Source organism: Flavobacterium sp. 1355 (genome assembly GCF_017833415.1).
In the GTDB taxonomy this organism is placed as follows: Bacteria; Bacteroidota; Bacteroidia; order Flavobacteriales; family Flavobacteriaceae; genus Flavobacterium.
In genome coordinates this window covers 57,672-287,089 of the sequence record NZ_JAFICC010000008.1, presented here as the reverse complement: position 1 = coordinate 287,089, position 229,418 = coordinate 57,672, and the positions used below count along the sequence as shown (strand labels likewise).

Here is a 229,418-nt window from a genome sequence, read left to right as displayed (position 1 = left end):
GTTCTGAGGTTCTGAGGTTCTGAGGTTCTGAGGTTCTGAGGTTCTGAGGTTCTGAGGTTCTGAGGTTCTGAGGTTCTGAGGTTCTGAGGTTCTGAATAGATACAATAAAAAAAGGATGAGTTTTACTCATCCTTTTTTTATATTGTAGATTTTAGAAGGCAACCTTAGTACCTTTGCACCTCAGAACCTTAGTACCTTTTATTAGTCATTCATAGAAATCAAAAACTCTTCATTATTTTTGGTTTTCTTGAAACGGTCGTTTACAAAATCCATTGATTCTACCGGGTTCATATCAGAAAGATATTTACGCATGATCCACATTCTCTGAAGTGTTTTTTCGTCTAATAACAAGTCATCACGACGTGTACTTGATGAAGTAAGATCAATTGCAGGGAAAATACGTTTGTTTGCGATTTTACGGTCTAATTGCAGCTCCATGTTACCGGTACCTTTAAATTCTTCAAAGATAACCTCATCCATTTTAGAACCTGTTTCTGTTAATGCCGTTGCGATAATACTTAATGAACCTCCGTTTTCTACATTTCTGGCAGCTCCAAAGAAACGTTTTGGTTTTTGTAATGCATTTGCATCAACACCTCCACTTAAAACTTTTCCAGATGCTGGCTGTACTGTATTGTAAGCTCTTGCCAAACGTGTAATTGAGTCTAATAAAATCACAACATCGTGCCCGCATTCTACTAAACGTTTTGCTTTTTCAAGAACAATATTAGCAATTTTTACGTGTTCCTGTGGTTCTCTGTCAAAAGTAGAAGCGATAACTTCTCCACGTACACTGCGCTGCATGTCTGTAACCTCTTCAGGACGTTCATCAATTAAAAGTACGATAAGATAAACTTCAGGATGATTGGCTGCAATCGCATTGGCAATGTCTTTTAGCAACATTGTTTTTCCGGTTTTCGGTTGTGCGACTATCATACCACGCTGTCCTTTTCCGATTGGAGAAAATAAATCAATAATACGGGTTGATATTGAACTGCCTTTTTCGGCTAATTTGAATTTTTCCGAAGGAAAAACCGGGGTAAGATGTTCGAAAGAAACTCTGTCACGAACTACTTGAGGATCATGACCATTAATTTTTAATACACGAACTAAAGGGAAAAATTTCTCGCCTTCTTTTGGTGGGCGAACCACACCTTTTACAGTGTCTCCGGTTTTTAAACCAAATAATCTGATTTGTGAAGTTGATAAATAAATATCATCTGGTGAGGCTAAATAATTATAATCTGATGAACGTAAGAATCCGTATCCGTCAGGCATCATTTCAAGAACACCTTCACTTTCTATAATTCCGTCAAATTCAAAGTCTGAATCTCTGAAATTATTGCTCTTTTTGTTTTTATGATTTGGATTCTGGGTGTTATTGTTTGTGTTTCCGTTTGCATTGCCATTTCCGCTTTGATTCGTGTTCGGATTCGTGTTTTGATTTGGGTTTGGGTTCTGGCTCTGGTTTGGATTTTGGATTTTATTCTGATTTGGATTAATCTTTTTTGCAGGTGCAATTGCCGGTTTATCCTTTTTTTGTTCTGAAACTATCGGCTCTGCATTTTCCTCTGCAGTGACTTCTTTCACTTCTTCTTTTTCCTTTTTTAAGGCAACTTTCTTCTCGTAAGCCGACTTATTAAATTTTACAATTTTAGGTCCATCCTTTTCTGTTGAATCATTTTCTGCAGCTTCCGAATTTTGAACTTCTTCAGTTTGAATATTAGCGGGAGCTGGTTCATTGTCTGGCTGAATTTCCTCTATATTATCAAACTCTAAAACCGGTGTACTTTTTGCATTTGCTGCTTTTTTTACAGGCGAAATTCTGGTTCTTTTAGCCTTATCGTCTTTAGCTTCTGGTACCACAGCAGTTTTTGACTCCTCAGCAGTTGAGCTGGCAGCCTGATGTGCTAAAATCTGACTAATCAAAGCCTCTTTTTTAACACCAGTAATCTTTATTGTTTTAGCTAACTTAGCTATTTCTTGAAGCTCAGCAAGCTTCATTTCTTTTAATGCAGAAATATCAAACATGAATGTTCTATGAATTTAATTATTTTAAAGGAAAACTGTAAAAAGAATAGGTAGATATATATTTTCAATTGACCGCAGTATGAAGTGCTTACGGTATTATGATGCAATAATACGAATAAAATTTTATCATACAATAGTATTTATAAAAAAGAAAATATATTTTTGTAAAACAATTTTAGACAATGATACAACGAATTCAGACCGTATATTTAATTCTTACCTTTTTAATAACTGGGGTATTGATGTTTTTTGTTCCGCTTTGGACATTAAACACAGGGAAAGCATTCTATTTTATGCAGGATCAGGTTTACACTGTTTTATTAGGTTTAAGTACAATGCTTACCATTATCAGTATCATTTCATATAAGAAAAGACAAAACCAGTTTGTTATGGGCAGACTGAATATAATATTAAACTTAATTTTATTAGGATTGTTTGTATATCGATCACTAAATCTATCTGGAGAAACAGTTAACGCTGTTTCAGAGAAAGGTATTGGGATGTTTCTACCAATTGTTGCTATCGTGTTATTAGTTTTAGCTAATAAGGCCATCAAAAAGGATGAAGATCTCGTAAAATCTGTAGATCGTTTGAGATAAACCTATAAACTTAATTTATTTGTGTGAAGAAACCCGGAATTTATCCGGGTTTTTTTGTGAGCAAAATTTGACATAATCTTAACTCTCCATTCAAAATTAGCGCTAAACCTTAATTTGTAAGATATTTTACATAAATTTGAATACCGATTTGAGGATAAAAATGACACAGAAAATAAAGATACATCTTGCCGATGATCATCAGGTATTAATTGACGGACTTACTAATTTATTACGTACTGTTACTGATTTTGAAGTAGTGGGTAATTCATTGGATGGGACAACTATTTATGATGACGTGATAAACAATGAGGCTGCTATCTTATTACTGGACATAAGCATGCCAAAAAAAGACGGAATCGAGGTATTAAAAGAATTTAATCAAAAAGGCTTTCCCTGTAAGGTAATTATACTTTCGAGCTATGATGATCTGAAAATCATAAAAGAAGTAATGAAATTGGGCGCAAGAGGCTATCTCACAAAAAAAAGCGCCGGAGAAAATATTATCAAGGCAATCAGAACTGTCAATCTTGGCGAAGAATATTTTGATGATTATGTACGTGAAAAAATCTTTTCGAGTTTTACTCAAAATAATCCAAAACTAAACAGAAGTTCTTTTTCTGAAAATCAAATATTAAGTGCAAGAGAACTAGAAATCATCACTTTAATATCACTTGAGTACAGCGGTAAAGAGATTAGCGAGCAGCTTTTTATAAGCCTAAATACGGTCGAGACACACCGCAAAAATATCATGAAAAAATTGAAAACAAAAAACGTGATCGGCCTTGTAAAATATGCTTTAAAAAATAATTTAATAAAGCCATAATGGTATGCTTATTAATCGAATCATAACTGTTCTTATTTTTTTCTTAACGCTGAACTGCAATATTATTTATAGTCAGCCAAAAGCTCCGCAAGCAGAAATAAAACAGGAAGCCAGTGAAATACAATCAAAAAAAGATCAAACAACTGAAAAAGAAATAGTCAGTCTGGTTATTATTCTTGTAATTATGCTGATGGTTCTGTTTTACTTTTATTATCAGAATAATGAATTAAAAAGAAAGAATAAACAAAAAACAATTCAGCAAAAAATACAGTTCAACATTATCAATTCCAGCATTGACGGACAGGAAAACGAGCGAAAAAAAATAGCATTATTTTTACACGATAATATTAATTCACTGCTCTCTTCAGTCGGATTACATCTGAATACATTTTCAGCGTTAAACAATATAGAATCAGATGAAATTACAAAGGCAAAAGCCATCTTAGCCGAAGCACATGACCGCTTACGGGATATGTCACATGAATTGATCCCTACCCTTTTGGTACGTTTTGGATTAATTTATGCTTTGGAGGATTTATGTGAAAAAAATTCAAATTCAAATATTCATTTCCAATTTACGAGTTCGGTATCAAATGATAAAAGATATAGTGAAAGATTTGAAATGAAAATTTATTTTATTGTATCTGAACTATTTAGCAATATCATAAACCACAGCAAAGCCACAGAAGCCCAAATTTCGCTGCATGAAAAAAAAAATCGGCTAACCATTATTTTACACGATAACGGAATAGGTTTTAATGCTCATAAACTTCAGGAAATGGAAGGTTTTGGTTTAAACAGGATAAGAGCACGGATCAAGAAACTGAAAGGCAGTTTTAGTATAATTTCGAGAGCGAATGAGAATACAGGCTGTTCGGTACGACTAAAAGTGCCGATTTCTTAAGTTTACTTTTTTCCGATTTCTATAATTTCTAAATCTTTTATTTTATCACCGTCAATCACAAATCGCAACATGGTTCGCATTTGATGAAATCCACTTTTTCCTGCGGCTCCGGGATTCATGTGTAATAAGTTATTTTTTTTATCAAACATGACCTTCAAAATATGAGAATGCCCGCAGATAAATAACTTTGGCGGGTTTAAGGCCATTTCTTCTCTAATGTTTGGATTATATTTTCCCGGATAACCCCCAATATGTGTAATCCATACAGAAACGTCTTCGCATACAAAACGGTTATGCAGCGGAAATTCTAAACGTGCTTTTGCATCATCAATGTTTCCATAAACGCATCGTAACGGTTTTAGCTTTTTTATGGTATCTGTAACATGAAGATCGCCTATATCTCCGGCATGCCATACTTCATCGGCCTGATTGACATATTTTAAAATTGTATCGTCGATATGACTGTGCGTGTCTGAAAGAAGTAGGATTTTGGTCATTCTAAGATGCTAAGATTCTAAGCCGCTAAGATACTTAGATTTTTCTGCAGAGATAAACAAACAGCGCAAAAAAACTTATGATCTATGCAACTTAGAATCTTAGCATCTTCAAAAAAACCTTTGTACCTTTGCCATTCAGAACCTTTGCACCTTTACCTTGAGATATTTTATTCATTTTGCTTATAACGGAACTCATTATCATGGCTGGCAGATTCAGCCAAACGCTTCTTCTGTTCAGGAAACTTTAAACAAGTCACTTTCGGTTTTATTGAATTCTCCGATAAACATAATGGGTGCGGGACGAACGGATACTGGTGTTCATGCACAGGAAATGTATGCTCATTTTGATTTTGAAACTCCGATAGATGTTCCTGTTTTGGTTCACAAACTAAATTCTTATTTACCAAAAGATATTGCGATTTTTGATTTGATTTTAGTTCACGATGATGCGCATTGCCGTTTTGATGCTACCAGACGAACTTATGAATACCACATCAATAGTGTTAAAAATCCATTTTTGCAGGAACTGAGCTGGTATTTTAATCAAAAATTAGACGTAGATTTGATGAATGAGGCGGCTAAAATTCTGCTAAAACATACAGATTTTCAGTGTTTTTCTAAAGTAAATACAGATGTAAATACTTTTGACTGCACGATTTTTGAGGCGTATTGGAGGAATGAAAACAAAAAGCTTGTTTTTACGATTTCGGCGAATCGTTTTTTGAGAAACATGGTTCGGTCAATTGTGGGTACTTTAATCAATATTGGCCTGAGAAAAATTTCTCTTACCGATTTTGAAAATATTATCGCCAGTAAAAGCAGAGAAAAAGCCGGATTTTCTGTTCCGGCACACGGATTATATTTAACCGATATATCGTATGATTATATCAAGAAATAGCCCCGATTGCAGTGAAAAGCTTTTTTGAAAAAAATTATCGTTTTTGTGTTTTTATAAAGCGACCGGAGGAAGCTCTTATAAAAACGGACAAAAACATATTTTTGAGAAAAACTTGAAACGAAAAGCGGGAATAGCTCCTAAAAAATAATGAAAGCAAAAGCATTTGATACGCGTTTATTCAAACGAATTTTAAAATATACAAAACCTTATAAATGGCGCTATTATGGCGTTATTGTCTTCGCTGTTTCACTTTCTGTTTTTGCGGCACTTCGCCCCTATTTATTAAAGCAGACTGTTGATGGTTATATCAAGACGCATGATAAGCATGGTTTATTGATGTACATTATATTGATGGGAATTGTTCTTCTGATGGAGGTTTTCTCTCAGTTTTATTTTGTGTACTGGGCGAACTGGCTTGGTCAGGATATTGTAAAAGATATTCGTACGAAACTTTTTAAACATATTCTAAGCTTCAGAATGAAGTATTTTGATTTGGTTCCGGTTGGCCAACTGGTTACGCGGGCTGTTTCTGACATTGAATCTATTGCCAGGATTTTCAGTCAGGGATTGTTTATGATTATCAGTGACCTGATGAAAATGCTTGTTGTACTTATTTTTATGTTTTACATGAACTGGAAGCTGACCTGGATTGTGGTAGTTGCTATGCCAATTCTGGTTTATATTACAAGAATCTTTCAACGCAAAATGCAGGTTGCTTTTGAGGAGGTTCGTACGCAAATTGCGAATATGAATTCTTTTGTGCAGGAACGCGTAACGGGAATGAAGATTGTCCAGCTTTTTAACCGTGAAGTCATTGAGGCAGAAAATTTTAAAGAAATCAATAATAAACACAAGGTTGCCTGGATAAAAACGATTCTGTATAACTCGATATTTTTTCCGATTGCTGATATTATTTCGTCTATTACTTTGGGATTGGTTGTGGTCTATGGCGGATTTAGAATTTTAAATGGTGATCATTTTACGACTTTTGGAGATTTGTTTTCGTACACGATGTTTATCGGAATGCTGTTTAATCCGTTGCGTCAGATTGCGGATAAGTTTAACGAGATGCAATTAGGTATGATTGCGGCCAATCGTGTTTTTGACATTATTGATACACAAGATCATATTCAGGATACAGGAACTCTTGAAGCTCCGGTTTTTGAAGGAAGTATAGAATTTGAAGCCGTTCGTTTTAGTTATATTCCGGAAGAAGAAGTTATAAAAGGTATAGACTTGTCTGTAGCTTCTGGACAGACTATAGCAATTGTGGGTTCTACTGGTGCAGGAAAATCGACCATTATTAATTTGCTGAACCGATTTTATGAAATCAACAGCGGAACGATTTATATTGATGGTCACAATATTGAAAATTATACGCTGGCGTCTCTCCGTAAACAAATTGCTGTGGTTTTGCAGGATGTGTTTTTATTTGCCGATACTATATATAATAATATTACACTGAATAATCCCGAAATTAAACGGGAACAGGTTTTGGATGCTGCCAAAAAAATTGGTGTGCATGATTTTATCATGAGCCTGCCGGACAATTATGATTTTGATGTAAAAGAAAGAGGTGTTATGCTGTCATCTGGTCAACGTCAATTAATCGCTTTTTTACGATCATATGTGAGCAACCCGAGTATTTTGATTTTGGATGAAGCGACTTCTTCTATTGATACTTATTCTGAAGAATTAATTCAGCGTGCTACCGAAACTATAACTAAAGGAAGAACTTCGATTATTATTGCGCATCGACTGGCTACGATTGTTAATGCAGATAAAATTGTGGTTATGGACAAAGGTTTAATAGTTGAGCAGGGAACTCATCAGGAATTACTAAATAAAACCGATGGTTATTATAAAAACTTATACGATTCGCAATTTTCGGTTGCCAATTGAATCTAACTCCTACTATTTTCTTTGAAATTTAAATTAAAAAAAATAACATCCAGACGAGCCTTTGTAATTTATTTGATTGTCTCCATATTAATCACCGTTTCTTCTGTATTTGTACTTAGCAACCTAATTACTGATCTTACCGAAAAAGCGAATGAGGATATGGCGCAGCGTAATTTTATTAAAAAACAGGAATTTCTGTCTCAGGAATTTTCTAAACTCTTAGAACAGGAGAACAGGATAAAGCACCTTTTAAAAATAAGCAACGCGAGTAATTTATCTTCTAATCTGAAGGTTTTGTCTTCGGTCCAGTCTACTAATTTGTTGATTGTAAATAACTGGTTTAAGGTTAATGACAATAAGGTTGAATTTGGGACAGATTCTATTTCTGAAGAAGTAAAAAAAGATGTTGAAGATTTTATTCTTAAAAATAAAAAAGTCAGTCATATAAGTACTATTATCCCGCAGGGGAAAGAATGGGTGTGGCGAATTTATTTTAAAATTGTTTCAAAAGATTACACTACTCTTTATTATGGTTATGATATCAATTTAAAAAAACTTCACGATTATATCTCGACCAGTGACAAAACGGCTTCTAATTATGCTTTTGTTTTTGATAAAAACGGAAGGTGCATTTATCATCCCGAATCGGATTTTATTGGCAAAAACATATATAGTATTTCTTCTATCCAGCCGGCTGATACCATTTTTACCAAAAGTAAAGATTATGCAAAAAGGGTAACGATGTCGGAGTTTTTGAAACTGGATGTTATCCGTTTTACAAAAAAACTGGACGTAAAGGGAACACACTGGTTTGTGTGTGTTAGCATTCCAAAAATATTTGTTGATGAAAATGTCGATTTGATCCGGAAGTATTCGACCTGGATTTATTCTATTACAACTGTAATGCTGTTATTAATTTTCTATTTATTCTCGTACGCAAACCGACGTGCTTACAAAGAGAAGGGAATTGTAATTAAGGAGAAAAATAAATTATTGGTTGAGAACGAAAAAATCATAAAAGAAAAAGCATTAATCCAGCTGCAACAATTAAAGGAGCAAATCAATCCCCATTTTTTGTTTAATTCGCTAAATTCACTTTATATGTTAGTGGGCAGCGATGTAAAAACAGCTCAGAAGTTTACTTTAAACTTATCCCGCATTTACCGCTACTTAATTGACCCTCCTGAAAAAAATATTGTACCGCTAAAGGAAGAGTTATTATTTATAGAGAAATATATTTTTTTGCAGCAAACCCGTTTTAAGGAAGAACTCTTCTTTTCGATTAAAATTGAAGATGAAAGTGCTCTGGAAAAATTTGTGCCCTATCTGGCTTTCCAGATTGTAGTAGAAAATGCAATCAAACACAATATGGCAACAGGAGAAAAACCGCTGACTACTACTATTACAATAAAAGAAGATTGTGTTGTGATATCAAACAACCTGCAAAAAAAGGCAGTTGGAGAACCAAGCACCAAGTTCGGGTTAAATTACCTGAACAGCATTTATAAATACTATTCTAAAACCGATTTTACAGCCTCAGAAAAAGAGGATAATTTCGTATGTATTTTGCCTTTAATTGTCATTCACTCCTAAAAAAAAGCCATTCACTCCTTTTATTTTTTTTTTTGACCGAAAAGCAAATATTTTCGAGCCAAAATTAACCTAAAATTAACAACAAATGAGGGAAAAGGCAAGCCTGTTTAATGTAAAAGTGATCACTGTATTAGTATTAGCTTTATTTTTATTAGGCCCGATTTCTGGTTATTCTCAAAAAAAGAATAAAAGCAAAGAAAATGCTACTGAAACAGCAAAAGATACTACTGCTGCTAAAAAAGGAAAAAAATATAGTGACCTTGTAAAAAAAGGAACAGTAAAAAAAGGGCTGTTCAATATTATTCAGGTTAAAACTGATGTTTATTTTGAAATTCAGGACAGTTTATTTGGAAGAGAGTTTCTTGTAGTAAACAAATTATCACAAGTTCCTTTTCAGGTAAATGATTACGGACTTAATAAAGGAATGAATTACGAAAATAAAGTAATTAGCTTTTATAAAGATACAATTGCAAAGAAAGTTTGGGTCAAATCTTATTTACCAAAAGTTTCTTCTCCTAAAGATGACGCTATAACGGCTTCTGTAAAAGATAATTTTTCTGAATCTATTATTGAAGTTTTTGATATTGAAACTAAAAATAACGATTCTACTTCGATAGTTATTAAGGCAAATAAGATTTTTGACGGAAAACAAAAGAGTTTTAATGATATTTTTAGCAACATTGGCTTAGGAAGTTCTGTAAAATCGGACTTGTCTTATATAGAAAGTTTAAAAGCATTTCCTAAAAATGTTGTGGTAAAATCGCAGTTAACGACTTCTATTCTCGAAAACGGGATTCCAACATCTGTAACTCTTGGGGTGACAAGTAATATTGTTTTATTGGATAAAGTTCCTATGAAACCTCGTTTTTCTGATAACCGCATTGGTTATTTTACAGAACAACACTGGTATTTTTCTGATGCACAACAGGCATTACTTGAAAAAGAACTAATTATCCGTTGGAAACTTGAGCCTAAAAAAGAAGATGAAGAACGATATTTAAAAGGAGAATTGGTTGAACCAAAAAAACCAATTGTATATTATATCGATCCTTCGACTCCAAAACAATGGAGAAAATATATTATCGATGGTGTTCACGACTGGCAGGTTGCTTTTGAGAAAGCCGGTTTTAAAAATGCAATTATTGCCAAAGAGCCAACAGAGGCAGATTTGGATTTTGATATAGATGATGTACGTTATTCTGTTATTACTTATGCCGCTTCGCAAAAAGCAAATGCGATGGGCCCTTCGGTTGTTGACCCAAGAAGTGGTGAAATTATTGAAGCCGATATTATCTGGTGGCATAATGTAATGACGTATCTACAAAGCTGGATGCGTATTCAGACTGGCGCTATTGACCCAAAAGCAAGAGGAAATACTTTTAGCGATGAACATATGGGCGAGGCAATTCGATTTGTATCGTCTCATGAAGTGGGCCACACTTTTGGTCTTAAACATAATATGGGTTCTTCTTTTGCTTATGATGTTGAATCTTTGCGTTCTAAAGAGTTTACAGCAAAAATGGGCGGAACTGCTCCTTCTATCATGGATTATGCCCGTTACAATTATGTAGCACAACCAGAAGATAGTGTTACGGCTATCACTCCAAAAATTGGTGAGTATGATAAATATGCTATAGAATGGGGATACAGATGGTACGATAACAATGATAACGAGAAATTAAAACTGAATGCTCTGATTGCTTCTCACCAAAATGATCCAATTTATTTTTATGGAGAGCAACAGGACGGAAGTAATTTAATTGATCCACGTTCTCAATCTGAAGATTTAGGAAACGATGCCGTAAAAGCAAGTGAATATGGTTTGAAAAATCTGAAACGTGTAGTAAGTAATATTCTGGACTGGACATACGAAAAAGATCAGTCGTATTATGAAACTGCAAAATTATACATCGGAACTATTGGCCAGTGGCAATTATACAACCGTCACGTAATGAATAATATTGGTGGAGTTTACCTGAATGTAACAGTTCACGGAGACAACAAACAAAGCTATATTCCGGTTCCTGCTTTGATGCAAAAAAGAGCTACGGATTATTTGATTAAAAATGTTCTTACGATTCCGCAATGGTTATTTTTTAATTCTATTTTGGATAAAACAAATCCGCTTAAAGATACTCCTCTTGGACCTTATGAGTATACGCCATATACTTTGGCAAGAGAAATGCAATACGATGTTTTGTATAATTTATTAAGCGATGATCGTTTGTTAAGAATGACTGAAAATGAGTTACATCAGCGAAATGAAACCAAAGAGAAAGTATTTACCGTAAATGAATTATTTAGTAAAATACATCAGCAGGTTTTTGCTCCAACGGTTTTAAATAAATCATTATCAATTCTGGAGCGTATGACGCAAAAGAATTATGTAGATGTTCTGATTGTTTCTACTAATAAATTGTTTGAAAAAACAGATCCTAAAAAAACTATCGAATTACAACAAACACTGAGCATGCCACATTTATGTAATTATGTGCATGACGGGGAAATGATAAGAAAAATTAATCAGTCTTTTTTAAAGAGAGTTACAGAAGTTACTTCTGATAAAAAAGGAGAACTGTCAAAAGTGCTTCAATTATTAAAAACAAAAAAGAATACCGGCGATCAATCGACCCGAAATCATTATAACGATTTAATTCAACGAATCGAAAAAGCATTAAATAACACAACCTTTTAATAAACAACAACCCAAAACATGAGAAAAATTTTACATGCCTTACTGCTCCTCCTGGCCATCGCAGGATACTCGCAGGAAACCCGAACTATTACGGGAATCATTCAGGACGAAGCTGATTTGTCACCAATTCCAGGTGCATCGATTTTCGTCGAGAACAATTCTATATCGAATAAAACTTCCTATGCCGGAATTATTCAAAGTGAAGGAATCGGAACAACAACTGATTTTGATGGAAAATTTACATTAAAAATCGCTAAGAACATCACTTCTTTGAGAGTTACTTTTATGGGATACAAATCGTATACTCTTGAATTGGATGCTCAAAAATATTATACTGTTAACTTAAAATCTGAAACTGCAAAACTTCAGGAAGTAGTTGTAACAGGATATCAAAAAATTGAGAAAAGAAAACTTACTGCTGCCGTTTCCAAAATTGATATGGCTGCTATCCAGCAAACAGGGGTTTCCAGCATTGACCAATTATTGGTTGGACAAATTGCCGGAGTTGCTGTAAGCACTCCATCTGGAGCACCTGGAGCACCTGCCAGAATCAGAATCAGGGGTACTGCTTCTCTTAATGGTACACAAGATCCGTTATGGGTACTTGATGGTTTACCGCTAGAGAGCAATGAGGTTCCTAAAATTTACGATAAAGATAATATCGATGCACTTAACAATTATTCTATTGCAGGTCTAAACCCTGATGATATCAAAGATATTACTGTTCTAAAAGATGCCGCTGCAACAGCAATTTATGGTGCGCGTGCTGCAAACGGTGTAATTGTTATTACAACAAAAAAAGGTAGAGCTGGTAAAATGCTTGTTACTTTTAATACGAATACTTTTATTACGCAAAGACCAGAATTTTCTAAATTAAACTTAATGAACTCTAGTGAAAAAGTTGATTTAGAACTTGATATGGCAAGCCGTGCAGATTTAACATACAGAGACACCGGTGGTGATATTGCCCGTATCCTTAACGGATCGAATGAATTAGCGGCATACAGAGCCGGTGGATTCTCTTCTTTGAGCCCTGCTACACAACAATCTATTAATAGTTTGAGAGGTAACAACACAAACTGGGGTAACTTATTATACCAAACTGCTATCAACACGCAGCACGGTTTAAGTTTATCTGGTGGTGGAGAAAAATCTGATTACTATTTCTCTTTAGGTTACTATGATGAAAAAGGAACTACTATTGGAACTGGTTTCAAACGTTACAACTTAACTTTAAAGAATAACTACGAGATTACAGACAAATTTAAAGTTGGTATTGGAATCTTTGGTGCAGAAAACAAAACTACATCTTACTTGACTGACACTGGTTTGTTTACCAATCCTGCAAACTATTCAAGAAACGTAAATCCATATTTAACTCCATACAATACCGATGGAAGTTATAAGTATGATAAAGATATTATTGGTTTCTCAGACCGTTATGTTCCTTTCAATTTCTTAGAAGAAAGAGCAAATACATCTTACGACTTAAAAACAAGATCTATAAAAGCTTTATTAGATGCTGAATACAAACTTACAAAAGACTTAAAAGTTACTTCTCAGTTAGGTTTGCAATTGGACAATACATCTAGTGAAAAATTTGCTGATAAAGAAACTTATTATACAAGAAACCAAAAAGAAAAATCACGTTATTTCTCTAATGGGTCTTATAAGTATTTCCTTCCTGAAGGTGGTATTATTCAAAACTCAAATACCGACTTCTTCCAGTACAACCTTAAAACAATGGTTCACTACAACAAAACTTTTGGAGAGAAACATGAAGTTGAGGCTATGGCTGGTAACGAGCTAAGAAGAAACTACAATACTATGGTTTCTACGAAAGGTTTTGGTTATGACAAAAACAATTTAACTACACAGCAAATTGTTTTCCCTAACCCTGGAGATGCTACTGAATCAACTTACAAAACATATTCAAAATCTGAAACCGAAAATGCTTTTGCATCATTCTTCGCTACAGCTTCATATACTTATGATAAAAAATATAGTGTATTTGGAAGTGTTAGATACGATGGTTCTGACTTATTTGGTGTAGATCCTAAATATAAATATTTGCCACTTTGGTCAACATCTGCTTCATGGGCAGTTTCTGAAGAAGATTTCTTAAAAGAAAACTTAACACTTTCTAACTTAAGACTTCGTGCTTCTTATGGTTTACAAGGAAATATCGACAAAGGCACCTCTCCTTTTGTAGTAGGTAAAAACAGTACAGCTATTATCCTTCCTGGTCAGACAGAACAAACAATTGTTGTTGAAAGCCCGCCAAATGATAAATTACGTTGGGAAAAAACAGAAAATATCAATCTTGGTGCTGATATTGGATTATTTAACAACCGTATTAGCATTGTTACTGATTTATACGGAAGAAAAAGTACTGACTTAATTGGACTAAAGGCTCTTCCATTAGAAAATGGTTTTGAATATACCAATATGAACTGGGCACAAGTAAGTAATAAAGGGTATGAAATTACTTTGTCTACAAAAAATATCGATCGTCCGAACTTTAAATGGAATACTAGTATTAACTTCTCTCACAACAAAAGTAATATAGACCGTTTACAAGTAAGAGATAATAGCTATTTGCCAAATCAGGAAGGTTATGCAGTAAACGCTGTATTTGGATTTAAAACAAACGGAATTGACGAAAATGGATATCCATTATTTGTAAACAAAAAAGGAGAAACTGTAAATACTCAGACTTTCTTTGGTTTATTCGATCCGTATGCTGATTTCTTCCCTGGATTATTGACTCAGTCAAAATTAACTTCAGCTGAATTCAGAGACTTATTTACATACTTAGGAGACAGAGACCCGAAATATACAGGAGGTATCACAAATACATTCAAAGTAAGTAATTTTGATCTTGCAATCGCTGCTTCATTTAACATTAAACAAACTGTAGTTAGAAACCCTCCTTATAACGGAACTCAGGTTGACAGAGGACAAAACTATAGTAGAGATATCTTAAATGCATGGTCACCAACAAATACATCTTCTAACTTACCTGGAATTAATGGTCAGGATTCTGGAACAGGAGATTCATATATGGCATACCTATGGTACTCTGGAGCAAATCAAATTCCAACAATGAATTACCTGGATACATGGGTTAGTGAAATGAGTTATATGCGTTTAAGCAGTGTGCGTTTAGGTTACACAGTTCCTAAAGCGTTTACAGATCAAATCAATATTCAAAGCATTAGATTGAATGTTGAGGCAAGAAACTTATTCGTAATTAGTTCAGATTACAAAGGTTACTTTGACCCTGAAACTTTCGGAAACATTTATGCACAACCAGTTCCTAAGTCATTTACTTTAGGATGTAATGTAACTTTCTAATAAAAATTAAGATGAAAAAATTCTCAAAATATATATTACTTTTTGTTGCAGCTATTGCAGTAAGCAGCTGTGACGATTATCTGGACATTACGCCTATTGGGCGAGTTATCCCAGAAACATTAGATCAATATCGTGCAGTTTTAACACAAGGATATGTTACTTATCCGGAACACAAATCATTGACAGCAGTTCGTACAGACGAATTAACAATGAATGAGTTCAGTGATGAAATCAACGTTTACAGAGACATTTACCTTTGGAAAGATATTAATCCGGATCGTATTACCACTACTTTTCAATATCAGGATTTGTACACTGTAATTTTTTACACAAACGTTATCATTAATGAAGCGTCTCAAAAATTAGCAGAATCTCCGGAAAAAAGACAATTAGTTGGAGAAGCTTATGCTTTAAGAGCAATGGCATATTTTGATTTGATTAACCTTTTTGCAAAGCCTTACAATGTTGCAACTTCTGGTTCAGATAAAGGAGTTCCGTTGGCATTGGAAATCGATTTAGAGCAGGTTTTTGTTCCTCAAAGTGTTGAAGTAATTTACAATCAAATTATTTCTGATACAAATGAAGCTAAAAATTTAATCAATATTGATACTCAAACTAAAGGTATTAATTACCGTTTTTCTAAAGCTGCTTTATACACTTTAGAAAGCCGTGTTTACTTATATCAACAACAATGGCAAAAATCTTTAGATGCTGCCAATAAAGCTTTATCAATCAATAGCAACCTTGTTGACTTAAAAGCAACTTCTGTTTTTGCAACTAAATACGATTCAAAAGAATCTATTTTAGCTCTTGAAGACGGATATATTAATGGACTTAAAGGTGCTTCATACGCATCTCCTGATTTAATTGCAGCTTTCAGCAAAACAACTGATTTACGTTTTCCTCTTTACTTTTTAGCAAGTGGTAGCCGTTTCAGAATTCAAAAAGGTGGTAATGATGATCAGAAATGTACTTTCAGAACTTCTGAATTGTATTTAACAAAAGCTGAAACTTCATTAAAACTGAATAAACTTGCTGATGCTAAAACAACAGTTTTAGAATTCATAAAAAACAGATATACTGCAGCTGGATATACTCAGCTTGAAAGTGATATTAATGCGATGAATGCAGCAGATTTAACAAACTTCATTTTAGAAGAAAGACACCGTGAGTTTGCTGTTGAAGGGCAGCGTTGGTTTGATTTGAGAAGAACTTCTCAAAAACAAATCGTTCACACATTCGACGGTGATAATTACACTTTGATGCAAAATGATCCACGTTATACCATTGCTATACCGGCAAACGTGAGATTAAACAATCCCAATCTATAGTACCTATTGTTTTTTTTGGAAAGGGTCCAGTTGCAAAACTGGGCCCTTTTTTTGTTTATAATTTTAAAATTCGATAAAAAATATTTTTACTTTAATTAATTATTAAGCTTAACTAATATATTTGCAGAATTAAAATAAAGCTTCATCACATTGAAACTTTAGTAACTTTAGTCCAAAAAGAATGAAAATTGCCATTGTTGAAGATGAATATCTTGCTTCGAGTTATCTGAAATCTATTTTAGAACAGCAAAGCATCATATCAGTTTCTGAAATTACAGTTTTAAAATCGGTTAAAGAAGCTGTTGCTTTCTTCATAGAAAATACTGTAGACCTGGCTTTTATGGACATTCATCTCGGTGACGGAAAAAGTCTTGAAATTTTTGAAAAGACCTCTATCTCCTGCCCTGTTATTTTTGTTACAGCTTATGATTCTTATGCAATATCTGTTTTTAAACACTTTACAATAGACTATCTTCTAAAACCTTTTGAAGAACAGGAATTGTTTGATGCGCTTACAAAATTCAAAAACATAAAAGATAACTTTAATAGTGATACCACAATACAATCTCTTGTAGCGTTAGAAAATCCTGAAACCAACAAAATACAACGTCACTTTTTGGTTAATCATGGTTATAAACTTATTTCTATAAACGAAAATGATATTACTTATTTTGTAGCTTCAGGCAAGCATCTTTTTATTTATGTAAATTCAGGAAACAGTTACTTATACAATAATACACTTACCGATATTATTCACAATCTGGACCAGATACTCTTCTTTAAAGTAAACAGAAAATATATTGTGAGCCGGAGTATCATAAAAGAGGTAGTAAAACATTCAGCCCAAAAAATTGAACTAAAACTTACAGTACCTGCTGTAGAAACAGACCCAATTATTATTAGTAAAAAAGAGATAAATAACTTTAAAAACTGGCTCAATCAGTAAACCCTTTTATTTTTTATGCTGTTTGATAAATCCCTAAATTCAGTTTTATCTTCTAAAATTGAAATTTCAAATGCTAAAAAAATTCTTAAAAAAGTTAAATTAGCGTTATAGGAATCATAAAATTGCGTCTCATTACCAGTAAAATAGCTTTTCTCCAATTTGGATTTTTTATATTTGAGAATATAATCAAATGTAAAAGAATATGCCACAAATTAGATTTTATCCAAACGAAGAATTTAAAGAACTAGAAATAAACGCCTCATTGCAACTTAGATATGCCATTTCAAACAAAGGCCGATTAGTAAGTTTTACAGACGAAATAGAAAATGGCCGACTGTTAAAAGGAGGTTTGAGCGATGGTTACCCAACCTTTAGGTTTAAAATAAAAAAAGATGATAAAATTGTCAATAAATATCTGTTTTTATACAAATTAGTTGCCCAATATTTCATTCCAAAAACCTCAGAAGATCAAACATACGTACTTCATCTTGACTACAATAGAAGTAACGACGACGTCAATAATCTAAAGTGGGCTACAAAAGCCGAAATGATGGCACACAGCCGCAAAAGTCCGCGTGTGATTCAAGCAAAAAAGAATCTGGTAGAACACAACCTAAAAGCCGACGGAAGAAAACTTACCACTACAAAAGTCATGTTAATCAAGAAGATTCTTTCTAGACCGGAACAAAAAACCCGTCTTAAAATGATAGCAAAACAATTTGGTGTAAGCGAAATGCAAATCAGAAGAATTGCCAGCGGAGAAAACTGGGGACATGTAAAGGTTTAAACTGCCTTCTTAAAATGTTAAAGGTAAAATGTGAGATGTAGGATATTTAAACCAACATTTCACATTTTACCTTTTTACTTTTTACATCTTACCGTTTTTTAAAATAAATCCTTAAATTCGCAATCACAAATAACAATGCAATTGAAAATGAGTTTCGGGTTTTTATAAACATCATTTTCGGTAGTAAATACTAAAAGCAAAAAAAATGAAATACGACGTTATTGTTTTAGGAAGTGGTCCTGGCGGATATGTTACAGCAATTAGAGCTTCACAATTAGGTTTTAAAGTAGCTGTTGTTGAAAAAGAAAACTTAGGTGGTGTATGTTTAAACTGGGGATGTATCCCAACAAAAGCATTACTAAAATCTGCTCAGGTTTTTGATTATCTGAAACATGCTTCTGACTACGGATTAAAAGTTTCTGAATTTGATAAAGATTTTCCGGCAGTTGTACAACGCAGCCGTAATGTTGCAGAAGGAATGAGCAAAGGTGTTCAGTTCTTGATGAAAAAAAACAAAATTGACGTTATCGAAGGTTTTGGAAAACTTAAACCAGGAAAAAAACTTGACGTTACAGACAAAGACAATAAAGTTACCGAATATAGTGCAGATCATATTATTATTGCAACCGGAGCACGTTCACGTGAGTTACCAAACTTACCTCAGGATGGTGTAAAAGTAATTGGTTACCGTCAGGCAATGACATTACCAACACAACCAAAATCTATGATTATTGTTGGTTCCGGAGCAATTGGTGTTGAATTTGCACATTTCTACAACTCAATGGGAACTGATGTTACTATTGTAGAATTTATGCCAAATGTTGTACCGGTAGAAGATGAAGATATCTCAAAACAATTTGAAAAATCTTTGAAAAAAGCAGGTATCAAAGTTATGACTAATTCATCTGTTGAAAAATTAGACACTTCAGGAGCCGGAGTAAAAGCAACTGTAAAAACTGCTAAAGGAGAAGAAATTCTTGAGGCTGACATCGTACTTTCTGCAGTTGGTATTAAAACAAACATCGAAAATATCGGATTAGAAGAAGTTGGTATTGCTGTAGACCGTGATAAAATTTTGGTAAATGCTTACAACCAAACTAATATTCCTGGATATTATGCAATTGGAGACGTTACTCCTGGGCAGGCTTTAGCTCACGTAGCGTCAGCTGAAGGAATTAACTGTGTTGAAAAAATCAAAGGTTTACATGTAGACCCAATTGATTACGGAAACGTACCCGGATGTACTTATGCAACTCCTGAAATCGCTTCTGTTGGTTTAACAGAAAAACAAGCAAGAGAAAAAGGTTACGATTTAAAAATTGGTAAATTCCCATTCTCAGCTTCAGGAAAAGCAAAAGCTGCCGGTAATGCAGACGGATTTGTAAAAGTGATCTTCGATGCTAAATACGGAGAATGGTTAGGATGCCACATGATTGGTGCAGGAGTTACAGATATGATTGCAGAAGCAGTTGTAGCACGTAAACTTGAAACTACTGGTCATGAAATCTTAAAATCTATCCACCCTCACCCAACAATGAGCGAGGCTGTAATGGAGGCTGTTGCTGATGCTTACGGAGAAGTAATTCACTTGTAAGACATTAAATATATATTATTTTCAATTGAAATCCGATTTGTGAAAGCAAGTCGGATTTTTTTTATTAAATACTTTTTCTACACAAACATTAACTTTTTGATATTAGATTGAGGACACAATTTTAATAATAAAGTGGTATTTTTGCAGCTCCCAAAAACCAAATCTACTCATGAAAAAAATATTTTTCATTTTTGCCTTAGCCCTTTTTACGTCCAATAGTTTTGGACAAACAAAAACCGAGGCAAAAAATATCTTTGCCAACTCTTATGACAACGTAAATGACTTTGAAAATATCCTGAATCCAAATCAGGTAAAAGCTTTGAATGGAACTTTAAAGACATTTGAAACAAAAACAGGAAATAAAATTATTGTAGTCACCATATCTGCTACTCCTTCGTACAGAGACTTATCCAATTATTCTGAAGATCTGCACAGGTATTTACGTATTGGGCTCAAACTAGAACCCTCAATTTTATTTGTAATCAGTAAAGATTTAAGGCAAATACAAATTCTGGGAGATAATAAAATAAGTAATAAATTGACCAATCAGGAAATAGAAAATATTGTAAACACCTATGTAGTTCCTGAATTAAAAAAGGGCGATTATTATAAAGGTCTCGAAACAGGAAGTGCTCAGATTATAAAAAAGCTGGAATAGAAAGAATCCGATTTGTGAAAACAAGTCGGATTTTTGTTTTAAGATGGAAATCAAATTCTGAAAGTAAAAAATAATTTATTCAACTTTTCAGCATATAAATCATCATTTACTTTTTTAAAAAAACCAGCGTCTCTTCATACAATTGCTTTCGGCTGGTTTCTAAATGTGCCACATGCGTACCTGAATCAAGGATTACATATTTTGATTTTGCATTTTTAAGTGACGTAAACAATTCCCTTGCATCAGTATCATTAGGATATTTATCCCAGTTGCCTCTTATTACTAATGTTGGCGCTTTTATATTTTCGGGATTATAATAGGACTTATTGTGCAATAAATCTTCCACATCCTGATTGGGACCAGCAGGAAAACGAATATTTCCCGTATTCAGTTTTCTAAACAAAGGATCGCTTTCTTCCCAAAGTTTACCCCAATTTTCGAAAACTTCTTTTTCTAATTGACAAGACTTGTCTTTTGGCGTAAGCATTGCCATGGCATTAATTCTTTGTTTTGCAGTCATGTCAACAAAAGAATCCTTTATTTCTTCAGGCTTTGAATCTTCATTTTTGCCCGTGATTGTCGCAAACAAAACCAGCTTTTTTATTTTCTCAGGAAATTTTGATGCATAATATGCCGCTACACTTCCACCCCAGGAATGACCAATTAAATACACTTTGTTTTTGCCTGTTCTTTGCAGAATTAAATTTACAGCTCTGTCAACATCCAATGCCACTTCTTCTGCCCTTCCGATTATTCTGCCGCTTCGAGTATTATTCTCCATCTCAGGATATCGGTCTGAATTTCCGTAACCCAAAAAATCCAATGCAAAGACATTATATCCATGGTCTGATAAGTTGGTCATCCAGGATGAATTATCCATTTTAAAACCAAAAGAAAGCGCTGTCGGAAATGATGAACCATGAAGAAAAAGAACAGGATAATCATTTGTTTTTTGCCTTGCCTGCATATAATGTATTGCAACATTTAAATTGTCTATATGACTTTTGGTTTTTATAACTTCCATTTTATTTGTCTTAACTGTCGTAATTTTATTATTCTGTGAATTTGTCTGGTAGAATGCCAGGAAACAAACTGACATTATAATTTTATATTTTTTCATATCCCTGTAATTTTTGACAAAAATAAAAACTAACCATACCCAACACTTCAATCAGCACTTAAGTATAATTGTAAGCTTATTAATAATTTAGAATTAGGTAAAAACAAAATTCATTTATTGGCTCAAAAATTTCTATCTTGTAATTCATTTTAATTTTAAAAATACAAAGATGACATTAGAGGAATACAAGAAGAAATTTTCAGAAGATGACGCAGTTGGCTGGTTATCAATCGATACAGAACTTGAACGACTTTATCCAAATCAGGAACCTAAACATTTTGCTCCGGCAATAAGTTATATGCTTGGCGGAGAATATCCGCTTGACGGAGTGAGTATTTATGACAGTAAAAAACAAACAGAACACTTTCATTTTGTAACTTATGGTTTTTCTGAATTGTATTATAATGAAGAAAAAGTAAACGGAGAATTTAGTAAATGGGGATTTGAACTAACTTTTAGATTAAAACCTTTTGAAGAAGATGAAGGAAATCCTGGCTGGGCAGTTGCTCTTTTACAAAACATTGCCAAATATGTTTTTAGCAGCGGAAACTGGTTTGAAGAATTTCATTACATGCCGGCAAACGGCCCCATTCGACTTGATACCAAAACAGATATTACGGCTTTAATTTTTGTTGCTGATCCCGAAATCGAAAAAAAACAAACACCTCATGGAGAAGTTTCATTTTTACAGATAGTTGGCATAACATCTGCTGAATTTGAAGCTATTAAAGAAGGCCGGACATCGGTTGAAGAAATTGTAAATAAGTTAAAAGAAAATAATCCTTTATTAATCACAGATCTTCACAGGAAATAAACTTTGCACTTGTTTTTTATCAATCTGTAACAACTAAATTCAAAATAACATGAATCAGGATATTGAAGCATATAATAATTTGCAATCAGATACAGATAAAGAAATCTGCAATGCGCTTTACCATTTTATAAATGAAAACCTGCCAGACGCGGAAAGCAAAATCTGGCACGCGCACCCGGTTTGGTTTTTAGACGGAAATCCGATTGTGGGATACAGCAAACTAAAAAAGGATGTTCGATTGCTCTTTTGGAGCGGTCAGTCTTTTGATGAAGAAAAACTGGTGAACGAAGGATCATTTAAAGCAGCAGAAATGCATTATACAGCTATCGATCAGATTAATCAGGAAGATTTGAAACGATGGCTGGAAAAAGCAAAAAATATTCAGTGGGATTATAAAAATATCGTTAAACGAAAAGGAATTTTAATTCGACTAAAATGATTATGTAACTTTTTATAAAGTTGGCTACTAACTATTTACTATAACCAAAAAACAAATCCATGAAAAAAATTTCAAGACGTTCGTTTGTTAATAAATTCGGTGTCGGACTAGGAGCATCTGTTGTCATTACGACGCTTCCCTCCTTTTTAACAGCATCAGAAGATGAAAAAAAACCTTATACAGGAAAGAAAATGAACATTGCGCTCTGCGGCTTAGGAATCTATGCCGAATTGTTAGCCAAAGGAATTGAGGTTTCTGAATATTGCAATCTAGCCGGAATTGTTACAGGAACTCCCTCAAAGGCAGAAAAATGGAAAACCAAATATAATATTCAGGACAAAAATATCTACAACTATCAGAATTTTGACGAAATAAAAAACAATCCCGATATTGATCTTGTATATGTTGTTTTGCCAAACAGTTTACACAAAGAATTTACAATTCGTGCGGCAAAAGCAGGAAAACATGTTATCACAGAAAAACCAATGGCAATCTCTGCAAAAGACTGTGAGGAAATGATAAAAGCCTGCAATGACAACAATGTACAACTGGCAGTTGGATATCGTTTACATTATGAACCTTATCACTTAGAATTAAAAAGATTAGGACAAGAAAAAGTTTTCGGAAAAGTACGTTTTATTGAAGCTTCACTCGGTTATAAAACTTATGATACTCTAACCAAACCCGTAGTCGATAAAAATGACCGTAACGAATGGCGATTAAATAAAAAATTATCCGGTGGTGGCCCCTTAATGGATTTAGGAATTTATTGCATTCAGTTAAGCCGTTATGTTTTGGGAGAAGAACCAATTGCAGTTACTGCACAATTTGGTCATGTAAATGATAAAAACAGATTTTCTGAAACGGAAGAAAGCATATCATGGCAAATGGAGTTTCCGAGTGGAGCAAACGCCAATTGCAATACTTCATGCGGCTATAATATAGATCGGTTTTATGCAACGGCAGATGAGGGTTCTTTTGAATTAAGCCCTGCATTGAGTTATGGTCCTTATACAGGTAAAACATCCGAAAAGGAATTGAAATTTCCGGCAATAAATCAGCAAAAAACGCAAATGGACGAAATTTGCAAAGTATTATTGGAAAACAAAAAACTGCCAAATCACATAACCGGAGAAGAAGGATTAAAAGACATAAAGGTTATCAATGCTATATACAAAGCAGCAGAAACAGGAAAGAAAGTTTTTATATAGAAATTTAGTCCTGAAATAATAAAAAGATTATTCTAATTATAAGCAACCTTTCATCGTGTATGTTATCTGTAAAAAGAATACTAACCTATTAATCTGACTCCATCTCATGAAAAATTTTGCTTATATAATACTATTCGTTTTGTTTTCCTGTAGTGCCAAAATCGAACCTTCTTCAGAAAATTCATTAAACGGAAAATGGAACTGGGTAAGTTCTACTGGCGGATTTATAGGAAAAAAAATTACGCCGGAATCGGAAAACAAAACGATAACTCTTGAAATTTCTTCTTCTGTGATTAAAAGATATGAAAACGAAAATTTAATTTCTAAAAAAGCTTATTCAATACAGACACAAAATTCTATTTACGGCAATGATCGAAAAATGATTGTAATTGAAGATATGCCAAGTCAGTCTTTTGAAATAAAAGGCAATACTTTGTATTTAAATGATGAATGCCATGACTGCTATCAGTCTGAATATGTTCGTATTAAATAAAGCCAGATTATGAAAGCAATATGCATAATTGAATTTCCGTCTAATCTGGGTTTAAAAGAACTTCATCCGGGAAAAGAACCCGGAGTAAAACATTTGCCCGATTGGCTTAGAAAACACAATCTGTATACTGCCCTTAATCCTGAAACTGTCTTAAGGCTTGATGCTCCAGCATACAGCAATCAGAAAGACGTTGAAACTGGAATTCTCAACATCAGTTCCTTAATTGATTATGCGATACACCAGTCTCAATTAATTACTAAAGTATTGCAAGAGGACAAATTCCCTTTTATAGTTGGCGGAGACTGCAGCATCCTTTTGGGATCGGCAATTGCCTTGAAACAAAAAGGAAATTACGGTTTATTTTACCTGGACGGTCATACCGATTTTATGGATGTTTCTTTGTCTGAAACAGGCGGCGTTGGCGGAATGGCAGCATCAATTGTAACCGGAAACGGACACAGGAAACTAACCAATATTTTAAATCTAGCCCCCTACATCAAAGAAGAAAACCTTTGGTGCGTGGGCAATCGTGAATACGATGACGAATATGAAAATGAAATCCGTCAGTCAAAAGCAACTTATATCAGTCTGGAAATTTTAAGAAAAAAAAGAATTAAAGAATGTGCCGTATCTTTTCTGTCTGAAATTGAAAGTAAAAACCTTGATGGCTTCTGGCTTCATATTGATGTTGATGTTCTGAATGATTTGGTAATGCCCTGCGTTGACAGCCGAACTCCGGATGGGTTAACTTACGATGAATTTAATGAGCTGACTTTTATCTTATTCAAAAGTAACAAACTTGCCGGGCTAGAAATAACAATTCTCGATCCTGATTTAGACAAAACGGGAGAATACACCACTGCTTTTGTAGATAATATAACCTCTGCTTTTAATAAGGCAAATAATTAAGTCCTGGATTTTTGTTATTTTCGTTAAACAAAGAAAAAAATCCACAACCTTTCCATTAAAAACTGCCATGAATATTCTAATAGTTTACAGTCACCCAAATGAAAAATCTTATACTTTTCAGATCTTAAAGCAGTTAAAATCTTTAATTTTAAAACAAAACTGGAATCTTGAAATTTCTGATTTATATGCAATGAATTTTCAAAGTGATATGTCTGCAATTGAATATGAAAGAGAAGGATTTGCCAAAAGAGAACTTCCGATTTCTGAAGATGTTCTGACAGAACATGAGAAAATTGAAAACGCCAATTGCATTATCTTTTTATATCCTGTGTGGTGGAGTGATTGTCCGGCCAAACTAAAAGGCTGGTTTGACAGGGTTTATTCTGTAGGATATGCCTATGGACAAACTGATGAGTATAAAAAAATGAAAACCATACCGCATGGAATTGTAATCTGTACAGCCGGGCATCCAAACGAGTTTCTAAAAGAAATAGGAATTGCACAAAGCATGCAAAACATTATGCTCGATGACAGGCTCGGAAAACGATTCGAAAATAAAGAAATGCTTATTCTGGGAGGCACTTTGGAATTAGAAAAAGTGATGGAAAACCATATGCAGGAAATTGAAAATGTTGTAGAGAGAATTAAAAAGAATTTCTAAATAAATCGAAACGCATATTATAATTACAGCATTTACGGCCGTTTTGTCATTTCGACGAAGGAGAAATCACGCGCGTAACCCCCAATGCTGGAATGTTGGATGTGATTTCTCCTTCGTCGAAATGACAAAAAAAAATCTAAAATCTAAAATCTAATTATCTGTCCGAATCCACCCTTAAAATTGTCTCTTACGAGCCCTAACATATTGACTTTTAGATTGTAAATTTGTTATCTAACTTTCTAAAATCATATACAATGAGCACACAGGATTTTACCACAACACTTATAGTCAATCAATCTCCATCTGAAGTTTTTAATGCTGTGACCAATGTTCGCGGTTGGTGGTCTGAAGAAATAGAAGGAAATACAGCAAAACAAAATGATGAATTCAATTATCATTATGAAGATATACATCGCTGTAAAGTTAAGTTGACTGAAGTGATTCCGAACCAGAAGGTTGTCTGGCTGGTAGAAGATAATTATTTTAAATTTACAGAAGACGAAAAAGAATGGACAGGTACAAAACCAACTTTTGAAATCTCTGAAAAAGACGGCAAAACAGCACTTAAATTTACACATTTTGGCTTGGTTCCGGATTACGAATGTTTTGAAATCTGTAAAGATTCCTGGACCAATTACATCCAGAACAGCCTCAAAAAACTAATTACAACCGGAAAAGGGCAGCCAAACGGAAAAGACAAACCTCAGACAGAAAACGAAAAAAAATTATCTGCAAAATAATTTCTAAAACCTGTTTTCTTTTTTTAGGCTAAGACAATAGTAGATTTGGCTACAACTATTGATTTGATGTTGCACAACTTTGTATCATCAAAAAAATAGACAAATGAAAATTACAATTACGGGTTCTTTAGGGAACATAAGCAAGCCATTAGCTCAGGAGTTAGTGCAAAAAGGACATGAGATTACTATAATTTCGAGTAATCGCGAAAACCAAAAAGCAATCGAAGAATTAGGTGCAAAAGCGGCTATAGGTTCTGTAGAAGATATTGGGTTTTTAACCCAGACCTTTGCAGGCTCAGACGCTGTGTATTGCATGATTCCGAGGGCGAATTATTTTGACGCTAATCTGGATTTGGATGCTTTTACGCGCAACATCGGAAATAGTTATGGCGAAGCGATTGCAAAATCGGGTGTAAAAAAAGTGGTGTTTTTAAGCAGCATTGGGGCACATTTAGAAAAAAATTCGGGCATCATTCAGCGTTATAATGAAATCGAAGCTGTCCTGAATACACTTTCAGATGTATCGATCACTTTTATGCGTCCAACTTCTTTCTTTTACAATGTATTGGCATACATCCCGATGATCAAAAGCATTGACGCTATAGCGGTTAATTATGGGGCTGACAAAATAATTCCGTGGGTTTCACCTTTGGACATTGCTTCTGCCATTACCGAAGAAATCACAACTCCGGCTAACGGAAGAAAAATTCGTTATGTGACGAGTGAAGAGCTTACAGGACATGAAACAGCAAAAATTTTGGGAACCGCTATCGGAAAACCTGATTTAAAATGGGTCTTAACCAGCGATGAAGAATCTTTAAACGGTTTGATACAAGCAGGAATGCAGCCAAAAATTGCAACGGGTTTAATCGAAATGTACGCCGGACTTTACAATGGCTTACTGGCCGAAGATTACAATCGCAATAAACCGGCTGTTTTTGGAAAAACAAAAATGGCAGATTATGCAAAAGAATTTGCAGCAATTTATAATCAGAAATAAGTATCTTGTGCTATGTCAAATTCTCAGCCGCACCGAATAAAAAGTATCAGCCAATTCACGAGTTTCGGGACTTACCAAAACCCGAACATCCGCTTGTAAGTGTTTATAATTTTAAGGACATCAAATACTTAAACGAGAATGAGCCACAAAGCCTCATTCTCGATTTTTATTCAATTGCGCTCAAGAGAAATGCAAATGCCAAAATGCGATACGGCCAGCAGGAGTATGATTTTAAGGAAGGCGTCTTATTGTTTATTTCGCCCGGGCAGGTTTTTTCTATTGAAGGAAATGCCGAATTACAGCACACAGGCTGGTCATTATTGATTCATCCTGATTTTTTGTGGAATACTCCTCTGGCGCAGAAAATAAAACAATATGAATATTTTGGATACTCGGTTCATGAAGCATTACATCTTTCTGATAAGGAAGAAAAAATGATTATTGATATCATAACAAATATTCAGAAGGAATATCAGTCTAATATTGACAAATTCAGTCAGGATGTTATAATTGCCCAAATAGAACTGCTACTAACCTACTCTGAACGTTTTTATAACCGACAGTTTATAACACGAAAAATTAGCAGCCACGAAATTTTATCACGCTTAGAAAAACTGCTGGAAGATTATTTCAGCAGTGATTCTTTAGCAAAAAAAGGTTTACCAACCGTCTTATACATTGCCAAAACTTTAAATCTTTCTCCAAATTATTTAACTGGATTACTCAAATCACTTACGGGACAGAGTACCCAGCAGCATATACACAATAAACTGATTGAAAAAGCAAAAGAAAAACTCTCCACAACCAATTTGTCCATCAGTGAAATCGCTTTTGAGCTGGGCTTTGAGCATCATCAGTCTTTTAGTAAATTATTCAAAACAAAAACCAGTATTTCGCCCTTAGAATTCAGACAATCTTTTAATTAAAGAAATATTTTCATGTACAATAATTTCATAAATTCGTTTCAGTAAAACGAAAAATTATGAATCCCATTTTAAGAAATATCCTTGCCGTTATTGCCGGCCTTTTTATTGGAGGTGTTGTTAATAATATCCTTATTTTAATAAGCGGCTCCATAATTCCCGCACCAAATGGCGCAGATGTTTCAACACGGGAAGGGCTGGTTGCCGCCATGCCTTTTTTTGAACCAAAAAACTTCATTTTTCCTTTTTTAGCCCATGCGCTCGGCACTTTTGCGGGTTCGGCAGCTACAATAAAAATTGCGTTTAGCAACAAGACAAAACTAGCTTTTATCGTTGGTGCGTTCTTTTTATTAGCCGGCATTATCATGGTTACTATTCTTCCTTCCCCTGTATGGTATACGATCTTAGACCTTACGTTTGCTTATATTCCAATGAGTTATCTGGCAGTAAAGCTATTTCGTAAAAAAGCGCAAAAAATTTAATCTTTTGAGGATGAATCCGAAATCAACAAATACAAAACCTGCAAAATTGTGCTATGAACATATTGGCGGAAAACTGGGTCAGCTTCTTCTGGAAAATTTTGCAGACAAGGCATGGATTACCAAAAAAACTCCAACAGATAAGCATTTTTATATTACAGAATTGGGAGAAAAAGAGTTTATAAAACTAGGCATTGATATCAGCCAAATAAAGTCAGAAGATTTATAATTCTGTCGCTTTTGGGATTTTTTTACCAAAAAAGATACTGGTAAATTTCTTACCTTAGTTAGTTTTTAAAATTTAAAATCATGACTAGGAAATATATCGCCAAAGACTTTTTAAAGCTTGCCGCCCAAGGCCATTCACACGAGGCATTTCGTCTGTATGTCGGCAAAAATTTTAAGCATCATAATGTTTACTTTAAGGGAGATGCCAATACACTGATGTTAGCAATGGAAGAAGCATTCAGATTAAATCCCAACAAAGTTATCGAAATACATCATGCCATTGGAGACAAAGATTTTGTTGCCATACACTCACATGTTAAGCAAAACAAAAATGATTTGGGAGTAGCAGTTGTCCACATTTTTAGATTTGAAGAGAGTAAAATAGTTGAGCTTTGGGATTTAGGACAAGCGGTTCCGGCCAAAATAATCAACGAAAATGGAATGTTTTAAATAAACTAAAAAATATAAATTTCACAATGAATTCAATTTTCAGGCTCTCAGCTTTGGTGACCGTTCTTTTTTTATTTTCCAATTGCAATTCGTTTGCGCAAAAAAAAGCAGCCAATATTTCGGCTCAGGCAGACAGCACATTGGCTGCCGCTTCTCCCAAATTTAATGGCGCAATTTTGATTTCTCAAAAGGGAAAAACAATATACAGTAAAGCTTTGGGCTTTGCTGATTTTGAGAAAAAAACGCCTTTAAAAATCGATAGTGAATTTGAAATCATGTCAAACAGCAAACAAATTGCCGCAGTTCTGATTTTAAGGGAATATGAAAAAGGAAAAATTGATCTGCAGGCGCCTATCAAAAAATATCTTCCGTACTTAACACAAACCTGGGCAGATTCTGTAACGGTTCATCAGTTATTAAATCATACACACGGAATTACTGATTTGCAAAAACCACTCCTTTTTAAGCCTGGCAGTGATTTTAAATACGGTAATCTGAGCTTTAACCTGTTAGGCAAAATTGTGGAATATACTTCTAAAAAAAGCTATCAGGAGATGGCAGACGCCTTGTTTAAGGAATTAAAAATGAAAAATACATTTTGCTATTCTAAAGAGAAAACAAAAAATCTGGCTTCGGGATATTATATTGATAAAGAAGTCCCTAAGAAAATTGAACAGTCTCAGATAAATCAGGATAGTTATGGTGCTGACGGAATTGTTTCGACCGTAAATGATCTCGCCATCTGGAATGAAAATCTTCATAAAGGAAAAACCCTGAAACCCAAAACCTATCAACTCATGATTGATTACAATATAAAAACGCAGCATAACGTGTTCGGAAAAGAAAAAACCGGTTACGGTTACGGAATTCGGATTGTAGATAATCAAACACCAAAATATATTGGCCACACTGGTATTGGCGATGGATTTTCTTCTTTAAATTTGTATTTTCCTGATAGCGATGTGAGTTTGATTGTGTTAGAAAATCAGACATATGCAAATCCTGATTTGTTTTATAGTATGGGAATTAAAATCAAAAACCTGCTTTTGAAAAGTGATATAGTTAATCCAAATAAAACAAATGGCAAAAAATAAAACCACAGAAACCGAAAGCAGCGTTACTGATTTTATTAATGCTGTCGAGGATGTTACGAAAAGAAACGACTCATTTGAACTGGTGAAAATCATGCAGAAAGAATCTGGTTTTGAACCCAGAATGTGGGGACCCGGCATTATTGGTTTCGGGAGTTATCATTATAAATATGACAGCGGTCATGAAGGCGATGCACCGCTTGTGGCATTTTCGCCAAGAAAAGCCGCTATCTCGCTTTATTGCTACGCTACCACAGAAAACAAAGAAGAATTACTATCAAAATTAGGCAAACACAAAGCTTCTAAAGGCTGCATTTATATTAAAAAACTAACGGATATCGATACTGAAATCCTCAGAAAAATAATCTTATTTTCGATTGAAAACTTAATTAAATTATATCCACCCCAATAAATACCATGACTATAACTTTTATAATACTTATCATTTTAGCCTTTTATATTTTTCTTCAGGATCCAAGATTCGGAAAAGCACCCGCCGGAGAAAGATTAATCAAAATTCAAAAATCGCCAAATTACAAAAACGGAAAATTTGAAAACGTACATTTTACGCCACAGCTTACTGAAGGATATACAATGCCGGGAGTTTTATATGAATTTCTGTTTAAAAAAACAGCGCGCAGAGTTCCCGTTACTATAATTCCATCCATAAAAACAAATCTACTGCAGCTAGATGTCAATAAGGATATTTTGGTCTGGTTTGGGCATTCGTCTTATTATTTCCAGATCGAAGGGAAACGTTTTCTTGTCGATCCGGTTTTTAGCGGTAATGCCTCGCCTATTGCAGGAACTACAAAATCTTTTAAAGGTTCTGATATCTATACTGTTGAAGATCTTCCAGAAATTGATTATTTATTGATCACACACGATCATTATGATCATCTGGACTATAAAACCATTTTGAAGTTAAAACCAAAAACAAAACAAATTGTCTGCGGTCTTGGCGTGGGTTCACATTTTGAATCCTGGGGCTTTCCGGTTCAGAATATTATTGAAAAAGACTGGCATGAAAAAATAGAACTCGATCAGAATATTACACTTTATACGGCACCAACAAGACATTTTTCTGGTCGTGGCCTTGTCCGCAACAATACACTTTGGCTTTCGTATATTTTAGAAACCAAAGATTTTAAAATGTATCTGGGAGGAGACACCGGTTATGATACCCATTTTGCTGAAGTAGGTGCAAAATATGGCCCTTTTGATCTTGCCTTAATCGATAACGGGCAATATGATATTAAATGGAAATACATTCACAATTTGCCGGAAGATGTAATTCAGGCTGCTAAAGATGTAAAAACAAAAAGATTATTTCCTGTTCATTCTTCTAAATTTCCACTGGCTAACCATGCCTGGGATGAACCTTTGAAAAGAATTACAAAATTGAATGAAAATGAAGCAAATCCTATTCCGCTCATTACACCCATGATTGGCGAATTGGTCGAGCTAAGAAATGAAAATCAGCAATTTAAACAATGGTGGGAGGAAGTAAAGTAGCTTTTTTTTTAAGGTGCAGAGATGCAGAGGTGCAAAGCTACAGAGGTTTTTTACTGAAGCCTGAAACTTCAAACATATTAAAATTTTGAAACAAACAATATTCTTACTTACTTTTCTTTTAAGCATTCATTTGAGTGCTCAGAATACGTATGTCTTTCTTGGGTCTTACAATCGTGATGCAGCTGCCGAAGCTATTCAGGTTTATCAATTGGATACTTTAAAGGGAGAATTGACCAAAATAACTAGTGCAAAAAATATTATTAACCCTTCTTATTTAACAGTTTCTCCAAACGGAAAATATGTGTATGCCTGTACCGACACCAAAACGCCAAATGGGGGAAGCGTTAGTAGTTTTGAATTTAATTCTCAGCAAAAAAGCTTAACTTTTATAAATAAGCAATCGAGCGGTGGAGAAAATCCGGTGTATGTTTCAGTACATAAAAATGGCAAATGGCTTGTAAACGGAAATTATACAGAAGGAAGTGTCTCAGTTCATCCAATTTTAGAAAACGGACTAATTGATTCAGTTGCACAGAACTTTCAATATATGGACGGAAGTGTTCATAAGGAAAGACAAAGCCGCTCCCATGTGCATTCCGCAGTCTTTTCACCTCAATTTGATTATTTATTTTTGCCCGATTTAGGAGCCGATAAAATACGTTGTTATCAATTTGATGAAACGCAAAAACAGCCTTTGACAGAAGCAAAAATTCCATTTATAAAAACAGATCCAGAAGCCGGGCCGAGGCATTTTACTTTTCACCCAAATCAAAAATTTGGCTATTGTATAGAAGAAATGTCGGGAACAATAAGTGTTTATCAATATGAAAACGGAACATTGAAAAAAATTCAGAGAATCAATACACATCCTGATAAAATAACAACCGGTTTTGAGAGTTCTGACATTCATATTTCACCAGACGGAAAATTTTTGTACGCTACCAACAGGGGAAAAGAAAACAATATTGCCATTTTTTCTATTGATGAAAACGGGCTTTTGACAAACATTGGCTATCAATCGACTTTTGGCAAACACCCGAGAATTTTTGCAATCGATGAAAGCGGAAATTTTTTAATCGCAACAAATGTAACTACAGGAAATATTGTCGTTTTTAGACGAAATACAAAAACGGGATTACTTAAAAAAACAGGAAAACAAATCAAAATGGAAAATGTGTCCTGTGTTCAAATCAGAAAAATCTAATTTTAAAATATAAAAAATGAGTACACCACTTTTAAACTTACAGCCGGAAATACTGGAAAATGAGTCTGTAAAATTAGTTCCTTTAAAAGAAACTGATTTTGAAGCTCTTTATGAAGTGGCTTCTGATCCCTTAATCTGGGAACAGCATCCAAATAAAAATCGTTACGAAAGAGACGTTTTCTTAAACTTTTTTGAAGGCGCCATTGAAAGTAAAGGTGCGTTTCTGATTATTGATAAAAAAACAAATGAAATTGCAGGAAGCACACGTTTTTATGAATATGAGCCGGAAAACAAAAGTGTTTTTATTGGCTATACTTTTTATGGAAGAAAATACTGGGGCACCGGATTTAATCCTCAGGTAAAAAAAATGATGTTCGATTATTCTTTTAAAGCGGTTGACAAAATTAAGTTTCATATCGGAGCAGAAAATTATCGTTCGCAAAAAGCCATAGAAAAATTAGGTGCAAAGAAAATAGACGAACAAGAAGTAGCTTATTACAATGAGCCTTCACGTTATAATTTTGTTTACGAAATAGAAAAATAAAAAATGAAAAGAATTACAGTTTTTTGCGGTTCCAGTTTTGGAAATGAAGCTATTTATAAAGAGCAGGCAACGTTGTTGGGGCAAACTTTGGCAAAACATAATATAGAATTGGTGTATGGCGGGGCAAATGTAGGTTTGATGGGCGCTGTAGCAGATGGAGTCTTAAATGAAGGAGGAAAAGTAATTGGGGTTTTGCCCGATTTTCTGCGTTCTAAAGAAATCGCACATTTAGGCCTGACCGAACTGATCCTGGTAGAAAGCATGCACGAGAGAAAAACCAAAATGAATGATTTATGCGATGGCGTGATTGCACTTCCGGGTGGTTTTGGAACACTCGAAGAACTTTTTGAAATGGTAACCTGGGCGCAATTGGGTTTGCATAAAAAGCCAATTGCTATTTTAAACATCGATGGTTTTTATGATTCACTAGTAGAATTAACGAATACGATGGTTGAAAAAGGTTTCCTGAAAAATGTAAATCAGAAAATGCTTCTGGTTAGTGATAACATCGACGATTTATTAGATAAAATGAAAAACTATGTTGCTCCAACTGTTGGAAAATGGATTGATAAGAAGGAAGTGTAAAAATTCTTTTCAGACAAATAACATTGCTTTTCAAACAAATCTCTGCTAATAAATATCTCTAATTTTATCTGATACTTAAACAATTAAATTATGGACACTTTTATTATAGATACAAAAACAATTACACTACTCTTAGCTACATTATTTACAGGGCTTTTAGCCGGTGTTTTTTTCACCTGGAGCAATGCTGTAGTTCCTGGAATTGGCAGACTTGACGATATGGGCTACCTAAAAGCTTTTCAGAATATGAACCGTAGTATCCTAAATCCGTTTTTTTACTTAATTTTTATTGGTCCTTTGTTATTTGCTGGCATATCGGCCTATTTTAACCAATCAAATTCTGTGGTTTTCCGACTGATAATATGTGCTGGTATAATTTATTTTACAGGTGTTTTTCTTCTGACAATATTAGGAAACATCCCTCTCAACGAAATGCTTGACAAAGCAGATTTGTCTAATATTACATCGGAAGATGCCGTTTTTTTACGCAGCAAATTTGAAGCGAAATGGAATAATTTTCATCTTATCAGAACAATTGCGTCTGTAGTTTCCTTCATAGTTTTAATTATTAGCTGTTTTTTAAAGGTATAATTTCATTAAATTAGAGGCTTAAAAACATTTAAAGCTTTCACAATCTTACTAAGCAATGAATCTGTTTCATTTTTTATAAATGACATTTAACTATAAAAAGCATGAAAGTAGAAAACAACAAATTCGCAAAAGCTGAAATGCTGATTAGAAAACCGGTTTCTAAAGTTTTTCAGGCGTTTATAGATCCCGAAATCACAAGTAAATTCTGGTTTACCAAAGGTTCAGGAAAATTAGAAGAAGACAAATCTACAGAGTGGACCTGGGAAATGTATGGCTTTTCGCTAACGGTCACTACAAAAGTGGTAAAAGAAAATCAGAAAATTGTTGTTGAATGGGGAAACTCCGATGAAATCACTTTGGTAGAATGGGTTTTTACCCCGCTAAATGAAAATGAAACTTTTGTAAGCATTACCAATTCCGGTTTTAAGGGCGATACTGATACAATTATAGATCAGGTGAGAAATTCAACAGAAGGTTTTACATTGGTTTTAGCCGGAGCAAAAGCCTATTTAGAACATCATATCCAGCTTAATCTCGTTTTGGATCGTTTTCCCAAAGGGATTGCGTAAAAAAGCTTCGGGTTTCAGGTTTCAGGTTTTGTACAGCAAGCTGAACCTGAAACTTGAAACCTGAAACTATAAAACAAAAAAACCATGGACACAAAAAAACCCGAAAATATAGACGAATACATTGGAGGATTTCCCAATGATGTGCAGGAAATTCTGGAAAAAATCAGAATGACGATTCAGAAAGCGGCACCGGATGCAAAGGAAAAAATCAGTTATGCTATGCCGGCTTTTGACCAAAACGGAATTGTGGTTTATTTTGCCGCCTTTAAGAATCATATTGGTTTATATGCTTTGCCAACCGGGCATGCAGCTTTTGCAGCAGAACTTTCAAAATACAAATCAGGAAAAGGTTCTGTACAATTTCCTTTAAAAGATCCAATGCCTTTTGACCTGATTTCCAAAATTGTAAAATTCAGGGTCAAGGAAAATTTAGAAAAAGGAAAAAAGAAATAATCCCAATGAACTTAACCGAACATTACGATCAGCTTTATAAAAAATCTTCTGTCGAAATTTTAGCCGGAAAGTATGCTATAGATTCTGATATTAAAAACGAATCTGATTCCAGGTTCGGGATAACATTGCTTATTCGCCCGAGCGAAGAAATAAAGGCTAATATTGTCGTTTTTTTAGAGGAATTAAAAGAGGCTGACCCTACACAATATTTCTATCCTGATTCTGATATTCACATTACGGTTATGTCTATCATTTCCTGTTCGGAGAAGTTTAGTTTAGATCAGATCTCCCCAAATGATTATATCGAAACAATCTGCAAAAGTATGGTTGATGTAGACAGAATCAGAATTCGGTTTAGGGGTGTTACGGCATCTGCATCTGCTATTATGATTCAGGGATTTCCAACTGATGATACTCTTGATGATTTTAGAAATAAGCTGCGTGAGAATTTCAAAAACTCAACATTACAACAAAGTATAGACAGTCGCTACACCATTTCTACTGCGCACTCGACGGTTATGCGTTTTCAGGAAAAGCCGGAAAATCCCGAGAAACTGATAGAGGTAATACAAAAATTTCGTGATTATGATTTTGGCGAATTGACCGTAAAAAAGCTCGAGTTGGTTTACAATGACTGGTATCAGCGAAAAAGCAATACCAAAATTCTGGGAGAATTTGGCCTGAGATAATTGAGCTATTTTTTAAACGCACCAAAATGCCATAAAACACCCGAGGGGTCGTGCAAAAAACATTCCCTGCCCCACTCTAAATTACGGATTGGTGTCAATTTTACTCCCGAATATTTTTCGGAAAGATTTAAAGCCAGCAGTTCTGCATAATAGCGGTCAACATCATCAACTTCCAAAAAAATCATGGTATTTTCTATCCATTCTTTTGCATAATAATCCTGAAGATAAAATGCAATTTCATTGGTTTTGAAAACAGAAAAATTGGGTGCCAAAACCGTTTCTTCAAATCCTAAATCAGAATAAAAACTTCTCGATAATTTGAAATTTTTTGCACCAATAAATGGCCGGATTGATTTGATATTATGATCCATTTTCAGTTATTTAAAATAGTATTTCACAATTCTAATTATCAAACCCAAGTTGTTTTCTCAAATCCATGTTCAAAGCATATTGCTCATCAATCGTGATTACTTTTCTTGAACTTTTATTGATATCACTTCCTTCTGCTGTCCAAAGAAACGGATAAAAATTAAAAACTTCATCCCCTTTTATCTTCGCAACATCTTCTCTCCATTCTTTCCACCTGTTTCCGTCATAAAATTTATTCAGGTCATTATAGAAACAAAATTGCAAAAACTCCGAATAGGTAACATCAAGTGGCTCATATTCTAAATTATCTGGTGAGAAATAATAAATTTTGCCTAAGTCTTTTCCTAAACCACCGCCATTTAAAATATAAAATCCTCCAATGGCATCATCTGCAATTATCATAAATGAAGGAGTTTCGCCAAACTCTTTAAATGACTTGCCTTTATTCCAGTCCGGAAGCGTGCGGTTAAATTTTGCATTTCCTGAACCTAAAATTCTTATCCAGCCATCATCTATCAAAAGTCCGCCTGTCATAAAAACAACAGCTCCCATTGGTGAACTGGTAGTAACCTGCGTTTTGTACAATGCGTCTTTTGCTGCCACAGGATCTGCGGGCAAAATTTCTACTTTATTCTTAGCCGATTTTATCCAGTCCTGTACAAGCGTCCAGGCCGGGTCTGATTTATTTATAAGCTCATCGGCTTTTTTCATTTTATTTTGTGCTGTTACAGTGAAAGTTATAAATAGTACGAAAATTATAAAGTTCTTTTGCTTCATGAGTTAGATTACTGTTGCTTTATTTTATTGACCTTTTTTCAAAATACTTCCCAAACCTCTACCAATCTGTTCAATTGCTTCGATACTTTTAGTAAGCGGTGTTGCACTAAAATCTTCGTAAGCATCCATAGAAGTGACTTTATTATCATCCTGCGGATAAACCAGGATCAGGTTGTTTTCCGGGAATGATTTTTCGAATTTCTGTGGCAGTTTATCAAAAATGGACTGATAGGAAACAGAGCCTTTTCTGGATAAGTTAAAAGCAATTAAATCGGTTGATTTAATTTCATCAGAAATCGAATCAAAATCTTCCCAGTTCAAAATGCTTTTAAAACCTAATTTGGCGCTGAGCTTTAAATTTGCTGCAATCTGTGTGATTGTTTGGTGGCTTTTATATTCGGCATAAATTACAATCGGAATGCTTAATTCCTGCGACAAACGACATATTTTCTGAAGCAGTAACTGAAATCCAACTCCTCTTTCTGAAAATGGCGGGCAAATAAACACTAGTCTTTTTTCTTCAATAAAAGGCCTTCCGAATCGACAGATAAATAAACTTTTGTCTACGTTATTAATGATAGAATCTACGTTTTCTCCAAATATTTTATCGAGAAAACCCGTTTTTCTCGGCCAGCCTACAATCACAATATCAGACATGATTTCTTTTGAAGTTCTTGCGATTCCACTAGCCGGATTATGATCAATTCTGGCTATTGTATTAATCTTAACTTCTGATGCTGAACCCTGAATTACAAATTTATCAACTGCTTTTTTGTATTTCAGAATATTAATTTCAGCCTGATCATTATTCGGCACAATCGTTAACAACGTAATCGGATTGCCCGATTTTTTATCTTTTATCAAAAGTGCAAAATCCAGCAAAGTCGAAGTTGCCGATGTTTTTGCCAGGGGTATTAAAATATGTTCTTCTAAAATCTTTTCTTTATTGGCATCTTCATGAGAGATTTCTTCTTCGCAGATTGCAATTTTCTTAGCTGCTTTTTCTGTAGCAAAAGAAGCCACAATACACGTTATCAAAATAAGGATAATAGTTCCGTTTAAGATATTTTCGTCTAATATCTTTGCTTTAAACCCTACTAAAATTACAGCAAGAGTTGCAGCCGCGTGTGCACTGCTCAAACCAAAAATAAGCTGTCTTTCGGTTTTTGTATATTTAAAAACAATCTGGGTAAAAAACGCCGCAATCCATTTTCCAAAAATAGCTACAACACTCAGTGTTCCTGCCACAATCAATGCCGTTGGGCCACTCAGGATCACGCTTACATCCACCAGCATTCCCACAGAAATCAGAAAGAACGGGATAAACAATGAATTCCCAATAAACTCAATCCTGTTCATTAATGCAGAAGAATGCGGGATCAAAGGATTTAATGCCAGACCGGCAACGAAAGCTCCGATGATTGGCTCTACTCCTGCTACTTCGGCCAAAAACGCTGCGAAAAAAACAACAGAAAGCACAAAAATATAATGTGCATGTTTTTCACTCTCCAGTTTCTTGAAAAACCATTTTGCAATTCTTGGAATTACCAAAAACATAATCGCAGAAAAAATAGCCAGCGAAACGGTTAATTTTATCCAGAAAGCCTGATTCAGGTTTCCCTGATTACTTCCCATGATTATTGCCAGAATAATCAAAACAGCAGTATCTGTCAAAATTGTTCCTCCGACAGTTATGGCAACCGCCTGATTTTTGGCAATTCCTAATTTACTCACAATTGGGTACGCAACCAATGTATGCGTTGCAAACATACTGGCCGTTAAGAAACTGGCATTAAAATCGTAATTAAGCAAATAAAAGCAAACGGGAAAACCAATTGTAAGCGGAAATATAAAAGTGAATAATCCGAACAGTAAACTTTTGTTTCTGTTGGCTTTAAATTCATTCATATCAAGTTCAAGGCCTGCAATAAACATAATATACAGAAGCCCGATGGTCGAAAATAAATCTACTGCCGAATTTTTTGCCAGAATGTTAAGACCGTGTGGCCCAATGACAACACCCGAAATTATTAATCCTATAATACCCGGTATGTTTATTTTCTTTAATAAAATCGGAGACAGTAAAATAATGAAAAGTATAAGCGAAAAGATTAATACCGGATTATTTAATGGCAATTCGAATTCTTGTAATAAATGCTTGAAAAATTCTATCATAGTGTAATTTTATCTTCTTTGTGGTATTTTAATTTTTTTCGTAAAAGACGCATTAATTAAAATGAAATCGCAGAAGTTTTAGTTTACTGATTTCCTTAAAAGGATTTAAAAAAATCAAATTCTTTAGTGTTTTGTTCCTTGCAAAAATACCGAAAAAAAGCTCGAACTCTTTACGAAAGCCCTATATTAAGCATTTAAATTTATTTCATTGCCAAATTACTAAAATTTAATATCTTTTTTAACAAAACCGCAACATTAACAAATGAAAACAAAACTTCTTTGCATTATTCAATTATCTTTGTCTTTATAAAAATTGAACAATGGAAGAATGTATCTCTGTTTTTGATATGCTTAAAATTGGTGTTGGGCCTTCAAGTTCGCACACTCTTGGGCCGTGGCGTGCTGCGGAACGATTTTTGGAAGAGTTGAAAAATGAAGCTATTTTAGAGCAGGTCACAAGAGTAAAAGTAGATTTATACGGATCACTTTCTCTGACCGGCAAAGGTCATGCAACAGACTTAGCAGTAATGCTGGGTTTAAGCGGGCAGGATCCGGAATATATTCCGGTTGAAAATATTGCCGGAATCATCAAAAACATTGAAACCAAAAACGAGATCAATCTGGGTAATCAGCTTACAATTCCGTTTTATTTTCTTCAGGACATCGTTTTCAATAAAGACTTTCTTCCGTTTCACGCCAACGGATTAAAATTTACTGCTTATAAAGCTGATAATTCTGAATATGAATCTACTTTTTATTCTATAGGCGGAGGTTTTGTAGTAAAAGAAGAGCGTACAAATGCCAAAATAAAAGAAGAAATAAAATGTGCATTTCCTTTTCCGATTCAGAACGCGGTAGAACTTTTAAATTACACCGTTTCAGAAAACAAAATGATTTCTGAAATCGTCTATGAAAACGAAAAATCAATGCGCCCAGAAGCAGAAATTCATTCAGAGCTGATGCGTATTTGGAATACAATGCTCGAATGCATGTACATTGGCTGCCATTCTGAAGGAATTCTTCCCGGTGGCTTAAACGTACGCAGAAGAGCTTTTGACATGCATCAAAACTTAATTGGTTTATCAAATTATAATTCTCCACAAACCTGGCTTGAAGAAATCAGAAAAACAGAGGTAAAATTTCGCCAGATCCTAAAATGGGTAAGTTGTTTTGCACTTGCCGTGAATGAAGTAAATGCATCTCTTGGCCGTGTTGTTACGGCACCTACCAACGGAAGTGCCGGCGTAATCCCGGCTGTTTTGATGTATTATCTGGTCATAGAAAACCATAATGCCGGCGAAAAAGAAATCAAACAATTCCTGATGGTAGCCGGAGAAATCGGAAGTATCTTTAAAAAAGGATCTACAATTTCTGCAGCGATGGGCGGCTGTCAGGCCGAAATTGGCGTTTCGTCATCAATGGCTGCCGCAGCACTTTGCGAATTAATGGGCGGAAGCCCGGCTCAGGTTTTAATGGCTGCCGAAATTGCTATGGAACATCATCTTGGTTTAACTTGTGACCCCATTGGCGGTTTGGTTCAGATACCATGTATCGAAAGAAATACGATGGGTGCCATAAAAGCAATAAATGCAGCCGAACTGGCTTTGGAAACAGATTCTAAAAATGCAAAAGTGCCTTTGGACAAAGTAATTAATACGATGTGGCAAACGGCAAAAGACATGAATTCAAAATACAAGGAAACCTCAGAAGGCGGACTTGCTATTGCGGTAAACATGGCCGATTGCTAAACATATTCGTTTGCCACGAATCACACTAATTTTCACGAATTAATTTTTTCTCAATGCTATAAAAATTAATGCAATTCGTGTAATTCGTGGCAAAAAACAAAATCTTCTTAATGAAAAAACTCTACTTTTTTATTGCCTTGTTCTGCTCGGTTTTATTGCATTCTCAGGAACGTTATTTTCTTAATTCAGACACGAGACTTTATACTTCGCCAAATTCATCTTCAGATTTTCTGGGTTATTTTAAATATGGTGCAGAAGTTAGATTATTGTCCGAGAGTAAAAATGGCTGGTATAAAGTAAAGGCCGATAACTTTAATGAAGGATTTATTCAGGACAAATTTGTTGCAACAAGATTAAACGCTAAGGATGTTAAAGTAAAAGATCCTGAAAACCCAATACTCGAAGGCGGGGATCATTATTATGGAGGAAATCATCTTTTTGTTTTAGTTGCTAGTTTAAAAGCCAGGGCATTACCCGATAAAAATGCCAAAATCAGGGAAACCTTGTTTGCAGGAGATCCTGTTTCGATAAATTATGTTCCTCTAAACCAGGAGGAATGGGTTAATATAAATGGAAACTTTGATGAAGAATATACAAAATACACTTTACGTAAATTTATCGGGCCAAGACCTGATTTTGAAACCTTACTTAAAGATTTTGATAAATTAGACCCCAATGCACTTACAGAACGCAAAACAATAAGCGAAAGACTTGTAGAATTGGCATGGAACAGCGAATATTCAAAATTTGATCACGCTTATCAAAGATATTACGAAGTTGTCAAACAATTAAATGATCCCAAATTAATTGCCGAAACTGAACTGAATATTGCGATAACCAAAGGTTTGGCCAAACATAAACTACCGGAACAAATTATTGCTTTTGTAAAAAAAGCCGAGTTTAGTTTAAAAGGTACAAAAACCAAATCATTATATCTTTCTCAAAAAGATTTGCTGAAAGTGTTTGGCGAACCAACCAAAAAAGTCAGCATTGGCGATGAATGCGGAATTTATTTAAGTGATTTATTTTATTATTATCCTGATTTGGAGTCTTCTGTAGATGAAAATAAAAATCAGGCCGAAATTGTAAAAATTTATATCAATGAAAACAATAAATTTCTACTAAATCCGAATACAGTTTTAGACCATACGTTGTCTGAAAAAGCTTTCATTGAAAAATACGGTACTTATATTGAAGCTTCGATAAAATCACCACATAATTATTCTATCCTTATGGAAGACAGCCAGTTTAGAATAGAATTCAAAGACGGAAAGCTCTTTTCTGTCGAAATATTCTTTTACTGCTGATTCCCAATCTATAATTATTCAATACTTTTACAATATCAAAAAAAAATAAAATGTCAGTAGCAAAAAAAGATTATAAAAGAATCACAACAAAGTCATTAATCGAAATGAAAAGCAATGGAGAAAAAATCTCTATGCTTACCGCTTATGATTATACAATGGCCAAAATTGTTGATACCGCAGGAGTTGATGTGATTCTGGTCGGTGATTCTGCTTCAAATGTTATGGCAGGTCACGAAACGACTTTGCCTATTACTTTAGACCAAATGATTTATCATGCTTCATCTGTGGTACGTGCTGTTGAAAGAGCTTTGGTTGTAGTTGATTTACCTTTCGGAAGTTATCAGTCAGACCCTAAAGAGGCTTTGCGTTCGTCTATAAGAATTATGAAGGAAAGCGGCGGACACGCAGTAAAATTAGAAGGCGGAAAAGAAATTAAGGAATCTATCAGAAAAATATTAAACGCAGGAATTCCTGTTATGGGACACTTGGGTTTAACGCCACAATCAATATATAAATTCGGTACGTACAGCGTTCGTGCCAAAGAAGAACAGGAAGCAGAAAAACTAATTGAAGATGCCAAAATGCTTGAAAAAATTGGCTGTTTTGGAGTTGTTTTAGAAAAAATACCTGCTCATTTAGCAGAACAAGTTGCCAAAAGTATTTCGATCCCTGTTATCGGAATCGGAGCCGGCGGCGGTGTCGACGGACAGGTTTTGGTTATTCATGATATGTTGGGAATGAACAATGAATTCAGTCCTCGTTTTTTACGTCGTTATTTAAATTTATACGAAGAAATGACTAAAGCAATTGGTCAGTATGCTGCTGATGTCAAATCGAGTGATTTTCCTAGTGAAAAAGAACAATATTAATCTTTTAAGGTTCTAAGTTGCTAAGGCTCTAAGATTCTAAGGTTTTTTTTAGGTATAAGGTTGAAAGCAACATAGGTACAAAGGTTTAAATTAAATAGCCTTCGGCTTTGGCCGGAGGGCTTTTTTTTAGTTCATCTACAAGGCTTTAGCCCTAACTTATAATCAATCTAAAATCCGCATACTTTTCCAATGAAAATTATTTCAGATAAAAACAATCTCCAGGTATTACACGAAGACAATCACATAATCGTAGTAAATAAACGCGTTGGAGATATCGTTCAGGGTGATAAAACCGGTGACAAACCTTTATCTGACATTGTAAAAGAATACATTAAAGATAAATACAACAAACCCGGAGATGTTTTTCTGGGTGTAATTCATCGTTTGGACAGACCCACAACCGGAATTGTTGTTTTTGCCAGAACCAGCAAAGCCTTATCGCGAATGAACGAAATGTTCAGTAACCGTGAAACGCAAAAAACCTATTGGGCGGTTGTTAAAAATAAACCCGCAGAGAAAAGTGCCAAATTGGTTCATTTTTTAAAAAGAAACGAAAAGAACAATACTTCAAAAGCTCATTTAAAAGAAGTTCCCGATAGTAAAGTTGCCAGTTTGGATTATACTGTTTTTAAGGAATTACAGAATTATGTAGCGCTGGAAATTAATCTTCATACCGGCCGTCATCATCAGATTCGTGCCCAGCTGGCTGCAATTGGATCTCCGATAAAAGGAGATTTAAAATACGGTTTTGACCGAAGCAATCCCGACGGAGGAATTCATCTTCATGCCAGAAAATTAGTTTTTGTACATCCCGTTTCAAAGGAAAGCATGACCATTATTGCTCCTGTTCCGGACGAAACAATCTGGAACGCGCTTTGATTTTTATGATATAATTCTTAATTTTTTAAATTTTATAAATTAACTTGCATAGGCAAAAATTCAAGTTAATCATAAAATGGACTACAAAAACGATATCGGATACAGAAGAGAAACGCTAAAAAAGTTATTGTATAACATTCAGAAAAGCGAAGATTTAATTGTAAAAGCTTTGTACGATGATTTTAAAAAACCTGAATTCGAAGCTGTACTAACAGAAACAAATTATGTCATTTCAGAACTGAAAGACACTATAAAAAACATTAAAAAATGGTCTAAGCCAAAACGCGTTCTTCCTTCTCTGCTCAATTTCCCTTCTACTGATTATATTTACAAAGAGCCTTACGGCAAGGTTTTGGTTATTTCTCCCTGGAATTATCCGTTTCAACTTGCGTTATGCCCGCTTATATCTGCTGTTGCTGCAGGAAACAGAGTAGTGTTAAAACCATCAGAGCTTACTCCGCATACTTCTGCCGTCATTGCGAAAATTATCCAAAAAACCTTTCACGTAAATCATGTCGAGGTTGTAGAAGGCGGTCTTGAAGTTTCAACTCAGCTTTTGTCACAGCGCTGGGATTATATTTTCTTTACAGGAAGCATTGCAGTTGGTAAAATTGTAGCCAAAGCCGCTGCGGAAAACCTAACGCCTGTTACACTTGAACTTGGCGGAAAAAACCCTTGTATTATTGATGAATCTGCTGATTTAAAACTCGCTGCCAAAAGAATTGTCTGGGGAAAATTTATCAATGCAGGCCAAACCTGTATTGCCCCCGATTATATTCTGATTCAGAAAAACATGAAAATCAATTTCATCTCTTTTATGATGGAAGAAATCACAAAAGCTTACGGCAACAAAATGGAAAAATCACCTGATTTTGCCCGAATCATAAATACAAAAAACTGGTTGCGGTTAGTGAGCATGATTGATCCTGAAAGAGTAATTTTTGGCGGAGAAACTGACGCAAACAAATTATATATAGCTCCTACTCTCATAGAAGAACCCAATCTGGACAGTCCTGTTATGAAAGAAGAAATTTTTGGACCAATTTTGCCAATCCTGACTTATGAGACTGAAACTGAAATAGAAAATGTGGTTACCAGATATGAGAAACCTCTTGCATTTTATATTTTTAGTGAAAATAAAAGTTTTACAAACAAATTAATTTCAGCTTACTCTTTTGGAGGTGGCTGTATTAATGATACTGTTGTACATTTTTCTAATAAAAGACTGCCTTTTGGCGGTGTTGGCCAAAGCGGAATCGGTGCTTATCACGGCAAACTGAGCTTTGATATTTTTTCTCATCACAAAGGAGTTGTCAAAAAAGGAAACTGGTTGGATCTCCCTATGCGTTATGCACCTTACAAGGACAAATTAGCTTCCATAAAACGCTTATTAGACTGGATTTAGCTTCTCAAAACAATTTCGTAATGTTTCGTCGATTTTTATACGGAATTGATTAAAAATATTATATTTACGTCTGAATAATATTTAAAAAAAGATTATAAAACAACTTTACTTAAAAAATGAAATCTACACTAGACCAAATCGAAGACATTAGGAAAAATGGCTATACTTTAGATTTTTCAAACGTTTTTAACCATGCTTTTGAAAACTACAAAAAAATCGCACTTTATGCAGGATTGATATTATTGGTATTCGCAATTATAGCGATTTTTCTTGGTGGAGGAGTTTTTGTTGCATTATATGGGGTTGAACATTTTACTGAAGAATACTTTAAAAGTCTTCAAAATGAACAACCTGCCGGTGCCGTATTAATTATTTATACTCTGGTTATAACTTTTGTAGCTGCGCTTTTAAGTCCTTTTACAGCCGGTTTTCTTAAAATGGCAGATTGCGCTGATAAGGATCAGGAATTTAACGTTTCAACGATTTTTAGCTACTATAATTCCCGTCATTTTGCTCCGCTTTTTATCTCAACATTATTAATCTCACTAACCGGTGGTGTAATATCTGTAGTATTTAGTTATTTGGGAATTCCTGTTATTGATGCTTTTATAACTTTTATCATAACGTTCTTCACCTCATTGACAATACCATTAATCATTTTTGGAGATTTAAACGCTATCGACGCTATAAAATCAAGTGCCATTGTAGTAATCAAACAGCCTTTGGTAATTGCGCTTCTTTTTATCGTTGCAGGACTGGCCTCTACTGTTGGGCTTATCGGCTGTTGTATTGGAGTTGTGTTTACTATTCCGATAACTTATTCTGTAAAATACGCTATTTATAGCGCCATATTTAATATTAATGACGAAGATTCTATTGATTCTATTGGTCAGTCGGATTTTGAGTAATTTATAAATTTCTAAATAATCAACAAGAACCTAACCAAATCTGTATTTAGAAATTCACAAGCTATTTACTTAACAAACATAACCAGATACTATGGTACAAAACTATAGTTGTTTTAATTCATTGATTTCAGGAATTTCCATTTTTGGAAATGTCCTGAAATCAAACGGATTGAACTGGTTCGTATTTAACTCTGATATTATTATTTTTTATAACAATCCTAAACTCATCATTTTAGGATTATCCCTGTTTGGATTTCTTAGTTTACTGATTTATCAGTTTTTTAGAATTAAGGCAAAAATTGGCTATTTCATCGAAAAGAAGAAAGACGATGATACTGCCGGAAGAGAATACCAGCTCTATATTTTGTTTTTTGGAATTGCGATGATCCTGATGGAAATCATCAACGAAATCTTTAAGATCAGGCCCAAAAGTTTACTGGTTGTAAATCTGTCTATGGGATTTTCTGTCTTATTAGGTTATTTGCTAACCGATAAAATAAAATTTCTGCGAGATCGGATTCAAACAATATTCATAGCCTTTTTCTTCATTTATTTCTGTTACATTGCCCGCAATATTATTTATCTTCCCAATGATGTTGTTCCGATTATTGTATTTTTAATCTCCTTTTTCTTTTCTTATAATATTCTAAAACCGATAAAAATTTACTGGATTTTTGTTGGAATAACTTTTTCTTTTTTGATTTCAACGGTTGTTTTTCACTTAATTCCGTTAAAATCGTCGATCTTATTAATCAATTTTTCTATCCTTATTTCTATTGTCAATCAGGTAAAATATGCTGTTTTACTGAATAGCAATGATAGTTTCAGGTTTACAAATGAAATTGTCCATAAAGGAAATTCACTAACAATAGCAACCAATCAAAAAGGAGAAATATTGTTTTGCAGCGAAACTATTACTTCCGTTTTGGGTTATCTGCCGGAAGAAGTCATGGCTATGAAATTCTGGAAACTTACCGAAGACAAGGAATTTGTGAAGAAAAACCACAACAAGAAACAGATTGATGATAAGCTGTACATCCAGAAATTAAAAAGTAAAAGCGGAGAATACAAATACATTCAATGGAAAGACAAAAAATTTTCTGATGATCTGATTATCAGTATTGGGCAGGATGTTACTGAACAGATAATTGTTCAGGATCAATATAAAAACCTGATTCAGACGGCAACTGATATTATTTTTGAAATGAATGTTGACGGGTATTTTACCTTTGTAAATGAATTCGGATTTTCTATTCTGGGCTACTCTGAGGAGGAAGTTTTAATGCAGCATTACTCTAATTTTATTCATGAAGATTACATCAAAAGTGCTGTTAATTTTTATGAAAACTTAGAACAAAACGAAATAAATTATCCTACGATCGAAATTCCGGTTTTAAAGAGAAACGGAGAAGAATTATGGGTTTCGCAAAAGGTAATAATCCGGAAGAATGACCTGGGACAAACAATTGGTTTTGCAGGTATTGCGAGAGATATTACCGAAATAAAAAACATCGAAAACGAGAAAAAACGGCGTCTGGAAAAAATTGAGGCCTATAATAATTCAACCAAAAAACTATCGACAACCGATTTTAGAAATTACAGTAATTTTAAAACTGTCATAGATTATATCATTAAGGAAGCGGCAACCGTATCACGAACCAACAGAGTTAGTTTCTGGAGGTATACTGACGATATTATTACCTGCAAAAATATATTCAGCAGAGATAACCAAACGTTAAATGACAAAAATATCCTGGACAAAGAATCCTATCCAATTTACTTTGAAACCTTAAAAAATAAGGCTATTATAAATGCTCCTGATGTGTTTAATAAATTAGAAACATCAGAATTCAAAGAGGCATATTTCACTAAAAACAAAATAAAATCAATGCTTGATGTCCCAATTTTCTTAAACGGGCAGTTAGCAGGTGTTGCCTGTTTTGAAAGCACAGATGAAAAAAGAGAATGGGACAACGAAGATATAAATTATGCCAGAACGATATCTGACGTTATCTCACTTGCTATTTCGTCTCAAATGAGACTTAAGGCTGAAAAAAAACTGGAACTGAAAAGTGAATTACTCTCGGCACTGGCCCTTTGCACCGAAAAGTTCTTGATGAGTAAAAGTACCAAAGAAATGTTTGAGGAAACTTATGAGATTATAGGTGAAGCTTCAAATGTAGACCATATATTTTATTACGAAAAAGACTTTGAAACCCAGACCATCAGCCAGAAACACAAATGGTCAAAAGACGGAATAAAACATCAAATTACCAAATTACAACAGTTTACAGAAGATAATTTAAAAGAAATAATTACGCATTCACAAAACAAAAAAGTCTTTAGTACACTAACCCGGGAACTTGAAGACACATTTTTCAAAAATTTACTGGTTACCAACGAAATCAAATCAATCCTGATCCTGCCTTTGTACTCCAATAATAACTTTTCGGGTTTTATAGGGTTTGACGATTGTACCCGGGAACGAAAATGGACAGAAGACGAAATCTATATATTTCAGACACTTGCCAATAATATTTCCTCGACTTTGGAGCGAAACAGGAATCACGCAAAAATAAAAGAAAGTGAAGATGCGATAAAAGCCAAAGAACTGGCGGAAGCTGCCAATAAATCGAAATCTGATTTTCTGGCCAATATGTCGCATGAAATTCGTACGCCGCTAAATGGTATTATCGGATTTACTCATTTACTGATGAAAACGAATCTTGGAGAAATTCAGGAAAAATATATGACAACGATCAATCAGTCAGCTCATTCCTTATTAGAAATTATAAATGATATTCTTGATTTCTCTAAAATTGAAGCCGGAAAATTAGAGCTCTTTATAGATCTGTATGACATTCAGAAAATTCTGGGGCAGATCTTTGATTTAATTGTTTATGAATCGAATCAAAAAAACCTTCAATTGGAATTGAACGTAGACCCAAATGTTCCTAAATATATCTGGACAGATATTGTTCGTTTAAAACAGATTCTGATTAACCTTTTATCAAATGCCATTAAGTTTACAAATGAAGGTTCTATCAAATTAAACGTTTCTGTAATAGAGAAAAAATCAGAAGACAATTATGTAATTCGTTTTGCTGTAATTGATACTGGAATTGGTATTCTGGAGAAAAACCAAAAGAAAATTTTCAAGGCTTTTTCTCAGGAAGACAGTTCTACCACCAGAAAATTTGGAGGCACAGGTTTAGGACTTACTATATCGAATCAATTATTGGCTTTAATGGAAAGCCGTTTGCAGTTAAAAAGCAAGATCGATCACGGAAGCACATTTTATTTTGATATCAATCTTAACATCAGTCATAAAAGTATTAATGAAAAATATCAGATTGTATCAAAAACAAGAAGTAAGGAATACGATTTAGATTATTATTCCAGCCAGAAAAAAGTAAGCATTTTAATAGTTGAAGATAATAAAGTAAACATGCTTTTGCTAAAGACAATATTAAAAAACCTTAATATCAACACCATAATTTATGAATGCGAAAATGGCTATGAAGCTGTAAACCAAATCGAAACTATTAATCCTGATTTGGTTTTTATGGATATTCAGATGCCAATCATGAATGGTTATGAAGCAACAAGAGCTATCAGAAATACGCTGACAGGCAAAAATATTCCGATTATTGCCGTTACGGCAGGCGCGGAAATAGACGAAAGAAACAAATGTATTTCTGCCGGAATGAATGATTATATCTCAAAACCTATTATTCGAGGTACTGTAGAAGAGGCTTTATCCAAATGGGTAAAATAACCTAAAGTTAATTCGTTTTGTGTTGCTTTATTTTCAAAAAAATCTATAAATTCGTACAACTAAAATCATAATAATCGTTAATACAATACTATATGAAGTGGCTAGGCAGAAGACAAAGTGATAATGTTGAAGACAGAAGAGGTGTTTCTGGCGGAAAAGTAGCTCTTGGAGGCGGGGTTATCGGTATAATTATTTTGTTGCTGAATGTTTTTGGTGGTGAAACCGGCCAAACCGTAGGGAATGTATTAGAGCAGATGCAAGGCGGACAACCACAAACTGAAGCTGCTGCACCGTTAAGCAAGGAAGACCAGGAAATGGGAGACTTTGTCAGAGTTATTCTGGCTGACAACGAGGATATCTGGAGCAAAATATTTGCTGACAATGGCATGACGTATGAAAAACCAAAATTGGTACTTTTTAGAGGTTCTGTTCAGACAGCGTGCGGTGGGGCATCGTCTGCTTCGGGTCCTTTTTACTGTCCCGGCGACAGAAAAGTATATATGGACCTGGCTTTCTTTGAAGAATTAAAAACGAAATTTGGAGCCAAAGGCGGTGACTTTGCTATTGCATATGTTATTGCACATGAAATTGGTCATCATATCCAGACGTTATTAGGAACATCGACCAAAATGCGTCAGGAACAGGAAGGAAAAAGTGAAGCCGAAGCAAATAAACTCTCTGTTGCATTAGAGCTGCAGGCAGATTTCTATGCCGGTGTGTGGACACATTACAATAAAGAAAATTTAGATGTTGGTGATATCGAAGAAGCTTTGAGTGCAGCAAATGCCGTTGGAGATGATGCTATTCAGAGTAAAATGCAGGGCCATATCGTTCCGGATTCATTTACCCATGGTACATCAGAACAAAGAATGTACTGGTTCAAAAAAGGCTTCGATTCAGGTGATATAAAACAAGGAACTACTTTTGAGGAGATTAGATAATACATTAAACCAAATATAATAAACCGACTAAAAAGCATGATTTAAACATCATGCTTTTTTTTTTGGTCATGTCATCCTGACGAAGGAAGGACCACACCAGAAACTCGACAAAGATTGGCTACAAACAAACAGAATAAATATAAGGAGTTTTCTTGTGTTGCTTCGTTACAAGATGCGGACTAACTGTGTGGAGTTTCTGGTGTGGTCCTTCCTTCGTCAGGATGACAAACTTTGCGGATAAAAAGTTAATTGCACAAAAAAAGCCTTGAATTTCTTCAAGGCTTTAAATTTCTGGGTGGCTGACCGGGTTCGAACCGGCGACCCGCGGCACCACAAACCGCTACTCTAACCAACTGAGCTACAACCACCATTTTTGCTTAGCGAGTGCAAATATATAACAAAGGTTTACTTCTACAAAGAAAAAAACGAAAAAATTACACTAAATCTCCTAAGCTATTGACTGCCAAACATCTTTCAATCGTAAAACCTTCAGCAAAATCTTTCCCAACCAGCCTTCCTAAGTCCTGCGCACGATAATTTAGGCTTTCCAGGAAATTTTTACTCGTTATTGGCGTTGCAGGCTCTTTAGAATTCGGATCATAAAATTGTGTTTTATAAGCCAAAACTGCTTCTACTTTTTTCTGCTCAAAACCCGTTATGTCTACTACAAAGTCAGGTTCGAGGTTTTTCCACTGAATATAATGATAGACTATTTTTGGCCGCCATGCTTCCTGATTTACTCCGTCAATCGAAGTTTCAATTTTCATTAATCCTGACAAAAAGCAAGCATCAGATACTAACTTGCTTCCTTTTCCGTGATCAATATGGCGATCATCAACTGCATTGCATAAGACAATTTCCGGTTTGTATTTTCGGATCATTTTGATAACCTCAAACTGGTGTTTTTCATCATTCACAAAGAAGCCATCCCGCATCTTTAAATTTTCACGAACCAAAACGCCTAATATTTTTGCCGCATCGGCAGCTTCCTGATCGCGTATTTCTGCCGAACCACGTGTACCGAGTTCGCCTCGCGTTAAATCAACAATACCTACTTTTTTGCCAAGCGATACTTCTTTCAGAATAGTTCCGGCACAACCTAGTTCTACATCATCAGGATGTGCACCAAAGGCTAATATATCTAATTTCATGTGTGTTTTTATTTTTATTTGTTTCAGGTTTTCTTTGTTTCAGGTTTCAAGTTGCCAACAGAACGTGAAACCTGAAACTTGAAACTATTTCTTTAAAACTCTTTTCATCGTCATGGATTTATTGACGCTTTCCTCCCATTCTTTTTCAGGAATACTTTCTTTGGTAACGCCGCATCCCATGTACAAAATGGCTTTGTTTTCCTGTATCTGCATACTGCGTAAATTTACAAATAAATCAGAACTCGCTGTATTTCCTTCAAAACTGCTGTTTAACTCACCTAAAAATCCTGTGTAAAAAGTTCGGTCGTAATTTTCATTTTCTAAGATAAAAGCTTTTGATTTCTTTTTTGGAAGCCCGCACACCGCCGGTGTTGGGTGCAGAGTATCAATTACTTCTTCCAGAGTAGAATTATTCTTTAAAACTCCCGAAATATCTGTTTTAATATGCCATATTGATCCGGCTCTAAGACTATAAGGTTCTGAAACTACAACCGAAGCCGCAAATTCCTTCAGTCTTTTTACTATAAAATCGGTTACATATTGCTGTTCCTCTTTTTCTTTTTGCTGCCAGACAATTTCAGTTTCAAAATTATCTTTTTGCGTTCCTGCCAAAGCCATAGTTTCAAAAACATTTCCATTTGCTTTTAATAGCTTTTCGGGCGTTGCTCCCATCCAAAGCCCAATTTTTGGATGAAAAAAACAATAGCAAAAAGTAGCCGGATACAATTGTACCAAATGCTGAAATGTTTCTATAAAATCAAATTCAGCCAATTGTACATCTTCACTTCTAGACAAAACTACTTTCTTGAACTCTTCGTTTTTAATAGCCTGAATTCCCTGCGCCACTAAATATTCATATTGAAATTTGGCCTCAGGATCAAAATTCTGATCATCGGCTTCGATGGGATTAAATGATGTTGTTTCTTTTTCGGCAGTTATAATTTCCGATTCACTTTCTGGGATTAATATCAATTGTTTTTCATCAAAAGAAGCAAAAACAAATCCTTTTTCGCTATAATCTGATACGTGGTATAAAGTATTATTTTGCTGTAAAATTCCAATAAGATTCGAAGTATTGGGTTTTGAATAAAGTACAAATGGCAGGTTCTGTTCTTTATGATTTGCAATTTTTAAGAAAAATGGATTCATAACCTTATTCCCTTTTCTTTTCCAAAACCATATTCGTCAATTTGCAAAGCGAAATCAGATTCCCTTCTTCATCGGTAATTTTAATTTCCCAGAGATGGATACTTCTTCCTTTGTGAATAATTTTTGCGGTTCCAAATACAAAACCTTCACGAATACTTTTTAGGTGATTTGCCGAGATTTCAATTCCGCGGACTTCCTGTGCTTTTGGATCTATAAAAAAATGTGATGCAGCACTGCCAACACTTTCGGCCAAAGCTACTGAAGCACCTCCGTGCAGCAATCCCATTGGCTGATGAACTGAAGGGTTTACTGGCATTTTTGCAACCAAAAAGTCTTCACCAGCATCTATATATTCGATTTTCAGCGTTTCCATTAAGGTGTTTTTTGAAAAATCGTTGCAGTATGCTATAATTTGTTCTTTTGTATAATTCATTATGATAAACTTTAAAATCGTAAAATTAAAGAAAAGATGAGATACAAATCGAAAATAGATTTAAAATTAAAAATCATCTTACAAACAAATTAGTTTTTTCCTATTTTTACAAAAACATTAATTTTGATCTGTTGCAGGGAAGATTTTTTTATGCCACAGATTTCACAGATTGTTGGAGATTATTTTTTTTACGTATTATGCAAAAATAATTCTAATCTTTTAATCTGTTGCAGAGAGATTTTTTATGCCAAAGATTTCACAGATTGTCACAGATTAATTTTATGCGTTATGCGAAAATAATTCTAATCTTTTAATCTGTTGCGAAGAGATTTTTTTATGCCAAAGATTTCACAGATTGTCACAGATTATTTTTTTTACGTATTATGCAAAAATAATTCTAATCTTTTAATCTGTTGCAGAGAGATTTTTTTATGCCACAGATTTCACAGATTGTCACAGATTAATTTTTTATGCGTTATGCGAAAATAATTCTAATCTTTTAATCTGTTGCAGAGAGATTTTTTATGCCAAAGATTTCACAGATAATCGGAGATTAATTTTTTATGCATTATGCAAAAAATCATTCTAATGCTTTTAATCTGTGGCAGAGAAGATTTTTTATGCCACAGATTTCACAGATAGTCAGAGATTAATTTTTTATGCATCATGCAAAAATCATTCTAATCCTTTTAATCTGTGGCAAAACATAAACATATTCAAAATGCGCCAATACTTTGTACTCTTTATTTTTGGGATTCTTTTAGCCGTCAGTTCATGCCGTACTGATTTTGATACAGTTGCCAGTTCCGGAAATTTAAAGTTCTCAAGAGACACTGTTTATTTGGATACCGTTTTTAAAAATATTGGTTCAAGCACCTACCAGCTTAAAGTTTATAATGATAGTAAAGAAGATATTTCTATTCCCGTTATCCAGCTTAAAAAAGGATTAAATTCAAAATACCGAATGACGGTTGACGGAATGAGCGGAAACAACGGAAAAATATTCAATAATATAACGCTTCTGGCAAAAGACAGTTTGTATGTTTTTATAGAAACCACTGCCGATATCACAGACGCCGATCCTGTCGATTTTTTATATACTGATGAAATAGAATTTGACAGCGGGGCCAATCTTCAAAAAGTCGCTCTGGTTACTTTAATTCAGGATGCCGTTTTTTTATATCCAAAACAAAATCCCGACGGCACCAAAGAAAAAATTCAGATCGATGGTAAAGAAACAGATGGTTTTTATTTGGATGAAAATGATGCTGTTAACGGAAACGAACTCCTTTTTACAAATGATAAACCGTATGTTATTTACGGATTTGCAGGCGTTCCTGAAAATAAAACCGCAACATTTGAAGCCGGATCGAGAGTATTTTTTCATGCTAATTCCGGTCTTTTTGTAGATAAAAATGCTTCATTAAAAATAAACGGAGAAGTTTCTGCAACCGAAAAATTAGAAAATGAAGTTGTTTTTGAAGGCGACCGCTTAGAACCTCTTTATTCTGATATTCCGGGACAATGGAATTCTGTTATTTTGTCTGACGGAAGTGCAAATCATTCCATAAATCATCTGACTTTAAAGAATGCAAAAATCGGCTTATCTATTAAAAATCAGACTGCAACAACTATTCAAATCAAAAACACACAAATTTACAACTGTTCTCAATATGGCATTTTAGCTCAAAATTCGCGAATCAATGGAGAAAATCTCGTGATCAATTATTCAGGTTTAGCCAGCTTATCTTGCGTTTATGGTGGAGATTACAGTTTTACGCATTCTACTTTTTACAACAATTGGCCAAATAGCGAACATTTTGCCGTTAACATAAGCAACAAACTGTCAGGTGCAACTCCCGAAACCCAGGATCTGACTCAGGCTACCTTTAATAATTGTATTATTTATGGTTCCAGTACAAATGAATTTAATTTAGACAAAAGCACCAATGCTCAATTTGTATATCAGCTAAATAATTGTTTGCTGAAATTTAGCAGTTCAAGTACAAATCCCGATTATCAGTTTAAAAATGATGCGGTTCATTACAACCAAATTATTTTAAATGAAAACCCGAAATTTTATAATGTTTCTCAGAATAAATTTAATATTGATAATACTTCTGCCGCTTTCGCGAAAGGAAATCAGGCGTATCTAATTCCGACAGATATTTTAGGAATTACACGGACTTTACCTCCAGATTTGGGTGCTTATCAGAGTGCTGTTTTTCCAAAGTAAAGGTTTGTCAAAAGGCACTAAGTCGCTAAGTTTTTTTTAACGATGATTACGCATATTGTCATTTCGACGAAGGAGAAATCTTCGCAAGTTCTACACAGCAAATCACCAATCTTGTCGAGCTTCGCGAGAAGATTTCTCCTTCGTCGAATGACATAAAAAGAACAGAATACTTTTTAATATTTTAATCTCTGGCTATAATAAACTTTGTGACTTAGCGCATTCGTAGCAAAAATCTCAACCTAAAAATAATTATTTCTTAACTCCGCGTATTCATAAAAGTAGTAAATTCGATACAATTACTAAATTAAGATTCTTAAAATCAATTTAGTATGCAACCAAATCTTAAACTATTTTTATGAAAAAACTCTACTCTTTTTTCTTTTTATTCGTTATAACGGCAGGCTTTGCCCAAATTCCGAGTGGTTACTACAACACTGCAACCGGAACAGGTTATAGCTTAAAAACACAATTGTACAACATCATTAAAGATCACACCAATAATGGTTATGCAGGATTGTACACTACTTATCTAACTTCTGATGTTGATAATTTTTATGAAAATGACGGAACAATTTTAGACATGTATTCTGAAAATCCATCCGGAACAGATCCTTACACCTATACCACGGGAACAACACAGCGTTGTGGTACTTATTCTGTAGAGGGCGATTGTTATAACAGAGAGCATATTATTCCGCAATCTGTATTTAATGAGCAATCTCCAATGGTTGCCGATGCGCATTTTATAACACCAACAGACGGAAAAGTAAACGGAATCCGTTCCAATTATCCGCACGGAACTGTAAGTTCTGCAACGTATACTTCTCAAAACGGAAGCAAATTGGGATCAAGTGCTGTTTCCGGATATTCAGGAACTGTTTTTGAACCTGTAAACGCTTTTAAAGGTGATATTGCCAGAATGTATTTTTACTTTGCAACCCGTTATGAAAATACGGTTTCAGGCTATTCTTTTCCGATGTTTGATGGTTCAGCCAACAAAGTATTTACAACTGCATTCTTAAATGTTCTTTTGGCGTGGCATGCCCAGGATCCTGTAAGTGCAAGAGAAATTGCAAGAAATAATGCTATTTATGCTCGTCAAAATAACCGAAATCCATATATTGATCATCCGGAATATGTGAACCAGATTTGGGGTGGTACTTCTTCTACAGATACTCAGGCACCTACTGCTCCGGCAAGTCTGGTTTCTACAACAAAAACTTCGACATCAATTACAGTTGCCTGGAATGCTTCTACAGACAATGTTGGTGTAACAGGTTATAATGTTTATGCAAACAACGTTTTAAAAACGACAGTTTCTACATTAACAGCAACTATTACTGGTTTAACAGCTTCTACAACTTATACTATTTATGTAAAGGCAAAAGACGCTGCCGGAAATACTTCTGCTTCAGGCAATACTATTTCGGTTACCACAAACAGCGGTGGCGGCACAGGAACTGCAACAGATTTACTTTTCTCTGAGTATATTGAAGGATCCGGAAATAACAAAGCGCTGGAAATTGCAAACAACACAGGAAGTTCTGTAAGCTTATCAGGTTACACTATTAAAAAACAAACAAATGGTGCAGGTACATGGAGTACTGGTTTGGCTTTAAGCGGAACTTTAACAACCGGAAGCAAATTTGTAATTGTAAATAGTTTGATTTCATCTGCCTGTTTTTCTACAAGTGCAGCCAATATTTCGACTACAGCAACAGAATTGGCTTTTAATGGTAATGACGCTGTAGGTTTATTTAAAAACGGGGTTTTAATCGATATCATAGGGACTTTTAATGGCGGAACATCCAATTTTGCTATCGATGTTACTTTAAGAAGAAAATCGACTGTAACTTCTCCAAGTACTTCTTTTAATTTGAGTACACAATGGGATTCGTATACAAGCGATACGTGCAACAATCTGGCTAGTAAAACAGCAATAGCGGTAAAAGAAGAACTGGTTTCTGATTCTGATGAAATCATAATTTATCCAAATCCTTCTGATGGAAATTTTAATATTGAATTTGGCAATTCTGATATTCCCTATTCCATTGAAATCATTTCATTTTCCGGACAAAAAGTTTTCGAGAAACAAAATGCGGCTTCTTCTGAAGTTTCGGTTCAAAATCTTCCTTCCGGAATCTATATTATTAAAATCATAAAAGGGGAAAAAACATCGTTTAAGAAGATCATAATTAATTAAAAATTAGATTATCCAGAACTAAAAAGCGGCAAAGTGCCGCTTTTTTTTGTTTCGGTGAAAGAATTTTCACGATAATGATTTTTTTGTGTATTCCAAAGTTTCGTAAATTTTGCAGATTTGTTTTTAAGAGATGGATAAAATTATGATGTTTTGATTTTGAATTATTTTCTCTGGATTTTAATTTTTAAGTACAGATTTTCAGATGTGGCAAATCATATTACGGATGCTATTTTAATAAATCTGCGAAATTTATAATAGCCGAAAAAACCTTTGATTTTGCGTCTTTTTGGTAGAAAAAATGCAAGAAAAAAGCATCTTTATTTTTTTTTAAAAGAGATGGTTTTCAAATTTGCGCTTACTATTTATTTACACTAAATTTGCACCTCAATACAACAAACTACACAAATGATCCATTTCTTTGAAAACCAAAGCAAAACTGTTTTTGCCGTACAAACGCAAAACGAAATTTCAGCTCAAGACATTTCAAAATTAAACTGGCTTTTTGCCGACTCTAATAAGATCGAAAAATCCGCACTGACGGGTTTTTTTGTTGGCCCTCGCGCCACTATGATCACACCCTGGAGTACGAATGCTGTAGAAATCACTCAAAATATGGGTGTTCCGGGCATTATCAGAATTGAAGAATTTCACCCGGCAACGGAAGATTTCAATGATTTTGACCCGATGCTTTTCCAAAAATTTAATGAATTAGATCAGGAAATTTTTACGATCAACATTCAGCCTGAGCCAATTTTGGAAATCGATGATATTGCCACTTACAATAAAGTTGAAGGTTTGGCTTTGAGTGAAGAAGAAGTTGAATACTTAAATAATCTTGCTGTAAAACTGGGAAGAAAGTTAACTGATTCTGAAATCTTTGCTTTCTCTCAGGCAAATTCAGAACACTGCCGTCACAAAATTTTTAACGGAACTTTTGTTATTGACGGTCAGGAAAAAGAAACTTCTCTTTTCAAATTAATCAAAAAAACATCACAAGAAAATCCTAACGATATCGTGTCTGCTTACAAAGACAACGTTGCTTTTGTAAAAGGACCAAGAGTGCAGCAGTTTGCACCAAAAACTGCCGACAAGCCTGACTATTATGAGATAAAAGAATTTGATTCGGTTTTATCCCTAAAAGCAGAAACACACAATTTCCCAACAACAGTTGAACCTTTCAACGGAGCGGCAACAGGTTCAGGAGGAGAAATTCGTGACCGTTTGGCTGGTGGACAGGGTTCTTTGCCATTGGCAGGAACTGCAGTTTATATGACTTCTTACTCTCGTTTAAAATCCTTCGACTCCTCTCAGGACGATAGAAAATGGGAAAACGCTGTTGAAGAAAGAAAATGGCTGTACCAAACCCCAATGGATATTTTAATCAAAGCTTCAAACGGAGCTTCTGATTTTGGAAATAAATTCGGGCAGCCGCTTATTACAGGTTCAGTTTTAACTTTCGAACATTCAGAAAACGACCGTAAAATTGGTTACGATAAGGTAATCATGCAGGCGGGTGGAATTGGTTACGGAAAACTAGATCAGGCAATCAAAAAGAAACCACAAGAAGGCGACAAAATCGTAATCTTAGGTGGAGAAAATTATAGAATTGGAATGGGCGGTGCTGCGGTTTCCTCTGCAGATACCGGAGCTTTTGGTTCAGGAATCGAATTAAATGCCATTCAGCGTTCAAATCCAGAAATGCAAAAACGTGCTGCAAACGCCATTCGTGGTTTGGTAGAAAGCGACAATAATCCGATTGTTTCTATTCACGATCACGGTGCGGGCGGACACTTAAACTGTCTTTCTGAATTGGTGGAAGAAACCGGAGGTTTGATCGATTTGGACAAATTACCGGTTGGAGATCCAACACTTTCGGCAAAAGAAATTATTGGTAATGAATCTCAGGAAAGAATGGGATTGGTTATTGGTCAAAAAGATATTGATACATTACAAAGAATTGCCGACAGAGAGCGTTCACCAATGTATCAGGTTGGAGATGTAACGGGAGATCACCGTTTTACTTTTCAATCGCAATCAAATGGTTCAAAACCGATGGATTATGCTTTAGAGGATTTCTTCGGAAGTTCTCCAAAAACGGTTATGAACGATAAAACGATTGATAGAAAATATGCTGCTGTTTCTTATGACACAGCAAACTTCGAAAGTTATTTAAAAGATGTTTTACGTTTAGAAGCAGTTGCCTCAAAAGACTGGTTAACAAACAAAGTAGACCGTTGTGTGGGTGGTAAAGTTGCCAAACAACAATGTGCAGGACCTTTGCAATTGCCTTTGAATAATGTTGGGGTTATGGCACTGGATTATTTAGGTAAAGAAGGAATCGCAACTTCTATTGGCCACGCTCCTATTGCGGCTTTGATTGATCCGGTTGCAGGAAGCAGAAATGCTATTGCAGAATCGTTGTCAAACATTATCTGGGCGCCAATTAAAGATGGTTTAAAAGGTATTTCACTTTCTGCCAACTGGATGTGGGCTTGTAAAAACGAAGGTGAAGACGCTCGTTTGTACGCTGCTGTTGAAGGCTGTTCTGAATTTGCAATTGAATTGGGAATCAATATTCCGACAGGAAAAGATTCACTTTCGATGAAGCAAAAATATCCAAATGACGAGGTAATCGCGCCGGGAACGGTTATTATTTCGGCTGGTGGAAACTGTACAGACATTAGAAAAGTAGTTGAGCCTGTTTTACAAAGAGACGGAGATTCAATTTACTATATCAATTTGTCTCAGGATGATTTCAAATTAGGAGGTTCTTCTTTTGCACAAATCAGAAATACAATCGGAAACGAAACTTCTACTATAAAAGACGCTTCTTTCTTCAAAAATGCTTTTAATACCATTCAGGAATTAATCGGCGAAAGCCAAATTTTAGCAGGTCACGATATCGGAAGCGGTGGATTGATTACTACTTTATTAGAAATGTGTTTTGCAGATGTGAATTTGGGTGCAAAAATTGATTTCTCAGCTTTCGCAGAAAAAGATTTATTGAAAATTCTTTTCGCAGAAAACATCGGAATCGTTTTCCAGGCAAAATCTGATGCAATTGTTGAAGCGAAATTAAGTGCAAACAATATAGAATTCTTCAAAATTGGTTCAGTTCAGGAAACAGCAATTTTGGAATTTGGAGTATATAAATTGGATATTCCAACTTACAGAGATATTTGGTTTGAAACTTCTTATTTATTAGATCAAAAACAATCTAAAAACGGAACGGCAAAAGCGCGTTTTGAAAACTATAAAAATCAGGTTTTAAATTATACTTTCCCAGCTCACTTTACGGGTAAAGCTCCTGTAATTGATGCGTCTAAACCAAGACCAAAAGCAGCTATTATTCGTGAAAAAGGAAGTAATTCTGAACGTGAAATGGCAAATGCAATGTACCTTGCCGGATTTGACGTAAAAGACGTTCACATGACTGATTTAATTTCTGGTCGTGAAACACTTGAAGATATTCAGTTTATTGGTGCAGTTGGAGGATTCTCTAACTCAGATGTTTTAGGTTCTGCAAAAGGCTGGGCCGGCGCTTTCTTATACAACGAAAAAGCAAAAACAGCTTTGGATAATTTCTTTAAAAGAGAAGATACTTTATCTGTTGGAATCTGTAATGGCTGTCAATTATTTATGGAATTAGAAGTTATTAATCCGGAGCATGAAGTACACGGAAAAATGCTTCATAACGATAGTAACAAACACGAAAGTATTTTTACTTCTGTGAAAATTCAGGAAAACAATTCGGTTATGTTGTCTACTTTGGCCGGAACTACATTAGGAGTTTGGGTTTCTCACGGAGAAGGAAAATTCAACTTACCAATGGGTGAAGAAAACTACAATATTGTTTCGAAATACGCTTACGAAGGATATCCTGCAAATCCAAATGGTTCGCATTACGACGTAGCGATGATGTGCGATAAAACCGGAAGACATTTGGTTACGATGCCTCATATTGAGCGTTCGACTTTCCAATGGAACTGGGCATATTATCCAAAAGACAGAAATGACGAGTTTACACCTTGGCATGAAGCTTTTATCAACGCCAGAAAATGGATTGAGAAAAACTAATCTTAGTTTTCATTATATAAGATGCCCCGACCATAACGGCCGGGGCATTTTTTTTAATAATAGCAAACAATTAAGTGCTTGCTATTATTAAATTCTGATAAAAAAAATAACAAAAAATCTATTTTTACAAGGCATTTTTTGCCTGATATCGAAATGTTTGAAAAAAAGTTTATTCTTGTAATCCGGATTCTTTTTTTTATCAATATTTAAACTATATTCGCCATAAAGTTTATGCCACAGAACTTTTAAAACCGAAAACGCTAAATCCTACAAGAATGAAAACCTTAAAAGCATTTCTCCTTTTTGCATTATTTTTTATTGCTGCACAATCACATTCACAGTCATTAGCCCCTGAGGATATTAAAATAGATAAGATCACTTATAAAGGGCGTGAACGCTATATTACCACTACAATTCCGTATCCGATACAGGGAACTTTTCTTCCGATTGGAAAAAAAGAACCTAGCACAGTTTTAAATCCCGACGGGACCGGGGTTATCCAGGACGAAGATTTAAGCAAAAGAAAGATGAACTGGGGAGTTGAATGCAGTGAAGAAGGAGTTGCTATTTTCAAGGAAGGTTTCAATAGTGCCTCTTATACTTTTTGGTACAGAACAACCGACAGCGACGAATGGAATTACACACAGCTTTCTATACATTTTGTCAAGAAAAAAATGTTTCTGATGGGCGAAAGGGTAAAAACATACGAGGATTATAATGTACAATAGTATATTGAGGGGTAGATAATTTATAAATTTCTTGGTTTTTTGAAATTTTACTACAAAAAAGAAAACGTTTTCGTAGAATTTTGACAGTAGTTATAATTTTTCCCATAAAATTCTATAAAACTAGAAATCGTACCTAATTTTTATTTAATTTGCAATAAAATTCAATATATTAAACATGGTTTCAATCACACGCCTTTTTGATTTTCCTTATTATCAACAAGAATCTTATAATCTTCCGGTTGCTTTGGCAACTAAAAAAAACGGAGTTTGGGAAAAAACATCTAGCGAGGAATATATTGCTAAAGCAAATGCTGTTTCGAGAGCATTATTGCGCATGGGCGTTCAGAAAGATGATAAAATTGCATTAATCACTTCTACTAACCGCACAGAGTGGAATATCATGGATATTGGTATTTTGCAGACAGGCGCACAAAACGTTCCGATTTATCCAACAATTGCCGAAGAAGATTACGAATATATTTTGAACCACAGCGGCAGTATTTATTGTTTTGTTTCGGATACCGAAGTACTGCAAAAAGTAAATGCCATAAAAGCCAACGTACCTACTCTAAAAGAGGTATTTTCTTTTGATGAAATTGCAGGCTGCAAACACTGGACAGAATTATTGACTCTGGGCGCAGACGAAAGCAATCAGGCCGAAGTAGAAGCCAAAAAAGACAGTATTCACACAGATGATTTGGCTACTATAATCTATACATCCGGAACTACCGGAAAACCAAAAGGGGTTATGCTGTCTCACAAAAACATTGTTTCGAATGTTTTGGACAGTGCACCAAGAATTCCTTTTGATGCAGGAAACAGTACAGCATTGAGCTTCCTGCCTATTTGCCATATTTTTGAAAGAATGATTTTGTATATCTATCAATATTATGGTGTTTCGGTTTATTTTGGAGAATCTATCGAAAAAATTAGTGATAACTTAAAAGAAGTTCAGCCTACTGTAATTACAGCTGTGCCAAGACTTCTGGAGAAAGTTTACGATAAAATTTATGCCAAAGGCGGTGAATTAACCGGTATTAAGAAAAAACTGTTTTTCTGGGCTATTGATTTAGGTTTAAAATACGAACCTTACGGAGCCAATGGTTTCTGGTATGAATTTCAACTAAAAATTGCCCGCAAACTTATTTTCAGTAAATGGAAAGAAGGTTTGGGAGGAAAACTGGACTTGATGGTTTCAGGAAGTGCTGCTTTACAGCCACGATTAACAAGGGTTTTTGCTGCAGCAGAAATTCCGGTTATGGAAGGTTACGGTTTGTCTGAAACATCGCCGGTAATTGCCGTAAACGATCAAAGAAACAAAGGTTTTAAAATTGGAACTGTTGGAAAAGTAATTCGAAATGTCGAAGTAAAAATTGCCGAAGACGGTGAAATCCTTTGCAAAGGACCAAACGTAATGTTAGGCTACTATAAAGATGAAGAAAAGACTGCCGAAGCTCTAAAAGACGGTTATTTTCACACTGGAGATATCGGAGAAATTGACAAGGATGGTTTCTTAAAAATTACCGATCGTAAGAAAGAAATGTTCAAAACTTCGGGAGGAAAATATATTGCACCTCAGCTTATTGAAAACGCCATGAAACAATCTCGTTTTATAGAGCAGATTATGGTGATTGGTGAAGGCGAAAAAATGCCGGCTGCTTTTATTCAGCCAAATTTTGAATTTGTAAAAGAATGGGCAAAGTTGCATAACGTAACTTTAGGAAGTTCTAACGAAGAAGTTGTGAAAAACGAAGAAGTTAAAAAACGTATCGACACTGAAATTGAGGAAATCAACAAAAAATTCGGACACTGGGAACAAATCAAACGTTTTGAGTTAACTCCCGATGTTTGGTCTATAGATGGCGGACAACTTACTCCTACACTAAAACTAAAACGTAAAATCATTAAGGAAATCTACAAAGATCTTTACGCTAAAATCTATGGTCAAAATTAAATAAATCAAGATAATATAAACCACGGAAAACGGCTGTCGATTGATGGCCGTTTTTTTTATTGGTAAATTACATGATTTTAGAGCTTTAATTAAAGTAAGAAAAAGCATATATTTACTCTTTGAAAATCAATCTAAATTGTATTTTATCAAATCGACCACGTATTTTACGGATCACAATTTTTTTCATTTTTTTTAAATACCTTTGAATTATGAGCACAGCAACCAAACCAAAACATATAGGCCGAAATATCAGCCGAATGAGAGAGCTTCGCGGTATGAAACAAGAAGCACTGGCGCAGGCAATTGGTACAAACCAGCAAGCTATTTCTGGTATTGAATCGAGCGAAACTGTTGATCCCGCAAAACTTAAAGAAATTGCAAAAGCACTTGGTGTTACCGTTGAAGCAATTGAAAACTTTTCGGAAGAATCTGTTTTTAATTACTTTAATACTTTCTATGATAATAGTGCTAATAATGGTCAGGTAAATGGTCCTAATAATAATTGTACTTTCAATCCTCTTGATAAAGTTGTTGAGCTTTATGAGCGTTTGGTTTTGGTTGAAAGAGAAAAGGTTGAGTATTTGGAGAAACTGTTGGGAGGGAAATAATATTCTTATCTAGTTTATATATGAAATGCGCAAAAGTGATTTTGCGCATTTTTTTGTAAAATTAGATTAGATCTAATATACTTTCATAATTTATAATCTTGTTTATTGAATCTTGTTTGTCTATATTTTTCTCTATAAAAAAGACTTCATAAAACAAATTTTAATTTTTTGATGGCCTTTTTTTAAACTTACTTAAATCCACAATACCAACCACCTTAGGCTTAGGTAATTGTGGGAAATTACTTTTTAAAGTTTCTTTTTCAATATTAGCGTCTAATTTTATTGTGTTACTTTTTATTTTACCAGACAATTTAGAGTCATTTTGAAAAATACGATCATTTTTACTTTCCTTTGAAACTTCAATCTTCTCTTTTTCTAATCTTTTTACTGACCAAGCCTGTAATCCATCATATCTAAAGCTAACATAGAATTTAACATTTGTGGTTTCATCTTTGCCTTTCTCAAATTTTCCGACTATAGGTACAAAGAAAGCTTCTAATCCACATTTCAATTTAATTCTTCCCTTTTGTCTATCATCAATTGTTATGATTGTACCTTCCACTTCTTGAAGTTTAGAATCATCTTCAAAAAGTTTAGATCCTTCATTTTTCATTGATCCTAATTCGACATAATTTAAAATCTTTTTTGACCCAGTTCCAACCCCATACCACTCAAAATTAAATTTGTCATTCGTTGTAATTTCTTTACATTCTTGTATATATCCTATTGCTTTATTCAACTGAATTTCATTTAGCGCTTCCCCTCTTTCAATTAATGCAATTGCATTAAAAACATAATTATAGTATGTTGCTTCTAAGTGAGAAATTCTATTTTGCCCACTATTATCATACCAAATTTTTATCTTATTTATTACATCTTCCAAGCTCACAAAAACAGAATTATATCTAATGCATTGCAACCAAATCCTATAATTACTTGATACATCAGGCTGATCATGTATATTACTTTCAATGACCTTCAAAATTTCTCTTCTCTCATATTCACTAATTAAGGTCCATGCAAATTTAAGTTTTTTCATATCTCCATTAACTTTACTTGCTAAAGTTGAAGTTACAAACATCTTTCTAAAGTAGGGCCTGCTACTATTGTGGCCAGATTCCGATAATTTCTTATACTTATCAATAGATTTTGTGATGTCTCCCAATAACTTAAAAGTCTTTGCTTCTCCATCTTCAATCATATTTCTTGCTTTATTCATATGTTTTGCATTATCCATATCTGTAGACAATTCAATTATATAATTTGCTTCTTCTATTAATTCTAGAATTTTATTTAATTGATTTTCGTACCAAATATTTTCACGCGATGTCAAAAATGTATTAATAGATGCAGTTGGATATAGTTTTTCCTTTGCGAAATTTATTACTTTAATTAACATTTGAATTTCTGCTGTGTGACAATGTAAATTATCAGATCTAATTTCTTTACTACTTGTAAAGTAATTTTGCGCCTCTTCTGTTTCACTCTTTAACCAATGAAAAAAACTTTCAAAATCTGAAGTATCTAAATTATAACTATTATTCAATTTAAATTCTATAGTTTTTCTATTGCACATCCCTTTTAGATGCCAAAGGTTATAATCATTTTGCCCTAAATATATGGCTTCTGAGATTTCAACTTTTGCGAGATCTAAATCCTCTTGACTTTCTTGTTTTTCAAACAAAAATCTGCCAAAATGAGCTCTATAATGAGCTTCATTAGGGTAACTTTTAGTTAAATTTTGAAATATTAATTTTTGTTGATTAGAATCTTTAACATCATTAATAAGCTGTGAAAATTTATTATTTTGAACATTATCATCTATATTATCCAATCCAATTACATCTTCATTATTTCTTAGTAAAAACATTTTTTTAAAAGCTATTCGAACTTCGTCAATTAAAAATTCATTACTTTCTCTGCAGTCATTAATAAATTTATTACTCCATTCACTTAAAAACTCCTTCCAATTACCACTCTCGGAAGTATCAAGTGATACCCCAATAATTAATTTAGCAAACTGATTAAATCGAGGACGCCAAAACCCATTATAATCTCCACTATCATCCCTTTCTCTTATCAATAATTTATTTATTATTGCATTATAATTCAATTCTTTAGCTAAAGAATTATTTATAAATTTCTTATAAAACCAAAACTCAGATGTAGAACTTTGTGTATAATAGTAATATAAGCAAGTATATACTATAAACTCCTTTTGATTTTGTGGTATTTCATATAAATATGTTTTTATATAATCTTTAATTTTATCTTTAGAAAACTCATCTTCAAATGCTGTTAATGAAAAATCAATAACCTCACATTCAGAAGGTTGATTGTTTTTTAACAATGCTACATATTTTTCTCGAGTTGGAATATTAAGACTAAACTTATTAACAAAACGATCTCTTTCATCAATGGTAGCCATAGAATCTTTAAGATAAACTTCCGACGGCTTACTTTTAGACGTCAAGGTTTTGTTGTAATATCTTTGTAAATACAAATAAACAATATGCTTCTTTGCAGCATTATTTTCTCTTATTAGAGAATTAAGATCATTTACATTAACATTATGTGATTCAACAACAGCTAAAATAGGCTTTTTTGTTAGTTCAGATAAATTAAATAACCCTTGACTTGTTACACTCCTCTTATAACTATTTATCAATACAACAGGATATTTATCTTTTAAATTAAATGCAATCTTTCTAGAAAGTGTTGTACCGCCACTACCTGGATTATGAAACAATTCGATAATTGGTCCCTTACTACTTTGCTTATTTAAATATGTTTCCACTTTATCAAAAGCTTCTTTTTCAATATCTCTTCTAACTTCAATTTCGTTTGCTAACTCATCCCATTGAATAACGCCTCCTTTATAAAAAGATAATGAATCCTCATCATCAGTAACTAAATTATGAATTGATTTATGCAAAATTTCAATATCTTTATCTAAAAATGACAAATAATAATCTTTAATATCGATAAAAATGTCATTATCATCTTTCTTCGCTGGGATTTGAATAGATTTAATATCTAAGTTTTTTGATTCAATAGATGAATTTATTGATTGTAGAAAATTAATAATAGAAAAATTAGATATAATTATATTATCAAATTTTTCGGTAAGTGAATAAAATTTATCTTCATCATCAGTTAGAATTATAATATTTAATAATTTTTCGGGATAACGATCCGAAATTACTTCAACAATTTTTTCAATATAATGAACTTCATCATACAAAATAATTACGTTTAATTTTGATTGACTTGATTGATTAATGAACTCTTCAATGATTTGTTCTAATAATGTAATATATTTTTTAGTTCTCCATTCTTTATAATTACTGACAAGAGAAGTTGAAATATCAGAAATACCACTAGCAAAGAACCAATTTGTACTATGTTTTGATGAACTAACAATATTCTTTTGGTTAATCTGCTCAATTGTAATTGGCCTCAAGCTCCTAGTTACATTCCCTACAAATGCATTGAAAAGACCATCATTCTTAGAATTAATGTCGAAATCAAAGATGATATTCCAATTAATTTTAGATAATATAATTAATTGTTCTTGTGATAAATCTTTAAAATTGGATGGAGAAATTAAAAAATTTTGTGTAGTCGAGCTAAAATTATCACAAATATCAGTAATATAACTCCAATTATTATCTTGTATTAATGTCTCATCATTAATTTCCAAACTATCAATAACGCTAATTATACTTTGTGGAAGATCTAAGATAAGTTTTTCTTTCCAGAACCAAATCAATATTTTTTTTAAAACTACCAGACAGAATTCAATATCATGGGGATTTGTTATTGATTCTTGATATGTGTTATCATGAGAGCCTTTATTAGTATAAGCTCGTAAATCTTCAAATTTATGGTACAAATTATCATTTGATTTAATCTTACGACTAAACCATCTATGAATTTTACAAGTATCAATTAGAGTAAAAAGATCTAATGACTTTGGATTACTATTTATAGAAAAGTCTGTATTTTTAATATTACCGTTAATAATTTTAAAACCATCAATATCACCCTTTTGTTTTAAAATAATAATTTTACACATTGCTTCACATCCTTTACGAATATAAGGTAATGCACTATCATTTTGCAATTTAGCATGCTTAAATGCATTTAAAACATGTATTATTAAATCATTCGTTTTCTCTTCTATTTTTGATGCCATAATTTTTTATATTTTTTTTTAATATAGTGTTAATTCATTTCAGTAAAAAAAACTAAGTTTCAATACAATTTATTATTTTAGTTACTTTTTAAATTCAATTTTAATTACTAGCCCTATATAAACTAATAACTTTTAATCATTATTAAATAGGTGCAAATTTAAATAACACAAAAATCTTAAACCTCAGTAAAAGTACCTGATTTAAAAGTCAAATAAATAAAATATTTAAAACAATACTTAACATGTTATAGAACCTGTTAGGAAATGCTAAATTCTAAAAAAGATTTTAGCATTCCTCGTTGTTTCCTCCGCAACTACAATCCCCGAAACTCCTTTAAACTGCGCCACAGTCGCCGCAACAAAAGGCAGAAAAGCAGGTTCGCAACGGCGTTCGTGGTATTTCATCAAAAGATTATTTGGTGTGTTTTTTGGGAGCATGAAGGGTGCATCGGTTTCGATCATCATTCGGTCAACCGGTACGTATTGAATTACTTCTTTTAAATGATCAAAACGTTTGCTGTCTGAAATCGCACCGGTAAAACCGAGATAAAATCCGTTATCGAGATAGGTCTTGGCTTCGGGCAAAGTTCCGGTAAAACAATGCACAACGGCTTTTGGCAATTGTGGCAAATAGTCTTTTGTAATGCTCATAAACTTGGTAAAAGCGGCTCTTTCGTGCAAAAACAAAGGTTTTTGCACTTCTATCGCCAATTCAAGCTGGGCTTTGTAACAGGTTTCCTGAATATTTCTGGGCGAAAAATCACGATCAAAATCGAGTCCGCACTCCCCTACAGAAACTACCTGTTTTTGTTTTAATAAATTTCGCAGTTTCGAGATACTCTGTGCATCAAAACTCTTCGCATCATGCGGGTGAATTCCGGCTGTAGCATATAATATTCCGGGATATTCTTTTGCTATTCGCGATGATTCTTCGCTGTTTCTTACGCTTGTTCCGGTTAGTATCATTTGAGATACGTCGGCATCTAAAGCGTTTTGTACGACATCATCTATGTCGTTTTGGAATTGTTTATTGGTTAGGTTAATTCCTATGTCTATATATGTTTTCATTTTTTTTTAAAGTTGCAAAGGCTCAAAGGGGCAAAGGTTCAGAGGCTTTTCTCTTTGAGTCTTTATTTTTTTTGTTTTTTGCCACTAAGGCACAAAGTTTTCACGTAAAGTTTGTCATTTCGACGGAGGAGAAATCTTCGCAAGTAACTCCGCAACGAGAGTCCAATCTTTGTAGAGCTTCTTGCGAAGATTTCTCCTCCGTCGAAATGACAATATTGGGTCAAATCTTTGTAGATTTCCGAGTGCGATCCTTCTCCCGAAGCCTCGGGATCAGGATGACAAAAAATGAGGATAAATTCTTGCCTCTTTGAACCTAAAAAAAACCTAACAGGTTTTAAAAACCTGTTAGGTTTGCTTAATCCTCTCTACTCCCGTCATCCGCCATTCTCACCAATTTCGGCGTAAACTTTGCTACAACGTCAACCAAATCCTGTTGTGCTTCCATCACTTGGTTGATATCTTTGTAAGCCATTGGGGCTTCGTCAAGACCTGCACCAATAAGCGTAACGCCGTGGTGCTGCAAAATCGATTTCATTTCGTTTTTCGTGATGTTTTTTATGGCTTGGGTTCTGCTCATTTGTCTTCCTGCTCCGTGTGAAGCCGAATTGATGGCGTTCTCTTCACCTTTTCCTCTCACTAAAAATCCAGGCGCTGTCATACTTCCCGGAATGATTCCCATAACGCCTTTTCCGGCCGGAGTGGCACCTTTTCTATGCACGATCACCTCTTCGCCGTTCCAGATTTCTTTCCAGGCAAAATTATGGTGGTTTTCGACTTTGGCTAAAATTGTCGCACCCAAAGCGCGTTCCATTTTGTTATGAATAATCTCATGACAAGCCGAAGCGTAATCTCCCGCCAAATTCATCGCCATCCAATATTCCTGACCCAGTTGTGAGTTCATATCCAGATAAGCCAAATTTTTAGCGGCATCCGGAAGTTTACAAACGTCTTTGGCGATTTTTGTATAATGTCCGGCAATCGTAGCGCCCATTCCGCGCGAACCCGAATGCGTTAACAAGGCGACATACTTTCCTTTCGGAATATTCAAAACTGCATCGTCTTTTGCAAATTCCATGATTCCGAATTCCACAAAGTGATTTCCACCACCCGAAGAACCCAATTGCGACCATGCTTTATCTTTTAAATTCTTCACAAACGGAGTCATATTAAAAGCATCGTTTTCTAAAACCGCGTGATCGGCTTTGTACTGTCCGTGAAAACCGTTGCCCGCTCCAAAAACCGAATGTGCAATTAATTCTCTTTTGAATTTGGCTTCATTTTCAAAGTAAAAATCCTCCGCAATATCATAAACCGATAACGCCATTCTACACCCAATATCAACCCCAACTCCATACGGAATAATGGCATTTTTAGTCGCTAAAACTCCGCCAATTGGCAATCCGTATCCTTGGTGCGCGTCTGGCATTAACGCTCCCGCAATGGTAACCGGCAATTGCATCGCTATTTCCATTTGTTTTCTGGCACCGTCTTCGATATGTTCGGCTCCGTAAGAAGCATACGCATTTGGATTTTGGTTTAAAGCAATAAAATCTTCCGGCTTTTCATTTGCTTTTTCAATCAAAGCAATTGCGAGTTTGCTAAAAATTTTATCGTCTATATGATTTTCCGGAGTTGCAAGAACGTTTTTGAAATTAGCTATCATTTCATCACGTTTCAATCCGTGTCTTTTGCTGTTTATTTTTAAGGCAATCCCGATTATTTTTCCTTCAGGGAATCCTAATTCTAATATATCTGTACCGTTTATTTGTGTTTTCATTTGTTTTATTTTGATAGTGCAAAGGTTGTATTTAACTGCGCAGTTATTTTGCGTAGATTCTTTTTTCTCATTTTATGTCATCCTGATCCCGAGGCTTCGGGAGAAGGACCACACAAGAAGCTCGACAAAGATTGGCGCTCACTGTTGCGGAGCTTCTTGTGTGGTCCTTCGTTCCTCAGGATGACAAGCTAGGCGATTAACGTCAGTTACAACCTCTGTCCCTTTCCCCTAATCAATTAATAATTGCGTAACTGCCGCAGCATTTATCGCCCATTTTGTGTCGTAAACCTCATCGGCGTTTTGATCTTCGATAATTGTCAGACCTTGAGCTTCCGCTTTAAGCTGTAACAATTTACCAATATTCAATTTGCTGTTTAGTTTTGACAACAACGCCTGAACGCCTTTATAATCCAAACCTCCAACAACTTGTCCTCCGAAGGTCATCTCCAGCCAAATGATTTCTCTTTTGGCTACATCCAAAACTCCAAAAACCAAACCTTTCGCTACATTCTGCGTAACGCGAACCTGATGATCTACACACGACGGATCGTAGGCAACTCCGGTTTTTTCCGAAATTTTCATCGGGTATTTGCTGTTCATCCAGCCTACAACCAAATTTGGCGTAATACTTCCGTTGCTGTACGCATTGCAGGTAAAAGTTACAAATTTTGCGTTGGCTTTTGCCAATTCTTCGATGTTGATGTTGATATATTCGGCAGTTCCAATTTTATTCGGAATATGTCTGATATCACCACTATGCTGACAACCCGTTGTGGTTAATCGGCTGAAAGAACAGATATCAGCTTTATCTTCATAAGCGATATGACAGCTTAAATCCATATCTAAATGCTGTGCCTGCAAATCTTTTCCCCATTGCATAAACAATCGTACTTCGTTACCTTCAATCGGGAAACGTGTTCCCATTAAAGCAACCGGTAAATCCTGAACGGTCTCGCTTCTATCGCCAATCGAAACTGGCATGTTAAACAATTGCGGATCGATATAAATCGTTTTATTTAGGTTTGCGATTGTGGCAAATCGCTGCTTCATCGCTAAAAGACACAACGCTTCGATTTGATTTTTCATCGCTTCTAATTGTGCTTCGTCGTACAAATTCAATAATGCATTTGGCGCAATACGTTTGTTTGTTCCACCCAAAGGTTTCACGCTTCTTTGCATGTTTTTATCAAAATAATTTTGTGCATACATGTTTAAAGTAAACACCAATCTGGCCGGAACTTTATCTATAATTTCTTCAAAATGTGCCACCGTTTCGTCTGCACCAAACCAAAGCATATTCGAAAATAAAGAGCGTGCAAACAATCCCGGACGCTGTTTTAATAAGGCAAATGTTTTATCGGCATCAAATTTTAATCTTGATGTGTTTACTTTACTTTGCCAAACGTCATAAACCTGGTTGTAAAATACATCCATCAAAAAAGCTAATTTTTCAAAGCCTTTTCTTTTGCTGTATTCTGCCAAACGTAACGCTCTGATTACACGAACCCACATTCCTCTTTTTGGGTGCATGATTTCGCACATTGTTTCAACATCCATATCAAGATTTTTCAACCAGTTCGCCACCATCAAACATTCTTTTCTTGAATATTTAAGTTTCAAATCTTTTTGAGATGCAATTTTTGCCTGCGCACTTGTATCCAAAACATTATAAAAATGTTGGGCGTTTTTAGACGTTCTTTTTATGATTGTTTTTGGCTCAATTATCTGCAATAAACCGGTGTTTTTAAACCATAAATATCTTAAAATATCGGTTGGCGATTTAAAGTATTGAGATGCCTTTTCGGCCTGACCTTCTTCAATCAAAACATCAATTACCAACATTAAAGTTTCCTTCATGGCAATATCTGTTTTTGGCAAAGGCAAATATTTCAAAGCCGTTTTTAAACTTTCTACCTGCGTAGCGTCAAGAGCGGTTTTTGATTGCAATAATGATTTGTAGAAATCTTGTAATTCCTTTTCTGACCATAAATCCAATACTTTTAATTTGCTCCCCTGACCGATATTTTCCAGTTTTCCAAATTCAAACGGAGTTCCGCAAAACGGACAGCCGTTGTATTTTTCTAACGGAAAAGTATTATCCGGAATACTATGTCCGCATTGCAAAGTTGTTCCATTTTTTGTTTTAAAAGCATTTCCGAAATACGTCACAATATGATCCAAAACAGATTCTCCCGTTGGGATATTCCATTCTTTAACCAAAGGCGTCCAGTTTTTATCGTTTCCTAAAACTTCTCTTAGCACTTCTAAAACCTCCACTTTATAAGTTGGGTTTACATTGTTTAAAGCGTGTAATAACGATTCAGAAAATGTAAATCCGAGTTTTGAAACATTGGCCAATAAAACCGATGTTGTTGCTGATAAATTTTTATTATCATTCGCAATCATTTCTGATGGAATGAAAATAGCGTTTTGACGCAAACTGATTTTTAATAATGCTTTTGTTTTCATTTTTTTTAATTTTTAAAATTTAGATAATCGTGTTTCTGATTTCTACCTAAAAGATTTTGAAGTAAGAAACACTTGACCTGAAATTTGAGTGTAATGGATTAACTAAGTTTATCTGGTGGCGCTTCCGCCGAGAAGTAAGTTAATCTTGACCCTCATTTTATTAATGATGATTTTAAAACTATGTTCGGATTCGAACCGAAATTAGCCGTGTTCTGAAGTAAGTTTTAATTGACCATTAATAGTGAAGCAGATGGGATTCGAACCCACGACCCGGACATTAAAAGTGTACGAAGTAAGTTTAGATTGACCTTTTATGGATAATTTCAAAACTACCTGCTCTACCGCTGAGCTACTGCTTCATGTAAATTGAATAAAAAGGTAATGGTGTAAGTGTGTACATTGGAAAGTGTTTTCGAAGTAACTCAAACTTAACCTTTCTAACCCAATTTTTTTATTTATGAACGTTTGTTTTTATTTCCTGAGCAAAGATTTCAGAACTACTGCGCAATTATTTTGCGCAGTAAAAAAAGAATTTTATATTTGAGTAAAAAAGGATGAATCTAAAGCAAAAATTCTCTGGACTACTTGCCCCTATTGGTTTTGACGAAAATGAAATCGAACGAAATTGGCTGGATTTAGAAACCACATATTCCACCAAATCAAGACATTACCACAATCTGACACATATAAAAGATATGGTAGAATGTTTTGAAATCTATCTTGATAAACTTCAATTTCCTAATGAAGTATTATTTTCTATTTTTTATCACGATTACGTTTATAAAAGCAGTAAAAAAGATAATGAACTCAAAAGTGCTGAATATGCCGTGAAGATTCTTCCGAAAGAGACCAACCTCAACTCGCAATTAGTTTTTGATATGATTTGTGCCACGCAATTACATCAGCACAATGAAATTGAAGACATTAACTGGCTGATCGATTTTGATTTGAAAGTCCTGGCCAGAGATTGGGACGACTATAAAATCTATTTTGAACAGATTCGAAAAGAATATCGCATTTATCCTGATTTTCTCTACAAACCCGGTCGCGCAAAAGCGTTGAAACATTTTCTGGATAATGAATTTATTTTTCAAACGGAAGAATTCAGGAAATTGTATGAAGAGAAGGCACGGGTTAATATTAAAAAAGAAATTTTGCTACTAGGGTAAAAGTCCCAGTTTGTCATCCTGAGGAACGAAGGATCACACAAGGAACTCGACAAAGATTGGCGATTTCTGTGCGGAGCTTCTGGTGTGATCCTTCGTTCCTCAGGATGACAAAAATGGGTAAAAATCTTTCTAATCTTATAATCTGTGGCATTAAATAAAAAACTTAGTGTCTTACCGCCTTCATGGCAAAAAAACCAAGAAATTATGTCACAAAATAAAAACGCTTTAATTCGCTATAAAACGATAGATAAATGTCTGCAGAATCGATATAGAAAATGGACTCTGGAAGATTTGATCGAATGCTGTTCTGAAGCTTTGTTTGAATACGAAGGTCGTGAGAACCCTATTAGCAAACGAACAATTCAAATGGATATTCAGTTGATGCGGAGCGAAAAACTAGGTTACAACGCACCCATTGTCGTTTATGATAAGAAGTATTATAAATATGAAGACGAGGAATTTACGATAACCGATATTCCGCTGACGGAGAACGATATGAATGTTTTGACAGAAACGGTTTCGATGCTGAAACAGTTTAAGGATTTTTCTTTGTTTAGTGATGTATCGGATATTTTACAGCGTCTGGAAGATAAAATCTACTCTGAAAAATCGCATACAAATCCCGTAATTCATCTAGATAAAAATGAAAACCTGAAAGGATTGCATTATTTAGATGAAATATATCAGGCAATTATTAAGAAAGTGGTTTTGGTAATTACTTATAAATCATTTAAATCAAGAGAAGAAACTAAATTTCATTTTCACCCTTTAATTTTAAAGGAATTTAATAACCGCTGGTTCTTAATTGGTAAAACAAAAAGCTCGCAACCTATTACCAATTTGGCTCTCGACAGAATTATTGCTATTGATTATGATTTTAATCTTCAGTATTTAGACGAAGATTTTGATGCCGAAACTTATTATAAAGATATCATTGGTGTTACGGTTAATGCCGGTTTGAAAGCAAGACGAATCGAACTTTGGATTGATGCTGCAAACGCTCCTTATGTACTCACGAAGCCTTTGCACTCCTCTCAGCGATTGATTAAAGAAAATGAAGACAAGAGCATTATTATTCATTTGTTTGTTATTCCGAATTATGAGATGGAGCGTCTTTTATTGGGATTTGGAGATTGCATAGAAATTCTAAGACCTGAAAATCTAAGAAACCGTATGAAAAAGATACTCCAAAGAGCCGTATTACGTTATGAAACAGAAAATGAAGCTGAATTAAATACATGATTTTTTTGCATAATACAGAATTTAAGAGGAAATAATAACTAAAAAACGATTTTTACAATATCCTAAATGTTAAAATCCAAAAAAAGAATAGTATATTTCAATTCAAATAAAGCCACAAAACACTCCAAATCAGGGGATTTTTTTTATTAACCTAAAAATTATTAAAAAATTATATGCATGCATAGTATTTTTTAATTATATTTGAAATCGATATAGTTACCTATGAAAGACAAAACAATAGATTATATTTTGAGAGCTACATGGCAGGCTGTTTCAAGAATGTATAATGAAGAAGCTGCTAAATACGATGCTACCATGGCGACGGGATTTGCTCTTTTAAGTATGGATAAGGAAGAAGGAACTCCGTCAACCGCTTTGGGCCCGAGAATGGGCATGGAAGCAACCAGCTTAACGAGGACATTGAAATCTATGGAAGAAAAAGGTTTAATCGTTCGCAAAAAAAACCCAAGTGACGGTCGCGGTGTTTTAATTTACCTGACCGATTTTGGAAAAGAAAAAAGAGATTTATCTAAAAATACGGTTCTGAAATTTAATGAAACGGTTAGAAAACATGTCTCAGACGAAAAACTGAAACATTTTATCGAAGTTTCTGAAATCATAAATGAATTAATTCAGGACAAAAATATATTTAATCAAACTGAGAAGTTGGAAAATGAATAATCTTAATAAAGATCATTTCCATAAAAATAAAAACAAATAGTATCAAATATGAAACGCACAATTAAAAAAGTCGCTGTAATTGGATCCGGAATTATGGGTTCAGGAATAGCTTGCCATTTTGCCAACATTGGTGTTGAAGTTTTACTGCTTGACATCGTACCCCGCGAGTTGACAGAAGCTGAAGCTAAAAAAGGATTAACGCTTGAAAGTAAAGCTGTTCGCAACCGAGTGGTAAACGAGCACCTGGCGAATTCATTAAAATCGAAGCCCTCTCCTATTTACAGTCAGAAATTTGCAAATCGAATTACGACTGGAAATACGACCGATGATATGGCAAAAATTGCCAATGTAGACTGGATTATTGAGGTTGTTGTGGAGCGTTTGGATATCAAAAAACTGGTTTTTGAGCAAATCGAGAAATTCCGCACACCGGGAACATTGGTTACTTCAAACACTTCTGGTATTCCAATTCATTTTATGAGTGAAGGAAGAAGCGAGGATTTTCAACAACACTTCTGCGGAACTCACTTTTTTAACCCTGCGCGTTACTTAAAATTATTTGAAATTATTCCTGGTCCAAAAACTTCTACAGAAGTATTGGATTTCTTAAACGAATACGGATCTAAATTTTTAGGAAAAACTTCGGTTGTTGCTAAAGATACTCCGGCATTTATCGGAAACAGAATTGGTATTTACGGAATTCAGAGTTTATTCCATTTGGTAAAAGAAATGGGATTAACGATTGAAGAAGTTGATAAATTGACTGGTCCGGTAATTGGCCGTCCAAAATCGGCTACCTTCCGTACGGTTGACGTTGTTGGTCTGGATACTTTGGTACACGTTGCCAACGGTATTTACGAAAACTGCCCAAACGACGAACAACACGAATTGTTTAAACTTCCTGATTTCGTCAATAAAATGATGGAAAATAAATGGTTCGGAAGCAAAACCGGACAAGGTTTTTACAAAAAAGTAGATAAAGATATTCTTTCTTTAGACTTAGATACATTAGAATATCGTGCTGCTAAAAAAGCAAATTTTGCTACGCTAGAATTAACAAAAACTATTGATAAACCAATCAATCGTTTTAAAGTTTTAGTAAAAGGAACAGACAAAGCGGGTGAATTTTACCGTAAGAGTTTCGCAGGAATGTTTGCTTATGTGTCAAACAGAATTCCTGAAATTTCAGACGAGTTATATAAAATTGATGATGCCATGAAAGCTGGTTTTGGATGGGAAAATGGTCCATTCGAAATCTGGGATGCTATTGGTGTTGCCAAAGGAATCGAAATCATGAAAGCTGAAGGTTTGGAGCCAGCTGCATGGGTTACTGAAATGTTGGCTTCGGGAAGCGAAAGTTTCTACTCTGTAAAAGAGGGAGCGACTTATTTCTACAATATCCCTACAAAATCTCAGGTAAAAGTCCCTGGACAAGATTCCTTTATTATTCTGAACAATATTCGCGAAAGCAAAAAAGTTTGGAGCAATAGTGGAGCAATTATTCAAGACTTAGGAGATGGAATCTTGAACTTAGAATTCCAATCAAAAATGAATACAATTGGTGGCGATGTTTTACAAGCTATCAATAAGGCAATCGACTTATCTGAAAAAGAATATCAAGGTTTAGTTATTGGTAATCAGGCAGCGAATTTCTCTGTTGGGGCCAATATCGGAATGATTTTCATGATGGCAGTTGAGCAGGAATATGACGAATTGAATATGGCAATCAAATTGTTTCAGGACACGATGATGCGCGTTCGTTACTCTTCAATTCCAGTTGTAGTAGCGCCTCACGGAATGACTTTTGGCGGTGGATGCGAAATGAGTTTACACGCTGATAAAGTTGTTGCTGCGGCAGAAACTTATATGGGATTGGTTGAATTTGGTGTTGGTGTACTTCCAGGCGGTGGTGGATCTAAAGAAATGGCTTTGAGAGCGTCTGATTTATTCCGCAAAAATGATGTGGAATTGAATGTTCTCCAAGAATATTTCCTGACTATAGCTATGGCTAAAGTTTCTACTTCTGGTTATGAAGCTTTTGATACCGGACTTCTTCAACATGGTAAAGATATTATCGTGGTAAACAAAGACCGTCAGATTGCCGAAGCTAAAAAACATGCACTGTTAATGGCAGAAGCGGGTTATACACAACCTATAAGAAGAACGGATGTTAAGGTTTTGGGTAAACAAGCACTTGGAATGTTCTTAGTTGGAACTGACCAAATGGAAGCTGGAAAATACATTTCTGAGCACGATAAAAAAATCGCTAACAAACTGGCGTACGTAATGGCCGGAGGTGATTTATCTGAAGCAACTTTAGTATCTGAACAATATTTATTAGATATCGAAAGAGAGGCGTTTTTATCTCTTTGTACAGAAAGAAAAACGTTGGAAAGAATTCAATATATGCTTACCAAAGGTAAGCCATTAAGAAATTAAAAGCCTCGGAGAGGCAACCTGTTTGTAGAAAAACGAAATGATTTTTGATTTAGCTCCGGAGGAGCGACCTGTTTAAAACGAATTATGGCAAATACATATTCACAAATTTACATTCAAATTGTTTTTGCTGTAAAAGGCAGAGAAAATTTGATTAAAAAAGAAAACCGTGAAGAATTGCACAAATTTATTACAGGTATTATTTCAAATAGAGGACAAAAATTATTATCCATTTTCGCAATGCCAGACCACGTTCATATTTTGATTGGAATGAAACCAAACCTTTCAATATCAGATTTGGTAAGAGATATTAAAGCAGGTTCTTCGAAATTTATTAATGATAATAAATGGATTAACGGAAAATTTAATTGGCAAGAAGGATATGGAGCTTTTTCTTATTCTAAAAGTCATTTGGACAATGTGATTAAATACATTTTAAATCAGGAAGAAAACCATAAAAAACAAACGTTTAAGGAAGAATATCTTTCATTTTTAGAAAAATTTGAAATTGAATATGAAGAGAAATATTTGTTTGATTGGGTTGAATAACAAACAGGTTGCAAAAACAGGTCGCTCCTACAGAGCTTATTAACATAGCCCTTAATTAATGCTACAAACAGTATGCCTCTACGAGGCACGAGACTGATTAGCAGAAATAAAAAGGTGTATGTATTTAATATCTAAGAGGTCAACTGTTTTTAGAAAATATAATTTAAATGGCAATTAGCTCCTTGGGGAGCGACCTATAAAATATCAAAAACAATTAAGAATTATGAAAACAGCATATATAGTAAAAGCATATAGAACCGCAGTTGGAAAAGCACCAAAAGGGGTTTTTAGATTTAAAAGACCTGACGAATTAGCAGCAGAAACCATTCAGTTTATGATGGATGAACTCCCTGATTTCGACAAAAAACGTATCGATGACGTTATGGTAGGAAATGCCATGCCGGAAGCAGAACAAGGACTTAATGTTGGACGTTTGATCTCTTTAATGGGATTGAAAGTAGAAGATGTTCCCGGAGTTACAGTAAACCGTTATTGCGCATCTGGATTAGAAACTATCGGAATGGCAACTGCAAAAATCCAGTCTGGAATGGCAGATTGTATCATTGCCGGTGGTGCAGAAAGTATGAGTTTTATTCCGATGGGAGGTTACAAACCAACTCCGGATTACAAAGTTGCGGCTGCGGGTCACGAAGATTATTATTGGGGAATGGGTTTAACTGCTGAAGCGGTTGCGAATCAATACAAAATCTCCAGAGAAGATCAGGATGAGTTTGCTTACAACTCTCATATGAAAGCTTTGAAAGCTCAGGCTGAAGGGAAATTCGACAAACAAATCGTTCCGATTACTGTTGAGCAGACTTTCATCAATGAAAATGGAAAAAAAGAAACGAAATCATACGTTGTAAAACAAGACGAAGGTCCACGTGCCGGAACGTCTGTTGCAGCTTTAGCAGGTTTAAAACCGGTTTTTGCCGCAGACGGAAGCGTTACAGCAGGTAACTCATCACAAATGAGTGATGGTGCTGCTTTTGTTTTAATCATGAGTGAGGACATGGTTAAAGAATTGAATCTTGAGCCAATTGCCAGATTAGTAAATTTTGCTTCATCTGGTGTTGAGCCAAGAATTATGGGTATTGGTCCTGTAAAAGCAATTCCGAAAGCATTGAAACAAGCTGGTTTAGAATTAAAAGATATTGACTTAGTTGAATTAAACGAGGCTTTTGCTTCTCAGTCTCTGGCTGTAATTCGCGAACTAGGTTTAAACCCGGATATCGTAAACGTAAACGGTGGAGCAATCGCGTTAGGTCACCCACTGGGATGTACAGGTGCTAAACTTTCTGTTCAGTTATTCGATGAGATGAAACGCAGAGGTAGTAAATACGGAATTGTTTCGATGTGTGTGGGTACAGGGCAAGGTTCTGCGGGGATTTACGAAGTTCTTTAAGACAAATACGTCTCTTTTTGTCATTTCGACGAAGGAGAAATCACACGCGCTAAGAACGCACTGTGTTGAAATACTGGATGTGATTTCTCCTTCGTCGAAATGACAAGATTGGAGATTCGATTATAAAAATATAAAAACATACAAAAAACAAAAGCAATGGCAGATACAATCGAAAAAAACGTAACCCGTGGTGGTCAGTTTTTAGTTAAAGAAACAAAGTGTGAAGATATCTTTACACCAGAAGATTTCTCAGAAGAGCAGTTAATGATGCGTGACTCTGTAAAAGAATTTGTAGACAAAGAAATTTGGCCTAACAAAAATCGTTTTGAGAAAAAAGATTATGCTTTTACAGAAGAAAGCATGCGCAAAGCAGGTGAACTAGGACTTCTTGGAGTTGCAGTTCCTGAAGAATATGGCGGATTAGGAATGGGATTCGTGTCTACCATGTTGGTTTGCGATTACATTTCTGGTGCTACAGGATCGTTCTCAACTGCTTTTGGTGCGCATACAGGAATTGGAACTATGCCAATTACGCTTTACGGAACTGAAGAACAAAAGAAAAAATACGTTCCTAAATTGGCTTCGGGAGAATGGTTTGGCGCTTATTGTTTGACTGAGCCAGGTGCAGGATCTGATGCGAACTCTGGAAAAACAAAGGCTGTTTTATCTGAAGATGGAACGCATTATAAAATTACTGGACAAAAAATGTGGATTTCGAATGCAGGTTTCTGCAGCGTTTTCATCGTTTTTGCCCGTATTGGAGATGATAAAAACATTACAGGTTTCATCGTAGAAAATGATCCGTCTAACGGAATTTCTATGAATGAAGAAGAGCATAAATTAGGGATCCGTGCTTCTTCTACTCGTCAGGTTTTCTTTAACGAAACAAAAGTTCCGGTTGAAAACATGTTGTCTGAAAGAGGAAACGGTTTCAAAATTGCAATGAATGCTTTAAATGTTGGTCGTATTAAATTGGCTGCTGCTTGTCTTGACGCTCAAAGAAGAGTAACTTCAGGAGCGGTGAAATATGCTAACGAAAGAATTCAGTTCAATACTTCTATTTCATCTTTTGGAGCTATCCGTTCTAAATTGGCCGAAATGGCAACTAGTGCATACGCAGGAGAAAGTGCTTCTTACCGTGCTGCAAAAGATATCGAAGACAGAATTGCAGCTCGTGAAGCTGAAGGGACTTCTCACCAGGAAGCAGAATTGAAAGGTGTTGAAGAATATGCTATCGAATGTTCTATTTTGAAAGTAGCTGTTTCTGAGGATGTTCAGAATTGTGCTGACGAAGGAATCCAAATTTTTGGAGGAATGGGATTCTCTGAAGATACTCCAATGGAAAGCGCCTGGAGAGATGCGCGTATCGCTCGTATCTACGAAGGAACAAACGAAATTAACAGAATGCTTTCTGTTGGTATGTTGATCAAAAAAGCAATGAAAGGCCATGTTGACTTACTTGGACCAGCTATGAAAGTTCAGGAAGAATTAATGGGAATTCCATCTTTTGATACTCCGGATTTTTCTGAATTATTTGCTGAAGAAAAAGGAATCATTGCTAACCTTAAAAAAGTATTCTTAATGGTTGCCGGAAGCGCTGTTCAAAAATACGGACCTGATTTAGATTCACACCAACAATTGTTAATGGCTGCCTCTGATATCTTAATCGAGATCTACATCGCTGAAAGTACTATTCTTAGAACTGAAAAATTAGCCAAAAAAGAAGGTGAAGCAAAAGTTCAGGAACAAATTGCTATGGCAAAATTATACTTATACAAAGCTGTAGATATCGTAAACTCAAAAGGAAAAGAAGGAATTGCTTCTTTCTCTGAAGGAGACGAACAACGTATGATGTTAATGGGATTAAAACGTTTTACAAAATATACCAACTTGCCAAATGTTGTGGCATTAAGAGAAACAATCGCCTCTAAATTAGTTGCAGAAAATTCATACTGCTTCTAATTCAAAAATAGTTTTTAGCTTTTAATTTGTTTAAACCCGCACAAGTCCGAAACTGTGCGGGTTTATTTTTTTGTATTTAAACTGCGAGATATATTCTTACGAAACGCAATATTTTTGCAGTGGTTTGCAAAATATTCGTTAAAATCAGCTCTACATGTGTTGCGCCATAGTCAAATATTAAATGTATTGCATATATTTAACCTTCTAAAAACTAAAAAAACATAAAATGAAACAAACTACTCTAATTGGTTTATTTTTTATGTGCATAGGCATCACCAATACATTTGCGCAAAAAAATAAAAAAATGGATATTATTGCTTACTACACAGGCGATTCTAAACTAATTGATGAATACGAAGTAAGCAAACTGAACCAAATCATTTTTAGTTTCTGTCATTTAAAAGACGGAAAACTAAGTGTTGATTCGGCAAAAGATTCTATCACGATAAAACACCTGGTTGCATTAAAAGCTAAAAATCCACAATTGAAAATTATTTTATCTCTTGGTGGCTGGGGTGGCTGTGAACCTTGTTCTAGTGCATTTTCTACGGCTGAAGGACGGTTGATATTTGCAAAATCTGTAAAAGAAGTAAGTAATTATTTTAAGGTAGATGGCTTAGATCTGGATTGGGAATATCCGGCAATAGAAGGGCTTCCCGGACATTTGTTTCAACCTTCTGATAAACCAAATTTTACAGAGTTAATTAAAATATTGCGCTCAACATTGGGCAAAAAATACGAATTGAGTTTTGCTGCCGGAGGTTTTCAAAAATATTTGGACGAATCTATTGACTGGAAAGCTGTAACTCCGTTAGTTAATCGTATCAACATTATGAGCTATGATTTGGTTAATGGATATTCAAAAGTTACCGGACACCATACACCTTTATACAGCACAAATCCAAATGAAGAATCAACAGACAAAGCAGTTACTTATTTATTAAATCAGGGAGTTCCTGCTGAAAAATTAGTAATTGGAGGAGCATTTTATTCCAGAACATGGAAAAATGTAGAGAATGTAAACAATGGTCTTTATCAGGCCGGAGAGCACATTGAAGGCGTTAATTTTAAAAATTTTGCTTCAACTTATACAGAAGCAAACGGTTGGAAATATTTTTGGGATGAAAAAGCAAAAGCGCCTTACTGGTATAACGCAACTACAAAAACCTTTGCCACATCTGATGACCTTAAATCTATAAAAGCTAAAGCTGAATATGTAAAGTCTAAAAAATTAGGAGGCATCATGTTTTGGGAACTTACTTTGGATAGTCCAAAAGACGGAATGGTTAATGCTATTTACGAAGTTAAGACAGCAAAATAGTAATTGAAAAATAAAAAAATGGCAGTTATTAAATTTTAATAGCTGCCGTTTTTTATTTAAATCCAAAAATTTAGATTATAATTTCAATAATCATTATTCTGTTATTCTGAAATAAAAAAACTTAATTGCCAAATGAAGTTTTCTGTAATTAATTATTTCTTTTCATCTGTCTTAAAAGCTCTTACATTTCCGTCATAAGAAATAAAAGATCTGTTATTACTATTGATGGAAAGTGTTGTTTGCTTATTAAAAAATATTTTAAAAAAAACATCATACACATCATCTTTGCCTTTTACGGTCATTTTTACCGAATAATATTTTTTAGTTTTTTCGATCTTTAAATTTTCAGGTTTGCCTTCAAACTTTATTCCGCCGTCAGATCCGTAACCAACATTAAAGCCACGCCCGAAAAAGGGTAAGTCACAAGTGACATTATCCTGATTGAATTTTAAAAAATAAGTATTATAATCCAAAATAATCATCCTGCCTGTTTGAGGCATTAGTTTTTCGGCATCAAAAACAAAGCTTTTTGAATCTATCAGTACTTCTGTTTCTTTTTGTTTCTGAAGTTCTCTTTCTGCTTTTAATTCCTTTTTTGTTTTTTCCTGAGCATAACCCTGAATACTAAAAAAAGAAAACAGCACAGCTAAAATCGATAATTTCATTTTCATAAAGTAAAGATTAAAGGTTAAAACTTTTCGATTATGGGAAGTTATTTGAAAATCTATACGAATTTACGTAATATTTTCTGCATTCCTTGATCATCAATGCCCGTTTTTTTCATAATTAATTTTGAGTTTTTTTTAACTTTTGAATACAAACATTTCAGACATTTTATGCTAAATTTACTTATAAACTTATTTAATAGCCCGTAAAATGAAAAAAATCATCGCTTCTTTCGCTATAATTACAGCCTTAATTATTGGCTGTAAGTCAAGTACAAAATCAAACGACGCTAAAACTCTGACCGTTGCACTAGAGCCAAAAAGCAACAGTACCGTAACAGGAACTGCCACTTTTACGGAGAAAAACGGCAAGGTAACTTTTGTTGCAAAAGTAGCCGGTTTACAACCCGGAGTTCACGCAATTCACATTCACGAAAAATCTGATTGTAGTGCTGCCGACGGAAGTTCTGCAGGCGGACACTGGAACCCTACCTTTAAAAAACATGGTAAATGGGGAGTTGGAGAATATCACAAAGGTGATATAGGAAACTTTACTGCTGATGACAAAGGTTACGGAACAATCACTTTAACTACCGATGAATGGTGCATTGGCTGTGAAGATGAAACAAAAAATATTCTTGGCAAAGGTTTAATCGTACATCAGGGAACGGATGATTTTACCACTCAGCCTACCGGAAATGCAGGCGGAAGGGTTGCTTGTGCAGGTATCATCAAGTAAAAAACCAATAACCACTATTTTTCACAAAATCTAGTGGTTATTTCATTTAAAAATTAATCTAACAACAAGAAAAAGATATAGCTTTGTATCCTCAAACTAAAGTTAATGATTAACGCATCGGCATCTGGCTGGATAGATAAATTTTTTAGTGAACAAAAGTTTTCAGAAGCAATCCCTTTTGAAAACAAAGATTCTTTTTACTATAAGGTAAGAGAAACAGGATTTATCTATGGGCATATCATTGCTATTGATGCTCAGGTTCCAATTCCAATAAAAGGCTGGTTTAAAACCGAAATTTCTAAGGTCGCTTTATTAAATACTTTATACGGCGTTTTTTGTTTGGAAAAAAGAAGCTCCGAACCAAATAATTTTATTACTGAGGTTCTTAAATTTTACAAAGCAATGAATCCGGAAGGTTTTAGCTTACTAAAAATTTTACTTCCAAAAGACACTCCTTCTTTTGAACTGGAAAACATCATCGACCAGAGAGTTCAGACTAATGACAGCATTATCAGTAAAAACTTTTCACATCTGGTTACCAATGCTTTGTTGTTTATTGACGTATTAGCTTTTAGACAATATCTGGAAAAAGGTGCAATTCCTGAAAAATATCTAAAACGAATTGAAGAAACGGTTCTTGGTATTGTAGGTCTGGCTTTAAAAACCAAAACGGTAAAATCACAGCATGATGATTTACTAATCAAACTTTTTGAAGCTTCCATCAGGTATTCTAAATTCTCAAAAGTTACTGTAGATACTCTGGAAACCTTACAGCTTGATTATTTTAACGATAAGCTGGAGCAGTATTATTTAATCGATATGGCCGGAATGGCATTATGGAGTGATGGTGTTGTAGAGAATGAAGAGGCTTATTTCTTATATTCATTGGGTTCTATGATGGGAGTATCAGATTATTTCGTAACGCAAAGTATTGATACTACACATGCGTTTATAACGACTCATAAAAAGAAAATTCCATATTTCAATTATTCAAATCCTGTGAAGCATTTTTATGATCAGATGACGCATACCGTCGTTAAACTGATTATCAGAAATAAAAACAGATTGGTAAAGGAAATTATGCAAAGTAAGGAATTGGTGGTTCTTCTCGCCTATTCTACCACGAGAGATCTTGATGCAAAGGAAAAGAAGAAAGTAAAAAAACAGCTTTTGGATATTTGCAAAACGATTCCGTCACTAACTATATTTTTATTACCAGGCGGAAGTTTATTACTCCCGATTTTGATCAAGTTTATCCCAACTCTCCTGCCTTCGGCTTTTAATGAAAACCTGGATGAAAACGAATAAAAAAAATCGCCTTAAAAAGGCGATTTTTTATTTTTATAGATTGCTCAGCTGGTAAACATCATCAAGCTCATCATTAGAAGCAATGGTTACATTTAAATCGGTTACAAAACCAGAATTTAAACCGTAAACCCATCCATGAAGCATTAAGTCCTGACCATTTTTCCAGGCAGCCTGTACGATAGAAGTTTTTGCTAAGTTATAAACTTGTTCTTTTGCATTGATTTCAACAAAAGCATTAAAACGTTCTGTTTCATCCTCGATTGAATTTAGATATTTGTCATGCAAACGATACTCATCTTTAATGTGACGAATCCAGTTGTCGATGATTCCAACAGACATATTACCCATTGCAGCTTTTACACCACCACAACCGTAGTGTCCGCAAACAATAACATGTTTTACTTTCAAAACATTTACTGCATAATCCAGAACACTTAGCATATTCATATCAGAATGAACCACCATGTTGGCAATATTCCTGTGTACAAAAACTTCTCCCGGTTTTGCACCGATAATTTCGTTTGCAGGAACACGGCTGTCAGAACATCCAATCCATAATAATGGTGGAGATTGTCCTTTTGCTAAATCAGCAAAATAATTTGGGTCTTTTGCTAACGAATCTTCAACCCATTTTTTATTGTTCTCCAGTATTTGCTTATAAAACTCTTTCATTTTTTTTTTTGATTTTTTTATATTGTCAATGCCCGAGCATATCAAAAGACTTTAATGTAAAGTTATTTAAATTTTGATATCTCTCAAACCGGATCAATACCTTTATTTGTATAATTTGTTTAAAATTTATCTTTTGTTGTTTCTTTTTTAACCAATGCTCTCTTCGCAACATCATAATAATGTTCGATAGAAACGTGATTATCTTTGTCAGGAGTATTCTCTAACTCGTATGCTTTTTTAAAGCCTTTTAGTTTTACTTTAATATTTTCATCAATAGCACGAGTTTCTTTAAACTCACGAATCAAATCTAAAACATCATGCGCAATATACTCTGTATCATGTGCATTGATAATTACTTTAGAGTTTTCAGGAATATCCTTCAAAGTTTGTTTGATGGCCGCTTTATTCAAAAATGAAACTTCCTGAGCTAAATCGATATGTATAACATCTCCATCTTCGTATTCTTCTTTTTTGAAAATATAAGCTCTCTTTAAATTACCTCTCAATACAAAAATGATACTGATAATAATTCCTAATGCAACTCCTTTTAATAAATCTGTTGCAACCACAAATACTAAAGTGGCGATAAAAGGAACGAATTGATATTTTCCTTTGTGCCAAAAATGCATGAAAGTTGCCGGTTTTGCTAATTTGTATCCTACCAAAATTAAAACTGTTGCCAAAGTTGCCAACGGAATTTTATTTAAAATTGCCGGAATACTCAAAACGCTGATTAATAAAAGTACTCCATGGATAATAGCTGACATTTTAGATTTTGCACCTGCATTATTATTTGCAGATGATCTTACTACTACAGAAGTCATTGGCAAACCGCCTAATAATGAACTTAACATGTTTCCAACCCCTTGTGCTCTTAATTCAACATTAGTATCTGTATAGCGCTTTTGAGCATCCATTCTGTCAGAAGCTTCAATGCATAACAAGGTCTCAATAGAAGCTACAATAGCAATTGTAACAGCCACAACCCATACCTTTGGATTTGTTACAGCGGTAAAATCCGGTGTAATAATAATTGATTTGAATTCGTCAAAAGATTTTGGAACCGGTAAAGAAACCAAATGCTCTTTGCCAATAGCTAATGAACTTCCTGTCGAAATAAATATTTCGTTTAGAACTACACCCAGAATAACTGCAATAAGTGCTCCCGGAACTAATTTTAATTTTTTAAGAAAAGAAACTTTATCCCATGAAATTAATATCACTAAAGAAACAATAGAAATTACTACTGCTCCTAAATTGATATGATTAATAACATCAAATAAAAACGAAAACGAATTGCTTCCGTCATTTTGAATAAAAGCCTGGTCTCCTTCAAAATCAGCATCATAACCAAAAGCGTGTGGCAATTGTTTTAAAATAATGATGATCCCGATACCTGCAAGCATTCCTTCGATTACATTGGTTGGAAAATAATTTGATATACTTCCGGCTTTTAAGAACCCTAATGCCAGCTGAATTAATCCAGCAATAAAAACAGACAGTAAAAACACATCAAAAGCTCCAAAATCGGTAATAGCAGTTAATACAATTGCTGTCAAACCAGCTGCAGGACCAGATACACTAATATGTGACTGGCTTAAGTACCCAACTACGATACCTCCAATAACTCCTGCAATAATTCCAGAAAATAACGGCGCCCCAGAAGCCATTGCAATACCTAAACACAATGGAAGAGCCACCAAAAAAACCACTAAACCTGAGGCAAAGTCAGATTTAAGGTTGGCAAAAAGATTAATTTTTTTTGTCATAATACAATACTAAAAATTGAAACATTAAAGATCTCCTGCATTTGATAAAATGCAGTCGGTTTAAAAATAATCGGAAGTATTATACTAAATTGGGTGGTGGAGCAAATATGCTCGGAGAAATATTGTCAAGTTTTACAATATTTTCTGATATGATTGTTTTTTTCTGAATATAAACCGGCATTAAAACTTCGTGTTCTAAAATTACCGGATGTACAATAGATTTAAGTTCTTTATGTACTTCTTCTTCAGAAAGGCTGATAGACATAGTCGCACTGTTACATTTCTTTATCGCCTGAACGATTGTCGGGGTCGATAAAAAAACAATAAATATGAATAATAATATGCGGGCTAATACTTTCATTGAGGCAAAAATAGTGTTAAAGAAATAAAATCAAAGAAACTGGGGGAAAATTTTATAGAAATTTAACATAATAAAAAAAGCAGAATAATACCAGTGTACAATTCTGCTTTTAAACAATTCACCAACAATTAATTACAAGGTTTCTTCTAACCACGCGTTCATCATCCAGATTGTTTTTTCCTGCTCTGCAATAAAGTCACTCATCATAGAATTTGTTCCTTCATCATTAATTTCGCCGGATTTATTTAAAATTTCTCTTTCGATTTTTAGCAAGTCAGATAATGAATGAACAATTAACTGAACCGCTTTTTCGTCGTTTGAAATATTTTTTCCTACCGTCAATTTATTATTTTTTATATAATCTTCAAATGTATGCAAAGGAGTTCCTCCAATTGTTAAAACCCTTTCGGCTATCATGTCAATTTTTAGTTGTGAATCGGTGTATAATTCTTCAAATTTTACGTGCAGATCAAAGAAGCGTTTTCCGCGAATATTCCAGTGAATTCCTCTTAAGTTTTGATAATATACCTGAAAATTGGATAATAATACATTTAATTCTTTTACTAACAATTCTGATTCTTTTACAGGTAATCCTAAAATATTTGTTTTCATAATATTGATTTTTACAACTAATTTACTACAAATTTAAAGCTACTTCTTATTTTTTTATATAATTAAAAATTATATTTTCTTATTTTTGCATCACAAAATACTATCAAAATGACGATAACTCAATTACAATATGTGTTGGCTGTTGCAGAACACAAAAATTTTACACTTGCTGCCGAAAAATGTTTTGTTACTCAGCCTACATTAAGTATGCAGATTCAAAAAATTGAAGAAGAACTAAACATTTTAATTTTTGACAGGAGCAAAAAACCAATACAGCTTACAGATATAGGCCAGAAAATTGTAAATCAGGCCAAAAACATTGTTAACGAAGCAGACCGGATAAAAGATATTGTAGAACAGCAGAAAGGTTTTATCGGTGGCGAATTTCGTTTAGGAATTATTCCTACCATTATGCCTACCCTTTTACCAATGTTCTTAAGTAATTTCATCAAAAAATACCCGAAAGTAAAACTGCTTATTGAAGAGCTTAATACAGATGAAATTATTACAAAATTAAAAAACGGTCATCTCGATGCTGCAATTGCCGCTACACCTCTTGAGGATGAAAAAATTAAAGAAATCGTTTTGTATTTTGAACCTTTTGTTGCCTATATACCGGAACATCATGCAAGTTTTCAAAAAGAAGAAATTGAAGTATCTGATTTAAACCTGAATGAAATTTTACTTTTACAAGACGGCCATTGTTTCAGGGATGGAATTTTAAATCTTTGCAAGAACGGTTCTGACATTGATCAGAATAATTTTCAGATCCAGAGCGGAAGTTTTGAAACTCTTATAAAATTGGCAGACGAAGGCCTTGGCACAACATTACTTCCGTACTTGCACACTTTAGATTTAAAAGAGTCCGATAAACTGAAACTACGAAATTTTAAGGAACCAAAACCTGCTCGCGAGGTAAGTTTAATTTACCCTAAAAGCGAATTAAAAATGCAAATCATTGACGCTATTCGTTCTACTATTGCCGGAGTTGTAAAAGGGGCAATTGTTTTTCAGAATGTTCAAATCATTAGTCCGCTGCAAAAGAAATAGCAATAAAAAAGGAGCCAATTTGGCTCCTTTTTTATTATACTTTAATTAGCAGTAAACTTTGTTCTAATTCTGGTTTCTCAATAATGAAATTTAATAACCATTCTTGCAATTGCTCCATTTCGTATGGTAACAGGGTTTTGATAGCTTTCTCTAACTCTTTACAGAAAAGTACCGGGTCGAAACTTACTCTCTCAAGTATTGATTTCGTGTAATCAAACATCATTTTTGACATAATAAAATAAGATTTTTGGGGGTTATCTATATTTCTAAACTTGCAGCAAATTTAAACAAATACACTACATAAACATTAATTTTAACTTATTTTTTTAAAAACTTTAGCAACGAATACGTTTTCTTAAAACATATAAATCAATTTATAATCATTCTAAACAACTCATTTTAAGTCTTTTTAAAGGCTCGAAACATCTCTCGTTTTCCCGGTGGGCCTGCCAATTTTTCTACTGTAAATCCAACAGAAATCATACTCCTTTTAACAACTCCCCTGGCGGCATAGGTTACTAATACTCCATTTGGCTTTAAACTATTGTACATTTTCTGAAAAATTTCTGTGCTCCACAACTCCGGTTGTACCCTGTATCCGAAGGCATCAAAGTAAATCAAATCAAAAATTTCAAAATCATTGATTTCATCAAAAAATTGTTTCCTTTTGGTTAACGAGAACAGATCGCAAATTTCGATTTCCTTGTCCCATTCTGATTTATGCATTTTTTCAAAAATGTTATGAAATTCCAATGATTCCAGTTCTTCAACATAGTTCATTGCGAGCAATTCCTCTGCACTCACAGGATATGCCTCAACTCCGGTATAATTAATTTTTTGCTTTTTATTTTGCGATTCCAGAAAAGTAATAAAAGCATTGAGTCCGGTTCCAAAACCAATTTCAAGAATACTGACCGGGTTATTATCAAATAAGGCAAGTCCGTTTTTAATAAATACGTGTTTTGCTTCCTGTATGGCGCCGTGCTTAGAATGGTAACTTTCATTCCATTCGCTCAAATGTATTGTTGTTGAGCCGTCTAGCGTTTTAATTATTTCTCTTTTCACTTTTTGAAGAATTTATAATACGATTCTGTTGGTTTTCAAGCTGTTTTACGAGCCAAATTTAGTCAAAACAAATGCGTAAAGCCTGAAAAAACGATCCTTTTTTCATAAATTCTTTATAAAAACCTCCCATTTTTTTGAGTTTATTATAAGATAAATAAATCTCAGTTAAACAAGGTAATTAATGCATTTTTAGTAAGCAAATTATATATTTTTCCTTAATTTTGCATTCAATAAATCTATTATACCAAATCATTACTTTAGTATGCTATCGCAATGAAAATTACATAAAAACTTTACACTATTATGAGTACAGCTCAAACAAGCAAAATTGAAATCAGAAAAGCTACTTCGTCTAAAATAAGCGCAGTTGACTTTGAAAACTTAAGCTTTGGTTCTGTTTTTACAGACCATTTATTTGAATGTGATTTTAAAGACGGTCAGTGGCAAAACCCTGTCATTAAGCCATATGCTCCAATTTTAATGGATCCTTCTTCTAAAGTCTTTCATTATGGGCAAGCTATTTTTGAGGGAATGAAAGCTTATAAAGATGAAAATAATGATGTTTGGCTGTTCAGACCTGATGAAAATTACAAACGTTTTAATAACTCTGCAGTCCGTATGGCAATGCCGGAAGTTCCGGAAGATATTTTTATGGATGGATTGAATGAATTATTAAAAATTGATCAGGAATGGATTCAAAGAGGAAACGGAGCAAGTATGTATATCCGTCCTTTTATGATTGCTACCGGCCCTGGTGTTATTGCAAATCCTTCTGACGAATATAAATTCATGATCTTACTGTCTCCTGCAAAATCATATTATGGCGGCGAAGTAAAAGTAATAATTGCAGAACATTACAGCAGAGCTGCAAATGGCGGAATCGGAGCTGCAAAAGCTGCCGGTAATTATGCTGCACAGTTTTACCCAACTAACCTGGCAAACAAAGAAGGTTTTCAACAGGTTATCTGGACTGATGATGCAACGCATACAAAATTAGAAGAAGCGGGAACAATGAACGTTTTCTTTAGAATTAATGATACATTATTAACTGCCCCAACAAGCGAAAGAATCTTAGACGGTATTACCAGAAAAAGTTTGATTGCAATGGCAGAAAAAGAAGGACTTAATGTAGAAGTTCGTCCTGTAATTGTTTCAGAATTGGTAGATGCTGCTAAAAACGGATCTCTAAAAGAAATTTTTGGTGCCGGAACTGCTGCTGTAATCAGTGTTATCAAAGGATTCTCTTATAAAGATGAATACTATGAGATGGCACCAATCGAGAATTCTTACGCATCTTTCTTAAAAGAAAAACTAACAAATCTTCAAAACAAACTTTCTGAAGACACATACGGATGGACAGTTAAAGTTCAATAATCCAAAGTTTTAAAATAAATAAAAGCCCGACGTTTTGATTACGTCGGGCTTCTTTTTTTTATATTAATAAAATCAGGTTAGAGTAATTTCGAAAAATCAGGTTTAAAATAATTCGGACCTTTCATTACTTTTCCGTCTTCTCTATAGATTGGTTTTCCATCCTCACCCAACTTACTCATATTACTACGCTGAATTTCGTCAAAAATAGCTTCCATTTTATCCTGAAGGCCATGTTCAATAATAGTTCCACACAAAATATACATCATATCTCCAAGTGCATCAGCAATTTCAACCAGATCATTTTTCTGAACTGCATCAAGATATTCTTCATTTTCTTCTTTCATTAAATTATAACGAAGATACTTTTTGGTTTCCCCAACATCTGCAAGTGGAGTTTCACTGTGTCCTATATTAAAAGCAGTATGAAATTCTTTTACTGCATCTATTTGTTTTTTCATGATTTTATTTAATTAATTGGAATACCAAATTAGCAACTATTCGTATACAATTCTCTAAATTTGTCAAAAATAATTATCAACTATGTTTAGTCAGGGACAATTAATATTCGCAGTCTGTTTTTTTGTAGCATTTGTAATCGTAATGGTATTTGCTTACCGAAAAGATTTGTCATTGCACAAAGTATTTTATAAAGGAAATTATAAAGTATTAATTGGTTTTCTTCTCTTTATTGTAATATTGTTTGTCATCAAAATATTTTTAAAAAGATAATTATAGTTTTTTTTCATATATTTAAAAACCCAAAAACAAATCTTTAGATAAAAATATAATTAAACTGTATTGTTTTAGTTTATGCTGTTTACAAGACAAGTAATAAATTTATAACTTTACAACACCAAACAACCTACCCAATGAAGATTTTAAAATATCTGTTTCTTTTATCGTTACTAAGCTTAGTTGCTCTTACTGTTTTTGTTGCTACTCAAAAAGGGAATTTCTCTGTTGAAAGAAGCAAAGTCATTAATTCGCCAAAAAGCACAGTTTATAACTATGTAAATGATCTGAGAAATTCTGAAGATTTTGAATCCTGGGTGGCTGAAGATCCTACAATTGTAATGTCATTCCCCAATAAAACAATTGGAAACGGGGCTTCGTTTTCATGGGAAGGTACCGAAGGAAACGGAAACACCATTACCATTGATGCAAAAGATGGCGAAAACATTCATCAGAAAATAAATTATAACGGAACCGAAGCTGATGTAAACTGGACTTTTAAGGATACTTTGGCCGGGAAAACTAAAGTTACCTGGAAAGCTAAAGGAACTATGAGTTTTTTGTTTAAAATATACACCGCATTAAATGGCGGATCTGATAATGTAATTGGAACTGTATATGAAAAAAGCCTTGTAAACATTGACAAAAATCTAGATTACGAAACCAAAACGTATACTATTAAAGTTTACGGTGTTGTAAAAAAGGCCGAAACGCCTTACATCAAACAGACCTTTACAAGTGAAATTCAAAAGGTAAATAAAAATGCCCGTGTTGTAATTCCGAAACTTATAAGTTTTAGTAAAGCAAATGGCCTTCATGCCAACGGAAAACCTTTTATAATATACCATACTTACGACACGGCAAACGGCTTAGCCAAAATATCAATTTGTCTGCCTATCAATAAGGAAATTTCGATAAGTGCCGGAAGTGATATACTAGCCGGAAAATTAAATGGTTTTGAGGCTGTAAAAACAACTCTTACCGGTGATTATTCACACACCAACGAAGCCATTACAAAAACCAAAGCTTTTATTAACAACGGAAAAATTATTCCGGAACTGGCGTGGTCTCATCTTGAAATTCTGGTTCTTAGCAAGCTAGATGTAAAAAGCCCGTCAAAGCTAATGACCGAGATTTATTTTCCGGTAAAATCTAATGCAGTTATTGCTCCTGCGGTAACAGCACCGGTATATAACCAACAACCGGCAGAAGGAGAAACACCACAAACGACACAGCCAGCAGCTACTACAACAGCTAAACCAACAGTTGCCAAACCTGCAGCAACCAAGCCCGCAGCAACAAAACCGGCGGCAACAAAACCGGCAGCGACCAAACCTGAAACAACAAAACCTGCAGAAGAAGAATCTGAGTTCTAAAAAAAATAACGAAGGCATATTAAACCTTTTGTTCTAAATTCATTCTAACAAGATATAAATCATAAAGCTTGACAGACGAGAAGGAATTTATAGCACAATTATTAAATCCTAAAACGCAAAATACTGCGTTTCAAAAACTCTTGTCCGATTATCAAAGGCCACTGTATTCGCATATTCGAAATATTGTTTTGAATCATGATGACGCGGATGATGTTTTGCAGAACACTTTTGTGAAAATTTTTCAATATTTAAAAAATTTTAAAGGAGAAAGTAAACTCTTTTCCTGGATGTATCGTATTGCAACCAACGAAGCGCTTACTTTCCTTAATCAAAAGGCTAAATTAAGCGGGATTACATCAGAAGCACTGCAGAATAAAACCATCGATAATCTAAAAGCAGATGTATATTTTGATGGAGACGAAATTCAGATAAAGCTTCAAAAAGCAATAGTGACATTGCCGGAAAAACAGCAATTGGTATTTAAGATGAAATATTTTCAGGAATTAAAATATGAAGAAATTGCAGAAATTCTGGGAACTTCTGTTGGTGCACTAAAAGCGTCTTATCACCATGCGGTAAAAAAAATCGAATTATATGTTACATCAAATTAAACCTTTTGTTATAAAACATATCTTATAGACATGAAAGAATTTAAATTAGAAAACGAGTCGAAGATAACAACCGGTTTTAAAACTCCGGAAAATTATTTTAATGATTTTTCGACAAAAGTTTTAAATCAGATCAATGAAGGAGAGGTAAAAGTTATACCAATTTATAAACGTAAAAAGGTATTGGCAATGCTGGCTGCTGCAGTAGTTTTTATTGCCTTGATGATTCCTGTTGTAAATAATTACAATAACACATCAAAAGACCTTGATGCTAACACTTTAGAAACATACCTGGCTTATCAGTCTAATCTTAATCAATATGATTTGATTAACCAGCTTGATACAAAAGATATTGAATCTCTTAATAATAATGTTGCCTTAGAACAGGAAACACTCGAAGATATTCTTTCTTCTAATCCAAATATTGAAAATTTAATTTCAGAATAAATAAAAACGTACAACATGAAAATCAAAAATATACTTCCGGTACTTTTATTTTTTGTTAGTTTTTCATTCTATGCCCAAAATGACAAAACTGACGAAAAACGTGAAAAAATCAAGGCTTTTAAGGTTTCATTTTTGACTACTGAACTGGAACTGACTTCTACTGAAGCAGAGAAATTCTGGCCAATTTATAATGCTTATGATGATAAGCAATTTGAATTGCGCCATGAGAAAATGAAAACTTATTTACGCAAACTGGATGATGATAATATCAATTCGCTTTCAGAAAAAGAAGCTTGTACGCTTCTTTCACAAATAGAGAGCACCGATAAGGAATTATATCTTTTGCGGGAAAAATATATGGCGAGCCTTAAAAAGGTTCTTTCCTCTAAAAAAATATTGAAGCTAAAAAAATCAGAAGATGATTTTAACCGAAAACTGCTAAAACAATACAGAGAAAAGGCCGGCAAGAGCTAATAAAAGAAACAACAGCGATAAGGATCCTATATAATAATACTTACTTTATTATTTAGGGTTCTTATTATTTTATTTAAAATTAAGTCTGACTATTTTATTATGTCCGGCAGCAATTGCAGTATTTTTGTTGACAAAACGAAGAGTAAAAAGTTTTGTATCTGTTGATAACTGCATCCAGTTTTCTCCACCATTCTGAGAATATTGTATCCCTTCTGAACCTACACAAATAATTTCTCTTCCATTTCCTCCAGGTACATATTGCACACATGATGCATAACCAAAACCAAGGTTCTGACCGATTAATTGCCATGTTTTACCACCGTCTGTTGTAAAAGCTTTATTGTCTGATTTTTTATTCGTGTTTTCATAATCACCACCGGCAATAAATCCGTGCTTAGAATCGTAAAAATCAGCCGTAAAAATACCAGTCATTGGTTTTCCCTGAACGATAGGTGTTTCTACCACTTTCCATGTTTTTGCTTTATCAGGTGAATAAAACACGCGCGCTTTTTTTCCTCCCGAAACCAGCCATGTATCATTTCCGTTTATTACTATATTGGTATTACTGGCAGCAAAGGCAGCTTCACCAACAGCATTTGTTGGCAACTTATCCGAAAGCATTTTGGTCCATGTTTCACCTCCGTCACGGGTAATAATCATCGAGAAAGTATCTTCTGTGGGATCACCAATTGCGATTCCTTCTTTATCGTTCCAGAACTGCATACTATCGTAAAAAACTTTTGAATTTACCTCTTTGTACACTAATTTGAATTTGTGATCTTTTTTAGAAACGGAATATAGTAATGCAGGATTTCCTACACTCAATAAAAAAATATCTTTAGACGTTTGGGCAATACTCCTGAATTCTAATTTTAAGGTATCACGATAAATATGCTCTTCAAATTTTTCCTTTTTTTCTAAGTCAAAATATCCAAAACGCGAATTATCTCCACCATACCAAACTTTATTTTTATCAATTAAAATTGCTCTTATGCTTATTTTATCCTGAAATAAGGTATCGATCTTTATTGATGTAAAACCACCACTGATTACCTTTTTGGTTGTATTGTTAAATGCGCTAAATGACATCAATAAAATAAAAATACCACAAAATAAAGTTAGTTTTTTCATAGAAATTAAAATTTGTTGTTGCTAAAATACAATTATTTATAATATTTCAAATGATTATTTGCGATTTTCTGGCATAATAATTGAATTATATTTAAGACAAAATTAACAAGTAAAATATGAAAAATTTATTATTAGCCGGATTTGTAATATTGTCTATTAATTTAATTAATGCCCAAAGCAAAGTAAATGTTTACCTAAAAATTCTTACGTACAGGAAAATCTCGATTTAAATGCTGTTGCTAATATATATGAACAATCTCAGGATATTGCAGATTTTGAAAAACGACTAAATTATCCTGAATCACGTATTTCAAATCTTGATTTAAACGACGATAATAAGGTTGATTATTTAAGAGTTATTGAAAAAATCGAAAACAATATCAAAATAATAATTATTCAGTCAGAATTAAGTCCAAATGTTTATGAAGATGTAGCTTCAATCAATATCATTTTAAAAAATACAAATTATACTAATGATAGCGGAATACGTCCAAGAGATATAATAATTCCGTTTGTTTATACAATTCTTGATATTTTCTTATCAAGAAGATAAGAATACAAAAAACATTAATTCATTAAAAATCAATACCATACAAACCACAAAGTAGATTATAAATTTTGTGGCATAGTAATTGGATATTACAAGATATTAATTCTTAATATGATTTTATCATGAAAACGAAATTACTTTTATTCGCTCTAACAATAATAGGTTTCACTTCTTGCCAAGCGCAGGCTGGAGCTACAGTATATGCAAAAAATTCAGATATTAGTGATAATTTAGACCTTAGAGCGGTTGCTTCTATCTTTGGGGAATCTGCCAATCTTCAGGATTTTGAAAGAAGGCTGAATGACCCAAAATACCAAATATCAAACCTTGATTTAAATGATGATGGTCAAGTTGATTATTTACGTGTAATCGAATCTGTTGAGGACAGAACTCACGTTGTGATCATTCAGTCTGTCCTTGATCGTGATGTTTATCAGGATATTGCAACGATTGATGTTGAAAGAGATAATAGCAACAAAGTTGTGGTTCAGGTTGTAGGTAACAGCTACTTATATGGAGACAATTATATTTATGAGCCTGTTTATAGTGTGGCTCCGGTAATTTACACCTCTTTTTGGGTAACAAACTACAGACCTTATTATTCTACCTGGTATTGGGGATACTATCCATCATACTATACAGCCTGGAGACCTTACCCTGTTTACAGATATAGAAACAACATTAATGTTTACATCAATGTAAACAACCATTACAACTATGTAAATACAAGAAGAAGTTACAGAGCGCCTGCTATCTATCAATCCAGACGTACATATGGGTATGAATCAAGACGTCCTAACTACAGTTTTGCACAAAGAAATGCAAATACAAGCAACAGATATGAATTAGACCAGAGACGTGTTGCAAGCAGAGAAAGCGGCAGAAATCAGAATGTTTACAATAGTAACAGATCAAATTCAGGAAGATTTTCTTCAAATGAAAATAGAAATTCAACAGCTAACAAATCTGCTTCGGACAGAAGTTACAATTCAAACCGTGTAAATTCGGGCAGAGATAATACAGCAACTGTAAACAATCCTGTCAGAGTTGATAATACACAAAGAGCAGAAGCAAGAAGAACTGCCGGTGACAATAATTCTAATAATTCAAGAGGAAATATTGAGAACAGAACATATTCAAACAGAGGCGGTTCCACTCAACAGGCAGAATCTTCAAGAGGTAATTCTGACAACAGAGGAAACTCAAACAGAACTGCTCCGGCTCAAAGAACAGAAACTCCGAGAAGTTACTCAGAAAACAGAGGAAATTCAGAAAGCAGAGCAAGCAGTTCTAGACCGCAAGCTTCTCAGAGATCCGAAGCGCCTCAGAGATCAGAAGCTCCAAGAGCAAGCCAGCAGGAATCAAGAGGCAGTCAGCCTCAAAGAGAAAGTAGTTCACCATCAAGAGGTGGCGGACGAAGAGGTTAACTATATTTCAATTTTTTATTAAAACTAAAAGCACAATTTGGGGATTGTGCTTTTTTTTATCTTTTTGATTATAATTGCTTCTAATTTGTTTTAAAACAGTAAATTTGCAACCGTCTTTTTATAAAAACAAATATGAGCGCATCGCACAAAAACTTACATAGTAAGTTGTCTATTGGGGGGTTATTAATCACATTAGGAATTATTTATGGAGACATTGGTACTTCTCCATTATATGTAATGAAAGCCATTCTTGGGGATCACACGATTAATGCAGATATTGTCCTGGGAGGTATTTCCTGTGTTTTTTGGACATTGACATTGCAAACTACAATCAAATATGTCCTTATAACCTTAAGTGCTGATAATCATGGCGAGGGAGGAATTTTTGCTTTATATGCTTTAGTCAAAAAAACGAAAATACAGTGGCTCATCGTGCCCGCCATTATTGGAGGTAGTGCACTTCTTGCCGATGGTATCATTACCCCGCCTATCTCAATTTCATCTGCTGTTGAAGGTATCCGGGCATTTTATCCGGCGATGGAAACACAGACAATCGTATACATTGTTATTGGAATTCTATTTATTTTATTCACAATTCAACAATTTGGTACCAAACTCGTTGGGAAATTTTTTGCCCCTATGATGCTGATTTGGTTCACAATGTTAGGAACACTTGGAGTGGTACAGATTTTACATCATCCTGAAGTAATAAAAGCCATAAATCCATATTATGCCTATCATTTATTATCGATTCACCCAGATGGATTTTTTGTTCTTGGTTTTGTCTTTTTATGTACAACAGGAGCAGAAGCCTTATATTCTGACATGGGGCACTGTGGGCGAAAAAATATCAGAATAAGCTGGATTTTTGTAAAAACAACCTTAGTCCTAAACTATTTCGGACAGGCGGCTTATTTAATAACCCATGAAGGAAATACACTGCAAGAATTAGGTGGAGACAATCCTTTCTATTTAATCATGCCACACTGGTTTCTTCCTTTCGGTATTGTAGTAGCTACGCTGGCAGCAGTAATTGCTTCTCAGGCTTTAATCAGTGGTTCGTTTACATTGATAAATGAAGCGATGCGTTTGAATTTCTGGCCAAAAGTAAAAATCAAATACCCTACAGAAGTAAAAGGGCAATTATACATCCCATCAATAAACTGGTTATTATTTTTTGGCTGTGTGGGTATCGTATTGCATTTCAAAAAATCAGGAAACATGGAGCATGCTTATGGTCTTGCCATTATTTTATGCATGATCATGACAACTATATTACTAAATTACTATCTAATCATGAAACGTGTTAAACTGTATTTTATGGTACCGCTTATCACCATTTATCTGTTGATAGAATTTAGTTTTTTAATTGCAAACATTACCAAATTTGCCGAAGGCGGATATGTAACGCTTATTATTGCTATAATGCTTATTTCGGTTATGACGATTTGGTTTCTGGCTAAGAAAATCAATAAAAACTACACCAAAGTTGTCAAAATTGATGACTATAAAAAGGTCCTAATGGAGTTGAGCCAGGATTTATCAATTCCAAAATATGCAACTCATTTGGTTTATATGACCAATGCAGGACGTGTAGATGAATTAGAGCAAAAAGTAATGTATTCGATCTTGCAAAAAAGACCAAAAAGAGCAGATATTTACTGGTTTGTGCATGTAAACATCCTTACTGAGCCTTATAAAACACAATATAAAGTTACCGAAATTGCAAAAGACGATATTTACAGAATCGATTTTAATTTAGGATTTAGAGAACCTACTAAAATCAATCTGATGTTTAAGGAAGTAATTCGCGATATGGTAAAAAATGGCGAAGTAGATATTACAAGCCGTTATGAATCATTAAACAAAAACAATATTATTGGCGATTTTAAATTTGTATTATCTGAAAAATTCCTTTCGAATGACAATGATTTAAGATGGCATGAGAATATCATTATGAATTCTTATTTCTTTATTAAAAAATTAAGTTTGTCTGAAGAAAGAGCTTTTGGTTTAGACAGCAGTTCTGTAAAAATAGAGAAATTCCCGATGGTACTTCACGCGCCGGAAAATATTGGACTGACCAGAATTATAAAATAAAGTCAATTCAAAAATAAACTCAGAAAAACACTCTCTTAAAATTTAATTGAGTGTTTTTTTCTTTTAAAATGAAAGTAAAATAACAATCATAATTAAAAATTTAACTTTCAATCAATTAATAGTACCTTTGCAAATCAAATATTTAAAATGAGATTACACAGAAATTTAGTTTATACTACCATTGATTCTTTGAATGCTATCTTCAATGAAGGAGAATATGCAGACAAGGTGGTAGCAAGAGCATTAAAAAAAGACAAACGTTGGGGAAGTTCTGACAGGAAGTTTGTTGCTGAAACGATATACGAAATTGTTCGTTGGAAAAGATTATATGCAGAAATTGCCGAAGTTAAGGAACCTTTTGACAGAGACAATTTATGGAGAATGTTTGCAGTTTGGGCAGTTTTAAGAGGATACCCAATTCCGGACTGGAGACAACTGGAAGGAACTCCTGAAAGAAAAATAAAAGGACGTTTTGACGAACTTTCTAAAGTTAGAGCCCTAAAAGAATCTATTCCAGACTGGATGGATGAATTGGGAGTTAAGGAATTAGGCGAAAAAGTATGGGCTAAAGAAATTGCGGCTCAAAACCAGCCGGCAAAGGTTATTTTAAGAACAAACACACTTAAAGGTTCTAAAGAAAGCCTGAGAAATACTTTGATGGATTTAAATATTGAAACAGAATATTTAAAAGACCAGCCTGAAGCTTTAGTCTTAAAAGAAAGAGCAAATGTATTTTTGACAGATGCCTTTAAACAAGGACTTTTTGAAGTTCAGGATGCCAATTCACAATTGGTTGCAGGCTATCTGGATGTAAAACCAGGAATGCGTGTTGTCGATACCTGCGCGGGAGCAGGTGGAAAAACATTGCATATTGCTTCTTTAATGGAAAATAAAGGCCAATTGATTGCAATGGATTTGTACGAAAGCAAATTGAAGCAATTAAAATTAAGAGCAAAAAGAAACGGTGCTTTCAATATAGAATATCGTATCATTGATACAACAAAAGTCATTAAGAAATTGCACGAAAAAGCGGATCGTGTTTTAATTGATGCACCTTGCAGCGGCTTGGGAGTTTTAAAAAGAAATCCTGATGCAAAATGGAAATTACAGCCTGAATTTATTGACAATATCCGTAAAGTTCAGGCAGAAGTTTTAGAAAGTTATTCTAAAATTGTAAAACCAGGCGGAAAACTAGTTTATGCAACTTGCTCTGTTTTACCATCTGAAAATCAGGAACAGGTTGAAAAATTCTTAAAAACAGAAATTGGAAAACAATTTACGTTTGTACAAGATCGCAAAATACTGGCTTCAGAGTCTGGTTTCGACGGGTTTTATATGGCTTTGTTAGAACGCAAAGTTTAAAAATAAATTACATTTTTTTAAAAATTCCAAATTCCAGTTTTAAAATTGGGATTTGGAATTTTTTATTTTTTGGAATTTAAAGTAAACTGGGTTTTCTCAAAAGTTTGCCATTTTCATTTTCTTTGAATTTCGGTACAAAAACAATTTCTTTTGGCTTTTCAAACTTTCCTAAAACATCAAAAAAGTCAGGAGCAAAATCTTGTTTTTCTCCTTCTACAACCAAAATTAATTTTTCGCCCAAAACAGAATCAGGGATTCCGGTTACAAAAAATCTTGCGTTTATCTTATCAATCAGCTTTGCTTCTATTTGCTCCGGAATTAACTTTACCCCTCCACTATTAATAACATTATCAATTCTTCCTAAAAATTTAAATTGATTTTCTCTTATTATTTCTACCAAATCATTAGTCACAACTGGTTCATCAGAAATATAAGGAACTGTGATTACCAGACATCCGCGGTCGTCCTGTGCAATTTTTACATTTGGTAAAACTGTAAACACATTTTCGCCTGCTTTTCTCGCTGCAATATGTGTAATGGTTTCAGTCATACCATACGTTTCATAAACCTCTGTTTTTATAAGCGGCAGTACTTTTTCTTCCAGAGAAGCATCCATTTTGGCCCCTCCGACAATTATTTTTTTGACATTTTTAAGAGCTTCAATAGAATTTTGAACCTGTAAAGGAACCATTGCTACAAAATCATATTGCGTATTATTCAGGGCTAAGGGTTCTGTGCTTGGTGCAACAATATCCAAATCAAGCCCAAGAATCAAACTTCTTACCAACATCATTTTTCCTGCTATAAACTGTACCGGTAAACAAAGCAATGCCTTATTGCCGGGTTCTAACTCAAAAAAATCCCCGGTAGACAGTGCTGAATGAATCATGGCACGTTTCTGCAATTGAACTTTTTTTGGAAGTCCCGTTGTACCCGATGTTCTCATTTCTATATATTCCTTATCATCAAACCAATCCAGTAAAAACTCGCCTATCGCCTGCTCGTTTGTATCACCTTCCTTAATATAACTGTAAGCCACGCGGCACAGATCCTCGGCATTTAAGTGATATCCGTTTATTTTAAAATAATTGTGAACGTTTTTATGTGTTAACTCCAACATGATCGTTTTTTTTTTTAATTATGATTCTACAGCATCAATATTACCCGTCAATTTTTCTTTCCAGTTTTTCCAGCCATACTTTTTAGAAAAGATAAAAAGCAGAATTGGGTAAATCACCACAATCGGCAAAATGACATCAAAGCCGGCTGAAGGCTCAGACATGTCCTTAAAAATAGAATGAGTCTGAAACACAGACCAATCTGAGGTTACCAATAAAGCACCAATAAGATTATTGGCCGCATGAAATCCTAATGACAATTCCATTCCCTCATCCATAAGGGTTAGCACACCCAAAAACAACCCTGTACCTATATAATAAATCATGATTACATATCCCATTTTTAAAACTTCAGGATTAAAAACATGCAAAGAACCAAAAATAAGGGAAGTCATCAGTAATGGAAACCATCTGTTTTTACTCAAATTTGCAAATCCCTGCATCAAATAACCTCTAAAGATATATTCTTCTGTACTGGTTTGTATTGGTATTAATAAAGAGCCCAAAACAAGTAAAATTAAAAACGGGACTAGTTTAAAATTCCAGACAAAATTTTCAGGCGATTTAAGATAAAGCACAAAAAAACTTAGTATTGAAAAAATCGCCCATAAAATAAACGAAAATGCCACACGCCCGCAATCTACTTTTTTGCGTGAAGTAGTTATAGATAAAATGGTTTGATTGTGAAGATGTTTTACAACAAAATAAATACCTGCAAAAGCAAATACAAAAGATATCATCACCAGAAACAAGGTTAAGTTAGGTTCAAATATCTTGAGCGCGGCATCGTTATCTGTCGGGAAATTTTTTGAATTATATGTTTTGTAAAGGACAGCAACAGAAAAGGGAATCTGACCAATAAAGGAAGCGACAATTATACAAACAGAGCCTATAAGGTATTTCCAGAATTTATTTTCGGGTTTAATTCCTTGTTCTAAAAACATATATGTAAAAAATTAAAATTGAGAATTCAGTTTAATAAGTAAATCTTATTTTTGTTCTTGCTAAAATACCGATTTTTTTACTTTAACCCTCTTTATAATAATTAAAAAAAATAAAATGATAGAAATTTACCACAATCCAAGATGCGGAAAATCCAGAGCTTGCCTGGCATTTGTAGAAGGTTCAAAACAGGATTACAAAATCATTCCCTATCTGACAGAAACACCCTCGTTTGAGGATTTAAAATCATTGCTCACCAAAATTAACTTACAGCCTCTTCAGTTAATCAGAACAAAAGAAAAAATATGGATTGAAAATTATAAAGAACAATCACTTACTGATGATGAAGTTATTCAGGCAATGGTTGATAATCCGATTTTAATAGAACGCCCGATTGTTATAAAAGACGGGAAAGCCATCATTGGAAGAGATTTAGATCTTGTAGCTTCTTTTTTAGACTGATTATAAAAAAGCGCATTAACATTTTTTTGTGACTTTGCCGATTAAACCAAAAGCTAAATTTGGAATCTAAAAGGTAAAAGCCAAAAAAAACAATGAAAAAAATCAAATTTGCTGTAATACTTGTATTGTTGCTTACAAGTTTTTACAACTATGCACAACAGCCCCCAGCTGGAAGAGCCAAAGTAAAAGTTACCGGAAAAGTTTTTGAAAAAGTAAGCAAACAGCCTTTGGAATATGCTACAATTTCTATAACTGCTCTTAATGATACAAAAGTAATTGCGGGAGGAATTACCAACCCAAAAGGAGAATTTGAAATTGCAGTCGCTCCTGGTGTTTACGATATCAAAATAGAATTTATTTCGTTTAAACCAACTGAAATAAAACAAAGAACGATCGAAAGCGATACCAATTTAGGGAATATAAACCTCTCTGAAGACGCTGCACAATTAAATGAAGTTGTCGTGCGCGCCGAAAAATCGACAGTAGAAATAAAACTGGACAAAAAAGTCTACAATGTCGGTCAGGATATGATGGTAAAAGGCGGAACTGTGAGTGACGTTCTTGATAATGTGCCTTCTGTTTCTGTAGATACCGAAGGAAATGTAAGCTTAAGAGGAAGTGACAATATCAGGATTTTAATTGACGGAAGACCTTCAAATGCAATTAACGTTGCAGAAGCTTTACGCCAGCTGCCTGCAGATGCTATTGATAAGGTTGAAGTAATCACCAACCCGTCTGCACGTTATGATGCCGAAGGAGGTTCGGGTTTAATTAATATCATTCTGAAAAAAGGTAAAAATCAGGGTTTCAACGGAACTTTTATTGCTTCTACAGGACTTCCTGAAACTTATGGTTTAAGTGCCAACTTAAATTATAAAACAGAAAAATTAAATTACTTCACTACAGCCGGTTATAACTACAGAACAAACGAGGGTCAGGGTTTAACCAATTCTGAATATTTTAATCCGGATGGTTCTACCAAAAACTTTTTAGATGAAGATCGTGACACTAAAAGAACCAGAGAGGGTTTTAACGGAAGAGCCGGAATTGAATGGACGATTACTCCAACGACTTTTTGGACCAATGCGATCAATTATCAAAAAAATAATGGCGAAGATCGTGATTTAATTAATTATAATAATTTCGATGCCAATCGTATTTTTACAGGTTCTACTTATCGATTAAATGATGGGGATACCGGTAGCCAAAATGTCGAATATACTTCGAACTTAATCAAAAATTTTAATGATAAAGGCCATAAACTAACAGTCGATGCCTCTATTTCCAGAAATACAGATGATAGCAATAGTTTTATTTCCGGGTCACAAAATTACAACAGCACCTTAAACGATCAGGTTCAGAAACAAGTTCAGCTTCAGGCAGATTATGTTTTGCCAATAAGCGAAGGAAGCCAGTTTGAAGCCGGATACAAAGGGAGTTTTGGTGATTTAAATAATGAATATTATGTTCTGGATCCGCAAGGAGAATTGCTGACCGATTTATCTAATACGCTGGAATATAAAGAAAACATAAATGCGTTTTACACTCAGTATGGTTTCAAAGTAAACAAATTCTCTTATTTATTTGGCCTGCGCTGGGAAGACACCAATATTCAGGTAAATCTTCTGGACACCAATGAGTTTAATACCAAAAAGTACAACAACTTATTTCCAAGCGCTTTTATTAGCTACGAAATTTCAGATCAGAGTAATTTTACTGCAAGTTACAGCAAACGTTTATCACGCCCCAGGGGACGTTTTATGAATCCGGCTGTAAATTATTCTAGTAACATTAACATCTTTCAGGGAAATCCAGATTTAGACCCTTCTCTAACAGACAAATATGATATTGGTTATATCAAACGCTGGGACAAATTAACATTCAACACATCAGCTTATTTTGAAGACACAAAAGACGTTTTCAGCTTTGTACGATCTCCAAATGGTAAAAATGTAGATGGAATTCCGGTAATTGTAAGTAAGCCAATTAATTTAGGTAAAGAACAAAAATTCGGTTTTGAATTCACGTTAAACTATACCGCTTTTAAATGGTGGAAAGTAAATAGTAATTTTAATTTCTTCAACGTACAAACAACAGGAGAGAATAGTTATATAGATGCAGATGGAAATACTGTTGTTCAGGATCTTGACAATAAAGCAAATTCATGGTTTGCCAGAATCAACTCGAAGGTAACTTTACCATACAAAATTGACTGGCAGCTGACTGCAATGTATAATGGCGAACAAAAAACAGCACAAGGAAAAAACCTTGGCCAGTTTGGAATGAACACTGCCTTTAGTAAAGATATCTTAAAAGACAAAGCAACAGTTGCGTTCAATATCAGCGATGTTTTCAATTCAAGAATCATGAAATCATACACGTATCTTGAAAATCAAACCTCTTATGGTGAAATGCAATTTCGTAAACGTCAGTTCAACTTATCGTTTACCTATCGTTTTAACAAAGCTAAAAATGAAAGAGATAAAAATACAGCTCCTAAAAATGATGGCGGCGGCGAAGGCGGCGGCGAATTTCCGGGATAACCCTAGTTATTAAATTCCAATAAAAAAAATCCAAATTCCAATTAGCAAGACTTTTATTTGAGTTTTAGAAGATTGAAATTTGGATTTTTTTATTCAATTTTGAATTCTTTTGATTGGAATTTGGAATTTAAAAATTGGAATTTAATTTATATGCATAAAAAAAGGACTCGCAAAACGGGTCCTTTTTTATTGAAATCAATTTAAAAATTAAATTGACTGTTCTTGTCTTTTTTTAGCTCTTTTCTCTTTGAACATTTCCCAGCTTGCTCCCGTAACCCAATAAGATACGAAACCAACTAAGAAAAACATCAACCAAAACCCTATAGTTAGTATGGTCAAGAAAAGTAAAAAACCTAAGTACTGTGAAAATTCAAACATGTTTTCCGGAATTTTTGAATGTAAGTACAAATGTAGTTTATATATTTTTCCTTGCCAATAAAAACCAAATCAATTTTTATAAAATGACAATTATAAGTATATTTATACTCATTTTAAATAAGCTTTTTTTTCGAAGATTATTTAACTGTCTAAATTAGAATATTATGAGTGTTTTCAGGAGCTGTTTCCTGCTGTCCACTGTATCTTTTGTGGCGAACCCCGCCACAAAAGGATGCCGTTTCCATCAGGGCTAGGGCTCGTTTTCAAAAGAAATTTTAAAAACAAAAGTAAAAATCCGTTTTAATCAGTGTTTTCACGAAGTAAATCTGCGTAATCCGCGTTCAATTTACCACACCATTTACGAATAACATTTTACAACAAACTATATACAATGAAATACAGAATAGAAAAAGACACCATGGGAGAAGTTCAGGTCCCAGCCGACAAATATTGGGGTGCACAGACAGAACGTTCAAGAAATAATTTCAAAATTGGGCCATCGGCATCTATGCCTCAGGAAATTATAGAAGGATTTGCCTATCTAAAAAAAGCCGCGGCTTATGCAAATCATGATCTGGGGGTTTTGCCAATCGAAAAAAGAGATGCAATTGCCGCAGTCTGCGATGAAATCCTGGCCGGAAAACTAGACGATCAGTTTCCGCTGGTAATCTGGCAGACGGGTTCCGGAACGCAAAGTAATATGAATGTAAATGAAGTAATCGCCAACCGTGCTCAGGTTCTTAAAGGTTTTGAAATTGGTGAAGGAGAACAGTTTATAAAAGCCAATGATGATGTAAACAAATCACAGTCATCCAACGATACCTTCCCGACCGGGATGCATATTGCAGCTTATAAAATGGTTGTTGAAACGACCATTCCGGGAGTCGAAAAATTACGGGATACCTTACTGGCAAAATCAGCAGAATTTGCAGCTGTTGTAAAAATCGGACGTACCCATCTTATGGATGCTACTCCCCTTACACTTGGTCAGGAAATTTCCGGCTACGCGTCACAATTAACTTTCGGATTAAAAGCTTTAAAAAATACATTAGCACATTTATCTGAAATTGCACTTGGCGGAACTGCTGTTGGAACCGGATTGAATACTCCAAAAGGTTATGATGTAAAAGTAGCAGAATACATTGCCAAATTTACCAATCATCCTTTTGTAACTGCCGAAAATAAATTTGAGGCTTTGGCTGCGCATGATGCAATTGTAGAAACGCATGGAGCATTAAAACAATTGGCTGTATCCTTAAATAAGATTGCAAACGATATCAGAATGCTGGCTTCTGGCCCACGTTCTGGAATTGGTGAAATTCTTATACCCGAAAACGAACCGGGATCTTCAATCATGCCCGGAAAAGTAAACCCAACACAATGTGAGGCTCTAACAATGGTTTGTGCGCAGGTAATAGGAAATGACATGGCGATTGCTGTAGGCGGAATGCAGGGACATTATGAACTAAATGTTTTTAAGCCGGTTATGGCAGCTAATTTTTTACAATCAGCACGCTTACTGGGAGATGCCTGCATTTCGTTTGACGAACATTGTGCACAGGGAATTGAACCGAATCACATACGCATCAAAGAATTGGTAGATAATTCATTGATGCTTGTTACTGCATTAAATACTAAAATAGGATATTACAAAGCTGCCGAAATTGCCCAGACCGCACACAAAAACGGAACTACTCTTAAGGATGAAGCTGTACGTTTAGGTTACGTATCTGCTGAGGATTTTGATGCGTGGGTAAAACCAGAGGAAATGGTTTAAAGGTCTATTTTAAAAGTTTCAGGTTTAGTCTTGTGTGATCTAACCGCAAAGTTCGCAAGGTTTTTACGCAAGGTTCGCAAAGAAAATAACTTTGTGTACTTAGCGTAAAAACCTTGCGAACTTTGCGGTTAAATTTATGTAAAGCAGCCTGAAATCTGAAACTTGAAACTATTTCCCGTCTACATAATCTTGTAAATAACTAAATCTTGGGGTTAATTTTCCATTTTCTGTCATTTTTGAACGATTAAGAATTCCGTCTTTGTCACCGTTAAAAAAAGCAGGAATTACGTGTTCCATGAATTGTTCTCCAAAACCTTCGCTTGCATCTTTAGGAATTTCACATGGAAGATTGTCCACAGCCATTACTACAATTGCTCCCGGGTGAAAAACATCAACTTCCTTACCTTCAACTGGCCAATATCCATAAATAGGTTCTGCAATTGTAGAAGAACGTATGGTACAGGCAATTGGACCGTTTACATCACAAGAAATATCGGCAACTACTTTTATCTTATTGTTACTGGCGTTCAACATTTCGCGGGTTAAAATCATTGGAGCACCACTAGCATGAAAATGTCCTGCAAAATAAATATCTGTTACTTTTGTAAATTTTTCGAAATCAGAAACATATTCTTCCGGATGTTCTACAAAATCATTAAAATCAAGAACCTGTCCATCTATTCGTTTATTATATTCTAAAACATCCAATTGTACATAAACCGGCTGTGTATAGTTTTTTGTCAAATAATTATCAATAGTGATTTCTTTTACTTTTATAGCGTCCAGAATTTCTTTTGCTCCGCTTCCTACCTTTCCGGTTCCGGTAATAACAAATTTTAAAGGTGGCAGCGTTATACGTTTCAGATGCATAATCAGGGCATCTTTTCCGGCTAGAGTTTCTGCTTTTGGCAATTTAAATAATTCAAATTTTATTCCAAACGCACGAATTCCGTTATAGACACCAACCATTCCGGCATACTTTCCAAAACCAATCAATCTTCGCAAATGGCTGTCAACGATAGTTTCATGATCGTATAAATCAATATTTTTGGCTAAAACTGCTTGTAGCAATTTTCGGTTATAAGGCTGTTTTTTTATAGTATGTGAAAAAAAGAAATACGCTTTATTTGGAATTAAATCATCAACAGGAACTTCTTTTACCCCAAACAAAACGTCACAATCAGCAACATCGTCAGTAACCGCTATTCCCATGTTTTTATAATCATCATCCGAAAATATTCTGATATCAGAACTTTCTACTTTTACAATCGCATCATGATATAATTGTTTTAATCTGGTTAATTCACCTGGAGAAAAAACAACTCTTCTATCAGGTGGATTTTTTCTTTCTTTTATAATTCCAAACTTCATTTCTAATAGGTTTTGTTAGTTTAATATATAACTTTTTTAAAGTTATTTGTTTCAAATATAACAAATTTAGTTAAAATTTTGTTTTAAAATTGTTATTTAGAATGCTTAAAAAACATTAAAAGCTGATAAACAATGAATTAAAGTTTATCATAGTTAAAACAATGTTAAAAAGATGAGTTTTAAGCCTTAAAACTGAGAAAACAACAAAATTGAATTCGATATATTTGTTTTTAAAGAACGATGAAAATGATTTTCCTTAAAAAAACAAAGATACCACAAATACTTATTTCTTTACTGATTTTAAGTTCATGTGGCAAAGATAAAACTACACAAAAAGCTACTGTCGAGACAGTCGAAGATACATTACCCAAAATGAAGCCGTTAGGTCCTGAAAAAAAGATTTCTCAGGCTTACAAAAATTCAGTAATCGGCAGAATAAATCATTTTTATTATAAAAACTGGCCAAACAACAGTATGAACGGAAGTTTTTTGGTAGCGCGAAATGGCCAGATTATTTATGAAAAGTACAATGGTTATGCAAATAAAAACGAAGGAACAAAAATAACATCAGAAACGCCAGTACAAATTGCCTCTGTAACTAAAGTTTTGACTGCTACAGCAGTTTTAAAATTAGTAAATGCAGGTAAAATTGATTTGGACCAGAAAGTAAATACGATTTTGAAAACTTTTCCTTATGAAGAATGTACCATAAGAATGTTGTTGAGCCATCGTACGGGAATGCGCAATTATGCCTATTTTACAGACAGGGACAAATCGGTTTGGGACAGACATAATCAGTTAACCAACAAAGATATATTGGATATTTTGGCCACCAAAAATATCGGATTAGAAGCGGCCACCGGAACACGTTTTAGTTACTGCAATACCAATTATGCAATGCTGGCGCTTATTATCGAAAAAATTACGGGCCTCACATATAAAGAAGCCATGTCTGAAATGATTTTTAAACCTTTGGGAATGACGCATACCTATGTTTTTGATGATGATAAAGACAGAAAAAAAATTGTTCCTTCTTATAAAGGCAACGGTGTAGAAATAGGTTTTGATTATCTGGATAATGTGTATGGAGATAAAAACATATTCTCAACAGCAAGAGACCTTTTAAAATTTGACAGGGCCAGAAATTCACCAGACTTTCTTAAACCAGAGTTACTGAAACAAGTCTATACCGGTTATAGTAATGAGCGTAAAGGAACTAAAAATTACGGCCTTGGAATCAGAATGATTAATTGGGAAACGGGACAGAATTATTATTTTCATAATGGATGGTGGCATGGTAATACCTCTTCTTATGTTACTCTGATGAAGGAAAATGTTACGATTATCGCTTTGTCTAATAAAATGACAAGAAAGACGTATGCTGTTCGTAAACTGGCTCCTATTTTTGGAGATTACCCGTTTATTTTTAAAGACGAAGAATAAGCAAATTTTCTGAAAATTTTAATATAAAGTAATTGCAAATAGTATAAATTTGCAAACTCATTTTTGGGGTCGACTGGTTTTGACAGCAAGTCGAATTGAAAAGTAAGCACGTCGAGCATTGAGACCTTGCTCGTAAATATAAGATCTTACAATTTTACACGGCGAAAATAACTACGCTTTAGCTGCATAATCCGAATTATAGTAAGATTAGCCACGTCCCTATCAGATAGGGAAGCTGGATTCTCCTTGAAAGCCTTGGTTTGTGGCGTTCAGTATAGGGGAACCGTAAAAATAAACCTAGATTTCCATGAGCTTCGGGTGGATTTCGAAATTAAGAAGATAAGTGTTGAGTGGTTGTTCCTGACCTAGCTTAACATCGAAAATCCAATCAGGAAATAAACGCGTAGAAAGCTCTTTAGTTGCTTGTTTGGACCCGGGTTCGATTCCCGGCGACTCCACTGAACGGGATAATTTTTCAATTATCCCGTTTTTTTTGATTAGCTCATCTTTTTTCTGTCGAATTTAGTTCGAAACTTTATATTCTCCGTAAGGCCCGAAAACAAAGGAAAAACAAGATTTTTAAAGTTTTCAAAAAAGGCCTAAAAAAAGAGAAGCTGCTTCACAAATGATGTGAAACAGCCTCTTATATTTTGTAAAGACAATTCTAACTCAACTTTTAGTATAAATAATTCAGAGCTGTAACATCGTTAGCATTAAAAGCTCCTGTTACACTTGAATTGAAACATGCTAACATGTAAGAAGTAGAATCATATCCTGAAGGCGTTCCCGGAATGTGAATTGCTCCAACGCCAGCCGTTCCTTCGTTTGAATTTTGTCCACAACTTTGACGGCTAAACCAGTCTGTATGGCGTAAACCAATGCAGTGTCCGATTTCGTGAGCCGCTACGTGTGCATTTACATTTGTTGAATATGAATCTAATCCAGAATATAATGTAACTGAATTATAAGGATTTCCTCCTGAAGGGAAACCCGCTACTCCACCGGCAGATCCATTTTGTCTTCTTACAACAATGTTTGCACCTGAAGTACTTGAACTAAACGTTAGTGTAAAGTTAATTGACAATCCTAAGTTATTGTATCTGTTTATTGCCGCTTGCAATCCATTCCGCATGTTTGTACTCAAGGCTGATGAACCGGTTCCTGTTAAGCCTACGACGCGAATCGTTCTTGGAGCAGAAACTAAATTAGTAGTACGGTATTGTTCTGTAGTAATACCGCCGTGAAGATCCATTTTATCTAATTGATCTTTTGTAATAACAATATCTCCTTCTACAAGGAAGGCATCCTCAGTTGTCCCCTCTAAAGTAGTATTTTGAATAACCTGAACATCTGAAGTATTAAGTGAAAGTGATTTCATTTTACTTAGTACTTCCGGTGTTACTTTTAGAGATTCCTGATTGGTCGGAACTGCCTCATCTTCTTTATTACAAGATAATACTATTAGCGCCATAAGCGACACGGTCAAAATTGATTTAATTTTTTTCATAAGTAGTTTTTTGTGTTAAATTTAATTGATAAAAAAAGGGGTCTTTACAAAATATTGTACTATTTGTTATCAAATTTATGTAATTTTTAATCTTAAAATACTTATAAATTCAAAATTTAACATTTTTAACACTTTTTCTTACTAATTTTTATTGATCTTTTTAATAATGATTATCTTATTATTACGTCAAGCCCAGTAAAATCAATAATTGAATATAAATCAAGCAGTTATGCACTACTTTTCCATCTAAATTATTTTTTTTCTTTGGCACTGCAAAAAAAAATCACATTACAACTTTGAGAACCACCTAAGAAATAAAAAACGAAAACAGCGCAATAGTGCACGTAGCTTTTTAAAGATTTTGAAAGACTTAAAAAATAATAAAATTATTACAACTATTTTAATAACTTTGATTTACTTTCAACGGATAAATATTTCAATTAGAATTCATTACCCACAAAACTCGTCTTGTATTATCTAATTATACAGTAAATGAAGAAACAAATTACCTTTCTCCTTTTTATGATCACAACAATCAGTTTTTCGCAGAGTTCTGAAAAATGGAAACGGTACATAAAAAAAGAAAATGAAAATAAATTTGAGAAATACTTTTTTACATCTTTAGAAAATGCACATCACAATAAATACAAGATTGTAAAAAAACTGGACAGTACTTTTTGCATTGTTGAAAATGAAAATGTAAAATCGGATCAAACTTTAAAAAAAAATCTACCGGTAAATAATTTATGGAAATTACCGTCAAATTTTTCAGAACACAAAGAAGACAAGCATTATACAATAGCAACAGATACTATCGAAGCTTTAATTACAGACTTGAAATCACTGAACATTTCTGATATTAAAATATTGAATAACCATCTTGTAATTATAAAAAGTGATTCTCAAAAAATTATTGATCAAATTATAGCGCTGAACATTGTGTCTTCTATTTCGCAAGAATCGCTGCAGCCAAAAGGGGAATCTAAAATAATAGATCAAAATTTCAGCATCAATTCTATAAATAAAGCCACTACTAATTTTCCTCTTTTAACAGGCGAAAATCAAATTATAGCTATCAAGGATGATTTGTTTAATCTGGATGATATTGATTTAGTAAACAAGCACATTCCTTCCTCAACGCAATCTGCAATTGTATCGGGCCATGCAACGGCCATGGCCACTATAGTTGCAGGATTAGGAAATAGTTCTGTATTAGGAAAAGGAGTTGCCCAAAAAGCTAAAATACAATCGTCTGATTTTTTGAATATTTATCCTGATGAAGTGACAACTTTACAAGGTGCTGCTACTCAAAATCATTCCTATGGTACAGAAATTGAGAACTTTTATGGTTCACTTGCTAATGCTTATGATTCTCAATTGTTTTTAAATAGTGATTTGACTCATTGCTTTTCCTCTGGTAATAGCGGACTTGAGGGGTATAAATCTATTACAGGTAATTTTAAGCAATCTAAAAATAGTATTGTATTGGGCTGTATTGACCAAAACGAAGTAATTATGCCGTTTTCTTCAAAAGGCCCTGCTTATGACGGCAGAATAAAACCTGAGTTGGTGGCTTATAGTACACAAGGAACTTCAAATTCTACAGCATTGGCTACAGGAATTATTACACTTATGAAACAGCATTATAAAACTATAAATAATAGTTCTTTGAATAATACCCTGACAAAAGCCATTTTAATTACTAGTGCAAAAGATTTAGGTAACCCAGGTCCGGACTTTACTTATGGTTATGGTAATATCGATGCTGATAAAAGTCTAAAAACAATCAGCGAAAACAGAATTATATCAGGTAATTTACCATCAGGTCAGACAAATACACATACAATTACTGTTCCTGCAAATGCGAAAAACTTAAAAATCACATTAGTCTGGAACGATTTGCCCGCTGAAATCAACAGTAATATAAGTTTGGTAAACGATTTGGACATGGAAGTTATTTCGGCCGACAATAACACTTTTTTGCCCTGGATTCTTAACCCTGAGGTTCCTGAGCAGCAAGCGTTAAGAGGAAGAGATAAAATTAATACTATAGAACAAATCACCATTGAAAATCCTGTTTCAGGTTCAGTTTCTATCAATGTTGTAGGTTCATATGTATCGAATACATCTCAGGAATATGGTATCGCCTATGAATATGAATTGGAAAATCAATTTGAATGGAATTATCCTGTAATCAATGATAATTTTCCTTATGATGGAAAAACTATTTCCCCTTTTAAATGGAATTCGTCTTTTTCCGGTATCTCTGGAGAATTGTCTATTAGCTATAATAATGGAGAAACCTGGGAAATTATAGCAAATGATATAAATCTGGAAAATAAACAATTTACATATACGCCTAAAGAACAAAAATTCTCAATGGCCAAAGTAAAAATGACCATTAATAATACCGAATATATTTCTGACAGCTTTACGATTTCTTATGATTTAAATATCAGTACCAGTTTAGTTTGTGACGGCACAACAGAAATTAACTGGGACAAACCCGATGATGTTGCTTCATTTAATATTTATCAATTAACAGGGGACCATTTAGAATTTAAAGAACAAATAACAAACAACAGTTATACTTACACTGATGGAAAAATCCACACTGTCATTCCTGTATTTGACAATACCGAAGGAATAAAAAGTGAATCAACATTACAATACGCCGAAAACTCAAATTGTTATTTTGAGTTGACTTTGGCAGAAGTTTATGAGGAGAACAAAGTAAAAATAGATGCCAGTCTTTTCAGCTTATACAACATCAAAAGAATTGATTTAGTAAAGATAATTAATGATGTAGAAGGTGTTATTAGTACAATAAGCGATATCAATTCAAAAACATTTTCTTTTTTGGATACTGCCCCGATAAAGGGCAGTAATAAATATAAAATAAATATAATTTTAGAAAACAATAACGTAGTAAGTTCGCTAATTCTTGATACTAATTATTTAGGCGATGATTTGTTTTTTGTAAACCCCACATTATTAAGCAAAAATGAAGATTTAAATATTGAAGCCAAAAAAGAGGGAAACGCTATTTTCTATTTATATGATATTAGCGGGCAAAATACAATTACATCGCCGTTACTTTCTAAAATCAATAACATCAATCTAAAAAATACTGCCTCAGGAATTTACATTTATAAAATAATAACAAGTTTGGGCGAAATGCAAACAGGGAAAATTGCCGTTTTTTAATTTATTGTTTTCTACTTTTTTCAATACATTCCATTTTGTTTTATTCGTTTTTATTTAAATAAGGAGACTTAATGATTTTTAAGTGTTCGATTATAATCCCATAAATCCACAGAAAAGCCTGTAAACATATTGTTTACAGGCTTTTTGTTTTCGCCGGAATCCTTAAACAAAAACTCAAAAAAAGGGGATATATACCCTTTTCTCATTTTTAATAAATTAATAAATTTGAAATACAAATATTAAAGCTTATAGCGCTACAAAAAAATATTTTACTTCCTGCCTGCATTGTTTTACCTCATTTATAAGCCGAAGATTATATCGCTTATTCTTAATAATAAATTTAAAACAAACTATATGGCCACAATAGTACCACCAGACAAAAAGGAGAATTATGAAAAACTATTTGCCTCCTGCATCATAAGAGAATCTAAATATTCTGAAGTTGATCAAATAATATCAAAAATGGTTTTGAACACAGCCAGATATCAATCAGTTGGCGATCCATTGCACATTCCGTGGTTTGTCATAGCAATTATTCACTCTATGGAAGGCAGTCTGAGATTTGATACTCATTTGCATAATGGCGACCCGCTCAGCAAACGCACCGTTCAGGTTCCTGCAGGACGCCCTAAAACCGGAAATCCGCCTTTTACCTGGGAAGAGAGCGCTACAGATGCTTTAATTTTTGACAAACTAAACTTATGGACAGACTGGAGCATTGCGGGCATTCTCTACAAACTTGAATTGTATAATGGATTAGGATATTATCGCCAAGGCATAAATTCTCCTTATTTATGGAGTTATTCTAATCATTACACAAAAGGAAAATATGTGCAGGATGGCCGATATGATCCGAATGCAGTTTCTAAACAATGTGGAGCTGCAGTATTGCTTCGACGCCTTAGTGAGCAGCAGCTCATCTCCCTTTCTAATGGTCATATTGTAGAGCAAATACTGGCACAGGGTAATAAAACAAAATACTACACGGGAACAATTACCAATGAAGCTAAGGAATTGCAAATCCTGCTTAATAAAGCAGGAAGTGTACTAAGGGTAGATGGAAAAGCCGGTGAAAAAACTTCAAATGAGTATTTCAAATTTAGCAATACCTACTTACAAGGAGATCCCAGAAGGGTTTAATAATTAATTATTTCAAAAAAAATCAGGCTTCTACATCCTTAAAATATATTTTACTAATAAATATAATTAGGAAACCTCTAATTACTTAATTTTGCGCCGTGGTAGAATCTAAATACAATAAATGACTTACCCACAATTTAGCAATATTAAGTTAAGCAAAGAAGAATGAAAAATGGTCAAAATGGAGAACTTAACTGGACTATTTGCCTGAAATGCCAGGGACGTGGAAAAAGAAGCCAAAGGCTCAGCAAGAAAGTACGGCTCCAATACCAGATTGCACTCGATCTATTTGAAAAAAATAATGGCGACGGGGTGACTCCGATTCGTCCTAAGGCTCATCAATATTCCTGTCTGGACTGTTCGGGATCCGGACTAATACCTTCTGCAAATGCTCCTGTTGCAGATAACGAAAATTATCCGCATGTTGCTATTGTTGGCGGCGGCATTGGTGGTGTGGCGCTGGCTGTGGCTTGCCTGCACCGCGGAATTCCTTTTACTTTATTTGAACGTGATAATAATTTTGATGCCCGCGCCCAGGGTTACGGACTTACGCTGCAACAAGCCAGTAAAGCGATTGAGGGACTGGGCATTTTTTCATTAGAAGATGGAGTGGTTTCAACAAGACATTTAGTTCACACGACAGAAGGAAAAGTGATTGGAGAATGGGGAATTAGAAAATGGATTTCTCCTGATGCTAAAAAGTCTCCAAAACGTACCAATATTCATATTGCACGACAATCATTGCGTTTAGCTCTGCTTAAACAGCTTGGCGGACATGAGCCAGTACAATGGGGACATCAATTGTTAGATTATAAAGAATCTGAAAATGAAGGCATTAATCTAAATTTTCAGGTCAATGGTGAAATAAAAACCTATAAGGCAGATCTTGTGGTTGGCGCCGATGGTATTCGTAGTTCTTTACGCAGACAGCTAATTGGTGAAGACATCACGCCTTTGCGCTATTTGGATTGTATTGTAATACTGGGTATCTGCCCTTTGAGTGCTCTCGAAGGTATTGATAGTTCTTTGTTGGATTCGGCTACTGTTTTTCAGACTGCCAATGGCAATGAACGATCTTACATAATGCCTTATACCTCAGATTCTGTGATGTGGCAGCTTAGTTTTCCAATGACAGAAAAAGAGGCTAAGGAACTAAGTGCGCAGGGACCTCTGACCCTCAAGGAAGAAGCGCGCCTCAGAACACAGTGGCACGATCCTATTCCTCAGATTATAGCGGCAACTCTTGAAACTCAGATTTCGGGATATCCTGTTTATGACCGGGAATTACTTACACCGGAATTATTAGAAAAAGCAGGACAAATTACTTTAATTGGAGATGCAGCTCATCCTATGAGTCCTTTTAAAGGACAGGGAGCAAATCAGGCGCTTTTGGATGCGCTCTCGCTTGCCCGGGGAATTGCGAAAGGATGTAAACCCTCGTCTCAATGGAGAAAAAAAGGAATCAGAGAAAGTGTTTTAACTGAGTTTGAGTCAGAAATGCTAGAACGCAGTGCAACAAAAGTAAAAGATTCGGCAGAAGCTGCACAGTTCCTGCATTCAGAAATTGTACTTCACGAAGGTGATGAACCACGAGGAAGATGCCTGAAGAAAAAGATATGAAAAAAGCCCATTCCTTTCGGTTTGGGCTTCTGATTGTAGTCTTACAACTTTTTTTATTAAAATAACTTGTCTTAATTAATTCCAACAATTGCTTTTAATTCCACATATTTTTCAAGGTTTTTAAAGTTATGCCCTTTTTCTTTCATGGATTTTACAAAAGCAGGTGTTGCTCCTATTGCTTTGGCTCCAATTACATCTTCGAGATCCAGATCATTAAATCCAAGATCTTTGTACTGTTTGATTAAGTCACCCGTAATGTTTAGTGATTTTAAAGCAAATAAATTATCTGTTGAAATATTTTTGTAACCTGTTTTTTCAAATTCAAGAATATATTTTGGCGTAATATTTAATGATTTCAAAGCCATTAAATCACCGTTTGACAAATCATTATATCCTAATTCTTTAAACGAATCAACAAATTCTTTGTCAATATCCAATGATTTGAATGCTACAATATCCTCATCATCATTGTCAGTATTCCCTTTGGATGAATTGCGAAAATCGCTGATATATTTTCCGTTGATATTTTGGGATTTTAATGCAATAAGATTATCTGCTGTTACATTTTTATAACCCGAATTGCGTATTTCTTCAATAAAAGCAGCATCAATATTCAATGATTTTAATGGAATCAGATCTTCTAAATCGAAATCTTTTATTCCGGCTTGCTTAATTGAATTGATATAATCCTCATTAACATCTAAGGCTGCCAACGGAATCAAATCATCTTTGTCAATATCGCTGTAGCCTTTTTTCTTAAGCATTTTTACATACGACGTTTTTACATTGACCATAAAGAAAACCATAAGATCAATATCTTTTGCTACGGTAACACCTTGTTCTGCCAGCTCTTTACTAAAGTTTTTGTTGGCAACAAATTTATAAGTTCCCATTCCGTTTTTTCCTTCAAATTTTCCGGTAAAATGCATCGTTCCTGCTTCTCTTGTTAAGGTAAACTCTCCTTGTTTGTCTCTTGGCAGATTATTAAATTCACTCAACTGAAAAGTACTCGAAGAATTACTTTTCTCTCCGTTTTTAAATTGCATGTTTACCGTGTTCTCTTCAATTGTTGCAAACCAGCTTCCTTCCGTATCCATTCCGTTTTGAGTGTTTGCCTGTTCTTTAGGTTCATTTGATTTCTCTGATTTGTCATTTGAACTTAATGTCTGACTTTGCGCTGCCGGTTGATTAAAAAGGCAGGCAAATAATACCAATAAAGGCACCAGGAAAAAATATTTCCAGGTGGTGTGTACATTTGATTTTTTTGAATTCATCATGATGATTCGTTTTTTGATTAATGATTGATTATAATTAGTTGTAAGACTCAATGGAAATTGTGGTGCTGCTACTTTTAGCAGACTAAACTGATAACTTTGTTTTTCAACCGTATTTTGCTGTAGCATTTTATCATCAGTCAAAAACTCAAGATTGGTTTCGAGTGCTTTTCGCCATTGCCATGCAAAAGGATTAAACCACTGAAAAATGAGTACTAGCTCTGCAAGCAAAAGATCAACAGTGTGTTTTTGCTCAATATGAATTTTTTCGTGCAGTAAAATCTGATTGTAAGTTTCCCACTCGTATTTTTCAGGATTGATAAAAATATTGTTCACAAAGGAACACGGCGCTTTGTCTCCATTAATTTCGATAATTCGAAATTTCCCATCCTGGATTGCCGATGATGAACGGGCTCTATATAGGAGTATAACAGCCTGCATGAGAAAGTTAAAAGCAAAAATCATGACTCCAAACCAATACAAATACATCACTCCCTGCATGAGCATATCGATATTAAAGTTTTGTTTTGTTTCTTCAACCAAAACTTCCTGGACTGGTGCTGATTTTTTTACCTCTGCAGTTGGTTTTGTATGAACAGGTATTTTTGCTGAAACAGTATTGGTTACAGCATTTTCTTTTCTGAAAGATAATTCTTGTGGTATCGGAAGCAGCGGCAACGTAAAAGCCACAATCATACACCCAAGCAAAACGAATCTGTTTAAGTGAAAAAAGGTTTCTTTTTGCAAAAGCAGTTTATAAAAAAACAAACAGGCAGAAAGAATCAGGGCAGTGTATAAGATATAGGGTATCATATTTTTCCTTTTTTAATAATATTTACAATTTCATCCAGTTCGTTTTCTGTCAGCTTTTGTTCTTTTGCAAAAAAAGCAAGCATTCGTGGATATGAATTATCAAAATACTGGCTAACGACATCCTTTAATGCAAATTGCTGATACTCTTCCCTACTGATTATCGGAAAAAAACAATGCATGTTTCCTGTTGTTTCATGATCCAGAAACCCTTTTTCCTTTAAGATCTTGACTATCGTAGCGACACTGTTGTAATGTGGTTTCGGATCCGGCAGCAATGGAATGACGTCTCTGATAAAGGCTTTGTTTAAATCCCAAAATACCTGCATAATCTGTTCTTCTCTTTTCGCTAGTTTTATCATTGTTAAAATATTTTAAACAAATATAACTACTAATTAATTAGTAGCAAAACTAATTGATTAATATTTTAACTAATTTATTAGTTAATCCTGATATTTGAGAGTGAATAAACAGCAAAAAAAAAGCGCAAAGTCGTAAACTTTGCGCTGTAATATATTGAATATCTACTATAAAGATTCTTATTAATCTTTTATACTGTAAAAGATTTGTTGGAAATCATGTTTGTATTTATCTTTTTTATCCTCTGGTGCCTGACACAAAACAGTATAAAAAGTGGTATCGGTTTCTGCAATGCCAAAGAAAAAATATATTTTTTTATTACTTTCTGCCTGCAAAAAAGAAACTTCTGTCTCCATAAAACTTATGGAAGCTTTCTTTTGAGATTTTGTACTTCCAATTTGTACTTGTGGTTTATCATCTGCATATTTTTTTAATTCTGATTTAAAAAAATCATTAAGAGTCATTTCCTTTCCGGTTTCTAACTGTAAATATTGTTTATTTTGATAGGTAACAAATCCATAAATCTCATTTTCCTCATTTTGATACACTATTGAGGACTGGCTTGTATCTCCTGCATTTGTTTTTAAATAACCCGGAAAGCTTATATAAAAAACATGCCCGGCTTTGTATTCCTTAAATTTTGATTCTTCAACGTTTACGTTTAAGCCATCTGCTACTACGTCAATATCTACCGCTTCTGATACTAAAGTTTTACCATTCTCATCCATCACAAGTTGCGGAAGCCTTTGCTTACCTAACCTCGTTGCTTTGAAGGTATAGGTAACTGTGTGTTCATCCGTTTTTTGTCCGCCTTTATAAGTAGTAGAATGCTTAACGCCCGGACCACTGGTTACGTCAAAAGTATATAATTCCAGATGTTTAATCTCTAAATCATCAGAATAATATTCGTACGTAACTTTTATTTTGTCATTAATTTTAAATACTGACTGATCTATTCTTGTTTTTATTTCCTGCGCAAATGATTTAAAATTTGATATAAATAATATACAAAGTATCAGGAATATATTTTTTGCTATTCTCATATGGGTTTTATTAAAATGGCTATTATCTAAATGTTAGTTTAGTTTCTTTAATTTCATTAAGCTGTTCATATTGAACATATACATCCGTTTCACCTGTAAAATCACTGTAGAAAAACCTATAATCTTTTACCTCATCAATGCTGGATAAAGAGGCAAATTTATGTATGGAAACTTCTTTTCCGGCATTATCAAAGAATTTTTCATTCTTCCCAAGTGGGTTTTCGTAATCCTCTATTATTTCAGCCATTCTTTTTCCCGTTCCATAAAAATATTCCATTTTTTTTCGGCCTTCAGTAAATGTAATTTTTTCTGCAACTTTATTGCTCAGCGCATAATAGTAATTCCATATTCCCACCTCATTATTATCGTAGTCATAAAGCCCGGAACTTTTAATTTTTCCATTTTCAAAATACTCCGTTGCTTTTCCGTTTTTTTGACCGCTGTCGTATATTATTTCAGATTCTAAAACTCCGTTTTCATAATATGTTTTAACCAAACCATTTTTTCTTCCTAATGAATGGTTGCTTACATATTCCTTTAAATTTCCATTTTCATAAAATGATTTATAAACCCCAAATAGCCATCCTCCATTATATAAAGCTTCAATTTCTATATTTCCGTTTTCGTAGTAAGAAAGATATTTTCCATTTTTTTGTGTGCGTTCTTCTTCATCTCCATAATCTGTGCTTTCCTCAATATTTCCATTTTCATAATATTTTTTCCACGTACCTATACGATGATCCTGCCAGACAGAACGAACAGCTTTAGATTCTGTAACCTTATAATATTCAATTTTTTTAATTTTACCATTGGGATAAAAATAAGTGTGCGTACTATCTTTTAACTGAGGGTTGTCGGAGATATATTTTCCGGTAAACTTCAAAGTTCCGTCATCATAAAATGATTTCCATAAACCATTTTTAAAACCTTTTTTGTAATATCCCTGTTCGGCAATTTTTCCGTTTAAATAATGGGATTCAAAACTTCCTTCTACTCTGCCCTTTACATATTTAAAATGCTCAATTATCGAATCGCCATAAACTTTCTTGTATTCGTCATCATGCGGAAGTAATTGACGCTCTTCTGCTAATCGGCCAGAGGCAGTATATTTCTTTTGCACCCATTTGACCGAATTATCATTTACATATACATATATTTCTTCTTCTTTTATAATTCCGGTATCATGGAATCTTTTTTGCAAAACTCCATGATGGTTTTCATACACGTTACTTTCAATGACAACACCTTCACTATTAAAAGTTTGGCCAAAACCATTTCCTTTTCTGTCAATATCGCAAACTTCCAAAGCTTGTCCGTTTTTATAATAGGATCTAAGAGATATTCTTCGTCCTTTGTCATCCAGTTTTTCTGTAGACAAAAGAACACCAGTAGCATAATAGCGCTCGTGTTTTCCTACCCTTCCGTTTTTTTTAAACTCTCCTTTTGATTCTACAACACCGTTTTCAAAATAGCCGATCATCGTACCCTCGTATAAGTCATTTTTATAATTTCTTAAAATATGAACCTGACCGTTACTGAAGAATTCTTTTTCTACCCCGTTTTTTTTCCCTTCTTTGTAATTCTCTTCTTTGACAAGATTTCCTTTACTGGTATATGTTTCCCACTTGCCAATTTTCAACCCTGCTTCGTTTACATACCCGGTTCGGAGTCCGTTATAATGCGTTTTTTCTTCAACTAGTTTTTTTTGCGCAACTATTACATTTGTAATAAAAAGTAAAACGAGGATAGTTTTTAGGTTCATTGACAGGGCTTTTATTAGTACACTCTTTTTTAAGAGAAAAATTTCAACTTTTCACAGATGCGAATATAGAATTTTAAACTTATATCTTCACTTAAACTGATTTACCAAAATAAAATACTTCATCAAGTTCAATTATTGAAGTTCCGTTAGGCGCTATTTTTGGTGCTTTTGCTAATTTTTCTGCCAGAAGATCAGTTGGCAATGGCTTAAATTTCCTGAATAAACCTATAGAATTGAATGCTTTTAGCACTTTTACCATAATCTTTTCGCCCAGACGATCTGAACCTTCTCTTAAAAGAAGCCCTGGCCTGAAAATAATGTATTGTTCAAAAAGAAGTTCGGCAATTTTGTCTTCTAATTTTCCTTTTAATTGTGAATAGAAAACTTTGCTTTGCGCTGAGGCATTGTAGGAAGATAAAAGAACAAAGGAAGAAACGCTGTTTTGTTTTGCTATTCTGGCAAACGCTGCGGGAATATCAAAATCGATCTTAAACTGATTTTCCTGAGAACCGGCTGCTTTTAGCGTTGTTCCTAAACAGGAAAAAAGAACGTCACCGACTATCAAATCTTTATAACTATCAATTTTAAAAAAGTCAATAACGTGTTCGGTAAGTTTAGGATTTTGTTTTCCTGTTGGTCTTCGTACAAAAATCACAACATTTGTATAATCGTGATTTTCCAGAAGTTTGTCAACCAAAAATTCTCCTGTCGATCCTGTTGCTCCAATAACTAATGCTTTCATAATTATTATTTTGATCTTAATTAGATTAGTAAACCTTTGTTTGTCTTTCAGGTTTTTAATTCATGCAAGAATCTAAATTGCAGAGAAGGTTAAAGATAGAAAAAAACACAAAGTCTTATAATAATTCTTTTGCGCTTTCCTCATAATTTCATTTCTTATAAAAAAGCCTGTAAACTATTGCTTACAGGCTTTTTGAGATTAAAATATTTCTGATTCTTTACTATTTTAAAATTGATTTCTGCAGTTCTTCTAAGGTTTTTCCTTTGGTTTCGGGCATCATAAAAATGACAAACAGCAACTGGAAAACCATCATGACGGCAAAAATCAGAAAGACGGTTCCTGCTCCGATTGTAGAAAACAGAAACGGAATCATAGACGGAATAACTGCCGCAAGAATCCAATGAACTGAAGACCCAAAGGCCTGACCGCTTGCGCGTAAGTGATTTGGGAAAATTTCTGATATAAAAACCCATATTACAGCTCCTTGCCCAATGGCATGCGAAGCAATAAATAAGAATAAAAAAATCGGTACCTGCATTCCCTCCCATTTTAGAAAGAAGGCCACAGATACTAATCCCAAAGAAATAATGTAACCAACAGAGCCAATAAGCATTAGCACTCTTCTGCCGAGTTTATCTATAAGAAAAACTCCAAAAAGCGTAAATAACAAATTGATAAGGCCAATGCCTACGCTGCTCATTAAGGCAGCACTTTCTCCTAAACCTGCTTCTGCAAAAATCCTTGGAGCATAATATAAAAAGGCATTGATTCCTGAAAACTGGTTAAATAATGCAATAAGAAATGCCAATAGTAATGGAAACCTGTATTTCTTTAAAAATATGGTTTCTTGTTTTTGTTTTTCATTTTCGTTTTCACCAATATGAAGCTCGTGCATCAAATCCTGAATATTTACAGCCGGGTCAATTTTTAAGAGAATCATTTTTGCTTCGTCAATTCGTGATTTAGAGAGTAACCATCTTGGACTTTCGGGAATGGTAAAAACAATAACGGTATAAAAAAAGGCAGGAAAAGCCATTATTCCGATCATCCATCGCCAGGCATTTTCGCCGGCATCCCTTAATAAATAGTTTGATAAGAAAGCCATTAAAATTCCTAAGACAATATTAAACTGATACAAGGAAACCAGTCTGCCGCGATCGTTTGCCGGAGCAATCTCTGATACATAAGCAGGAGCAGCAATTGTAGACGCCCCAATACCTAACCCGCCCAGAAAACGAAAAAATGCAAATGTATAGGGATCATTTGCAAATGCTGATCCTAAGGCTGATACCAGAAATAAAACTCCTATCCAGATCAATGTTTTCTTTCTTCCCAGTTTATTGGTCGGAATTCCTCCAAAAATGGCTCCTGCAACTGTTCCCCAAAGCGCCATAGCCATAACTACTGCACCGTGAAAAAAATCTGATGTATGCCAGAGTTCCTGAAGTTTGGTATCTGCACCTGAAATAACCACAGTATCAAAACCAAATAAAAAGCCGGCCAATGCTGCGGTAATCGACCACAATAGTATTTTATTCATAATATCTCTATCTTTAAATTTCTTTTAAAATTTTAATTTTGACAATGTATTATTTGAGGCAAAATGTCTACTAATTATTGAGTAATTTTAAATGTGTATGAACCTGCCTTAAGCTGTATCACTTGATATAAACCTTCATTAATACTACTAATATCTCCTGAATCGCAAGTGAAAATGCTGTTTTTTTCTAAATAGAAACTGGCGTAAGAATTTGGCGGAACAATCACTTTATAGTTTATTTTTTTGTTTTTTCGTTCCCAGTTCGATACAATTTTCCCGTAAGGAGATATATGCTCTGATTCAAAAAAGTCAAGTCCTTTGACGAAATTTGGTTTTAATATAATATGCTTAAAACCAGGCGAGTTTTCGTCAGGAAAAATACCTCCCAATCCTTTATACATCCAGGCACTTATTTCGCCGAACATAATATGGTTTAGCGAAGCATCATTTTTTTCAACATTCAGGGGCCAGTTTTCATACAAAGTGGTCGCTCCGTTTTTTATCCAATATCCCCAAGACGGAAAATCTTCCTGCGAGGCAATTTTATAAGCAGCATCGGCATAACCATTTTCACTTAATGCATTCAGCAAAGCTTTTGTACCTAACAAACCAACATCAAGATGAAAATTGGTTTCCTGAACTTTTTTATACAAATTATCTGCTACTTTTTGTTTAAACTCTTCCGGAACCAATCCCCAATACAATGGGCCGGCAAGCTCTGTTTGTGTACCGCTGCAATACAAATAAGTTGATGTATTGAAAAACTGCTCATTGAATATCTTTTTAATTTTTTCGGCTAGTTTAAAATAGTATTCGGCATCGCTTGTTTTTCCTAATAGTTTTGCAGTTTTTGCTAAAATCAGCACATCTGTATAATAATACATTGTAGAAGTAAGTGGCTTAGAACTCACACTTTTAACCGGAACCCAGTCACCTAATCCCCAATCTGTAATACCTGTTGGATATTTTTGATCAATCAGATCTACATATTTTTTTATATTGGGATACGTTTTATTCAGCAAACTGGCATCGCCATAAAACTCGTATATTTTCCAGGGAATAATAGCAATTGAACTCGTCCAGTCGGGACCCGTGGCAAATTCATATCCAAATGCTCCGGGATTTGGAACAATATTAGAAATTCCGCCATCTGGCTGTTGTTCGTCCTGATGATCAGCGAGCCATTTTTCGTAGATCGTAATACCGTCAAAATTATATAATCCTGTTTCTACATTTGTATGTGCGTCGCCTGTCCATCCGTTCTTTTCGCGTTGCGGACAATCGGTTGGATATCCAAATAAGTTAGCCAGATAGCTGCTGTTTGTTGCTTCCCATATTTTATTAAAAACTTTATTAGAGGTTTTAATTTTTCCTACTGCGGGAACGTCACTGTGAAGTTCCAGAGCTACAAGACAATTGTCCTCCAGCTTAAAAGGCCGGCTGGATGTTATTTCTACAAATTGAAATCCCTTGTAATTAAATTTTGGAGAAAAACTTTCATTCTCATTTCCTTTGACAATAAAAATATCAGTCTGAAAAGGGTCTGTATTGTCCGTAGGCCGATAATGCAAATCGATATTAGAAAGATCAGCCCTGCCGTTTGTATATAAACGTTCTGCGTGTTTTATTCTAAAAATTGTTCCCGGAGATGCATTTTTTATTGAAAAACGCACTGTTCCTGCAATATTTTTCGGGAATGTAAATACAGTCAAAGTACCGTTAATCCTGTTAATCTTACTCGGTTTTAACTGAGCTGTAATTCGAACAGGATGCAATTGTTGTGACACCAGTTTTGATGACGGCGCTTTTACAAGTATTGCTTTTTTCCAATTACTATCATCAAAATCCTCTTTGTTCCAGTTATTAATTTGCTTACGGGCATCGTAATGCTCGCCTGTATATATGCTGTTAAAAATTACCGGACTATCCGCAGTTTTCCATGTTTCATCCGTAACAATCGTTTCGGTTGTGTTATCAGAATAGGTAATTCTAATGTTTACAAGACAACGTGGGCGATTTCTCCAGATTGCTTTATCAAACTTCCATACTGCGGTAGATTGATGGTTGTACCAGCCATTTCCTAATAAAATACCAAAAGCATTTTTTCCTGTTTGTAAATACGATGTAATGTCCAGAGTTGCATACAAATTTCGACTGTCAAATTTTGTAAACATCGGGTCCAGCATTCGGTTTCCTGCTTTTTTTCCATTAACATAAAATTCATACAATCCGCCTGCCGTAATATAGGCACGAGCTATTTTTATAGTTTTTGAAGCTGTAATTTCTTTTCTGAAATAAGGTGCCGGTTTGTAATTCATATCATGAGAGTCTGATATCCAGTTGCCTTTCCAGTCATTAGCTTGTAACATGGCGGTTTCAAAACGCGCTATTTTTGAAATTTCAATTTTGTTTTTGCTGCTCCATACTTTTACCCGCCAGAAATAAGTGGTAAAAGGCTGAAGAGATACTCCATTATAAGAAATTAAAACAGCTTCTGACAGTATCTTTTCGGTCTTCCAAACCGATCCTTTTCCCTTTGTCAAAGCAATCGAATCAGTTGCAACTTCTATTTGATATGCTGTTTGCATTACTTCTTTTCCGCTGCCGCTTAGCTGCCAGGAAAGCCTTGGCTGCAATACATCTATTCCTAATGGGTTAACAAGATTTTCGCACTTGAGATTTACAGGGATTTGCGAATATCCTGCTAAATTCACGAGCACAAAAAGGAAAAACAGATATATTATTTTACTCTTTTTTTGATTCTGCTTTATCATCATTTTTTAGATTTCTTCCAATACAGCAGCCCAGCCGCCATTTTTAACCATTTTGATTTTTACGCTGTCGGTATTGCTCACCTCAGCTGTTTTTTTCCTGTAATCCATAGCCTGATTTCCTGCATTGATACCGTCTTCAAAAGATGTTATTTTGTATTTTTTTGCCTTTAAGAAATCTAGTTTTACATCAAACAATCTTTCTTTTTCTGATCCGTTTACAATTCCGCCAATAAACCATTTATTTCCTTTTCTTTTGGCCACGATTACATATTGCCCTGCTTGGGCTTCCAGTGCTTTGGTTTCATCCCAGGTTGTCGGGACAGAAGTGATAAAATCGGTACACTCTTTTTCTCTGTAATAAAGGGTTGGATTGTCTGCCAGCATTTGTAAACTGCTTTCAAAAACCACAAACAAAGCAAGCTGATAGGCTCTGGTACCGATACTTGCAGAATTAGGTCTTTCTGAACGATAGGCTTCCGGCTGCATGCTAATCATAGCGCCCGGAGTATAATCCATTGGGCCAACAGCGTTTCGCATAAAAGGAAGGTACAAACTATTATCAGGCCTGCAGCCATCCATTTGTTCCATTCCTCTTACTCCTTCGTAAGATAACAGGTTTGGATATTTGTATTCCAGGCCTGCCGGTTTAAAGGCACCATGAAAATCTACAAATATGTGATGTTGGGCTGCTTCTTTTGCCACTTTTTCATAATAGTTGACCATCACCTGATCGCTTCGGTCCATAAAGTCAATTTTGACACCGGCGATTCCCCATTCTTTAAAGGTTTTAAAAAGCGCCATATTTTTATCCACGGTAAGCCATGTAAGCCATAATACAATGCCAACATTTTTTTCTTTGCCGTAACGAATCAGTTCATGAACATCTACATTTGGATTTGGCGAATACGGATCTGTTGTTGAGTTTGCCCAGCCTTCATCCATAATAATGTATTTGATTCCAAATTTGGAAGCAAAATCAATATAATATTTATAAGTATCCAGATTATAGCCTGATAGAAAATTGACATCGGGCCCATAAGGTGTTGCGCCGTTCCACCACTCCCAGCTGGCTTGCCCGGGTTTTATCCACGAAACATCTTTTAGTTCGCTTTTTGGTGCAAGCTTCAGGGTCATTGTGTTCTCTATAAGCTGTTTGTCATTTTTGGTAATCACAAAATAGCGCCATGGAAAACTTCTTGTTCCTGCTGTTTTTGCAATATAATTTGCTTCTTTTAGGATTTTGAGGCTTCGGTCTCCGTCGGGGCCAAAATCCAGTGGCACTTTTGGAAAAACAGCCCCAATTCCGTTTTCTGTTCTTTTTAAAAACAGGCACGGATAATCAGAAAGATCAGATTCGCTAATCAATATTTTGTATTGTTTTTTTGAATCGGCCAAAACCGGAAGTGTCGACATTTTATCAGAAGGTTTCCAGTCTTTGACAGAAGTTTGCGAATAGGGCTCTTCGTAAGAGGTTTTAAAACATCCGGGCTGTTGCAAATGAAGTATGTAATCTTCTGGAAAATTAACCGAAAAATCTTCATTCAGGATTTCGATTTCTCCTTTTTTTGCTGTTATAAAGCGATAAGCAATTCCATCATCAAAAGCACGGAATTCTACTGAATATCCGCCTTTAAAATTTAATACTAAATAATTATAAGTATTAGCAACTGATGCGTATTTTAGCGGAAGCGCAGGTTTTATTATTTCATTTATTTTTCCTGTTTTACTTCCTGCTAATTTTGGATTTGCTCCTAAAGTTTCATTCTGAAGTATTAATGCCAAATGATTTCCTGATGCCAGTATTTCATTATTAATACTGACGGAATAATAGATTTTATCATTTAATGAAATGGAAGCTTTTATTTCTCCGTTTGGTGAAATTACTTCAAACTTTTGCTGAGAATAGCTTTTAAACAATCCAAAAACAAAAAAAAGGCAGGTCAGTAATCTAATCGTTTTCATTTAAAATTGTTTTTATAAGAATAACGTCCCAAAACGGGACGTTATCTAAATTATACAATACAGCTTATTTTGTTATAACTTGTATATCACCGCCATTTTTAAACAAATCGTGCGAAATATAATAGCCGTCAATTTTAGCACCATTTACTTTTATGGTTTCCAAATCTCTTTTCCCATTCGGATTTTTGATTGTTACTTTTTTTCCGGCCGGAGTTGTCCATACAACTTCTTTAAAAATAGGCACCGTTACAATATATTCCGGATCGGCCGGTGATAGTGGATAGAGTCCCAGTGCGCCAAAAACATACCAGGAAGACATTTCGCCTGCGTCATCCATACCGCTCATTGCCAGTTTTTCAGGGCCAATTCCGTACATGGTTTCCAGAATTTCGTCGATTCTTTTTTGCGATTTCTCAGGTTTATTTATAAAATAATACGAAAAAGGTGCTTCATGATCCGGCTGATTTCCGTGGCAATACTGACCGATAAAACCAGAGATATTCCACGCAATGTAATTCGGATTCCACGGTTTTGTAAAAAACTCATCGAGTTTGTCTTCAAAAGGCTTGTCTCCCCCATAAAGTTTTACTAATCCCGGCATATCATGCGGTACAAAAAAAGAAAGCTGCCAGGCATTTGCTTCTCTGTACATGTATTCGTAATAAGGAAATTCGGGATTAAAAGGAGTTACCCATTTACCGTCTGCAAGTCTTCCTCTCATAAAAGCAGATTCCTTGTCAAAAACGTTTGCATAATTTTTTGATCGTTTTACCAAATCGTTATAATGTTCCGTATCATTCAATTCTTTGGCCAGTAAGGCAAGTGCATGATCGTCATAAGCGTATTCCAAAGTTTTGGTAACGCCTGCATTGGCTTTGGTTTCTACTACCGGATTTTTTATGTCTTGTTCAGGAACATATCCTTTTGCAATATACTCGGCAATATGAGGTCTTGTTCCGCCTTCTTTATAAGCGTTGTTTAGTAATAACCCATAGGCTTTTTTAACATCATAATTTCTAATCCCTCTCATATAAGAGCCTGCAATAAAAGAGGCTGCGTGATCTCCGTGAAAAAATGTTGGGATAAAACCTTTAATTTCTCCTTCGTTGATAATAGAACTGATAACGTCACTGGTAACTTCCGGTGAAAAAATACTTAACAAAACCAGTTTGTTTCTGTAATCATCCCATAAAGAAGGAAGTGTATAATAATGGTAATTTTCTTTGCGCACTTTTCCGGCTTCATCTGTAAATTGTCCGTTTACGTCACTTCTTAATGCTGGCCATAAAAATGATCTGTACAGCATGCTGTAGAACATTACATTTTGCTGTTCGTTTCCGCCTTTTACCTGAATTTTAGAAAGCATGTTTTCCCATTTTGTGCTTCCTTCCTCAAAAACCTTTGTCAGGTTTTTGTCTCCTACCTCAACTTTCAGGTTTTCTTTGGCATTTTCTACGCTTACAAAAGATAATGCGATCTTAACGGTTACGGGTTTTGTGTCTCCGTCTTTGATGTTTACCAAAGTATAACCACCGCTTTTGGCCATGTCTTTGGTATCCAGTTTTTCGATTGGACTGCTCAAAGTCACATAAAAGTATATTTTTTCGCCTCCGGTTCTCTGAAATCCGCTAACTGCATTAGATCCTTCCAGTTTTATTTGCCAGTCGTCTACACGATTGTTCGCTCTGCCCAGATCAAAAAGGACTTTTCTTGCTTTGTTGTTTTTAAAAGTATATTCGTGTACGCCGCAACGCAGGGTTGAAGTTAATTTTACCTGTACTTCATAGTCTTTTAAATATACTTCATAATACGCAGGACTTGCTTTTTCCTGATCGTGGCTAAAGGATGATTTGTATGGGTAGGCTGCTCCGTCTGATACTGGTAAAAGCGGAATATGGCAAAGGTTCCAGTGCCCTTTGTTGGTATGCGTAAATCCTAAGATTTCTTTGTCTTCATATTCATATCCGGCTCCGGATCTGTATTTGGTCATGGGACTTAATTGTACCATTGCGTTGGGTACTGATGAACCTGGAAAAACCAGTCCTGCCCAAACGCGCATGTCTGCCGGTGGCGTGTATCCTATTATTTTGGTGTCGAGCAGCGGTGCTGTTCCGATAAAGGGATTTACCAAGGCTGTGTATTTTCCTTTTGAAAGGTCTCCACCTGATTTTTGTGCTGCCGCATTGAAGCCAAAAATTGACATAGAAAGGGCTGCAAGAACGATATTCTTGTTAATTTTTTTCATTTTATAAAAAACTTAAAATTCGTTAAACAGTTATAGTTCCAGCAATTTTGGATTCTTCTGGTAGGTATCCCACAATAATTCTCCAAACAATGTATTGGTCCATGCAAACCATGATCTGGTGAAATTTTTAGCGTCGTCTTTGTGAAATGATTCGTGCATAAATCCTGTATCGCCGTGTGATGCTTTTAGCATTTTGATACAATTTTTTATTTCATTTGGATCTGATGTTGTATAGGCTCTCATAACCAAAGACATTGGCCAAATCATGTCCATGCCAACGTGCGGGCCTCCGATTCCTTCTGCTACTTTTCCTTTAAAGAAAAATGGATTATCTTCTGACAATACAAATTTTCTGGTGTTTTGATATGTCGGGTCATTTATATCAATGGCATCTAAATAAGGAAGGCTTAATAAACTTGGCACATTAGAATCATCCATCATTAAGTGGCCTCCAAAACCATCTACTTCAAAGGCATAAATATTTCCGTATTTAGGATGATTTACTATCCCGTAATCTTTAATTGCCTGCTCTACTTCGGCTGCCAATGCTCTTAACTCTTTGGCTGTAGCGGTATCTTTTTTAATAGTTTCCAGCATTTCTGCAGCCTGTTTCATACTGGAAACAATAAAGAAGTTTGATGGTATTAAAAAAGAAAAAACGGTTGCATCGTCACTTGGTCTAAATGCTGAGCATACTAAACCAACTGGTTTAACCGGATATCCGTAACCTTTTAGAGGTCTTGTATCTGTCGCAAATTGCGTTGTTCTCTGAAATGTATATGGGTTTTTGCCATTTTTTTGCTGTTGATCTTTAAATACCTGAAGTGTTGTTTGGATTGCTTTTACCCAATTTTCATCAAATGGGGAAACGTCTTTGGTGTTTTTCCAGTAATTATAGGCTAATCTTATTGGGTAACAAAGGGAGTCTATTTCGTATTTTCTTTCATGAACTCCGGGTTTCATATCGGTATGATCGGTTGTCCATTCTCCTTTTTTGTTGGGATCATTATAGAAAGCATTTGCATATGGATCTTTGAGGATATATTCTGTCTGCCTGTTGATGACTCCCGCAATCAGGTTTTTTAGTTTTAAATCTTTACCGGCAAAAGCCATATACGGCCAAACCTGTGCAGAACTATCACGAAGCCACATGGCATCGATATCTCCGGTGATTACGTAAGTATCCGGTCTGCCATTTTTTTGAGAATAGGTTACTGTTGTGTCCAGTGTATTTGGAAAACAGTTGTTGAATAACCATCCGAGTTCTTTGTCTTTTACGTTCTTTTGAAATTCTGCGATTGTTTTTTCTATAAATTCGCTTTCAAAATTCCTTTTGTCTTTTGGTACTCTTACGATTGGAAAATCTTTTACCATCTTAGTTCCGGCTATTATATCCATCGGATTGATCAGCGCTAATGTGCCAAATAAAGCTGTATTCTGTATAAATTTTCTTCTTTCCATTATTGTATATTTTTATAAGTAAGGTAAACCTTTTTTTTTATTCGTTTGTTAATGAGTATGGTACATCTTCTTTATGAATACCTCTTTTGAGATTGGGTGATGATGACATATCAAATTCCAGTGTTGCGCCGTTCATTAATTCAGAGTGGCTGATCCAGTTTTTGGTATGGTTTTCTCCATTAAATTTTAATTCTTTGATGTACCTGTTCTGATCGCTGTTTTCGTCGGCTTTGATTTCTATCGTTTTTCCATTTTCTAGCTGAATGGTTGCTTTCTTAAACAATGGCGCTCCGATAACATATTGATCTGAGGCTGGTGTAACCGGGTAAAAACCTAAGGAAGAAAAAACGTACCAGGCCGATGTCTGTCCGTTATCTTCATCGCCACAATAGCCGTCGGGGGTTGCGTGATACATTCTGTTCATAGTTTCGCGTACCCAATATTGTGCTTTCCAGGGTTCTCCTGCATAATTGTAAAGATAAATCATGTGCTGAATTGGCTGGTTTCCGTGTGCATATTGTCCCATATTGGCAATTTGCATTTCTCTCATTTCGTGTATGACCCCACCAGTAAAATTGGAGGTAGCAAAAATTGGAGGTGATGAAAAGACTTTGTCTAATTGCGAAACAAAGGTTTTGTTTCCTCCCATTAAATCAATTAGGCCTTGAACGTCGTGAAATACTGACCACGAATAATGCCAGCTGTTTCCTTCGGTAAATCCGTTAAACCATTGAAAAGGATCAAAAGGTTCCATAAATTTTCCGTCCACATTCTTAGGGTGCATTAAATTATATTTGGGGTCAAAAAGGTTTTTGTAGTTCAAACTTCTCTTTTTATATAAATCAATTTCAGATTGTGGCTTATTCAAGGCTTTTGCTAATTGATAGATGGCAAAATCATCATATGCGTATTCCAGTGTTCGGGCAGCACTTTCGTTTATTACATCGTGAGGAACATACCCGAGCGTATTATAAGAATCAACTCCTGCACGGCCCACAGCTTTGAGTGGTCCGGCATTATTTGCACCATGAATTACGGCTTTGTATAAATTTTCGATGTCGTATTCTTTTACTTTTCCGCTTTTTAAATATGCTTCAGAAACTATTGAGGCCGAATTATTTCCAACCATAATATCACGTAATCCGGGGCTTGACCATTCCGGCAGCCATCCGCTTTCGTTATATGCGTTCGAAAGTCCTTCCTGCATCTGGGTGTTTAATTCCGGGTACATTAAATTGAGAAAAGGATATAAGGCTCTAAAAGTATCCCAGAAACCTGTGTCAACAAACATATACCCTTTTAGTACTTTTCCGTTATACGGACTGTAATGAACTGGCTTTTTATTTTTATCGAATTCATAAAACTTTCTCGGAAAAAGAAGTGATCGGTACAAACAGGAATAAAATGTTCCCATTTGATCGGGAGTTCCGCCTTCTACTTTTATTTTACTAAGTTCTTTGTTCCAGATTTCTCTTCCTTTTTCTTTAAGCTCATCAAAATTGTCATTTCCAATTTCTTTCAGATTTCTTTCTGCTTGTTCATAGCTTATAAAAGACGAAGCAACCTGTGCGTTGACTTTTTCTCCTGTTTTTGTTTTAAAACCGATGACTGCGCCTGCATGATCTGCCTGCATTTCCAGGGCATTTCCTAAAATATCACCATTGAAAGTAGCATGTACCTGAAAATCTTTATCAAAAACAATTACAAAATAGTTTTTGAAATTTTGAGGAACTCCACCGCTGTTTTTGGTGGTATAACCGATAATTTTCCTTTCTGACGGAATTATTTTTACATAAGATCCTTTATCAAAAGCATCGACAACTATGTAGGCATTCTCTGTTTCAGGAAAAGTAAATCTAAATCTGGCTGCTCTTTCTGTTGGCGTAATTTCGGTTGTAACATCATAGTCAGCCAAATAAACGCTGTAGTAATAAGGTGTCACCTTTTCTGCCTTGTGAGAAAACCAGCTTTGTCTTTCTTCTTCCTTAAACTTTAGCGCACCGGTCACGGGCATGATTGAAAATTGTCCGTAATCATTCATCCACGGAGATGGCTGGTGCGTTTGTTTGAAGCCTTTAATCCTGGTTGATTTATAGGTGTACACCCAGCCATCACCCATACCGGCTGTTTGTGGAGTCCAGAAATTCATTCCCCATGGCATTGCTATAGCCGGATATGTATTTCCGTTTGAGATTCCATAATCAGAATCTGTTCCCACCAGAGGATTTACCCAGTCAACAGGTTCCTGAGGGGTTATTACTTGTGTGTTTTGCGAATTGACAGCAGCAGAAGCAAAAAATGCCAATAACCAAAAAATAATATTGTTTTTTGTTTTTATCAAAACCTAATTATTAATAGCGTTAATTACTTCTTTATTTGCTTTACTGACTTCAGAAAAATTCATTTTATCTACTTTACGGTCGTAAGTCATAAAACCATTTACTTCTCCTTCGACATCTGTAGTCTGGGTATATACTGCTGCAGAGAAACCTGTTTTGGAGAGTTTTTTTAACTGTTCTGCATATTCAATATATTTTGCAGTTGTTTCGTCATTATTCTTGAATTGTGTGTATCCCCAGTTTTTATCTGTCTGCCATAAATGTCCGGTTACTGGCATACCAATTCCGCCATATTCTCCCAAAACGGTAATTCTTCGCGCATCATACAATTTCATGTTAGGTTCAGGATAATGGTGGATGTCTAGCATATCTCCCGTTTGGAAATGATTCCCTCCGCTTGATGAATTAACCAATCGGCTTGGATCGTGATTTTTTGTCCATTCGGTGATTTCAACTGTTTTAAATTGTCCCCAGGCTTCATTAAACGGAACCCAGACTACAATACTTGGATAGGAGTACAAATAATCCATGATTTCTCTCCATTCTTTTTTGTACGTTTCTTCAGATTGTGCGGTTCTTTTTAATTCTGTTCCTTCAAAGTATTTGTGCATTTGCCAAATTGGTCCGTCGTCTCCGTTTGGCATATCCTGCCAAACCAGAATTCCCATTTTATCGCAATGTGTATACCATCTGGCCGGTTCTACTTTTACGTGTTTCCTGATCATGTTAAAACCTAATTCTTTTGTTTTTACAAGATCATATTGCAAAGCTTCGTCTGTTGGTGCGGTATATAATCCGTCTGGCCACCATCCCTGGTCAAGTGGTCCGAACTGAAAACAATCTTTATTATTCAGCTGAATTCTCACTATACCGTCGTTATCTCTTTTTGAAGATATTTTTCGCATGGCGAAGTAACTTTTTACTTCGTCTGTTATTTTGCCTCCACTAATAAGCTTTACTTTTATATCATATAAAAAAGGAGAATCCGGCGACCATAATTTTGGACTGCTAAGTATGATATCCAGTGGCTGGCCTGCTACTGCTTTTTCTGTTGCAATTGCTTTTTTGTTGTCAAATACCGTGACCTCAACAATATCTCCCGGAAGGCTTCCTTCTACTTCTGCAGCAATATTAATTGCATTGCGATCAATATCCGGTGTTGTTCTCAGATTAACAATATGTTTTTTGCTTACCGGTTCCAGCCATACTGTCTGCCAGATTCCCGATACTGGTGTATACCAGATGCTTTCGGGATTTTTTACCTGTTTTCCTCTTGGCTGCGTTCCGTCATTTGTCGGGTCCCAAACTTTTACAACCAGTTTTTGGGATTTACCGTTTAAGAAAGGTGTTATATTAAAGCTAAAAGGTGCGTATCCGCCGGTATGTGTTCCAATTTTTATATTATTGATCCAAACTTCAGTTTTCCAGTCTACGGCACCAAAATGCAATAAAACATCTTTGTTTTTCCAGTTACTGTCAATTGTAAAATTAGTTTCGTACCACAGTTCGTTTTCTGATCCTACTTTTTTCATTACTCCCGAAAGACTTGATTCAACAGCAAAAGGAACGAGTATTTTTCCGTCATAGCCTTTTGGCGCTGTTTGGCCTGCGGGTTGTATGGCGTAGTTCCATAAACCATTTAGATTTTTCCATTGCTCCCTTTCCATGATAGGCCGTGGATATTCGGGCAGTACATGACTGGGATCAACCTGTTCAGCCCATTTTGTTTTTATTTTATCTCCCTGAGGCTTCCACTGGGCAATGGATGTGAGGCATGCAAAAAGAAAAAGTATTGTGATTTTATTCTTCATTTTAATGTTTTTGAAATTCCGGAATTGTTCTTTTGCATGGCTTCGTAATTTATTCCTATGCTAAATAGTATCAAATAAATAGTATAATACCTGAAGGATTTTATTCTCCTCCAGGCATTACAAAAATTACTAAACAAACTACTTATTAATTAATCAAAAAATCCGTCTTTATCCAGCTTTGCAGCTGCTTCTATTAACATAACTCCGCTCAATTGCGTAGTAAGATCTACACTTGCACCAGCTGCAGGAGCAACTTTCCAGTTATTTCCTGAAAGCATTGTTGGTCTCAATATTCCTTTTCTGTAGAATGACTGTGCATTAAATTCCAGAAAATCTGTAAACTTCTCTTTATCTGTGGCATTGATTGTTGGATGTTGGGCTAGTTCTGTAAAATAACGTACCAGAATACCTTTAAACAATCCTCCGTCGCCTTGTCCTTCATCTCTAAGAAGACCTTCAGAAACTAATTTTGGACTTGTTAGAACTGTTCTTCCTGATTTTACTGCATCATCAAGATAACCTTGCTCATTGGTCGCTTTGTATAATCTTAAACCGGCACCAATCCAGGTTCCCATATTATAAGTAAAAACCCAGTCTTTGTTGGTAACCACTGTCCCGTTTACTTCTGAAATATTATCCCAAACTGCTCCCGAAACAGGGTCTACAAGATTTGCTTTTTGCCATGCATAAATTTTCTTAGCCCAAACCAAATCGTCCGGATCATTATCAATTTCATAAAGTCTTAGGGCAAGAATGGCAGCAGGCGCGTTTGATACTGCATTTTTTTGTTTTGGTGTATCCTGTTTCCAGGTAATTCCACCTCCAAAAACATTATCACTCCAGCTCAGTTTGATTCGTTCCCATAAATAGTCAGCAACATCTTTGTATTCCTGATCGTTTGTGGCACTGTAAGCACGAAGGGATGAATTGGCTAACCAAAGCATATCATCATTAAAAACGTTATTGTAGGTATTTCCGTTTTTAACTTTGATTCCCTGTAACAATGCTTTCATTTTGGTTTTGTAATTATCATCTCCGGTCCTTAAATAACCATCTACCAAAACGTCAAGAACATGTGCATTTGGCCAGTAGTTAAATGTACCGTTTCCGGCATTGTTCTGTACAAATGTACCGTTTGAACCTAAATAATTATTATAAGTTGAAAGCTGTAGAGAGTCTGCCGTTTGTGCCCATGTATATTTTAATTCAGGACCAGCCTCAGCATTTGGATCACGCAACGGAATCGGATCATCATCACATGAAACCGTCAATAACCCTAATCCTATTACAGAAAGTAACATGATTGTATAACGTGTTGAAAATAATTTTTTCATAATATATTTCATTTTAATAATGACGTCTCTCAAAAAACATCTTCGAGAGACGTCATGGGTTATTTATAGGATTGTAAAACTGTGTGTGTATGCTGTTGCAGCTGCACTAAAGTTGATTTCAGAATTTACATTTTTGCCGTCAATTTCAGATTTAAACTTGAAAGTGTAATCCCAATCACTGCCGTCTGCAGGAACCATATACCAAAATGATGCTGGAGTAGCATCAGTTGGTCTGCTGCCATTATCTTTGTTAACACTTCCAAACCACTCAAAAGATGTAGTTGTACCGTTCACCACCGTAAATCTAAATTTATAACGCTCATCAACCCAAGAGCCCTGAAATGAAATAGGCTTATTAGTTGCTTTCCAGATACCTCCGCCTGTGTATGTGTATTCAAAAGGAAATTGTTGATATACAGGATACCAAAACTCAACTTTTGTAATTTCTGTCATGGTTGTTGATCCGGCACTAAAGTCAATTACAATTCTGTATACTTTAGCATCTCCTGTGTAAGTTGTTTCACCATCTTGTTTTAATTTACCGCCATTAATATAAAAAACTTCAGGAGTACCATTTTTTGTTGTAATGAATTTGTACGTACCTGCACTCAACTTAGTGTAAATTTCAAATTTTGTTGTACCGATTTTTTTGAAAGCCTGAGCATCTGCAACAGTTGTTCCTTTTTCTGAACCTGTTCCTGTAATAAACAATTGGTCCGGAGTTGGGAAACCACTTGCTGTTAAAATTTCGATAGTATTAGAAACTGCTGATTTTTGAACGTTAATACCTTTAGATGAATGAACAGTCCATTTTAATTTTCCAACAGTTTCAGCTGGTATGCCAGCTAATGTTGCAATTTTGTTCAGCTCTGAAAAAGGAAGTGTTAACGTTTTTTGAAATCCGGCACCATCAGAAGGCATTACATACACCGGCTTAGAGAAATCTCCGTTTTCTTTATCAAACACAACGTCATAAAGTACTACTCCGTTGTCTTCTGCTTTAGCTGCTTCCCATTCAAAAACGGCAGAACTCTGTGCGTTAAGATCAAAAAACTTATTATTGGCAGGAGAATAAAGAGCATTTACTGCACTTACATTGGTATGACTCATTTCGTCATTATCACAGCTTACAAGAAATACTGCGCATAGTATTAATACTAATTTTGAATATATATTTTTCATGTTTTTATTTATTAGGTTAGTTAGTTTTACCAGTTAGGATTTTGAGATAAGTTTGTGTTAATCAAACGCTCATCTCTTGGTATTGGCCATAAATAATGCTTTTCAGGGTCAAAAGTTCTAAGATTTACTCTTAAGTAACCATTGTCTATAGATGAGATACCAAATTTGGCTCCGTGTGCATATCCGTTTAAAACGTCTTCAGCAATTTTCCATCTTCTAATATCAAAGATTCTTAAACCTTCCATAGCAAATTCTACACGACGCTCATTTCTGATAACTTCTTTTATTCCCGGCTGTCCTAAGGCGCTGTTATAAGATAAAGCCGCTGCATCTGTAAAACCTGCACGAGATCTTATTAATCTTATAGTCTGATCCCACACTGTACTGTTCATTTGACTAAGCTCATTTTTAGCTTCTGCATACATAAGTAATATATCTGCGTATCTGAACAACATCAAATTTAGTCCTGAATTTAAATCAGCTTCGTGCTGTACATCGTAATATTTACGTGTAAAATATCCCGTTGGTGTAGAAGAAGACCCCTGAACAAATTCATCAGGCCCTGCTTTATTTGGATCATTATCGGGATAAGAACCCGGTTTTATGTAAATAGTCTGTGAGGTACCATTAGCTTCTTTCCAGTTGTAACCATCATAAACAACAGTGTAGGTAAGTCTTGGGTCTCTGTTTACATAAGGATCGTTTTCGTTGTAATTTGATCCTGCTTCGTTTATTTTTTTTCCGTTAAGCATTAAATAACTGTCAACTAATTCCTGTGTTGGAGCAAGTGCATTTAGTCTTGCGCCGGCAGAGATTGGCGCCATATCTATAAATTCACCCCATCTTCTCTGTATAGGCACATATTGTATACTCAAGATATCTTCGCTGCTGAATTCGTTTGCCTGTTGAAAAAGACCTTCATAAGATGGGAACAAACTATATTGCCCATAGGTCATAGCCATAAACTTTTCTGTCACTTCTATAACTTCTGCCCATCTGCTTTCATATAAAAGAACTCTTGCTTTTAAGGCCATAGCAGCTCCCATTGTGATTTTACCTTTTTCTTTATCTTTAAGCTGCGTGTTTTTTGGCAATTGTGGAGCTATAGCATCCAGTTCATTTAGTATAAACTGAATAACTTCTGCGTGTGAGGTTCTCTCCATTGTAGTTGCTTCTGTCAAAGAAGGATCTTTCTCTAAAAGAGGAATAGCTCCAAACCAGGTTGTTAACTGAAAATGCTGAAATGCTCTTAGAAAACGCGCTTCTGCTTTCATTCTTGCAATGACGGCAGGATCTGCATTAGGCACTTTGTCAATGTTTTCTAATAATACATTACAGGATTTAATACCACCATATCTTTCGTTCCATTCACTTTTTAATCTTCCTAAAGAAGGATCATAAAGTCCGGCGCCGATAGAGGCTGCTCCTGCATTATCACCTCTTCCGTTATAAGCATTGTCAGAAAGTCCTTCATTATAAAAGAAATATTGACTGCTTTGCATTTGCGAATAAGCTGTGTTGAGCATCAATTGTGCTTTATCTACACTTGTCCAGTAATTAGAATCTGTAAATCGGTCTTCTGGCGCCTGATCCAAATCTTCACAGCTTGCCAATAGTAAAAATACCAGTGGCACTAAATTTATGTATTTAAATATATTTTTCATTTTGATTTTTTTTAAAAGCTGATATCAATACCCATCCCGTAATACACCTGCGTTGGAAAAGCTCTTCCACTGTTTGCTCCTGAATTTGACATACTGTTGTTGAACTCAGAGAGCTCCGGATCAACAAATTTAACTTTAGATAATGTCAATAGATTTTGTCCTGAAACATATACACGGAATCTGCTCATACCTAAACTTTCAGCAACATCATTTGATAATGAATATCCTAATTGTACATTTTTAAGTCTTGCGTATGCACCATCATACAAATACATATCAGAACCATTTCTAAAGTTGTTTGTATTTGATTGTGTACCATTGTTTGCCAGTCTTGGATATCTTGCATCCGGATTTTGTGGAGACCAGTAATCTAACTGATGTGTATACATTGTCATACCATAGTTGTAGTGAAACGGCTCTACAAGCTCTCCCCTGATCATCATTGTTCTTTTTCCAACTCCTTGTATAAACAAGCTTAAGTCAAAATTCTTATAATCAATATTATATGTTACACCGAAAGTATATCGTGGAAAAGGGTTACCAAAAATAAATTTATCCTTATCGTCAATTTTTCCATCTTTATTTGCATCTACATAACGGTTGTCTCCCGGCACTACTGTAATTCCTGCAGGAACAGCTGCTCCCTGAATTTCTTCTATATTCTGGAAAATACCATCTCTTCTTAAACCAACATACGAGTTAAAAGGAAGTCCTTCACGAAGAATAACCTGAAGCTCTTCGACACCTGTTAATTTTTCCTGTCCGTTATTATAGTCAAGTACCTTGTTTTTAGAATCCCCAATATTTAGCGTTAAACTTTGGTTTACAGCTTTTCCTTTATGTCTGTAAGTTGCGCTAACTTCCCATCCTCTGTTTCCTACTTTTGCAGAATTAAAATCGGGAAGTTCTGTACCAAAAACTCCCGGTACTTGTGGCGGAACAAGGATGTCTGATGTCACTTTATCAAAGAAATCAAATGATACTGATAAAGCACCTTTAAAGAAATCTGCATCAACCCCTGCATTAAAAGTTGCTGCTTTTTCCCATTGAAGATCAGCGTTAGAAAATTTAAAAAAAGTACCACTAGCCGCCTCATTTCCAAATCCGTAAACATTAGGATTAACAGTATACGTTGTTTGGTATTGGTAATTCCTAACATTTTGATTCCCTACAAGTCCGTAAGAAGATCTTAGTTTAATATTACCCACATTATTACTATAGCTTTCCATAAAAGCTTCTTTTGTCAAAGCATACCCTACAGTTGCAGACGGGAAGAATCCCCAACGAATTTCATCTCTGAATTTTGATGAACCATCATATCTGAAACTGAATTCAGCAAAATATTTTTCTTTATAATCATACGACGCACGCCCGAATAGAGAATTAAGGCTACTGGTCGGAGAAGCTGGATTCTTGTCAGGATCAGTTCCGTTAGAGTTATAAGACCCAGGCTCAATAACTGTGTCAGTACCCGGTGTACCTAAATCAGGATCTGTAAGCTTTTTATATAAAGCTACACGTCTTTCAGAATGACTTTCGTTAGAAACACCAATTAACGCACCAACATTATGATCTCCAAATATCTTATTGTATTCTACCATAAATTGTGTGTTCAGGTCCAGGCTTTTGTTGGTTTCGTCTCTGGTATTGCGTTCAGCACCATAAACTCCTTGTGGTGAGAAACGAACTTCCTTAACTCTGCCGAACATGCTTCCGTTCCATAAACGTCCTCCAAAAACTCCTTTTATTTTTAATGCATTTGTCAGTTTAAATTCTGCATTTAAAGCTCCAAAAATATCATCATTATCATATTTTCTAAAACCACCCTGCTCTAAAATCCCTAATGAGTTAAATTGCTGCAATACATCATTTGTCAGGTAGTTACCCTCTTTATCTTTTTGTGTATAATATAGTGGAACCCTGAAAGCATCCACCATTAAAGTACTGGTGTTTGATGAGTGGTCATTGATTATTTGTTTTGAATAGGCTAATGTAGTCGTCAGTTTAAATTTGCCATACTCATTAGTAAGGTTCATTCTAAAGTTGTAACGTTCCATACCTTTCGTAGGTCCGACAAATGTACTTCCCTGATTTAAATAGCCTAAGGAAACTAAGTAAGTTGAATTTTCATTACCCCCTGAAATCGAAAGGTTTTGATTTAACTGAGCCGCAGGTTTTACAATTTCTTTTGCAAACCATTCTGTATCACCTTTTGCTTTTAAATCTGCAATTTGTGCAGCTGTAAAAACGGCAGTTGTCTGACCGGAATTAAATGCAGCCTCATTTCTCAACATTGCATTTTCATACCCATGTACAGGCTGGGTAAAATATTTTGGCGTATTGAATCCCGTAAGGCTGCTGTACTGAACAGACATTGGTTTACCTTTACTTCCTTTTTTTGTAGTAATAAGAACAACTCCATTACTTGCTCTGGATCCGTAAATGGCAGAACTACCCGCATCTTTTAAAACAGATACACTCTCAATATCAGCAGGATTTAGTGCATTAATATCACCTCCTACAATACCGTCTATAACAATCAACGGACTATTATTTCCTAAAGTACTGACACCACGAATATTAAGGTTGATACCCGCTCCCGGCTCAGAGTTTGTCTGCTGAATGATTAAACTGGGTGCTTTTCCTTGTAAGGCAAGTGTTGTATTAACATTTGGTCTTCCTTTAAAAGCCTCATTATTAACCTGATCTACAGCTCCAACCACCTTTCTTTTCTTTTGCGTTCCATAACCAATTACCACAACTTCATCTAAGCTGGAAACATCCAGGTCCATAGATATATTAATGGTACTTCTGTTATTAACTTTTACTTCTACTGGCTTATAACCGATCATGGTAAATCTCAAAGTGGCATTGCCATTCTTTAGGTTTATCGTATAGCGGCCGTCAAAATCTGCATTTACCCCATTTTTTGGTTCGCTTACATCAATCACAGATACGCCTGGCAGCGATAAATTGTCTGAAGCTGAAGTAATAACTCCCGTGACCTGAACTTTTTGACTTTGGGCATCAGCATAAATACATCCGCCCAAAAAGAGAATACCTGTAAGGAAGAAGCGCATAAGAAGTATTCTTTTCCTTCTGCAATTTGATTGTTTCATAAAATTTTTTTTGGTTAGTTACTTATTGAATTAACATTGAAAACTTCAAAGACATGTTTTTTAAGCTCACAAAACAGCAATTGAATTTGGATTTAAGAAGTTAGTTTTTATGCAAAATTTAAAGTCCTGTATTACCTTAAATCATCATAGAAACCAATCAATGAATTAATTCTTAAGCAAACATACTAAAACGTTTTAGTAAAAAAAAATTTTTTTTACTAAATATAATTTTAATGTTAATTTTGTAAATTATGCATTTATTTATCCTAATATTTTAAATATAATGCAACGAAATAAAACGAAAACGTTGTATATACTGTTAAAAGAATTAACGAAATAAAAAGTTAAATGCAACTTTGGGAGTCAGGTTGTAGGAAGATTAAAGTAAAATGACAAAAAAAAATCTGAGAATCGATTAAAGTATCGGTACTCAGATTATTAAGAAATTAAAACGAATTTTAATCGTATATTTTAAAGCCCAAATTTCCTTTATTTCGGCAAGGAAGATTCGCGTATTATCAGTTCTGTTTTTAACATAATTTTATGGTTAATTTCGTGCCCATCTTTCTTTTTTAGAAGAGGCAGCATCAAATCCATCAATTTTGCACTTATTTCTTCCAATGGCTGCGAAACAGAGGTAATAGAAGGGTCGTATATTTTGAACATATCATTATCATCAAACGCAATTATCCCGAGTTCTTTTACTAATTTTGGATTGTGTTCCTTAAAAACTTCCAAACCACTTTGTGCAAGATAGTTGGTGGAAAAAAACACAGCGTCTAAATCTTTATTCTGTTCCAGGAAATTATAAATATAGTCCTTCCCTTTTCCTTTGATAATTTCATTAAATGGAATCTGTAAGGTATTCGGTTTTAAGCCCATTTCCAAAACAGCTTTTTCATATCCGGAAAGCCTGCCCTTCATCTGACTCTGATCTGAGGCAGTAGTGATAAAGCCAATATTGGTAAATTTATTATTGACCAAATGTTTTGTGGCATCAAAAGAAGCCTGAACATTGTCGATAACGACACTATTGCAATCCAGCTCTTCAAAAAACCTGTCTAAAAGTACAACAGGAATATGGTCCTGAACCAAACTTTCTATGGTATCCTTTATACCCGGCGACGGCACGATTATAAAACCATCTACCTGACGGTACTTAAACAAATTGATTAATTCGTTTGATTTTTCATCGTCATTTTCATTACTGCAGAAAATAACTTTATACCCTTTTTCATAAGCGATATCTTCAAAAATACGTGCCAGTTTAGAAAAGAAGTTATTTGAAATATCCTCCACCATAAAAACAAGAATTTTTGATTTTCCCGTTCTAAGGCTTTGTGCAATTTGGTTGGGTCTGTAGTTTATTAATTTTGCATAATCTAAAACCTTCTTTGTAAGCTCTTTAGAAATATGTTTTTCTTTTGCTTTGCCATTTAAAACAAATGATACTGTAGTAACAGATATTTTTAATTCGTCTGCAATATTCCTAATAGAAACAGGTTTTTTCTTCATTTGAGAAATTATTATACTTTAAAACCCACAATTTTTTTTCAAATATAGTAAAGTTTTATTGTTTCCAGATGAGGAACTTAAATTAGTGTATTTTAAACGTTTACAAAGTAATCTTAAAGAAAAGCTTGTTACAAAATACTAAATTGCTTGTTATCCGACGTTTAATAATCCATTAAAAATACGGAAGCTCTTCTTTGATCTTTTCCCAAAATGATTCATTAAAAAGGTAGCTGGATCCTAAAATGCTGGTTTCTTCAGTATTATCAATAATACTTACACTTATTTTGATATTTTTATTTCTAAGATTTTCTTCAAGATCGGTCAAAAACAAATGTTGTGATTTTGCAATATTTCCTCCTATAATCAACAATCCTGCATTAAAATCAATAATATAGGGTGCTAAAAAGTCTGCCAAATTAGAAGCAAAATCTTTGAAAATTTTTGCTGCCGCAGAATTCTCAAGACTGGCGATTTCCTTAACTCCGTCTGTAAGTTTCTCTCCTGTACTTTTTTCATATTGACCTAAAAACCATCGGGTCGAAAAGCAATTATCTGCAATATCGTCATGAAATTTTTTATCCCACAAACAACCGTTTTCAGGAACATCCTCTCCTTGTGTTACAGGCAATTTATTATCCAAAAATGCAGCCCCAAAACCAGTTCCCAATGTAATGGCAATCACTTTTTTATTATTTGGTTCCTGCTCCTGCATTAAAACTCCCCCAACTCCAAAACAACTGGCATCATTGAGAAATCTGAAACTTACATTTTGGGTGTTTAAATACTGTAAAAGCTCTTCTGAAACAGAAACATTATATAAGGATTCGTATTTGTCATTTCCTTCAAACATCGCAATTCCTGTTTGATACTGAAATGGGCCTGGCATAGAAAAAGCAATTCCGATATTTTCTTCAATACCAACTCCTGAATTTTTCTGAACAACATCAATCGTCTGATTAATTATTTCTGCCCATTTTTTTAAGATAACTTCTTTGGAAGCTTTACTGTTTACAGGACCACAAAAATAAGTCCCGTCAATTATTGCAAAATTATCACTATTTATTGCTGCACTGCTAATATGACTTCCACCAATATCTACACCTACTATTATTGACATCTATTCATTTTTTAGTTATTATTTTTATTTTATAATTTACTCTTTTAAATATTTCTGCAGGTTTAAAGCTAAGGTTCAAACCTAAAAAGAAACATTTATAACATTCGATACTTTATTATCAAAAAGCAATACTATTTACCAATAGCCAAAACATTTCTCAACACTTCTGTAAAAACACTGAACGATTTTTAAAGTTTTCTACGAATAAAACGATTACTTCTTTTAAACCTTAGAAATTGTTTTGTTCAAAATGGATTCCATTATCATAATATTTTAACTATAAAACAATACAAATGATAATTAAAAGGCACTAAATTTTCATTAAGTCGTTTAACTTAACATTTTGACAAATATACTAAAACGTTTTAGTATTCAAAGCATTTTGCAATTTATTTTCGGCTGTCATGCATTTATGCCTTACACTAGAGGAAAAACAGACGGAAATGAGAGATTTTATTTTATAATTATTCATTTTCATAAAAGAAATTTAAGTGACTTTTTTATAAGATTTTTACTTAACTTTAATCTGATAAAGCATCTGGAATCTTTTTTTCGTTAAGGAATACATCATCGTATAAAATTTTAAATTATAAAAACCAGGCAAATGAGTAAATTCAGTTTAATTCGGAGTTTTTTGTTGCTCTTTATGCTGTTTTGTCTTTGTGAGATAAAGGGGCAGGGAAAAGGTTTTCAGGTTCTTGTTACCACCGAAAATGATTTTTTGGCTATTAGTAATAAAGATGAAAATTATACCGGAAGTATAAAAATAGAAGCCCAATTTCCTGAGTTGATAAAATGGCTTCCGTTTTTTAAATATAAAAAACCAGAGGAATCGCTAACTATTCAGCGGTTTGGAATTGGTGGTTTGGCTTATACACCTCAAAATTTAGCAGCAACAGAACCGGTTATCGATGACAGGCCTTACGCCTCACTGATGTTTATTAATATTGGAAATACTTCGTATAACCTTATCAATGGAGCTGTATTACAGAGCGAATTTGTTATTGGTGCCATTGGTACTTCACTGCCGGGAAACGCTCAGGCTTACATACATGAACACAATTGGTTTGGATCTACTCGCGATGTGCCAATGGGCTGGGACAACCAAATTGGGTATCATGGTTCTTTTATTTTAAACTACAATGCCAGAATTGAATATCCTGTTTTTGCAGGACTGAATGCTGAACAAAAATGCAACTGGCTGCAATTGCGCCTGCGCGGAGGTGCAGAAGTAGGAAACTATACTAATAATATAAAAGGCGGGGTAAAACTAAACATCTTAAATCTCAATTCGGGCATTATGCAGGACTATTCTCCCGGGGTTCCCGGTACTTTTCTCAAAAAAGTAAAAGGGCCGTCTCCCACTATAAGAATGAATGTTTTTGTAACTCCGGAAATAAGGGTTGTTGCTTATAATGCGACTTTAGAAGGTTTACTATTTAGTGACCACAGTGTTTATAAAATCCCGCACAGCGATGTCAACCGTTTGGTTTTTGATATTAGTGCCGGGGCAAATGTATTAATCAAAGATCGTTTTTTTGTGAAATACGCCATGTACGGAAGAAGTCAGGAATATAGCGGCGGTAAAAATTTCCACTATTGGGGCGGGATTTCCTTGGGTTATTCTCCTGCGAGATGGAATCAGTAGCGATTCAGTTTATTTTTTAAAGGTTTTATTATGTATCAACAAAAACAATACACGCTGGTTCTGGAATCCAGAAACATCTTTTTTGAATATTGCCGGACAATTGGACCCGAAGATTTCATAAATCAAAATTCTTCTTTTGGGAGAGGCGGAAGTATCCGAAATTTGTTGGTGCATATCGCGAATATTTATGAGTACTGGATTGCAAACACTTCTCTGAAAAAAAATCCTGTTTACAGCCGATATGAAGCGTATGAAAATATTGAAGATGTAATAAATTTGTTTGATGCTGTAGACCAGTTTATGAATGAGTTTTTTGAATTGACCGGAAAAACAGATAACAAAATAGAATTTGAAAGAAATGGTATAAAAACAAGTGCAGAGCCTTTGACTCTATTTACTCATGTTATTACACACGAGTATCATCATAAAGGACAAATTTTGTCGCTCAGCAGACATTTAGGTTACACTCCCGTAGATACCGATATTATACGATAAACATTAACAATAGCTTTGATTTTTTATTAAAATCACAGAAAGCCACAAAAGCACTTTAACACCACTCAGCCTTATTTTTTAGTAATTTTGCAGAAACCCAAATCCTTTCTATGAAACGTTCCGGTACTGCAGATCTTCCATTACATTATGGCCATGTTCCTTTATGGCTTGCCGATCGTATGTCAAAATTGGGATTTGCGATTGTAGAAACTATTGCTTTAGAATTTTCGACGTCAGAAGTAATTTCCAAACTCAGTAATCCGTTTTGGTTTCAGAGTTTTGGTGCGGTTATGGGTATGGACTGGCATTCGTCGGGAATCACAACTTCTGTTTTGGGCGCTTTGAAGAAATCGGTAAATCCACACTCAAAAGAACTCGGAATTTATATCTGTGGCGGAAAAGGAAAACACTCTATGCAGACGCCTCAGGAACTTTTGTTTGTTGGCGAAAAAACCGGCCTTGACGGAAATGATCTTGCCAATTGCAGCAGGCTTACAGCCAAAGTCGATAATACAGCCATACAGGATGGTTTTCAATTGTACCAGCATAATTTTATAGTGGATAATAAGGGACAATGGGCCGTTATCCAGCAAGGCATGAATCCAGACTCTAAAACGGCCAGAAGGTATCATTGGCATTCCAAAGACCTTCAGTCTTTTATTAACGAGCCGCATACTTTTATATACGGAGAAAACCAGGGTTCTATTCTTAATCTTACAGCTCAGACTGCCGAAAAATCAAGAGCGGGGATTTTAGAATTATCAAAAGAATCTCCGGCCAAAATCATGAAAGAAATGCAATATCTTTCTATGCCTGCGCATCATGATGTGAGAATGGAAGATGTAAATATGAAACGTCTCGGAGCCATGTTATGGGCAACTCACGAAAATAAACCCGAAGATTTTGAAGAACTTTTACTTTTAAAAGGTATGGGACCAAGAGCTTTACAGTCATTGGCTTTGGTAAGTGAGGTGATTTACGGAACTCCTACCCGATTTGAAGATCCGGCGCGTTTTTCTTTTGCACACGGAGGAAAAGACGGACATCCGTTTCCTGTTCCGCTCAAAATATATGACGAAACGATCAATACTTTGCAAAAGGCAATCAATCGCGCTAAAATTGGCAATAATGATAAAATAGAAGCGATTAAAAAACTCTCTGAAATTTCCAGAAATGCAGAAGAAGGTTTTACTCCAAACAATAATTTTGATGCGCTGATTCAAAAAGAAAGGGACGAATCATACAAATACGGCGGCAGAACTATTTTTGGAGATGCTAAACCTCCAAAACCTAAACTTATAAATCCAAATAATCAGCTTGAGTTATTTTAATAGTCATAATTAACTAGATAACAGCAACTTAAATTTTAAAAAAAAACTTATACAAAAACATGGGAATTATGTAAATCCTCAAACAGTAAAATTATTTTAAAGATAGTTATATTTATGTTGAGTTAATTTTAACATTAAAAAATTTACATTATGAAAAACCCATTTCTAAAAAAACAGAATTTTCTTGTCTTTCTTTCTGTTTTATTTCTTGCGCTTACGCAGATATCCTGTAATAATGACGATAACAATAATGATGGTGATGATGACGATGATGATGTGCCTGTAGGAACACTTCCTCCGGTAGAAACTAAACCTGCAAACACAACTTATCTTCCTGCATTTAAAGGGCAAACCCGAATTGCCGGGATAAAAACCGAAACTGCTTATACTACTAAAGCTTTTGCTACCGGATTAAGCAGTCCGTGGGGAATGGATAATTTACCTGACGGAAGAATTATAGTAACCCAAAAAGCGGGAACAATGAGAATTGTTACTCAGTCCGGAACTGTTGGTCCTGCGATTACAGGAATTTTACCTGTAAATAGTGCTGACCAGGGAGGTTTGCTTGATGTTGCCGTTGATCCTGCATTTGTAACTAACAGAATGATTTATTGGAGTTATGCATTTCAAGGAGATGGTGGTACTGCTACAGCTGTCGCAAAAGGAAAATTGTCTGCAGATGAATCTAAAATTGAAGGTGCTGTTACCATCTATAAAGCTATTCCGGAATTTAATAGTACCAAACACTATGGCTCACGTCTGATTTGGGATGCACAAGGAAATCTTTTGGTGAGTACCGGAGAACGTTCTGAATTAGGGTCAAGACCTTTGGCTCAAAAACTAGATGCTGCTCTTGGTAAAATTGTACGTATCACGAAAAGTGGGGAACCAGCTGCCGGAAATCCTTTTATCGGACAAACGGGAGTACTACCTGAAATTTATTCTTACGGCCACAGAAATCCTCAGGGTATTGCCATTCACCCTGTTACGGGAGAACTTTGGGAATCTGAACATGGCCCGCGTGGAGGTGATGAAATTAACAGAGTTGCAGCAAGCAAAAATTACGGATGGCCAACCATTTCGTACGGTATTGAATATAGCGGTGCAAAAATTGGAGAGGGAATTACAACCAAAAGCGGAATGGAACAACCGGTTTATTATTGGGATCCTGTAATATCACCAAGCGGAATTACTTTTTATTCTGGCAGCCTGATTCCGGAATGGAAAAATAATTTATTTATTGCTGCATTGAGCGGTCAGCATGTTGTAAGACTTGTACTTAAAGACAATACTGTAGTTGCCGAAGAAAGATTACTTACTTCTGCCAACAGTCGTTTTAGAGATATATTAGAAGGAAAAGACGGTGCTTTGTATGCGGTTACAGATGGCGCAAATGCTACAATTTACAAAATTGCAAAATAAATGAGATTAATTATCAGAGATAAAAACAACATTTTTTGTCTCTGATAATGCATTATAATCAACTGAAAAGTCTGTATTTACAACTTTTCAGTTTTTTTATTTGGATATATGTATTCAACTACGTAGTTTTGTACTTATATTTAATTTCAACAAAAATGGAAATAAAACCTATCCAAAATGAATATGAAAACCAAATCGTTGATTTGATTTTAAACATTCAGCAGAAAGAATTCAATGTTCCGATTACTTTAGAAGATCAGCCTGATTTACTAAACATTAAAAATTTTTATTTCGAATCGGGAGGTTGCTTTCTGGGCGCTTTTATAGAGGGCCAGTTAGTAGGAACTATTGCTTTGGTAAAATTTAATAAGGAAGCCGGAGCGATTAGAAAAATGTTTGTGCGAAAAGAGTTCAGAGGAAAAGAATTTAATATCGCCCAGCAATTATTAGAACAATTAATAAAATATAGTGAAGAAAACGGCCTAAAAAACTTATATTTAGGAACGGTTACTATACTGAAAGCTGCATTGCGGTTTTATGAGAGAAATAATTTTATAACAATCCCAAAGGAAACACTTCCAGCTGATTTCCCTGTAATGAAACCGGATAATGTGTTTTGCCAGTTAAAACTAAACGATACAAAATGAATATAATTGATGAAATAGGTATTCTTGCCCTCTCAACCAGATTACAGCGATTAAGTGAGCAATTGCGTAAAGATGGTGCTTTGGTTTATAAATCTTTTGGTATTGATTTTGAGCCTAAATGGTTTCCGGTAATTTATACTTTGCATATAAAAGAAAAGCTGAGCGTGGTCGAAATTGCAAATGAGATTGGCTACTCCCACCCTTCGACAATTAGCTTATTGAAAGAACTTGAAAAGCTAAAAATCATCAGTTCTAAAAAAGATAAATCAGACGAACGAAAAAGATTGATTGTCCTTACCGCAAAAGGAAAAGAACTGGTTGAAAAAATGCAGCCGGTCTGGACTATTATGAAAAATACCCTGGAGGAAATTGCCAATAACCAAAACAACCTTCTAAAGGCAATTGAAGAGGCAGAACAAAAACTAGCCAAACAGGGATTTTTTCAGAGGGCTTCTAATCTGGAAAGCTAAAATTATTATTTTCCGGTTATTTTCTTTCTGTGCTTATGGCCCCAGTTTGCCAAAGAATCGATAACTTCTTTTAAAGTATGGCCATACTCTGTCAATTTATATTCTACTGTGATCGGTTGCGTATTCAAAACTGTTCGGGTTACCAATTGGTTTTCTTCAAGATTCTTAAGTTCCCTGCTTAGCATTTTTCCTGAAATTCCCTCTACTTCTCTTAACAGGTCTGTGAACCGCAACGTATTGAAGCATAACGAAGCGATAATAGAAATCTTCCATCGGCCATTTAAAATATCCATGGCATCGTGCACTGCCATTATGTGTTTATTGCATTTATGCTGATCGTGTTTCGGTTCTTTTATCATAATATGTTAGTTAGTTACCCAAATGTCACAGTTACTTTTGGTAATCATATGACAAAAATAAACTTAAAGTTTTTACTTTTGACAAATATTTACATTTAATCTAAAAAAATATGGCTCTTATAGACGAACTAAAGTGGCGTTATGCTACCAAAAAAATGAACGGACAAGTAGTTCCGCAAGAAAAAATCGATTATATCCTTGAAGCGGCAAAATTGGCCCCATCTTCATCAGGATTACAACCATACCAGATTTTTGTAGTTACAAATCAGGACTTAAAAGAAAAAATAAGAGCAGTTGCTTTCGACCAAAGCCAGATTACAGATGCCTCTCACGTATTGGTTTTCGCATCCTGGGATGGTTATTCATTAGAAAAAATTTCAGCTGTTTTTGACAGAACAATTGCCGAAAGAGGTTTGCCGGAAAATGCAATGGATGAATACAAACAAAGATTATGGGGAATGTACGAACCTCTAGGTCAGGAATGGCACGCAATTCATGCAGCAAAACAAGCTTATATTTCGTTTGGTATCGCAATGGTTGCCGCTGCTGAGCAAAAAGTAGATGCAACACCTATGGAAGGGTTTATTCCTGCTGAAGTAGATAAATTATTAGGTTTGAATGAACTTGGTCTTAAAAGTGCTGTTATCCTTACTCTTGGTTACAGAGACGAAGCAAACGACTGGCTGGTTAATCTGAAAAAGGTAAGAACTCCTCAAAGTGAATTTGTAACAGAAATCAAGTAAGAAATAGTTTTCTTCATTTAATAATAATGCCTTTGAAATAGCTAAACAAAACTATTTTCAAAGGCATTATTTATTATTTACAAAAAAATATAAATAATTATCTGACAGTATGTTTTGTTTCAACCAAATCTGAACCTGCACCAAAAATACTGTTTTGAGAAGATTCTATAATTTCATACGGAGATCCTAAAACAATTTTGCTTGCCTCATTTAAACGGTTTATTTGTTCGTCTGAAAGTGTTACGTTTAATGAGCTTAAGTTGTCCAGAAGCTGTTGCTCATTTCTTGGTCCCAAAATAGTTATGGCAGATAAAGCATTTTTGTCATTTTTCTGACGCAGCCATGCCAATGAGATTTCTAATATTTTAGCATCATTCTCTTTTGCAATTTCTTCAAGTGTGTCTATAATTTTTGTTTCTCTGTCGCTTGTTTCCCCTTTTAGTAAAGCACCGCCCCACGCCTGTTGTCTTGAATTAGAATCCTGAATTGGTGCACGGTATTTACCTGTAAGTGTACCGCCTGCCAATGGTGACCAAAAAGCAACACCAAGACCTAAAGCTTCTGCCATTGGCAATAATTCTCTGTCGGCAGTTCTTTCTATTAAGTTATATTCTGTCTGAATTCCAACCACAGGAGCCCAACCGCGCAAATCTGCCAATAAGCTTGCGTTGGCAATTCGCCAGGCCGGATAATTAGAAAAACCAGTGTATAAAATTTTACCTGAACGAACTAAATCATCCAAAGCTCTCATCATTTCTTCAATAGGCGTCTGACCGTCTGAAATGTGTGCCCAGTATAAATCGATGTAATCAGTATTTAATCTTTTTAGGCTCGCTTCTACAGAATGAATTATATTTTTTCGGCTGTTTCCTGTCGTTAATAATGTTTTTCCGCCGGTAGAAAATTTTGAAGAAAGTACTAAATCCTGTCTTTTGCCTTTTATAAATCCTCCAAGTAATTCTTCTGACTCACCAAGCTGGTAACCATCTGCTGTATCAATAAAATTTCCTCCTGCATTTATATAAGTTTCAAAAACCTGTTTTGATGTTGCTGCGTCAGAACCATGCCCCCATCTTGTTCCGAAATTTCCTGTTCCTAATGCCAATTCAGATACTCTTAATCCTGATTTTTGACCAAAAATTTTGTATTTCATTTTTTCTGTTTTTAAATTATTTAATTAGTTTTTAATTATGTACCAATCAGTACAAAATTTGATAAAAAAATTTTATTTTAATATTTCCAAGTTTAAATTTATAAGCTCTTTTAGTGTCTGATCTTCCTGATACATTCTGCGTGTAACATTTAGGCCGTTCCATAAATTAAGTAAATGATTCCCTAATAATGCTGCGCTTAAATTTGTTTTTAGCTTATTCTGATCTTTTGCTTTTTGAATGGTTGCTGTGAATATAACTTCAAGATCTTTTAATAATTTACTTACTAATTTTCTTGTGTATTCATCTTTTGCAGCCATTTCTACCAATGAATTGCCCATAAAGCATCCTTTTGCTTTAAGGATGTTTGATGAATCTGCAATTGACAGAAACAAATCTTTTAAGTATTGTATAGTATCATCGCTTTTGTCAATTTCTTTCTGAATAGTTACCAGTAAGTTATTGGCAAAATATTGAAGCGACTTCTCATATAGTTCTTTTTTACCACCTTTAAAAAAAAGATAAAAACTTCCTTTACCAATTCCCATTGCTTTTAGTAATTCTTCAGAAGAGGAAGCTTCATATCCTTTTTCCCAAAAGATATTTGCTGCCTTTGCAATTACAGTCTGTTCATCGAATATTTTAGGTCTTCCTGCCATTTTAATTACTTTTACAGGACAAAGATATAATATTGTACTGATTGGTACACAATTCAAATTAATTTTAACACAAAATTAACAATCGTAACTAGCTGTATTATAAGCCTAAACAAAAAACAGCCAAGGCTTAAAGCCAATGAACATCGGCATTAAACAAAACCAAGGCACGGATACAAAATACTGTATAACAATTAGTTAATATTAGAGTGAAAAATAATTTTACTACATTTAACCTGTTAAATTTTGAGTCTCTCGAAATTATCACTTTCCCCATAATTTAAAACTGTTTTGCAAAACCTAACAATGCCTAATCTTTAAATTATAATTATGAAAAAATTTTACGACACAGAGACCAGTTTTGCCGACGCAGGAGATCGAAAAATTGCGTATCGCTCTTATGGCAAAGGAAAACCAATCATTTTTGTAAATCGTTTTAGAGGAACTCTGGATACCTGGGACCCTTTGTTTATAAAAATGATGGCCAAAAAATTTAATGTTATCACTTTTGATTATTCAGGAATTGGCTCTTCTACAGGCAATATGGCACCTGATATTGCCATTGTTGCCAAGGATGTAAAAGATTTGGCCGATACCTTAAAACTGAACACTATTATAGTTTTGGGCTGGTCTTATGGCGGACTGGTCGCGCAGGCTGTAACCTTATTATATCCCAATCTGGTAAGCCATTCTATATTAATAGGGACAAATCCGCCGGGGAAAAATGAAGTTCCTTTTGAGCAGGTTTTTCTGGATGCGGCCTTAAAACCAATAAATGATTTTGATGATGAAGTTGTTTTGTTTTTTGAGCCCAAATCACAAATAAGCCTGGCTGCTGCAAAGGCTTCGCATGACAGGATACACAAGAAAATTGATGTAAAAAAAATACCTTCTACAATGGAGGCTTTTCAGGTTTATTTTGCCGGAGGAGATGCTTTTAAGGAAGATATACTGAACTTTAGGGAGCAGATCAAAAAAACAAAAATTCCGATCCTGATTATATCAGGGGATCATGATGTAAGTTTTGCGGTAGAAAACTGGTACGCGATTGTAAATGAGATGGTAAATACTCAAATGATCGTTTATTCTGAAACTGGTCATGCCCCTCAGCATCAATATCCGGAAATGACTTCAAAATATATTATCAATTTTGTAAAATATACGCACTAGCAAACAGCAGGAATTAAAAAGAATAAAAAAATGAGGAAGTTAACTTCCTCATTTTCTTTTAATTCACATCAAAAGTGACATGTTTGATGTATTTTCTGTTGTAGGTATATAAGACGTGGACTTTTTTGTCTGAAGTCTGGATAATAGCGGGATAGCTGAATTCTCCTTCTGGTTGATTTTCGAGGTCAAAAAGTTTTTTCCATTTCAGTCCATCATTTGAGTATTCAACATCCAAAATATTACGTCCGTTAAACCAGTCTTTTCCTTGGGGCAAAGGGTTATTCACTAATAAAAATGATTTTTTGGATAAAGTCAGTGCGTCGATTCCGGAGTTTGAGTTCACTACGTTGATAGTGTCAGTACGCTGCCATGTTTTTCCGTTATCTTTTGACCAGCTTGACACTAGTTTGTTATGTTTGCTTCTCAATAACATCTGTATTGCATTAGTATGAAGCAAAAATGCAGGCTGGATAACATCGAATTGTTTTTTGTCTTCAACCGGTATTTTTTTCCATTGACCAGTTGCTTCTGTATACATTTCTACATGTGCTCTCCAATTGTTATTTTCTACACTTTCTGTGCTGCTTCCGCATAAAATAACACCAGGAGTTACCTCAACCGGTTTATTCCTGATTGGGCCCAAAATTCCTTTGGGAAGATATTTGGGTGCACTCCAGGTTTCTCCGTTATCTTTTGAGATTATCATGGCACCAAACCATTCTCTTGGATTTTTTCCGACTTTATAAAACAAATACAATGACTGACTTTTGCTTTTAAATAAAACCGGGTTCCAGCATGGCAAAGTATCGCCTTGAATTACTGCAGGTTTTATAAGGCTCTGAGGTGCAGACCATGATTTATCTTTGTAGGTTGAAAAATAAATTCCGACATCTTTTGCTCCTTCATATTTTCCGCCAAACCACGCTGCCATAATCTGGTTTGGTTTTACTTCTGCAAGTGTTGCTGCATGACTGTTTGTGGTAATTGGTTCCTGCGCAATATAACGCTGCGTGATGTTTACTGCTTTTATTTTTTTTTGTGCTGTAGAGTTAAATGAAAAAAACAGCGTAGAAAATACAATTACGGCATGATTAAATTTTATCATTATTGCTTTATTTTCCTATTTAGTAAAATAACAAAAGGAGAGTTACCTCTCCTTTTGCCGTTATAAGTAATGGATCCCTTAAATCTTTACTTACCAAATTAATTATTTTGTATCCCACCAAATTCTTGTTCCTCCAGAATCAGGGCCTTTTAATTTTGTGATAGCATCCTGAACAGCTTCGTTGTTTGAAGAATATTCGTTGGTCACATAAATAACACGTTTCATTAAACTTTTACCCACTCCAGGCTCATTGTTGTCTGTATTGATAGGAGCATAAATTACTTTTGCATCACTTCTTCTTAAATCAGCCCAGGCTTCCCAGGATTCAGGGAAAATAGCTAAATATTTCTGAACTGCAATTTGTGTACGTTGGTTTGCTACAGAAGCATCCCAGGCTACAGGAAGAGTTACAGGAACATCACTTAAACCTAAAGTTGGATAAGCTGCTGCAACGTTTGGAACAGTTGGTGTAGAAGTTCCAGCAATATAAGCTGCAACCTGAGCATCTGTTGCACCCCATTGTTTTAATGATAATGTGATTCCCTGCTCATATAAACCTTTTGCAGTTCCGTTCATATTCCATCCATTCAAAGCACCTTCAGCTCTGCTTAAATAGTTTTCAGAAGCCATGAAGATTTCGATGTTTTTAGATTCACTAAGGTTTCCGGCTGCACCGCTTCCTAGTACGTCATTATTAAACATAGAGAATTTTGTAGTTCCAAACTGACCTTGCAAACCTCCTACCGGACGTCCTTGGTAAACACCTGTATCAATTGGAGAAAACCATTTAGCTAATCTTGGATCATTATATCCTACAAGAAGACTTTCCATAGAAGCAGTCATGTAATAACCCCAGGAATTTACAATCATATTTAAATTGTTTGGTGTGATATTACTAACTTTAAAAGTAGCACTTTGCTCATTAGTTTCGATAACACCAGCTGCAACTGCAGTTTCTGCCTGAGTTTTTGCTTTTGCAGGATCTATATCAGAAATTCTTAATGCTAAACGCAATCTCATACTGTTTCCGAATCTCTTCCAGCTTTGTACATTTCCAGAATAAACTCTGTCATTTGGCTGAAGTGTTCCAACTGTAGTTGCAGAAGTAGCGTTTAGTGTAGCGTTTGCCTCATCTAATAATTTAAAGAAATCTGCGTAGATAGATTCAACACTATCGTAAGGTACTTTTTCTTTGTTATTTCCAGCTTCTGTATAAGGAATTGGACCATAACAATCTACCATTTGATTGTACATAAATACTTTCCAGATTTTTAATACTGCCAATGCATCAGCATTTCCCTGAGATGCTTTGATCGCATTGTTTAATGCCGGTACGGCAACTGTATAAAATCTCAACCATCCACGTCCTTCATAACCATTTACAAATGCATTTCTTTCTGTACCGTATCCACAGCTAAGATAATGTGTAAAAGTCGAAGGCAAAATACCTGTTGCAATACCCCATGTTCCCTGATCATCAACTGGTGATGAGTAAGAACCATTGTGGATCCCTGCATATAATGCCGAGGCAAACGCAGGACCTGCAAGAGTCTGATCTAACTGATCTTCTGTTAGTGTATTTTTATTCGTGTTTATTTCGTCAAAATCTTGTGTACAGCTTGAAAAAACAGCGAGCATTGACATAGCAACTCCCAATGTTTTAATTTTAAAATTATTTTTCATAATATCTTCTTTTTTTTAATTAAAATCCAAACTTCACATTCACACCATATTCTCTTGTAGAAGGAATATTGAAAGACTCGATACCTTGTAAGTTTCCTGTACCTGCACCTGCTTCCGGATCAAAGTATTTTGCTTCGTTTAAGAAGAAAAATAAGTTTCTGCCCACTAATGAAAAGTCAATACTGGCAAATCCTGTATTCTGCAACATACGTTTTGGTAATGAATAACCAAAAACAAGTTCTCTTAATCTGATGTTTGTTGCATCATAAATAAATGGTTCTGCTACCGGAGTTCTTTGTCCAATTGCTGTCCAGTATTGTTCTGCTGTAATGCTTGTAGTGTTTGGCGAATAAGTTCCGTTTCCGTTATCTATAACTCCGGGAACAACAATTCCGCCTTCTCTTCCTGCAAGAGTAACATCACTTACTCCTAAACCTGCTTCTCTCGCTTGTGAGTAAGAAATAACTTCTCCACCGATTCTAAAATCAACAAGGAAACTTAATGAAAAATCTCTATATCTGAAACTATTTTTGAAACCTGCTGTCCAGTCCGGGTTAAAGTTACCTGCACGAACACTAAAATCATCTGTTGCCAAAGGTATACCAGCCGAATTTACAATAATTTCTCCATTAAGATTTCTTCTGAATCCTTTAATGTATAAATCTCCGTACTCTCCTCCTTTTACCACTTTACTTCTTACTAACCTTCCTTCACCAATAACCAATTCTTCTCTGTTATCGTAGATAGAAGTAATTTTTGATTTATAAGAAGCGTAGTTTGCTAAGATATCCCAAGAGAAATTTTCTGTCTGGATAGGTGTAGCAGTAAGCGTAAGCTCTATACCTTTATTTTCAATATCACCTCCGTTTAATACTGCTCTTGATTTAGAAGAAGATTCAGGCGTGTTGATGTAGAAAATCTGATCTGATGTTTTTGTCTGGAAATAAGTAAAATCTAATCCTAAACGGTTTTTAAAGAATCTAACATCTGCCCCAATCTCTGTAGAACTAGACATCTCTGGTTTTAGGTTCGGGTTTGCAGCTGTAGTCTGAGAATATAACATACCTCCATTACCACCTATGTATGATAATTGAGAACTTGTCTGATAAGGATCTGTATCATTACCTACCTTAGCATAAGAAGCTCTAACTTTTGCAAAACTTATAACTTCCGGTAAAGTAACCATATCAGAGATTACTGCTGAAAGTCCTGCAGAAGGATAGAAGAAAGATCTGTTTTGTGATGGCAAAGCAGAAGACCAATCGTTTCTGGCAGTTATATCAAGGAAAAGGTAATTTCTGAAACCAATTTGAGAAAATCCATATACTGAATTAACTTGTTTTTCTGACATTGCAGATGTAGACTGAACTGTAGCTACGTTGATCAAAGAAAAATAGTTTCTTTTACTTAAAACTCCGCCTGATGTTAAAGAAGAACTTGATTGTTTCAACATGTTGGCACCTGCATTAAGACCAACTGTAAAATCTCCAAATGTTTCTTTATAAGAAAGTAAAGCGTCTGTATTGAATTCTCTTACTGTTTCGTAAAACTCACTGTACTGACCTAAGTTATTGTTAAATGCCTTAGTTGCGTATCTGTTTCTAAAAGTTTCATTATTCATTTGGTCTAAACCTGTTCTTACCTGTAAGCTAATCGTATTTGTAAAATCATATTTAAGAGAGGCAAGTCCTATAAATCTGTTTCTTTTATCATCACGTGAATCATTACGCAAAGCAGACCAGTATGGATTTCCTCCTGGAGAACCAGCTTCGTCTATAAAATAGTTTTGTTGCAATTGTCCTGCAGCATCAGTATATTCAAAATCTTTGTATTCATTAAATTTAATACTACGAGGTAATAAATAAGCTGAAGTACCAATTGACTCTTCACCTGTTCTTAGCAGGTTATCAATTTTCTGAATAATATAATTTGTTTTTACATCTAATGATAATTTATCAGAAAGCTTACTTGTCAATCTTAAGTTAAGATTGTGTCTGTCTAAAGCATTTCCCTGAACAATACCTTCTGCACGAGTATTTGTATAAGAAAAATATCCTTGTGCTTTTTCGTTTCCTGTAGTGATAGACAATGTATTAGCCAGGTTATATCCTGTTTTGTAAAAGTCTATAACGTTGTTTGGCTGAGGGCTATAACTTGTAGTAGCCGGACCTGCATAATTAGGATTAGTAGCTAACTGCCATGCAGAAACCTGACGTCCGTCTAATTTTCCTCCCCAGCTCGAAACAGAAATAGGATTATAAACTCCTCCGTCTCCCTGACCATATTCGTTTTGGAAATTTGTTAAATCATAAGCTGTAGAAGCCATGAAGTTTGACGATAATGAAACTGACGTTTTACCGGCTTTTCCAGATTTTGTAGTAATAATGATAACACCATTACTCGCTCTGTTTCCGTAAAGTGCTGCTGCAGATGGCCCTTTAAGAACAGTCATCGAAGCAATATCTTCAGGGTTAATGTTTGAGATACCGTCTGGCTGCGTAGTTCCTCCTGTATCAATATCAGAATTTCCTGCACCTGTACCATTACTGATTGGCACACCATCTACTACATATAATGGCTGGTTGTTACCATTTAGCGATCTGTTTCCTCTTAATGTAATTCTTGAAGACGAACCTACACCATTTGATGTTGTAGAGTAGTTAAGACCTGCAACCTTACCCGAAAGTGAGTTGGCAACGTTTAAAGATCTTGCTTCTGAAAGCTCATCTACAGCAATGTTCTGAGCAGAATAGGTAACGGCTTTTTTCTCTCTCTTGATACCAAGAGCCGTTACAACTACCTCTCCTAACTGGTGTGTGTCTGCACCTAATGACACATTAAGGGTAGTTTGTGTTCCTACCGGAAACTCTTTTGTTCCGGATCCTACATAAGAGAATACCAAAACTGAAGATTGACTCGGAACATTAATACTGTACTTACCATCAAAATCTGTTGATACACTAGTCTTTGTCCCTTTTACGACAACATTTGCTCCCGGGATCGGAATTCCGCTGGTGGCATCTGTGATCGTTCCTTTTACTGTTGTTTGTGCTTGTAGATTTTGAAATCCGAACAGGCAAATTACAAACAGTAATTTTAGTACATCTTTAATCATATAGTTGTTTTTTGAGTTAATAACATGTTAAATTTACTGAAGGAGTTGTTAACTAAATCATTATTTCGACAAATGACAATTTTGAAAAGGTGTACGTTCTACATTTATTAAAAACGCCATTTTTTTCCGACTTAAAATCCTTACCTTTTTTAACTTCAACATGTTATTAATCCAAACGTTTTACGGCTTTTTTAACCGTATTCTATACAAAATACTTAAAAACATAAATATCTTGTTTTTCGATAAACAACTAATTAATGACTTTAAAACTTTGTTTTTGCAAATTAGAAGAGTTCCCTCCAATCATAACCTGAAAATCACCGGCTTCTACTACATTCTTCATTTCTCTGTTCCAAAGGCTTAATTCTTCTGCGGTCAAAACAAATTCTACTTGTTTTGTTTCTCCTTTTTTAAGGAATATTCTTTTGAAACCTTTTAATGTTTTCTCCGGAGTTGTTACGCTGCTATATACATCATTGATATATAATTGAACTACTTCGTCTCCATCATAATTTCCGGTGTTTTTTACATCAACAGTTGCTTTTATTTCGCCATTACTTTTAATATACGTATTACTTAATTTAAAATTTGAGTATTCAAAAGTGGTGTAGCTTAGCCCATAACCAAAAGTATAAAGCGGGTTTTCGCTTTCGCTCACATATCTGTGTATAGCAGATGGTTTTTGGTTATAATATATAGGCAGCTGCCCAACAGATTTAGGAAATGTGATCGGCAGTTTTCCGCCCGGATTATAATTTCCGAATAAAACATCGGCTACAGCCTTTCCTCCTGCTTCTCCGGGAAACCAGCCTTCTACGATTGCAGGAATATTGTCGTTTATCCAGTTTATAGAAAGCGGACGACCGTTTAACAATACACAAACCACAGGAGTTCCTGTTTTCTGGATCGCTTCTATCAATTCCTGCTGCATTCCGTGCAAATCCAAACTTGCAACATCTCTGTTTTCTTCTACCAATTCATTAGATTCTCCTAAAACCACAATCGCAACATCTGCTTTTTTAGCAGCGTCTACGGCAGGCTGTAAATTTACTCTTTCTAAATTCCAGCGTAAGTGCGCTCTCGCTCCCCAGCCTCCTTCCCACATCTCAATGCGGACTTTGTATTTTTTACCGGCTTCGATATTTTTTGGAGTTGTTACTATGCTGGTTGCACCTTTTGACCAGTTGTCAATTACCAGCTGATCGTCAATCCACATTCTGATTCCGTCATCAGAACTTAAACCTAACCAGCCATCAAAAGCTTTGTCGGATTTTATAAAACCTGTCCAACGAATAGAAAAATCATCATCATTAACGCCAACACCTGGCGACCATGGCCAGTCAAACTCTAACTGATTGTCAATACGGGTCAACGCCGGAGTTCCTTCTACATTTCTGTTATTAAAATATTCTGCTTTCAGACCGTTTTGAGCTTCATCCGGAGTAAATAAATATTTTGACGGAATAACTTGCCCCATCACAATCAATGGAACTCCTTCTTCATAAAGTACATTCGTGTTTTTTCCAACAACTTGTTTTACACCTTCCAAAACTGTTGTTCCTACTTTATTATGAACCGAATATCCTCCTAATCTGGAAGCATTTGCATTTGGGCCAATAACAGCAACGGTTTTAACATCTTTATTTAAAGGCAGTGTATTATTTTCGTTTTTTAATAAAACCATAGATTTAAGACCTGCTTCTAAAGCTATGTCCTGATTTTCTTTGGTATGAAAACGATCTTTGATTAAGTTGCTTGCCGTATAAGGGTTTTCAAATAATCCCAATAAAAATTTCAGACGCAAAACGCCTCCAGCAGCACGGTCGATATCGGCCATTGCTAATTTCTTTTCATTCACAAGTTCGATAACTGTTTTTTGCCAGAACTCGTTTGTAAAATCATAAAACTGCATATCAACTCCTGCAGTAATTGCTTCTCTGATACTTTCTTTTGGAGAATCTGTAACATTATGTGTGGTTTGAAGGTATTTTATTGCGCCTAAGTCTGAAACTACAATCCCTTTAAAACCCCATTCTTTTCTCAAAACATCTGTCAATAACCATTGGTTGGCAGCACATGGAATTCCGTCCAACTCAGAATAAGCACACATTGTACCCAAAGCACCGCCTTTCATAAATGCTTTTTGAAATGAAGGCAAATGGTCTTCACGTGCCGAACGCTCTCCTACCAAAATCGGAGAAGAATTTCCTCCTGCCTGCGGAATACCGTGCACGGCAAAGTGTTTTGGTTCTGCAATTATTGACTGGTCAGAGGTTAAATCGGTTCCTTGCATTCCTTTTATAAATGCCAGGCCAATTTCACTGTTCAGATAAGCATCTTCACCAAAAGTTTCTGCAACCCTTCCCCAACGTGGTTCACGGCCAAGATCCAAATTAGGTCCCAAACCAAAATGTACTCCGTGTGCTCTGGCTTCTTTAGCGATTACCTGCCCGACTTTGCCAATAACTTCTGTATCCCAGGTTGCCCCAAGGCCAATGTTCATTGGGAAAGCTGTACTTCCGTCATCCAGATAACCGTGAAGCATCTCACACATAATAAGTGCAGGAATTCCCCATTTATTTCCTTTTATAACATTTGTCTGCAGATCATTGATCATTTTTGCCGAACGCGGATAAATGTCATGAATGGCTCCAATTCCTAAGTTTCCGATTTTCAATGCCGATTTTGTCTTAGAGAAATCTTCTTTTTCTTTAAAATATTCTCCTTTGTACATATCCATCTGGCGTACTTTTTCCTCCAGGCTCATTTTGCTTAACAAGTCTTTTACCCTGTCTTCAACAGGTAATTTTGGATCCTGGTACGGGTATTTTTTTTGCGCTTGGATTTGGTTAAAAAAACCTACAGCCATTACAAAAATAATGGCTGTTTTTTTGATTTTTAGTTGTAGCATAGTTGTGAGAGTTTAATTTTGAATCACTTTTAGCGTATTTCCATTCACAAAATCTTCATGGGAAATAAAAAAGCTGTTAAGTGTTTTTCCGTTTAATTCTATTGTTTTGATTTTTCCATCAGTATTGATTTCTCTTTCAATTACAATATTTTCTTTTTTATAATATTTTGGGTCTAATTTGATTGTTACTTTATCAAACATGGGTGTCGTAATTGTATAAACCGGATCTCCCGGAGAAATCGGGTAAATGCCCATCATAGAATAGACTAACCAGGCAGACATGGTTCCGGTATCGTCATTTCCGGGTAAACCTTTTGGTTTATTCTGGAAATACTCTTTTACGAGTTTTTTTACCAGTTCCTGGCTTTTCCATTCTTCTCCTTTTATGTAATTAAATAAATAAGGATAAGCAATATCGGGTTCGTTTGCCATATCAAATTGTTTGATATCAAATACTTTTTGCAGCTGGTTGCTAAACGCCTTTTCACCGCCCATTAATTTTATAAGTCCTTTCATGTCATGTGGTACCATAAAAACATATTGCCATGCATTTCCTTCTATAAAACCAACATTTTCTTCAAAATTTGCTCCGGATTCGGGATCAAAAGGTTCATACCATTTTCCGTTAGCAGTTCTTGGCCTAAGTAATTTTAAATCCTTATCATATAATTTTCGGTATGATAAGGAACGTTTTGTAAAACGCTTATAATCATCTTTTTCTCCTAAAGCTTTCGCTAAAAGTGAAATCGCATAATCTGATGTATTATATTCCTGAGTTGTAGAAACAGGACCACGATAATTAGTCGATAAATAGCCTTTTTCAATATATTCCTTAAGCCCGGGACGTAATGGATTTTTTTCGATTTGATCAGCACCTTTTAACATGGCATGGTAGGCTTTGTAAATATCAAAGTCCTGTATTCCTTTTAAACAGGCATCGACTATAACGATACTTGCCGGATCTCCTACCATTGTAAATGTTTCTGTCGAATTTAATTCCCATTTTGGCAGCCAGCCGTTTTCATCATACATTTCTAACATGCTTTTTATCATATCAGATTGTTGCTTTGGATAAACTAAAGAGGTTAACGGATGCATGTTGCGATAGGTGTCCCACAAAGAAAATGTAGTATAACGAGTGCCATCCGTTTTAGCAATCTTGCTTCTTTTTATAACAGGATATTCTCCATTAATATCATTCAAAGTGTTAGGATGAATCAAAGTATGATACAAGGCGGTATAAAAAATCGTTTTATCATCTTCTGATCCTCCTTCGACCAAAATCTTAGAAAGTTCTTCGTTCCATTCGTTATAGGTTTCTTTATAAACCGCATCAAACGATTTGTTCCCGGTTTCTTTTTCTAAGTTTTCGCGTGCGTTTGCAATGCTTACATATGAAATACCAATTTTGACTTCTACCGTTTCCTGCTTGTCAAATTTATAAGAGAAATAAGTTCCGATACTGTCACCTACAACCGTTTTGATGGTATTATCCATCATTCGTGCTTTTCCGTTATAAGTCATCCACTGCGCTTCTGTACCTTCATATTTTGACGGTTTTTTCCAAACGCCAAACTTGTGTGCGGGTTTAGAAAATTTTGCTACAAAATAAACCGGATAAGCATCTTCGGGACTATTATAACAAAACGAACCTACAGAACGCATTCCTTCAATTTCTGTCGGAGACACTACTTTTACCATTGCACCTTCTTCGTTTGTTAAACCTAAACCAAGATTCAACAACACATTAGATTCTCCTTTAGGGAAAGTAAATTTGCTTACTCCAACTCTTTTTGAGGCTGTAAATTCTGCTTTGATTTTGTACTTGTCAATGTTTACACTGTAGTAAGCTGCTTTTGCAATTTCGCTTGAGTAGGTGGAGCCGTAAGTGAGATGATTGATTTCTACAGCTCCTGTTGTCGGCATTACTAATAACACCCCCAATTCTGGGCATCCTACTCCGCTTAAATTTACCTGACTAAATCCGGTCAGGAAAGTATTTTCATTTACATAAGGATTAGACAGCCACTGACTGTCTTTTTCTAATTTATTTTGTTTTCCTGCAACATTAAACGGACTTATACTTGCCATTCCTCGTGGCGCTATCGGACCCGGAAAAGCAGCTCCGTAATTTGAAGTGCCAATAAACGGATTTACAAAATCTGCCGGTTGTTGTGCAAAAACAGTAATACCAGAAAACAGCATGAAAAAAAAACATGCTGTCTGAATTGTTATCCTTTTACTTAAAACCATAATAATTTTTATCTGTTAATAGCTTCGATTTTTAAAGTCCAGGCTTCTTTACAAGGTAAATTGTTTCTTAAACTTTCCGGAATCACCACTTTAAATCCTTGTGCTTCTTTTGTCCATTTTAATGAAGTTTTAGAACCCAACATCGTGATTTTTGTTCCTTTTTTAGGATTGATTGATTTTACCACAACTTCTGCAGGAATCTTATCTTCTCCTTCTTTTGCCAGATAGAATGCAAAAACATTTCCGGCTTTGTTTTGTGTCAGACAAATGTTGTCTTCTTTGAAAGGTTCAATTGGTTTTGTTTCATAAATAGCAGAACTGTTTACTTTCATCCAGTCTCCATAAGCATTTAATAAATCATAAGCACCTTGCTGCCATTCTCCTTCAGGACTTGGAGCAACATTCAATAATAAATTTCCGCCTTTTGCAACGATATCAATAAGCATATGAATACCTTGTCTTCCTGTTAAATATTTAGCATCAGGAGTATAAGACCATCCACCTCCCGAAGTGATACAAGATTCCCAAGGGTAAGGCAATGTTTTGGCTGGCACGCGACCCTCTGGTGTTAAATAGTTTTGGTTAATACCATGCACAGCTCTGTCCACAACAATTAATCCCGGTTGTTTTTGACGTGCTTTTGCAACCAATTCGTCCATTTTTGGATCCTGATCAACTACTCTGTGTTTTATAAAACCGTTTTTGGCTTCGTTTTCAGCAAACTTTTCGTCGTAATTTTCTTTGATGTTTTGCTGGTCTCTTTTACGAACCCAGCCACCGTCTAACCATAAAATATCAACTTTACCGTAGTTGCTAAGGATCTCTAGAATTTGGTTGTGCGTAAAATCAACATATTTCTGCCATTTTTCAGGATAAAGAGCCGGATCGTAATTTACGTTTCTGTCGAATGGAGGAAAGTAAGGATCCCAGTAATTTTCATTATGCCAGTCCGGTTTAGAAAAATACGCTCCTGTTGAAATATTTTCTGCTCTAAAGGCATTAAAAACTTCTTTTAAAATATCTGCTTTTGGATTTGTATTAAATGGACAATCCTTATCTGTTACTTTATAATCAGAATATTTGGTATCGTACATATTAAAACCGTCATGGTGTTTTGTGGTAAAAACCATGTATTTCATTCCTGCATATTTGGCAGCTTTTGCCCATTTTGCAGGGTCAAATTTTACAGGATTAAAAGTCTTTTTAAGGCCTTCATAATCTCTTACATAATCATTATAACTCGCAGGGTTACTTCCCTTTTTACGCTCGCACCATCCGTAATCTTCAGGACAAATAGACCAAGACTCAACAATTCCCCATTGGCTGTAAGTTCCCCAGTGCATTAGCAAACCAAATTTTTTGCCTTGCCACTCTTCTAAATTTTTTAAAACCAACGGGTCTTTTTCCGGAACATATCTCTCATCTTCGTAAATGGCTTGTGAAAACATTTGAACCGAAAATAATATCGCGATTATGAATATTCCTTTTTTCATCTTTACTCTATTTATTATGTTTATCATTCTTTGTTTTTGTTGGTATCAAGCTTTGTCAAAGTTTAAAACTTTGACAAAGCTTCTCTGCATTTGTTTTCCCAAAATACAGGATATTATTCTTTATAAAATCACACTAAATACCTTAATTCACCAAAACCTCATCAACAAATATCCAGGAACTTTCTCCCTTCGGGCTTTTCTTTAAATTTGTTGCGATCACTTTTACAAATCTGGCATTCTGTTTTTGGAAATTGATTTTAAAATCTTTCAATTCAGGAATCGGGTTAACAGCATACGGACGTACTATTTTACCAACTTGTAAATATTTGTATCCATCATTAGAAATAAACACTCTAACTTCTGTCGGGAAATTAACTCCTGCACCCTGGCTTTCTAAAGTTCCAAGGATTACTTGTTCTATACTGTCTACTTTTCCAAGATCTACTACAAGTTCCATATCATTTACCAGCCATGCCTGCCATTGTCCGTCATGAAAGTTTTTAGATCCTCTAATTGTATTTACCATACAAAAAGGGCCATCTCCTTTATAACTTTGATTATATGGCGTCAGGTAACTTACTTTTTGAGCTACCGCTTTGTGAAATATAATGGTATCTGTAAAAGTTTTTCCGACTGGTTTATCATTTTGAAATAAGGAAGCTTTGAATACCGTTGTTTCTTTAAACTCAATCGGACTTACATATTTGATTGCATGATGATCGATCGTTTTGTCACCGATCACATAACGTATATCCGGATTTGGAAATTCATTCTTCAATGTTACGTTGATTTGCTTTTTTGCCAAATCGGCATTAGAAACAGCCGTTACCAAATAAGCACTTTTTGCATAATTGATTCCCAGATAATCATAACGTTTTAACAGTGAGGTTAATCTCGTTGTAAAATCATTCCAGTTGCGGCTTTCTTTAGTGCTCCATAAAGTTTCTGACAATGCGGCCAGTCTTGGAAAAAGCATGTATTCAGAATCTTTTGGTCCTGCTATATGCTCTGCCCATAAATTGCCTTGTCCTCCTAAAACATGTGATGCCTGCGCGGGTGTCATTGCTCCAACAGGATCAAATTCATACACTTTATTCAGCGGATTATAAGCATCAAAAGCTAATGGTTCTTCATTCTGAGGTCCCTGATAAAAGTTTAAATAACAAGGAGATTCCGGAGTCATAATCACATCATGACCTTTATCTGCAGCTTCGGCACCGATTTTTTCTCCTCTCCAGCTCATTATGGTAGCCGAAGGATTAACACCGCCTTCGAGAATTTCGTCCCATCCGATTATTTTCTTTCCTTTTGAATTAACGTATTTCTCAATTCTTTTTACAAAATAGCTTTGTAATTCTCCAACATCTTTTAAATGTTCGTCTTTGATTCTTTTTTGACAATGTGGACATTTTGCCCAGTTTGTTTTAGTCGCTTCATCGCCTCCGATATGAATATATTTTGAAGGAAAAATGGTCATTACTTCATCTAATACATTTTGCAGAAACTCAAACGTGGTTTCTTTTCCTGCACAATAAATATCTGTAATGGGCCATAATCCTCCCGATGGCACACCAATGCGCTGGTCAAAACAAGCCAGTTCCGGGTAAGAAGCGATTGCACTGCTTACGTGTGCCGGCATTTCTATTTCGGGGATAACTTCTATGTTTTTGGCTGCAGCATATTTTACGATTTCTTTTAACTCTTCCTGGGTTAAAAATCCTCCGTAAGTTCCTTTTTCGTCCGGATTTGTAGTCAGTCTGGCATTCCAGCTTGTGTTTTCCTGATCCACTCTCCATGCACCTACTTCGGTAAGTTTTGGGTATCTTTTAATTTCAATTCTCCATCCCTGATCGTCAACCAGATGCAAATGCAAAACATTCATTTTGTGCATTGCCAAGCGGTCTATGGTCGCTATTATATAATTTTTATCAAAGAAGTGGCGTGACAAATCCATCATAAAACCTCTCCATTTAAAACGAGGCTCGTCTGTAATGGTAACATTTGGGATTTCCCATTTTGCACTACTCACTACATATTTGCTTTCAATAGCTTCCGGAAGTAATTGTCTGATACTTTCCAATCCATAAATAAAACCTGCGTTTCCTTTGGCAGTAATGGTTATGCTTTTTTGATTTACATCTAAAATATAAGCTTCGTTTTTTAAGTTCTGATCTAACTTAAACTGAATAAAATTTGCCACCGGAGCACTCGCCGTAATCTGAGGGCGCCATCCTGCAGCGGTTTCAAATTTGCTGATTAAAGCTGTTGCGGCATCTTTCTGAAAATCGCCATTGGCAACAAACTTAGTGTCTTTAGAAAACTGAAACACACCCGTTTTTATCAAAACCTGAGCTGGTTTTGGAACAATCTGAATGTCTTTTTCTGTATATATTTTTTGACTATAACCTGAACTAAAAGCAGTTAGAAAGATTATAACACAAAATGTTTTTAATACCTGCATATTAATTATTTTAAAGATGGTGTAATGTTAAATTGATACTGATAACTTTTTTCTCTCAAAAGATATTTTTCCATTGGCCATGCCTGCCAGCTGTCTATACCTCCCACACCCATTTGTTTCCAATCAATTTTTAAACTGGTTAAATCTCTTTCTTTCAGTTCTGCGGCGTGTCGCTGGTCTTTCTTTGTTCCGTCGTCTAAATCTTCATTTAGAAAATGCAAAGCTGTGAAAGACAATAACTCATCTGATTTTACAGTTAGTTTTAACTTATCTCCTGATAATTCTACCCATCGCACATCTGTTTTATTTCCGGTTTCCTGCGGACGAATGTAGGGATAGTACTGCTCAGAAACGGTTTGATTATAAAGACCTACTTTTGCGCTGTAATTTCTGTCGATATAATTTTCGAAAGGTCCTCTTCCATAATACGATACATTACTAAAATCTTTTGGAACAATAATTTCCATACCAAATCTTGGCAGCATTACTACTTCTTTGGTTTTATCAATATTCAATTGTTCTTTTACATTGAGCTGTCCATTGCTGTTGATTTCATAATTTAGTTCCAGTTTTGCTGAAACCTGTGGCAAGTCATAAGTTGCTTTTACCAAAACTTTATTGTCTTTGGTAACCGAATGGGTCCAGCTAACCAATGTTGGGTTTTCTGTTGCTTGTTTCCAGGCTACAAGATAATTCTGCAAATTAGCTCCAAAATCATTGTCATTTGGTGCTCTCCAGAAATTAGGGCGTAATTGATACCCTTCTTTTATAATCGGATGATTTTCGAAAGTATAAGAACTTATAAATCCTGTTTTTTTATCGAAAACAATTTCTGTTTTATCACTTTTAAAAACAGTATTATTTACATTTTTTAAAACCGTAATTTTTGATCCGCCATTAATTTTAATGTCATTTTTCCAGGTTCCTTTTAGTGCCAGCTGTTCTGTTGCAATTTCAAAACCTTTTGGCAAAAATGGCTCTTCCTGTTTAAGGAAATACGAAATATTTATAAAAGCTTCTTTAAATTCTTTTCCTTCTAAATTTACCGGAAGTGTATAGGTTTTAGACTGATTCGGGTTAATATCTAAATTTTCAATAGTTCCTTTGGCATCTTCTTTACCGTCTAAAATTAATGTCCATCGCAAACCAACATTGCTTAAGTCCTTAAATGAAAATTCATTATAAACTTTGATAGTTGCTGTTGGAGCATTATCCCATGAAGTCAGAATATTTTGCAATACATTTCGAACTTCAAAAGCATGCGGATTTGGTTTTCTGTCTACAGTAAATACACCATTGTTAACAAAATTGTTATCGCTCCTTACATCTTTTGGTCCAAAATCACCTCCATAGGCTAAAATTTTAGTTCCGTCCGGCAATGTTTTATATACAGATTGATCGATCATGTCCCATATAAATCCGCCCTGAAAATTTGGATACTTTCTGTAAACGTCCCAATAATCCTTAAAATTCCCCATAGAATTCCCCATCGCATGTGCATATTCGCATTGAATATAAGGACGGTCCGGATGCGGATTTGCCAAAATGTATTCTTCCATTTTATTTGGAGAACTGTACATCGGATCAATAATATCAGAATTCCATTCGTACTTTAAATCTTTTCCGTCCCAAGCGCCGGCAGTGGCTCTTTCGTACTGAATAGGTCTTGATTTATCACGATTTTTTATCCATAAATAACCTCTGTAAAAGTTATATCCGTTTCCTGCCTCGTTACCCATACTCCAGATAATCACAGAAGTATGATTTTTATCTCTTTCAACCATACGCTGCATACGCTGAATGTGGGCCAATTCCCAGTCTGGTTTATTCCCAAGGGTTTTGGTAATATCATAACCCATTCCGTGCGATTCTATGTTGGCTTCATCAACTACATAAATTCCATATTTATCACACAACTCATACATATATTCATCGTTTGGATAATGCGACATTCTCACTGCATTGATATTAAATTGTTTCATCAGTTTAATATCTTCTTCCATACGCTCTTTTGAGATCGTTTGTCCGGTAACGGGATCTGTTTCATGACGGTTTACTCCTTTTATATAAATCGCTTTTCCGTTTACTAAAAGCTGGCCACCTTTAATTTCAACCTTTCTAAAACCAACATCTTGATTGATAATTTCTACAATCGCTCCTTTTTTGTCTTTTAAAAGAAAAGTTACCTGATAGAGGTTTGGAATTTCTGCGCTCCATTTCTTCGGATTATTTACTACAAAATCAAAGGCTGCTTTTTTAGTTTCAGCTGAAAGAATGGTGCTTTTAGAGTCAATAACTTTTCCGTTATCTTTCAATTGAACTTCAAAAGTATAGCTGTCTTTTTTATTTAAATCTGAAAATTCTGTTGTTATTTTCAAAGTTCCGTTTACATAAGACGCATCTAAATCAGGACTGATTTCGTAATCTTTTAAATGAACTTTGTTTCTTGCAACGAGGTAAGAATCTCTTGTAATTCCGCTCATTCGCCACATATCCTGACATTCAAGATACGAACCGTCATTCCATTTCATTACTTTAAGAACGATGCTGTTTTTTCCTGCTTTGATGTATTTATTCAGGTTAAATTCAGAAGGTAATTTTCCGTCTTCGCCATAACCAACATACACTCCGTTTACCCAAACAGTAAGGTTTGATTTTGCTGCGCCAATATGCAGAAATATATCTTTTCCTTCCCAGCTTTTATCTACCGTAATTTCTCTTCTGTAAATTCCTGTCGGATTATAATTTGTTGGAACAAATGGCGGATTTGGCGCCATTAGATAATCAAAGTCATAAGTTGTATTTACATACACCGGATATCCGTAACCGTTTACATCCCAGCTTGCAGGGATTTTGAAGTTGTCCCACGACGCATCATTAAAAGTAGTATTTTCAAAACCCGCAGGTAAATCATTTGGAGTGGTCAGGTATTTAAATTTCCAGGTTCCGTTTAGATCCAGATAATTTTGAGATTTTCTATAGTCATTTTGAGTCGCGGCTGCTTCATTTTCATAAACGAAATAAGAAGCGTGCATTGGTTCTCGGTTCTCCTCATTAATTTTCTCGTTTTGCCAGTACGGAACTTTTTCCTGTGATTGTCCGGATACTATTGCAGTGAGTAATAAGGTTAATATGGATATTGTTTTTTTCATTTTTGTTTTTGTTTTAACACATAGAACATAGATTTTAAAAGTAAAAAAATGATGTGACATTTATTTAATCTTTTATGAGAGAAAAAAATCTATGTTTCTATGTGTTTAATTTTTATTTTTCAACGGATTAAAATCCGTTGCTACAAAATAATCCGTTCCACAGGAAACTCTTTACCCAAGAGCTTAGGCTCAAAATATATTGTAGGGATGGATTTTAATTCATCAATCGCAATTATTTATCCCAGGACATTTTAAATTTTGCATCTTCCATCCTGTGACCTTTTTCATCATCAGAAACGGCATAGTTAAAACCAGATCTTAGACTGTACCCCGCATGTTCACCGTTTTTATTCAAAGCGATAAATCCGACTTGCAGGTATTCCATGTCTTTATGGTTTTTATGTTTGTTATAAATACGTTCTGTAATTTCTTTACAGGCGTCATAAGGCGATTTGCCCTGACGCATTAATTCGACTACCATTGCGCTTCCTGCTGTTCTGATTACGGCTTCTCCTAAACCGGTTGCTGCCGCAGCACCCACCTCGTTGTCCAGAAAAAGACCCGCGCCGATGATTGGGGAGTCACCGACGCGACCATGCATTTTCCAGGCAGCACCACTAGTGGTACACCCTCCCGAAAGGTTGCCGTCTTGATCCAACATTAGCATACTTATGGTATCGTGATTTTCTATATTAATGACTGGCTTGTATTTAGAATCTTCAAGCCATTTTTTCCAGTCTTTTTCAGATTCCGGAGTTAGTAAGTTTTCTTCTTTGAACCCTTCTGATAATGCAAACTGAAGCGCTCCCTGCCCGGCCAGCATTACGTGAGGAGTGTTTTGTAATACTCTTTTTGCTACCGAAATAGGATGCATAATGCCTTGCAGGAAACATACTGAACCACAATTGCTGTTATGGTCCATAATACAGGCATCAAGAGTTACTTTCCCTTCGCGATCCGGATATCCACCATAACCAACACTTCGGACATTCGGATCTGCTTCAGGAATTTTCATACCGGCTTCAAGCGCATCTAAGGCTGATTTTCCGGCTTTTAATTGTTTCCAGGTTTCTTGATTTGCAGGTAAACCATGATTCCATGTCGAAATAACGATAGGTTTCTTTTGCTTTTTAACCGGATTTTCTACTTCTGTTTCCTCTTCAGTATTTTTTGCAAATCCGCTATAGCCCAAAACTGAACTTATAGCTAGTGTGCCTAAAGTTGTTTTTTTAATAAAATCTCTTCTATTTGACATTTGTTTTACTTTTAAATTAATCTACCCGAAAGATATTATTTTAAACTGGCTTTTGTTTCTTTGATAGTTTTTAAATTACTATCAGACAATGCATTTCCGTCAAAAAAGGAAACTCCTTTTGCGCCATTATCTTTTGCATACAAAATAGCTTCTTTCAGTTCTTTATCAGATTTTAATCCTGGAATATAAATTCCTGTATTAATTTTTATTGCTTTTTCTTCCAGATCACTTACGCCTTGTTTTGTAGCATAACCAACCCAGTCAATTTCTTCATTATAAAAACTATGGTAAATCATTGGGTAAACCTCATCAATATTCCATTTATCCCAACGCTGGCGCACCATGTGATCTGCCATTTCCGGATAAGGGAATACTGCTGCTGTTAGTTTTTTATTGTGTTTGTGGGCAATTTTATAAGCATCATCAACTACTGCTTTTATAGCGTTTAGCCTGAAGTTTTTCCACTCCATATCAATTGAGGTATTGTGGCTTGTTTTTGGGTTTTTATGATGTTCTTTTTCAAATTTGCTTACGCAGGCATCACAATAACAAAAATCAAATTGAGGTAATTCTGTGTCCTGAACCAAATTATATTTTGGCAACAAGCTGATTGGTAAAAAGATATCCGGGAAACGAATGTAATCTAAGTGTACACTTTCTATTCCTTCTACTTTTGCCAAACCTTCTACCAGAGCCAAAACATGTTCTCTTGATTCTTTTTTTGTCGGACAAAGCCATTGGTAGTAATCTACATAAGGACGGTTGTCAAAACAAGATTTACCTTCTTTACTAACCTGATACCAATCCGGGTGTTGTAGGGCAAGTGAATCATTTGGACGGTTCATGGCCATAATCCAGGCATGCACTTTTAATCCTTCTTTTTTTGCAATTGGCACTAATCTTTTTAAAAGTTTAGGATCTGTTTGTGTATTGATTAAAACCTCATCAATACCGCCTTCTTTATATTTTTTGAATTCTTTTGCATAATCTGCGTCTTCTCTTTTAGCGTCTGCAGTAATCCAGACACCAAATTTAAAAGAGGTGGTTTCTTCTTTTTTAGCACAGGAGACAACAGTCAGTGCCAATAAAAAAAGGAATAGTTTTGGTAGTTTCATGGTTGTTTTTTTAGTTGGTTATAATTTTGCCGTCTTGTCTGATAATAAATATTTTATCAGAAAAAGGGCTTTTTACCGATATGTTAAAACCGGATGCATGATTCTCCAGTTTTGGTTTTAAGACTTTAGAATCGACACTAATTGTTTCTTTATTCAGGCTTGCTAAAGATACAGCCCATTTATTATTTTTTTGAAAATAATCTTTTTGTGCCCTGTAAAGTGTGTACAGTTCCCATTTTACTTTTTCTTCCTGAGGAATTGTAAAATTGTCTTTTCCTTCTTTGGAAGAAAAATAAACATACCCCCATTTTTCGGGTTCATGCATGTTGATAACTCCCATAGGTGACCAGACCCAATTGTATTCCGGCAAAAATTTTCCGGCTGCATCTTTCTTGCGTTCATATCCTTTATCGGTTATGCTGTGCTGCCAGTTTACCCTCGAAAAATTTACCCGCCAGAATTTGTCTGCAGGCACATTTTTATCAAAATAAGAGGTTTTATAAGATGCCCAGGGAATTGCCATTTCTAATACCCAACCTTCATCAATATCGTTTGGGTTATTGAGCGTTCCTTTAATTTTTACAGCAGATTTGAGCCCCGGAATATTCCAGTCATTTAGAACAACGTTATCATTTTCTCTGTAAGGTTTTGACAAAAACAGATCCCAGGCTGTATTTAATGCATTAATTTCTAATTCGTAATAATTAAAAGTGTCGCTATCGGGGTCAATGAAAACTTCAAAATCATTGTTGTAAAAGATAATGGTATCACGTTGTTTTAAATTTGCCCAAACATGTGGTTCATCAAGCTTTGCTAATATATAAAAATTGGTATCATCCCAGAGCATTTTAACCTTTGTTCCATATTTTGGTTTTTCGTTATTTTCAATATCTTCAAAAAGAGCTGTCCAATCTGCTTTGTTCCAGGAAACATCAGAACCATCTCCGTCAATAACAATTGTTTCCTGAGTTTTTGCGGCCACATAAGTTTTAGGCGTAATTGTTTTTTTCGATTGAGAAAACCCAATTATCGAAATAAATCCTAAAGCGACTGATAACCATTTTAATTTTAAACGCATGCTTTTTTTATAAACTATTATCTTTTGTAAATTGTATTACCTCACTTAATTTACCAAATGCCATTGCAACAACTGTATCTGCTGCTCCATAATAAACGGCCAATTTATCTTCTTCGATATCGTGTAATGCTGCACATGGAAATACTACGTTTGGTACATCTCCAACCATTTCATAAATTTCTGCAGGCCCTAAAAGGTAAGGCTGTGTTCTGTACTTTACATTTTCAGGGGCATTTTCATCCAGAAGTGCTGCTCCCATTGCATAACGAAAACCGTTGCAGGTATTGATAACGCCATGGTAGATCATCAGCCATCCTTCTTTGGTTAAAATAGGAATTGGTCCTGCACCTACTTTGGTACATTGCCATGCACTTTGTTCAAAAGGGCTTGGTTTCATTACCAATCTGTGTTCTCCCCAATATTTCATGTCCGGGCTATAGCTAATCCAGATATCTCCAAAAGGCGTATGCCCGTTATCACTTGGACGGCTTAACATAGCATATTTTCCATTTATCTTTTGTGGAAACAAAACTCCATTTCTGTTAAATGGTAAAAAGGCATTTTCACATTGAAAAAATTCTTTGAAGTCAAACGTATATCCAATCCCAATAGTCGGTCCGTTGTAACCATTGCACCATGTAATCCAGTAACGATCTTCGATAAAAACAACACGCGGATCATATTTATAAGCCGATTCGATCATCTCTGTATTTCCGGACTGCATCACAATTGGTTCGTGATTAATATCCCAGTCGATTCCGTTTTTACTGAAACCGGCAAAAATATTCATTTGTACCGCTTTGTTATCACATCTGAAAACACCTGCAAATCCGTCGCCGAAAGGCACTACTGCGCTGTTAAAAATACTATTAGACGAAGGAATTGCATATCGCTCAATAATAGGATTTTCAGAATATCTCCACATTACATCATTGCTGTTTTCTGGTCTGTCTTGCCAAGGAATACTACTCATTTTGCTGTTTTTTTATAGTTCTTTTTTTTTATTTTTTTATTTTTTGTCATCCTGAGGAACGAAGGATCACACTAGAAACTCCGCAATCTTTGTTGCCAATCTTTGTCGAGTTCCTTGTGTGGTCCTTCCTCCGTCAGGATGACAAAGCGAGTGTCTTAAACTTTGTCAAAGTTTGAACTTTGACAAAGCACTTATCTAATCCTCTATTCTTCTAACTTTATCCAACCAGGTAAACTTCAATATTGTGGTTGTTACTAAAAACACTATCAAAGCAACAATCGCTTTTGGATAATCTCTGATAATGAAGAATATCGGAAGCAAAATCATACTTGACTGCCATACAATTCCGATAGCGCAATTCATCATATCTTTCCAGAAATCGTTATTTTTTTCGAAAGTCTGGTCTTCTGCTTTTAATGTTTTATAAACAGGGTTCCACCAGCCCCACGGCCTTACGTTTTTATAGAAAGATCTTAAGACCTCCATGTCTGTTGGCTTGCTTAGGAAAGTTCCTAAAAGACAGCCTAAAATCGAGAAACCAAATATTAACGGGAATAAATAAATTGCCTGGACTTGTGACAGCTCATAAAGAAATGATCCCTCTGTTAAGCTTCCTTTGCTTTGACCTAAAATAAATTGTAACGAAGCAACAATCAATCCGGCGAACATTCCCCAGAAATAACCCCAGCCGTTAAAACGCCACCAGATCCATTTAAGGAAATTGGCTGCTACATAACCTCCGTATAATGCGCTTGTAATCCATAAGGTCAAAGAGTTAATCGAATCTGCAAAGAATCCCATGAAAACTCCTAAACCAACTACTAAGAAAGAGGAAATCTGACTTACCTTAATATAATGTGCATTTGTTGCAACCGGTTTGAAGTATTTTTTATAAATATCATTTACAATATAAGCCGGTCCTGCATTTACAAAAGCAGAGAATCCAGACATGAAAGCCGCCAGCAAGCCTGCTAATAAAATTCCTTTTATCCCAACCGGAATGTATAAGTTTACCACTTTTGGCATTAATAATTCTAAGTCGGCTCCGGTTAATGCTGCATTTGCATTTAATTCTGGTGCTAAGTTTACCAAAGCAATCACCACGATTCCTGTAATTAATAAGTATCTCGGAATAAATAAAATCAGATTGGTAAAACCACTCATGTAAGCTGCTTCTTTTACCGATTTTGTAGAAAGAACCCTTTGTAAATCATAACTTGGCGTTGGCCCGGCAACACTGGCAAAGAATCCTTTGAACAATGTCATCCCGATAAAAGCACCGAACATTTTGTATCCTTCAGAATCAATTAATTTATTGAATGTCTGAAACTTATCACCCCACTGGGTTTCAAACTGCCATCCGAAGAAAACATTTTTCCACTCATCTGTAATAACCGAATTGATCTGAATATCTGTATAATTGATAAAAGCATAGCCCGCGATTAAAACACCGGCAATAATCATAATTAAGTATTGTACAACTTCGGTTGCCACTACAGAAAACATTCCGCCTTTTACGGTATAAATTGTAGTTAAAAATATAATCAGTAATGCATAAGAACGTTCTGAAGTAAGTAAAACCATATCTCCGTACTGAAGTGTCAAATCCCACGGAAGAATAATAGTAACAAATTTTCCAATTCCTTCAAAAAAGTAAGCGATAAAACCAATTGTAGAAATAATGGCAAAAATGGCTACAATAATATGAGACGCTTTTCCGGCTCTATCGCTGCCAAATCGGGTTAAAATCCACTCAGAACCCGTCATTACTTTTGACCTTCTGATCCAGACGGCCAGGAACATCATGACAAAAATCTGATTCCATATTGGCCAAAGCCACATAAACATAAAACTTTTTACGCCATATAAAAACAATACGCCAATCATCCAGGAAGTTCCCGAAACATCAAACATTCCCGATCCGTTGCTAAGACCAAGAAAATACCATTTGATTGTTTTTCCGCCAAGGAAATAATCATCTAATCCTTTTGATGCTTTTCGTGAAATCCAAATTCCTATTCCTACTGAGAGCAGGATATAAGCTACGATAATTGATACGTCAATAATGTCCATTAATTTTTTTATTAGTTAGTTAGTTTGTATGATTTATTATAATCCCCATTTTTTATTTGGTTCTGAGCCCATTACAAAATGTAAAGTTCCTCCCTGCAATAATTGTTTATGTGAAATTGAAGTCTGATTGAATTCAATACCGTCTAATGTTGCAGACTGGATATAAAAATTCTTTGTTGAAACATTTTCTGCTTCAATTACAAAAGTTTTTCCACCCTGAAGGTTGATTGTTGCTTTTTCGAAAATCGGACTTCCGATTTCATATTCTCCCGAAGCCGGATTCATAGGATATAATCCCATTGAACTGAAAACATACCAGGCCGACATTTGTCCGCAGTCTTCGTTTCCGCTCAAACCGTTTGGCGTTGTATTGTATTGCGTGTCTAAAATATGGCGTACCCAATATTGTGTTCTCCATGGCTGTTTAGCATGATTAAACATGTAAGCAATATGGTGGCTAGGTTCGTTTCCGTGTGCATATTGGCCAATTAATCCGGAAATATCGGCCGAAACATTATTTCCTGTAATTTCAGAACTTTCGGTAAATAATTGCTCTAAACGACTGGTGAAAACTTCGTTGCTTCCGTGCAGTCTGATAAAGTCTTCTACATTCTGAGGTACAAACCAACTGTGCTGCCATGCATTTCCTTCGGTATAATCCGTATGTTCTCTGTGGTTAGAATGTTTAGGATCAAAAGGTTCATTCCATGATTTGCCATCATTGGATTTTCCTCTCATAAATCCTGTTTTCGAATCAAATAAATGCTGATATGCTTTTGAGCGATTGTAGAAAAATTCATAATCGACTTGTTTTCCAAGTGCTTTTGCCATCTGAGCCACACACCAGTCATCGTATGCGTATTCTAATGTTATGGTAACGGATTCGTCCAGTAAGTTGTACGGAATGTAACCGTATTGTTTGTAGAAATTTAAACCACGTTCGTCCTGCATCATAGTAGCTTTCATTGCTTCGAAAGCTTTTTCGGCATCAAAACCTTTTATACCTTTTAGATAAGCATCTGCAATAACAGGAATAGAGTGATAACCGGTCATTGTATTGGTTTCATTGGCATATAATGTCCAAACAGGCAAAATCTTTTTTGTCTCGTAATATGCCAACATAGAATTAACCATATCCGAAACTCTGTTTGGATCTAATATGGTAAGCAAAGGATTTTCTGCCCTGAACGTATCCCAAAGTGATAATGTAGAATAGGCTGTATAATTTTTTGCGGTTACAATTTTATCATCTTCTGTTCTAAACTGTCCGTTTTTGTCGCTATAGGTAACTGGTGCAACTTGTGCATGATACAAAGCGGTATAGAAAATTGTTTTTAGAGAATCTACAGGAGTTTCTACTGTAATTTTGCTCAAAGCTCTATTCCACGCGTTTTCTGCTTTTGATTTTACATCCTGAAAATTGAAATCCCCGCCATCCAAATTATCTTTTGCATTTTCGACACTTACTGAAGACAGTGCCACTTTTGCCAATAACTCGTTGGTGTTGTTTGGATTAAAAAATAATTGCAATGAAGTATTTTGTCCTTCTGCCACTTTACCTTCAACTACTTTTTTATCAGCAATTAAAGTCGTTTCTGTAATTGGTTTTGAAAATCTGGCAACAAAAAACACTTTCTGATTTTTTGCCCAGCCGGTACTAAAACGGTAACCGCTTATGGTATATTCGTCTTCAATTTTTATGGCTGTTTTTAAAGCTTTATCCCAATTAATTGCAAATCCTAAATCGACTACAACAGATTGCTTATCGTCTTTTGCAAATGTGTATTTATGAAATGCTGTTCTTTGTGAAGAAGTTAATTCTACATTGATTTTAGGATCTTCAAGAAAAACCTGGTAAGAGCCCGGTGTTGTTTTTTCGTTAACATGATTATATTTTGATTTATACGGAAGGAAATCGCGTGATGCGGCTTTGGCGGTTAAGTCTAATTTTCTGTTTACAGGCATAAATAAAATATCTGCCAAATCACCGATTCCTGTTCCGCTTAAGTGTAAGTGGCTAAAGCCTGCCACAATTGAATCTGAATAATGGTATCCGGAACACCAATCCCAGCTCGAAATTCCGTTATCGGGACTTACCTGAATCATTCCAAAAGGAACTGTTGCTCCAGGGTAAGTATGTCCATGCCCGCCAGTTCCTATAAAAGGATTTACGTGACTAACAAAAACATCTTTTTTGCTGTTATCGTTTTTTATCTTTATTTTACAACTTGTAATGATGGTTACAAATAAAATAAGTAAGGTAAAGTTCCTCATATAGCACAATCTTAATTTAACTTTAAATTTATATAATTCCCACTTTTATTAAAATTAATTTAGACGGATGACATATAAACTTAGATAAACATCAAAAAAAGTCAAAAACAGTACAATTATTATGATCTTAAATACAAGCAAGCTCTACCGCATTCAATTGCAGTATCATATTATATTTTGGTTAACTTATTTCGTTTTTAACACCTTTCGCTGGGGTAGCTATTTTAATGATTATGTTTATTCCTTAAAAACAAACTTATTGGGTTTTCCTATTCACATGGCTTTGTGCTATCTCAATATTTTTGTCCTGATGCCCAATCTCATTTATAAGAAAAAATACTTGTTGTATGTCATTGCTGTTTTATCTGCAATATTTATCATGGTGGTTTTAAAATTTAATCTTACCTATATATTAATAACTCACAATGTCTGGCCGGAAGGTCCAGAAACTATTGATAAGCTTTCGCTCAATTATACTATTGATATGATGATGGGTGAATTGTATGTTATGACATTTGTAACAGCTATTAAAATTACTTTTGATTTTCTTAAGGAGCAAAAAAGAGTTACTGATCTTGAAAAATCACAGCTAGAAACCGAATTACTTTTCCTAAAATCCCAAATATCACCACATTTTTTCTTCAACACCCTGAATAATATTTATTCTTTGTCTGTCGAAAAATCAAACAAAACACCCAAAATTGTCCTGAAACTTTCGGAGTTAATGCGATACATGCTTTATGACACAAGAACCCAGAAGCAATCTCTTGAAAATGAAATACTTTGTATTCAGAATTATCTGGATTTAGAAAGAATTAGAAATGATGACCGACTGGAAGTGAATATGTCTGTTTCAGGAGATATTCATGATAAGGAAATAAGTCCTATTATATTATTAACTTTTATTGAAAACGCATTTAAACATGGGGTGAATAAAAATACGGGGAAAGTAAAAATTGATATCAGTTTTAAAGTTAAGGAAGACTTTCTGTATTTTACAATTTCAAACCCAACACCAGAAATTACCGCACATACAGATAATTTTAACAAGTCAAGTGGTATAGGAATTGAAAATGTCAAAAAAAGACTCGAATTAGGTTATAATAAAGATGACTATAAGCTATCATTTAAAAATAAAAACAATATTTTTGTCGTGAAGCTTATAATTAAGGTGTCTTAATTATTTAAAAAGCTTTTTTTTATACTATACCCCCCGATTCTTTTACCAAGAAAAAAATAATATAAAAATGAGAATAAATTGTTTGATTATAGATGATGAGCCATTAGCAATCAATGTTATTAAAAATTATTTAGAAGCTGTTGAAAATTTTGAAGTTGTGGACACTTTTAGTAACCCTATAGAAGGTCTGAATTTTTTGAAGAACAACAAGGTCGATGTGATTTTCCTGGACATTAATATGCCCGTACTCGACGGAATAAATTTTATCAAAAGTCTGGATAATCCGCCTTTGCTTGTTATTACAAGTGCTTACAGTCAATTTGCAATTGAGACTTATGAACTGGATGTTTTGGATTATCTGGTAAAACCTATTGAGTTTCCGAGATTAATGAAAACGCTAAATAAAATTAGCAAAAGACTTAACAGCAGTACTCATCTTCCTCAGGAAAACAATCCGGAAAGCCCTTTTATATTTGTGAAGATTGATAAAAAGAGAATGAAAAAAATCTTTTTTAATGAAATCCTGGTAATCGAAAGTTTAAAAGATTATTTAAAAATAAACACTTTAACCGGAAAATATATAATACACAGCACCTTATCTGATTTTACAGATTTATTACCCGAAAGAAATTTTTTAAGAATACACCGTTCCTATACCATTGCAATTGATAAAATTGATGCCGTAGAAGGAAATAGTATTGAGATTGAAGGCCTTAGATATGTTATTGGAAGATCTTATATCGATCATGTCAAACAAAGGATTTTAAATTCTTCTGTCTAAAATTATCCTGTTTTAAATTTCGTTCGAATTTCCCAGCTTTCATTTATCACAACATAGCCCAAGGTTTCAACCCTGGGATTACGGATTATGCAATCATTGCGCTCCCAACGGTTGAAACCGTTGGCAATGTTTTATAAATTTCATTATGATTTTTTTATTAAAACAAAAAAAATGCAACCACAAGGGTTGCATTTCCATACAGGTAACTAACCAAAATAAACCATTTAAAAAATAATTTATTACTTTTCTATTTCATTAATTAGAAATAATATCGTTTAAATGCTTCGATAGCCGAATAATCTGCCAATCCCAAAGCATGGTATTTTTCTGCTGTCAGTCTGTTTCGGTCTTCGACTCTCACCCAGAATTCTCTGCTGTCATCTCCCTGAAACATAACGCCGTCTTTTTGAGACTGGTGATAAAAAATAGCATGACGCTTTTTTAGAACCTGATCCGGACTCATCGGAACCGCCATTTCTATTTGGTAAGATTCCCATTCGTGCCAGGCCCCGCGGTATAACCAAACCCAGCAATCATCCATAAAACTTTTATGTTTTAATCTTTTTAAAGCTTCAAACAAACTATCCAGACAAACTTTGTGCGTTCCGTGCGGATCTGCCAAATCTCCGGCTGCATATATTTGGTGTGGTTTTATTCTCTCAATAATAGCACACATAATTTCTATATCAGCTTCGCCAAGATTATTTTTCTTTACTGTACCTGTTTCATAAAAAGGTAAGTCAAGAAAGTTCACATTAGAATCTGGCAAACCTAAATATCTTGTTGCCGCCAGAGACTCACTTCTTCTGATTAACCCTTTTAATTTTCTAACCTCAAGTAAATCTATATCGTTGCTTTTTTTGCTTTTCAAAAAGCTGATGATATTTTCTGCCTCTGTTGAATCTGAATTTAAAGCTTTTGATATTTCAGCAAACTTTAAGGCTTCTTCGTTAGAAACAGCAATATTTCCTGACGTCTGATACGCAATGTGTACCTCATGACCCTGTTCTACCAATCTGTCAAAAGTTCCTCCCATCGAAATAACATCGTCGTCAGGATGTGGACTAAAAATGATAATTCTTTTTTTCTCCGGAGTTGCGCGCTCCGGTCTGTACGTATCATCTGCATTTGGCTTTCCTCCCGGCCAGCCGGTAATGGTTTGCTGCATTTTGTTAAACATCTTAATGTTTAAATCATATGCAGTGCCTTCTTCTGTCAGCAGACTCGACATGCCATTGTCGTTGTAATCTTTGTCTGTTAGTTTCAGGAAAGGCTTTTTTGTCAATTCGCTTAACCAGGCAACGGCTTTGAGTTTTAACTCTTCTGTCCAGATAACCGATTTTACCAACCACGGAGTTTTTACCCTTGTCAATTCAGACGAAGCTTCGGTATCCAGAACAAATGTTGTGTTGTTATGCTCTTGTAAATACGTTGCCGGTACGCGTGAAGAAATTTCTCCTTCTATTGTTTTCTTTATAATGCGTGCTTTGCTGATTCCCCACCCCAGAAGTACAATCCTTTTGGCATTTTTGACTGTACCAATTCCCATTGTAATGGCTTTTCTTGGTACATTATCAATCCCTAAAAAAGAAGATGCAGCATCCATACGGGTTAAGTGATCGAGCGTAATGCTTCTTGTTCCTGAATTTACGTGAGATCCGGGTTCATTAAAACCGATATGTCCGGTTCTTCCAATTCCTAAAAGCTGAAAATCCAATCCGCCATAGGCTTTAATTTTCATTTCATAATCAATGCAATATTGCTGCAGATCTTCATTACTTACATTTCCGTCCGGAATATTAATATTTCCCGGAAGTATATTTACATGATTAAAAAGGTGCTCATGCATAAAGTGGTAATAACTCTGAATATTATTTCTGTCCATCGGATAATATTCATCTAAATTGAAGGTTACTACGTTTGAAAAATTCAAACCTTCTTCTTTATGCAATCTGACTAATTCTTCATAAACTTTAATCGGCGAAGAACCGGTTGCCAGTCCTAAAACACATGGCTCATTTAGCTCTTCTTTTCTCTGAATTATGTTTGCAATCTCCTGAGCAACTAATATGGAGGCTTCCTGAGATGAATCGAAAATTACGTTATGAATTTTTTCAAAACGAGTTTCCTCAAACTTTCCAGCTTCTTTAAAATTTATACCTTCTTTAATCATTTATCTCTAATTCATTTATTTATATGTTAAAATTAAATTTTTAATATTCTAAAAAATTAAAAATTCGACTAATAACACAAAACCGTCGGTAAAAGACATAATTAGAAACTTTAAAAAAATTCAGGCACAGTTAATACCAGACAAGACTGCTATTCGATAACATTTATTTCTGCTATTGAAACCGTTTGTGCTTTTGTTACACTCGACAGGGCAACAAAACGAAGATATCGGGCTTTTGTTTCTCCAAACATTTTTACCTGTTCTATAGGATTGTTTTTAATGTTTGAAAACTCCCCTTCAGACTGCTTTGTCCACTTTATATTATCTGTACTGGTATAGAATTCATAGTGTGATATCAGGTTAAGATTATTGCCCACTTGCTGCGGAAAATAAGTAAAACCTTTTATTTTAAGAACCGCACCCATATCAATTGTAATTTCCTGCGGAAGTTTGTTTGAATCATTTCCAAAACCCCAATCTGTATTTGGATTCCCGTCGATAATACGATTTATGGTATTCATATCTCCGCTTGACGCAGAAAGCACTTTCCATTTTTCTTTAGAAATTCCATATTGGGCTGTACTTATTGCACTGCTGATTTTTTCTTCTTTATTAATAGCAACGGCTTTTATTTTTACGGCTTTATTGTACTTAAAAGCTCCTTTATATAAAGTACTTTTTATGGTCGGGATTTTACCATCAATTGTATAATAGATTATAGCATCATCTTCGGCTTTGATTGTTACAGTACCGTTTTTGTCACGCTGAATGTTAGGAGCCTTAACAAAAGTTGGCGCATTATAAGCTGCAATATTCGAAATAACAATACTTGCTTTTGAATCTGTAATATTTATTTTAAGTGCAGAAGCCAAAACTCTGTCAAATCTTAGAATTCTTTTATAACCAATCGTAGTTTCACTGGACACGGTTTTCCACTGGCCGTCAACTTTGGCTTCAACAGAAAAAGCTTTCACACGCTGTCCCAGCTTTATATATTCCTGAAGCAGAACACGATTAATAAAAGTTGGCTTATCAAAATTAAATTCAACAGAAGCCGTTTTTACCTTATCATCTGTTGCCCAATAGGTGTTTTTATTACCATCTGTCACATTGTTTGCTGCAAATTCGGCACTATTGCCCCTCACATTATCAGTACTTGTTTTACTTTTTGCTAATAATTCCGTTTTAAAATCAGATTTTATAGTTGCGACTAATTCTTTTAATCTTGCTTCGTCATTTTCATTTACCAATCCTCTTCTGTCAACAGGAAGGTTAAGCAATAAATTGGCATTTCTTCCTATTGATTCATAATAAATATCGACCATTTCATCCAACGGGCGAACCTTATCATCTTCTACAGCATGATAAAACCATCCCGGTCTTATCGAAACGTCTGCTTCTCCCGGAACCCATTTTTCCCCGTCTTCATGTCCGGAAACAAATTCTGTATAATTTACTTTTCCTGCCAGTTCATCTTTCTGGCGCAAAAGGCTCCAGTTCGTTTTTCCGGCGCGGCCTTCTTCATTCCCAATCCATCTCGCTTCTGATGGGCCAACACCCCAGACAAGTGTTTTGGGAGCCGTTTCATATATCAATTTATAGGTTTCATCCCAGTTGTAGTATTCAAGTGAATTTATTTTTCTGGTTTCATTTGCACCGCCATAATAACCATCGCCACCGTTAGCCCCGTCAAACCACATTTCAAAAACATCTCCGTAATTCGTCAATAATTCTTTTAGCTGATTTCTAAAATAAGTAACATATTCAGGTTTACCATATTGCGCATGATTTCTGTCCCATGGAGAAAGATATAATCCCAATTTTAAATCGTATTCTTTACAAGCTGCTGCTAATTCTTTGACCAAATCGCCTTTCCCGTTTTCCCATGGAGAATTTTTTACAGACCTTTCTGTATAAGCAGATGGCCACAGGCAAAATCCGTCATGATGTTTGGCTACTAATATAATTCCTTTCATCCCGGCTTGTTTTACTATACGGGCCCATTGGCGAACATCTAATTTTGTCGGATTAAATAATTGTGGTGACTCATCACCATAGCCCCATTCTTTATTCGTAAAAGTATTTAATGAAAAATGCACAAACGCATAAAACTCCATTTCGTGCCAGTCCACTTGTTTCTGAGTAGGCAAAGGTCCAAAAGGTTCCGGAGATTTTACCTGAGATACAGCTGGCTGAATTACAAGTAAAAAACAAAGTAACAGAAAAGCGGTTTTTATCGGGGTCATGTGAATATAGTATTTACAAGCGAATTAGACCATAAATTTAAAGTAAATGAACATTTGATCTGATACTATTTCGACCAATAACAATTTTGAGAGAGTATTGGGCTAATTTATAGTATTAATTTATCATCTGTTTTTTTGATTAGTTTTCTATTGTGTTAAAAAATCTTATTTAATAGAAAAATGAAAGATAATTCCTAAATATATCGAGTTTAAAATGATAAATTTTGATAAAAGCGTAAAAAATTAGTTTTATTTTAGCTTGGGAAAAGTTAAAAACAATTAAATTACGTTATATTTATAAGAATGAATACAGAGAATTATAATCTTTTACTTGCAGATGATGACGAGGATGATTGTGCTTTTTTTAAAGAAGCATTGGAAGAATTGCATTTGCCTGTCTCTATTGTAACGGTTAATGATGGTGTACAACTTATGGATTTTTTATTGGGCAATTTAGATAATCTTCCGGATGTTCTTTTTCTGGATTTGAATATGCCGAGAAAAAATGGCACTGAATGCCTTACAGAAATAAAAGAGATTGAAAAATTGCAAAAACTTCCTGTAATCATTTTTTCGACCTCACTTGATGTCAATATTGTTGATTCAATGTACGAAAAAGGTGCAATGCATTATATCAGGAAACCAGGTGATTTCACTCAATTAAAAAAAGTAATCGGAAATGCACTTGCAATGACTAGAGAAAATAATTTTAAACAACCTGCAAAAAAGGATTTTATACTCCAACCTTAATAACATATCTGAATGAGCAGTACAAATAATGAACATTATTTTCTGGCTAATGGCGGAGAAATGGGCAAAATGATGCGGGCCAAAGACTGGAGCAAAACAGCATTGGGAAATCCTGAAACCTGGCCCAATAGTCTTCAGACCATGGTATCGGTCATGGTCAATAATCCTTTTGGTATGTATATTGCCTGGGGAGAAAATTATATTCAATTGTACAATGACGGATTTCGCCCTATTCTTGGTGCAACAAAACATCCTGACGCACTGGGAATAAGTTCTGAAATAACTTTTTCTGAAATTTGGGATATTATTGGACCTATGTTTCATGAGGTAATGAAAGGTGAATCGGTTAGTTTTCCCGATTTTATGGTTCCACTAGACAGAAATGGATTTATAGAAGAATGTTATTTTGATTTTTCGTACTGTCCGATTAAAAAAGAAAACGGAGATGTAGGTGGCATCCTTGTCACGGTAATTGAAACTACAGAAAAGAAAAAAACAGAAGAAAGTGATAAACGTTTTCACAATACTGTGAAACAGGCTCCTGTTGGAATCACAATTTTACGTGGTTCTGATTATACAGTTGAAATGGCCAATGAAGTCTATCTCAAACTTGTTGGCAGAGAAGAAGAAACTTTTGTCGGAAGGCCTCTTTTTGATTCTTTGCCTGAAGTACGGGAAACTGTAGATTCATTATTATACAATGTTTTTACGACAGGTATTCCGTATCATGGAAATGAGGTTCCCGTTCCGATTAACCGATATGGGAAAGAGGAAAAGATTTATTATTTTGATTTTCTTTACCATCCTTTAAGAGAAGAAGACGGCAACATTTCTGGCATAATGGTAATTGTTACAGAAGTTACAGAAAAGGTTGAAGCCAGAAAAAAAACAGAGCTTAATGAAGAAAGACTTAATATAATTGTTGAAGCCAGCGAACTTGGTACATGGGAACTGTATCCAAAAACATCCGAAGTTTTATATTCTAAAAGATATCTCGAAATTGTTACCGGAAATAAGGATATTGATAAATTAACACACGAACGGTTACTTACATATATTCATCCGGATGATATGGTTATCAGGCACAAAGCTTATCACGATGCTCTTGAATCTGGATATCTTCATTACCAAACCAGATTAATATGGGATGATAAATCTATACATTGGGCAGAAGCCAAAGGAAGTGTTTTTTATGATAGTAAAAACGAGCCCGAAAAATTATTAGGAACAATAAGAGACATTACAGAAGAAAAAAATTACCAGCAGGAAATTGAAAAAAGCGAGAAAAGATTTCGTTCTCTTACCGAAAGTCTTCCTCAATTGATATGGGAAACAGACGAAAAGGGAAATTCTTTATTTGCATCAGGTAAATGGCTGGAATATACAGGAACACATCCAAAATCGGATGAAGAATGGAAATCGCTAATTCACCCAAATGATTACGACGAAAATGTCAGAATATGGGCAAATAGTCTTAAAACAGGAGAAGCGTACCGATGTGACCTTCGCATTAAAAACAAAAATGGCGGCTATCGTTGGCATACGGGAGTTGCTGAGGGGGTTTTGGATAAAAACAATAAAATTATTAAATGGGTTGGCGCTTTTACCGATATTCAAAATGAAAAATCTTTCACTCATGAACTGGAAGAACAGGTAAGTGCCAGAACCAAAGAACTTATCCAGATTAATGAAACGCTTCGCAAAAGTGAGGAACGCTATCATTTGATGGTAGAAGAAGTTCAGGATTATGCCATTTTATATTTGAATCATGAGGGTATTGTTGAAAATTGGAATGTTGGGGCCGAGAAAATAAAAGGTTACAAAGCTGAAGAAATAATCGGAAGACATTTTGCTTCTTTTTATACCGAAGAAGACCGCAAAATCAACTTGCCTCAAAAACTTTTGCAGCTGGCCAGAGAAAAAGGCAAAGCTGTACAGGAAGGCTGGCGCGTACGCAAAGACAAAAGTCATTTTTGGGCCAACGTTGTTATTACAGCCGTTCATAACAAACAAAATGATGTCATAGGATTCTCAAAAGTTACACATGATCTTACTGAGAAAAAAAGAGCCGATGATAAGCTAAAATTAAATGCCCTGGAGCTGGAACAGAAAAATATAGAACTGGAGCAGATTAATAAAGAACTTCAGTCATTTACCTATATTTCAAGTCATGACCTGCAGGAACCACTTAGAAAAATCCAAACTTTTGCCTCTCAGATTGTAGACAGGGAACTGAACAACTTATCGGATAGCGGAAAAGATAAATTTCAGCGAATTCAAAATGCTGCACAGCGAATGCAGACTTTAATCAACGATTTACTTTCTTATTCAAGAACAAATGTTCAGGAACGAATATTCGAAAAAACAGATCTTTCTGAAATTATCAATGCAGTCAGGGAAGATTTAAAAGAAGAACTGGAACAAAAAAATGGTGTAATAGAAAATAATGAACCACAGGAAGTAAACATTATTCCTTTTCAGTTCAGGCAATTAATATATAATCTGGCCAGCAACTCGATTAAATTTGCTAAACAGGATTTTCCACCACATATAAGGATTACCAGTAAAATAGGAAAAGGAAAACTTTTTAAAAATGATTTGCTTTCTCCGGAAAAAAACTATTGCCATATAAGTATTTCAGACAACGGTATTGGTTTTGACCAACAATACAACAAAAAGATATTTGATGTTTTTCAGCGTTTACACGGAAGAGAACTTTACAACGGAACCGGAATTGGTCTTGCTATCGTAAAAAAAATTGTAGAAAATCATAACGGTTTTATTTCTGCCAAAGGCGAAGTCGATAAAGGCGCTACTTTTGATATTTATATTCCTGCAGATTAATATAAAACAAAAAAAAACGGAGACAACTTCACAAGTCGTTTCCATTTAATTCCCAATCAAAAATCAGGGTTTGTTTGAGCTCAAAGCGTTTTACTATCTGGTATAAACTGTAATGATACCTGTAGCTTTGTCTTTTAATTTTAATTCCTTGTTAGTAAGGTTCATGATATCTGAAGTTGTACTTACAGCACCAACAGTAATAGTTAAATCGTTATGAGATCTAACATAAGTACCTGTAGTCTCTACCAAAGCACAGTTAGAACCATCATAATCACCTATAACTGCTGCATTACTTACTCTTAAGTCTAAATAATCTCTGCTGCATCCTTCTTGATTTTCAGGAGCATTCACTAACACTTCTTTACCATCTACAATAGTACCTTGTTGGCTTAGATTGTATTTTCCTTGAATAGGAACTATTGTTTCTCCTTCATTGTCATCGCTGCTGCAAGATGTAGCAAACATTCCCAAGCTTAGTGCTAATACGTATAAAAAGTTTCTATTTTTCATGATTTGAATTTTTGTATTATTTATTTAAAATTTTATTAATGCTAAATTACTTTTAAAGAACACCAAGTCTGTTTCAGAATTTTTCAATTGATTTACATAATTATTATCTTACATTTTTTTTAGTACTAGCACAATAAAACTCAGGAGAAACCGTTTAAAACGGCCTGTTTAAATCAGTTAACTATTTAATAACTTTTACTTTACGATAAATTTAAAGTTGTATTGTTAATTTGATTAAAACTAATTATTATGAAATTCTTCAACCTAAATTTTTTGGTTTCATTTAAAGAATGGCTTTTCTTAAAAGCAATGCAGTCTCCTTTCCTTCATTAATAATTTTTTACCCCATAAGGAATAAGCAGCATTTAAATGAATAAAACAGACAACGCACTTTTAAATAAAGAACAATTTGGAGATGACTTTCTGTGGGGAGTATCTACGGCCGCTTTCCAAATTGAAGGAGCGCATGATGCCGACGGCAAAGGAGCTTCTATCTGGGATGTTTTTACTTCGCAAAAAGGTAAAATTAAAAATGGCCATCACGCCATTTCAGCCTGTGATTTCTACAATTACTACAAAAACGATATTGAGCTAGTTCGTGAATTAAACATTCCGAACTTTAGATTTTCTATCAGCTGGCCCCGGATTATGCCAACCGGAGTTCATCCTGTAAATCAGTCTGGTATTGATTACTATAACAAAATTATCAATTTTTTGTTAGAATGCAATATTGAGCCCTGGATTACATTATACCATTGGGATTTACCGCACTCCTTAGAAGTAAAAGGAGGCTGGACCAATCGCGAATCGGTTTCGTGGTTTTCAGAATATACAGAAGTCTGCGCACGGCATTTTGGTGACAGGGTAAAAAACTGGATCGTAATTAATGAACCTTCTGTTTTTACAGGCGCAGGATATTTTCTTGGAATTCATGCTCCCGGAAAAAAGGGACTTACCAATTACCTCAAAGCCATGCATCACGTAACGCTATCAACAGCAGCAGGAGCAAAAATAGTGCGAAATAGAGTTCCGGATGCTAATATTGGCACCACGTTTTCGTGTACACATATTGAGCCGGAAACAGACAAAACAAAAGATATTGAAGCCGCAAAACGTGTAGATACTTTATTGAACAGAACCTTTATAGAACCGATTTTAGGACTCGGGTATCCAAAAAATGATTTGGCAGTGCTAAAAAAGCTCAAAAATTATATTCTCGAAGACGATTTAAACAATATGGCTTTTGATTTTGATTTCATAGGTCTGCAATGTTATACCAGAGAAATCGTAAAATCATCTTTGTTAACACCTTATATTGGTGCAGAATTGGTAAGTGCAGAAAAAAGAAATGTGATTGCTACAGAAATGGGCTGGGAAGTTTACCCTCCTGCCCTCTACCATACCATTAAAAGATTTAATGAATATAAGAACATCAAAAAAATCATCATTACAGAAAATGGTGCTGCTTTTCCGGACGTTGTAAAAAACGGAAAAGTATATGATATTCGAAGAACACAATACATTCGTGATAATTTAGAGCAATTGCTCAAAGCCAAACAAGACGGTTACAATGTCGATGGGTATTTTGTCTGGAGCTTAACTGATAATTTTGAGTGGGCCGAAGGCTACAATGCCAGATTCGGACTTATCCATATTGATTTTGAAACTCAAAAAAGAACCATCAAACAATCCGGATTGTGGTTTCGGGATTTTTTGGCACAAACAAAATAATTTAAAAAGGGAAAAGAATTCTAAATCTTTTCCCTTTTGTTTTTCCCATTGGCAGTATTGGTTTTTCAATATTTTCTAATTTGAAAATCAGTTCCAAATTCTTCTAATATAAGTGCTTTAATATTTTAATATTTAGTAATATTGTTAGTATCAAATTAATATTGCAAAGTTCTACAATATAAAATTGTACATTATTGTATGTTTAAGCACTAAAAGTGTATTTCTTGTTATGGTAAACGACGTATTACACGAACCTTTTGAGTTGGTTCTGAAAGAATTAATGGAAGAATTCCCAAAAAGCGAACATATGCATAGTTTTTTTGAACTTGTATATATTGTGCAGGGTAGCGGAACACAGCGTATTAATGACAATACCGTTCCTTACAAAGCCGGACATTTGTTTCTTTTGACTCCCGAAGATTTGCATAGTCTGGATTTTGAAGAACCAACCCAATTATTTTTTATAAAGTTTAATAATATTTATGTAACCGGTGCGTATCAGCAGGAAATATTACAGCAAATAGAAATCATTCTCAAAAATGCTTCGCATGAGCCAGGCTGCATATTAAAAGATGAAGACGACAAAATAATAGTTCATCCAATTATCAACGCCATAATAAGGGAGCATACTAAAAAAGGATTATATCATAAAGAATTGCTTTCACAATATATCAATACCCTATTGGTCATTGTGGCAAGAAACATCATGATGGCTCTTCCCGAAAAAATCAATAATCAGAGCGACACAAAAGTCCTGCGCATATTGCAATATGTTCAGGCAAACATTTATAATCCAGAAAAACTCAAAGGCGGCCATATTAGCGCCAAATTCGGAATTTCAGAAACTTATCTGGCGCGCTTTTTCCGTAAACATACCAATGAAACACTCCAGGAATATCAAACCAATTATAAACTAAAACTAATTGAGAACCGTTTATTAAATACCGATATGCGCATCAATGAAATTGCCGCAGAATTTGGTTTTACCGACAAAAGCCATTTTAATAATATGTTCAAAAAACACAGAGGCGTAAATCCTACAGAGTTTCGCAAAATGTTTTTCGGGTTCGGAAATTTTGGTTATTAGAAGCTATTCCAGCTATCCACTATATCTTTTGTGGTCTCGTTAAAAAAACGAGACCACAAAAGGATGCCGTTCCTATCTGGGCTAGGACACCTGTTTTCAGTAGTAACACTCGTTTAAAAATAAATTTATTAACTTTGTACAAACTTTGATTTATATTCGTTATATAAACCTATATTTGTTAAACAAAACTTTGTAGAATGGCACAATCAGCAATATTTTTATCCGGAGAAATACTTAAACGGGCAAAAGAGCAAAACATTGAGATTTCTAATATGTCTTTACAAAAGCTTTTGTTCATTGCCAATGGATTATATCTTGCCAAAAATGGCGTTCCGTTAATTCAGGAACCAATTGAAGTTTGGCCATATGGTCCGGTAATCAAATCTGTTTATCAGGAATTTAAAACTTACGGAAATTCTGCAATAAAACAAATTCCATTAAGTTATTCCATAAATCAACAAAAAGAACTTGACAAGGCTACCGACGATGTTGTAGAATTTGCTTTGGAAGTTGCCAAAAATCTTAACGCTATCCAGTTATCCAACTGGACACATCTTCCTGAATCTCCGTGGACAGAAGCGAAGAATAACAATGAAAAGGAAATATCCAATGATCTTATGATCAACTATTTCAAAAAATTTGTAAATAAACCCATAAGCGAGTAATATGGGAGGCTTTAATCTGGGCGGACTTATTGACGATGTCGCCAATGCCCCTGCAAGTTCTGTATCTATTGCCGAGTTTATTTCTTATGAAAAACATCGCTCAGATATTCAGAATTCAAATCAAAACATGATCGAAAGAAAAAGATATGCTGAGTTAATCTTCTCTTTCACATGCATTTGGTGTATCTGCATTTTCTTTATCTTAATGTGGAAAGGTCTTGGTAAATTAAATTTATCAGACGAAATAATCATTACTCTAATTGGCTCTACTACATTAAACATTTTGGTTTTCTTTACTTTGGTTACCAAATATTTATTTAATTCGGATAAATCGACTTAATAAGCGGCCAAAAGTTTTCTTATGAAAATGAATGCCCTAGCCCTGATGGGAGCGGCATCCTTTTTCTGGCTCCTTTAGCCAGGAAAAGATACAGCGGACAGCAGGATTAGCTCCTGAAAATAATTATAAACTTTTTTTAAATAAAAAACCTTTCGAAAGCGAGCTTCCGAAAGGTTTTTGACTACAAATTAATAAGCATTTTATTTCCAGCCACCGCCTAATTCTTTATAAACATTGACTGCAGCATTTAACTGATCTTTTTTAGTTTCTATTAATTCTAATTTAGATTCCAAAGCATCTCGCTGTGTCATCAGAACTTCAAAATAGTCAACTCTTGCAGATTTAAACAAATCGTTAGAAACATCAATCGAGGTATTTAGTGCCGCTACTTGTTGTGATTTTAGATCGTAGCTTTTTTCTAAATTACTAATTCTGGAAAGTTCATTCGAAACTTCTATATAAGCGTTTAGAACCGTACGATCGTAATTGTACAATGCCTGAAGCTGTCTTGCATTGGCATTACTAAACTCTGCTTTAATCGCATTTCTGTTAATCAGCGGTGCAGCGATATCTCCGGCCAGAGAGTACAAAAGTGACTCTGGAAACGTTAACAAATAAGACGGATTGAAAGCATTTACGCCTATCGCAGCCGAAATATCCAATGAAGGATAAAATTCTGCACGGGCCACTTTTACATCGAGTTTTGCAGCTGTTAGTTCCATTTCTGCCTGTTTAATATCAGGACGGTTTTGTAATAATTGAGACGGAATTCCAGAATTTACAGTTGATGGCAACAAACTTAAAAAGTTGTTTCTATCTCGCTTAATTTCCTGTGGATATTGACCCACCAAAAAGTTTATCCTGTTTTCCGTCTCTTTTATTTGCTGAAGAATTTCAAACTCCTTGCTTTTGGAATCCATTACCTCAGCCTGGAATTTCTGAACTCCCAATTCTGTTGCTCTGGCTGCCTGTTTCTGAATTTTTACGATTTCTAAAGCATTAGATTGTAATTCTATGTTTTGTTTCACAATTTCTAATTGGCTGTCAAGAGCTAATAATTCATAATAAGAATTAGCAACTTCGGCTATTAGATTTGTAACAACAAAGTTTTTTCCTTCTACGGTTGAAAGATATCTGCTTACTGCGGCTTTTTTAGAATTACGCAGTTTTTTCCAGATATCTACTTCCCAGTTTGCATAAGCGGCTACCACAAAATCCCCAAGCGGATCCGGTGTTTCTTTTCCGGGTTTAATTTCGGTAGAAGCATCACCTGCGCCCTGACTAGTATATCTTCCTACTTTCTCTATTCCTGCTCCTGCTCTTACACCAACAGTTGGCAAATATGCTCCTTTTTTTATACGAACGTCATTCTTTGCAATTTCAATTTCCTGCAAAGTGATCATTAGTTCCTGATTATTTTTCAGGGCGGTATCAATAAGATTTACCAGATTTTGATCTTTAAAATATTGGCGCCATGGAATAGCGGCCATGTTTGTTGTGTCCTTGCTGTTTGTGTAAGCCTCAGGAACAACGGCTTTATTTTGAGTTTCGGCTGTGGCCTGAGGTGCCTTGCAGCTTACCGCTGCAAGACAAAGCCCCGCCACAATACCATATTGTAACTTGAATTTATACATGATTGTTGTCTATTTCTTCTGTTAATGGATTCTCTTCTTCATGTTTCACCAACTTGTGTTTTTCTGCAATTCTTCCGAATATGTAGTATAATCCCGGAATTACAAATACCCCACAAATTGTTCCTATCAACATCCCTCCTGCTGCTGCTGTACCAATAGTTCTGTTTCCAATTTTACCCGGACCAGTGGCAAAAGCAAGTGGCAATAATCCGGCAATAAAAGCAAATGAGGTCATCAAAATTGGACGGAACCTTGCTTTGGCTCCTTCCATCGCTGATTCTAAAACTGATTTTCCTGCCGCATGTCGCTGGATTGCAAATTCTACAATCAATACAGCATTTTTACCCAGTAATCCAATTAGCATTACCATAGCAACCTGTGCATAAATATTGTTTTCTAATCCTGTTAATTTCAGTAAAAGGAAAGCGCCAAAAATACCGGCCGGCAAAGAAAGAATTACAGACAAGGGCAGAATAAAACTTTCGTACTGCGCTGCCAAAACTAAGTATACAAATCCCAAACAAATTAAGAATACCCAAATTGCCTGATTACCTTGTGCCACCTCATCGGCAGAAATACCTGCCCAGTCAATATCATATCCTCTTGGTAATTTTTTTGCAGCTACTTCCTGAATTACTTTAATGGCTGTACCAGAGCTATATCCCGGAGCAGCACCACCACTAATCTCTGTAGAATTGTACATATTATGTCTCGTAATTTCTGAAAGACCGTATACTTTTTCTAATTTCATAAAGGCAGAAAAAGGAACCATTTCATCACGGTTATTTTTCACATAAAGTTTTAGAATATCATCTGGCTGTGCACGATATTCCGGAGAAGCCTGAACGATTACTTTATAGTTAATTCCGTATTTGATAAAGCTAATTTCGTAGTTACTACCTACAAGAGTTGACAAAGTATTCATTGCATTCTCGATAGAAACTCCTTTTTGCTGTGCTGCGTCATTGTCAACTTTCATCATATACTGAGGAAAACTGGCACTAAAGAAGCTAAACACGTTAGACAACTCCGGACGTTTATTCAGTTCTTCTACAAACTCTTTGTTTACAGCTTCCATTTTTTTGAAATCACCAGAACCTGTTTTGTCCAGTAAACGAAGTTCAAATCCTCCTGCTGCTCCATATCCTGGCACTGCCGGCGGTTGAAAGAATTCGATATTGGCTCCCGGAATATCTTTTGATTTTTCTTCCAGTTCTGTCATGATCTCCTGTACAGATTGTTTACGATTATTCCAGTCTTCTAAGTTGACCAGACAAGTTCCTGCATTTGATCCTGTACCTTCGGTCAAAATTTCATAACCTGCCAATGAAGAAACTGATTTTACTCCTTCTACACCTTCGGATATTTTTTGCAGTTTTTCTGCTATATTATTTGTTCTTTCGAGTGAAGAACCCGGAGGTGTCTGAATAATAGCATAAAACATTCCCTGATCTTCGTTTGGAATAAATCCTGAAGGAACTGTACTGCTTATTAACCATGTTCCTGCGCAAAACCCAAGAAGTGCAATAATAGTTACGGCTCTTCTGTTTACAATTTTTCCTAATACGTTTTGATATTTACCCTGTGCAAGATTAAACTTGTTGTTAAATCCATCTATAAATCTGTTTACAGGAGTTCTCTTTTTAGGCTTACCATGATTATTTTTTAGCATTATCGCACAAAGTGCCGGTGTAAGCGTCAAAGCTACAATTCCCGAAAGTATAATAGCCGTTGCCATCGTGATGGAGAACTGTCTGTAGAAAACTCCAACCGGACCAGACATAAAAGCAACCGGAATAAATACTGCGGCCATTAAGAATGTAATGGCAACGATAGCTCCTGCAATCTCATGCATTGCTTTTTTAGTCGCTTTGAGCGGAGAAAGATGTTCCTCCTCCATTTTGGCGTGAACAGCTTCAATAACTACAATCGCATCATCGACGACGACTCCAATTGCTAATACTAAAGCAAATAATGTAATTAAGTTCAATGAAATATCGAAGAACGTCATAAAAATAAAAGTTCCTACCAACGACACCGGTACTGCAATTGCCGGAATTATAGTCGAACGCCAGTCTCCCAGAAAAAGAAAAACGACCAACCCCACAAGGATAAAAGCTTCAATCAGAGTGTGAATTACTTTTTCTATAGAAGCATCAAGGAATTTCGAAACGTCGTATGAGATTTCATAATCCATTCCTTTTGGAAATTTGGTCTTGATTTTTTCTAATTTTGCTTTTACATCTTCAATAACCTGATTGGCATTACTTCCAAAAGATTGTTTTAATACAATAGCAGCAGATGGTCTTCCGTTCAGGTTCGAATAAATATCATACATCGAACTTCCAAATTCAACATTGGCAATATCTTTCAGACGCAGAAGTTCTCCGTTTGAATTTGATCTTACAACAATGTTTCCGTATTGCTCTTTGGTGGTAAAACGTCCTGAATATTTCAATACGTATTCAAATGCCTGCGAACGTTTACCGGAACTTTCTCCGGTTTTACCAGGTGAAGCCTCCAAACTCTGGCTTGACAATGCTTCCATTACCTCATCTGCAGATATTTTGTATGCTAACATACGGTCAGGTTTTAGCCAGATACGCATTGCATATTCACGTGTTCCCAGAATATCTCCGGATCCGATACCGTTTACCCTTTTTAATTCTGATAATACATTGATATCTGCATAGTTGTATAAGAACTTCATGTCGGTATTTTTATCCGTACTATAAAGGTTCACATACATCAGCATACTTGGAACTTCACGTGTGATCTTAACACCTTCTCTTACTACCAAAGGAGGTAATTTATTGGTAACCGATGCTACACGGTTTTGCACATTAATAGCAGCCTGATTAGGGTCTGTACCCAAGTTAAAGACTACTTGTATACTTGCCTCACCGTCATTACCGGCATCAGAAGTCATATATTTCATTCCGGGAACTCCGTTTAGAGCTCTTTCTAATGGAATAACAACCGATTTGATCATTAATTCACCATTAGATCCGGGATAGTCTGCTGTAACATTCACCATTGGAGGTGAAATTGAAGGGAACTGGGTAATAGGTAAGTTCATCACCGACAAAACCCCTAAAAAGACAATCACCAGTGATATTACTATCGACAGTACAGGTCTTTGAATAAATTTATTAAACATTTTGTATATTTTTGATTAAAATAAATTGGAATTTAAAAGTGTTTCAGGTTTCAGGCTCAGTACGAAACCTGAAACTTGAAACTTGAGACTAAAAAACTAAAAACTTACTCTGCTTTTACGCGTAAATTATTCATTACGGTTTTCGGAGATTGGAACTCGTATTTAATTTTGTCGTTTTCTTTTACTTTCTGAACTCCTTCAAGCAAAATTTTATCATTTTCTGTCACTCCGGATGTAATCACATACAAATCAGGTATTTCTCCTGTTATAGTTATTTCTCTTGAACTAACTTTATTGTTTTTATCTACTACAAAAACATATTTTTTATCCTGGATTTCATAAGTCGCTTTCTGCGGAATTACAATGGCATTCTTAAGAGGCACAAGCATTTGAACTGATCCTGTTTCTCCGTTTTTAAGCAATTTATCCGAGTTAGGGAATCTTGCTCTAAAAGCAATATTTCCGGTTTCGTTGTTAAATTCACTTTCAATAACTTCTACTTTTCCTTTTTCTTTAAAGGTATCTCCGTTGGCCAAAACCAGGCTGACTTTATTATCTGCACGGTCTTTTACATCTGTTTGGTATTGTAAATATTCAGGTTCTGAAACATTGAAATACACAAACATCTGACTATTGTCTGAAAGGCTTGTCAATAATTCGCCTTCATCAATAAGGCTACCTAATTTTAGTGGGATTCTGTCAATAGTTCCGTCAAACGGAGCTCTGATTTCTGTAAATGATAAGTGAAGTTTTGCTAAGGCTACTTCTGCTTTTGCAGACTGCAATTTTGCCTGGGCTACACTTAATTCGTTTTTAGAAACGATATTCTTGTCTGCCAGCAATTTGGCATTTTGTAATTCGATTTCTGTTGATTTTTGCTCGGCCTGAGCTTTAAGCAATTCTGCCTGGTACATGTTTGGCATGATTCTGAACAGTAATTGGCCTGCTTTTACAAACTGGCCTTCATCAACATAAATGTTTTGCAGGAATCCTTTTTCCTGAGCGCGGATTTCGATGTTTCGGACAGATTTGATCTGCGAAACATACTGTTTGGTAAATGAAGTATCTATTTTTACAGGATTGGTAACTGTAAATTTTTCAACTTCTTCTTTTTCTTCTTTTTTTGATGTACAACTGGTTAAGCACAACAAGGCAAATAAGCCCGTTAACACGATTTTTTTCATGATATAATAATGGAAATTAAGCGAATGAATGCTAGGAATACAGGAATTCCTTAGGTCTGAAAAAATAATCAGTCGCCAGAATAAAACGTGAAAAAACGGTAGAATGAAAAAGTATCCTAAAAATACAGTTCGCACTTATGCATGATCACGCTTATTGGTAACCGATGGATAAGTAGAATCATATTCTTAAAACTCTCTGAGTAATATAAATAGGATTTGACTGGCCGCAAGAAGGGCCTAAAATTTCGAAAAGACTATATGAGTTTACACTAATTTGACGAGAGAGTGTCAAATACAAATTATCTATTAAGCTGTAATTTGCTGCAAAAAACTTGCTGGTAAGTCCATTTTTAAGATCATTACCAAGAAATTCTTCATCAAGGTCTAAATCGGCAGCATCTTCTATTATAGAATTTCCCTGCTCCTGATGAGTGTATTTTACGTGGTGTCTTCTTTCAAAATTGTGATGAGGATTGTGTTGATTTTCGGCATTAAGATATTGCCCTCCGCCCAGCAGAAGGAAATTCATGAATACCAAAAAAACGACTAGTTTTCTCATTTGAGTGCGAAAGTAATAAAAGATCGGAATAAAAAAAATAAAATAAGAAAGTCTTAACATGAACAGGCAAACGAAAACGTTTTCATTTTAATTTTTTTAATTTTTGCATTTTGCTTTGATCAAAATAAATCAGTTTTTAAACACAAAATAGCACAAAAGTTCAATGACTTAACAAATAGACTTGGTTTCTTTGCGGATATTCTGTTAAAATAAAGTTTCCATTATAGTATATTCCTGCCCTGATCTGACAAAAATTTCGTGTGTATTTTTCATTTTAAATTTTTCGTAAAAAGAAGTTTTATTAGTTCTGGCATTGCACCAGATTTTTTTAACCCCTTTTTCTTTTGCTGCTTCAAAGATAAAATTCAATAATGCCGAAGCGATTCCTTTTCCCTGATATTCTTCCAGTGTGGCTAATTTTCTGAATTGCATTTCATCATCAGAAATAAAACAGGAAACTATTGAAACTAATTTTTCATTTACAAAAAAGCCAAAATGCAAACCTAAATCGTCCTCGGCTAACTGCACAAATTCAAAAGGCTTATCCGGCCACATCACCTGATGCCGGATAAGCCATGTATCTGAAGGTTTTATTTCTTTAATAACCATTGAATGAAATAGTATTTTAAAGATTACTCTTTTTGCCAGGCAAAATACCCCGTTGTTATATATTAAACAGAGATGCTGGCTCAGAATATATTCATCTTATAATTACAATACTTTTGTATAAAATCTTTCCTGATTATCTATGTCAATTTTTTTAACACCGTCCTGATTATCTGATGCTATATTAACTGCATGGAGTATTTTTGCATCTTCACTTAAAGTACATAACCAGATATCCCCATTTGACAAGATTATTGCCGAGAATAACGAATTTAATTTGTTTTTATCATAGAAAATTAAATCTTCAGATTTTATAAGTTTCTTTGCTTTTGTTTTTTTATCCTCTTCGTAAAATGCGATCTTATCTTCACTTACTTCCATCAATTTAGTAAATGTTGTATGATCATCTTCCTTCACTGCCCAGGTAGGTTTCTCTCCGGAAAAATACCAGACTCCCAAAATTTTATTTAAAAAATCTTTTCTTAAAATACTTTTTAATATATCTATCTTTTCTATAGACTGCTTACCAAATTGGTTTTCAGGATTCATTTTGTATGCTACAGAAAAAAGATCAAGAGCTTTTGTATATTCGCCTTTATTATAATGTGAAACTGCTAACTCGTACCTGTTTTTTTGGAATGCCTCTTTTGGGTTACTTTGGCAAAAATTTTTGAACGACAATAATAAAATAAGAATTGTAATGTACTTTTTTTTCATTTAAATTAGGGCTTTAAATTTTTTGTAAACATAACGCAATTTATCGTTATATTCTTCAATTTTTTGGGCTTTTGACGTTAAAAAATCACAAAAAATCTACTTAACCTAAATTTTAATTTTACAAGAATCTAATAAACAGCGATTTACATCGCTCTTATTTATAAAAAAAAACTTACAAAAAAGCCGGTTTTTTTTATAAAACCGGCCCAAAATTCTGTTTTATTTACTTTTTCCACTCATTATTTTTTGGTGTTGCATCCATAAAAATACCTCCGTCAATTGTAATTTGTCTTATTTGTTTTTGTTTTTTTAAGGCAATAGTTGCGACTTTTTGATTTTTTTCCCAAATAGCCGGTGTCTGATGTAATGTTTCTTTTGAGTTGTCTGCATAAATTATATTTACATCAAATGGTATCGCAAAACCACCAATATTCTGAACAGAAATGTTTTTAGCATCAACATTTTTTACCGAAAGATCAATATAATGGGTAGTAAAGAACCAATTATTAAAAAACCAATTCAAATTTTTACCCGAAGCTGTATTTATAGAATTAAAGTAGTCCCAAGGAATAGGGTGTTTTCCGTTCCAGTTTTGCATATAGGCATGTAATGATTTTTTGAACAAATCATCTCCAAGCAAGTCTTTTAAGGCAATATAAGAAAGAGATGCTTTTCCGTATGAATTATTTCCGTAGCCTGGTCCCGAAACTTGTGTTGACATGGTAATTATTGGCTGATCTTCTTCTGTAGAAGGATCATTAATATAATGCTCAACTCTAAATTCTTTATAAAATTTATCTGCGGCTTCTTTACCATGTTCTGCAATTCCTATTAAATATTCGAATGTTGTTGCCCAGCCTTCATCCATAAAAGCATAACGGGTTTCATTGATTCCCATATAAAAAGGAAAATAGGTGTGTGCTACTTCGTGGTCCTGAACTAATTGAGCAAAAACAGGATCATTCATTTGGGAATCATTACACATCATTGGATATTCCATATCGGCAAATCCATGAAAAGCAGTCATTTTAGAAAACGGATATGGAATTCCAGGCCAGTTGTTAGAAAAATAATCTAAGGCATATTGGTTGTTTTTAACTGAGTTTACAAAGTCGGTACCTTTTACATCATATGCTGCTTGTATACTTGCACGACGATTTGTCTTTTTATCAACAACAACACTTCCTGCATCCCACAAATAATGGTTACTTAATCCAAAACAAACATCTGAAATATTTTTGGCTTCAAATTTCCACACATTCCAATCATATTGTTTGGTTACGGCTCCGCTTTTCATTTCCTGCTCATTTGCAATATGAAGAATTTCATCTGTTGTATATGATTTTTTTAAACGCTCAGAAAATTCAGGCTGTAACACCTCATCTGGATTTAATAAATCTCCGGTTCCGTAAACCACATAATTTTTTGGCGCTTTTACAGAATAGGTATAATCATTAAAATCATTGTAAAATTCCTGACGGTCTGTATGAGGCAATCTGTCCCAACCGTTATAATCGTCAAAAACAGAAACTCTTGGATAACTGTAAGCTACAAAGAAAGTTGTGTCATCAATTTGTCCTTCTCTTCCGCTTTCTTTAGACAATGGATAATTCCAGTCTATGTTAATTGTAATTTTGCTATGCGGCAGTATCGGTTTTTTTAATTTTACATTTCCTACGGTTCCCCAGCTCTTGGCATCTTCATTATAAACTTCGCCTTCAACTTTTAGAGAAGTAATGGTTAAGCCATCTGTCAAAAAATCATTACTTACAGCTCCTCCTCTTGGTGAAGATGGTTTGTGCAGATTATTTACAAATCGTATTGGCAGGTTTTTTAAGGTATCGTTACTATTATTTTGATAAACAATAGTTTCAGTTCCGCTTACTATTTTTGTATCGGCATTAACAGTAAGTTCCATTGTATACTTACCATGGTTTTGCCAGTAATTTTTTCCGGGTTTTCCATCAGCAGAACGTGTTCCTTTAGCATACGCCTGTTTTATATTTCTAGGCATGAAAAGCTCTTGTGAAAAGCCATATTGCGCAAAAAAAAGAAAACTAAAAAGTAAGAATTGAAATGATTTTTTTCTCATAGTTTTTTTTATGATTAAATGATTTTTGGAATCTTAATACAACATTAGTGGATTAATTTATTTTATTGTTACAATTTATTGAAAAAATATCAAAAATCTGTTGTAACGCGATTTTCAAAATAATTTAAAATCTAAAGTCTACAATAAAAAGCCGCCTCTCTCAAAAGAAAAAGACGGCAATCTACAATTAATATATAACCTTGGTAACTACAAAATATAATCGGTATTAATGAAATTCGATTCTTTGCTGTTTAGCAATTCCTGCAGAATTTCATTATTATAATCAATATCTTTTGAAGCCACAAACGTACGAATTGAGAAAGAACGCAAGGCATCTGGAATACTCAAAGTACCAACAGCCGAATCTTTACGTCCTGTAAAAGGGAATGCATCCGGACCTCTTTGGCATGAGCTGTTTAGGTTTACCCTGCAAACCAAATTTACCAAAGCATCAATTAGCGGAGCAAGCGTTTTAATATCTTTTCCAAATAAACTCACTTGCTGACCGTAGTTTGATTCGGCCATATCATCAAGAGGTTCATCAATATGTTTAAAAGTAATAATAGGAACTACAGGTCCAAATTGTTCTTCGTGATACACTCTCATGCTTTTATCTACAGGAAATAAAACTGCAGGGAAAATATAATTTTCAGTATGCTTTCCTCCTTTTTCGTTTAAGATTTTTGCTCCTTTAGAAGTAGCATCATCAATTAATCCCTGTATATACTCGGGCTTGTCAGTTTCCGGAAGTGGTGTTAACGTAACTCCCTTCTCCCACGGATTTCCAAATACTAGTCCGTCAACTTTTTCAGAAAAACGTCTGTTGAATTCTTCTGCAATAGATTCGTGAACATATAATACTTTTAATGCTGTACAACGCTGTCCGTTAAAAGATAAAGATCCTGCAATACATTCCTGAATCGCTAAATCTAAATCGGCATCTGGTAAAACAATCGCCGGATTTTTGGCTTCCAGACCTAAAATCAAACGTAATCTGTTTTTATTTGGATGCTGGTCCTGCAAAGCAATTGCAGATTTACTGTTTCCTATTAAGGCCAAAACATCAATCTTTCCTGATTTCATGATTGGAGACGCAATTTCGCGGCCCCTGCCATAAACAATATTGATAACACCTTTAGGAAAACTGCTTCTAAAAGCATGCAGCAATGGCGAAATACATAAAACACCGTGTTTTGCAGGTTTAAAGATTACAGCGTTACCCATAATCAAAGCCGGAATCAGTAATGAAAAAGTTTCATTTAAAGGATAGTTGTAAGGCCCAAGACATAGAACCACACCCAGAGGACCACGACGAATCATTGCGTTTACCCCTTGTACTTTAGAAAAGTATGAGCTGCGCCCGTTTAGTTCTTTATAACTGTCAATCGTATCCTGAATATATTCTACAGTTCTGTCAAATTCTTTTTGCGAATCGCCAAGGTTTTTTCCAATTTCCCACATCAAAAGTTTTACTACTTCTTCGCGGGTTTCTTTCATCTGGCGAACGAAATTTTCCATGCATTTAATTCGGTCAGAAACTTTCATTGTTGGCCATAAACCCTGGCCTTTATTGTAGGCTCCATTAGCTGCATTAACCACTTCTGCAGCTTCTTTTTCTCCCATAAACGGGATTGAACCTAATAGTGTTGGAGAGTATTTTTCGGTAGATGATATGGTAGAAAATACTGGTGTCGTTTGTCCTGTCCATTTTTTCAGCTCACCATCTACAAGATAGGTATCCTGATTTATAAGGGTTTTAATCTGATATTCTTCTGGTATAAAACTCATAATTTGGTAATTTTTTTGTTCGGTTATTTAATAGCATTTCAAAAGAAAAAAGAGGCTTTTTCAGGCCTCTTCTTATTTTTTACGGGTTTACGGTTTCACCTTCCCAATCCAGGATTCCACCAAGCAGATTGTAGGCATTATTTATACCTAACTCGTTCATAATCTGACATGCTTTGGCACTTCTGGCTCCAGAACGGCAATACACATAATAATTTTTATTTTTATCTAATTCTTCGATTTCATAAATAAAACCCTGACCTTTATTAATATCAATATTAACAGCGTTTTCGATATAGCCGTCATTAAACTCGTCCTCGGTTCTTACGTCAAGTATAACTGCATTCTCGTCAGCAGCTAGTTGGTTAACCCAATCTTCTTGTGATAAATTCATAATATGTGTTTTTTGTAAAATTACGACGTTTTTATTAAATAAAATACGTACAAAATGCGATTTCGATTATTATTCTCAGAAAACGTTTTAGAGAAAGGATTATAATCAGTGTTTTACAAATTTACTCACTATTTTTAAAAATACAGTCTATAAAATCGATAGAAAATAGGATTTTTTCATTTGTATAAAATACAACTTAAAAATAGTTTTCTGACAATTATTAACGCAGCAATCTGTTATCTTTGTATAAAACATGATGATTTAATTTCATTTTGATAATATATGGCTGCCACGAATTTCATGAATTAACACAAATCAATTCATAAAAATTCGTGCAATTGGCGGCAAAAAAACAAATGCAATCCATGCAAAATTCATTAAAAAACATATTTCCGAATTTTTCCATCGAACTTATTTCTACAATTGAAGAAAATGCCGTTGCGCAGGATTTTAAATCAGGAACCATTTTGATGCGAACCGGACAATACATTAAAAACACGGTCTTGATTACCAAAGGCAAAATCAAAATTTACCGTGAGGGCGAAGATGGCGGTGAGTTTTTAATGTACTATCTCCAACCAGGTCAGGCTTGTGCAATCTCAATGATTTGTACCGCTAAAAGTGAAAAAAGCCAAATCATGGCAAAAGTAGTCGAAGATGTTTCAGTAATTATGATTCCGTTGCAAATGATGGACAAATGGATGATGGAACACAGATCATGGTATGAATTTGTAATTGAAACCTACAGAAGCCGTTTTGAAGAAGTACTTGAAGTTGTTGATAATATTGCTTTCAGATCTATGGATGAGCGACTGGAATTTTATTTAAAACGTCATTCTGAAGCCTGTGGTTGTTCTCAGGTAAATCTGTCCCATCAGGAAATTGCAACCGAATTAAATACCTCCAGAGAAGTTGTTTCGAGATTATTAAAAAAAATGGAACAGCGAGGTCTTGTTAAACTCAACCGAAACCAGATTGAGCTTTTGAAATAAGTTTTTATTGTTCGCCACGAATTACACAAATTTACACGAATATATTGTTAGTTCGAGCGAAGTCGAGAACACATAAAGCATTTCGACTTCACTCAATGTGACAATAAAATAATTAGCGAAAATTCGTGTAATTCGTGGCGAACAACAAAAAAATCCTTCTGTGATAAATGTTACTGTAGATTTCTTTTTATCGAAGCAACTTTGCACAAAATAAATGCAATGGAATATATAGGCTATTTTGCTTCAATCATAATTGGGATTTCTCTGGGCTTAATTGGCGGAGGCGGCTCTATCCTGACCATTCCGATTTTGGTGTATTTATTTGAGGTAAATCCCGATCAGGCAACTTCCTATTCTTTGTTTATTGTTGGCTTAACTGCTTTATTTGGAAGTTATAGTCATTACAAAATGGGAAATCTAAAGCTAAAATCGGCATTGTATTTTGCGATTCCGTCTGTTATATCGATTCTGATTATTCGCGAAGTAATATTTCCCCAGATTGCGGCCACACTTTTTTCTGTTGCCTCTTATACAGTTTCAAAAGATTTTTTAATCATGATCGTCTTTTCGGTTTTGATGATTACGGCTGCCGTTTCGATGATTCGAAAAAACCAACCCGAAATAAAAGGCTCCGAAACCAATTATCTACAGCTAAGCTTTATCGGATTTCTGGTGGGAATTGTAACAGGCTTTTTGGGTGCCGGAGGCGGATTCTTAATTATTCCGGCTTTATTGTTTTTTGCTAAATTACCAATGAAACAAGCCGTTGGAACTTCTTTATTAATTATCACAATCAATTCCTCAATAGGTTTTGCAGGCGATTTATACATCGGAACTCCAATAAATTATTCCTTTTTACTAAGCGTTTCTGCAATGGCACTTATAGGCATGATAATAGGAAGCCGGCTTTCTAAAAAAATCGACGGAGCAAAACTAAAACCTCTTTTTGGATGGTTTGTGCTCGTTATGGGGTTTTATATTATTACTAAGGAGGTTTTATTTTAGATTTTAAAGTTTCACGCAGATCCGGGAGATTTAAGCAGATCTTTATTTAATATTTGAATTTAGTTTTACTTGTAGAGTAATCTTTGTCAAAGTTTAAAACCTTGACAAAGATAAAAACGTGTTGCAATAAAAAACCGTTGGTTAAAACCAACGGCTATTCATATAATAATTAGTGAAAATTAGTGATATTCGTGGCAAAAAAGACACTAATGCTCCCCGTACCCAATATCATCCATTTTTCCACTAAAAACACGATATTGAATAACAAAATAAACAATCACCAAAAACAAAGCAATAAAAAACCAGCTCATTCCGGCGTTTAATCCGTATTCTCCGGCGGCGGTATTATAAATAGTAAGGGACGGATTTACTTTATTGGTTGAAGGCAGCACATTCGGAAATATCGAAACCGCTGTTGAAGCAAATCCGCCAATTAAAAACAAAGTGGAAAACAAAAATCCATAACCGTCTTTCTGAAACGAACGCACTTTGAATAATCCTAAAATTCCAATAAAAGTTAAAAGTGGGAAAAACCACAAAATGGGATTTTCAACAAAATTATGAAATGGCTTCGGCTCAATAAAATGCCAGATTTGTAATGAAATACAAACCAAAACCAGCAAAATAATATTCAATGCAAAAACCACTTTTTTAAGTTTTGGGTTAAGAGATGAATTCGTTTTATAAATAATCCAGTTTGCGCCATGAATCGTAAGCGCCACAACACTCACAATTCCGAGGAAAAGCGTAAACCAGTCAATAATTCCCAATTCATTGGCCTGTGGGCTAAAAGTCGGATTCCACAAAGGCAGAAAGAAAAAATGCGGTTCCTGCGTCGAAACGCCATTTTGCACCATTCCGAGATTAACACCGCGAACAATATTTCCTAAAGCAATTCCGAAGAAAAGTGCCAGAAGTAAACTCGCGATTCCAAACGCCTTGTCCCAAATTGCTTCCCACATTGGATGATGTATTTGTCCGCGCATTTCCAATCCGATAGCACGAAAAATCAACAACCACAAAATCATAATCAGAGGCAGGTAAAATCCACTAAAAGAAGAAGCATATAAAGTTGGAAAAGCAAAAAACAAAACACCTCCGGCAGCAATCAGCCACACTTCATTGGCATCCCAAAACGGCCCAATTGAATTTGTAATTACTTTTTTATCTCTTTCAGTATCAGCAAAAAACAAATGAATAATTCCTGCTCCAAAATCATAGCCGTCTAAAACCAGATAAACAGCCAGAATGCCCATTAAAACTACGTACCAAAAAAATTCCATATTTATATTTTTTCTGTTGAAAGTTCCACATGATGAGGACCTTTATTGATAATCTTTCCAATCAAAAGCAAAAACAACATTCCGAGTAAAAGGTACAAACCAATAAAACCTAATAAAGTAAATAAGGTATTTCCCGAAGAAACTGTTGGCGATGCACCGGCAGAAGTTCGCATTAAATTATAAACCAGCCAGGGCTGCCTTCCTAATTCGGCCGTGTACCAGCCTGTTGTATTGGCAATATAAGGAAACGGCATCATAAACATGAGCGACCATAAAATCCATTTTGTCTGAAATAATTTCCCTCTTATCATTTGAAAAAGAGCAAGAACCATTAAACCAATAAAAACAGTGCCCAGTCCCACCATAATATGATAAGCATAATACAATCCCGATATATTTGTTGGATGAAGATCTTCTTCAAACTGATCCAAACCTTTAATTTCCTGATTCCAGTTTCCGTAAGTCAGGAAACTCAGAATATTTGGAACAGCGATTTTATTATCCAGTTTTTTATCTTTTACATCGGGCTGACCAATCAAAACAATTTCAGAACCTCTTTTTTCAGTATGAAAAATTCCTTCCATTGCGGCAAAAGTTACCGGTTGGTATTTTACTACATTTTTTGCCAGTAAATCTCCCGTGGGAACTGCTACGATAACACTCGAAATTAATCCGAAAATCACACCTGTTTTGAGAAACAACTTACCGAAAGCAACATTCTTCTGACTCAAAATATAAAAAGCGCCAATTCCCGCAACTACAAATGAACTTGTTACCAAAGACGCGGCCTGATTATGAAGATAAGAAGGCCAAAGCCACGGATTTAAAAATAAAGCTTTAAAATTCGTTAATACAAATTTTCCGTTCTCCAGAATTTCATAACCAACCGGATTCTGCATCCACGAATGTGTGGCAATAATTAAATAACCGCTGGCCCAGGAACCAATCATGATTAATAATCCGGTGACAAAATGCCATTTGTGGCCTAGAATTTTTTCTCCAAATAAAAATATACCTAAAAATGAAGATTCTAAGAAAAAGGAAAACATTCCTTCCATTGCCAGTGTCTGGCCAATAATACCTCCGGTTAATTCAGAGAATTTAGCCCAGTTGGTCCCAAACTGAAATTCCATCGGAATTCCGGTTACTACACCCATCGCAAAATTGAGGGCGAAGATCTTCATCCAGAAATGGGTCGCGTGGTTGTATTCTTCGTTTTTAGTTTTTAGATATTTCCACTTAAAGTAAACAATGATTAGCGAAAGACCCATTGTAAGTTGTGGAAAAAGATAATGAAAAGTAATGGTGAAGGCGAATTGCATTCGGTCATAAAAGAGCATTTCTTCCATAAGTGGTATTTTGTTTATGAAGTTCCACAAATTTACCCATTAAAACCCGAATTAATGCCCTTTAAAAAAAGTTTATCCCCCGATATTTGTTAAACTTTTTAACAATTTTTTATAGCCCACGGTTTCAACCGCCGGAACTCATGCATAATAACCATACGTTTCCCACGGCCGAAACCGTGGGCTATGTTAATCATTTTTTTAAAATACCTTTTTCCACACTTTCATTAATCAAGCCTTCTGCGTAATTCCATAAAGATTCTGAACCATTTTTAATTACACTCTTTTTTTCATAAACCTTATCATAATTTACTCCAAACTCTTTCCACGTTCCTCCGTTATTAGAAGTGTTTTGCAGCAAAGGTTCTAATCTGTCCATCGATTTTGCAAATTTGGCTTCATTGGTTTCTCCTGCTTCAAATTCTTCCCAAATAGCAATTAATTCTTCTGCCTGATTTTTTGGAAGTAATCCAAAAATACGATTTGCCGCCATTCTTTCTTCATCAGTATTCGAATGACTTTTTATCATATCATAAATAAAAACATCTCCGGCATCGATTTCTACAATATCATGAATCAGTACCATTTTTACAACTTTTAGAACATCAATCGGCGCATCTGAATGGTCTGCGAGAACAATCGCCATTAAAGCCAGATGCCAGCTGTGTTCAGCATCATTTTCATTTCTTTCACTATTAAATAGTTTCGTTTTTCGCTGAATGTATTTTAATTTATCGATTTCTTTTATAAAGGCAATTTGGTTCAATAAATCTTCTGTGTTCATGTTAAGTGATTTTATAAATGAATCTTAAAAAACAAAATTACAAAATGGGGAGCTTATCAAATTACACTTATAGTATTAATTACTTAACCCGTTTTATTTTTTGATTGTTTTACACAAAAATCAAATTTCTGTAACATTAGTCACGTATTTTATCAGAAAACAGCGTTACATTTGTAGACCCATATTTTAGATTACAATCATGAAAATAGAACAAATTTACACCGGATGTTTAGCACAAGGTGCCTATTATATCACTTCAGACGGCGAAGCTGCCATTATTGACCCGCTTAGAGAAATACAGCCTTACTTAGATCGTTTAAATCGCGATCAGGTAAAATTAAAATATATTTTTGAAACCCATTTTCATGCCGATTTCGTTTCAGGCCATGTTGATTTAAGCAAAGAAACCGGAGCACCAATTGTTTACGGACCAAACGCTGCCTGCGAATTTGACTGCATTTCTGCAAAGGACGGACAGGAATTCAAAATCGGAAAAATCACAATAAAAGTATTGCATACACCTGGCCATACTATGGAAAGTGCTACTTTTTTACTGATTGATGAAAACGGAAAAGATCATGCTATTTTCTCCGGAGATACTTTATTTATTGGTGATGTCGGCCGTCCGGATTTAGCTCAAAAAGCAGCCGGAATGACTCAGGATCAATTGGCCGGTATTTTATATCATTCGCTCAGAAATAAAATCATGACTTTAGGTGATGATGTAATTGTATATCCTGCTCATGGTGCCGGAAGCGCCTGCGGAAAAAACATGAGCAAGGAAACCGTTTCTACTATCGGAAACCAAAAAGCAACCAATTATGCCTTACGTGCCAATATGACCGAAGCAGAATTTATTGCAGAAGTAACTGATGGTCTGTTGCCTCCTCCAGCCTATTTCAGCATGAACGTGGCTATGAACAAACAAGGTTATGAAAGCTTTGAATCGGTTTTGCATAACGGAATGAAAGCTATAAAAGCAGTCGATTTTGAAGCTGTTGCCGAAGAAACCGGCGCCTTAATTTTGGACACCCGCAAGAGCGGTGATTTCTATAAAGGGTTTATTCCGCAGTCTATTAATATCGGGATCAATGGTGATTTTGCCCCGTGGGTCGGAACTTTGATTGCTGATGTAAAACAACCTATCATATTAGTTACAGAAAACGGTCTTGAAGAAGAAACCGTTACACGTTTAAGCCGTGTAGGTTTTGATACCATCATCGGACATTTGGAAGGTGGTTTTGAAGCCTGGGAAAAAGCAGGTTTTGAAATCGATACGGTAAACCGAATCTCTGCCGAGCAATTTGCCGCTCAATTTAATATCAAAGAAGATAAAGTTATTGATGTTCGTAAAGAAACCGAATATGAAGCTGAACATATTGAAGATGCTTACAGCAAACCTTTAGCCTATATTAATGACTGGGTAAAAGACATTAACCCAAATGAGCATTTTTACCTGCATTGTGCAGGCGGTTATCGCAGTATGATTGCCGCTTCTATTTTAGAAGCAAGAGGCTTCAGGAATTTTACCGAAATTGACGGTGGTTTTGGAGCAATTGCAAAAACCAATATTCCAAAATCAGATTTTGTTTGCCAGAGTAAAGTATTAAAATAATTAGAGGTGCTGAGGTACTAAGATTCTAAGGTTCTAAGATTTTTTAACCTTTAAACTTAATAACTCAAACCTTAGTAACTCAGAACCTTAGCAACTTAGACCCTAAAAATATGCTAGAAATCATCAAAGAACCCTGGCCTTGGTATGTTGCCGGGCCGTTAATCGGATTAACAGTTCCGATTTTATTAATCATCGGAAATAAATCTTTCGGAATCAGTTCTTCATTGCGACATATTTGCGCGATGTGCATTCCGGCAAATATTCCGTTTTTTAAATACGACTGGAAAAAAGAAAGCTGGAATTTATTCTTCGTTCTAGGGATATTCCTTGGCGGTGTTATTGGCGCCCATTTCCTATCCAATCCAAATCCGGTTGCAATAGCTCCCGAATTATCAGAGAAATTAGCCACTTACGGAATCACAGATCATACTGGTTTAGTTCCATCGCAGTTATTTTCATGGGAAAGTTTATTCACCCTTCGCGGCTTCATTATGATTGTCGTAGGCGGATTTTTAGTAGGTTTCGGAACACGTTATGCCGGAGGATGTACAAGCGGACATGCCATTATGGGTTTATCAAATCTGCAATGGCCGTCATTAATCGCAACAATATGTTTTATGATTGGTGGTTTTGCAATGACACTTTTGATTCTTCCTTATATTCTTTCACTTTAAAATTTCAAAAATGAATAATTTAGAAAATAAAAACACTGACACAGAAGGAATCAACGGAAGCCAAATCAAAGATTCAGGATTTTCAAACCTTAAATATTTAATCGTAGGCATCTTTTTCGGCATTGTATTCGTAAAAGCAGAAATCATCAGCTGGTTTCGTATTCAGGAAATGTTTCATCTCCAATCATTCTTTATGTATGGCGTAATTGGAAGTGCAGTTGCTGTAGGTGTTATTTCTGTTTTCATCATAAAAAAATTCAATATTAAAACCCTTCAGGGCGAAAAAATTGAAATTCAGCCAAAAACATTCAGCAAAGGGCAAATCTACGGCGGATTATTATTTGGTTTCGGCTGGGCAATCACAGGAGCTTGTCCTGGCCCGCTTTTCGCTCAAATTGGCACAGGCGCTACTGTAATCGTTGTAACTTTAGTAAGTGCAATTGCAGGAACATGGGTTTATGGCTTAATAAAAGACAAACTTCCTCATTAATTTTACTTATCCTTTTTTTGTTTCAGGTTTCAGGTTTCAGGTTTTCATATCAACTTGAAACTTGAAACCTGAAACCTGAAACAAATATTTTTTATAAGGGCGTGCCACCATCCCGATAAGAGGGCAAAAATACCATACGCTTATATGCCCTCTTATCAGCATGCTGTCGGGCTATCCGCACTGCTTCGGCAGTTTGCTCCTATCCCTCACGCTACCAAACAACTTACAATTCTTTCTATTTTTCAAAACTCTGAATTTTGTGTCTTATTTAAGATAAACAATCAATTTTATTGTCATTCCTTTTCTTATGTTTGCTTAACAATAAGTCCTGCAAGAATAAGCCTCAAAATACCATATGAAACGCTCCGAACAATTATCTAAATTACAGAATACAGAAAAATGGGACATTATTATAATAGGCGGAGGAGCAAGCGGTCTTGGTACTGCTCTTGATGCTGCCAGCAGAGGTTATAAAACAATTTTACTGGAAGCAGTAGATTTTGCAAAAGGAACATCGAGCAGAAGTACCAAATTAGTTCATGGCGGTGTACGTTATCTGGCACAGGGAGATATTCATTTGGTAAGAGAAGCTCTAAAAGAAAGAGGATTATTGGCACAAAATGCAAATCATTTAGTCAAAAATCAATCATTTGTTATTCCAAACTACAATTGGTGGAGCGGCTATTTCTACACAATCGGATTAAAAATTTATGATTTACTCTCAGGTTGCCTAAGCCTGGGCAGTTCCAAATACATTTCAAAGAAAACAACTCTTGAAATGCTACCAAACATACAGGAAAATGGTTTAGTAAATGGCGTCATTTATCACGACGGACAATTTGATGATTCCCGTTTAGCCATTAATATTGCGCAGACTGCTGTAGAAAACGGAGCTTGTCTTTTAAATTATGTAAAAGTCGTCAACTTAGTAAAGGATGACAAAAACCAGGTTATTGGTGTTCAGGCACTAGACGAGGAAACTGGGACTAAATATGACATAAAAGGTTCTGCTGTCATAAATGCTACCGGCGTTTTTACAAATGCCATAATGAAACTAAACGATAACGTTTATAAGAAATATATAGTACCCAGTCAGGGAATTCATCTTGTTTTTGACAAATCTTTCCTGCCTGGCGAAAATGCATTAATGATTCCTAAAACAAAAGACGGAAGAGTATTATTTGCCGTTCCGTGGCATGATCGTATTGTGGTAGGAACTACAGATACTTTAATAAAAAAACAAAGTCTGGAACCTATTGCCTTAGAAAGCGAAATTGAGTTTGTTCTGGAAACTGCACAACGTTTCTTGGCCAAAAAACCAACTAGAAAAGATGTATTATCTGTTTTTGCCGGCTTGCGCCCATTGGCAGCCCCCGAAGAAGAAGGCAAAAGCACAAAAGAAGTGTCCAGAAGTCATAAAATCATCGTTTCTGAAACGGGTCTTATAACCATTACAGGAGGAAAATGGACTACATATAGAAAAATTGCCGAAGATATTGTAGATAAAGCGATCAGTACGCGCAAATTGATTAAGAAAAACTGTATTACAGAGCATCTCTCTATTCACGGAAATAAATCTACCACTAATTTTGACCGCGAAAATCATCTTTATATTTATGGTTCTGATAGTCCCAAAATAATCGAATTACAAAAAAATGAACCTGAATTGGCAGAGAAGCTACATCCTGATCATGAATTTACAATGGCAGAAGTAGTCTGGGCCATTCGTTATGAAATGGCAAGAACTGTTGATGATATTCTGGCCAGACGTGTTCGTTTATTATTCTTAGATGCCAGAGCAGCAATTCAGTCTTCAGAAAAAACGGCACGAATTATCGCTAAAGAACTTGGGCATGATGAGATTTGGATAACCAAAGAAATTTCAAATTTTAAAGCAATTTCCAAAGGTTTTCTCTTGTCTGAATTTCAATAAACAAAAAACTAACTGACTTTTTAAAGTCTTTAGGATTCACTTTAAATTAATCTTACAAAAAAAACCTCCTCCAAAAGATTTAAAATATTCCTTTACTACTCCGCTTTAAATTAATATTAAATATCAAATTATCAGGTATTTAAAACGAAAAATACATTAATTTTATCGTAAGCATAAAAGCAATCTCATTTTAGAAAGAATTAGAAACTTATGTATTAACAAAAAATTAACATAACAGTTGTATATACAACTATTAAAAGTTATACATTTGTATATACAAATTATACACTTACGACTATGACAATTGAAGAGGTTATTAAGAGTACAGTTAAGATGGATAATGCGAAAAAAGTTATTCTAAACATTATGTACACGCAAAATGTAATTCAGGATAATTTCAACGAGTTGATGAAACCGTATGATTTATCAGGAGAACAATATAATGTGCTGCGTATATTAAGAGGACAAAAAGGAAATCCTGCTAATATGTGTGTCATACAGGAGCGCATGTTGGCAAAAACGAGTAATACGACCCGATTGGTTGATAAATTATTGCTCAAAGAATTAGTAACAAGAAATGTCTGTCCTGGTAATCGACGAAAAATCGAGGTTCTGATTACACAAAAAGGACTGGATGTCTTAAAAGAATTAGATCCGAAAGTAGATGAGCATGAGCGCGCATTTGCAAACAATATAAGCCCGGAAGAATTAGAATTATTGAATACATTATTAGAAAAATACCGAACCCAACAAAATTAATATTATGAGTACACTTTTAGAAAATCTAAACTGGAGATATGCAACAAAAAAGTTTGATGCAACAAAAAAAATCTCAGAGGCAGATTTAAATACTTTAAAAGAAGCTGTCAGATTAGCTGCTTCTTCATACGGATTACAGCCATATAAAGTGGTTATAGTAGAAAACCCTGAATTAAGAGAGCAATTAAAAGCTGCTGCTTACGGACAAACTCAAATTACAGATGCTTCTCAATTATTTATTTTTGCAAACGACTTAAATGCCGGACCAGAATCTGTGGCTGCTTATATTAAAAACATCAGCGAAACAAGAGGTGTTCCTACTGAGGCATTAGGCGGATTTGCAGATATGATGAATGGCGTGATTTCTAACTTATCACAAGACGCTAA

General features: G+C 34.9%; 174 protein-coding genes, 2 tRNA genes, 1 other RNA gene and 1 pseudogene (1 of these 178 only partly in view). 100 read left to right on the top strand and 78 right to left on the bottom strand.

Features of this window, described 5'->3' with window-relative positions; translation table 11 throughout:
- Window positions 1–201: 201 nt before the first annotated feature.
- The gene (gene rho, locus JOD96_RS12450) at window positions 202–2,031 is read right to left on the bottom strand and encodes a transcription termination factor Rho (RefSeq protein WP_209564595.1); all 1,830 of its coding nucleotides are present in this window, start codon (window positions 2,029–2,031) and stop codon (window positions 202–204) included.
- Window positions 2,032–2,213: 182 nt separating this feature from the next.
- Here rho and JOD96_RS12445 point away from each other — a divergent pair, with 182 nt between their 5' ends.
- The 3 genes from JOD96_RS12445 to JOD96_RS12435 all read left to right on the top strand — a co-directional run bounded on the left by JOD96_RS12445 (window position 2,214) and on the right by JOD96_RS12435 (window position 4,357).
- On the top strand, window positions 2,214–2,630 hold the full coding sequence (locus JOD96_RS12445) for a DUF4293 domain-containing protein (RefSeq protein ID WP_209564594.1): 417 nt from the start codon (window positions 2,214–2,216) through the stop codon (window positions 2,628–2,630).
- A 160-nt stretch (window positions 2,631–2,790) separates the two neighbouring features.
- A complete protein-coding gene (locus tag JOD96_RS12440; RefSeq protein ID WP_209564593.1) occupies window positions 2,791–3,453 on the top strand; it encodes a response regulator in 663 nt (220 codons plus the stop codon).
- Between the two features lie 4 nt (window positions 3,454–3,457).
- Window positions 3,458–4,357, top strand: coding sequence for a sensor histidine kinase (locus tag JOD96_RS12435; protein ID WP_209564592.1), 900 nt, complete (start codon window positions 3,458–3,460; stop codon window positions 4,355–4,357).
- Between the two features lie 2 nt (window positions 4,358–4,359).
- Here JOD96_RS12435 and JOD96_RS12430 read toward each other — a convergent pair whose 3' ends face one another.
- The gene (locus tag JOD96_RS12430) at window positions 4,360–4,854 is read right to left on the bottom strand and encodes a metallophosphoesterase family protein (protein ID WP_209564591.1); all 495 of its coding nucleotides are present in this window, start codon (window positions 4,852–4,854) and stop codon (window positions 4,360–4,362) included.
- Between the two features lie 157 nt (window positions 4,855–5,011).
- Between JOD96_RS12430 and truA the strand changes: the two genes are divergently transcribed.
- The 10 genes from truA to JOD96_RS12380 all read left to right on the top strand — a co-directional run bounded on the left by truA (window position 5,012) and on the right by JOD96_RS12380 (window position 20,615).
- Window positions 5,012–5,752 (top strand): tRNA pseudouridine(38-40) synthase TruA, encoded by a 741-nt coding sequence (truA, locus tag JOD96_RS12425; protein WP_209564590.1) that lies wholly within the window; start codon window positions 5,012–5,014, stop codon window positions 5,750–5,752.
- Between the two features lie 147 nt (window positions 5,753–5,899).
- The gene (locus JOD96_RS12420) at window positions 5,900–7,654 is read left to right on the top strand and encodes an ABC transporter ATP-binding protein (protein ID WP_209564589.1); all 1,755 of its coding nucleotides are present in this window, start codon (window positions 5,900–5,902) and stop codon (window positions 7,652–7,654) included.
- Window positions 7,655–7,675: 21 nt separating this feature from the next.
- Window positions 7,676–9,247, top strand: coding sequence for a histidine kinase (locus JOD96_RS12415; protein WP_209564588.1), 1,572 nt, complete (start codon window positions 7,676–7,678; stop codon window positions 9,245–9,247).
- Window positions 9,248–9,332: 85 nt separating this feature from the next.
- The gene (locus tag JOD96_RS12410; RefSeq protein WP_209564587.1) at window positions 9,333–11,942 is read left to right on the top strand and encodes a zinc-dependent metalloprotease; all 2,610 of its coding nucleotides are present in this window, start codon (window positions 9,333–9,335) and stop codon (window positions 11,940–11,942) included.
- 18 nt (window positions 11,943–11,960) lie between these two features.
- Window positions 11,961–15,299: a SusC/RagA family TonB-linked outer membrane protein gene (locus tag JOD96_RS12405; protein WP_209564586.1), complete on the top strand. Its 3,339-nt coding sequence runs from the start codon at window positions 11,961–11,963 to the stop codon at window positions 15,297–15,299.
- A gap of 11 nt (window positions 15,300–15,310) precedes the next feature.
- On the top strand, window positions 15,311–16,630 hold the full coding sequence (locus tag JOD96_RS12400) for a RagB/SusD family nutrient uptake outer membrane protein (RefSeq protein ID WP_209564585.1): 1,320 nt from the start codon (window positions 15,311–15,313) through the stop codon (window positions 16,628–16,630).
- A 181-nt stretch (window positions 16,631–16,811) separates the two neighbouring features.
- Window positions 16,812–17,576, top strand: a complete 765-nt coding sequence (locus JOD96_RS12395) for a LytR/AlgR family response regulator transcription factor (RefSeq protein WP_209564584.1) — start codon at window positions 16,812–16,814, stop codon at window positions 17,574–17,576.
- Window positions 17,577–17,778: 202 nt separating this feature from the next.
- Window positions 17,779–18,363: an NUMOD4 domain-containing protein gene (locus JOD96_RS12390; RefSeq protein WP_209564583.1), complete on the top strand. Its 585-nt coding sequence runs from the start codon at window positions 17,779–17,781 to the stop codon at window positions 18,361–18,363.
- Window positions 18,364–18,568: 205 nt separating this feature from the next.
- Window positions 18,569–19,957, top strand: coding sequence for a dihydrolipoyl dehydrogenase (lpdA, locus tag JOD96_RS12385; RefSeq protein WP_209564582.1), 1,389 nt, complete (start codon window positions 18,569–18,571; stop codon window positions 19,955–19,957).
- Window positions 19,958–20,126: 169 nt separating this feature from the next.
- A complete protein-coding gene (locus JOD96_RS12380; RefSeq protein ID WP_209564581.1) occupies window positions 20,127–20,615 on the top strand; it encodes a TPM domain-containing protein in 489 nt (162 codons plus the stop codon).
- A 106-nt stretch (window positions 20,616–20,721) separates the two neighbouring features.
- Here JOD96_RS12380 and JOD96_RS12375 read toward each other — a convergent pair whose 3' ends face one another.
- Entirely contained in the window at window positions 20,722–21,735 is a 1,014-nt protein-coding gene (locus JOD96_RS12375) for an alpha/beta hydrolase (RefSeq protein WP_209564580.1), read from the bottom strand.
- A gap of 169 nt (window positions 21,736–21,904) precedes the next feature.
- Between JOD96_RS12375 and JOD96_RS12370 the strand changes: the two genes are divergently transcribed.
- The 22 genes and pseudogenes from JOD96_RS12370 (at window position 21,905) to JOD96_RS12265 (ending at window position 37,323) form a co-directional block, all read left to right on the top strand.
- The gene (locus JOD96_RS12370) at window positions 21,905–22,549 is read left to right on the top strand and encodes a suppressor of fused domain protein (RefSeq protein ID WP_209564579.1); all 645 of its coding nucleotides are present in this window, start codon (window positions 21,905–21,907) and stop codon (window positions 22,547–22,549) included.
- A 49-nt stretch (window positions 22,550–22,598) separates the two neighbouring features.
- On the top strand, window positions 22,599–22,988 hold the full coding sequence (locus tag JOD96_RS12365; protein ID WP_209564578.1) for a DUF1801 domain-containing protein: 390 nt from the start codon (window positions 22,599–22,601) through the stop codon (window positions 22,986–22,988).
- Between the two features lie 59 nt (window positions 22,989–23,047).
- Window positions 23,048–24,199: a Gfo/Idh/MocA family protein gene (locus tag JOD96_RS12360; RefSeq protein WP_209564577.1), complete on the top strand. Its 1,152-nt coding sequence runs from the start codon at window positions 23,048–23,050 to the stop codon at window positions 24,197–24,199.
- Between the two features lie 106 nt (window positions 24,200–24,305).
- Window positions 24,306–24,692 (top strand): hypothetical protein, encoded by a 387-nt coding sequence (locus JOD96_RS12355; protein ID WP_209564576.1) that lies wholly within the window; start codon window positions 24,306–24,308, stop codon window positions 24,690–24,692.
- Window positions 24,693–24,701: 9 nt separating this feature from the next.
- Window positions 24,702–25,601, top strand: a complete 900-nt coding sequence (locus JOD96_RS12350; RefSeq protein WP_209564575.1) for an arginase family protein — start codon at window positions 24,702–24,704, stop codon at window positions 25,599–25,601.
- A gap of 67 nt (window positions 25,602–25,668) precedes the next feature.
- A complete protein-coding gene (locus tag JOD96_RS12345) occupies window positions 25,669–26,262 on the top strand; it encodes an NAD(P)H-dependent oxidoreductase (protein ID WP_209564574.1) in 594 nt (197 codons plus the stop codon).
- 254 nt (window positions 26,263–26,516) lie between these two features.
- A complete protein-coding gene (locus JOD96_RS12340) occupies window positions 26,517–27,002 on the top strand; it encodes an SRPBCC family protein (protein ID WP_209564573.1) in 486 nt (161 codons plus the stop codon).
- Window positions 27,003–27,105: 103 nt separating this feature from the next.
- Window positions 27,106–28,002, top strand: a complete 897-nt coding sequence (locus tag JOD96_RS12335; RefSeq protein WP_209564572.1) for an SDR family oxidoreductase — start codon at window positions 27,106–27,108, stop codon at window positions 28,000–28,002.
- 12 nt (window positions 28,003–28,014) lie between these two features.
- A pseudogene (locus tag JOD96_RS12330) lies at window positions 28,015–28,928 on the top strand (helix-turn-helix domain-containing protein).
- 56 nt (window positions 28,929–28,984) lie between these two features.
- On the top strand, window positions 28,985–29,407 hold the full coding sequence (locus JOD96_RS12325; protein WP_209564570.1) for a hypothetical protein: 423 nt from the start codon (window positions 28,985–28,987) through the stop codon (window positions 29,405–29,407).
- A 10-nt stretch (window positions 29,408–29,417) separates the two neighbouring features.
- Window positions 29,418–29,633: an ArsR family transcriptional regulator gene (locus JOD96_RS12320; RefSeq protein ID WP_209564569.1), complete on the top strand. Its 216-nt coding sequence runs from the start codon at window positions 29,418–29,420 to the stop codon at window positions 29,631–29,633.
- An 80-nt stretch (window positions 29,634–29,713) separates the two neighbouring features.
- Complete coding sequence (locus tag JOD96_RS12315) at window positions 29,714–30,082, top strand: nuclear transport factor 2 family protein (RefSeq protein ID WP_209564568.1); 369 nt, start codon at window positions 29,714–29,716, stop codon at window positions 30,080–30,082.
- Between the two features lie 26 nt (window positions 30,083–30,108).
- Window positions 30,109–31,176, top strand: coding sequence for a serine hydrolase domain-containing protein (locus JOD96_RS12310; RefSeq protein ID WP_209564567.1), 1,068 nt, complete (start codon window positions 30,109–30,111; stop codon window positions 31,174–31,176).
- On the top strand, window positions 31,163–31,585 hold the full coding sequence (locus tag JOD96_RS12305) for a DUF1801 domain-containing protein (protein WP_209564566.1): 423 nt from the start codon (window positions 31,163–31,165) through the stop codon (window positions 31,583–31,585). Before JOD96_RS12310 ends, JOD96_RS12305 begins: the two co-directional genes overlap by 14 nt.
- Before the next feature lie 5 nt (window positions 31,586–31,590).
- On the top strand, window positions 31,591–32,688 hold the full coding sequence (locus JOD96_RS12300; protein ID WP_209564565.1) for an MBL fold metallo-hydrolase: 1,098 nt from the start codon (window positions 31,591–31,593) through the stop codon (window positions 32,686–32,688).
- A gap of 85 nt (window positions 32,689–32,773) precedes the next feature.
- On the top strand, window positions 32,774–33,892 hold the full coding sequence (locus JOD96_RS12295; protein WP_209564564.1) for a lactonase family protein: 1,119 nt from the start codon (window positions 32,774–32,776) through the stop codon (window positions 33,890–33,892).
- 16 nt (window positions 33,893–33,908) lie between these two features.
- Window positions 33,909–34,436: a GNAT family N-acetyltransferase gene (locus JOD96_RS12290; RefSeq protein WP_209564563.1), complete on the top strand. Its 528-nt coding sequence runs from the start codon at window positions 33,909–33,911 to the stop codon at window positions 34,434–34,436.
- 3 nt (window positions 34,437–34,439) lie between these two features.
- Window positions 34,440–35,021 carry a TIGR00730 family Rossman fold protein gene (locus tag JOD96_RS12285; protein ID WP_209564562.1) on the top strand — a complete coding sequence of 194 codons (582 nt, stop codon included), beginning with the start codon at window positions 34,440–34,442 and terminating at the stop codon, window positions 35,019–35,021.
- A gap of 90 nt (window positions 35,022–35,111) precedes the next feature.
- Entirely contained in the window at window positions 35,112–35,612 is a 501-nt protein-coding gene (locus JOD96_RS12280) for a DUF1772 domain-containing protein (RefSeq protein WP_209564561.1), read from the top strand.
- 101 nt (window positions 35,613–35,713) lie between these two features.
- Window positions 35,714–36,181, top strand: a complete 468-nt coding sequence (locus JOD96_RS12275) for an SRPBCC family protein (RefSeq protein ID WP_209564560.1) — start codon at window positions 35,714–35,716, stop codon at window positions 36,179–36,181.
- A gap of 84 nt (window positions 36,182–36,265) precedes the next feature.
- Entirely contained in the window at window positions 36,266–36,634 is a 369-nt protein-coding gene (locus JOD96_RS12270; RefSeq protein ID WP_209564559.1) for an iron chaperone, read from the top strand.
- Window positions 36,635–36,639: 5 nt separating this feature from the next.
- Window positions 36,640–37,323, top strand: coding sequence for a 2'-5' RNA ligase family protein (locus JOD96_RS12265; protein WP_209564558.1), 684 nt, complete (start codon window positions 36,640–36,642; stop codon window positions 37,321–37,323).
- Window positions 37,324–37,328: 5 nt separating this feature from the next.
- Here JOD96_RS12265 and JOD96_RS12260 read toward each other — a convergent pair whose 3' ends face one another.
- From JOD96_RS12260 to JOD96_RS12250, 3 genes are all read right to left on the bottom strand, one after another.
- Window positions 37,329–37,694 (bottom strand): glyoxalase, encoded by a 366-nt coding sequence (locus JOD96_RS12260; RefSeq protein WP_209564557.1) that lies wholly within the window; start codon window positions 37,692–37,694, stop codon window positions 37,329–37,331.
- A 31-nt stretch (window positions 37,695–37,725) separates the two neighbouring features.
- Window positions 37,726–38,403 carry a DUF2625 domain-containing protein gene (locus tag JOD96_RS12255; RefSeq protein ID WP_317195292.1) on the bottom strand — a complete coding sequence of 226 codons (678 nt, stop codon included), beginning with the start codon at window positions 38,401–38,403 and terminating at the stop codon, window positions 37,726–37,728.
- A 90-nt stretch (window positions 38,404–38,493) separates the two neighbouring features.
- Entirely contained in the window at window positions 38,494–40,644 is a 2,151-nt protein-coding gene (locus JOD96_RS12250) for a cation:proton antiporter (protein ID WP_209564555.1), read from the bottom strand.
- A 320-nt stretch (window positions 40,645–40,964) separates the two neighbouring features.
- Here JOD96_RS12250 and JOD96_RS12245 point away from each other — a divergent pair, with 320 nt between their 5' ends.
- The 8 genes from JOD96_RS12245 (at window position 40,965) to JOD96_RS12210 (ending at window position 52,479) form a co-directional block, all read left to right on the top strand.
- Window positions 40,965–42,392, top strand: coding sequence for an L-serine ammonia-lyase (locus JOD96_RS12245; protein WP_209564554.1), 1,428 nt, complete (start codon window positions 40,965–40,967; stop codon window positions 42,390–42,392).
- A gap of 110 nt (window positions 42,393–42,502) precedes the next feature.
- Window positions 42,503–43,699 carry an SH3 domain-containing protein gene (locus JOD96_RS12240; protein ID WP_209564553.1) on the top strand — a complete coding sequence of 399 codons (1,197 nt, stop codon included), beginning with the start codon at window positions 42,503–42,505 and terminating at the stop codon, window positions 43,697–43,699.
- A gap of 50 nt (window positions 43,700–43,749) precedes the next feature.
- The gene (gene panB, locus JOD96_RS12235; protein ID WP_209564552.1) at window positions 43,750–44,568 is read left to right on the top strand and encodes a 3-methyl-2-oxobutanoate hydroxymethyltransferase; all 819 of its coding nucleotides are present in this window, start codon (window positions 43,750–43,752) and stop codon (window positions 44,566–44,568) included.
- Between the two features lie 189 nt (window positions 44,569–44,757).
- Complete coding sequence (locus JOD96_RS12230) at window positions 44,758–45,447, top strand: RluA family pseudouridine synthase (RefSeq protein ID WP_209564551.1); 690 nt, start codon at window positions 44,758–44,760, stop codon at window positions 45,445–45,447.
- Window positions 45,448–45,523: 76 nt separating this feature from the next.
- Window positions 45,524–46,852, top strand: a complete 1,329-nt coding sequence (locus JOD96_RS12225; protein WP_209564550.1) for an aldehyde dehydrogenase — start codon at window positions 45,524–45,526, stop codon at window positions 46,850–46,852.
- 116 nt (window positions 46,853–46,968) lie between these two features.
- A complete protein-coding gene (locus tag JOD96_RS12220; protein WP_209564549.1) occupies window positions 46,969–47,760 on the top strand; it encodes a hypothetical protein in 792 nt (263 codons plus the stop codon).
- 91 nt (window positions 47,761–47,851) lie between these two features.
- Window positions 47,852–51,538, top strand: a complete 3,687-nt coding sequence (locus JOD96_RS12215; protein WP_209564548.1) for a response regulator — start codon at window positions 47,852–47,854, stop codon at window positions 51,536–51,538.
- A gap of 92 nt (window positions 51,539–51,630) precedes the next feature.
- Window positions 51,631–52,479: a neutral zinc metallopeptidase gene (locus JOD96_RS12210; RefSeq protein WP_209564547.1), complete on the top strand. Its 849-nt coding sequence runs from the start codon at window positions 51,631–51,633 to the stop codon at window positions 52,477–52,479.
- A gap of 294 nt (window positions 52,480–52,773) precedes the next feature.
- Here the strand turns inward: JOD96_RS12210 and JOD96_RS12205 are convergent.
- The 4 genes from JOD96_RS12205 to JOD96_RS12190 form a co-directional block, all read right to left on the bottom strand.
- Window positions 52,774–52,847 (bottom strand) — tRNA-His (locus JOD96_RS12205).
- A 66-nt stretch (window positions 52,848–52,913) separates the two neighbouring features.
- Window positions 52,914–53,630, bottom strand: a complete 717-nt coding sequence (bshB1, locus tag JOD96_RS12200) for a bacillithiol biosynthesis deacetylase BshB1 (RefSeq protein ID WP_209564546.1) — start codon at window positions 53,628–53,630, stop codon at window positions 52,914–52,916.
- A gap of 84 nt (window positions 53,631–53,714) precedes the next feature.
- Window positions 53,715–54,779, bottom strand: coding sequence for a chorismate-binding protein (locus JOD96_RS12195; RefSeq protein WP_209564545.1), 1,065 nt, complete (start codon window positions 54,777–54,779; stop codon window positions 53,715–53,717).
- A gap of 4 nt (window positions 54,780–54,783) precedes the next feature.
- Window positions 54,784–55,212, bottom strand: coding sequence for a PaaI family thioesterase (locus JOD96_RS12190; protein ID WP_209564544.1), 429 nt, complete (start codon window positions 55,210–55,212; stop codon window positions 54,784–54,786).
- Window positions 55,213–55,933: 721 nt separating this feature from the next.
- Here JOD96_RS12190 and JOD96_RS12185 point away from each other — a divergent pair.
- The 6 genes from JOD96_RS12185 (at window position 55,934) to JOD96_RS12160 (ending at window position 67,018) form a co-directional block, all read left to right on the top strand.
- Window positions 55,934–57,448 (top strand): hypothetical protein, encoded by a 1,515-nt coding sequence (locus JOD96_RS12185; protein ID WP_209564543.1) that lies wholly within the window; start codon window positions 55,934–55,936, stop codon window positions 57,446–57,448.
- A gap of 355 nt (window positions 57,449–57,803) precedes the next feature.
- Entirely contained in the window at window positions 57,804–59,651 is a 1,848-nt protein-coding gene (locus tag JOD96_RS12180; protein ID WP_209564542.1) for an endonuclease, read from the top strand.
- Between the two features lie 405 nt (window positions 59,652–60,056).
- The gene (gene purL, locus JOD96_RS12175; protein ID WP_209564541.1) at window positions 60,057–63,728 is read left to right on the top strand and encodes a phosphoribosylformylglycinamidine synthase; all 3,672 of its coding nucleotides are present in this window, start codon (window positions 60,057–60,059) and stop codon (window positions 63,726–63,728) included.
- A gap of 275 nt (window positions 63,729–64,003) precedes the next feature.
- Window positions 64,004–64,456, top strand: coding sequence for a hypothetical protein (locus JOD96_RS12170; RefSeq protein ID WP_209564540.1), 453 nt, complete (start codon window positions 64,004–64,006; stop codon window positions 64,454–64,456).
- Between the two features lie 175 nt (window positions 64,457–64,631).
- Entirely contained in the window at window positions 64,632–66,410 is a 1,779-nt protein-coding gene (locus tag JOD96_RS12165) for an AMP-dependent synthetase/ligase (protein ID WP_209564539.1), read from the top strand.
- A 209-nt stretch (window positions 66,411–66,619) separates the two neighbouring features.
- Complete coding sequence (locus JOD96_RS12160; protein WP_209564538.1) at window positions 66,620–67,018, top strand: helix-turn-helix domain-containing protein; 399 nt, start codon at window positions 66,620–66,622, stop codon at window positions 67,016–67,018.
- A 160-nt stretch (window positions 67,019–67,178) separates the two neighbouring features.
- On the opposite strand, the gene JOD96_RS12155 is transcribed toward JOD96_RS12160, so the two are convergent.
- The 5 genes from JOD96_RS12155 to JOD96_RS12135 form a co-directional block, all read right to left on the bottom strand.
- Window positions 67,179–71,216, bottom strand: coding sequence for a hypothetical protein (locus JOD96_RS12155; RefSeq protein ID WP_209564537.1), 4,038 nt, complete (start codon window positions 71,214–71,216; stop codon window positions 67,179–67,181).
- A gap of 267 nt (window positions 71,217–71,483) precedes the next feature.
- A complete protein-coding gene (locus JOD96_RS12150; protein ID WP_209564536.1) occupies window positions 71,484–72,284 on the bottom strand; it encodes a TatD family hydrolase in 801 nt (266 codons plus the stop codon).
- A gap of 355 nt (window positions 72,285–72,639) precedes the next feature.
- Window positions 72,640–74,061: an RtcB family protein gene (locus tag JOD96_RS12145; protein ID WP_209564535.1), complete on the bottom strand. Its 1,422-nt coding sequence runs from the start codon at window positions 74,059–74,061 to the stop codon at window positions 72,640–72,642.
- 228 nt (window positions 74,062–74,289) lie between these two features.
- A complete protein-coding gene (locus JOD96_RS12140; protein WP_209564534.1) occupies window positions 74,290–76,530 on the bottom strand; it encodes a hypothetical protein in 2,241 nt (746 codons plus the stop codon).
- Window positions 76,531–76,772: 242 nt separating this feature from the next.
- A tRNA-OTHER gene (locus JOD96_RS12135) sits at window positions 76,773–76,889 on the bottom strand.
- Window positions 76,890–77,084: 195 nt separating this feature from the next.
- Here JOD96_RS12135 and JOD96_RS12130 point away from each other — a divergent pair.
- From JOD96_RS12130 to JOD96_RS12095, 8 genes are all read left to right on the top strand, one after another.
- Complete coding sequence (locus JOD96_RS12130; RefSeq protein WP_209564533.1) at window positions 77,085–77,699, top strand: hypothetical protein; 615 nt, start codon at window positions 77,085–77,087, stop codon at window positions 77,697–77,699.
- A gap of 204 nt (window positions 77,700–77,903) precedes the next feature.
- On the top strand, window positions 77,904–78,941 hold the full coding sequence (locus JOD96_RS12125) for a helix-turn-helix transcriptional regulator (RefSeq protein ID WP_209564532.1): 1,038 nt from the start codon (window positions 77,904–77,906) through the stop codon (window positions 78,939–78,941).
- Between the two features lie 222 nt (window positions 78,942–79,163).
- Window positions 79,164–79,622, top strand: a complete 459-nt coding sequence (locus tag JOD96_RS12120; RefSeq protein ID WP_209564531.1) for a MarR family winged helix-turn-helix transcriptional regulator — start codon at window positions 79,164–79,166, stop codon at window positions 79,620–79,622.
- Window positions 79,623–79,670: 48 nt separating this feature from the next.
- Complete coding sequence (locus JOD96_RS12115; protein WP_209564530.1) at window positions 79,671–82,061, top strand: 3-hydroxyacyl-CoA dehydrogenase/enoyl-CoA hydratase family protein; 2,391 nt, start codon at window positions 79,671–79,673, stop codon at window positions 82,059–82,061.
- An 84-nt stretch (window positions 82,062–82,145) separates the two neighbouring features.
- Window positions 82,146–82,607 (top strand): IS200/IS605 family transposase, encoded by a 462-nt coding sequence (gene tnpA, locus JOD96_RS12110; RefSeq protein WP_209564529.1) that lies wholly within the window; start codon window positions 82,146–82,148, stop codon window positions 82,605–82,607.
- 223 nt (window positions 82,608–82,830) lie between these two features.
- Window positions 82,831–84,012, top strand: a complete 1,182-nt coding sequence (locus JOD96_RS12105; protein ID WP_209564528.1) for a thiolase family protein — start codon at window positions 82,831–82,833, stop codon at window positions 84,010–84,012.
- A gap of 156 nt (window positions 84,013–84,168) precedes the next feature.
- On the top strand, window positions 84,169–85,974 hold the full coding sequence (locus JOD96_RS12100) for an acyl-CoA dehydrogenase family protein (protein ID WP_209564527.1): 1,806 nt from the start codon (window positions 84,169–84,171) through the stop codon (window positions 85,972–85,974).
- Window positions 85,975–86,200: 226 nt separating this feature from the next.
- Window positions 86,201–87,295, top strand: coding sequence for a glycoside hydrolase family 18 protein (locus tag JOD96_RS12095; protein ID WP_209564526.1), 1,095 nt, complete (start codon window positions 86,201–86,203; stop codon window positions 87,293–87,295).
- A gap of 152 nt (window positions 87,296–87,447) precedes the next feature.
- Here the strand turns inward: JOD96_RS12095 and JOD96_RS12090 are convergent, their stop codons facing one another.
- The gene (locus JOD96_RS12090) at window positions 87,448–87,966 is read right to left on the bottom strand and encodes a DUF4251 domain-containing protein (RefSeq protein ID WP_209564525.1); all 519 of its coding nucleotides are present in this window, start codon (window positions 87,964–87,966) and stop codon (window positions 87,448–87,450) included.
- 205 nt (window positions 87,967–88,171) lie between these two features.
- Between JOD96_RS12090 and JOD96_RS12085 the strand changes: the two genes are divergently transcribed.
- Window positions 88,172–88,699: a superoxide dismutase family protein gene (locus JOD96_RS12085; RefSeq protein ID WP_209564524.1), complete on the top strand. Its 528-nt coding sequence runs from the start codon at window positions 88,172–88,174 to the stop codon at window positions 88,697–88,699.
- A 105-nt stretch (window positions 88,700–88,804) separates the two neighbouring features.
- Entirely contained in the window at window positions 88,805–90,007 is a 1,203-nt protein-coding gene (locus JOD96_RS12080) for an LETM1-related biofilm-associated protein (RefSeq protein ID WP_209564523.1), read from the top strand.
- Between the two features lie 33 nt (window positions 90,008–90,040).
- On the opposite strand, the gene can is transcribed toward JOD96_RS12080, so the two are convergent.
- From can to JOD96_RS12060, 4 genes are all read right to left on the bottom strand, one after another.
- Window positions 90,041–90,679 (bottom strand): carbonate dehydratase, encoded by a 639-nt coding sequence (gene can / locus JOD96_RS12075; protein ID WP_209564522.1) that lies wholly within the window; start codon window positions 90,677–90,679, stop codon window positions 90,041–90,043.
- A 119-nt stretch (window positions 90,680–90,798) separates the two neighbouring features.
- On the bottom strand, window positions 90,799–92,448 hold the full coding sequence (locus JOD96_RS12070; RefSeq protein WP_209564521.1) for a SulP family inorganic anion transporter: 1,650 nt from the start codon (window positions 92,446–92,448) through the stop codon (window positions 90,799–90,801).
- Between the two features lie 79 nt (window positions 92,449–92,527).
- The gene (locus JOD96_RS12065) at window positions 92,528–92,809 is read right to left on the bottom strand and encodes a hypothetical protein (protein ID WP_209564520.1); all 282 of its coding nucleotides are present in this window, start codon (window positions 92,807–92,809) and stop codon (window positions 92,528–92,530) included.
- 132 nt (window positions 92,810–92,941) lie between these two features.
- Window positions 92,942–93,421, bottom strand: a complete 480-nt coding sequence (locus tag JOD96_RS12060) for a Dps family protein (RefSeq protein WP_209564519.1) — start codon at window positions 93,419–93,421, stop codon at window positions 92,942–92,944.
- A 108-nt stretch (window positions 93,422–93,529) separates the two neighbouring features.
- On the opposite strand from JOD96_RS12060, the gene JOD96_RS12055 reads away from it, so the two are divergent.
- On the top strand, window positions 93,530–94,471 hold the full coding sequence (locus JOD96_RS12055; RefSeq protein WP_209564518.1) for a LysR substrate-binding domain-containing protein: 942 nt from the start codon (window positions 93,530–93,532) through the stop codon (window positions 94,469–94,471).
- Window positions 94,472–94,505: 34 nt separating this feature from the next.
- On the opposite strand, the gene JOD96_RS22470 is transcribed toward JOD96_RS12055, so the two are convergent.
- Together JOD96_RS22470 and mnmD are read right to left on the bottom strand one after the other, a co-directional pair.
- Window positions 94,506–94,703 (bottom strand): hypothetical protein, encoded by a 198-nt coding sequence (locus JOD96_RS22470; RefSeq protein WP_245188402.1) that lies wholly within the window; start codon window positions 94,701–94,703, stop codon window positions 94,506–94,508.
- 167 nt (window positions 94,704–94,870) lie between these two features.
- A complete protein-coding gene (gene mnmD / locus JOD96_RS12050; RefSeq protein WP_209564517.1) occupies window positions 94,871–95,536 on the bottom strand; it encodes a tRNA (5-methylaminomethyl-2-thiouridine)(34)-methyltransferase MnmD in 666 nt (221 codons plus the stop codon).
- Window positions 95,537–95,839: 303 nt separating this feature from the next.
- Between mnmD and JOD96_RS12045 the strand changes: the two genes are divergently transcribed.
- Entirely contained in the window at window positions 95,840–96,910 is a 1,071-nt protein-coding gene (locus JOD96_RS12045) for a branched-chain amino acid aminotransferase (protein ID WP_209564516.1), read from the top strand.
- Between the two features lie 77 nt (window positions 96,911–96,987).
- On the opposite strand, the gene JOD96_RS12040 is transcribed toward JOD96_RS12045, so the two are convergent.
- Window positions 96,988–97,368 (bottom strand): nucleoside triphosphate pyrophosphohydrolase family protein, encoded by a 381-nt coding sequence (locus JOD96_RS12040; protein WP_209564515.1) that lies wholly within the window; start codon window positions 97,366–97,368, stop codon window positions 96,988–96,990.
- Between the two features lie 411 nt (window positions 97,369–97,779).
- Between JOD96_RS12040 and JOD96_RS12035 the strand changes: the two genes are divergently transcribed.
- The 4 genes from JOD96_RS12035 to JOD96_RS12020 all read left to right on the top strand — a co-directional run bounded on the left by JOD96_RS12035 (window position 97,780) and on the right by JOD96_RS12020 (window position 100,547).
- Window positions 97,780–99,018, top strand: a complete 1,239-nt coding sequence (locus tag JOD96_RS12035) for an SRPBCC family protein (protein WP_209564514.1) — start codon at window positions 97,780–97,782, stop codon at window positions 99,016–99,018.
- Window positions 99,019–99,086: 68 nt separating this feature from the next.
- Window positions 99,087–99,629: an RNA polymerase sigma factor gene (locus tag JOD96_RS12030; RefSeq protein WP_209564513.1), complete on the top strand. Its 543-nt coding sequence runs from the start codon at window positions 99,087–99,089 to the stop codon at window positions 99,627–99,629.
- A gap of 30 nt (window positions 99,630–99,659) precedes the next feature.
- Window positions 99,660–100,073 (top strand): hypothetical protein, encoded by a 414-nt coding sequence (locus tag JOD96_RS12025; protein ID WP_209564512.1) that lies wholly within the window; start codon window positions 99,660–99,662, stop codon window positions 100,071–100,073.
- Window positions 100,074–100,088: 15 nt separating this feature from the next.
- Window positions 100,089–100,547, top strand: a complete 459-nt coding sequence (locus tag JOD96_RS12020; protein WP_209564511.1) for a sensor of ECF-type sigma factor — start codon at window positions 100,089–100,091, stop codon at window positions 100,545–100,547.
- Between the two features lie 69 nt (window positions 100,548–100,616).
- Here the strand turns inward: JOD96_RS12020 and JOD96_RS12015 are convergent, their stop codons facing one another.
- Window positions 100,617–101,678 carry a sialidase family protein gene (locus JOD96_RS12015; protein WP_209564510.1) on the bottom strand — a complete coding sequence of 354 codons (1,062 nt, stop codon included), beginning with the start codon at window positions 101,676–101,678 and terminating at the stop codon, window positions 100,617–100,619.
- Between the two features lie 672 nt (window positions 101,679–102,350).
- On the opposite strand from JOD96_RS12015, the gene JOD96_RS12010 reads away from it, so the two are divergent.
- The 3 genes from JOD96_RS12010 to JOD96_RS12000 all read left to right on the top strand — a co-directional run bounded on the left by JOD96_RS12010 (window position 102,351) and on the right by JOD96_RS12000 (window position 107,117).
- Window positions 102,351–103,655: a hypothetical protein gene (locus tag JOD96_RS12010; protein ID WP_209564509.1), complete on the top strand. Its 1,305-nt coding sequence runs from the start codon at window positions 102,351–102,353 to the stop codon at window positions 103,653–103,655.
- Window positions 103,656–103,787: 132 nt separating this feature from the next.
- Window positions 103,788–105,755 (top strand): KUP/HAK/KT family potassium transporter, encoded by a 1,968-nt coding sequence (locus JOD96_RS12005; protein ID WP_209564508.1) that lies wholly within the window; start codon window positions 103,788–103,790, stop codon window positions 105,753–105,755.
- A 147-nt stretch (window positions 105,756–105,902) separates the two neighbouring features.
- Window positions 105,903–107,117, top strand: a complete 1,215-nt coding sequence (locus JOD96_RS12000) for an RsmB/NOP family class I SAM-dependent RNA methyltransferase (RefSeq protein ID WP_209564507.1) — start codon at window positions 105,903–105,905, stop codon at window positions 107,115–107,117.
- Window positions 107,118–107,193: 76 nt separating this feature from the next.
- Here the strand turns inward: JOD96_RS12000 and JOD96_RS11995 are convergent, their stop codons facing one another.
- Together JOD96_RS11995 and JOD96_RS11990 are read right to left on the bottom strand one after the other, a co-directional pair.
- On the bottom strand, window positions 107,194–108,237 hold the full coding sequence (locus JOD96_RS11995) for an AMP-binding protein (RefSeq protein ID WP_209564506.1): 1,044 nt from the start codon (window positions 108,235–108,237) through the stop codon (window positions 107,194–107,196).
- An 18-nt stretch (window positions 108,238–108,255) separates the two neighbouring features.
- Complete coding sequence (locus JOD96_RS11990; protein ID WP_209564505.1) at window positions 108,256–109,179, bottom strand: CPBP family intramembrane glutamic endopeptidase; 924 nt, start codon at window positions 109,177–109,179, stop codon at window positions 108,256–108,258.
- 115 nt (window positions 109,180–109,294) lie between these two features.
- On the opposite strand from JOD96_RS11990, the gene JOD96_RS11985 reads away from it, so the two are divergent.
- The 3 genes from JOD96_RS11985 to fumC all read left to right on the top strand — a co-directional run bounded on the left by JOD96_RS11985 (window position 109,295) and on the right by fumC (window position 114,337).
- Window positions 109,295–109,639, top strand: coding sequence for an arsenate reductase family protein (locus tag JOD96_RS11985; RefSeq protein WP_209564504.1), 345 nt, complete (start codon window positions 109,295–109,297; stop codon window positions 109,637–109,639).
- 92 nt (window positions 109,640–109,731) lie between these two features.
- Window positions 109,732–112,182, top strand: coding sequence for an outer membrane beta-barrel family protein (locus tag JOD96_RS11980; RefSeq protein ID WP_209564503.1), 2,451 nt, complete (start codon window positions 109,732–109,734; stop codon window positions 112,180–112,182).
- Window positions 112,183–112,951: 769 nt separating this feature from the next.
- The gene (gene fumC, locus JOD96_RS11975; RefSeq protein WP_209564502.1) at window positions 112,952–114,337 is read left to right on the top strand and encodes a class II fumarate hydratase; all 1,386 of its coding nucleotides are present in this window, start codon (window positions 112,952–112,954) and stop codon (window positions 114,335–114,337) included.
- 168 nt (window positions 114,338–114,505) lie between these two features.
- Here the strand turns inward: fumC and JOD96_RS11970 are convergent, their stop codons facing one another.
- Entirely contained in the window at window positions 114,506–115,708 is a 1,203-nt protein-coding gene (locus JOD96_RS11970; RefSeq protein ID WP_209564501.1) for an NAD(P)-dependent oxidoreductase, read from the bottom strand.
- Between the two features lie 240 nt (window positions 115,709–115,948).
- Between JOD96_RS11970 and JOD96_RS11965 the strand changes: the two genes are divergently transcribed.
- Both JOD96_RS11965 and ssrA read left to right on the top strand, forming a co-directional pair.
- Complete coding sequence (locus JOD96_RS11965; protein WP_209564500.1) at window positions 115,949–117,151, top strand: serine hydrolase domain-containing protein; 1,203 nt, start codon at window positions 115,949–115,951, stop codon at window positions 117,149–117,151.
- A 65-nt stretch (window positions 117,152–117,216) separates the two neighbouring features.
- Window positions 117,217–117,612, top strand: a transfer-messenger RNA (tmRNA) gene (gene ssrA / locus JOD96_RS11960).
- 215 nt (window positions 117,613–117,827) lie between these two features.
- Here the strand turns inward: ssrA and JOD96_RS11955 are convergent.
- The gene (locus JOD96_RS11955) at window positions 117,828–118,658 is read right to left on the bottom strand and encodes a M57 family metalloprotease (RefSeq protein WP_209564499.1); all 831 of its coding nucleotides are present in this window, start codon (window positions 118,656–118,658) and stop codon (window positions 117,828–117,830) included.
- Between the two features lie 492 nt (window positions 118,659–119,150).
- Between JOD96_RS11955 and JOD96_RS11950 the strand changes: the two genes are divergently transcribed.
- The 3 genes from JOD96_RS11950 to JOD96_RS11940 all read left to right on the top strand — a co-directional run bounded on the left by JOD96_RS11950 (window position 119,151) and on the right by JOD96_RS11940 (window position 124,625).
- Window positions 119,151–121,865, top strand: a complete 2,715-nt coding sequence (locus JOD96_RS11950; protein ID WP_209564498.1) for a S8 family serine peptidase — start codon at window positions 119,151–119,153, stop codon at window positions 121,863–121,865.
- Between the two features lie 354 nt (window positions 121,866–122,219).
- Window positions 122,220–123,005 (top strand): hypothetical protein, encoded by a 786-nt coding sequence (locus tag JOD96_RS11945; protein ID WP_209564497.1) that lies wholly within the window; start codon window positions 122,220–122,222, stop codon window positions 123,003–123,005.
- A 165-nt stretch (window positions 123,006–123,170) separates the two neighbouring features.
- Window positions 123,171–124,625 (top strand): FAD-dependent oxidoreductase, encoded by a 1,455-nt coding sequence (locus tag JOD96_RS11940; RefSeq protein WP_209564496.1) that lies wholly within the window; start codon window positions 123,171–123,173, stop codon window positions 124,623–124,625.
- Between the two features lie 71 nt (window positions 124,626–124,696).
- Here JOD96_RS11940 and JOD96_RS11935 read toward each other — a convergent pair whose 3' ends face one another.
- From JOD96_RS11935 to JOD96_RS11850, 18 genes are all read right to left on the bottom strand, one after another.
- On the bottom strand, window positions 124,697–126,712 hold the full coding sequence (locus JOD96_RS11935) for a M56 family metallopeptidase (protein ID WP_209564495.1): 2,016 nt from the start codon (window positions 126,710–126,712) through the stop codon (window positions 124,697–124,699).
- Window positions 126,709–127,071: a BlaI/MecI/CopY family transcriptional regulator gene (locus JOD96_RS11930; protein ID WP_134149441.1), complete on the bottom strand. Its 363-nt coding sequence runs from the start codon at window positions 127,069–127,071 to the stop codon at window positions 126,709–126,711. Before JOD96_RS11930 ends, JOD96_RS11935 begins: the two co-directional genes overlap by 4 nt.
- A gap of 180 nt (window positions 127,072–127,251) precedes the next feature.
- Window positions 127,252–128,112, bottom strand: a complete 861-nt coding sequence (locus JOD96_RS11925) for a BatD family protein (protein ID WP_209564494.1) — start codon at window positions 128,110–128,112, stop codon at window positions 127,252–127,254.
- A gap of 22 nt (window positions 128,113–128,134) precedes the next feature.
- Window positions 128,135–129,874, bottom strand: a complete 1,740-nt coding sequence (locus JOD96_RS11920) for a toxin-antitoxin system YwqK family antitoxin (RefSeq protein WP_209564493.1) — start codon at window positions 129,872–129,874, stop codon at window positions 128,135–128,137.
- Window positions 129,875–129,965: 91 nt separating this feature from the next.
- Window positions 129,966–130,616, bottom strand: a complete 651-nt coding sequence (locus JOD96_RS11915) for an NAD(P)H-binding protein (protein WP_209564492.1) — start codon at window positions 130,614–130,616, stop codon at window positions 129,966–129,968.
- Between the two features lie 220 nt (window positions 130,617–130,836).
- Entirely contained in the window at window positions 130,837–132,156 is a 1,320-nt protein-coding gene (locus JOD96_RS11910) for a sugar porter family MFS transporter (protein ID WP_209564491.1), read from the bottom strand.
- 74 nt (window positions 132,157–132,230) lie between these two features.
- Window positions 132,231–134,933, bottom strand: coding sequence for an alpha-L-rhamnosidase (locus tag JOD96_RS11905; RefSeq protein ID WP_209564490.1), 2,703 nt, complete (start codon window positions 134,931–134,933; stop codon window positions 132,231–132,233).
- 3 nt (window positions 134,934–134,936) lie between these two features.
- Window positions 134,937–136,892 carry a glycoside hydrolase family 97 protein gene (locus JOD96_RS11900; RefSeq protein ID WP_209564489.1) on the bottom strand — a complete coding sequence of 652 codons (1,956 nt, stop codon included), beginning with the start codon at window positions 136,890–136,892 and terminating at the stop codon, window positions 134,937–134,939.
- A 64-nt stretch (window positions 136,893–136,956) separates the two neighbouring features.
- Window positions 136,957–139,137 (bottom strand): GH92 family glycosyl hydrolase, encoded by a 2,181-nt coding sequence (locus tag JOD96_RS11895; protein WP_209564488.1) that lies wholly within the window; start codon window positions 139,135–139,137, stop codon window positions 136,957–136,959.
- A gap of 30 nt (window positions 139,138–139,167) precedes the next feature.
- The gene (locus tag JOD96_RS11890; RefSeq protein ID WP_209564487.1) at window positions 139,168–140,598 is read right to left on the bottom strand and encodes a glycoside hydrolase family 125 protein; all 1,431 of its coding nucleotides are present in this window, start codon (window positions 140,596–140,598) and stop codon (window positions 139,168–139,170) included.
- A gap of 37 nt (window positions 140,599–140,635) precedes the next feature.
- Window positions 140,636–142,936 carry a GH92 family glycosyl hydrolase gene (locus JOD96_RS11885; protein WP_209564597.1) on the bottom strand — a complete coding sequence of 767 codons (2,301 nt, stop codon included), beginning with the start codon at window positions 142,934–142,936 and terminating at the stop codon, window positions 140,636–140,638.
- 6 nt (window positions 142,937–142,942) lie between these two features.
- Window positions 142,943–144,748 carry a glycoside hydrolase family 2 protein gene (locus tag JOD96_RS11880; RefSeq protein WP_209564486.1) on the bottom strand — a complete coding sequence of 602 codons (1,806 nt, stop codon included), beginning with the start codon at window positions 144,746–144,748 and terminating at the stop codon, window positions 142,943–142,945.
- A gap of 149 nt (window positions 144,749–144,897) precedes the next feature.
- Complete coding sequence (locus JOD96_RS11875) at window positions 144,898–146,082, bottom strand: glycoside hydrolase family 76 protein (RefSeq protein WP_209564485.1); 1,185 nt, start codon at window positions 146,080–146,082, stop codon at window positions 144,898–144,900.
- Between the two features lie 63 nt (window positions 146,083–146,145).
- Window positions 146,146–147,264, bottom strand: coding sequence for a SusE domain-containing protein (locus JOD96_RS11870; protein WP_209564484.1), 1,119 nt, complete (start codon window positions 147,262–147,264; stop codon window positions 146,146–146,148).
- Window positions 147,265–147,290: 26 nt separating this feature from the next.
- A complete protein-coding gene (locus JOD96_RS11865) occupies window positions 147,291–148,928 on the bottom strand; it encodes a RagB/SusD family nutrient uptake outer membrane protein (RefSeq protein ID WP_209564483.1) in 1,638 nt (545 codons plus the stop codon).
- An 11-nt stretch (window positions 148,929–148,939) separates the two neighbouring features.
- A complete protein-coding gene (locus JOD96_RS11860; protein ID WP_209564482.1) occupies window positions 148,940–152,047 on the bottom strand; it encodes a SusC/RagA family TonB-linked outer membrane protein in 3,108 nt (1,035 codons plus the stop codon).
- A gap of 489 nt (window positions 152,048–152,536) precedes the next feature.
- Entirely contained in the window at window positions 152,537–153,562 is a 1,026-nt protein-coding gene (locus JOD96_RS11855) for a LacI family DNA-binding transcriptional regulator (protein WP_209564481.1), read from the bottom strand.
- A gap of 172 nt (window positions 153,563–153,734) precedes the next feature.
- On the bottom strand, window positions 153,735–154,679 hold the full coding sequence (locus JOD96_RS11850; protein WP_209564480.1) for an ROK family protein: 945 nt from the start codon (window positions 154,677–154,679) through the stop codon (window positions 153,735–153,737).
- Window positions 154,680–155,283: 604 nt separating this feature from the next.
- Here JOD96_RS11850 and JOD96_RS11845 point away from each other — a divergent pair.
- The 6 genes from JOD96_RS11845 to JOD96_RS11820 all read left to right on the top strand — a co-directional run bounded on the left by JOD96_RS11845 (window position 155,284) and on the right by JOD96_RS11820 (window position 160,692).
- Window positions 155,284–156,327: a lipid A-modifier LpxR family protein gene (locus JOD96_RS11845; protein WP_209564479.1), complete on the top strand. Its 1,044-nt coding sequence runs from the start codon at window positions 155,284–155,286 to the stop codon at window positions 156,325–156,327.
- Between the two features lie 30 nt (window positions 156,328–156,357).
- Window positions 156,358–156,822: a DinB family protein gene (locus JOD96_RS11840; RefSeq protein WP_209564478.1), complete on the top strand. Its 465-nt coding sequence runs from the start codon at window positions 156,358–156,360 to the stop codon at window positions 156,820–156,822.
- 110 nt (window positions 156,823–156,932) lie between these two features.
- Window positions 156,933–158,153 (top strand): DUF763 domain-containing protein, encoded by a 1,221-nt coding sequence (locus tag JOD96_RS11835; protein ID WP_209564477.1) that lies wholly within the window; start codon window positions 156,933–156,935, stop codon window positions 158,151–158,153.
- 150 nt (window positions 158,154–158,303) lie between these two features.
- On the top strand, window positions 158,304–159,575 hold the full coding sequence (locus JOD96_RS11830) for a PQQ-dependent sugar dehydrogenase (RefSeq protein ID WP_209564476.1): 1,272 nt from the start codon (window positions 158,304–158,306) through the stop codon (window positions 159,573–159,575).
- 155 nt (window positions 159,576–159,730) lie between these two features.
- The gene (locus JOD96_RS11825; protein ID WP_209564475.1) at window positions 159,731–160,222 is read left to right on the top strand and encodes a GNAT family N-acetyltransferase; all 492 of its coding nucleotides are present in this window, start codon (window positions 159,731–159,733) and stop codon (window positions 160,220–160,222) included.
- Entirely contained in the window at window positions 160,219–160,692 is a 474-nt protein-coding gene (locus JOD96_RS11820) for a MarR family winged helix-turn-helix transcriptional regulator (RefSeq protein WP_209564474.1), read from the top strand. The genes JOD96_RS11825 and JOD96_RS11820 overlap by 4 nt, the downstream gene beginning before the upstream one ends.
- Before the next feature lie 5 nt (window positions 160,693–160,697).
- Here the strand turns inward: JOD96_RS11820 and JOD96_RS11815 are convergent, their stop codons facing one another.
- Window positions 160,698–161,051 (bottom strand): winged helix-turn-helix transcriptional regulator, encoded by a 354-nt coding sequence (locus JOD96_RS11815; protein WP_209564473.1) that lies wholly within the window; start codon window positions 161,049–161,051, stop codon window positions 160,698–160,700.
- A gap of 110 nt (window positions 161,052–161,161) precedes the next feature.
- On the opposite strand from JOD96_RS11815, the gene JOD96_RS11810 reads away from it, so the two are divergent.
- Complete coding sequence (locus JOD96_RS11810) at window positions 161,162–161,794, top strand: NAD(P)H-dependent oxidoreductase (RefSeq protein ID WP_209564472.1); 633 nt, start codon at window positions 161,162–161,164, stop codon at window positions 161,792–161,794.
- Window positions 161,795–161,891: 97 nt separating this feature from the next.
- Here JOD96_RS11810 and JOD96_RS11805 read toward each other — a convergent pair whose 3' ends face one another.
- Both JOD96_RS11805 and JOD96_RS11800 read right to left on the bottom strand, forming a co-directional pair.
- Window positions 161,892–162,947: an aldo/keto reductase gene (locus tag JOD96_RS11805; protein WP_209564471.1), complete on the bottom strand. Its 1,056-nt coding sequence runs from the start codon at window positions 162,945–162,947 to the stop codon at window positions 161,892–161,894.
- Window positions 162,948–163,019: 72 nt separating this feature from the next.
- The gene (locus tag JOD96_RS11800; protein WP_209564470.1) at window positions 163,020–163,604 is read right to left on the bottom strand and encodes a TetR/AcrR family transcriptional regulator; all 585 of its coding nucleotides are present in this window, start codon (window positions 163,602–163,604) and stop codon (window positions 163,020–163,022) included.
- A 327-nt stretch (window positions 163,605–163,931) separates the two neighbouring features.
- Here JOD96_RS11800 and JOD96_RS11795 point away from each other — a divergent pair, with 327 nt between their 5' ends.
- Window positions 163,932–164,771 (top strand): alpha/beta fold hydrolase, encoded by an 840-nt coding sequence (locus tag JOD96_RS11795; protein WP_209564469.1) that lies wholly within the window; start codon window positions 163,932–163,934, stop codon window positions 164,769–164,771.
- A 58-nt stretch (window positions 164,772–164,829) separates the two neighbouring features.
- Here JOD96_RS11795 and JOD96_RS11790 read toward each other — a convergent pair whose 3' ends face one another.
- The 14 genes from JOD96_RS11790 to JOD96_RS11725 form a co-directional block, all read right to left on the bottom strand.
- A complete protein-coding gene (locus JOD96_RS11790; RefSeq protein ID WP_209564468.1) occupies window positions 164,830–165,876 on the bottom strand; it encodes a sialidase family protein in 1,047 nt (348 codons plus the stop codon).
- A 102-nt stretch (window positions 165,877–165,978) separates the two neighbouring features.
- A complete protein-coding gene (locus JOD96_RS11785) occupies window positions 165,979–167,559 on the bottom strand; it encodes a SusD/RagB family nutrient-binding outer membrane lipoprotein (protein ID WP_209564467.1) in 1,581 nt (526 codons plus the stop codon).
- Between the two features lie 19 nt (window positions 167,560–167,578).
- Window positions 167,579–170,674, bottom strand: coding sequence for a SusC/RagA family TonB-linked outer membrane protein (locus tag JOD96_RS11780; protein WP_209564466.1), 3,096 nt, complete (start codon window positions 170,672–170,674; stop codon window positions 167,579–167,581).
- Window positions 170,675–170,924: 250 nt separating this feature from the next.
- Window positions 170,925–173,585, bottom strand: coding sequence for a glycoside hydrolase family 3 N-terminal domain-containing protein (locus JOD96_RS11775; RefSeq protein WP_209564465.1), 2,661 nt, complete (start codon window positions 173,583–173,585; stop codon window positions 170,925–170,927).
- Window positions 173,586–173,597: 12 nt separating this feature from the next.
- The gene (locus JOD96_RS11770; RefSeq protein ID WP_209564464.1) at window positions 173,598–175,838 is read right to left on the bottom strand and encodes a GH92 family glycosyl hydrolase; all 2,241 of its coding nucleotides are present in this window, start codon (window positions 175,836–175,838) and stop codon (window positions 173,598–173,600) included.
- 8 nt (window positions 175,839–175,846) lie between these two features.
- Window positions 175,847–177,331, bottom strand: a complete 1,485-nt coding sequence (locus JOD96_RS11765; RefSeq protein WP_209564463.1) for an alpha-L-fucosidase — start codon at window positions 177,329–177,331, stop codon at window positions 175,847–175,849.
- A 142-nt stretch (window positions 177,332–177,473) separates the two neighbouring features.
- Window positions 177,474–179,792, bottom strand: a complete 2,319-nt coding sequence (locus tag JOD96_RS11760) for a family 20 glycosylhydrolase (RefSeq protein ID WP_209564462.1) — start codon at window positions 179,790–179,792, stop codon at window positions 177,474–177,476.
- 5 nt (window positions 179,793–179,797) lie between these two features.
- Window positions 179,798–182,944, bottom strand: a complete 3,147-nt coding sequence (locus tag JOD96_RS11755) for a glycoside hydrolase family 2 TIM barrel-domain containing protein (protein ID WP_209564461.1) — start codon at window positions 182,942–182,944, stop codon at window positions 179,798–179,800.
- Between the two features lie 232 nt (window positions 182,945–183,176).
- Window positions 183,177–184,199, bottom strand: a complete 1,023-nt coding sequence (locus tag JOD96_RS11750) for an isoaspartyl peptidase/L-asparaginase family protein (protein WP_209564460.1) — start codon at window positions 184,197–184,199, stop codon at window positions 183,177–183,179.
- Window positions 184,200–184,234: 35 nt separating this feature from the next.
- Window positions 184,235–185,314, bottom strand: coding sequence for a putative glycoside hydrolase (locus JOD96_RS11745; RefSeq protein ID WP_209564459.1), 1,080 nt, complete (start codon window positions 185,312–185,314; stop codon window positions 184,235–184,237).
- Between the two features lie 10 nt (window positions 185,315–185,324).
- A complete protein-coding gene (locus tag JOD96_RS11740) occupies window positions 185,325–186,392 on the bottom strand; it encodes a carbohydrate-binding family 9-like protein (protein ID WP_209564458.1) in 1,068 nt (355 codons plus the stop codon).
- Between the two features lie 7 nt (window positions 186,393–186,399).
- Window positions 186,400–187,365 carry a glycoside hydrolase family 130 protein gene (locus JOD96_RS11735; protein ID WP_209564457.1) on the bottom strand — a complete coding sequence of 322 codons (966 nt, stop codon included), beginning with the start codon at window positions 187,363–187,365 and terminating at the stop codon, window positions 186,400–186,402.
- 195 nt (window positions 187,366–187,560) lie between these two features.
- A complete protein-coding gene (locus tag JOD96_RS11730) occupies window positions 187,561–189,438 on the bottom strand; it encodes a sodium:solute symporter family protein (protein ID WP_209564456.1) in 1,878 nt (625 codons plus the stop codon).
- 36 nt (window positions 189,439–189,474) lie between these two features.
- On the bottom strand, window positions 189,475–191,712 hold the full coding sequence (locus JOD96_RS11725; protein ID WP_209564455.1) for a GH92 family glycosyl hydrolase: 2,238 nt from the start codon (window positions 191,710–191,712) through the stop codon (window positions 189,475–189,477).
- Window positions 191,713–191,833: 121 nt separating this feature from the next.
- Between JOD96_RS11725 and JOD96_RS11720 the strand changes: the two genes are divergently transcribed.
- Together JOD96_RS11720 and JOD96_RS11715 are read left to right on the top strand one after the other, a co-directional pair.
- Window positions 191,834–192,892, top strand: coding sequence for a sensor histidine kinase (locus tag JOD96_RS11720; protein WP_209564454.1), 1,059 nt, complete (start codon window positions 191,834–191,836; stop codon window positions 192,890–192,892).
- Between the two features lie 67 nt (window positions 192,893–192,959).
- Entirely contained in the window at window positions 192,960–193,673 is a 714-nt protein-coding gene (locus tag JOD96_RS11715; protein WP_209564453.1) for a LytR/AlgR family response regulator transcription factor, read from the top strand.
- Window positions 193,674–193,932: 259 nt separating this feature from the next.
- Here the strand turns inward: JOD96_RS11715 and nagB are convergent, their stop codons facing one another.
- Together nagB and JOD96_RS11705 are read right to left on the bottom strand one after the other, a co-directional pair.
- Window positions 193,933–195,846, bottom strand: coding sequence for a glucosamine-6-phosphate deaminase (nagB, locus tag JOD96_RS11710; protein WP_209564452.1), 1,914 nt, complete (start codon window positions 195,844–195,846; stop codon window positions 193,933–193,935).
- Window positions 195,847–195,995: 149 nt separating this feature from the next.
- Window positions 195,996–198,083, bottom strand: a complete 2,088-nt coding sequence (locus tag JOD96_RS11705; protein ID WP_410744288.1) for an alpha-L-fucosidase — start codon at window positions 198,081–198,083, stop codon at window positions 195,996–195,998.
- A 312-nt stretch (window positions 198,084–198,395) separates the two neighbouring features.
- Here JOD96_RS11705 and JOD96_RS11700 point away from each other — a divergent pair, with 312 nt between their 5' ends.
- Both JOD96_RS11700 and JOD96_RS11695 read left to right on the top strand, forming a co-directional pair.
- Window positions 198,396–198,842 (top strand): response regulator, encoded by a 447-nt coding sequence (locus tag JOD96_RS11700; RefSeq protein WP_209564450.1) that lies wholly within the window; start codon window positions 198,396–198,398, stop codon window positions 198,840–198,842.
- Between the two features lie 12 nt (window positions 198,843–198,854).
- Window positions 198,855–201,686 carry a PAS domain S-box protein gene (locus JOD96_RS11695; RefSeq protein WP_209564449.1) on the top strand — a complete coding sequence of 944 codons (2,832 nt, stop codon included), beginning with the start codon at window positions 198,855–198,857 and terminating at the stop codon, window positions 201,684–201,686.
- Between the two features lie 93 nt (window positions 201,687–201,779).
- Here JOD96_RS11695 and JOD96_RS11690 read toward each other — a convergent pair whose 3' ends face one another.
- Window positions 201,780–202,196: a lipocalin family protein gene (locus JOD96_RS11690; RefSeq protein WP_209564448.1), complete on the bottom strand. Its 417-nt coding sequence runs from the start codon at window positions 202,194–202,196 to the stop codon at window positions 201,780–201,782.
- Between the two features lie 369 nt (window positions 202,197–202,565).
- Between JOD96_RS11690 and JOD96_RS11685 the strand changes: the two genes are divergently transcribed.
- The 4 genes from JOD96_RS11685 to JOD96_RS11670 all read left to right on the top strand — a co-directional run bounded on the left by JOD96_RS11685 (window position 202,566) and on the right by JOD96_RS11670 (window position 206,019).
- On the top strand, window positions 202,566–203,927 hold the full coding sequence (locus tag JOD96_RS11685) for a GH1 family beta-glucosidase (protein ID WP_209564447.1): 1,362 nt from the start codon (window positions 202,566–202,568) through the stop codon (window positions 203,925–203,927).
- Window positions 203,928–204,156: 229 nt separating this feature from the next.
- Complete coding sequence (locus JOD96_RS11680; protein WP_209564446.1) at window positions 204,157–205,014, top strand: AraC family transcriptional regulator; 858 nt, start codon at window positions 204,157–204,159, stop codon at window positions 205,012–205,014.
- Window positions 205,015–205,211: 197 nt separating this feature from the next.
- Window positions 205,212–205,679, top strand: a complete 468-nt coding sequence (locus JOD96_RS11675; RefSeq protein ID WP_209564445.1) for a Panacea domain-containing protein — start codon at window positions 205,212–205,214, stop codon at window positions 205,677–205,679.
- A gap of 1 nt (window position 205,680) precedes the next feature.
- The gene (locus JOD96_RS11670; RefSeq protein ID WP_209564444.1) at window positions 205,681–206,019 is read left to right on the top strand and encodes a hypothetical protein; all 339 of its coding nucleotides are present in this window, start codon (window positions 205,681–205,683) and stop codon (window positions 206,017–206,019) included.
- A 200-nt stretch (window positions 206,020–206,219) separates the two neighbouring features.
- Here JOD96_RS11670 and JOD96_RS11665 read toward each other — a convergent pair whose 3' ends face one another.
- The 9 genes from JOD96_RS11665 to JOD96_RS11625 all read right to left on the bottom strand — a co-directional run bounded on the left by JOD96_RS11665 (window position 206,220) and on the right by JOD96_RS11625 (window position 218,150).
- On the bottom strand, window positions 206,220–207,653 hold the full coding sequence (locus JOD96_RS11665; RefSeq protein WP_209564443.1) for a TolC family protein: 1,434 nt from the start codon (window positions 207,651–207,653) through the stop codon (window positions 206,220–206,222).
- On the bottom strand, window positions 207,646–210,813 hold the full coding sequence (locus JOD96_RS11660) for an efflux RND transporter permease subunit (RefSeq protein ID WP_209564442.1): 3,168 nt from the start codon (window positions 210,811–210,813) through the stop codon (window positions 207,646–207,648). Before JOD96_RS11660 ends, JOD96_RS11665 begins: the two co-directional genes overlap by 8 nt.
- A 104-nt stretch (window positions 210,814–210,917) precedes the next feature.
- Window positions 210,918–211,997, bottom strand: a complete 1,080-nt coding sequence (locus tag JOD96_RS11655; RefSeq protein WP_209564441.1) for an efflux RND transporter periplasmic adaptor subunit — start codon at window positions 211,995–211,997, stop codon at window positions 210,918–210,920.
- 178 nt (window positions 211,998–212,175) lie between these two features.
- Window positions 212,176–212,556 carry a hypothetical protein gene (locus tag JOD96_RS11650; RefSeq protein WP_209564440.1) on the bottom strand — a complete coding sequence of 127 codons (381 nt, stop codon included), beginning with the start codon at window positions 212,554–212,556 and terminating at the stop codon, window positions 212,176–212,178.
- 204 nt (window positions 212,557–212,760) lie between these two features.
- Complete coding sequence (locus tag JOD96_RS11645) at window positions 212,761–213,165, bottom strand: GNAT family N-acetyltransferase (protein WP_209564439.1); 405 nt, start codon at window positions 213,163–213,165, stop codon at window positions 212,761–212,763.
- Between the two features lie 102 nt (window positions 213,166–213,267).
- A complete protein-coding gene (locus JOD96_RS11640) occupies window positions 213,268–213,843 on the bottom strand; it encodes a tetratricopeptide repeat protein (RefSeq protein WP_245188400.1) in 576 nt (191 codons plus the stop codon).
- 259 nt (window positions 213,844–214,102) lie between these two features.
- A complete protein-coding gene (locus JOD96_RS11635; RefSeq protein WP_209564437.1) occupies window positions 214,103–215,971 on the bottom strand; it encodes a M1 family metallopeptidase in 1,869 nt (622 codons plus the stop codon).
- 207 nt (window positions 215,972–216,178) lie between these two features.
- Window positions 216,179–217,759, bottom strand: coding sequence for an NADP-dependent glyceraldehyde-3-phosphate dehydrogenase (locus tag JOD96_RS11630; protein ID WP_209564436.1), 1,581 nt, complete (start codon window positions 217,757–217,759; stop codon window positions 216,179–216,181).
- Window positions 217,760–217,838: 79 nt separating this feature from the next.
- Window positions 217,839–218,150 carry a rhodanese-like domain-containing protein gene (locus JOD96_RS11625; protein WP_121329352.1) on the bottom strand — a complete coding sequence of 104 codons (312 nt, stop codon included), beginning with the start codon at window positions 218,148–218,150 and terminating at the stop codon, window positions 217,839–217,841.
- 365 nt (window positions 218,151–218,515) lie between these two features.
- On the opposite strand from JOD96_RS11625, the gene JOD96_RS11620 reads away from it, so the two are divergent.
- Window positions 218,516–219,142 (top strand): Crp/Fnr family transcriptional regulator, encoded by a 627-nt coding sequence (locus JOD96_RS11620; protein ID WP_209564435.1) that lies wholly within the window; start codon window positions 218,516–218,518, stop codon window positions 219,140–219,142.
- Window positions 219,143–219,361: 219 nt separating this feature from the next.
- Window positions 219,362–220,147, top strand: coding sequence for a sulfite exporter TauE/SafE family protein (locus JOD96_RS11615; protein ID WP_209564434.1), 786 nt, complete (start codon window positions 219,362–219,364; stop codon window positions 220,145–220,147).
- A gap of 206 nt (window positions 220,148–220,353) precedes the next feature.
- On the opposite strand, the gene cydB is transcribed toward JOD96_RS11615, so the two are convergent.
- The 3 genes from cydB to JOD96_RS11600 form a co-directional block, all read right to left on the bottom strand.
- Window positions 220,354–221,430: a cytochrome d ubiquinol oxidase subunit II gene (gene cydB, locus JOD96_RS11610; RefSeq protein WP_209564433.1), complete on the bottom strand. Its 1,077-nt coding sequence runs from the start codon at window positions 221,428–221,430 to the stop codon at window positions 220,354–220,356.
- Between the two features lie 2 nt (window positions 221,431–221,432).
- The gene (locus JOD96_RS11605; RefSeq protein ID WP_209564432.1) at window positions 221,433–222,779 is read right to left on the bottom strand and encodes a cytochrome ubiquinol oxidase subunit I; all 1,347 of its coding nucleotides are present in this window, start codon (window positions 222,777–222,779) and stop codon (window positions 221,433–221,435) included.
- 190 nt (window positions 222,780–222,969) lie between these two features.
- A complete protein-coding gene (locus JOD96_RS11600; protein WP_209564431.1) occupies window positions 222,970–223,560 on the bottom strand; it encodes an HD domain-containing protein in 591 nt (196 codons plus the stop codon).
- A gap of 199 nt (window positions 223,561–223,759) precedes the next feature.
- Between JOD96_RS11600 and JOD96_RS11595 the strand changes: the two genes are divergently transcribed.
- The 6 genes from JOD96_RS11595 to JOD96_RS11570 form a co-directional block, all read left to right on the top strand.
- The gene (locus tag JOD96_RS11595; protein ID WP_209564430.1) at window positions 223,760–225,175 is read left to right on the top strand and encodes an MBL fold metallo-hydrolase; all 1,416 of its coding nucleotides are present in this window, start codon (window positions 223,760–223,762) and stop codon (window positions 225,173–225,175) included.
- Window positions 225,176–225,285: 110 nt separating this feature from the next.
- Window positions 225,286–225,849 (top strand): YeeE/YedE family protein, encoded by a 564-nt coding sequence (locus JOD96_RS11590; RefSeq protein ID WP_209564429.1) that lies wholly within the window; start codon window positions 225,286–225,288, stop codon window positions 225,847–225,849.
- Between the two features lie 10 nt (window positions 225,850–225,859).
- Complete coding sequence (locus tag JOD96_RS11585) at window positions 225,860–226,339, top strand: DUF6691 family protein (RefSeq protein ID WP_209564428.1); 480 nt, start codon at window positions 225,860–225,862, stop codon at window positions 226,337–226,339.
- Between the two features lie 355 nt (window positions 226,340–226,694).
- The gene (locus JOD96_RS11580) at window positions 226,695–228,272 is read left to right on the top strand and encodes a glycerol-3-phosphate dehydrogenase/oxidase (protein ID WP_209564427.1); all 1,578 of its coding nucleotides are present in this window, start codon (window positions 226,695–226,697) and stop codon (window positions 228,270–228,272) included.
- A gap of 297 nt (window positions 228,273–228,569) precedes the next feature.
- Entirely contained in the window at window positions 228,570–229,031 is a 462-nt protein-coding gene (locus JOD96_RS11575) for a MarR family winged helix-turn-helix transcriptional regulator (protein ID WP_209564426.1), read from the top strand.
- A 4-nt stretch (window positions 229,032–229,035) separates the two neighbouring features.
- Window positions 229,036–229,418, top strand: the 5' portion of a protein-coding gene (locus JOD96_RS11570) for an NAD(P)H-dependent oxidoreductase (RefSeq protein WP_209564425.1). 250 nt of this gene lie beyond the right edge of the window; only the first 383 of its 633 coding nucleotides appear in the window; the start codon lies at window positions 229,036–229,038; the stop codon falls past the right edge of the window.

Excerpts from the sequence above, each read along its gene's own strand:
- JOD96_RS11855 (WP_209564481.1), bottom strand. The coding sequence starts at position 153,562 with ATGAAGAAAAAACCTGTTTCTATTAGGAATATTGCAGACGAATTAAAA.
- JOD96_RS11765 (WP_209564463.1), bottom strand. The coding sequence starts at position 177,331 with ATGAAAAAAGGAATATTCATAATCGCGATATTATTTTCGGTTCAAATG.
- JOD96_RS11670 (WP_209564444.1), top strand. The coding sequence starts at position 205,681 with ATGGGAGGCTTTAATCTGGGCGGACTTATTGACGATGTCGCCAATGCC.
- JOD96_RS12350 (WP_209564575.1), top strand. The coding sequence starts at position 24,702 with ATGAAAGCAATATGCATAATTGAATTTCCGTCTAATCTGGGTTTAAAA.
- JOD96_RS11680 (WP_209564446.1), top strand. The coding sequence starts at position 204,157 with ATGGTAAACGACGTATTACACGAACCTTTTGAGTTGGTTCTGAAAGAA.
- JOD96_RS11860 (WP_209564482.1), bottom strand. The coding sequence starts at position 152,047 with ATGAAACAATCAAATTGCAGAAGGAAAAGAATACTTCTTATGCGCTTC.
- JOD96_RS11645 (WP_209564439.1), bottom strand. The coding sequence starts at position 213,165 with ATGGTTATTAAAGAAATAAAACCTTCAGATACATGGCTTATCCGGCAT.
- can (WP_209564522.1), bottom strand. The coding sequence starts at position 90,679 with ATGAAAGAGTTTTATAAGCAAATACTGGAGAACAATAAAAAATGGGTT.
- JOD96_RS11880 (WP_209564486.1), bottom strand. The coding sequence starts at position 144,748 with ATGAAGAATAAAATCACAATACTTTTTCTTTTTGCATGCCTCACATCC.
- JOD96_RS11965 (WP_209564500.1), top strand. The coding sequence starts at position 115,949 with ATGAAAATGATTTTCCTTAAAAAAACAAAGATACCACAAATACTTATT.
- JOD96_RS12390 (WP_209564583.1), top strand. The coding sequence starts at position 17,779 with ATGCCACAAATTAGATTTTATCCAAACGAAGAATTTAAAGAACTAGAA.
- JOD96_RS12230 (WP_209564551.1), top strand. The coding sequence starts at position 44,758 with ATGAAAATTATTTCAGATAAAAACAATCTCCAGGTATTACACGAAGAC.
- JOD96_RS11655 (WP_209564441.1), bottom strand. The coding sequence starts at position 211,997 with ATGAAAAAAATCGTGTTAACGGGCTTATTTGCCTTGTTGTGCTTAACC.
- JOD96_RS11895 (WP_209564488.1), bottom strand. The coding sequence starts at position 139,137 with ATGAAAAAAATTAACAAGAATATCGTTCTTGCAGCCCTTTCTATGTCA.
- JOD96_RS11920 (WP_209564493.1), bottom strand. The coding sequence starts at position 129,874 with ATGAACCTAAAAACTATCCTCGTTTTACTTTTTATTACAAATGTAATA.
- rho (WP_209564595.1), bottom strand. The coding sequence starts at position 2,031 with ATGTTTGATATTTCTGCATTAAAAGAAATGAAGCTTGCTGAGCTTCAA.
- JOD96_RS11890 (WP_209564487.1), bottom strand. The coding sequence starts at position 140,598 with ATGGAAAGAAGAAAATTTATACAGAATACAGCTTTATTTGGCACATTA.
- JOD96_RS11945 (WP_209564497.1), top strand. The coding sequence starts at position 122,220 with ATGGCCACAATAGTACCACCAGACAAAAAGGAGAATTATGAAAAACTA.
- JOD96_RS12115 (WP_209564530.1), top strand. The coding sequence starts at position 79,671 with ATGAAACGCACAATTAAAAAAGTCGCTGTAATTGGATCCGGAATTATG.
- JOD96_RS11635 (WP_209564437.1), bottom strand. The coding sequence starts at position 215,971 with ATGAGAAAAAAATCATTTCAATTCTTACTTTTTAGTTTTCTTTTTTTT.
- JOD96_RS12300 (WP_209564565.1), top strand. The coding sequence starts at position 31,591 with ATGACTATAACTTTTATAATACTTATCATTTTAGCCTTTTATATTTTT.
- JOD96_RS11605 (WP_209564432.1), bottom strand. The coding sequence starts at position 222,779 with ATGGAAGAAATGCTCTTTTATGACCGAATGCAATTCGCCTTCACCATT.
- JOD96_RS12375 (WP_209564580.1), bottom strand. The coding sequence starts at position 21,735 with ATGAAAAAATATAAAATTATAATGTCAGTTTGTTTCCTGGCATTCTAC.
- JOD96_RS12210 (WP_209564547.1), top strand. The coding sequence starts at position 51,631 with ATGAAGTGGCTAGGCAGAAGACAAAGTGATAATGTTGAAGACAGAAGA.
- JOD96_RS11970 (WP_209564501.1), bottom strand. The coding sequence starts at position 115,708 with ATGAAGTTTGGAATTATAAAAGAAAGAAAAAATCCACCTGATAGAAGA.
- JOD96_RS12020 (WP_209564511.1), top strand. The coding sequence starts at position 100,089 with ATGAAAATCAAAAATATACTTCCGGTACTTTTATTTTTTGTTAGTTTT.
- JOD96_RS12100 (WP_209564527.1), top strand. The coding sequence starts at position 84,169 with ATGGCAGATACAATCGAAAAAAACGTAACCCGTGGTGGTCAGTTTTTA.
- JOD96_RS12010 (WP_209564509.1), top strand. The coding sequence starts at position 102,351 with ATGAAAACGAAATTACTTTTATTCGCTCTAACAATAATAGGTTTCACT.
- JOD96_RS12265 (WP_209564558.1), top strand. The coding sequence starts at position 36,640 with ATGAACTTAACCGAACATTACGATCAGCTTTATAAAAAATCTTCTGTC.
- JOD96_RS12405 (WP_209564586.1), top strand. The coding sequence starts at position 11,961 with ATGAGAAAAATTTTACATGCCTTACTGCTCCTCCTGGCCATCGCAGGA.
- JOD96_RS12400 (WP_209564585.1), top strand. The coding sequence starts at position 15,311 with ATGAAAAAATTCTCAAAATATATATTACTTTTTGTTGCAGCTATTGCA.
- JOD96_RS12220 (WP_209564549.1), top strand. The coding sequence starts at position 46,969 with ATGAAATCTACACTAGACCAAATCGAAGACATTAGGAAAAATGGCTAT.
- JOD96_RS12280 (WP_209564561.1), top strand. The coding sequence starts at position 35,112 with ATGGACACTTTTATTATAGATACAAAAACAATTACACTACTCTTAGCT.
- JOD96_RS11915 (WP_209564492.1), bottom strand. The coding sequence starts at position 130,616 with ATGAAAGCATTAGTTATTGGAGCAACAGGATCGACAGGAGAATTTTTG.
- JOD96_RS12325 (WP_209564570.1), top strand. The coding sequence starts at position 28,985 with ATGAATCCCATTTTAAGAAATATCCTTGCCGTTATTGCCGGCCTTTTT.
- JOD96_RS12130 (WP_209564533.1), top strand. The coding sequence starts at position 77,085 with ATGAATCTAAAGCAAAAATTCTCTGGACTACTTGCCCCTATTGGTTTT.
- JOD96_RS11755 (WP_209564461.1), bottom strand. The coding sequence starts at position 182,944 with ATGAAAAAAACAATATCCATATTAACCTTATTACTCACTGCAATAGTA.
- JOD96_RS12445 (WP_209564594.1), top strand. The coding sequence starts at position 2,214 with ATGATACAACGAATTCAGACCGTATATTTAATTCTTACCTTTTTAATA.
- JOD96_RS11820 (WP_209564474.1), top strand. The coding sequence starts at position 160,219 with ATGAATATAATTGATGAAATAGGTATTCTTGCCCTCTCAACCAGATTA.
- lpdA (WP_209564582.1), top strand. The coding sequence starts at position 18,569 with ATGAAATACGACGTTATTGTTTTAGGAAGTGGTCCTGGCGGATATGTT.
- JOD96_RS11770 (WP_209564464.1), bottom strand. The coding sequence starts at position 175,838 with ATGGTTTTAAGTAAAAGGATAACAATTCAGACAGCATGTTTTTTTTTC.
- JOD96_RS12060 (WP_209564519.1), bottom strand. The coding sequence starts at position 93,421 with ATGAAAACAAATATTTTAGGATTACCTGTAAAAGAATCAGAATTGTTA.
- JOD96_RS11725 (WP_209564455.1), bottom strand. The coding sequence starts at position 191,712 with ATGAGGAACTTTACCTTACTTATTTTATTTGTAACCATCATTACAAGT.
- JOD96_RS12080 (WP_209564523.1), top strand. The coding sequence starts at position 88,805 with ATGATTAACGCATCGGCATCTGGCTGGATAGATAAATTTTTTAGTGAA.
- JOD96_RS11795 (WP_209564469.1), top strand. The coding sequence starts at position 163,932 with ATGAAAAAATTTTACGACACAGAGACCAGTTTTGCCGACGCAGGAGAT.
- JOD96_RS12245 (WP_209564554.1), top strand. The coding sequence starts at position 40,965 with ATGGAAGAATGTATCTCTGTTTTTGATATGCTTAAAATTGGTGTTGGG.
- JOD96_RS12370 (WP_209564579.1), top strand. The coding sequence starts at position 21,905 with ATGACATTAGAGGAATACAAGAAGAAATTTTCAGAAGATGACGCAGTT.
- JOD96_RS12345 (WP_209564574.1), top strand. The coding sequence starts at position 25,669 with ATGAATATTCTAATAGTTTACAGTCACCCAAATGAAAAATCTTATACT.
- JOD96_RS11735 (WP_209564457.1), bottom strand. The coding sequence starts at position 187,365 with ATGAGTAGTATTCCTTGGCAAGACAGACCAGAAAACAGCAATGATGTA.
- JOD96_RS12320 (WP_209564569.1), top strand. The coding sequence starts at position 29,418 with ATGAATCCGAAATCAACAAATACAAAACCTGCAAAATTGTGCTATGAA.
- JOD96_RS12195 (WP_209564545.1), bottom strand. The coding sequence starts at position 54,779 with ATGAATCCATTTTTCTTAAAAATTGCAAATCATAAAGAACAGAACCTG.
- JOD96_RS12150 (WP_209564536.1), bottom strand. The coding sequence starts at position 72,284 with ATGAAAACATATATAGACATAGGAATTAACCTAACCAATAAACAATTC.
- JOD96_RS11850 (WP_209564480.1), bottom strand. The coding sequence starts at position 154,679 with ATGTCAATAATAGTAGGTGTAGATATTGGTGGAAGTCATATTAGCAGT.
- bshB1 (WP_209564546.1), bottom strand. The coding sequence starts at position 53,630 with ATGAAATTAGATATATTAGCCTTTGGTGCACATCCTGATGATGTAGAA.
- JOD96_RS11900 (WP_209564489.1), bottom strand. The coding sequence starts at position 136,892 with ATGAAAACGATTAGATTACTGACCTGCCTTTTTTTTGTTTTTGGATTG.
- JOD96_RS11590 (WP_209564429.1), top strand. The coding sequence starts at position 225,286 with ATGCTAGAAATCATCAAAGAACCCTGGCCTTGGTATGTTGCCGGGCCG.
- JOD96_RS11720 (WP_209564454.1), top strand. The coding sequence starts at position 191,834 with ATGATCTTAAATACAAGCAAGCTCTACCGCATTCAATTGCAGTATCAT.
- JOD96_RS12410 (WP_209564587.1), top strand. The coding sequence starts at position 9,333 with ATGAGGGAAAAGGCAAGCCTGTTTAATGTAAAAGTGATCACTGTATTA.
- JOD96_RS12105 (WP_209564528.1), top strand. The coding sequence starts at position 82,831 with ATGAAAACAGCATATATAGTAAAAGCATATAGAACCGCAGTTGGAAAA.
- JOD96_RS11825 (WP_209564475.1), top strand. The coding sequence starts at position 159,731 with ATGGAAATAAAACCTATCCAAAATGAATATGAAAACCAAATCGTTGAT.
- JOD96_RS11980 (WP_209564503.1), top strand. The coding sequence starts at position 109,732 with ATGAAAAAAATCAAATTTGCTGTAATACTTGTATTGTTGCTTACAAGT.
- JOD96_RS11870 (WP_209564484.1), bottom strand. The coding sequence starts at position 147,264 with ATGAAAAATATATATTCAAAATTAGTATTAATACTATGCGCAGTATTT.
- JOD96_RS11925 (WP_209564494.1), bottom strand. The coding sequence starts at position 128,112 with ATGAGAATAGCAAAAAATATATTCCTGATACTTTGTATATTATTTATA.
- JOD96_RS12070 (WP_209564521.1), bottom strand. The coding sequence starts at position 92,448 with ATGACAAAAAAAATTAATCTTTTTGCCAACCTTAAATCTGACTTTGCC.
- JOD96_RS11650 (WP_209564440.1), bottom strand. The coding sequence starts at position 212,556 with ATGAGAAAACTAGTCGTTTTTTTGGTATTCATGAATTTCCTTCTGCTG.
- JOD96_RS11580 (WP_209564427.1), top strand. The coding sequence starts at position 226,695 with ATGAAACGCTCCGAACAATTATCTAAATTACAGAATACAGAAAAATGG.
- JOD96_RS12000 (WP_209564507.1), top strand. The coding sequence starts at position 105,903 with ATGAGATTACACAGAAATTTAGTTTATACTACCATTGATTCTTTGAAT.
- JOD96_RS11950 (WP_209564498.1), top strand. The coding sequence starts at position 119,151 with ATGAAGAAACAAATTACCTTTCTCCTTTTTATGATCACAACAATCAGT.
- JOD96_RS11865 (WP_209564483.1), bottom strand. The coding sequence starts at position 148,928 with ATGAAAAATATATTTAAATACATAAATTTAGTGCCACTGGTATTTTTA.
- JOD96_RS11930 (WP_134149441.1), bottom strand. The coding sequence starts at position 127,071 with ATGATAAAACTAGCGAAAAGAGAAGAACAGATTATGCAGGTATTTTGG.
- JOD96_RS12250 (WP_209564555.1), bottom strand. The coding sequence starts at position 40,644 with ATGATAGAATTTTTCAAGCATTTATTACAAGAATTCGAATTGCCATTA.
- JOD96_RS11615 (WP_209564434.1), top strand. The coding sequence starts at position 219,362 with ATGGAATATATAGGCTATTTTGCTTCAATCATAATTGGGATTTCTCTG.
- JOD96_RS11595 (WP_209564430.1), top strand. The coding sequence starts at position 223,760 with ATGAAAATAGAACAAATTTACACCGGATGTTTAGCACAAGGTGCCTAT.
- JOD96_RS12005 (WP_209564508.1), top strand. The coding sequence starts at position 103,788 with ATGAGCGCATCGCACAAAAACTTACATAGTAAGTTGTCTATTGGGGGG.
- JOD96_RS12190 (WP_209564544.1), bottom strand. The coding sequence starts at position 55,212 with ATGAATTATACAAAAGAACAAATTATAGCATACTGCAACGATTTTTCA.
- JOD96_RS11905 (WP_209564490.1), bottom strand. The coding sequence starts at position 134,933 with ATGATGATAAAGCAGAATCAAAAAAAGAGTAAAATAATATATCTGTTT.
- JOD96_RS12290 (WP_209564563.1), top strand. The coding sequence starts at position 33,909 with ATGAGTACACCACTTTTAAACTTACAGCCGGAAATACTGGAAAATGAG.
- JOD96_RS11660 (WP_209564442.1), bottom strand. The coding sequence starts at position 210,813 with ATGTTTAATAAATTTATTCAAAGACCTGTACTGTCGATAGTAATATCA.
- JOD96_RS12335 (WP_209564572.1), top strand. The coding sequence starts at position 27,106 with ATGAAAATTACAATTACGGGTTCTTTAGGGAACATAAGCAAGCCATTA.
- JOD96_RS12260 (WP_209564557.1), bottom strand. The coding sequence starts at position 37,694 with ATGGATCATAATATCAAATCAATCCGGCCATTTATTGGTGCAAAAAAT.
- JOD96_RS12165 (WP_209564539.1), top strand. The coding sequence starts at position 64,632 with ATGGTTTCAATCACACGCCTTTTTGATTTTCCTTATTATCAACAAGAA.
- JOD96_RS11800 (WP_209564470.1), bottom strand. The coding sequence starts at position 163,604 with ATGGCAGGAAGACCTAAAATATTCGATGAACAGACTGTAATTGCAAAG.
- JOD96_RS12140 (WP_209564534.1), bottom strand. The coding sequence starts at position 76,530 with ATGAAAACAAAAGCATTATTAAAAATCAGTTTGCGTCAAAACGCTATT.
- JOD96_RS12430 (WP_209564591.1), bottom strand. The coding sequence starts at position 4,854 with ATGACCAAAATCCTACTTCTTTCAGACACGCACAGTCATATCGACGAT.
- JOD96_RS11750 (WP_209564460.1), bottom strand. The coding sequence starts at position 184,199 with ATGTCAAATAGAAGAGATTTTATTAAAAAAACAACTTTAGGCACACTA.
- JOD96_RS12255 (WP_317195292.1), bottom strand. The coding sequence starts at position 38,403 with ATGAAAAAAGCCGATGAGCTTATAAATAAATCAGACCCGGCCTGGACG.
- JOD96_RS12065 (WP_209564520.1), bottom strand. The coding sequence starts at position 92,809 with ATGAAAGTATTAGCCCGCATATTATTATTCATATTTATTGTTTTTTTA.
- JOD96_RS11830 (WP_209564476.1), top strand. The coding sequence starts at position 158,304 with ATGAAAAACCCATTTCTAAAAAAACAGAATTTTCTTGTCTTTCTTTCT.
- JOD96_RS11835 (WP_209564477.1), top strand. The coding sequence starts at position 156,933 with ATGAAACGTTCCGGTACTGCAGATCTTCCATTACATTATGGCCATGTT.
- JOD96_RS11730 (WP_209564456.1), bottom strand. The coding sequence starts at position 189,438 with ATGGACATTATTGACGTATCAATTATCGTAGCTTATATCCTGCTCTCA.
- JOD96_RS11695 (WP_209564449.1), top strand. The coding sequence starts at position 198,855 with ATGAGCAGTACAAATAATGAACATTATTTTCTGGCTAATGGCGGAGAA.
- JOD96_RS11780 (WP_209564466.1), bottom strand. The coding sequence starts at position 170,674 with ATGATTAAAGATGTACTAAAATTACTGTTTGTAATTTGCCTGTTCGGA.
- JOD96_RS12085 (WP_209564524.1), top strand. The coding sequence starts at position 88,172 with ATGAAAAAAATCATCGCTTCTTTCGCTATAATTACAGCCTTAATTATT.
- JOD96_RS12240 (WP_209564553.1), top strand. The coding sequence starts at position 42,503 with ATGAAAAAACTCTACTTTTTTATTGCCTTGTTCTGCTCGGTTTTATTG.
- JOD96_RS11875 (WP_209564485.1), bottom strand. The coding sequence starts at position 146,082 with ATGAAAAAATTATTTTCAACACGTTATACAATCATGTTACTTTCTGTA.
- JOD96_RS12340 (WP_209564573.1), top strand. The coding sequence starts at position 26,517 with ATGAGCACACAGGATTTTACCACAACACTTATAGTCAATCAATCTCCA.
- JOD96_RS12170 (WP_209564540.1), top strand. The coding sequence starts at position 64,004 with ATGAAAACCTTAAAAGCATTTCTCCTTTTTGCATTATTTTTTATTGCT.
- JOD96_RS11665 (WP_209564443.1), bottom strand. The coding sequence starts at position 207,653 with ATGTATAAATTCAAGTTACAATATGGTATTGTGGCGGGGCTTTGTCTT.
- JOD96_RS12035 (WP_209564514.1), top strand. The coding sequence starts at position 97,780 with ATGAAGATTTTAAAATATCTGTTTCTTTTATCGTTACTAAGCTTAGTT.
- JOD96_RS11955 (WP_209564499.1), bottom strand. The coding sequence starts at position 118,658 with ATGAAAAAAATTAAATCAATTTTGACCGTGTCGCTTATGGCGCTAATA.
- JOD96_RS11785 (WP_209564467.1), bottom strand. The coding sequence starts at position 167,559 with ATGAAAAATAATTTTAAAATTAAAACATTGGGAGTTGCTATGTCAATG.
- JOD96_RS12090 (WP_209564525.1), bottom strand. The coding sequence starts at position 87,966 with ATGAAAATGAAATTATCGATTTTAGCTGTGCTGTTTTCTTTTTTTAGT.
- JOD96_RS11910 (WP_209564491.1), bottom strand. The coding sequence starts at position 132,156 with ATGAATAAAATACTATTGTGGTCGATTACCGCAGCATTGGCCGGCTTT.
- JOD96_RS11745 (WP_209564459.1), bottom strand. The coding sequence starts at position 185,314 with ATGAAACTACCAAAACTATTCCTTTTTTTATTGGCACTGACTGTTGTC.
- JOD96_RS11810 (WP_209564472.1), top strand. The coding sequence starts at position 161,162 with ATGGCTCTTATAGACGAACTAAAGTGGCGTTATGCTACCAAAAAAATG.
- JOD96_RS11985 (WP_209564504.1), top strand. The coding sequence starts at position 109,295 with ATGATAGAAATTTACCACAATCCAAGATGCGGAAAATCCAGAGCTTGC.
- JOD96_RS11630 (WP_209564436.1), bottom strand. The coding sequence starts at position 217,759 with ATGAGTTTTATACCAGAAGAATATCAGATTAAAACCCTTATAAATCAG.
- JOD96_RS11775 (WP_209564465.1), bottom strand. The coding sequence starts at position 173,585 with ATGCTACAACTAAAAATCAAAAAAACAGCCATTATTTTTGTAATGGCT.
- JOD96_RS12355 (WP_209564576.1), top strand. The coding sequence starts at position 24,306 with ATGAAAAATTTTGCTTATATAATACTATTCGTTTTGTTTTCCTGTAGT.
- JOD96_RS12155 (WP_209564537.1), bottom strand. The coding sequence starts at position 71,216 with ATGGCATCAAAAATAGAAGAGAAAACGAATGATTTAATAATACATGTT.
- JOD96_RS11740 (WP_209564458.1), bottom strand. The coding sequence starts at position 186,392 with ATGCGTTTAAAATTAAAATGGTTATCAGTCGCTTTAGGATTTATTTCG.
- JOD96_RS11585 (WP_209564428.1), top strand. The coding sequence starts at position 225,860 with ATGAATAATTTAGAAAATAAAAACACTGACACAGAAGGAATCAACGGA.
- JOD96_RS12180 (WP_209564542.1), top strand. The coding sequence starts at position 57,804 with ATGAAAAAACTCTACTCTTTTTTCTTTTTATTCGTTATAACGGCAGGC.
- JOD96_RS11690 (WP_209564448.1), bottom strand. The coding sequence starts at position 202,196 with ATGAAAAATAGAAACTTTTTATACGTATTAGCACTAAGCTTGGGAATG.
- JOD96_RS12055 (WP_209564518.1), top strand. The coding sequence starts at position 93,530 with ATGACGATAACTCAATTACAATATGTGTTGGCTGTTGCAGAACACAAA.
- JOD96_RS12365 (WP_209564578.1), top strand. The coding sequence starts at position 22,599 with ATGAATCAGGATATTGAAGCATATAATAATTTGCAATCAGATACAGAT.
- tnpA (WP_209564529.1), top strand. The coding sequence starts at position 82,146 with ATGGCAAATACATATTCACAAATTTACATTCAAATTGTTTTTGCTGTA.
- JOD96_RS12305 (WP_209564566.1), top strand. The coding sequence starts at position 31,163 with ATGGCAAAAAATAAAACCACAGAAACCGAAAGCAGCGTTACTGATTTT.
- JOD96_RS11805 (WP_209564471.1), bottom strand. The coding sequence starts at position 162,947 with ATGAAATACAAAATTTTTGGTCAAAAATCAGGATTAAGAGTATCTGAA.
- JOD96_RS12160 (WP_209564538.1), top strand. The coding sequence starts at position 66,620 with ATGAGCACAGCAACCAAACCAAAACATATAGGCCGAAATATCAGCCGA.
- JOD96_RS12215 (WP_209564548.1), top strand. The coding sequence starts at position 47,852 with ATGGTACAAAACTATAGTTGTTTTAATTCATTGATTTCAGGAATTTCC.
- JOD96_RS12275 (WP_209564560.1), top strand. The coding sequence starts at position 35,714 with ATGAAAGTAGAAAACAACAAATTCGCAAAAGCTGAAATGCTGATTAGA.
- JOD96_RS12120 (WP_209564531.1), top strand. The coding sequence starts at position 79,164 with ATGAAAGACAAAACAATAGATTATATTTTGAGAGCTACATGGCAGGCT.
- JOD96_RS12440 (WP_209564593.1), top strand. The coding sequence starts at position 2,791 with ATGACACAGAAAATAAAGATACATCTTGCCGATGATCATCAGGTATTA.
- JOD96_RS11940 (WP_209564496.1), top strand. The coding sequence starts at position 123,171 with ATGAAAAATGGTCAAAATGGAGAACTTAACTGGACTATTTGCCTGAAA.
- panB (WP_209564552.1), top strand. The coding sequence starts at position 43,750 with ATGTCAGTAGCAAAAAAAGATTATAAAAGAATCACAACAAAGTCATTA.
- JOD96_RS11995 (WP_209564506.1), bottom strand. The coding sequence starts at position 108,237 with ATGTTGGAGTTAACACATAAAAACGTTCACAATTATTTTAAAATAAAC.
- JOD96_RS12380 (WP_209564581.1), top strand. The coding sequence starts at position 20,127 with ATGAAAAAAATATTTTTCATTTTTGCCTTAGCCCTTTTTACGTCCAAT.
- JOD96_RS11625 (WP_121329352.1), bottom strand. The coding sequence starts at position 218,150 with ATGAATTTATCACAAGAAGATTGGGTTAACCAACTAGCTGCTGACGAG.
- JOD96_RS11620 (WP_209564435.1), top strand. The coding sequence starts at position 218,516 with ATGCAAAATTCATTAAAAAACATATTTCCGAATTTTTCCATCGAACTT.
- JOD96_RS12015 (WP_209564510.1), bottom strand. The coding sequence starts at position 101,678 with ATGAAAAAACTAACTTTATTTTGTGGTATTTTTATTTTATTGATGTCA.
- JOD96_RS11685 (WP_209564447.1), top strand. The coding sequence starts at position 202,566 with ATGAATAAAACAGACAACGCACTTTTAAATAAAGAACAATTTGGAGAT.
- JOD96_RS11675 (WP_209564445.1), top strand. The coding sequence starts at position 205,212 with ATGGCACAATCAGCAATATTTTTATCCGGAGAAATACTTAAACGGGCA.
- JOD96_RS22470 (WP_245188402.1), bottom strand. The coding sequence starts at position 94,703 with ATGTCAAAAATGATGTTTGATTACACGAAATCAATACTTGAGAGAGTA.
- JOD96_RS12095 (WP_209564526.1), top strand. The coding sequence starts at position 86,201 with ATGAAACAAACTACTCTAATTGGTTTATTTTTTATGTGCATAGGCATC.
- JOD96_RS12310 (WP_209564567.1), top strand. The coding sequence starts at position 30,109 with ATGAATTCAATTTTCAGGCTCTCAGCTTTGGTGACCGTTCTTTTTTTA.
- JOD96_RS11760 (WP_209564462.1), bottom strand. The coding sequence starts at position 179,792 with ATGCAGGTATTAAAAACATTTTGTGTTATAATCTTTCTAACTGCTTTT.
- JOD96_RS11935 (WP_209564495.1), bottom strand. The coding sequence starts at position 126,712 with ATGATACCCTATATCTTATACACTGCCCTGATTCTTTCTGCCTGTTTG.
- JOD96_RS12025 (WP_209564512.1), top strand. The coding sequence starts at position 99,660 with ATGAAAGAATTTAAATTAGAAAACGAGTCGAAGATAACAACCGGTTTT.
- JOD96_RS12360 (WP_209564577.1), top strand. The coding sequence starts at position 23,048 with ATGAAAAAAATTTCAAGACGTTCGTTTGTTAATAAATTCGGTGTCGGA.
- JOD96_RS11700 (WP_209564450.1), top strand. The coding sequence starts at position 198,396 with ATGAATACAGAGAATTATAATCTTTTACTTGCAGATGATGACGAGGAT.
- JOD96_RS12040 (WP_209564515.1), bottom strand. The coding sequence starts at position 97,368 with ATGAAAAAACAAATAGATGCAGTAAAAGAATTTCATACTGCTTTTAAT.
- JOD96_RS12045 (WP_209564516.1), top strand. The coding sequence starts at position 95,840 with ATGAGTACAGCTCAAACAAGCAAAATTGAAATCAGAAAAGCTACTTCG.
- JOD96_RS12395 (WP_209564584.1), top strand. The coding sequence starts at position 16,812 with ATGAAAATTGCCATTGTTGAAGATGAATATCTTGCTTCGAGTTATCTG.
- JOD96_RS11600 (WP_209564431.1), bottom strand. The coding sequence starts at position 223,560 with ATGAACACAGAAGATTTATTGAACCAAATTGCCTTTATAAAAGAAATC.
- cydB (WP_209564433.1), bottom strand. The coding sequence starts at position 221,430 with ATGGAATTTTTTTGGTACGTAGTTTTAATGGGCATTCTGGCTGTTTAT.
- JOD96_RS12270 (WP_209564559.1), top strand. The coding sequence starts at position 36,266 with ATGGACACAAAAAAACCCGAAAATATAGACGAATACATTGGAGGATTT.
- JOD96_RS12435 (WP_209564592.1), top strand. The coding sequence starts at position 3,458 with ATGCTTATTAATCGAATCATAACTGTTCTTATTTTTTTCTTAACGCTG.
- nagB (WP_209564452.1), bottom strand. The coding sequence starts at position 195,846 with ATGATTAAAGAAGGTATAAATTTTAAAGAAGCTGGAAAGTTTGAGGAA.
- JOD96_RS11790 (WP_209564468.1), bottom strand. The coding sequence starts at position 165,876 with ATGATAAAATTTAATCATGCCGTAATTGTATTTTCTACGCTGTTTTTT.
- JOD96_RS12315 (WP_209564568.1), top strand. The coding sequence starts at position 29,714 with ATGACTAGGAAATATATCGCCAAAGACTTTTTAAAGCTTGCCGCCCAA.
- JOD96_RS12125 (WP_209564532.1), top strand. The coding sequence starts at position 77,904 with ATGTCACAAAATAAAAACGCTTTAATTCGCTATAAAACGATAGATAAA.
- JOD96_RS11990 (WP_209564505.1), bottom strand. The coding sequence starts at position 109,179 with ATGTTTTTAGAACAAGGAATTAAACCCGAAAATAAATTCTGGAAATAC.
- purL (WP_209564541.1), top strand. The coding sequence starts at position 60,057 with ATGATCCATTTCTTTGAAAACCAAAGCAAAACTGTTTTTGCCGTACAA.
- JOD96_RS11840 (WP_209564478.1), top strand. The coding sequence starts at position 156,358 with ATGTATCAACAAAAACAATACACGCTGGTTCTGGAATCCAGAAACATC.
- JOD96_RS12420 (WP_209564589.1), top strand. The coding sequence starts at position 5,900 with ATGAAAGCAAAAGCATTTGATACGCGTTTATTCAAACGAATTTTAAAA.
- JOD96_RS12285 (WP_209564562.1), top strand. The coding sequence starts at position 34,440 with ATGAAAAGAATTACAGTTTTTTGCGGTTCCAGTTTTGGAAATGAAGCT.
- JOD96_RS11815 (WP_209564473.1), bottom strand. The coding sequence starts at position 161,051 with ATGATAAAAGAACCGAAACACGATCAGCATAAATGCAATAAACACATA.
- JOD96_RS11845 (WP_209564479.1), top strand. The coding sequence starts at position 155,284 with ATGAGTAAATTCAGTTTAATTCGGAGTTTTTTGTTGCTCTTTATGCTG.
- JOD96_RS12185 (WP_209564543.1), top strand. The coding sequence starts at position 55,934 with ATGCGCCAATACTTTGTACTCTTTATTTTTGGGATTCTTTTAGCCGTC.
- fumC (WP_209564502.1), top strand. The coding sequence starts at position 112,952 with ATGAAATACAGAATAGAAAAAGACACCATGGGAGAAGTTCAGGTCCCA.
- JOD96_RS11715 (WP_209564453.1), top strand. The coding sequence starts at position 192,960 with ATGAGAATAAATTGTTTGATTATAGATGATGAGCCATTAGCAATCAAT.
- JOD96_RS11575 (WP_209564426.1), top strand. The coding sequence starts at position 228,570 with ATGACAATTGAAGAGGTTATTAAGAGTACAGTTAAGATGGATAATGCG.
- JOD96_RS12145 (WP_209564535.1), bottom strand. The coding sequence starts at position 74,061 with ATGAAAACACAAATAAACGGTACAGATATATTAGAATTAGGATTCCCT.
- JOD96_RS12225 (WP_209564550.1), top strand. The coding sequence starts at position 45,524 with ATGGACTACAAAAACGATATCGGATACAGAAGAGAAACGCTAAAAAAG.